The sequence below is a fragment of the Streptomyces sp. LX-29 genome (assembly GCF_029541745.1).
Taxonomy (GTDB): Bacteria; Actinomycetota; Actinomycetes; order Streptomycetales; family Streptomycetaceae; genus Streptomyces.
Window position 1 is genome coordinate 6,141,855 of the sequence record NZ_CP089746.1, and the last position, 230,686, is coordinate 6,372,540.

At 72.5% G+C, this 230,686-nt stretch carries 191 protein-coding genes, 3 rRNA genes, 1 pseudogene and 1 riboswitch (2 of these 196 only partly in view); of the genes and pseudogenes, 113 read left to right on the forward strand and 82 right to left on the reverse strand.

Annotated elements, in window-relative coordinates:
- The 5 genes from LRS74_RS25900 to LRS74_RS25920 form a co-directional block, all read right to left on the reverse strand.
- On the reverse strand, positions 1–1,194 hold the 5' portion of the coding sequence (locus LRS74_RS25900; RefSeq protein WP_277743254.1) for a branched-chain amino acid ABC transporter permease. Its footprint begins 546 nt before the window's first position; only the first 1,194 of its 1,740 coding nucleotides appear in the window; the start codon lies at positions 1,192–1,194; its stop codon lies beyond the left edge, outside the window.
- A gap of 13 nt (positions 1,195–1,207) precedes the next feature.
- Positions 1,208–2,140 carry a branched-chain amino acid ABC transporter permease gene (locus LRS74_RS25905; protein WP_144384643.1) on the reverse strand — a complete coding sequence of 311 codons (933 nt, stop codon included), beginning with the start codon at positions 2,138–2,140 and terminating at the stop codon, positions 1,208–1,210.
- 401 nt (positions 2,141–2,541) lie between these two features.
- Positions 2,542–3,774, reverse strand: coding sequence for a branched-chain amino acid ABC transporter substrate-binding protein (locus tag LRS74_RS25910; protein ID WP_277743255.1), 1,233 nt, complete (start codon positions 3,772–3,774; stop codon positions 2,542–2,544).
- A gap of 887 nt (positions 3,775–4,661) precedes the next feature.
- Positions 4,662–5,168: a hotdog fold thioesterase gene (locus tag LRS74_RS25915; protein WP_277743256.1), complete on the reverse strand. Its 507-nt coding sequence runs from the start codon at positions 5,166–5,168 to the stop codon at positions 4,662–4,664.
- Positions 5,169–5,265: 97 nt separating this feature from the next.
- Positions 5,266–7,545 carry an FdhF/YdeP family oxidoreductase gene (locus tag LRS74_RS25920; protein ID WP_277743257.1) on the reverse strand — a complete coding sequence of 760 codons (2,280 nt, stop codon included), beginning with the start codon at positions 7,543–7,545 and terminating at the stop codon, positions 5,266–5,268.
- A 274-nt stretch (positions 7,546–7,819) separates the two neighbouring features.
- On the opposite strand from LRS74_RS25920, the gene polA reads away from it, so the two are divergent.
- The 5 genes from polA (at position 7,820) to LRS74_RS25945 (ending at position 15,007) form a co-directional block, all read left to right on the forward strand.
- Positions 7,820–10,477: a DNA polymerase I gene (gene polA, locus LRS74_RS25925; protein WP_277744939.1), complete on the forward strand. Its 2,658-nt coding sequence runs from the start codon at positions 7,820–7,822 to the stop codon at positions 10,475–10,477.
- Positions 10,478–11,137: 660 nt separating this feature from the next.
- Positions 11,138–13,009 carry a lytic transglycosylase domain-containing protein gene (locus tag LRS74_RS25930; RefSeq protein WP_277743258.1) on the forward strand — a complete coding sequence of 624 codons (1,872 nt, stop codon included), beginning with the start codon at positions 11,138–11,140 and terminating at the stop codon, positions 13,007–13,009.
- Between the two features lie 206 nt (positions 13,010–13,215).
- On the forward strand, positions 13,216–13,350 hold the full coding sequence (locus LRS74_RS25935) for an SPW_0924 family protein (RefSeq protein WP_277743259.1): 135 nt from the start codon (positions 13,216–13,218) through the stop codon (positions 13,348–13,350).
- Positions 13,351–13,362: 12 nt separating this feature from the next.
- Positions 13,363–14,367: a DUF3068 domain-containing protein gene (locus LRS74_RS25940; protein WP_277743260.1), complete on the forward strand. Its 1,005-nt coding sequence runs from the start codon at positions 13,363–13,365 to the stop codon at positions 14,365–14,367.
- A 10-nt stretch (positions 14,368–14,377) separates the two neighbouring features.
- Entirely contained in the window at positions 14,378–15,007 is a 630-nt protein-coding gene (locus tag LRS74_RS25945) for a hypothetical protein (protein WP_277743261.1), read from the forward strand.
- Between the two features lie 64 nt (positions 15,008–15,071).
- Here the strand turns inward: LRS74_RS25945 and LRS74_RS25950 are convergent, their stop codons facing one another.
- Entirely contained in the window at positions 15,072–17,807 is a 2,736-nt protein-coding gene (locus LRS74_RS25950; protein WP_277743262.1) for an ATP-dependent helicase C-terminal domain-containing protein, read from the reverse strand.
- Between the two features lie 82 nt (positions 17,808–17,889).
- Positions 17,890–18,741, reverse strand: a complete 852-nt coding sequence (locus LRS74_RS25955) for a class I SAM-dependent methyltransferase (RefSeq protein ID WP_277743263.1) — start codon at positions 18,739–18,741, stop codon at positions 17,890–17,892.
- 368 nt (positions 18,742–19,109) lie between these two features.
- Between LRS74_RS25955 and rpsA the strand changes: the two genes are divergently transcribed.
- The 4 genes from rpsA (at position 19,110) to LRS74_RS25975 (ending at position 23,710) form a co-directional block, all read left to right on the forward strand.
- Positions 19,110–20,609: a 30S ribosomal protein S1 gene (gene rpsA, locus LRS74_RS25960; RefSeq protein WP_277743264.1), complete on the forward strand. Its 1,500-nt coding sequence runs from the start codon at positions 19,110–19,112 to the stop codon at positions 20,607–20,609.
- Positions 20,610–21,110: 501 nt separating this feature from the next.
- Positions 21,111–22,055, forward strand: a complete 945-nt coding sequence (locus LRS74_RS25965) for a PAC2 family protein (RefSeq protein ID WP_277743265.1) — start codon at positions 21,111–21,113, stop codon at positions 22,053–22,055.
- 378 nt (positions 22,056–22,433) lie between these two features.
- Entirely contained in the window at positions 22,434–23,054 is a 621-nt protein-coding gene (gene coaE / locus LRS74_RS25970) for a dephospho-CoA kinase (protein WP_277743266.1), read from the forward strand.
- Positions 23,055–23,341: 287 nt separating this feature from the next.
- Entirely contained in the window at positions 23,342–23,710 is a 369-nt protein-coding gene (locus tag LRS74_RS25975) for a tetratricopeptide repeat protein (protein WP_144384630.1), read from the forward strand.
- A gap of 182 nt (positions 23,711–23,892) precedes the next feature.
- Here LRS74_RS25975 and LRS74_RS25980 read toward each other — a convergent pair whose 3' ends face one another.
- The 4 genes from LRS74_RS25980 to LRS74_RS25995 all read right to left on the reverse strand — a co-directional run bounded on the left by LRS74_RS25980 (position 23,893) and on the right by LRS74_RS25995 (position 27,661).
- Positions 23,893–24,207 carry a DUF6343 family protein gene (locus LRS74_RS25980; RefSeq protein WP_277743267.1) on the reverse strand — a complete coding sequence of 105 codons (315 nt, stop codon included), beginning with the start codon at positions 24,205–24,207 and terminating at the stop codon, positions 23,893–23,895.
- 58 nt (positions 24,208–24,265) lie between these two features.
- A complete protein-coding gene (locus LRS74_RS25985; RefSeq protein ID WP_277743268.1) occupies positions 24,266–25,699 on the reverse strand; it encodes a WGR domain-containing protein in 1,434 nt (477 codons plus the stop codon).
- A gap of 105 nt (positions 25,700–25,804) precedes the next feature.
- The gene (locus LRS74_RS25990; RefSeq protein ID WP_277743269.1) at positions 25,805–27,034 is read right to left on the reverse strand and encodes an FUSC family protein; all 1,230 of its coding nucleotides are present in this window, start codon (positions 27,032–27,034) and stop codon (positions 25,805–25,807) included.
- Between the two features lie 81 nt (positions 27,035–27,115).
- On the reverse strand, positions 27,116–27,661 hold the full coding sequence (locus LRS74_RS25995; protein ID WP_277743270.1) for a DUF1697 domain-containing protein: 546 nt from the start codon (positions 27,659–27,661) through the stop codon (positions 27,116–27,118).
- Between the two features lie 32 nt (positions 27,662–27,693).
- Between LRS74_RS25995 and LRS74_RS26000 the strand changes: the two genes are divergently transcribed.
- Positions 27,694–28,332 (forward strand): uridine kinase, encoded by a 639-nt coding sequence (locus tag LRS74_RS26000; protein WP_277743271.1) that lies wholly within the window; start codon positions 27,694–27,696, stop codon positions 28,330–28,332.
- A gap of 76 nt (positions 28,333–28,408) precedes the next feature.
- Here the strand turns inward: LRS74_RS26000 and LRS74_RS26005 are convergent, their stop codons facing one another.
- Both LRS74_RS26005 and LRS74_RS26010 read right to left on the reverse strand, forming a co-directional pair.
- Positions 28,409–29,074, reverse strand: coding sequence for a methylated-DNA--[protein]-cysteine S-methyltransferase (locus LRS74_RS26005; RefSeq protein WP_277743272.1), 666 nt, complete (start codon positions 29,072–29,074; stop codon positions 28,409–28,411).
- A 71-nt stretch (positions 29,075–29,145) separates the two neighbouring features.
- Positions 29,146–30,066 (reverse strand): glycerophosphodiester phosphodiesterase family protein, encoded by a 921-nt coding sequence (locus tag LRS74_RS26010; RefSeq protein ID WP_277743273.1) that lies wholly within the window; start codon positions 30,064–30,066, stop codon positions 29,146–29,148.
- Between the two features lie 355 nt (positions 30,067–30,421).
- On the opposite strand from LRS74_RS26010, the gene uvrB reads away from it, so the two are divergent.
- From uvrB to LRS74_RS26030, 4 genes are all read left to right on the forward strand, one after another.
- A complete protein-coding gene (gene uvrB, locus LRS74_RS26015) occupies positions 30,422–32,572 on the forward strand; it encodes an excinuclease ABC subunit UvrB (protein ID WP_277743274.1) in 2,151 nt (716 codons plus the stop codon).
- Positions 32,573–32,990: 418 nt separating this feature from the next.
- Positions 32,991–33,569 (forward strand): TerD family protein, encoded by a 579-nt coding sequence (locus LRS74_RS26020; protein WP_277743275.1) that lies wholly within the window; start codon positions 32,991–32,993, stop codon positions 33,567–33,569.
- 208 nt (positions 33,570–33,777) lie between these two features.
- Complete coding sequence (locus LRS74_RS26025) at positions 33,778–35,709, forward strand: TerD family protein (protein WP_277743276.1); 1,932 nt, start codon at positions 33,778–33,780, stop codon at positions 35,707–35,709.
- A gap of 210 nt (positions 35,710–35,919) precedes the next feature.
- On the forward strand, positions 35,920–36,969 hold the full coding sequence (locus LRS74_RS26030) for a TerC family protein (RefSeq protein WP_277743277.1): 1,050 nt from the start codon (positions 35,920–35,922) through the stop codon (positions 36,967–36,969).
- Positions 36,970–37,087: 118 nt separating this feature from the next.
- Here the strand turns inward: LRS74_RS26030 and LRS74_RS26035 are convergent, their stop codons facing one another.
- From LRS74_RS26035 to LRS74_RS26045, 3 genes are all read right to left on the reverse strand, one after another.
- Positions 37,088–38,380, reverse strand: coding sequence for an MFS transporter (locus LRS74_RS26035; protein ID WP_277744940.1), 1,293 nt, complete (start codon positions 38,378–38,380; stop codon positions 37,088–37,090).
- A gap of 114 nt (positions 38,381–38,494) precedes the next feature.
- Entirely contained in the window at positions 38,495–39,151 is a 657-nt protein-coding gene (locus LRS74_RS26040; RefSeq protein ID WP_277743278.1) for an MBL fold metallo-hydrolase, read from the reverse strand.
- 4 nt (positions 39,152–39,155) lie between these two features.
- Positions 39,156–39,884: a maleylpyruvate isomerase family mycothiol-dependent enzyme gene (locus LRS74_RS26045; RefSeq protein WP_277743279.1), complete on the reverse strand. Its 729-nt coding sequence runs from the start codon at positions 39,882–39,884 to the stop codon at positions 39,156–39,158.
- Positions 39,885–40,063: 179 nt separating this feature from the next.
- Between LRS74_RS26045 and uvrA the strand changes: the two genes are divergently transcribed.
- On the forward strand, positions 40,064–43,129 hold the full coding sequence (gene uvrA, locus LRS74_RS26050) for an excinuclease ABC subunit UvrA (RefSeq protein WP_277743280.1): 3,066 nt from the start codon (positions 40,064–40,066) through the stop codon (positions 43,127–43,129).
- Between the two features lie 164 nt (positions 43,130–43,293).
- Here the strand turns inward: uvrA and LRS74_RS26055 are convergent, their stop codons facing one another.
- Positions 43,294–44,235 (reverse strand): carbohydrate kinase, encoded by a 942-nt coding sequence (locus LRS74_RS26055; protein WP_277743281.1) that lies wholly within the window; start codon positions 44,233–44,235, stop codon positions 43,294–43,296.
- 243 nt (positions 44,236–44,478) lie between these two features.
- Between LRS74_RS26055 and LRS74_RS26060 the strand changes: the two genes are divergently transcribed.
- Positions 44,479–44,901, forward strand: a complete 423-nt coding sequence (locus tag LRS74_RS26060; RefSeq protein WP_277743282.1) for a Rieske (2Fe-2S) protein — start codon at positions 44,479–44,481, stop codon at positions 44,899–44,901.
- A gap of 354 nt (positions 44,902–45,255) precedes the next feature.
- Here the strand turns inward: LRS74_RS26060 and LRS74_RS26065 are convergent, their stop codons facing one another.
- Positions 45,256–46,197, reverse strand: coding sequence for a hypothetical protein (locus tag LRS74_RS26065; protein ID WP_277743283.1), 942 nt, complete (start codon positions 46,195–46,197; stop codon positions 45,256–45,258).
- Positions 46,198–46,618: 421 nt separating this feature from the next.
- Between LRS74_RS26065 and LRS74_RS26070 the strand changes: the two genes are divergently transcribed.
- The 12 genes from LRS74_RS26070 to pgi all read left to right on the forward strand — a co-directional run bounded on the left by LRS74_RS26070 (position 46,619) and on the right by pgi (position 62,282).
- Positions 46,619–47,254, forward strand: a complete 636-nt coding sequence (locus LRS74_RS26070; protein ID WP_277744941.1) for a papain-like cysteine protease family protein — start codon at positions 46,619–46,621, stop codon at positions 47,252–47,254.
- Positions 47,255–47,330: 76 nt separating this feature from the next.
- On the forward strand, positions 47,331–48,092 hold the full coding sequence (locus LRS74_RS26075) for a hypothetical protein (RefSeq protein ID WP_277744942.1): 762 nt from the start codon (positions 47,331–47,333) through the stop codon (positions 48,090–48,092).
- Between the two features lie 927 nt (positions 48,093–49,019).
- The gene (gene uvrC, locus LRS74_RS26080) at positions 49,020–51,113 is read left to right on the forward strand and encodes an excinuclease ABC subunit UvrC (protein WP_277743284.1); all 2,094 of its coding nucleotides are present in this window, start codon (positions 49,020–49,022) and stop codon (positions 51,111–51,113) included.
- A complete protein-coding gene (gene rapZ / locus LRS74_RS26085; protein ID WP_277743285.1) occupies positions 51,110–52,051 on the forward strand; it encodes an RNase adapter RapZ in 942 nt (313 codons plus the stop codon). The genes uvrC and rapZ overlap by 4 nt, the downstream gene beginning before the upstream one ends.
- Entirely contained in the window at positions 52,048–53,127 is a 1,080-nt protein-coding gene (yvcK, locus tag LRS74_RS26090) for a uridine diphosphate-N-acetylglucosamine-binding protein YvcK (protein WP_277743286.1), read from the forward strand. Before rapZ ends, yvcK begins: the two co-directional genes overlap by 4 nt.
- The gene (gene whiA, locus LRS74_RS26095) at positions 53,118–54,107 is read left to right on the forward strand and encodes a DNA-binding protein WhiA (RefSeq protein ID WP_144384611.1); all 990 of its coding nucleotides are present in this window, start codon (positions 53,118–53,120) and stop codon (positions 54,105–54,107) included. The genes yvcK and whiA overlap by 10 nt, the downstream gene beginning before the upstream one ends.
- 2,379 nt (positions 54,108–56,486) lie before the next feature.
- Positions 56,487–57,491 carry a type I glyceraldehyde-3-phosphate dehydrogenase gene (gap, locus tag LRS74_RS26100; RefSeq protein ID WP_144384610.1) on the forward strand — a complete coding sequence of 335 codons (1,005 nt, stop codon included), beginning with the start codon at positions 56,487–56,489 and terminating at the stop codon, positions 57,489–57,491.
- Between the two features lie 100 nt (positions 57,492–57,591).
- Positions 57,592–58,794 (forward strand): phosphoglycerate kinase, encoded by a 1,203-nt coding sequence (locus LRS74_RS26105; protein WP_277743287.1) that lies wholly within the window; start codon positions 57,592–57,594, stop codon positions 58,792–58,794.
- A gap of 6 nt (positions 58,795–58,800) precedes the next feature.
- Entirely contained in the window at positions 58,801–59,577 is a 777-nt protein-coding gene (gene tpiA, locus LRS74_RS26110; protein WP_277743288.1) for a triose-phosphate isomerase, read from the forward strand.
- 115 nt (positions 59,578–59,692) lie between these two features.
- The gene (secG, locus tag LRS74_RS26115) at positions 59,693–59,920 is read left to right on the forward strand and encodes a preprotein translocase subunit SecG (RefSeq protein WP_144384607.1); all 228 of its coding nucleotides are present in this window, start codon (positions 59,693–59,695) and stop codon (positions 59,918–59,920) included.
- 188 nt (positions 59,921–60,108) lie between these two features.
- Positions 60,109–60,444, forward strand: a complete 336-nt coding sequence (locus tag LRS74_RS26120; protein ID WP_144384606.1) for an RNA polymerase-binding protein RbpA — start codon at positions 60,109–60,111, stop codon at positions 60,442–60,444.
- Between the two features lie 185 nt (positions 60,445–60,629).
- Entirely contained in the window at positions 60,630–62,282 is a 1,653-nt protein-coding gene (gene pgi, locus LRS74_RS26125) for a glucose-6-phosphate isomerase (RefSeq protein WP_277744943.1), read from the forward strand.
- Between the two features lie 82 nt (positions 62,283–62,364).
- Here the strand turns inward: pgi and pgl are convergent, their stop codons facing one another.
- Genes pgl through tkt form a run of 5 tightly spaced genes read right to left on the reverse strand, consistent with a single transcriptional unit; the run spans position 62,365 to position 69,034 of the window.
- A complete protein-coding gene (gene pgl / locus LRS74_RS26130) occupies positions 62,365–63,147 on the reverse strand; it encodes a 6-phosphogluconolactonase (protein ID WP_277743289.1) in 783 nt (260 codons plus the stop codon).
- On the reverse strand, positions 63,144–64,262 hold the full coding sequence (gene opcA / locus LRS74_RS26135) for a glucose-6-phosphate dehydrogenase assembly protein OpcA (RefSeq protein WP_277743290.1): 1,119 nt from the start codon (positions 64,260–64,262) through the stop codon (positions 63,144–63,146). The genes pgl and opcA overlap by 4 nt, the downstream gene beginning before the upstream one ends.
- Positions 64,259–65,785: a glucose-6-phosphate dehydrogenase gene (gene zwf, locus LRS74_RS26140; RefSeq protein ID WP_144384603.1), complete on the reverse strand. Its 1,527-nt coding sequence runs from the start codon at positions 65,783–65,785 to the stop codon at positions 64,259–64,261. The genes opcA and zwf overlap by 4 nt, the downstream gene beginning before the upstream one ends.
- 5 nt (positions 65,786–65,790) lie before the next feature.
- A complete protein-coding gene (gene tal / locus LRS74_RS26145) occupies positions 65,791–66,909 on the reverse strand; it encodes a transaldolase (RefSeq protein ID WP_144384602.1) in 1,119 nt (372 codons plus the stop codon).
- 34 nt (positions 66,910–66,943) lie between these two features.
- Positions 66,944–69,034 carry a transketolase gene (tkt, locus tag LRS74_RS26150; RefSeq protein ID WP_277743291.1) on the reverse strand — a complete coding sequence of 697 codons (2,091 nt, stop codon included), beginning with the start codon at positions 69,032–69,034 and terminating at the stop codon, positions 66,944–66,946.
- A gap of 484 nt (positions 69,035–69,518) precedes the next feature.
- Between tkt and LRS74_RS26155 the strand changes: the two genes are divergently transcribed.
- From LRS74_RS26155 to LRS74_RS26165, 3 genes are all read left to right on the forward strand, one after another.
- Positions 69,519–70,472 carry a heme o synthase gene (locus LRS74_RS26155; protein WP_144384600.1) on the forward strand — a complete coding sequence of 318 codons (954 nt, stop codon included), beginning with the start codon at positions 69,519–69,521 and terminating at the stop codon, positions 70,470–70,472.
- Between the two features lie 169 nt (positions 70,473–70,641).
- A complete protein-coding gene (locus LRS74_RS26160; protein WP_277743292.1) occupies positions 70,642–71,007 on the forward strand; it encodes a hypothetical protein in 366 nt (121 codons plus the stop codon).
- A gap of 112 nt (positions 71,008–71,119) precedes the next feature.
- Positions 71,120–72,202, forward strand: coding sequence for an amidohydrolase (locus LRS74_RS26165; RefSeq protein WP_277743293.1), 1,083 nt, complete (start codon positions 71,120–71,122; stop codon positions 72,200–72,202).
- Here LRS74_RS26165 and LRS74_RS26170 read toward each other — a convergent pair.
- From LRS74_RS26170 to LRS74_RS26180, 3 genes are all read right to left on the reverse strand, one after another.
- A complete protein-coding gene (locus tag LRS74_RS26170) occupies positions 72,163–73,170 on the reverse strand; it encodes a COX15/CtaA family protein (protein ID WP_277743294.1) in 1,008 nt (335 codons plus the stop codon). The two genes, LRS74_RS26165 and LRS74_RS26170, sit on opposite strands and share 40 nt — an antisense overlap.
- A 129-nt stretch (positions 73,171–73,299) precedes the next feature.
- A complete protein-coding gene (locus LRS74_RS26175; protein WP_277743295.1) occupies positions 73,300–74,070 on the reverse strand; it encodes an ABC transporter permease in 771 nt (256 codons plus the stop codon).
- Positions 74,067–74,993 (reverse strand): ABC transporter ATP-binding protein, encoded by a 927-nt coding sequence (locus tag LRS74_RS26180; protein WP_277743296.1) that lies wholly within the window; start codon positions 74,991–74,993, stop codon positions 74,067–74,069. Before LRS74_RS26180 ends, LRS74_RS26175 begins: the two co-directional genes overlap by 4 nt.
- 327 nt (positions 74,994–75,320) lie before the next feature.
- Between LRS74_RS26180 and LRS74_RS26185 the strand changes: the two genes are divergently transcribed.
- From LRS74_RS26185 to LRS74_RS26220, 8 genes are all read left to right on the forward strand, one after another.
- Positions 75,321–76,160 carry an ArsR family transcriptional regulator gene (locus tag LRS74_RS26185; RefSeq protein WP_277743297.1) on the forward strand — a complete coding sequence of 280 codons (840 nt, stop codon included), beginning with the start codon at positions 75,321–75,323 and terminating at the stop codon, positions 76,158–76,160.
- The gene (gene sufB, locus LRS74_RS26190) at positions 76,157–77,578 is read left to right on the forward strand and encodes a Fe-S cluster assembly protein SufB (protein WP_277743298.1); all 1,422 of its coding nucleotides are present in this window, start codon (positions 76,157–76,159) and stop codon (positions 77,576–77,578) included. Before LRS74_RS26185 ends, sufB begins: the two co-directional genes overlap by 4 nt.
- A gap of 114 nt (positions 77,579–77,692) precedes the next feature.
- Complete coding sequence (gene sufD, locus LRS74_RS26195) at positions 77,693–78,865, forward strand: Fe-S cluster assembly protein SufD (protein WP_277743299.1); 1,173 nt, start codon at positions 77,693–77,695, stop codon at positions 78,863–78,865.
- Entirely contained in the window at positions 78,862–79,185 is a 324-nt protein-coding gene (locus LRS74_RS26200) for a bifunctional 3-phenylpropionate/cinnamic acid dioxygenase ferredoxin subunit (protein ID WP_144384592.1), read from the forward strand. The genes sufD and LRS74_RS26200 overlap by 4 nt, the downstream gene beginning before the upstream one ends.
- 7 nt (positions 79,186–79,192) lie before the next feature.
- Entirely contained in the window at positions 79,193–79,957 is a 765-nt protein-coding gene (gene sufC / locus LRS74_RS26205; protein WP_277743300.1) for a Fe-S cluster assembly ATPase SufC, read from the forward strand.
- Positions 79,954–81,210, forward strand: a complete 1,257-nt coding sequence (locus LRS74_RS26210; RefSeq protein ID WP_277743301.1) for a cysteine desulfurase — start codon at positions 79,954–79,956, stop codon at positions 81,208–81,210. Before sufC ends, LRS74_RS26210 begins: the two co-directional genes overlap by 4 nt.
- Before the next feature lie 10 nt (positions 81,211–81,220).
- Positions 81,221–81,685, forward strand: coding sequence for a Fe-S cluster assembly sulfur transfer protein SufU (sufU, locus tag LRS74_RS26215; protein ID WP_144384589.1), 465 nt, complete (start codon positions 81,221–81,223; stop codon positions 81,683–81,685).
- Entirely contained in the window at positions 81,682–82,089 is a 408-nt protein-coding gene (locus tag LRS74_RS26220) for a metal-sulfur cluster assembly factor (RefSeq protein ID WP_277743302.1), read from the forward strand. Before sufU ends, LRS74_RS26220 begins: the two co-directional genes overlap by 4 nt.
- Positions 82,090–82,199: 110 nt before the next feature.
- On the opposite strand, the gene LRS74_RS26225 is transcribed toward LRS74_RS26220, so the two are convergent.
- Positions 82,200–83,198: an NAD-dependent epimerase/dehydratase family protein gene (locus tag LRS74_RS26225; RefSeq protein WP_277743303.1), complete on the reverse strand. Its 999-nt coding sequence runs from the start codon at positions 83,196–83,198 to the stop codon at positions 82,200–82,202.
- 113 nt (positions 83,199–83,311) lie between these two features.
- Here LRS74_RS26225 and LRS74_RS26230 point away from each other — a divergent pair, with 113 nt between their 5' ends.
- On the forward strand, positions 83,312–84,193 hold the full coding sequence (locus LRS74_RS26230; protein ID WP_277743304.1) for a hypothetical protein: 882 nt from the start codon (positions 83,312–83,314) through the stop codon (positions 84,191–84,193).
- Here the strand turns inward: LRS74_RS26230 and LRS74_RS26235 are convergent.
- Positions 84,180–84,971, reverse strand: coding sequence for a hypothetical protein (locus tag LRS74_RS26235; protein ID WP_277743305.1), 792 nt, complete (start codon positions 84,969–84,971; stop codon positions 84,180–84,182). The genes LRS74_RS26230 and LRS74_RS26235 overlap by 14 nt on opposite strands.
- Before the next feature lie 171 nt (positions 84,972–85,142).
- Between LRS74_RS26235 and LRS74_RS26240 the strand changes: the two genes are divergently transcribed.
- The 5 genes from LRS74_RS26240 to LRS74_RS26260 all read left to right on the forward strand — a co-directional run bounded on the left by LRS74_RS26240 (position 85,143) and on the right by LRS74_RS26260 (position 89,245).
- Positions 85,143–85,463, forward strand: a complete 321-nt coding sequence (locus LRS74_RS26240; protein WP_277743306.1) for a multidrug efflux SMR transporter — start codon at positions 85,143–85,145, stop codon at positions 85,461–85,463.
- On the forward strand, positions 85,463–86,002 hold the full coding sequence (locus LRS74_RS26245; protein WP_277743307.1) for a TetR family transcriptional regulator: 540 nt from the start codon (positions 85,463–85,465) through the stop codon (positions 86,000–86,002). The genes LRS74_RS26240 and LRS74_RS26245 overlap by 1 nt, the downstream gene beginning before the upstream one ends.
- Positions 86,003–86,288: 286 nt before the next feature.
- Entirely contained in the window at positions 86,289–87,281 is a 993-nt protein-coding gene (gene dapD / locus LRS74_RS26250; RefSeq protein ID WP_277743308.1) for a 2,3,4,5-tetrahydropyridine-2,6-dicarboxylate N-succinyltransferase, read from the forward strand.
- A gap of 177 nt (positions 87,282–87,458) precedes the next feature.
- The gene (locus tag LRS74_RS26255) at positions 87,459–88,001 is read left to right on the forward strand and encodes a SigE family RNA polymerase sigma factor (protein WP_277743309.1); all 543 of its coding nucleotides are present in this window, start codon (positions 87,459–87,461) and stop codon (positions 87,999–88,001) included.
- A 2-nt stretch (positions 88,002–88,003) separates the two neighbouring features.
- On the forward strand, positions 88,004–89,245 hold the full coding sequence (locus LRS74_RS26260) for a WD40 repeat domain-containing protein (RefSeq protein WP_277743310.1): 1,242 nt from the start codon (positions 88,004–88,006) through the stop codon (positions 89,243–89,245).
- Here LRS74_RS26260 and dapA read toward each other — a convergent pair.
- Positions 89,232–90,158 (reverse strand): 4-hydroxy-tetrahydrodipicolinate synthase, encoded by a 927-nt coding sequence (gene dapA, locus LRS74_RS26265; protein WP_277743311.1) that lies wholly within the window; start codon positions 90,156–90,158, stop codon positions 89,232–89,234. The genes LRS74_RS26260 and dapA overlap by 14 nt on opposite strands.
- Positions 90,159–90,259: 101 nt before the next feature.
- Complete coding sequence (locus LRS74_RS26270) at positions 90,260–92,023, reverse strand: endonuclease/exonuclease/phosphatase family protein (protein WP_277744944.1); 1,764 nt, start codon at positions 92,021–92,023, stop codon at positions 90,260–90,262.
- 380 nt (positions 92,024–92,403) lie between these two features.
- On the opposite strand from LRS74_RS26270, the gene LRS74_RS26275 reads away from it, so the two are divergent.
- From LRS74_RS26275 to LRS74_RS26285, 3 genes are all read left to right on the forward strand, one after another.
- Positions 92,404–93,951 carry a hypothetical protein gene (locus LRS74_RS26275; protein WP_277743312.1) on the forward strand — a complete coding sequence of 516 codons (1,548 nt, stop codon included), beginning with the start codon at positions 92,404–92,406 and terminating at the stop codon, positions 93,949–93,951.
- Positions 93,952–94,685: 734 nt separating this feature from the next.
- Positions 94,686–96,140: an alkaline phosphatase PhoX gene (locus LRS74_RS26280; protein ID WP_277743313.1), complete on the forward strand. Its 1,455-nt coding sequence runs from the start codon at positions 94,686–94,688 to the stop codon at positions 96,138–96,140.
- Between the two features lie 24 nt (positions 96,141–96,164).
- Entirely contained in the window at positions 96,165–97,244 is a 1,080-nt protein-coding gene (locus LRS74_RS26285) for an LLM class flavin-dependent oxidoreductase (RefSeq protein ID WP_277743314.1), read from the forward strand.
- A 9-nt stretch (positions 97,245–97,253) separates the two neighbouring features.
- Here the strand turns inward: LRS74_RS26285 and LRS74_RS26290 are convergent, their stop codons facing one another.
- Positions 97,254–98,471 carry a TerD family protein gene (locus LRS74_RS26290; RefSeq protein ID WP_277744945.1) on the reverse strand — a complete coding sequence of 406 codons (1,218 nt, stop codon included), beginning with the start codon at positions 98,469–98,471 and terminating at the stop codon, positions 97,254–97,256.
- A 16-nt stretch (positions 98,472–98,487) separates the two neighbouring features.
- Positions 98,488–99,519 carry a helix-turn-helix domain-containing protein gene (locus LRS74_RS26295; RefSeq protein ID WP_277743315.1) on the reverse strand — a complete coding sequence of 344 codons (1,032 nt, stop codon included), beginning with the start codon at positions 99,517–99,519 and terminating at the stop codon, positions 98,488–98,490.
- A gap of 175 nt (positions 99,520–99,694) precedes the next feature.
- Between LRS74_RS26295 and LRS74_RS26300 the strand changes: the two genes are divergently transcribed.
- From LRS74_RS26300 to LRS74_RS26315, 4 genes are all read left to right on the forward strand, one after another.
- Positions 99,695–100,252, forward strand: a complete 558-nt coding sequence (locus LRS74_RS26300; RefSeq protein WP_277743316.1) for a hypothetical protein — start codon at positions 99,695–99,697, stop codon at positions 100,250–100,252.
- A gap of 2 nt (positions 100,253–100,254) precedes the next feature.
- A complete protein-coding gene (locus tag LRS74_RS26305; protein ID WP_277743317.1) occupies positions 100,255–100,512 on the forward strand; it encodes a DUF3817 domain-containing protein in 258 nt (85 codons plus the stop codon).
- A gap of 499 nt (positions 100,513–101,011) precedes the next feature.
- The gene (locus LRS74_RS26310; protein WP_277743318.1) at positions 101,012–101,521 is read left to right on the forward strand and encodes a DUF1565 domain-containing protein; all 510 of its coding nucleotides are present in this window, start codon (positions 101,012–101,014) and stop codon (positions 101,519–101,521) included.
- Between the two features lie 177 nt (positions 101,522–101,698).
- On the forward strand, positions 101,699–103,147 hold the full coding sequence (locus tag LRS74_RS26315; RefSeq protein ID WP_277743319.1) for an NCS2 family permease: 1,449 nt from the start codon (positions 101,699–101,701) through the stop codon (positions 103,145–103,147).
- 14 nt (positions 103,148–103,161) lie between these two features.
- Here the strand turns inward: LRS74_RS26315 and LRS74_RS26320 are convergent, their stop codons facing one another.
- Entirely contained in the window at positions 103,162–103,824 is a 663-nt protein-coding gene (locus LRS74_RS26320) for a response regulator transcription factor (RefSeq protein ID WP_277743320.1), read from the reverse strand.
- Positions 103,825–103,879: 55 nt separating this feature from the next.
- Positions 103,880–105,277, reverse strand: coding sequence for a histidine kinase (locus tag LRS74_RS26325; RefSeq protein WP_277743321.1), 1,398 nt, complete (start codon positions 105,275–105,277; stop codon positions 103,880–103,882).
- Between the two features lie 485 nt (positions 105,278–105,762).
- On the opposite strand from LRS74_RS26325, the gene LRS74_RS26330 reads away from it, so the two are divergent.
- Positions 105,763–107,481, forward strand: coding sequence for an aldehyde dehydrogenase family protein (locus LRS74_RS26330; RefSeq protein ID WP_277743322.1), 1,719 nt, complete (start codon positions 105,763–105,765; stop codon positions 107,479–107,481).
- A gap of 150 nt (positions 107,482–107,631) precedes the next feature.
- Here the strand turns inward: LRS74_RS26330 and LRS74_RS26335 are convergent, their stop codons facing one another.
- Together LRS74_RS26335 and LRS74_RS26340 are read right to left on the reverse strand one after the other, a co-directional pair.
- Positions 107,632–108,306: a class I SAM-dependent methyltransferase gene (locus tag LRS74_RS26335; protein ID WP_277743323.1), complete on the reverse strand. Its 675-nt coding sequence runs from the start codon at positions 108,304–108,306 to the stop codon at positions 107,632–107,634.
- 10 nt (positions 108,307–108,316) lie between these two features.
- Complete coding sequence (locus tag LRS74_RS26340; RefSeq protein ID WP_277743324.1) at positions 108,317–108,796, reverse strand: MarR family winged helix-turn-helix transcriptional regulator; 480 nt, start codon at positions 108,794–108,796, stop codon at positions 108,317–108,319.
- Positions 108,797–109,027: 231 nt separating this feature from the next.
- Between LRS74_RS26340 and LRS74_RS26345 the strand changes: the two genes are divergently transcribed.
- Together LRS74_RS26345 and LRS74_RS26350 are read left to right on the forward strand one after the other, a co-directional pair.
- Positions 109,028–110,101, forward strand: a complete 1,074-nt coding sequence (locus LRS74_RS26345; RefSeq protein ID WP_277743325.1) for an alkene reductase — start codon at positions 109,028–109,030, stop codon at positions 110,099–110,101.
- 85 nt (positions 110,102–110,186) lie between these two features.
- Positions 110,187–111,251 carry an aminotransferase class V-fold PLP-dependent enzyme gene (locus LRS74_RS26350; RefSeq protein ID WP_277743326.1) on the forward strand — a complete coding sequence of 355 codons (1,065 nt, stop codon included), beginning with the start codon at positions 110,187–110,189 and terminating at the stop codon, positions 111,249–111,251.
- Positions 111,252–111,366: 115 nt separating this feature from the next.
- Here the strand turns inward: LRS74_RS26350 and thpD are convergent, their stop codons facing one another.
- The 4 genes and pseudogenes from thpD to ectA all read right to left on the reverse strand — a co-directional run bounded on the left by thpD (position 111,367) and on the right by ectA (position 114,823).
- Positions 111,367–112,257, reverse strand: a complete 891-nt coding sequence (thpD, locus tag LRS74_RS26355; protein ID WP_277743327.1) for an ectoine hydroxylase — start codon at positions 112,255–112,257, stop codon at positions 111,367–111,369.
- Between the two features lie 3 nt (positions 112,258–112,260).
- Positions 112,261–112,659: an ectoine synthase gene (locus LRS74_RS26360; protein WP_144384567.1), complete on the reverse strand. Its 399-nt coding sequence runs from the start codon at positions 112,657–112,659 to the stop codon at positions 112,261–112,263.
- A gap of 200 nt (positions 112,660–112,859) precedes the next feature.
- Positions 112,860–114,125 (reverse strand): annotated as a pseudogene (gene ectB, locus LRS74_RS26365) (diaminobutyrate--2-oxoglutarate transaminase); the annotation flags it as partial.
- Between the two features lie 155 nt (positions 114,126–114,280).
- Positions 114,281–114,823, reverse strand: coding sequence for a diaminobutyrate acetyltransferase (gene ectA / locus LRS74_RS26370; RefSeq protein ID WP_277743328.1), 543 nt, complete (start codon positions 114,821–114,823; stop codon positions 114,281–114,283).
- Between the two features lie 489 nt (positions 114,824–115,312).
- Between ectA and LRS74_RS26375 the strand changes: the two genes are divergently transcribed.
- Both LRS74_RS26375 and LRS74_RS26380 read left to right on the forward strand, forming a co-directional pair.
- A complete protein-coding gene (locus tag LRS74_RS26375; RefSeq protein WP_277743329.1) occupies positions 115,313–116,416 on the forward strand; it encodes an amidohydrolase family protein in 1,104 nt (367 codons plus the stop codon).
- Positions 116,417–116,681: 265 nt separating this feature from the next.
- A complete protein-coding gene (locus LRS74_RS26380; RefSeq protein ID WP_277743330.1) occupies positions 116,682–117,701 on the forward strand; it encodes an SCO1860 family LAETG-anchored protein in 1,020 nt (339 codons plus the stop codon).
- 312 nt (positions 117,702–118,013) lie between these two features.
- Here LRS74_RS26380 and cobC read toward each other — a convergent pair whose 3' ends face one another.
- From cobC to LRS74_RS26435, 11 genes are all read right to left on the reverse strand, one after another.
- Positions 118,014–119,297, reverse strand: coding sequence for an Rv2231c family pyridoxal phosphate-dependent protein CobC (gene cobC / locus LRS74_RS26385; RefSeq protein ID WP_277743331.1), 1,284 nt, complete (start codon positions 119,295–119,297; stop codon positions 118,014–118,016).
- Positions 119,287–120,156 carry a CbiX/SirB N-terminal domain-containing protein gene (locus LRS74_RS26390; protein WP_277743332.1) on the reverse strand — a complete coding sequence of 290 codons (870 nt, stop codon included), beginning with the start codon at positions 120,154–120,156 and terminating at the stop codon, positions 119,287–119,289. The genes cobC and LRS74_RS26390 overlap by 11 nt, the downstream gene beginning before the upstream one ends.
- A 260-nt stretch (positions 120,157–120,416) precedes the next feature.
- Positions 120,417–120,806, reverse strand: coding sequence for a cobalamin biosynthesis protein (locus LRS74_RS26395; protein WP_277743333.1), 390 nt, complete (start codon positions 120,804–120,806; stop codon positions 120,417–120,419).
- 1,064 nt (positions 120,807–121,870) lie between these two features.
- Positions 121,871–123,247 carry a cobyrinate a,c-diamide synthase gene (locus LRS74_RS26400; RefSeq protein ID WP_277743334.1) on the reverse strand — a complete coding sequence of 459 codons (1,377 nt, stop codon included), beginning with the start codon at positions 123,245–123,247 and terminating at the stop codon, positions 121,871–121,873.
- Between the two features lie 4 nt (positions 123,248–123,251).
- Positions 123,252–123,851, reverse strand: coding sequence for a cob(I)yrinic acid a,c-diamide adenosyltransferase (gene cobO / locus LRS74_RS26405; protein ID WP_144384562.1), 600 nt, complete (start codon positions 123,849–123,851; stop codon positions 123,252–123,254).
- Positions 123,851–125,950, reverse strand: a complete 2,100-nt coding sequence (locus LRS74_RS26410) for a putative cobaltochelatase (RefSeq protein ID WP_277744946.1) — start codon at positions 125,948–125,950, stop codon at positions 123,851–123,853. The genes cobO and LRS74_RS26410 overlap by 1 nt, the downstream gene beginning before the upstream one ends.
- Positions 125,951–126,173: 223 nt before the next feature.
- Positions 126,174–127,685 carry a cobyric acid synthase gene (locus LRS74_RS26415; protein ID WP_277743335.1) on the reverse strand — a complete coding sequence of 504 codons (1,512 nt, stop codon included), beginning with the start codon at positions 127,683–127,685 and terminating at the stop codon, positions 126,174–126,176.
- Between the two features lie 67 nt (positions 127,686–127,752).
- Positions 127,753–128,763: a cobalamin biosynthesis protein gene (locus LRS74_RS26420; protein WP_277743336.1), complete on the reverse strand. Its 1,011-nt coding sequence runs from the start codon at positions 128,761–128,763 to the stop codon at positions 127,753–127,755.
- Between the two features lie 54 nt (positions 128,764–128,817).
- Positions 128,818–128,966, reverse strand: a riboswitch (cobalamin riboswitch).
- 140 nt (positions 128,967–129,106) lie between these two features.
- Positions 129,107–129,358 carry a hypothetical protein gene (locus tag LRS74_RS26425; RefSeq protein WP_277743337.1) on the reverse strand — a complete coding sequence of 84 codons (252 nt, stop codon included), beginning with the start codon at positions 129,356–129,358 and terminating at the stop codon, positions 129,107–129,109.
- Between the two features lie 38 nt (positions 129,359–129,396).
- Complete coding sequence (locus tag LRS74_RS26430; RefSeq protein WP_277743338.1) at positions 129,397–130,611, reverse strand: inorganic phosphate transporter; 1,215 nt, start codon at positions 130,609–130,611, stop codon at positions 129,397–129,399.
- A gap of 158 nt (positions 130,612–130,769) precedes the next feature.
- A complete protein-coding gene (locus LRS74_RS26435; protein ID WP_277744947.1) occupies positions 130,770–131,444 on the reverse strand; it encodes a GH25 family lysozyme in 675 nt (224 codons plus the stop codon).
- A gap of 161 nt (positions 131,445–131,605) precedes the next feature.
- Here LRS74_RS26435 and LRS74_RS26440 point away from each other — a divergent pair, with 161 nt between their 5' ends.
- The 3 genes from LRS74_RS26440 (at position 131,606) to LRS74_RS26450 (ending at position 135,552) form a co-directional block, all read left to right on the forward strand.
- Positions 131,606–132,286, forward strand: coding sequence for a class II aldolase/adducin family protein (locus LRS74_RS26440; protein ID WP_277744948.1), 681 nt, complete (start codon positions 131,606–131,608; stop codon positions 132,284–132,286).
- Positions 132,287–132,582: 296 nt separating this feature from the next.
- Positions 132,583–133,716, forward strand: coding sequence for a hypothetical protein (locus LRS74_RS26445; protein WP_277743339.1), 1,134 nt, complete (start codon positions 132,583–132,585; stop codon positions 133,714–133,716).
- Positions 133,717–133,992: 276 nt separating this feature from the next.
- Positions 133,993–135,552 (forward strand): hypothetical protein, encoded by a 1,560-nt coding sequence (locus tag LRS74_RS26450; RefSeq protein ID WP_277743340.1) that lies wholly within the window; start codon positions 133,993–133,995, stop codon positions 135,550–135,552.
- 195 nt (positions 135,553–135,747) lie between these two features.
- Here LRS74_RS26450 and LRS74_RS26455 read toward each other — a convergent pair whose 3' ends face one another.
- The gene (locus LRS74_RS26455; RefSeq protein ID WP_277743341.1) at positions 135,748–136,206 is read right to left on the reverse strand and encodes a VOC family protein; all 459 of its coding nucleotides are present in this window, start codon (positions 136,204–136,206) and stop codon (positions 135,748–135,750) included.
- A 252-nt stretch (positions 136,207–136,458) separates the two neighbouring features.
- On the opposite strand from LRS74_RS26455, the gene abc-f reads away from it, so the two are divergent.
- The 3 genes from abc-f to LRS74_RS26470 all read left to right on the forward strand — a co-directional run bounded on the left by abc-f (position 136,459) and on the right by LRS74_RS26470 (position 139,617).
- Positions 136,459–138,057: a ribosomal protection-like ABC-F family protein gene (gene abc-f / locus LRS74_RS26460; protein WP_277743342.1), complete on the forward strand. Its 1,599-nt coding sequence runs from the start codon at positions 136,459–136,461 to the stop codon at positions 138,055–138,057.
- A gap of 367 nt (positions 138,058–138,424) precedes the next feature.
- On the forward strand, positions 138,425–138,646 hold the full coding sequence (locus LRS74_RS26465; protein WP_030021347.1) for a helix-turn-helix domain-containing protein: 222 nt from the start codon (positions 138,425–138,427) through the stop codon (positions 138,644–138,646).
- A 164-nt stretch (positions 138,647–138,810) separates the two neighbouring features.
- Complete coding sequence (locus LRS74_RS26470) at positions 138,811–139,617, forward strand: enoyl-CoA hydratase/isomerase family protein (RefSeq protein WP_277744949.1); 807 nt, start codon at positions 138,811–138,813, stop codon at positions 139,615–139,617.
- Positions 139,618–139,917: 300 nt separating this feature from the next.
- Here the strand turns inward: LRS74_RS26470 and LRS74_RS26475 are convergent, their stop codons facing one another.
- The gene (locus LRS74_RS26475) at positions 139,918–140,685 is read right to left on the reverse strand and encodes a hypothetical protein (RefSeq protein WP_277743343.1); all 768 of its coding nucleotides are present in this window, start codon (positions 140,683–140,685) and stop codon (positions 139,918–139,920) included.
- A 199-nt stretch (positions 140,686–140,884) separates the two neighbouring features.
- On the opposite strand from LRS74_RS26475, the gene LRS74_RS26480 reads away from it, so the two are divergent.
- Genes LRS74_RS26480 through amaP form a run of 5 tightly spaced genes read left to right on the forward strand, consistent with a single transcriptional unit; the run spans position 140,885 to position 143,473 of the window.
- Positions 140,885–141,370 carry an Asp23/Gls24 family envelope stress response protein gene (locus LRS74_RS26480; RefSeq protein ID WP_277743344.1) on the forward strand — a complete coding sequence of 162 codons (486 nt, stop codon included), beginning with the start codon at positions 140,885–140,887 and terminating at the stop codon, positions 141,368–141,370.
- 50 nt (positions 141,371–141,420) lie between these two features.
- Positions 141,421–141,624: a hypothetical protein gene (locus LRS74_RS26485; RefSeq protein WP_277743345.1), complete on the forward strand. Its 204-nt coding sequence runs from the start codon at positions 141,421–141,423 to the stop codon at positions 141,622–141,624.
- 7 nt (positions 141,625–141,631) lie between these two features.
- Positions 141,632–141,964: a hypothetical protein gene (locus tag LRS74_RS26490; RefSeq protein ID WP_277743346.1), complete on the forward strand. Its 333-nt coding sequence runs from the start codon at positions 141,632–141,634 to the stop codon at positions 141,962–141,964.
- Positions 141,961–142,860 (forward strand): DUF6286 domain-containing protein, encoded by a 900-nt coding sequence (locus tag LRS74_RS26495; protein WP_277743347.1) that lies wholly within the window; start codon positions 141,961–141,963, stop codon positions 142,858–142,860. The genes LRS74_RS26490 and LRS74_RS26495 overlap by 4 nt, the downstream gene beginning before the upstream one ends.
- Positions 142,861–142,867: 7 nt before the next feature.
- Complete coding sequence (gene amaP, locus LRS74_RS26500; RefSeq protein ID WP_277743348.1) at positions 142,868–143,473, forward strand: alkaline shock response membrane anchor protein AmaP; 606 nt, start codon at positions 142,868–142,870, stop codon at positions 143,471–143,473.
- 206 nt (positions 143,474–143,679) lie between these two features.
- Here the strand turns inward: amaP and LRS74_RS26505 are convergent, their stop codons facing one another.
- From LRS74_RS26505 to LRS74_RS26525, 5 genes are all read right to left on the reverse strand, one after another.
- The gene (locus LRS74_RS26505; RefSeq protein ID WP_277743349.1) at positions 143,680–144,435 is read right to left on the reverse strand and encodes an SDR family oxidoreductase; all 756 of its coding nucleotides are present in this window, start codon (positions 144,433–144,435) and stop codon (positions 143,680–143,682) included.
- 5 nt (positions 144,436–144,440) lie between these two features.
- A complete protein-coding gene (locus LRS74_RS26510) occupies positions 144,441–146,225 on the reverse strand; it encodes a glycoside hydrolase family 15 protein (RefSeq protein ID WP_277743350.1) in 1,785 nt (594 codons plus the stop codon).
- 29 nt (positions 146,226–146,254) lie between these two features.
- Positions 146,255–147,238 (reverse strand): SURF1 family protein, encoded by a 984-nt coding sequence (locus LRS74_RS26515; RefSeq protein WP_277743351.1) that lies wholly within the window; start codon positions 147,236–147,238, stop codon positions 146,255–146,257.
- Positions 147,239–147,311: 73 nt separating this feature from the next.
- Entirely contained in the window at positions 147,312–147,545 is a 234-nt protein-coding gene (locus LRS74_RS26520; RefSeq protein ID WP_144384544.1) for a hypothetical protein, read from the reverse strand.
- Between the two features lie 93 nt (positions 147,546–147,638).
- The gene (locus LRS74_RS26525; protein ID WP_277743352.1) at positions 147,639–148,643 is read right to left on the reverse strand and encodes a DEDDh family exonuclease; all 1,005 of its coding nucleotides are present in this window, start codon (positions 148,641–148,643) and stop codon (positions 147,639–147,641) included.
- Between the two features lie 189 nt (positions 148,644–148,832).
- On the opposite strand from LRS74_RS26525, the gene LRS74_RS26530 reads away from it, so the two are divergent.
- Genes LRS74_RS26530 through LRS74_RS26540 form a run of 3 tightly spaced genes read left to right on the forward strand, consistent with a single transcriptional unit; the run spans position 148,833 to position 151,563 of the window.
- A complete protein-coding gene (locus LRS74_RS26530) occupies positions 148,833–149,786 on the forward strand; it encodes a sterol desaturase family protein (RefSeq protein WP_277743353.1) in 954 nt (317 codons plus the stop codon).
- Positions 149,783–150,466: a lysoplasmalogenase gene (locus LRS74_RS26535; protein WP_277743354.1), complete on the forward strand. Its 684-nt coding sequence runs from the start codon at positions 149,783–149,785 to the stop codon at positions 150,464–150,466. The genes LRS74_RS26530 and LRS74_RS26535 overlap by 4 nt, the downstream gene beginning before the upstream one ends.
- A gap of 53 nt (positions 150,467–150,519) precedes the next feature.
- On the forward strand, positions 150,520–151,563 hold the full coding sequence (locus LRS74_RS26540) for a zinc-dependent alcohol dehydrogenase family protein (RefSeq protein WP_277743355.1): 1,044 nt from the start codon (positions 150,520–150,522) through the stop codon (positions 151,561–151,563).
- Here LRS74_RS26540 and LRS74_RS26545 read toward each other — a convergent pair.
- The 3 genes from LRS74_RS26545 to LRS74_RS26555 form a co-directional block, all read right to left on the reverse strand.
- Positions 151,553–154,582 carry an NACHT domain-containing protein gene (locus LRS74_RS26545; RefSeq protein WP_277743356.1) on the reverse strand — a complete coding sequence of 1,010 codons (3,030 nt, stop codon included), beginning with the start codon at positions 154,580–154,582 and terminating at the stop codon, positions 151,553–151,555. The two genes, LRS74_RS26540 and LRS74_RS26545, sit on opposite strands and share 11 nt — an antisense overlap.
- Before the next feature lie 66 nt (positions 154,583–154,648).
- Positions 154,649–155,341: a hypothetical protein gene (locus LRS74_RS26550; protein ID WP_277743357.1), complete on the reverse strand. Its 693-nt coding sequence runs from the start codon at positions 155,339–155,341 to the stop codon at positions 154,649–154,651.
- 185 nt (positions 155,342–155,526) lie between these two features.
- Positions 155,527–156,738, reverse strand: coding sequence for a helix-turn-helix transcriptional regulator (locus tag LRS74_RS26555; protein ID WP_277743358.1), 1,212 nt, complete (start codon positions 156,736–156,738; stop codon positions 155,527–155,529).
- Between the two features lie 116 nt (positions 156,739–156,854).
- On the opposite strand from LRS74_RS26555, the gene LRS74_RS26560 reads away from it, so the two are divergent.
- Positions 156,855–157,529, forward strand: a complete 675-nt coding sequence (locus tag LRS74_RS26560; RefSeq protein WP_277743359.1) for an NUDIX domain-containing protein — start codon at positions 156,855–156,857, stop codon at positions 157,527–157,529.
- On the opposite strand, the gene LRS74_RS26565 is transcribed toward LRS74_RS26560, so the two are convergent.
- Both LRS74_RS26565 and LRS74_RS26570 read right to left on the reverse strand, forming a co-directional pair.
- On the reverse strand, positions 157,484–159,016 hold the full coding sequence (locus LRS74_RS26565) for a S8 family serine peptidase (RefSeq protein ID WP_277743360.1): 1,533 nt from the start codon (positions 159,014–159,016) through the stop codon (positions 157,484–157,486). The two genes, LRS74_RS26560 and LRS74_RS26565, sit on opposite strands and share 46 nt — an antisense overlap.
- Positions 159,017–159,342: 326 nt before the next feature.
- The gene (locus LRS74_RS26570; protein WP_277743361.1) at positions 159,343–160,884 is read right to left on the reverse strand and encodes a S8 family serine peptidase; all 1,542 of its coding nucleotides are present in this window, start codon (positions 160,882–160,884) and stop codon (positions 159,343–159,345) included.
- Between the two features lie 356 nt (positions 160,885–161,240).
- Here LRS74_RS26570 and LRS74_RS26575 point away from each other — a divergent pair, with 356 nt between their 5' ends.
- From LRS74_RS26575 to moaA, 3 genes are all read left to right on the forward strand, one after another.
- Complete coding sequence (locus LRS74_RS26575) at positions 161,241–161,585, forward strand: DUF485 domain-containing protein (protein WP_277743362.1); 345 nt, start codon at positions 161,241–161,243, stop codon at positions 161,583–161,585.
- Complete coding sequence (locus LRS74_RS26580; RefSeq protein ID WP_277743363.1) at positions 161,582–163,210, forward strand: cation acetate symporter; 1,629 nt, start codon at positions 161,582–161,584, stop codon at positions 163,208–163,210. The genes LRS74_RS26575 and LRS74_RS26580 overlap by 4 nt, the downstream gene beginning before the upstream one ends.
- Before the next feature lie 273 nt (positions 163,211–163,483).
- Entirely contained in the window at positions 163,484–164,473 is a 990-nt protein-coding gene (gene moaA, locus LRS74_RS26585; RefSeq protein WP_277743364.1) for a GTP 3',8-cyclase MoaA, read from the forward strand.
- Positions 164,474–164,619: 146 nt separating this feature from the next.
- Here the strand turns inward: moaA and LRS74_RS26590 are convergent, their stop codons facing one another.
- Both LRS74_RS26590 and LRS74_RS26595 read right to left on the reverse strand, forming a co-directional pair.
- On the reverse strand, positions 164,620–164,850 hold the full coding sequence (locus tag LRS74_RS26590) for a hypothetical protein (RefSeq protein ID WP_277743365.1): 231 nt from the start codon (positions 164,848–164,850) through the stop codon (positions 164,620–164,622).
- 184 nt (positions 164,851–165,034) lie between these two features.
- On the reverse strand, positions 165,035–165,409 hold the full coding sequence (locus LRS74_RS26595; RefSeq protein ID WP_277743366.1) for a DUF3099 domain-containing protein: 375 nt from the start codon (positions 165,407–165,409) through the stop codon (positions 165,035–165,037).
- 210 nt (positions 165,410–165,619) lie between these two features.
- Here LRS74_RS26595 and LRS74_RS26600 point away from each other — a divergent pair, with 210 nt between their 5' ends.
- Positions 165,620–165,895, forward strand: coding sequence for a GlsB/YeaQ/YmgE family stress response membrane protein (locus LRS74_RS26600; protein WP_277743367.1), 276 nt, complete (start codon positions 165,620–165,622; stop codon positions 165,893–165,895).
- Positions 165,896–165,997: 102 nt separating this feature from the next.
- Here LRS74_RS26600 and tyrS read toward each other — a convergent pair whose 3' ends face one another.
- The 3 genes from tyrS to LRS74_RS26615 form a co-directional block, all read right to left on the reverse strand.
- On the reverse strand, positions 165,998–167,416 hold the full coding sequence (gene tyrS / locus LRS74_RS26605; RefSeq protein ID WP_277743368.1) for a tyrosine--tRNA ligase: 1,419 nt from the start codon (positions 167,414–167,416) through the stop codon (positions 165,998–166,000).
- 163 nt (positions 167,417–167,579) lie between these two features.
- Positions 167,580–168,980: a metallopeptidase TldD-related protein gene (locus LRS74_RS26610; RefSeq protein WP_277743369.1), complete on the reverse strand. Its 1,401-nt coding sequence runs from the start codon at positions 168,978–168,980 to the stop codon at positions 167,580–167,582.
- An 82-nt stretch (positions 168,981–169,062) separates the two neighbouring features.
- Positions 169,063–170,586: a TldD/PmbA family protein gene (locus LRS74_RS26615; protein WP_277743370.1), complete on the reverse strand. Its 1,524-nt coding sequence runs from the start codon at positions 170,584–170,586 to the stop codon at positions 169,063–169,065.
- A 216-nt stretch (positions 170,587–170,802) separates the two neighbouring features.
- Between LRS74_RS26615 and fabG the strand changes: the two genes are divergently transcribed.
- From fabG to LRS74_RS26630, 3 genes are all read left to right on the forward strand, one after another.
- Positions 170,803–171,507 (forward strand): 3-oxoacyl-[acyl-carrier-protein] reductase, encoded by a 705-nt coding sequence (gene fabG / locus LRS74_RS26620; protein ID WP_277743371.1) that lies wholly within the window; start codon positions 170,803–170,805, stop codon positions 171,505–171,507.
- Positions 171,508–171,512: 5 nt separating this feature from the next.
- Positions 171,513–172,283, forward strand: a complete 771-nt coding sequence (fabI, locus tag LRS74_RS26625) for an enoyl-ACP reductase FabI (RefSeq protein ID WP_277743372.1) — start codon at positions 171,513–171,515, stop codon at positions 172,281–172,283.
- Between the two features lie 170 nt (positions 172,284–172,453).
- Positions 172,454–172,810 carry a hypothetical protein gene (locus LRS74_RS26630; RefSeq protein WP_277743373.1) on the forward strand — a complete coding sequence of 119 codons (357 nt, stop codon included), beginning with the start codon at positions 172,454–172,456 and terminating at the stop codon, positions 172,808–172,810.
- A gap of 183 nt (positions 172,811–172,993) precedes the next feature.
- On the opposite strand, the gene LRS74_RS26635 is transcribed toward LRS74_RS26630, so the two are convergent.
- Positions 172,994–173,659 carry a FadR/GntR family transcriptional regulator gene (locus LRS74_RS26635; RefSeq protein ID WP_144384524.1) on the reverse strand — a complete coding sequence of 222 codons (666 nt, stop codon included), beginning with the start codon at positions 173,657–173,659 and terminating at the stop codon, positions 172,994–172,996.
- A 118-nt stretch (positions 173,660–173,777) separates the two neighbouring features.
- Here LRS74_RS26635 and LRS74_RS26640 point away from each other — a divergent pair, with 118 nt between their 5' ends.
- The 4 genes from LRS74_RS26640 to LRS74_RS26655 all read left to right on the forward strand — a co-directional run bounded on the left by LRS74_RS26640 (position 173,778) and on the right by LRS74_RS26655 (position 176,649).
- On the forward strand, positions 173,778–175,181 hold the full coding sequence (locus tag LRS74_RS26640) for an MFS transporter (RefSeq protein WP_277743374.1): 1,404 nt from the start codon (positions 173,778–173,780) through the stop codon (positions 175,179–175,181).
- 340 nt (positions 175,182–175,521) lie between these two features.
- Complete coding sequence (locus LRS74_RS26645) at positions 175,522–175,644, forward strand: SGM_5486 family transporter-associated protein (RefSeq protein WP_260867716.1); 123 nt, start codon at positions 175,522–175,524, stop codon at positions 175,642–175,644.
- 182 nt (positions 175,645–175,826) lie between these two features.
- Positions 175,827–176,054 carry a hypothetical protein gene (locus LRS74_RS26650; protein ID WP_144384523.1) on the forward strand — a complete coding sequence of 76 codons (228 nt, stop codon included), beginning with the start codon at positions 175,827–175,829 and terminating at the stop codon, positions 176,052–176,054.
- A 76-nt stretch (positions 176,055–176,130) separates the two neighbouring features.
- The gene (locus LRS74_RS26655; RefSeq protein ID WP_277743376.1) at positions 176,131–176,649 is read left to right on the forward strand and encodes a histidine phosphatase family protein; all 519 of its coding nucleotides are present in this window, start codon (positions 176,131–176,133) and stop codon (positions 176,647–176,649) included.
- A gap of 256 nt (positions 176,650–176,905) precedes the next feature.
- Here LRS74_RS26655 and serB read toward each other — a convergent pair whose 3' ends face one another.
- Together serB and LRS74_RS26665 are read right to left on the reverse strand one after the other, a co-directional pair.
- On the reverse strand, positions 176,906–178,147 hold the full coding sequence (gene serB / locus LRS74_RS26660; protein WP_277743377.1) for a phosphoserine phosphatase SerB: 1,242 nt from the start codon (positions 178,145–178,147) through the stop codon (positions 176,906–176,908).
- Between the two features lie 557 nt (positions 178,148–178,704).
- Positions 178,705–181,014 (reverse strand): streptophobe family protein, encoded by a 2,310-nt coding sequence (locus LRS74_RS26665; protein ID WP_277743378.1) that lies wholly within the window; start codon positions 181,012–181,014, stop codon positions 178,705–178,707.
- Between the two features lie 264 nt (positions 181,015–181,278).
- Here LRS74_RS26665 and LRS74_RS26670 point away from each other — a divergent pair, with 264 nt between their 5' ends.
- Positions 181,279–184,011, forward strand: a complete 2,733-nt coding sequence (locus LRS74_RS26670; RefSeq protein WP_277743379.1) for an FHA domain-containing protein — start codon at positions 181,279–181,281, stop codon at positions 184,009–184,011.
- Between the two features lie 116 nt (positions 184,012–184,127).
- Here LRS74_RS26670 and LRS74_RS26675 read toward each other — a convergent pair whose 3' ends face one another.
- Entirely contained in the window at positions 184,128–184,904 is a 777-nt protein-coding gene (locus LRS74_RS26675) for a transglycosylase SLT domain-containing protein (RefSeq protein WP_277743380.1), read from the reverse strand.
- Positions 184,905–185,429: 525 nt separating this feature from the next.
- Complete coding sequence (locus LRS74_RS26680) at positions 185,430–186,131, reverse strand: nitroreductase family protein (RefSeq protein ID WP_277743381.1); 702 nt, start codon at positions 186,129–186,131, stop codon at positions 185,430–185,432.
- Between the two features lie 140 nt (positions 186,132–186,271).
- Between LRS74_RS26680 and LRS74_RS26685 the strand changes: the two genes are divergently transcribed.
- From LRS74_RS26685 to LRS74_RS26695, 3 genes are all read left to right on the forward strand, one after another.
- A complete protein-coding gene (locus tag LRS74_RS26685) occupies positions 186,272–187,432 on the forward strand; it encodes a GAF domain-containing sensor histidine kinase (RefSeq protein WP_277743382.1) in 1,161 nt (386 codons plus the stop codon).
- Positions 187,425–188,072: a response regulator transcription factor gene (locus LRS74_RS26690; protein WP_277743383.1), complete on the forward strand. Its 648-nt coding sequence runs from the start codon at positions 187,425–187,427 to the stop codon at positions 188,070–188,072. The genes LRS74_RS26685 and LRS74_RS26690 overlap by 8 nt, the downstream gene beginning before the upstream one ends.
- A 188-nt stretch (positions 188,073–188,260) precedes the next feature.
- A complete protein-coding gene (locus LRS74_RS26695; protein WP_277744950.1) occupies positions 188,261–188,509 on the forward strand; it encodes a chaplin in 249 nt (82 codons plus the stop codon).
- Between the two features lie 322 nt (positions 188,510–188,831).
- Here LRS74_RS26695 and LRS74_RS26700 read toward each other — a convergent pair whose 3' ends face one another.
- Positions 188,832–189,629 (reverse strand): hypothetical protein, encoded by a 798-nt coding sequence (locus LRS74_RS26700; protein ID WP_277743384.1) that lies wholly within the window; start codon positions 189,627–189,629, stop codon positions 188,832–188,834.
- A 110-nt stretch (positions 189,630–189,739) separates the two neighbouring features.
- Here LRS74_RS26700 and LRS74_RS26705 point away from each other — a divergent pair, with 110 nt between their 5' ends.
- From LRS74_RS26705 to LRS74_RS26715, 3 genes are all read left to right on the forward strand, one after another.
- A complete protein-coding gene (locus LRS74_RS26705; RefSeq protein WP_144384515.1) occupies positions 189,740–190,534 on the forward strand; it encodes an ABC transporter ATP-binding protein in 795 nt (264 codons plus the stop codon).
- 56 nt (positions 190,535–190,590) lie between these two features.
- A complete protein-coding gene (locus LRS74_RS26710; RefSeq protein WP_277743385.1) occupies positions 190,591–191,013 on the forward strand; it encodes an NfeD family protein in 423 nt (140 codons plus the stop codon).
- Positions 191,014–191,123: 110 nt separating this feature from the next.
- Positions 191,124–192,062, forward strand: coding sequence for an SPFH domain-containing protein (locus tag LRS74_RS26715; protein ID WP_144384513.1), 939 nt, complete (start codon positions 191,124–191,126; stop codon positions 192,060–192,062).
- 152 nt (positions 192,063–192,214) lie between these two features.
- Here the strand turns inward: LRS74_RS26715 and LRS74_RS26720 are convergent, their stop codons facing one another.
- Together LRS74_RS26720 and LRS74_RS26725 are read right to left on the reverse strand one after the other, a co-directional pair.
- Entirely contained in the window at positions 192,215–192,730 is a 516-nt protein-coding gene (locus LRS74_RS26720) for an HNH endonuclease (protein WP_277743386.1), read from the reverse strand.
- Between the two features lie 146 nt (positions 192,731–192,876).
- Positions 192,877–193,416 (reverse strand): YbhB/YbcL family Raf kinase inhibitor-like protein, encoded by a 540-nt coding sequence (locus LRS74_RS26725; RefSeq protein WP_277743387.1) that lies wholly within the window; start codon positions 193,414–193,416, stop codon positions 192,877–192,879.
- 132 nt (positions 193,417–193,548) lie between these two features.
- Here LRS74_RS26725 and LRS74_RS26730 point away from each other — a divergent pair, with 132 nt between their 5' ends.
- Positions 193,549–193,881 carry a barstar family protein gene (locus LRS74_RS26730; RefSeq protein ID WP_277743388.1) on the forward strand — a complete coding sequence of 111 codons (333 nt, stop codon included), beginning with the start codon at positions 193,549–193,551 and terminating at the stop codon, positions 193,879–193,881.
- Positions 193,882–193,970: 89 nt separating this feature from the next.
- Here LRS74_RS26730 and LRS74_RS26735 read toward each other — a convergent pair whose 3' ends face one another.
- Entirely contained in the window at positions 193,971–194,753 is a 783-nt protein-coding gene (locus tag LRS74_RS26735; protein ID WP_277743389.1) for a sporulation protein, read from the reverse strand.
- Between the two features lie 165 nt (positions 194,754–194,918).
- Here LRS74_RS26735 and LRS74_RS26740 point away from each other — a divergent pair, with 165 nt between their 5' ends.
- From LRS74_RS26740 to rrf, 4 genes are all read left to right on the forward strand, one after another.
- Complete coding sequence (locus tag LRS74_RS26740) at positions 194,919–195,602, forward strand: DNA-3-methyladenine glycosylase (protein WP_277743390.1); 684 nt, start codon at positions 194,919–194,921, stop codon at positions 195,600–195,602.
- A gap of 548 nt (positions 195,603–196,150) precedes the next feature.
- Positions 196,151–197,678: ribosomal RNA gene (locus LRS74_RS26745) — 16S ribosomal RNA — on the forward strand.
- A 285-nt stretch (positions 197,679–197,963) separates the two neighbouring features.
- Positions 197,964–201,085: ribosomal RNA gene (locus LRS74_RS26750) — 23S ribosomal RNA — on the forward strand.
- Between the two features lie 96 nt (positions 201,086–201,181).
- A 5S ribosomal RNA gene (gene rrf / locus LRS74_RS26755) occupies positions 201,182–201,298 on the forward strand.
- Together the 16S, 23S and 5S rRNA genes form the textbook arrangement of a ribosomal RNA operon.
- A 28-nt stretch (positions 201,299–201,326) precedes the next feature.
- Here the strand turns inward: rrf and LRS74_RS26760 are convergent.
- On the reverse strand, positions 201,327–201,875 hold the full coding sequence (locus LRS74_RS26760) for a hypothetical protein (RefSeq protein ID WP_277743391.1): 549 nt from the start codon (positions 201,873–201,875) through the stop codon (positions 201,327–201,329).
- A 112-nt stretch (positions 201,876–201,987) separates the two neighbouring features.
- Between LRS74_RS26760 and LRS74_RS26765 the strand changes: the two genes are divergently transcribed.
- Positions 201,988–202,599: a hypothetical protein gene (locus LRS74_RS26765; protein WP_277743392.1), complete on the forward strand. Its 612-nt coding sequence runs from the start codon at positions 201,988–201,990 to the stop codon at positions 202,597–202,599.
- A gap of 50 nt (positions 202,600–202,649) precedes the next feature.
- Positions 202,650–203,477, forward strand: a complete 828-nt coding sequence (locus LRS74_RS26770) for a tetratricopeptide repeat protein (RefSeq protein WP_277744951.1) — start codon at positions 202,650–202,652, stop codon at positions 203,475–203,477.
- Positions 203,478–203,602: 125 nt separating this feature from the next.
- On the opposite strand, the gene LRS74_RS26775 is transcribed toward LRS74_RS26770, so the two are convergent.
- A complete protein-coding gene (locus tag LRS74_RS26775; protein WP_277743393.1) occupies positions 203,603–204,931 on the reverse strand; it encodes a DUF1015 domain-containing protein in 1,329 nt (442 codons plus the stop codon).
- A gap of 80 nt (positions 204,932–205,011) precedes the next feature.
- Here LRS74_RS26775 and LRS74_RS26780 point away from each other — a divergent pair, with 80 nt between their 5' ends.
- The 4 genes from LRS74_RS26780 to LRS74_RS26795 all read left to right on the forward strand — a co-directional run bounded on the left by LRS74_RS26780 (position 205,012) and on the right by LRS74_RS26795 (position 209,462).
- Positions 205,012–206,064, forward strand: a complete 1,053-nt coding sequence (locus LRS74_RS26780; protein ID WP_277743394.1) for an HAD hydrolase-like protein — start codon at positions 205,012–205,014, stop codon at positions 206,062–206,064.
- A 169-nt stretch (positions 206,065–206,233) separates the two neighbouring features.
- A complete protein-coding gene (locus LRS74_RS26785; RefSeq protein ID WP_277744952.1) occupies positions 206,234–207,262 on the forward strand; it encodes an iron chelate uptake ABC transporter family permease subunit in 1,029 nt (342 codons plus the stop codon).
- A 182-nt stretch (positions 207,263–207,444) separates the two neighbouring features.
- Complete coding sequence (locus LRS74_RS26790) at positions 207,445–208,476, forward strand: iron chelate uptake ABC transporter family permease subunit (RefSeq protein WP_277744953.1); 1,032 nt, start codon at positions 207,445–207,447, stop codon at positions 208,474–208,476.
- A gap of 200 nt (positions 208,477–208,676) precedes the next feature.
- Positions 208,677–209,462 (forward strand): ABC transporter ATP-binding protein, encoded by a 786-nt coding sequence (locus LRS74_RS26795; RefSeq protein WP_277744954.1) that lies wholly within the window; start codon positions 208,677–208,679, stop codon positions 209,460–209,462.
- A 323-nt stretch (positions 209,463–209,785) separates the two neighbouring features.
- On the opposite strand, the gene LRS74_RS26800 is transcribed toward LRS74_RS26795, so the two are convergent.
- A complete protein-coding gene (locus tag LRS74_RS26800; protein ID WP_277743395.1) occupies positions 209,786–210,133 on the reverse strand; it encodes a sterol-binding protein in 348 nt (115 codons plus the stop codon).
- A 66-nt stretch (positions 210,134–210,199) separates the two neighbouring features.
- Between LRS74_RS26800 and LRS74_RS26805 the strand changes: the two genes are divergently transcribed.
- From LRS74_RS26805 to LRS74_RS26825, 5 genes are all read left to right on the forward strand, one after another.
- Positions 210,200–210,520: a hypothetical protein gene (locus LRS74_RS26805; RefSeq protein WP_277743396.1), complete on the forward strand. Its 321-nt coding sequence runs from the start codon at positions 210,200–210,202 to the stop codon at positions 210,518–210,520.
- A 13-nt stretch (positions 210,521–210,533) separates the two neighbouring features.
- Complete coding sequence (locus LRS74_RS26810; protein ID WP_277744955.1) at positions 210,534–211,349, forward strand: TlyA family RNA methyltransferase; 816 nt, start codon at positions 210,534–210,536, stop codon at positions 211,347–211,349.
- Between the two features lie 149 nt (positions 211,350–211,498).
- Positions 211,499–212,413, forward strand: coding sequence for an NAD kinase (locus LRS74_RS26815; protein WP_277744956.1), 915 nt, complete (start codon positions 211,499–211,501; stop codon positions 212,411–212,413).
- Between the two features lie 282 nt (positions 212,414–212,695).
- Positions 212,696–214,453: a DNA repair protein RecN gene (gene recN, locus LRS74_RS26820; RefSeq protein WP_277743397.1), complete on the forward strand. Its 1,758-nt coding sequence runs from the start codon at positions 212,696–212,698 to the stop codon at positions 214,451–214,453.
- Between the two features lie 417 nt (positions 214,454–214,870).
- On the forward strand, positions 214,871–215,998 hold the full coding sequence (locus LRS74_RS26825; protein WP_277743398.1) for a glycosyltransferase family 4 protein: 1,128 nt from the start codon (positions 214,871–214,873) through the stop codon (positions 215,996–215,998).
- Positions 215,999–217,697: 1,699 nt separating this feature from the next.
- Here LRS74_RS26825 and LRS74_RS26830 read toward each other — a convergent pair.
- Complete coding sequence (locus tag LRS74_RS26830) at positions 217,698–219,548, reverse strand: PucR family transcriptional regulator (protein WP_277743399.1); 1,851 nt, start codon at positions 219,546–219,548, stop codon at positions 217,698–217,700.
- A gap of 4 nt (positions 219,549–219,552) precedes the next feature.
- A complete protein-coding gene (locus LRS74_RS26835) occupies positions 219,553–221,361 on the reverse strand; it encodes a glycoside hydrolase family 15 protein (RefSeq protein WP_277744957.1) in 1,809 nt (602 codons plus the stop codon).
- A gap of 487 nt (positions 221,362–221,848) precedes the next feature.
- Here LRS74_RS26835 and LRS74_RS26840 point away from each other — a divergent pair, with 487 nt between their 5' ends.
- The 7 genes from LRS74_RS26840 to LRS74_RS26870 form a co-directional block, all read left to right on the forward strand.
- Positions 221,849–223,510 (forward strand): CTP synthase, encoded by a 1,662-nt coding sequence (locus LRS74_RS26840; protein WP_277743400.1) that lies wholly within the window; start codon positions 221,849–221,851, stop codon positions 223,508–223,510.
- Between the two features lie 108 nt (positions 223,511–223,618).
- Positions 223,619–224,248 (forward strand): NUDIX hydrolase, encoded by a 630-nt coding sequence (locus tag LRS74_RS26845; protein ID WP_277743401.1) that lies wholly within the window; start codon positions 223,619–223,621, stop codon positions 224,246–224,248.
- A 146-nt stretch (positions 224,249–224,394) separates the two neighbouring features.
- Entirely contained in the window at positions 224,395–226,899 is a 2,505-nt protein-coding gene (locus LRS74_RS26850; protein ID WP_277743402.1) for a tetratricopeptide repeat protein, read from the forward strand.
- Positions 226,900–227,030: 131 nt separating this feature from the next.
- Positions 227,031–228,146, forward strand: a complete 1,116-nt coding sequence (ald, locus tag LRS74_RS26855) for an alanine dehydrogenase (protein WP_277744958.1) — start codon at positions 227,031–227,033, stop codon at positions 228,144–228,146.
- A 359-nt stretch (positions 228,147–228,505) separates the two neighbouring features.
- A complete protein-coding gene (locus LRS74_RS26860) occupies positions 228,506–229,672 on the forward strand; it encodes a ParA family protein (RefSeq protein ID WP_277743403.1) in 1,167 nt (388 codons plus the stop codon).
- Positions 229,657–230,229: a hypothetical protein gene (locus LRS74_RS26865; RefSeq protein ID WP_277743404.1), complete on the forward strand. Its 573-nt coding sequence runs from the start codon at positions 229,657–229,659 to the stop codon at positions 230,227–230,229. Before LRS74_RS26860 ends, LRS74_RS26865 begins: the two co-directional genes overlap by 16 nt.
- A 76-nt stretch (positions 230,230–230,305) precedes the next feature.
- Positions 230,306–230,686, forward strand: partial view of a segregation/condensation protein A gene (locus tag LRS74_RS26870; protein WP_277743405.1) — the 5' end (the start) only. 909 nt of this gene lie beyond the right edge of the window; 381 of the gene's 1,290 nt are visible here — the first part of the coding sequence; its start codon is at positions 230,306–230,308; its stop codon lies off the right edge, out of view.

Here is a 230,686-nt window from a genome sequence, read left to right on the forward strand (position 1 = left end):
GTAGTTGGCGAAGGAGCCGAGTTCGAACCCGCCGATGGTGTGGGACTCGCCGAAGTCGTATCCGAAGATGACGAGGTCGGGGATGTTGGGGATGCCGTTGGGGCCGTTGGTGAGGTTGGGGCCGGAGTCGCCGTCGAGGTTGCCGACGGCGATGCGGAAGATCTCTCCGAAGCCGAGGGTGACGATGGCGAGGTAGTCGCCGCGGAGTCGCAGGGTGGGGGCGCCGATGACGACGCCGAAGACGAGCGCGGCGAGGGCGCCGGTGAGGACGGCGGCCCAGAAGGGGAACTGGATGTCGAAGGTGGAGGCGGTGGAGCCGGAGACGAGGGCCGCGGTGTAGGCGCCGACGCCGAGGAAGGCGACGTATCCGAGGTCCAGGAGGCCGGCGAGGCCGACGACGACGTTCAGTCCGAGGGCGACGGTCGCGAAGATGAGGATGTTCACGCCGAGCTGGAGGTACTGGTCGTCGGACTGGGTGAAGGGGAAGGCGGCGGCTGCGGCGAAGGCCGCGGCGGCGGTGGCGGTGCGGTAGTTGCCGGTCAGCGCGGAGAGGCGGCTGATCAGTCCGGCCCTGGAGAGTGCGGCGATGGTGAAGCCGGCGGTGATCAGGTAGCCGATGAAGACCTCGCTCTCCTCGTCGTCGATGCCGACTCCGTAGGTGATCGCGTGGAGGGCGATCGCGAAGGCGGCGACGATCAGCAGGATCTCCATCCAGGGGGCGAGGCGCTGGGGGCGCTTCGGGGTCCTGGTGTCGTCGGGGAGGAGGAAGGCGGTGACGGCGGGGAGCGCGGAGGCGAGGGCGGCGACGAAGCCGCCGGGCTCCAGGTTGACCAGGCCGCCGAGGTCGACGGTGATGGCGATGACCGTGAACCAGGTGGTGGCGAAGCCGCCGAGGGCGCTGGCTCGCAGGGCGCGGGTGGTGCCGGCGGGTGCCAGCCAGCGCAGTCCCTTGACGTCGTAGGAGGCGAGTGCGAGGAGTGTGGTGAGGAGGCCGGCGACGAGGGTGAGGGCCTGGAGTCCGGCGGGTGAGAAGTAGTAGGTGAGGTCGCCGGGGAATTCGTCGGTGTAGGTCCAGGCGAGGAGGGTGCTGGCGACGGTGGCGAGGCCGCCGGCGAGGGTGAGGCCGCGCCACAGGGGCGTGCGCTGGGCGCTTGCCGTGGTGGTGGCGGTGTCCTTGGTGGTGTTGGTGCTCATCGGTGTGCCTCCCTCACGCCCGGTCCGCTACGCGTTCGCCGAGCAGACCTTGTGGCCTGACCAGCAGGACGACGATGAGCAGAGTGAACGCCCAGACGTCCTTCCAGGCGCCGCCGCCGAGCTGGGCCATGCCGGGGATGTCCTCGATGTACTGGATGGCGAGGGCTTCGGCGAAGCCGAGGACCACGCCGCCGAGCATGGCGCCGTAGATGTTGCCGATGCCGCCGAGGACGGCGGCGGTGAAGGCCTTCAGTCCCGCGATGAAGCCCATCTCGAAGTTGATCTGGCCGTACTTGAGTCCGTGGGCGGTGGCCGCGACGGCGGCGAAGGCGCCGCCGATGGCGAAGGCCATGACGATGATGCGGTCGGTGTCGATGCCCATGAGCTTGGCGGTGTCCGGGTCCTGGGCGGTGGCCTGCATGGCGCGTCCGGAGCGGCTCTTGGAGACGAAGAGGCCGAGGGCGAGCATGCACATCGGGGCGGCGAGCAGCAGGAAGAGGTCGCCGCGCTGGATGTGCAGGTTGTCCAGGAGCTCGATGGACTTGCCTTCGAACTGGGGGAAGGTGCGGGCCTTCTTGGCGTCGGGGTAGAAGGCCCAGATGAGCTGCTGGAGGGCGATGGACAGGCCGATGGCCGTGATCAACGGGGCCAGTCTGGGTGCGTTACGCAGGGGCCGGTAGGCGAAGCGTTCGGCGGCTGTGGCGACGGCGATCGACGCGATGACGCCCCCGATGAGCATGAGGGGGAGTGCCAGGGCGAGTGCGGTGCCGCTGGGGAGCACCAGGTAGATGGTGAGGGCGCCGAAGCCCCCGATCATGAAGATCTCGCCGTGGGCGAAGTTGATGAGCTGGACGATGCCGTAGACCATGGTGTAGCCGATGGCGATCAGGCCATACAGGGCGCCGAGGGTCAGGCCGTCGGCCAGCGTTTGCGGCAGTTCGTGCACCGCAGGGCCTCCGATGAGCGTGTCGGATGTGAGTCCGCGCGAGGGCGCTGGTCGCGCCCTCGCGCGGATGTGTCTCAGGGGGTGCGGGGTCCCGGGGTCTCGGGGGTTCGAGGTGGTGCCGGGCCCGGGGGACGGGGGTTCGGGAGCGTGTCCGGCGAGGTCGGGATCTTGACCTTGGGGCCGTGGCCTTGTGGTCTCGACCGTGGGCTTTCGACCGTGGGGTCGGGCCCGGGTGGGTGACCTCGGGGTAGGACGGGACCGTGGAGTGGGGCCTCGGGGGTGAGGACCCGGGTGCCCTCGGGAAGTGGTCCTTCGGGCTGGGTCCCGGGGGTCGGTCGGTGTGGCTCAGCCCGTCGGGAGGGATCCTTCGGGGCTGGTGCCGTGACGTCGTTTCCCGGGGGTCAGTCCTTGAACGTGGTGCTCTCGATGGACTCCCACCGGCCGCCCTTGACCTGGTAGACGGTGAGCTGCTTGTTGGTGGTGTCGCCGTACTCGTCGAAGGAGACCTGACCGGTCACGCCCTGGAAGGAGACCTTGCCGAGCGCCTCGGTGACCTTGGCGCGGGCGTCGTCGGGGAGCTTGCCGTCGTTGTCCGCGGCGACGGTCTTCACGGCCTGGATGATGGCCCAGGCGGCGTCGTAGGCGTAGCCGCCGTAGGCCGCGTACGGGTCGGAGTAGCCCTGCTTGCCGTAGTTCTCGATGAACGTCTTGGCGGACTCGAGCTCCTCGAGCGGGTAGCCGACGGAGGTGGCGTAGTCGCCGTCGTTGCTCTGGCTGGAGGCTTCGATGTAGGCGGGGTCGTAGAGGGCGTCGCCGCCGATGGTCGGGACCTCGGCGCCGGCCTTCTTGATCTGGTCGGAGAGGAGTCCGCCTTCGGGGTACTGGCCGCCGAAGTAGACGGCGTCGGCGCCGGAGGACTTGACCTTGCTGGCGATGCCGGCGAAGTCGGTCTCCTTGACGGTCAGGTGGTCGGTGCCGACGATCTTGCCGCCCTGGCGCTTGAACTCGTCGGCGAAGATCGAGGCGAGGCCGGCGCCGTAGGTCTGCTTGTCGTCGACGACGAAGACCTTGCGCTTCTTGGCGTTCTTGTAGAAGTACTGGGCGGCGAAGCGGCCCTGGATGACGTCGGTGGTGGCGGTGCGGAAGTAGGTCTCGAAGGGGCGCTTCTTGTCGCCCTTGGCCCAGTCGTCGCCCTGGCTGAGTGCCGGGTTGGTGTTGGCGGGGGAGATCTGGGCGAGGTCGGCCTTGGCGAAGACGCCCTGCATGGACTGGGCGACGCCGGAGTTCAGGGGGCCGACGACACCGAGGACCTCGTCGTCGCCGACGAGCTTGGTGGCGTTCTGCTGGCCGGAGGCGGGGACCGCCTTGTCGTCGAAGGACTGGACCTTGAAGGTGACGCCTGCGACTTCGTTCTTCTCGTTGGCGGTCTTCACCGCGAGATCGACGGAGTTCTTGATGCCCTGGCCGAGTGCGGACAGGGAGCCGGTCAGCGGGGCATCGACTCCGATGACCACCGTGGTCTTACCGCTGTCACTCTCGTTGTCTTTCTTGTCGTTCCGCGATCCACAGGCGGAGAGAGTGAGGGCTCCGGCGGTGAGCGCGGAGGTGAGTATGAGCAAGGAACGGTGTCGCACGGTGATTCCTTTCCCTGGCACGGCTCTCCCGTGGGGAGGTGCCGGATCGCAGGCCGGATGGCTGGATCTTGCTATGGAGAAACGATCTGCCACTCGGCCGCGTGGTGACTGGCCGTGACTCTAGGCGCGGCGCGTGAAGAGGGGCAGAGGTGCCGGGCAGGATGTGACGCTCTTGTTATGCCAGTGGATACCTAAGCGTGTCTGTGTAGCAGAGGTGTGCGGGCAAAGCGGGCAAATCTCTTCTTTTTGATCATCAAACGGCGGTGAATCCGCAGTTCCGCTAAGAGGTTCTGTGTGGAACGGGTGAGGGTGTGACTCGGCGCACTCCGGGCCGGATGGAATTACATGTGGTCTACATCTCACGCGGAGGCTGTAGGGGGTGGCGGCGCGGCGCGCTTGTTACGGAGTGTTACTACAGGGAGTAGTCGATTCCAGGCCGTTTTATGAGTTCGGCTTGCTCGGAGGCTCGGCGTCCGATCCCGACATCCGGATCGGGGTGGAGTCGGGCTGGTGGGGCCGGGCGGCGCCCGGTCGGGATCCGATCGGGTCGCGGCGGGCCGCTCTCGGCCGTGCGTCGACGTACGTCGGCTGTGCGTCGGCCTGTCTCGGCCTGCGTCGGGCCGGTGTCGGGTCGGCGTCGGCTCGGTGCCGGGTTGAGGTCCCGTCGGGCGGGGCGAGGTGGGCTGATCGCCGACGTGTTCCGTTCGGACGCCTCGTCAACAACGCGCGGTGACAAGCACGGTGTGGTGGATCGCCGGCTAACCGGCCCCGGGTCATAGGTCATTGACATGACGTCATCGACAAAAAGACTCCCCCGGGCGGTCGTTGACCGCCCGGGGGAGGGTGTGCGGGCGCGGCGCGCGGCCTGGGGCGTGGCGCCGGTGGGGTCAGGCGCCGGCGGCGCTCCGGGCCTCCTTCACGTCGCGCAGCGTGGCGTCGGCGTCGGCTTCGCGCACCATGCAGGTCAGCCGGGCGGTGCAGACCCGGCGGTCCTGTTCGTCGGTGATGACGATCTCGTAGGTGGCGGTGGAGCGGCCGCGGTGCACGGGGGTGGCGACGCCGGTGACGAGGCCGGAGCGGACGCCGCGGTGGTGGGTGCAGTTGAGATCCACTCCGACCGCGATCTTGCGGCTGCCGCCGTGCAGCATGGCGCCGATGGAGCCGAGGGTCTCGGCCAGTACCGCGGAGGCGCCGCCGTGCAGCAGCCCGTACGGCTGGGTGTTGCCTTCGACCGGCATGGTGCCGACGACGCGCTCGGCGGAGGCTTCGCGGATCCGCACGCCCATCCGGATGCCGAGGTGCCCCGCGGAGAACAGTGAGGGAAGGTCGACGCCGAGCGCCGCGTACTCGTCGATGACCTCTTGGGGGAATGTCGCGCTGGTCTGCTCGCCCATGGGGGTTCGGCTCCGTTCGGTTGCTCGCGTGCGCGCGCCGCGGCTCCGGCGCGCGCCGTGGGGTCGGCTGGAGTCTGCCAGCCGGATGAGCAAACGCTTAGGCCGGGCGGGATGGTTCCAGGCGGACGACCACGGACTTGCTCATCGGGGTGTTGCTGGTGTCGGCGGTGGCGTCGAGGGGGACCAGCACGTTGGTCTCGGGGTAGTAGGCGGCGGCGCAGCCCCGGGCGGTGGGGTAGTGGACGACGCGGAAGCCTTCGGCCCGGCGCTCGACGCCGTCCGTCCACTCGCTGATCAGGTCGACGTAGGAGCCGTCGGTGAACCCGCGCTCCCGGGCGTCCTCGGCGTGGACCAGGACGACCCGGCGGCCGCCCTTGATGCCGCGGTAGCGGTCGTCGAGGCCGTAGATGGTGGTGTTGTACTGGTCGTGGGAGCGGAGCGTCTGGAGCAGCAGGCGGCCTTCGGGGACGTGCGGGTACTCGACCTCGGCAGCGGTGAAGTTGGCCTTGCCGGTGGCGGTGGGGAAGCGTCGTTCGTCGCGGGGCGCGTGGGGCAGGGCGAAGCCGTCGGGGTGGGCGACGCGGGCGTTGAAGTCCTGGAAGCCGGGGATGACCCGGGCGATGCGGTCGCGGATGGTGGCGTAGTCCCGTTCGAACTCCTCCCAGGGGGTGGTGGAGTCCGCGCCGAGGACGGCGCGCGCCATGCGGGCGACGATGGCCGGTTCGGAGAGCAGGTGGGGGCTGGCGGGCGGGAGGTTGCCGCGGGAGGCGTGGACCAGGCCCATCGAGTCCTCGACGGTGACGAACTGCTTTCCGCTCTGTTGGACGTCCTTGTCGGTGCGTCCGAGGGTGGGCAGGATCAGCGCGCGGTGGCCGGTGACGGCGTGGGAGCGGTTGAGCTTGGTGGAGACGTGGACGGTGAGGGCGGCGCGGCGCATGGCCGCCTCGGTGACCTCGGTGTCGGGGGCGGCGCCGACGAAGTTGCCGCCCATGGCGAAGAAGACCTTCGCCTTGCCGTCGCGGAGGGCCTCGATGGACCGGACGACGTCGTAGCCGTGGTGGCGGGGCGGCGCGAAGCCGAACTCCTTCTCCAGGGCGTCGAGGAACGCGGGCGCGGGCCGCTCGAAGATGCCCATGGTGCGGTCGCCCTGGACGTTGGAGTGTCCGCGGACGGGGCAGACTCCGGCGCCGGGGCGGCCGATGTCGCCGCGCAGCAGGAGGAGGTTGACGACTTCCCTGATGGTGGCGACGGCGTGCTTGTGCTGGGTGAGGCCCATGGCCCAGCAGGCGATGGTGCGCTTCGAGGCGAGGATCATGGCGAGGGCGCGCTCGATCTCCGCGCGCTCCAGGCCGGTCGCGGTGAGGGTCTCCTCCCAGTCGGCGGCGCGGGCGGCCTCGGCGAACTCCTCGAAGCCGTGGGTGTGCTCGCGGACGAACGCCTCGTCGACGGCGCCGTCGGTCTCCAGGACGAGCTTGTTGAGGAGACGGAAGAGCGCCTGGTCGCCGCCGATGCGGATCTGGAGGAAGAGGTCGGTCAGGGCGACGCCCTTGAGCATGCCCTGGGGGGTCTGGGGGTTCTTGAAGCGCTCCAGTCCGGCCTCGGGCAGCGGGTTGATCGAGATGATCTTGGCGCCGGCCGCCTTGGCCTTCTCCAGGGCGGAGAGCATCCGGGGGTGGTTGGTGCCCGGGTTCTGTCCGGCGATGATGATCAGGTCGGCCTGGTGGAGGTCGTCCAGGGAGACGCTGCCCTTGCCGATGCCGATGGTCTCCGTGAGGGCGGAGCCGGAGGACTCGTGGCACATGTTGGAGCAGTCCGGCAGGTTGTTGGTGCCGAACTCGCGGGCGAACAGCTGGAGCAGGAAGGCGGCCTCGTTGCTGGTGCGGCCCGAGGTGTAGAAGAGGGCCTCGTCCGGGGAGTCGAGGGTCTTCAGCTCCTCCGCGATGATCTCGAAGGCGCGCTCCCAGGTGACGGCCTCGTAGGTCTCCGCGCCCGCCGCCAGGTACATCGGGTGGGTGATCCGGCCCTGCTGCCCGAGCCAGTAGCCGCTGCGGGTGGCGAGGTCGGTGACCGGGTGGGCGGCGAAGAAGTCGGGGGTGACGCGGCGCAGCGTCGCCTCCTCGGCGACGGCCTTGGCGCCGTTCTCGCAGAACTCCGCGGTGTGCCGCTTCTCACCCTCGGGCCAGGCGCAGCCGGGGCAGTCGAAGCCGTCTTTCTGGTTGACCTTGAGCAGGGTCTGCGCGGTGCGGCGCACGCCCATCTGCTGCTGGGCGATGCGCAGGGTGTGGCCGATGGCGGGCAGCCCGGCGGCGGCGTGCTGCGGGGCGGTGACCTCGGGGGCGTCCTGGATCGGGTCCCCGGCGGGCGGCTTGGCTGCCATGGCGCTCTCCCTTGAGCGGTTCGGCGGGGTACGGCTCGGCCGGGGCTTCCGGTCCTGATGCCGCACGGCTGGTTCTGCGTTCCTCTGAATCCTGTCACGCCCCACTGACAGCCGCCCAGCCCGGCCCTGCCCGGGGACCGGATTGTCCCTGCCTGTCAGTGGGGCGTGGCAGGATCGGACCGTGGCAGAGAAAGCATCGAAGAAGACCCCCGAGACCGCATCGACCGCTCCGGCCGCGCCGGCAGCCGGGCAGCGGGGCGAGCGCCCGCGCCTGATGCTGTTGGACGGCCACTCGCTGGCGTACCGGGCGTTCTTCGCTCTGCCGGCGGAGAACTTCAACACCACCACGGGCCAGACGACCAACGCGATCTACGGCTTCGCGTCGATGCTGGCCAACACGCTCCGTGACGAGCAGCCCACGCATCTAGCCGTGGCCTTCGACGTCTCGCGCAAGACGTGGCGGTCGGAGGAGTTCACCGAGTACAAGGCGAACCGCTCCAAGGCGCCGGACGAGTTCAAGGGGCAGGTCGAGCTGATCGGCGAGCTGCTGGACGCGATGCACGTCACCCGCTTCGCGGTGGACGGCTATGAGGCGGACGACGTGATCGCCACGCTCGCCACGCAGGCGGAGGCGGCCGGCTTCGAGGTGCTGATCGTCACGGGTGACCGTGACTCCTTCCAGTTGGTCACGGACAGCGTCACGGTGCTCTACCCGACCAAGGGGGTCTCCGAGCTGACCCGGTTCACGCCGGAGAAGGTGCGGGAGAAGTACGGGCTCAGCCCTCGGCAGTATCCGGACTTCGCGGCGCTGCGCGGCGACCCGTCGGACAACCTGCCCGGCATCCCCGGCGTCGGCGAGAAGACCGCCGCGAAGTGGATCAACCAGTTCGGTTCGTTCGCGGAGCTGGTGGAGCGGGTCGACGAGGTCAAGGGCAAGGTCGGTGAGAAGCTCCGGGAGCACCTGGAGTCGGTGAAGCTCAACCGGAAGCTCACCGAGCTGGTCCGGGACGTGGAGCTGGGTAAGAGCCCGGAGGAGCTGGCCCGGCGGCCGTACGACCGGCCGTCGCTGACCGTGATCCTGGACGCGTTGGAGTTCCGCCACCAGAACTTCCGGGATCGGCTGCTGGCCGCCGACCCCGGCGAGGCCGAGGCGGAGGCGCCGCCGGCGGCGGGCGTCGCGGTGGACGGTGTGGCGCTGGGCGCGGGTGAGCTGGGGCCGTGGCTCGCGGAGCACGCCGGGCAGCCGCTGGGCTTGGCCTCGGTCGACGCCTGGGCGCTGGGCAGCGGTAGCGTCAGCGAGATCGCCCTGGCCACGGGCTCCGGGCCGGCCGTCTGGTTCGACCCGGCGACTCTGGACGAGGCCGACGAGCGGGCGTTCGCCGAGTGGCTGGCCGCCGCGGACCGGCCGAAGGTGCTGCACAACGCCAAGGGCGTGATGCGTGTCTTCGCCGAGCACGGCTGGTCGGTCGACGGCGTGGTCATGGACACCGCGCTCGCCGCCTATCTGGTCAAGCCCGGGCGCCGGTCCTTCGCGCTGGACGCCCTGTCGGTGGAGTACCTGGGCCGCGAGCTGGCCCCGCCGGCCGTCGACGGCCAGCTGGCCTTCGGCGCCGACGACCAGGCCGAGCAGGACGCCCTGATGACGCAGGCGCGCGCCGTCCTCGACCTCGGCGAGGCGTTCGACGGGCGGCTGCGGGACGTCGGCGCGGCGGAGCTGCTGCGCGATGTGGAGCTGCCCACCTCGGCGCTGCTGGCGCGGATGGAGCGGGCCGGTATCGCGGCGGACCGGGAGTGGCTGTCCCGTATGGAGCAGCAGTTCGCGGGCGCGGTGCAGCAGGCGGTGAAGGAGGCGCACGCCGCGGTGGGCCACGAGTTCAACCTGGGCTCGCCCAAGCAGCTGCAGGAGGTGTTCTTCGGCGAGCTGGCCCTGCCGAAGACCAAGAAGACCAAGACCGGTTACACCACGGACGCGGACGCGCTGGCCTGGCTGGCCACCCAGACCGACCACGAGCTTCCCGTGATCATGCTCCGGCACCGGGAGCAGGCCAGGCTGCGCTCCACCGTCGAGGGTCTGGTCAAGACGATCGCCCCGGGCGGCCGTATCCACACCACCTTCAACCAGACGGTGGCGGCCACCGGTCGACTCTCCTCCACCGATCCCAACCTGCAGAACATCCCGGTGCGCACGGACGAGGGCCGCGCCATCCGGCGGGGCTTCGTGGTGGGCGAGGGCTTCGAGTCGCTGCTGACGGCCGACTACAGCCAGATCGAGCTGCGCGTGATGGCCCATCTCTCCGAGGACGAGGGCCTGATCGAGGCGTTCACCTCCGGCGAGGACCTGCACACCACGGTCGCCTCCCAGGTCTTCGAGGTCGACAAGACCGCGGTCGACGCGGAGATGCGCCGCAAGATCAAGGCGATGTCGTACGGACTGGCGTACGGCCTGTCGGCGTTCGGCCTCTCCCAGCAGCTGAACATCGCCCCGGACGAGGCCCGAAAGCTGATGGACAGCTACTTCGAGCGGTTCGGCGGGGTGCGCGACTACCTGCACCGGGTCGTGGACGAGGCCCGCGCCACGGGCTACACGGAGACGATCCTGGGTCGCCGCCGCTACCTCCCGGACCTCAACAGCGACAACCGCCAGCGCCGCGAGATGGCCGAGCGGATGGCGTTGAACGCGCCGATCCAGGGCACCGCGGCCGACATCGTCAAGGTCGCGATGCTGAAGGTGGACGCCGCCCTGCGCGCGGAGCGGCTGACGTCCCGGATGCTCCTCCAGGTGCACGACGAAATCGTGTTGGAGGTCGCGCCGGGCGAGCGGACGCGCGTGGAGGAGCTGGTGCGTCGTGAGATGACGGGGGCTTTCCCGCTGCGCGCCCCGCTGGACGTGTCGGTGGGCTACGGCGCTGACTGGGAGTCGGCGGCGCACTAGCCGGGCCGCCGGGCTACGGGGCTCGCGGGGTCGGACCGTGTCCGTGCCCGCGGGCCACGATGCCGGGCCACGGGGTGGGGCCTTTCGTGCCGTTTCGGGTCTCCGATGTCGGGCCGTGGGTTGCGTGCGACGATGCGCGGCCCGCGGCCCCTTCGTTTCTCGCCGGGTGTCCGCGCGTGGGGCGGCGACATGGCGGCGGGTGTGCTGCCGGGGCGTGGCGCGGCGGTCGTTGCGGCGGGCCGCCGGGAGGCGGCCGTTCCGGCTGGTGCGGGGCCGCCGTTCCCATGACCCGGGGCGGGTGTTCGGGGAGGCGGGTGAGGCGTGACGGTACGGGGCGCGTGACGGTACCGGGCGGGTGACGCCGCGGCGTGGACGTTCCGGTGGTGAAGGAGTGGTGAGGGCGTGGGTGTGGGACCGTGCTCGGCGACGTCGACGGGTGCGGCCGCCGAGATCCGTTCAGGTGCCGTTCAGGGGCGGTTGGGAGGGCCGTTCGGAGGAATTCCCTCCGATTGAGGGTCTTCCGGGGCAACGTCCAAGCGCGTTGGAACGTCTCTCAAGTGGGCATCGCCTCGGTAGCCCCGGGGCTGGAAGGTGTCGTAGTGTCACGAGCGTTGACGCGCGAGGGGAGCGCACGGCGCCTGACGGGAGGGGACCAGACGGATGGCAGCGCGATTCGGCCGGCGGCTGCGCAAGGGAGCGGCCACGACGGCGGTGGCGGCGGTGGCGATGGCCGCCCTCACCGCCTCGCAGGCTCCCGGCTTCGCCGGTACGCACCGGGACGACGAGCGGGGCAGGACGGAGGCCGGTGAGGCCACGCCGCCGCCCAACACACCGATCGACGGCGGCTCCTCGTACCACACCGATCTGCCGCCGCTGAAGAGGCACGGCAAGCCCGGTAAGCCCGGCGTCGCCCCCAACCGGCCGGGGCAGACCGGCGGGACGGTGGTGACCGGCCCCGCCGAGGCGGGCATCCCGGCCACCGTCCTCGACGCGTACAAGAAGGCCGAGGCGGCCCTCCGCGAGTCGAACCCCGGCTGCAACGTCCCCTGGCAGCTGTTGGCGGCGATCGGCAAGGTCGAGTCGGGGCAGGCGCGCGGCGGCGCGGTCGACGCCGAGGGCACCACCATCCGACCGATCCTCGGCCCCCAGCTCAACGGCAACGGCTTCGCCAAGATCACCGACACCGACGACGGCGCCTACGACGGCGACACGACGCACGACCGCGCGGTCGGCCCGATGCAGTTCATCCCCTCCACCTGGGAGGGGTGGGGCAAGGACGGCAACGGCGACGGCCAGCGGGACCCCAACAACATCTACGACGCCGCCCTCGCCGCCGGCTCCTATCTGTGCGCCAACGGCCGCGACCTGTCGTCCGAGGCGGACCTGCACCGCGCGATCCTCGGCTACAACCAGTCGCAGGAATACCTGCGGACGGTCCTGTCGTGGTTCGAGTACTACAAGCGCGGCACCCACGAGGTGCCGGACGGCACCGGTGTGCTGCCCTCGAAGGAGAAGTCCCGCCCGAACCACGGCGGTGACGACTCGGCCGGCGGCGCGGGACGCAACCCGGGCCGTGACACGCACAAGGACAAGGACAGGGACGGGGACAAGGGCCGGGACCGGGACCGGGACAAGGACCGCGACCAGGGGCCCGGGGGGGATGGCGACGACTCGCCGAAGCCCAAGCCGAAGCCCAAGCCCAAGCCGAAGCCGCCCCGGGAGGACCCCCGCGATCCGGCCCCGAAGCCGCCGAAGCCGGGTCCGCAGAAGCCGGGCCCCGGCAAGCCCGACCCGGGCGACCCCGCCCCGGCGCCGGTCACCGCCCTCGCCCCGGTCGGGGCGCGGGAGCTCACCGCCACGGCGGGCGGCGACTTCGCCACCTCGCCCCGCGTGCGGGCCACGAACGCGGCGGGCAAGACGGTCGCCGGTGTGCTCGTGCAGTACGAGGTGCGCGGGGAGACCCAGGCGCGCTTCGCCGGCGACAAGACCCGTGTCATCGCCGCCACCGGCAAGGACGGCGTCGCCATCGCGCCCACGCTGCGCGCGGGGGAGAAGGCCGGCACGTTCACCGTGCGGGCCACGGTCGTGGGCCGGAAGACCGTGCCCGCCGTGGACTTCGGCGCGACGGTCGTGGCACGCCCGGCGCCCACCCCGAAGGCGGACGTCCTCGTCCGCACCGACGACAAGCCGCTGACCGCCGCCACCGGTGCCGCCTTCGCCGCGCCGGTCGGGATCAAGGCCACCTACCAGGGCAAGGTCGCGGCGGGTGTGCCGCTGACCGCGACCGTGCTCGCCGCGGACCCGAGCGACCCGAAGAAGCTGGTGCCCGCCGACAAGGGCCCGTTCTTCAAGGACGCCCAGGGGAAGCCGGTCCGTGCCCTGGCCGGGCTGAAGACGGACACGCAGGGGCTGCTGACGCTTCCGGAGCTGTTCGCCGACGACCAGCCGGGCACCTATGTGCTCCGCCTGGCGACGGCCGACGGCACGGTCCTGACCGTCGAGCTGACGGTGACGGGAGCCGCGGCCGCGTAGCCGCCCCGCCCCCGCCGCGACCGCGGTGCCCGGCACCGCCCCTCACCGACGCACGCGCCGCCTCCCGACCCCGCCACGGGGCCAGGAGGTGGCGCGACGTGTTCTCATCCCGGCCGCGCGTTGCTACGGTGCCCAGATATCTGACGAGGCGTCAGCATGATGGGATCCGGCGCTCGTCGCTCCATCGACCCGACCCGGGAGGCGCCATGCGTGCCCTCGCCGCCGCGGCCATCGGAGTCGCCGTCGCCGTGGCGCTTGTCCTGGTGCTGACGGCCGTCGGCGCGCCCGACGGGACCACCTCCCCCGAGCCGCTGCTCACCACCGTCCCCGAGCACCCGTAGGGGAGGTCCGCGATGCGCCGGAAAGCCAGCCTGGTGCTGCTCGCCCTCGCCGTCTGCTGCGCCGCCCTGGCGCCGCTGATCCGCTGGTACGCCTTCCCGCGCCTGGTCAAGGTCCCACCCGGCGAGTACCAGACCGCCGTCATGGAGGCGAAGCCCGCCACGCTCCTGGACTACAGCACCCTGCGGCCACGGAGGGTCCCCAAGGTCACCATCGTGCAGACGCTGCGCGGCAATGTGGAGGCATCCGAGAAAGTCGAGAAGTCGACAGGTCGTGATGTCGTCGTCTGGGACACCCTGTCGTACGTCGTGGGACCCGACGGCGCGATGGTCTCCGAGATCCCCGAGCGCTACGTCTTCGACGCCCACTCCCAGGCCCCGGTGCACCTCGGCGGCGAACACGTCGACGGCGACCCGGTGCGCCGCGACGGCATCGAGTTCAAGTGGCCCTTCCTCACCGAACCCCGCGACTACACCTACTTCGACGCCCAGGCCCGCAGGTCGGCCCCCATCCACTACCGAGGCACCCGGAGCTTCCGCGGCCTCGAGGTCTACTACTTCGAGCAGACCATCCCCTGGACCAGGGTTCCGCTCCCGCGGAAGCTCCCGGTCGGCGGCGTCAGCCGGGAGGACGTCGCCCAGGCCGGTACGTCCCGCTGGTACACCACCACGCGCAGGTTCTGGGTCGAGCCGGTCACCGGAGCCCCCGTCAACGGTGAGGAGATCCACCGGGAGGAGCTGCGCGGCGGCGAGCTGCTGGGCGACCGGAAGAAGGTCACCGCCTTCGCCGGACATGTGAAGATGCGCGAGGACTACATCGCGCACACGGTGGAGCTGGTCGCCTCCCGACGCCGGCTGGTCCTGCTGCTCACCACCGGCCTCCCCCGCGGTCTCCTCGCCCTGGGCGTCGCCCTGTTCGCCGGCTCCCTGGTCCTGGAGGCCCGCGCGCGGCGCGGCGCGCCGCCGGGCCCGGGGGAGCCGCGCTCGGCCGGACCGGTTTCTGTCAGTGCCTCACCGTAGCCTTCCGTCCATGGCACTTCTCCTGCGCCCGCTGGACGACACGCTCGCCGACCAGCTGGTCGAACTCGCGCGGCTGAGCTGGACGGACGGCGCCACGGCCGCGGCCGTCGCCGCCTTCGGCTGGATACCCGACGGCTCCCGGATGAACGCGTTCACCACCCCCGGCGGACACCCCGTCTACCCCGAGTCGTTCGGCTACCCCGCCGGGCGGGACACGGAGTGCGTGCTGCCCTTCGCCTATGCCTACGAGCCCGACGAGGACGACTTCGAAGGCGAGCGCGAGGGCTGTCGGACCAACCTCAGCTGGTTCGCCACCTTCTACGACGAGGACGACCGCTGGCACTTCCAGCGCATGTCCGGGCGCGCGGACTTCGACGAGGCGTGGCGCGCCGCGACCGCGCTGTTCACCGCGCGGCTCGGCGAGCCGGACGTGCTGACGCGCGTGGCCGACGGCGACGAGGACGTCCCGGCGTGGCACTACGCCGCCTGGCGGTGCGGCGACAACGCCCTCGTCGTCGGCCAGTGCTCCGACGCCATCTCCTACAGCACCTTCGAGCAGGCCGTGGTGTGGCTGGGCGCCTACCCGGCAGCCAGGCCCTGGCCCGAGGCGGGGGAGTTCTGGCGGCTGCTGGAGGGGTGACCCCGGGCGAGCCGCGGACGTGGCCCGGGCGGGGCCGTGGCCGGGGTGGGAGCCGCGCCGTCGGTCAGCGTCGGCGCGTCGTGGTGTACCGGGTGGGCTCCGCCGTGGCGGGATCCTCCGGCCAGGGGTGCTTGGGGTAGCGGCCGCGCAGCTCGGCGCGCACGGAGCGGTATCCGCTGCCCCAGAAGGACGCGAGGTCGGCGGTGACGGCCGCCGGGCGGCCCGCGGGGGAGAGCAGGTGGACCAGCACCGGCACCCCGGCGACGGTCGGCGTCTCGGCCAGCCCGAACATCTCCTGGAGCTTGACCGCCAGCACGGGCTGGTCCCCGGCGTAGTCGACCCGCACCCGCGAGCCGCTGGGCACCTCGATGCGGTCCGGCGCCAGCTCGTCCAGGCGCACGGCGTCCCCCGTCGCCCACGGCAGCAGCCGCCGCAACGCCTGGCCCGCGTCGACGCGCTCCAGGTCGGCCCGCCGGCGCGCCCGGTCGAGCTCGACGCCGAGCCAGTCCTCGGCGCGCTCCACCAGCGCCTCGTCCGACACGTCCGGCCAGGGCTCGCCCAGCGCGCGGTGCAGGAAGCCCAGCCGCTGCCGCAGCCGGGTGGCCTCCTCCGTCCAGCGCAGCAGCCCCGTTCCGGTGCGGCGCAGACCGTCCAGGAGCGCGTCCCGGACCAGTTCGGGGGCGGGGGAGCGCAGCGGGCGCGCGGCCAGCTCGATCGCCCCCAGCCGCTCGACGCCGCGCGCCACCACGTCGTCGTCGGACCAGTGCACCTCCTCGGCGGAGGCGTACAGGGCCGCGGCGGCGGTCCGGGCGGTGTCCTCGTCCGTGACGGCCGCGAGCCGCACCCGGGCGGACGCGGCCGACACGGGCCGGTCCGCGACGGCCACCGCCAGCCACGGCGCTCCGCGCAGCCCCGACCCCTCCGCCAGTTCCGCCCCGGTCCCCGACGCCATCAGGTAGGCGCCTTCGCCGCGCCGCCGGGCCACCCGCTCGGGGAAGGCCAGCGCGGCCACCAGCCCGGCCGCGGCGTCGTCGCCGTGCCCGCCCGCGCGGGGCGCGCCACCGCTGCCGCCGACCACCCGGCCGCCGGCCCCCGATGCCGCGGGCGGACGGTCGCCGGTCCGGGGGTCCCCGGACGGTCGGTCGCCGGTCTGTCGGCGAGGCGCCTCGTCGGTCGGCCGGCCGCCGGATTCCTCGCCTCCCGTCCGCCCGGCCGGTGAGTCGCCCCCCTCGGCCCGTGCGTCGACCGCACGCTCCAGGCGGCGCGCCTCCTGGCGCCACCGGGCGGCGTAGCCGTCGCCGCCGCGGCGCGCGGCGCGCCAGGCGGCGGCGAGGTCGTCTCCGTACTCGCGCGGAGGCTCCTCGCTCAGCAGGGCGACGATCTCGGCCGCCCGCCGGGCACCGAGCGGCGGCGCGCCGTCGATGAGGGCCCGCGCGAGCCGCGGGTGGAGTCCGAGGCGGGCCATGCGGACGCCGCGGTCGGTCGCCTTGCCGTCCCCGTCGACGGCGCCGATGGCGGTCAGCACCTCGCGGGCGGCGGCCAGCGCGCCGGTGGGCGGCGGGTCGAGGAGGGCGAGCGTGGCGGCGTCCGGGTCGCCCCAGCACGCGGCCTGGAGCGCGAAGGCGGTGAGGTCGGCGACCGCGATCTCCGGGGAGGGCCAGCGCGGCAGCCGCGAGTCGTCACCCTCCGACCAGCAGCGGTAGACCGCGCCCGGCCCCTCGCGCCCGGCCCGCCCCGCGCGCTGGGCGGCGGCCGCGCGGGACGCCCGCACGGTGGTCAGCGCGCTCAGTCCGCGCGCGTGGTCCGCGCGCGGCTCGCGCGCCAGCCCGCAGTCCACGACGACGCGCACGCCCGGCACGGTCAGGCTCGACTCGGCGACCGACGTCGCCAGGACGACGCGCCGCGCCCCGCCCGCCGCGCCCGCGAGCACCGCGTCCTGGACCTCGGCCGGTGCCCGGCCGTGCACCTGGAGCACCTCGGCGGCCACGTCGCGCAACAGACCGGCCACCCGGGCGATCTCTCCGACGCCGGGCAGGAAGCACAGCACGTCGCCGTCCCGCTCGCGCAGCGCGCGTCGCACGACCGCCGCGACGTGGTCCAGAAGCGCCGGGTCGACCCGCATCCCGTGCGGCGGTCGTACCGGCCGCGCCGGCGGAGCCCACACCACCTCCACCGGATGGGACACCCCCGCGGCCTCCACCACCGGCGCCGCGCCGGGCCGCCCCGCGCCGGCCGCGTCGGGCCGGGCTCCACCCCCGCCGGTGCCGAGCAGCCGGGCCCAGCCGGCCGCGTCCGTGGTCGCCGACGCGGCGATCAGCCGCAGCTCGGGCCGCAGGACGGACCGTACGTCCAGGAGGAAGGCGGCGGCCGTGTCGGCGTCCAGATGGCGTTCGTGGCACTCGTCCAGGATCACCGTGTCGACCCCGAGCAGTTCCGGGTCGCGCTGGAGCCGCTGGAGCAGCACGCCGGTGGTCACCACCTCCACGACGGTCTCCCGCCCGGCCCGCCGCTCCCCGCGCACGGTGAAGCCGATCCGCCGCCCCACGTCCTCGCCCAGCAGCCACGCCATGCGCCGCGCCGCCGCGCGGGCCGCGATCCGCCGCGGCTCGGCCACGATCACCCGCCGCGCGGGCCGCCCGCCGTCCAGCAGCCCGGCCAGGGCCAGCGGCACCAGCGTCGTCTTGCCGGTGCCGGGCGGCGCGCACAGCACCGCCGCCCCGTGGTCGTCCAGCGCCCGCTCCAGGGCGGGCACGGCGGTTCGTACGGGAAGGCGGTCGAGGGCGTCGGTGCGGATCGTCACGCCGACATCCTCGCAGCGTCGAGAGGGGCCGCTCCGGCCCGGGCTTCGGCCACCGGGGCGGTCCCGTGCGCGGCCGCGGGGGTCAGTCCCGTACGCAGACGAAGATCGCGGTTCCCGGGATCAGGTTGCCGCGGAGCGGGGACCAGCCGCCCCATTCCTGGTGGTTCCAGGCGGGCCACTCCGGCTCGACCAGGTCGACCAGCCGGAAGCCCGCCGCCACCACGTCCCGGACCCGGTCCCCGAGGGTGCGGTGGTGCTCCACATAGACCGCCCGGCCGGAGTCGTCCTGCTCTACATAGGGCACGCGGTCGAAGTACGAGGCGGCCACGCTGAGCCCCTCCGGGCCCGGCTCGTCGGGGAACGCCCAGCGGATCGGGTGCGTGACCGAGAAGACCCAGCGCCCGCCGGGCCGCAGCACCCGCCGCACCTCGCGCAGCACGCGCACCGGATCGGCGACGAAGGGGAGTGCCCCGTAGGCCGAGCAGGCCAGGTCGAAGCTGGCGTCCGCGAAGGGCAGCGCCCCGGCGTCCGCCTCGACCAGGGGGAAGTCGGCGCCGATCCGCAGCGCGTGCTGGAGCTGCCGGTGCGAGAGGTCCAGTGCCACCGGACGTGCCCCCTGAGCCGCCAGCCAGCGCGAACACTGCGCCGCGCCCGCGCCGATCTCCAGGACGTCCCGGCCCTTCAGCTCCTCCGCGGGGCCCAGCAGGCCCGCCTCGGCCTCGTCGAGCCCCTCCGGGCCCCAGACGAACCCGTCGTCCCGGAGGAAGCCCCCGTGCTCGTTCTGGTACTCGTCCGCGTTCCGGTCCCACCAGCCGCGGCTGGCCCTGCTGCTCTCCGCGTCGCCCGCCGTACGCCGGGTGGCGGTGGCCTCGTCCGGCGCCCCGCCGGCCGTCTCCGGCTCGGGAACCCCCGAGAGCTCGTGTTCTTGGATCATCTGGGGTGTCGTCGTACTCTCTGTATCGACCTGTGGCTGTGGGGCGGGATGTGGCGGTCCGCGCGGCGGTGCCGACCCCGGTATTTCGCCGGAGTATGGGGCGGTTGGCCCCACGTGCGCTCTTCGCGCATTGACCATGTCCGGCTGCCCCCGTATGCTACAAGTTGCGCTGCGGGCCTGCGCGCCTCAGACGTAGTAGGCCGCGCTCGCATCTGTTGTATGTCCCCTCGGTTGCCGAGGCGCTTTTCGATAGATCCTCGGAAAAATCGGAAGGCCGCCTCCAAAGCTGTCCGGCTTCGGCAGTGCGATACGGGCTCCCGGCGTAGCAGTACCTACGACTCAATGTCCGTACCGGAGCCCTTTCCCACATGACGAGCAGCACCGAGGCAACCCGCACCACCCCGCAGGTGGCGGTCAACGACATCGGTTCCGAGGAAGCCTTCCTCGCCGCGATCGACGAGACGATCAAGTACTTCAACGACGGCGACATCGTCGACGGCGTCATCGTGAAGGTCGACCGGGACGAGGTCCTGCTCGACATTGGTTACAAGACCGAAGGCGTCATCCCTTCCCGCGAGCTTTCGATCAAGCACGACGTCGACCCGAATGAGGTCGTGGCCGTCGGTGACGAGATCGAGGCCCTGGTTCTCCAGAAGGAGGACAAGGAAGGCCGTCTGATCCTCTCCAAGAAGCGCGCCCAGTACGAGCGGGCCTGGGGAACCATCGAGAAGATCAAGGACGAGGACGGCATCGTCACCGGTACCGTCATCGAGGTCGTCAAGGGTGGTCTCATCCTCGACATCGGCCTCCGCGGCTTCCTCCCGGCCTCCCTGGTCGAGATGCGTCGCGTCCGCGACCTTCAGCCCTACGTGGGCAAGGAGCTCGAGGCGAAGATCATCGAGCTCGACAAGAACCGCAACAACGTGGTCCTGTCCCGCCGCGCCTGGCTGGAGCAGACCCAGAGCGAGGTCCGCCAGACCTTCCTCACCACCCTCCAGAAGGGTCAGGTGCGCTCCGGCGTCGTCTCCTCCATCGTCAACTTCGGTGCCTTCGTGGACCTGGGTGGCGTCGACGGTCTGGTCCACGTCTCCGAGCTGTCCTGGAAGCACATCGACCACCCGTCCGAGGTTGTCGAGGTCGGCCAGGAGGTCACGGTCGAGGTCCTCGACGTCGACATGGACCGCGAGCGCGTCTCCCTGTCGCTCAAGGCGACCCAGGAAGACCCGTGGCAGCAGTTCGCCCGGACCCACCAGATCGGTCAGGTCGTCCCGGGTAAGGTCACCAAGCTGGTGCCGTTCGGTGCGTTCGTCCGCGTGGACGAGGGCATCGAGGGCCTGGTCCACATCTCCGAGCTGGCCGAGCGCCACGTGGAGATCCCGGAGCAGGTCGTCCAGGTCAACGACGAGATCTTCGTCAAGGTCATCGACATCGACCTCGAGCGTCGTCGCATCAGCCTCTCGCTGAAGCAGGCCAACGAGTCCTTCGGTGCCGACCCGGCCGCGGTCGAGTTCGACCCGACCCTGTACGGCATGGCCGCGTCCTACGACGACCAGGGCAACTACATCTACCCCGAGGGCTTCGACCCGGACACCAACGACTGGCTGCCCGGCTTCGAGAAGCAGCGCGAGGAGTGGGAGCGCCAGTACGCCGAGGCGCAGCAGCGCTTCGAGCAGCACCAGGCGCAGGTCATCAAGTCCCGCGAGGCGGACGAGCAGGCGGCCGCCGAGGCCGGCCAGGCTGCCCCGCAGGCCGGTGGCCAGGGTGGCGGCGGCTCGTACTCCTCGGAGTCGGCCGACAGCTCCGGCGCCCTGGCGTCGGACGAGGCGCTCGCCGCGCTCCGCGAGAAGCTGGCCGGCGGCCAGAGCTGATCGCCCACCGCTGCCCGTCGCCCGCTGGGCGATAGCGACAGCTGAAACGAAGGCCCGCCCCCTCACCGGGGGGCGGGCCTTCGCCATGCGTACGGACGAACGCCCATCGTCCGACGCCGGCACGTCGGAGCCCGCGCCGCCGTGCGACGTGCCCCCGCGCCGCGCCCGTACGGGACGGGCGTGCGACACGGTCATACGGCATGCGTGCGCCACGCCGCACGCCTCGCCGCATGAGGCGCCCGGGTGGTGGCCCGTCGGCTCCGCCGCCGCGCGCCCGGCTCCCCTCCTCGGTCGGGCGTTCGACCCGCGGGTGGCGGGCCGTCGGATCCAGCCCTCGGGCTCCGGGGCGTGTGGTGGCAACTCCCCCTGGCCGCACCACCGGTGGGCGATCCGCGGCTTCGGCGGAAACGGGCAAAGAAAGTACCGCTGGGGGAGCGGGCCGGGAATGCCGGTGCGACGCCACGGCGTTCCCCGAAGGGAACACGACGAGGAGGCGTCACGGTGTTGGATCCGCAGGACTTGTACGCATGGGACCCCAGCGGGCTGGCGACGGTCGATGCCATAGCCTCCCGGGACTCGGTAGGGCTGGTGCTGCTCTACCACTTCGAGGGGTACATCGACGCGGGCGAGACCGGCGAACAGATCGTCACCCGGCTGTTGAGCGGACTGCCGCACCAGACCGTGGCCCGCTTCGACCACGACCGGCTGGTCGACTACCGCGCCCGCCGCCCCCTGCTCACCTTCGAGCGCGACCACTGGACCGCGTACGCCACGCCGGCGATCGAGCTCCATCTGGTGCGCGATGCCACCGGTGCCCCGTTCCTGCTGCTCACCGGGCCGGAGCCGGATGTGGAGTGGGAGCGTTTCGCGGCGGCCGTGCGGCAGATCGTCGAGCGGATCGGCGTGCGCCTCTCGGTGAACTTCCACGGCATTCCCATGGGCGTGCCGCACACCCGCCCCGTCGGCGTCACCCCGCACGGCAACCGCGTCGACCTCATGCCCGGCCATCGGGGCGTCTTCACCGAGGCCCAGGTGCCCGGCAGCGCGGAGGCGCTGATCGAGTTCCGGCTCGTGGAGGCCGGCCATGACGTCCTGGGCGTCGCCGCCCACGTCCCGCACTACGTCTCCCGCTCGCCCTACCCGGACGCCGCGCTCACGGCGCTCGAGGCGGTCACCGCGGCCACCGGGCTGGTGCTGCCCGGCGTGGCGCACGCGCTGCGCACCGAGGCGCTCAAGACGCAGGAGGAGATCGAGCGGCAGGTGTCGGAGGGGGACGAGGAGCTCGTCGCCCTGGTGCGCGGCCTTGAGCACCAGTACGACGCGATGGCCGGCGCCGAGAGCCGGGGCAGCCTGGTGGCCGAACCGGTCGAGCTGCCGTCGGCGGATGAGCTGGGCGCCCAGTTCGAGCGCTTCCTGGCGGAGCGCGAGGGCGAGGGCGGCGCCTGAGGGCCCGCCGGCGTGCCTGCCCGAGGGCATGTCGTCGCGTGTCGGGCGGGGGCCTGGTGGGCGGCCGGAGCGGCGTCGGGTCTGCCCCGCCGGCGTGGGTGGACGGCGTGAGCCTGGTGCGCGAGGGGCGCGGCGGCCCGGTCTGCTCCGGCCGCCGACCTCGGGTCAGCCCGTAGCGTGAGCGAGAAGAGCGCGGAACGGGTTCCGCCGACTCCTGAGCGTGCGTCCGGGAGAGCTCCCGCGGTCGGCGAGGGGCGGGGACGGGCGAGGACGGGCGGCGAGAGTCGACGAGGTCGACGATCGGTGCCCCCAGCCCCTCGGGTAGCGTGTGAGGCCCCGCAGGGGCGGGGGTGGAGCGAGCGGACGGGAGGGGCGGCCATGCTCTCCGTGGGCCTGACGGGTGGAATCGGCGCCGGCAAGAGCGAGGTGTCACGGCTGCTGTCCTCCTATGGCGCGGTGCTGATCGACGCCGATCGCCTGGCGCGCGAGGTGGTCGAGCCGGGCACGCCCGGCCTGGCGGCCGTGGTCGACGCCTTCGGGCCGGAGGTGCTCACCGCCGAGGGCGGCCTGGACCGCCCCAAGCTCGGCGCCATCGTCTTCAGCGACCCGAAGCGGCTCGCGGTCCTCAACGGGATCGTCCATCCGCTGGTCCGCGAGCGCACCGCCGCCCTGGAGGCGTCGGCCGGCCCGGACGCCATCGTGGTCAACGACGTCCCCCTGCTCACCGAGAACGGTCTGGCCCCGCTTTACGACCTGGTCGTCGTGGTCGACGCCGCCCCCCGGACCCAGCTCGACCGGCTCATACGGCTGCGCGGGATGTCCGAGGACGAGGCGCGCTCCCGAATGGCGGCCCAGGCGACGCGCGAGCAGCGGCTGGCCATCGCCGACCTGGTCATCGACAACGACGGACCGCTGGAGGCGCTGGAGCCTCGGGTGCGGCAGGTCTGGGCGGAGCTGGTGGAGCGCGAGCGCAGGGCGGACCGACCCGGCGGCGAGTGACCCGCCGGGCGAGAGGACCGCCCGCGCTCCATCCCACCCCGGGACGGTCCCGCCTGGGGACGGCCTGTCTCGGATCCGCTGTCTCAGGCGGTCCCGTCTCGGACGACCCGTCTCGGAGCAGCCTGTCTCACGGGCTCCCGCCTCGAGACGGGCCGGATCGACGGGGGAATGCGGCCGAAGGCGTCGTCGTTGTGTGGTGCGTACCGATCGGCTGTGCGCCGACCGGGGCGCGGGATGCCCACGGACGGCGCAGCAGGGGCTTCCGCCCCTTGGGGAAGGAAACGGTTGTGCCCGAGCCCACGCCCGAGAACCACGTCATCGACTACCGCGCAGCGGAGCAGCTGCTGGCCGCCCGTGACCCGCGCGGCGCCGTGAAGCTGCTCGACTCGGTCATCACCGCCCATCCCGAGAACACCGCGGCGCGGCTGCTGCGCGCCCGTGCCTTCTTCGGCTCCGCCCAGCTGCGCGCCGCCGAGCTGGAGTTCCAGCTCGTCCTGGAGCGTGAGCCGGACAACGCGTTCGCCCACTTCGCCCTCGGGCGCACCCTGGAGCGGGCCAACCGTCCCGCCGAGGCGACCCGACACTTCCGGCTCGCGGCCGCCCTGGACCCCCGTCCCGACTTCGTGCGGGCCGCCCGCTTCGGTGACACCGGCTGAGCGGCGGACGCGCCCCGGGTTGAGCGGCCGACGTGCCCGCCTGGTGAGGCAGGTCGGCGGACGGTCAGGGCCGCTTGATGGGCGGGGTCCGCCGGACGGTCAGGACCACTTGATGGGCGGGTCCGCCCGACGGGCGGCTCCGGCTGACGGGGCGGGCAGCCCGGATGGCGGGAGCGGGCCTGCTAGGGGAGGTGGCGCGGCTGACGGGGCTGCTCGGGGCGCTGCGGCGGGCCCGGACGGTCGCTGACCGGGTGGTACGGCGGTATGTTCCGGCCGGGCTGGTAGTGCGGTCCCTGACGGATGTGCCGGATGACGAGGATCAGATCCGTGAGGGTGATCACCACCAGGACGGCGCAGGCCGCCGCCCATCCTGGTCGTCCCACCACGGAGAAGGCCACCGTGCCGCCCAGGGACCAGAGCAGGCCCCAGACGGCGAGCGCACACCGCATCCGCAGCGCGCTGCGCGCGTGGACGGGTTCGTCGCCGGTACGCAACATGGCAATCCATCTCCACTACCGAATGTACGCCGGCGGCCCCGCCCCGCGGCCGTGGCGGCTACACCAGCCGGCGGATCTCGCCGCGGACGCGGTAGAACCCGGACGCGGAGTGCAGGGCGTCCACCACATAGCGGGCTCCGACCTCGCGCATCCGGCGGGGGAACTGGACGTTCCACTCCGGTTCGTAGCCGCCGCTGACGACCCGCATCCGCAGCCGACTGCCCTCCTGCACACATTCGACGATCACGCCGCCGGCCGGCGCGGCGGAGGAGACCACCGTCCGCACCGCCGCCGACGGAGTGTAGGTGGGCAGCCCCGCGGAGGACTTCACGTCCCGCGCGGTGGGGAGCGTGCCGCCCTGCGCGGCCGCGATGGCGGCGTCGCTGGCGTCGATGCAGGCCAGCGAGCCGTCGGTGGTGACGATGTACAGCTTCTCGTCGTGGTACTGCATGGACAGCGCCGAGCCGCCCCCGGTCCCCAGCTTCCACAGCCGGGTGCCGTCCTGCGCGAAGCAGTACACCGAGGAGGCGGAGTCGCCCGCGAAGACGTACTGGCCGCCCGGGGCCGTGGCGCAGGAGTACACGACGGTGTCGCACCGGTACACGGCCTCGATACGGCCGGTCTCCTTGTCCAGGCGCTGGACCACCCGGCGGTCGGTGCCCGCGTACACCGCGTCGTCCTCCTGCCAGCCGAAGAGCACCGCGCCGGTGGTGGCGGTGTGCCACCGCTCGCCGCTGCCGTCGGGGTGGTAGGCCGTGACGCCGCGCTGGTGGCCGTGGTAGACGGCGCGGTCGTCGCGGCGGACCATCCAGGCGTGGCCACCGGCGCTCTTGCGTGACCACTGGAACTCGTCCTCGTGGTCGATGACCGTCAGTCCGCCGTTGCGGTCGGCGACGTTCAGGACGCCCTCATGGATGTCGAGCCAGAAGATGTCGACGCTGGCCGCGATCTCGTAGGCGGCGAAGGGCAGTTTGGAGGACAGGTCGTAGACCGTGCCGTCGTCACACCCCGCGTAGATCCAGAAGTCGTCGGCGACCAGGCACTTCACCCCGTCCGGCAGCTGGTAGCGGGCCAGCACCTCGCCGTCGTGTCCCAGGGTGTAGACGTCTCCGGCCTGGTTGCCGACCCAGCAGCGGTCCTGGTCGATGTGGATGCCGAACGCGGCCGCACCGGTACGGAACCGCCACAGCACCGGCGCGACCGAGCGCGCCGTCGAGGGGGCCGAGGTCACCTGGCGCCGCGTCACCGGCCGCGCGGCGCGCTGGCCCCGCACCGCCGGCGCGTACCCCTTGCGTACCTTCTCGCCGATCTTCTTCGCGGCCGCGGCCTGCGCCTTCTGCGCCGTGGGGAAGGTGGAGGTCTGGAGCTGTCCGGCCGCGCCGATGCGGCCGTAGCGCACCGACACGACGGTGCCGTCCACCGTGACCTCATAGAACTTGTGTGCTCCACCGCCCTCTTGAGACAGCTCCAGATACGTCGTCGACCGAGACACGGCAGACCCCTCCCACGGACAGGAAACGGTGGGCGACTCCGTGGTCGTCCACTGCTACGAACCGTACGGGCGACCACTGACAACGCCCGGCCGGCCGCTCCCGCCTCACCCTCGGCGCAGCCGGGACAAGGACTTTCGGACCCGGTCCCGGGCCTTGGCCCACCGTGGGAACCGCTCCCTCCGCTCCTGCGCGTACCGGTCCAACTCCTCCATCAGCCGCCGCGACCGGTGGTCCATGTCGAGCTCGTCCAGGATCCGGTCGACCTCGGCCAACAGCGCTCCGTGGAGCTGCCACTGACGGGGGTGCTGTTGGATGCGGAACAGCAGCAATTCGGCGACGTCGTCGCGGCTGGCGTTGGCTTTGGCGAGCTCAGCCGCGAGGCGCGCCTCGGCCTCCTCGGCGTTGGCACTGACCTGGGTGGTGACCAGGGCGGCGAAGCTCTGGACGGCCTGGGAGAGATGGCCGAAGAGGGCTTGGAGCCCCGCGGCCACCTCGGGTGGGAAGAGCGGCTCGTCGGTGCGGTGTTTGGCCAGGTCGGTGAGGGTGCGGGCGAGTACGCGCAGGACGACGGTGCAGATTTCCAGGGTGTCCAGGCCGGTGCGGAGCACGATGCGGTGCAGCAGCCCCTCACGGACCCGCGGGTTGAGGCGGAGGCTGTCCTCCGCCTGCCGGAGCGAGGCGTCGACCTGGGAGATGTCCTGGTCGAGGCGGCGTGCCTCGTGGAGCCGGGCGGCGGCGCGGGCGACGGGGATGTGCTCGGTGAGCTCGTCGCTGATGTGCAGCAGCAGGGTCCGCAGCCGACGGGCGAGGTCCTCGATGGACTCGCCGGCGGTGCGCACATAGACCGGGGGTGCCAGCAGGAAGTTGAAGAGCAGCCCCACCACCGCTCCGATCAGTGTCTCCACCACCCGGTCCCAGGCGGTGTCGGAGACCTGGGTGACGCCCAGGACCAGCATGGCGCTGATCGCCACCTCGGGGACGAACTCGTCGACGCGCACCAGATGCCCCGCGGCGAGCGAGGCGAGGATGATCAGCGCCAGGCTCCACCAGGTCAGGCCGACCATGACGCTGAAGGCGATCGCGATGAGCACCCCGGCGACCACCGAGTTCACCCTGCGGATGCCGGTGGTGAGGGTGGCGTAGAGGGTGACCTGGACGACGAGCAGCGCGGTGAGCGGGGCGGTCAGCGGGACCGGCTCGCGGCTGAGCTGGAGCGCCACCACGTAGGAGATGGTCGCGGCCGCGGTGGAGCGCAGCGCCTGGGCCACGACGGGGGTGGTGCCGCGGCGCACCAGCTCGGCCACGGGCTCGGTCACCTCACGTACTTCACGCACGCACTGGCTCTTCCCGCATACGTGCCGTGGCGACACCTGGCGGGCCGTCGACACGCCTCGCGGAGGTCGGCCGAACGGCCGTCACACGGCGTCCGCCAACGCCAGCAGTCGGGTGACCGTGTTCCAGTTGCGGGCGGTGACCGTGACGCCCAGCCGCATCCCGAGGATCTTCTCGGCCAGTTTGGAGCGGCCCAGCCCGTTCGGGCAGTGCAGATAGAGCTCCCGGCCGATGAGCCGGAACTCGTCCGGGGCGTAGGCGGCCCGGTCCAGGGCGTCCAGCGGCGCGGTGTCGGCGGGGACGTCCGACAGGAAGACCACGTGCAGGGTCTTGGGCTCGGCCGCGGCCGCCGGGTAGGGGTTGGCGGTGACGACGGCCGCCAGCTCGTCGCGGGTGCGCACCATGACGGGCACGGGGAAGCCCATGTCCGCGGCGATGCGGTCCTCGATCGCGCGGGCGGTCCGCTCGGGCGGCGTGCCCGGGTCGGCGAAGACGACGTTGCCCGACTGGAGGTAGACGGTGACGTCCCGGTATCCGAGCGCCTGCATCAGCTCGCGCTGTCGTGCCATGGGGAACTTCTTGTTGCCGCCGACGTTGATGCCGCGCAACAGTGCGATCTGGCGTGTCATTCTTCGTACCGTAGCCCAGGCATCATGGGGGAGTGCGGCTCGAAGCGATCTCCTGGGAACGGCTGACCCGGCTCGTCACCGACCACCTCATGGGCTTGGAGGCCGCCGACGGTGGGCCCTGGTTGCGGGTGGCCGTCGACGGACCGCCGGCGGCGGACACCGGGGAGCTGGCGGGGCGGCTGGCCGAGGCGTTGCGGCTGCGGGGGCGGCCGGGGCTGGTGGTCGCGGCGAGCGGCTTCTGGCGGCCCGCGTCGCTGCGCTTCGAGCACGGGCGGCGGGACGTCGAGGCGTACTACGACGGGTGGCTGGACACCGGTGCGCTGTGGCGGGAGGTCTTCACGCCCCTCGAGCCGGGCGGCACCGGTCGAGTGCTGCCCGACCTGTGGGATCCCGAGGCCGACCGCGCCACCCGCAGCCCCTACGCCGAACTACCGCCCGGAGGGGTGTTGTTGCTGCACGGCGCGCTGCTGCTCGGGCACTGGTTCCCGTTCGACCTCTCCGTCCATCTGCGGCTGTCCCCGGCGGCCCTCGCGCGGCGCACCGGCGAGGACGAGCGGTGGACGCTGCCGGCCTTCGCCCGCTACGAGGAGGAGATACGGCCGGGCGAGGCCGCCGACGTGGTCGTGCGGGCCGACGATCCGCGCCACCCGGCCTGGAGCGGGCTCGGCTAGACCCGGAGCGGGGCTCGGCCCGTCCTCTCCAGGGTCGTGGCGGCACCGGGCCGGCGGCCGCGCGGGGCGCGGCGGGCTAGAACAGCGGTTGCGGCAGCACGCCCTCCAGCGCCAGCAGGAGGCGCTTGGTCTCCAGACCCCCGCCGAAGCCGCCGATGCCGCCGTCGCTCTCCACGACGCGGTGGCAGGGCACGACGACCGGCAGCGGGTTGCCGCCCATGGCCATGCCGACGGCCCGCGCGGCGCCGGGCTCGGCGATCCGGTCGGCCAGGTCCTGGTAGCCGACCACCGTCCCGTAGGGGACGTGGGCGGCCAGCGCACGCAGCACGCGGCGGTTGAAGCCGGTGGTCAGGGACCAGTCGAGGGGGACGGTGAACGTCCGCGCCTTCCCCGAGAAGTAGGCCGTGAGCTGGCGTATCGCCTCGGCGAGGTGGGCGGAGGCGGCGCCGGCGGAGGGATCGCCCACGGCCCGGTCGCCCGCGGAGGCGTCGTCCTTCGGGGCGCGGTCGCCCTTCGCCTCGGGGACGCCCTGCGCCTCGGGGACGCCCTCCCGACCGGGGGCGACCGGAGGCGATCCGAGCCGCCGGGTGAGGCGCTCCACCGACGCGGCGGCGGTCCGCTCGTCGGCGTGGAAGACCACGCTGACCAGGCCCTGCTCGGTCGCTCCGAGAAGCAGCGGGCCGATCGGGGTGTCCAGGACCGCCCAGGTCCAGACGCGGGAGTCGCTCGCGGATTCCGTCACGCCCTTCAGCGTAGGCGGGGGCACCGACAACGCCCCCGCCCACGCGCGTGCCTCCCGGGCGTGACGGTCCGCTACGCGGCGTCCAGGGCGTCCCTGATGACGTCCGGCTTGTTGGTGATGACCCCGTCCACGCCGGCCCACGCGAGCTTGACCGCGGTCGGGCCGTCGTCCACGGTCCAGGTGAAGACCTGGAGCGGCCGGCCGTGGGCGCCCCGCACCGCGTGGATCGCGGCGACGTACTCCGGGGTGACCGCCTTGTGGTTCGGGTTGATCTGGTCGGCGAAGGCCGCGTAGGTCGGGAGGTCGGCGACGGCCGGGGCGCCCAGGAAGCCGGTCCGCACCTCCGGCCGCAGCTCGTGGACCGTCCGGACCGACCCGGCGCTGAACGACTGGATGATCAACCGGCGCTTGATGTGGGAACGGTCCAGCCAGCCCTCGCGGCGCAGCAGCCGGAGGGTCTGCCGCTCGACGCCGGGGTACAGCTCGGGGGCCTTGAGCTCCATCAGCAGGCTCTGCCCGTTGTCCTCCACCGTCTCCATGTAGTCCTCCAGCGTGGGCACCGGCTCGCCCGCGAACTCCGGGCCGAACCAGCTGCCCGCGTCCAACTGTTCGATCTCCTCGGCGGTGAATTCGGAGACCTTCCAGGGCGCCCGGCCGGGGAAGACCTGCTCCACGTCGGTGGTCCGGCTGAGCGTGGTGTCGTGCATGATGATCAGCTCGCCGTCCTTGGTGCGCTGCACGTCGTTCTCCACCCATCTGATCCCCCGCTCGGCCGCCTCGTCCACGGCGGCCAGGGTGTTCTCGGGGGCGTAGGCGGAGGCGCCGCGGTGCGCCACGGCGACCGGGGCGTGCGTACGCGCGGTGGCCGCCCGTGCGGTCAGCGTGTCGGACGCCGAGGCGGCGGCGGGCCGCGCCAGCGCGGTGGCGGGGAGGAAGAGCGTGGACATACCCAGGAGGGCGCCGGCGAGGGCGGCGGCGGGGCGGACGCGCATACGGACTCCTCACGTCGTCGGTGGGCCGGACCCGCAGAGGGTGCCAGGAGTGGCGGACCGCGGGACAGGTGGCGGATGGTCGGATCGTGGCCGGGAATGTGCGGTACGACCTGCCGCACCGCGCTGAGCAGGCACGGCGGCCCCGGGGCGGCGGGGGCGGCGGACCCGGGAAACCCCGGAAAGGGCGAACGGGTGAACGCGCCGCCGACCGGCCGCCGGCGGCGGGGGACCGGAGGGCACCCGTATGCGACCGACTCCCGTCCGGTGCCGAGCCGGTCGACTCGACGTCGTGTCCCGGCCGCGGCCGCGGGGCGGGCGGTGGGCCGTTGTCAGTGCCGGGTCGTACGGTGGTTCCATGCGGCCCGTATCCCAGATCGAACGCAAGGTGGCGCCCTTCGAGGTCGTCAGCCCCTTCCAGCCCAGCGGTGACCAGCCGACCGCCATCGCCGACCTGGAGCGGCGCATCCGCGCCGGCGAGAAGGACGTGGTCCTGCTCGGGGCGACCGGCACCGGAAAGTCCGCGACCACCGCGTGGATGATCGAGAAGCTGCAGCGGCCGACGCTCGTCATGGCACCCAACAAGACCCTCGCCGCCCAGCTCGCCAACGAGTTCCGCGAGCTCATGCCGAACAACGCGGTGGAGTACTTCGTCTCGTACTACGACTACTACCAGCCCGAGGCGTACGTCCCGCAGTCCGACACCTACATCGAGAAGGACTCCTCCATCAACGAGGAGGTCGAGCGGCTGCGCCACTCGGCGACGAACTCCCTGCTCACCCGGCGCGATGTGGTCGTGGTGGCCTCCGTGTCCTGCATCTACGGCCTGGGCACGCCCCAGGAGTACGTCGACCGGATGGTGCCGCTCAAGGTCGGCGACGAGATCGACCGGGACCAGCTGCTGCGCCGGTTCGTCGACATCCAGTACACGCGCAACGACGTGGCGTTCACCCGCGGCACCTTCCGGGTGCGCGGCGACACCATCGAGATCTTCCCGGTCTACGAGGAGCTCGCGGTCCGGATCGAGATGTTCGGCGACGAGATCGAGGCGCTGTCCACGCTGCACCCGTTGACCGGCGAGGTCATCTCCGACGACGAGGAGCTGTACGTCTTCCCGGCCAGCCACTACGTCGCCGGGCCCGAGCGCATGGAGCGGGCCATCACCGGGATCGAGCGCGAGCTGGAGACGACGCTGGCCCGGATGGAGAAGCAGGGCAAGCTCCTCGAGGCCCAGCGGCTGCGGATGCGGACCACCTACGACATCGAGATGATGCGTCAGATCGGCACCTGCTCCGGCATCGAGAACTACTCGCTGCACATCGACGGCCGCGAGTCCGGCACCCCGCCGCACACCCTGCTCGACTACTTCCCGGACGACTTCCTGCTGGTCATCGACGAGTCCCATGTCACCGTGCCGCAGATCGGCGCGATGTACGAGGGCGACGCGTCGCGCAAGCGCACCCTGATCGAGCACGGCTTCCGGCTGCCCTCGGCGCTCGACAACCGCCCTCTGAAGTGGGAGGAGTTCCTGGAGCGCGTCGGGCAGACGGTCTACCTCTCGGCGACCCCGGGGCCCTACGAACTGTCGCGCGGCGACGGCTTCGTGGAGCAGATCATCCGGCCGACCGGCCTGGTCGACCCGGAGGTCGTGGTCAAGCCCACCCAGGGCCAGATCGACGACCTCGTCCACGAGATCCGTGCCCGCACCGAGAAGGACGAGCGCGTCCTGGTGACCACCCTCACCAAGAAGATGGCCGAGGACCTCACCGACTACTTCCTGGAGCTGGGCATCCAGGTGCGCTATCTGCACAGCGACGTCGACACGCTGCGCCGGGTGGAGCTGCTGCGAGAGCTGCGCGCCGGCGAGTTCGACGTGCTCGTCGGCATCAACCTGCTGCGTGAGGGCCTGGACCTGCCCGAGGTCTCCCTGGTGGCGATCCTGGACGCGGACAAGGAGGGGTTCCTGCGTTCGGGCACCTCGCTGATCCAGACGATCGGCCGTGCGGCGCGCAACGTGTCCGGTCAGGTCCATATGTACGCCGACAAGGTCACGGCGGCGATGGCGAAGGCCATCGACGAGACCAACCGCCGCCGCGCCAAGCAGATCGCCTACAACAAGGCGAACGGCATCGACCCACAGCCGCTGCGCAAGAAGATCGGCGACATCGTCGCGACCATCGCGCGCGAGGAGATCGACACCAGGGAGTTGCTGGGCTCGGGGTACCGCAAGGCCGACCAGGCGGCGGGCGGCAAGGGGAAGGCGCAGCCGAAGGCCCCGGTGCCGGCGCTGGCCGCCCACAAGAAGGGCGGCAAGGGCGGCAAGGGCGGCGCCGAGGTGGTGCCGACCGATCGTCCGGCCGCCGAACTGGCCGAACTGATCGAGGAGATGACCGCGCGGATGCGGGCGGCCGCCGCGGAGCTCCAGTTCGAGGTCGCGGCGCGGCTGCGTGACGAGGTGGCGGAGCTGAAGAAGGAGCTGCGGCAGATGCAGGAGGCCGGGCTCTCCTGACCGTCGTGTCCGGGGGTGACCGTGTCCAGGGGGGACCGAGTCCGGGGGCCGACGGCGGTGTGCGGGGCGGGACACGGGCCCTGGAGGCGGATCGACGGCAGGCGGGTCGGGGGCGCGGTGCCGGCCGGGGGATGAGGGGGAGACGCGTGGAGCCGCGGCCGTGGGAGCCGACGCCCCGGGGAGCGCGGCGTCCCCCACGGCGGGGGTCGAGCTCCGCGTACGGCGGGGAGTGTTCGGGGTCTTTCCGGCGCGAGCCCTCGGGCCTGCGTCGAGCCCCGCGTACGGCGGGGAGTGTTTCAAGAACGACACAAACCCCGGCCGGGCGGTCCTGCCAGGCTCCGGGAGTGCTTAGGGTTCTGACAGGGCCGCACAAGACAGGCGGCCACGGGGAAACGAGAAACGAGAGTAGGGGCAGCACGTGACGGTCAACATGTCCAAGGGACAGTCCATCAGCCTGCAGAAGGCCGACGGTGGCACCCTGACCGCGGTGCGTATGGGACTGGGGTGGCAGGCCGCCGCCCGCCGGGGGCTGTTCGGGTCCCGCACTCGGGAGATCGACCTCGACGCGTCGGCCGTGCTGTTCGCCAGCGGGCAGCCGACGGACGTGGTCTTCTTCCGCCACCTGGTCAGTGACGACGGCTCGGTGCGGCACACCGGTGACAACCTGGTCGGCGGCGTCGGCCAGGGCGGCGACGACGAGGCGATCCTCGTCGACCTCCAGCGCGTTCCGGTCCACATCGACCAGATCGTCTTCACGGTGAACTCCTTCACCGGTCAGTCCTTCACCGAGGTGCAGAACGCCTTCTGCCGCCTCGTCGACGAGACCAACGGCCAGGAGCTGGCGCGCTACACCCTCACCGGCGGCGGGCAGTACACCGCGCAGATCATGGCGAAGGTGCAGCGGGTCGGCGGCGGCTGGCAGATGAAGGCTCTGGGCGAGCCGGCCAACGGCCGCACCTTCCAGGACCTGATGCCGCACATCGTGCCCCACCTGTAAGCCGCGACGGGCCACGTCGACGGCCCGTGAGCGACCGTGGTGACCGGCCCGGCGGCGAACGATCGTCGCCGGGCCGGTGGGCACTCACGACAGAGATCCTCGCGGTCGCACCCGCGGTCCCACGACCCACCGTGCGAACGCGAGCAGGACGAACCACACGTACGACGCGTACGAGCGCGCGTACGAGACGCAGCAAGGGAGCGCAGCGATGACGGCCGAGCTGGTCCGGGGGCAGAACCACCCACTGCCTCAGACCCGTTTGGAGATCCGGGTCTCGGCGGGCAAACCGATCGTGGCCGGGGCGACGCTCGCCGATGAGCAGGGCCGCATACTCGGCGCCGAATGGATCGCCCATCCGGCCGCGCCCCAACTGCCCGGGATCGAGGTGTCCAAGCAGGCCGCCGCCGACCACCGGCTCGCCGTCGACCTCGACGCGCTGCCCGAGAACAGCCACCGGGTCATCGTGCTGCTCGCCCTGCCGACCGGCGTGGGCGGCCCGGTGACCTTCGGCGCCTTCGCGGCCCCCTCCGTCGCCGTCACCGGGCTGGACGGCACCGAGATCGCGAGCTTCACCGTCACCGGCCTGGACGCGGAGTCCGCTGTCGTGGCCCTGGAGCTCTACCGCAGGCAGGGCGCCTGGAAGGTGCGCGCCGTCGGGCAGGGGTACGCGGGCGGCCTGGCCGCCATGCTCCAGGACCAGGGGCTGGCGGACGCCGCGCAGCTCGCCGCGCGGATCAACGACGCGGTCGCTCAGGGCATGGCCCGCTCCGTCGCCCAGCCCCCGCCGCGCTCCGGACCCGAGGGCCGGGTCCGTACGGCCACGGCGGGCGGCAGCACCTCATCCGACCCGGCCCCGGGCGCCGACACCGGCGGGCAGCCGTCCAACGGCGGGCCGGTCCCGCCGCCGTCGTCGGGCGGGCCGGTCGACTACCGGCATCCCGGCCGTCGCACCGCGGCCCCGCCGGCTCCGGCGCCGACCGCACCGCCCGCCCAGCCGGGGCAGCCCGCGCCGCCGGTGGCCGGCGACGCCACCGGCTGGACCATGGACGAGCGGCTCTACAACCAGGTGTGGGGCATGTTCGAGGACCTGGCCCGGACCACCGCCGCCTACCGCAGCGCCGTCGACTTCGCCGACTCCCGCATGGAGCAGGAGCTGGACCGGGTGCTCTCCGACCCGCGGACCCGCGTCGGCCCGGCGGCCGACGCCGCCCGCGCGGAGGCCCGCGACAAGCACACCTCCCTGGTCGAACAGGCCCGCGCGGTCCTGGACCGGGACCTGGCGCAGCTCGCCGCCGAGGCCGAGGTCGTGGAGCCGGCCCTGCCGCCCGCGTACGCCCGGTGGGACAGCCCGGTCTGGCACGGCTACGAGGTGCCGATGGAGATCCCGATGGCGCTGCGCCTGGGCGATCTGCATCTGCCGGAGCGCACGGACCTGCGCATCCCCATGCTGGTCCGGCTGCCGCTGGAGCGCGGGCTGTGGATCGACAGCGGCCGCGGCGGCTCGCCCGAGGCGGCGCTGGTGGACTCCGGCGAGCTGCGCCGGATGGCGCTGGACACCGCGGTGGCGCTGGCCGCGCGGTTGTTGGCCGTGTACCCGGTGGACGAGTTCTCGCTGCATGTGATCGACCCGGCCGGCTCGGACGCCGCGGCGCTCCAGCCGCTGTCGGACTCCGGCGCGCTGCGCCAGCCGCCGGCGGCCGGAGCCCAGGGGGTGACCGCGACGCTGGCCGCCCTGACCCAGCGGGTCGACCTGGTGCAGATGGCCATCCGCAGCGGCGCCACCGACGCCCTGCCGCCCGACCTGGACCTGGCCCAGCAGCTGCTGATCGTCAACGACTTCCCGCACGGCTTCGACGACCGTGCCGTCACCCAGCTGCGCTACCTCGCCGACGAGGGGCCGTCGGTGGGGGTGCACCTGATGATGGTGGCCGACCGGGAGGACGCCCGGGCCTACGGGCCGGTGCTGGACCCGCTGTGGCGCGCGCTGCTGCGGATCACTCCGGTCCCGGACGACCACCTGGCCGACCCCTGGGTCGGGCACGCCTGGACATATGAGCCCGCGCTGGTCCCCGCCGGCAGCGAGGTGCTGCGGCGGGTGTTGGCGCAAGTGGCCCAAGCGCGGCAAGCATACGGGCGGTGACCTGCGCTTTTACACTTTCCTTTACTCTTCCTTGGGCTTTCCTGTACTCTCCTTTGCAACGGAGGGGAGTACTCCTACCGCGGCGTACCCGTCACCACGGATCACAGTGATCCCGGGGCGCCGGCCCGTGCCGTCATCGGCGTCACGGGCGGAAGAGACCTCCGGCAGCGAACGACACGCTGAAACTGCCGTACGAATGCCGGAGGACCCGTGGACGTCTCCATGACCCTGTGGGCGCTGACCATCCTTGGTCTGTGCGCCCTGATCGCCGTCGACTTCTTCATAGGCGGCCGCAAGCCGCACGAGGTCTCCATCAAGGAGGCCGGGATCTGGACCGCCGTCTGGATCGCCCTGGCCGGGCTCTTCGGGCTCGGCCTCTTCCTCTTCGCGGGCGGCCAGCCCTCGGGTGAGTTCTTCGCCGGCTTCATCACCGAGAAGTCGCTGAGCGTCGACAACCTCTTCGTCTTCGTGCTCATCATGGCGAAGTTCGCGGTGCCCTCCATCTACCAGCAGCGGGTTCTGATGGTGGGTGTGCTCATCGCCCTAGTGCTGCGCGCCGTGTTCATCGCCGGCGGTGCCGCGATCGTCTCGACCTTCTCCTGGGTCTTCTACATCTTCGGCGCGTTCCTCGTCTGGACCGCCTGGAAGCTCATCCAGGAGGCGCGGGCCGACGAGGAGGAAGAGGACTTCGAGGAGAACCGCTTCCTGAAGATGGTCGAGCGGCGCTTCCCGTCCACCGACAAGTACCACGACACCAAGCTGTTCATCGTCGAGAACGGCAAGCGCCTGATGACGCCGATGCTGATCGTCATGCTGGCGATCGGCACCACCGACGTCCTCTTCGCGCTGGACTCGATCCCCGCCATCTTCGGTCTCACCCAGGACCCGTACATCGTCTTCACGGCCAACGCCTTCGCGCTGATGGGTCTGCGACAGCTGTACTTCCTGATCGGCGGGCTGCTGAAGAAGCTGGTGCACCTCTCCTACGGGCTGTCGGTGATCCTCGGCTTCATCGGCGTGAAGCTGGTGCTGCACGCGCTGCACGAGTCCGGGGTGCACGTCCCGGAGATCAGCATCCCGGTCTCCCTGGGCGTCATCTGCGCCGTCCTCGTCGTCACCACCATCACCAGCCTGTACGCCTCGAAGAAGCAGGCCGCCCAGGAGGCCCTGGAGGGCGCGGGTGCCGCGGCCGCCGGCCCGGTGGGTGTGGAGTCGGGCGAGGGCCCCGGCGCCAAGGAGAAGGACAGCGTCGACGTCTGACGCCGGTCACCGCGGGACCGCCCGACCGGCGGTCCCGCGGACCGGCCCGGACGCCGGTGTGCCGGCGCCCGGCGATCCCCGGAAGCCCGAGGCCCGGAAGGGCGGAGGCTCCGCGAGCTCAGGCAGCCGCCTCCCCGGCCAGTTCGGCCCGTGGGAGGCGGTCGCGCGTCTCACAGGTCTCCGGGAGCAGCGCGAAGCAGCCGAGGCTGAACAGCGCGATGGCGGTGAGATAGCCCGCCACCCCCCAGGGCGTCCCCTCGCCGCTGGAGAACGAGGTCGCCGCGACGGGGGTCAGCGCGCCGCCGAGCACCCCCGCCAGGTTGTAGCCGACCGCAGCGCCCGTGCAGCGCACCCGCGGCTCGTACAGCTCAGGCAGATAGGCGCCGGTCACGGCGAACATCAGGACGAACGCCAGCAGCGCGCCGAGGAAGCCGAGGAACATCAACGCCGGTCGGCCGGTGTGCAACAGCGCGACCAGCGGGAACATCCACAGGGCGGACGCCGCGGAGCCCAGCAGACACAGCGGGCGCCGCCCGAACCGGTCGCCGAGGTGCGCGACCAGCGGGGTGAGCGCGCCCTTGACGGCGACGGCCGCCATGATGAGACCGAGCATCACCGTGCGGTCGACCCCGAGGCGCTCCGTGCCGTAGGCCAACGACCAGGTGGTCACCGCGTAGAACACGGCGTATCCCACGGCGAGCCCGCCGGCGGTGAGCAGCAGCAGTCGCCAGTGGCGGCGCACCACCTCGGCCATGGGCGCGTCGGCCCGCTCGCCGCGCTGGGCGAGCTCCCGGAACTGCGGCGTCTCGCTGAGCCGGGTGCGCAACAACAGGCCCAAGGCGGCCAGCACGCCGCCCACCCAGAACGGCACCCGCCAGCCCCAGGAGCGGAACTGCGCGTCGGTCAGCGACAGGGACAGCGCCAGCAGCACCCCGTTGGCGATCAGGAAGCCGACGGCCGGGCCGATCTGCGGAAAGCTGGACCACAGCGCGCGGCGCCGCGCGGGCGCGTGTTCGGCGGTGAGCAGCACCGCCCCGCCCCACTCCCCGCCCAGCCCCAGCCCCTGGAGGAAGCGCAGCATGGTCAGCAGAACGGGCGCGGCGACCCCGATCGTGTCGTAGTCCGGCACACAGCCGACCGCGACGGTGGCGGCGCCGGTCAGGAGCAGCGAGGCGATGAGCACCGGACGTCGGCCGTGGCGGTCGCCGATGTGCCCGAAGACGATCGAGCCGAGCGGGCGGGCGAGGAAGCCGACGGCGAAGGTGCCGAAGGCGGCGAGCGTGGCCGCGAGCGGGGAGGCGCCCGGGAAGAAGAGCGGGCCGAAGACCAGCGCGGCGGCGCTGCCGTAGATGAAGAAGTCGTAGAACTCGATGGCGGTGCCGGCCAGGGACGCCGCGGCGAGGCGCGTCATGGACGGCGACTGATCGTCGCGCATGACGCACCAACTACCCGCGCGCGCCCCTGGTTACGGACCGGGAAGGGGTGATGTCAGGGCGTGTGGTGGCGCATCGGCACAGGCGCCGTGCTACCAGCCGCGCTCACGCCATTCGCCCAGGTGCGGACGCTCGGCGCCGAGCGTGGTGTCGTCGCCGTGGCCGGGGTACACCCAGGTCTCGTCGGAGAGCTGGCCGAAGAGCTTGGTCTCGACGTCGTCGATGAGGCTCGCGAACGCCTCCGGGTCGTTGTGCGTGTTGCCGACACCGCCGGGGAAGAGGCAGTCGCCGGTGAAGACATGCGCGTGGCCGTGCGGGTCGTCGTAGACCAGCGCGATGCTGCCCGGGGTGTGACCGACCAGGTGGCGGGCGGTGAGCTCCACCCGCCCGACACGGATGGTGTCACCGTCGTCGACCAGCACGTCGGTGGGGACCGGAATGCCCTCGGCGTCGTGCCGCCCCGCGTAGGTGGTCGCGCCCGTCGCGTCCACCACCTCGCGCAGCGCCTGCCAGTGGTCGCCGTGCTGGTGGGTGGTGACGACGGAGGCGATGCCGCCCTCGCCGATCAGGGTGAGCAGCGTCTGAGGCTCGGCGGCGGCATCGATCAGCAACTGCTCGTCCGTGGCGCGGCAGCGCAACAGATAGGCGTTGTTGTTCATCGGGCCGACCGCCACTTTAGAGATCATCAGGTCCGGCAGCTCGTGCACTTCCGCAGGTCCGCCGACCTTGACCGCTCCGCTGTACGTCATGAGATCAGCCTAGCGGCGGCAGCGCGGGCAGCACGGGGGCCGGGCAGGACAGCGCGGCCCCGTCGCCGCGGCCGGTGAGCCAGCCCAGCAGGTCGGCGGGGGAGCCGGTCACGGTGAGTCGCGGGCCGTCGGCGCGGCCGGTGTCCCGGACCGGGCCGTCGCCCGTGGCGGCCAGCCGGAGCGGCGGGACGTCCGGGTGCCCGGCGAACTTCACGGTGGTCAGGAAGTCGAGCTCCTGGGTCACGAAGCCGGCGGGCAGGTCCGCCAGGGTGTAACCGAGGTCGAGGTCGACATGGTGGAGCTCGACCTCCACCAGCCGCCGAAAGGGCAGCCGGGCGGCCTGCTCGACCACACCGCGGCGCATGGCGACCTCCGCCGACCACCGGTCGCGGGGGAGCGCCGCTGCCGCCGCGTTGAAGCGGAAGGCGCTGGTGCGCAGGTCGTCGAGGTGGACGGCGAGCGGGCGGGAGGCGTCGCGCTCGATGTCGGCGTCGCGCGCCTCCTCGCTGGCGTACATGGGGATCTTCTCGCCGGTGCGCGCCGAGACCAGCAGATTGGTGAGAGCGTCGGCGTTGCGGGCCAGATGCGCCAGGAGGTGGCCGCGGGTCCAGCCCGGCAGCGAGGAGGGCTCGGCGACCGCGGTGTCCTCCAGCGTGGCCACCGCGGAGAGCAGCCGGTCGGTGGCCCCCTGGACCGCAGAGGCGTCGCGCGCGTAGTCCGCGTAGTCACTCATGGTGCGACCGTAGCCCCGCCACTCCTTCGAGTGAAGCTGTCTGACTTCCCCCGCAAATCGAATGTGCGTGCTATAGGCTCGGTGTGCTGCATCCTTAAAGAACATCGCCGTAGCGCCCCTACTCTGGATCGGGGGGTGCGGCGCACCCCACACCTCTCTCAAGAAAGGTGCCGACCGGCGTGGCCGACCGTCTCATCGTCCGTGGCGCTCGCGAGCACAACCTCAAGAACGTCTCGCTCGACCTCCCCCGCGACTCCCTGATCGTCTTCACCGGGCTGTCGGGGTCGGGTAAGTCCTCCCTCGCGTTCGACACGATCTTCGCCGAGGGGCAGCGCCGCTACGTCGAGTCGCTCTCCTCCTACGCGCGGCAGTTCCTGGGCCAGATGGACAAGCCCGATGTGGACTTCATCGAGGGCCTGTCCCCCGCCGTCTCCATCGACCAGAAGTCGACCTCGCGCAACCCGCGCTCGACGGTCGGCACCATCACCGAGGTCTACGACTACCTCCGACTTCTCTTCGCCCGCATCGGCAAGCCGCACTGCCCCGAGTGCGGACGGCCCATCGCCCGCCAGTCCCCGCAGGCGATCGTCGACAAGGTGCTGGAGCTGCCCGAGGGCAGCCGCTTCCAGGTGCTGTCCCCGCTGGTCCGGGAGCGCAAGGGCGAGTTCATCGACCTCTTCTCCGACCTCCAGACCAAGGGCTACAGCCGCGCCCGGGTGGACGGCGAGACCATCCAGCTCAGCGACCCGCCCAAGCTCAAGAAGCAGGAGAAGCACACCATCGAGGTGGTGGTCGACCGCCTCACCGTCAAGGACAGCGCCAAGCGGCGGCTGACCGACTCCGTCGAGACCGCGCTCGGGCTCTCCGGAGGCATGGTCATCCTCGACTTCGTCGACCTCGACGAGGACGACCCGCAGCGCGAGCGGATGTTCTCCGAGCACCTCTACTGCCCCTATGACGACCTGTCCTTCGAGGAGTTGGAGCCGCGCTCCTTCTCCTTCAACTCGCCCTTCGGCGCCTGCCCGGAGTGCACCGGCATCGGCACCCGGATGGAGGTCGACCCGGAGCTGATCGTCCCGGACGAGGAGCGGTCCCTGGAGGAGGGGGCCATCCACCCCTGGTCGCACGGCCACACCAAGGAGTACTTCGGCCGGCTGGTCGGCGCGCTCGCCGACGCACTCGGATTCCGCACCGACATCCCCTGGGCGGGTCTCCCGCAGCGCGCCAAGAAGGCGCTGCTCCAGGGCCACAAGACGCAGATCGAGGTGCGCTACCGCAACCGGTACGGCCGGGAGCGGGCCTACACCACGGCCTTCGAGGGCGCCGTGCCGTTCGTGAAGCGGCGCCACTCGGAGGCGGAGAGCGACTCCAGTCGGGAGCGCTTCGAGGGCTATATGCGCGAGGTGCCCTGCCCCACCTGCGAGGGCACCCGACTCAAGCCGATCGTGCTCGCGGTCACCGTCCAGGGCCGCTCCATCGCGGAGGTCGCCGCGATGTCGATCAGCGACTGCGCCGACTTCCTGCGCGGGATGAAGCTGACCGCGCGGGAGAAGACCATCGCCGAGCGGGTCCTGAAGGAGGTCAACGAGCGGCTGAGGTTCCTGGTCGACGTGGGCCTGGACTATCTCTCGCTCAACCGCGCGGCGGGCACCCTGTCCGGCGGCGAGGCGCAGCGCATCCGGCTGGCCACGCAGATCGGCTCCGGCCTGGTCGGCGTGTTGTACGTGCTGGACGAGCCCTCCATCGGTCTGCACCAGCGCGACAACCACCGGCTCATCGAGACGCTGGTGCGGCTGCGGGACCTGGGCAACACGCTGATCGTCGTCGAGCACGACGAGGACACCATCAAGACCTCGGACTGGGTGGTGGACATCGGCCCCGGCGCCGGCGAGCACGGCGGCAAGGTGGTGCACAGCGGCCCGTTGAAGGAGCTGCTGAGCAACAAGGAGTCGATGACCGGCCAGTATCTGTCCGGTAAGAAGTCGATCGCCCTGCCGGAGATCCGCCGCCCCGTGAACGGCTCCCGCCGGCTCACCGTGCGCGGCGCCCGGGAGAACAACCTGAAGGACATCGATGTGTCCTTCCCGCTGGGGGTGTTCACCGCGGTCACCGGCGTCTCCGGCTCCGGCAAGTCGACGCTGGTCAACGACATCCTCTACACCCACCTGGCGCGGGAGCTCCAGGGTGCGAGGAACGTCCCGGGGCGCCACACCCGGGTGGACGGCGACGACCTGGTGGACAAGGTCGTGCACGTCGACCAGTCGCCCATCGGCCGCACCCCGCGGTCGAACCCGGCCACCTACACCGGCGTCTTCGACCACGTCCGCAAGCTCTTCGCGGAGACGATGGAGGCCAAGGTCCGCGGCTATCTGCCCGGCCGGTTCTCCTTCAACGTCAAGGGCGGCCGCTGTGAGAACTGCGCGGGCGACGGCACCATCAAGATCGAGATGAACTTCCTGCCGGATGTGTACGTGCCGTGCGAGGTCTGCCACGGTGCGCGCTACAACCGGGAGACCCTGGAGGTGCACTACAAGGGCAAGTCCATCGCCGAGGTGCTGGACATGCCGATCGAGGAGGCGCTCGACTTCTTCGAGGCCGTGCCGACGATCTCCCGCCATCTGCGCACGCTGCACGAGGTCGGCCTGGGGTACGTCCGGCTCGGCCAGTCCGCGCCGACGCTCTCCGGCGGTGAGGCCCAGCGCGTCAAGCTCGCCAGCGAGCTCCAGAAGCGGTCGACCGGGCGCACGGTCTACGTCCTGGACGAGCCGACCACGGGTCTGCACTTCGAGGACATCAGCAAGTTGATCAAGGTCCTCTCCGGTCTGGTCGACAAGGGCAACACGGTGATCGTCATCGAGCACAACCTCGATGTGATCAAGACGGCCGACTGGGTCGTGGACATGGGCCCCGAGGGGGGTAGCGGCGGCGGCCTGGTCATCGCCGAGGGCACCCCCGAGGAGGTGGCGTCGGTCCCGGCCAGCCACACCGGCAAGTTCCTGCGCGAGCTGCTCGGCGAGCGGGTGAGCGACGCGGACGCGGCGCCGGCGCGGGAGCCGGCGGCGAGGAAGAGCGCCCCGGCGAAGAAGGCCACCGCGTCGGCAGCCGGGAGGTCCACCGCGACGAAGGCCGCGGCGAAGAAGACGGCGGCGGTGAAGAAGACCAACGCCACGGCGGTCAGAAAGGCGGCCGAGGTCACCACCAAGCCGGCCGCCAAGAAGACGGCGACGCGGGCCAAGCGCGGCTAGCCCCGGCTCGGGCGCCCCGCGCGCTGACACCGCATCGGGCGCCCGGCGCCGGCCCACCCGAAGGGCTCGGCGTTGGGGCCCGCCCGAAAGGCGTGACGTGCGGGCCCGCCCGAGGGCTGGGTGGCCCGGCCGTCGCCGGGCCACGGCGGGAGCCGGGTGCCCGGTCAGCCGAGTTCGGCCGCGTAGGGGGGCTCCGCGCCCGGGCGGGAGCAGGTGACGGCGGCGGCGCGGGCGGCGAAGGCGAGGATGTCGCGCCAGACGTCCTCGTCCAGGCCGGCGATCGCGGCGGGGGAGAGCGCGTCATGGGCGGCCAGCTGGTGCAGCAGCGCGGCGTTGACCGTGTCGCCCGCACCGATGGTGTCCGCGACGGTGATCCGCTCGCCGGGCACGGTGACCGGACGGCCGCCGCGGGTCAGCACGGTGAGGCCCGCCCCGCCGCGGGTCAGCACCACGGCCGAGGGCCCCGCCGCCAGCCACTCCCGCGCTGCCGCTTCGAGGTCCTCGACGCCGTCGGCCAGCCAGGCGGCGTCCTCGACGGAGAGCTTCAACAGGGCGACGTGGGGCAGCCAGGACCGGAAGCGGGCGCGGTAGACGTCCGCGTCGGGGATGAGACCGGCACGGATGTTGGGGTCGAGCGCCGTGAAGAGGCCGCGTTCGGCCTCGCGCCGCAACAGCCTCTCGTAGGCGCTGGCGCCCGGTTCCAGCACCAGCGAGCAGGTCCCCAGGGAAAGGGCCGTCACGCTCGTCGGAAGGGCGTCGGGCAGCGCGAAGAGCCGGTCCGCGGTGCCCTCGGCGTAGAAGCCGTAGCCCGCCGATCCGTCCGCCCCGACGGCCGCGACCGCCAGCGTGGTCGGCTCCGGCCCGCGCTGCACCAGCGAGATGTCCACGCCGTCGGCGCGCAGCCCGTCCAGCAGCGCCTCGCCGAAAGCGTCCGTGGAGACCCTGGAACAGAACCCGGCGGGGGAGCCCAGGCGCCCCAGCGCCACGGCGGTGTTGTACGGGCCGCCGCCGCGTCGGGGGAGCAGCGCGGGCAGCCCGTGGTCCGGCGCGGCGGACGCGCCGGACGGCACGAGGTCGATCAGGGCTTCTCCGGCCACCACGATCACGGGCTGCGGTCCTTCCTGTCCGGCTCCGTCGACTCCGGCTCGGTCCACACCGCCGGTCGCCGCTGGTCGCCGCCATTCGTTGTCGGTCGTTGTCGGCTCCCGCGAGGGATCGCCGGAAGGTATCTCATCGGGGCGAGCCCGTAAACGCATGGGCGGGGCGGGCGCCGTGACGACGGCCGGTATCGTCGATCGGGTCGGCGCGCGTGCCCGACCGTGATCCACATGCCTGCCTCAGGAGCCCCCATGACCAGCCAGCCCGCCACCCGCCGAACCGTGCTGCGAGGGGCGGCACTGGCCGGAGCCGCCGGGCTCGGCGCAGCGGGCTGCGTGGGCGCCATCGGTAAGAAGGCGTCCCCGACTCCCACCGCCCCCGTGGAGCTGGGCGCGCCCAGCGAGGTTCCGGTCGGCGGCTCCAAGCTCTACCGCGAGGACCGCTTGGTGGTGACGCAGACCGCGAAGGGTGAGTTCAAGGCCTTCAGCGCGGTGTGTACGCACGCGGGCTGCGTGGTCCACGAGGTGGCGGACGGGAAGATCAACTGCACCTGCCACGGCAGCGAGTTCGACGCCGAGACCGGTGAGGTGCTCCAGGGGCCGGCCGTGGCCCCGCTCCCGTCCGTGCCGATCCGGACCAAGGGCGGCAAGCTGGTCGCCGGGCCGGACGCCTGAGTTCCGAAGGACCGAAGCCCCCGGAACCCTCGCGGTTCCCGTAGCTCAGGCGCGTCGACCGCGCCCGGGAGCTCGTAGGGCGCCGTAGGGGGGCCGCCAAGGGCCCGTACCGGCCGCGTGACGCCCCGACGCCGGGGTGAACATGGCGGAACCCGACCCGAGGCGTGGAACGGGCCGTGGGACGGGCGTGGAGTGCCGTCCCGCGGAGGCGCGCGCCCACCCGGGCCGGGGCCGGGGCCGACGCTCGGGCCGGCGCTGGGGCGCCGGCCACTCCGCCTGCCCCGCCCGGCCACTCCGCATGCTCCGCCCGGCCCGGCCACCAGGTGTGCCCGCTCGCCCCGGCCAGGGGCGCGGCTACTCCCAGTCCCAGGCGATGCCCAGGATGCCCGGGGGGACGTCCTGCTCGGCCAGGTGCACGATGCGGTGCTGTCCGGTCAGGGTGAGCTCCCGTTGTCCGCTGCGCGGGGCGTCGGCCGAGGCGCGGGCGAAGCGCCGGCAGCGGACGGGCAGGGCGGCGGCGTCGAAGCGCACCTGGAGCACGTACTGCCCGCCGGCGAAGCTGAAGCCGCGCACGTACTCCTCACTGGGCCCACCGGTGCCGTCCTCGAAGGCGTAACCGAAGACGTGGGTGTCCCCGGCGCGCAGCCGCGCGTCGAAGAGCAGCTCGGCGACGACCAGGATGCTCTCGGCGTCCCGGCGCACCCGCCCCACGCGGCAGTTCTCGGTCGCGTGGACGGCGACCCGCGCGGGGTCGCACCCGGGGTCTCCCTGGTGGATCGCGAGGTAGCGGTCCACACCGTCCCGGTGGGCCCGCACCACGTGCTGTGATTCGCGCCCGCACAGCTCACGCCGCGTTCCGATGCGCACCCGTTCCAGGTGGCACACGGTGTGCAGCCCGCCGTCCAGCGGTGCGTCCAGGTCGGCGAGCAGCCGTTCCAGGACGCCGGACACCTGGAGCAGGGTGCGGTACGGGCGAGTGGCCGGGCGCGGGGTGGGGACGCCCGTCGGTTCCAGCAGCCGGGTGAGCGCGTGGGCGGGCAGCTCCAGCACCTCCTCCAGGGCCCGGACCGCCCGCAGCGACTCCGGGCGGCGCGGCCGTCGCGCGCCGTGCTGCCAGTAGCTGAGGCTGGTCACCCCGACCGTGACGCCGCGCTGCGCGAGGCGGTGCCGGACCCGGTGCAGAGCGAGCCCCCGCGCGGTGAGCGCGGCCCGCAGCGCCACATGGAACGGACCGTTCCGCAGCGCCCGCGCCAACTCCGTCTCGGCGGTGCCCGACTGTGCGGTGGTCTGCCGCATCCATCAGCTCCTCGTGCTCCGGAGCTCTCCCGCTCCCCCATCGGACGTGAGAGCTCCGCAGCGGGGCTCCCCCGACTCCGCTGTGAACGTTCACGACCGGAACTCGCCCTAGTGGGCCATGGATTCGCCACGCTCCAGCAAAATCCATGCATCGTCCGTTCACATGTGATCCAGAACGTTCACACAGCGATGTCATCTCGCATTGAAGCGTGTTGACCTGGTCGTGACAACGCCGGATGCTCCACGCACAGCGTCCGGACGCGCTCCTCCACCCCACACCCCCCTCGCACGGGAGGAACGCATGAACAGCGTCCCAACCACCCCCCGAACCGGCCAGGTTTCGGGTCCGCGGGCCGTCACGGCTCCGCGCGGGGGCCGTCGTCTCGGCAGACGGCTCTCCCTCACCGGCCTCGCGGCCGCCATGCTGCTCGCGCTCCCCACCGCGGCCGCGACGGCGACGCCCGCGCCGAACACGTCCCCCGCCGCCGCCCCGACCCACGCCGGCTCGGCCCCGGTTACGTCGGACGCGTCGACGGCGGCGACCACCCCCTCCCCGGCGCGCCCCGGCGCCGCGCTCGCCGCCCGGCGGCTCGACATCACCATGCAGGCGCAGGCGAAGACCAACTGGTGCTGGGCCGCGTCCGGAAACACCATCGCCACCTGGATGGGGCGCGGCTACAGTCAGAACCAGTTCTGCAACGCCGCGTTCGACCGCGCCCAGGGCACCGAATGCCCCAACTGGCAGGCCACTCTCGGCAATGTGCAGACCGGGCTGCGCTGGGCCGGCATCAACCCCGGTTGGTACGTCAACGGATGGCTGCGCTACTCCACCGTGCAGAGTGAGATCAACGCGAACCGGCCGATCGAGACCCGAATCCAGTGGTCTTCTGGCGGTGGCCACATGCATCTGCTGTACGGATACGACACCACGAACGACTGGGTGTACTGGGGCGATCCATGGCCGTCCAACTACCGCTACAACTGGGCCGCCCACGGCTGGTATGTGAACAACAGCGAGTTCGCGTGGACGCACTCGCTCTACGGGATCGGGGCGTGAGGTCATGACCATCGTGAACGCCGGCCGCGCGGTCGCCGCCGCGGCCCTCGCCACCGCCCTGCTCGGCCTGCTCCCCATGGCCGATGCCGCCGCCGACACCCCCACGGCGACGCCCGCCGCCCCGGAGACCCCCGCGGCCGCGGCGGTCGACACCGCGCGGGAGGCCGCCGGGAGCGCCGCCACCCGCGACACCCTGGCCCGCTTCTTCGCCCGCGACGGCGCGGTCTCCCCGAAGGCCGCCGCCCCGCGCATCGAGGGGGCGACGGTGCCCGTCTACACGCTCTCCGCGCGGTTCGTCGCCGCCCGGCCGCAGTCCGGTGCCTGGACCGGCACACCCATCGCCACGCTGGACTTCCTCGCCAGCAAGGCGGTCGCCGCCGACGGTCGCAAGGCGTCGGTGTGGACCGCGCGGACCGGCGGCTCCTGGCGGGTGGTGAACATCGCCACCGGTGACGACGAGACGCGGTACGCGGCCCTGGGCGCCCGGAAACTGGCCGGCGGAACGGTCTTCCGTGAGCCGCAGATCGACGCCTGGTACGTCCAGCGTGGCACGCGCGTGCTGCCGCTCGACCCCGACGCCACCCGCGCGATCGGAGCCGGAGGCACCACCGTGAGCGCGTACCAGAAGCGCGTCCACGAGTCGTACGGCGACAAACTCCCCGGCTCCGCCTACGCCCGCAAGGGCATGGCGGGCGGTTACGAGCCGGCCCAGGCGTCGACCACCGCCGGGAGCAGCGACGGCCTGCTGACCGTCACCTCCACCATCGCCGGCGTCGGCGCCCTGGTGGCCCTCGGCCTGTGCGCCGCGGCCGCCCTGCGCATCCGCCGCTCCGGCTGATCCGCGCCGCGCACTCGGCGCCGAGGTCCGCGACGCACGGTGGCGGCCGCCGGGTGCGCGGCACACGGCTGCCCCGCCGACCGGCGCCAGGCCCAGCCGCTGGGCCTGGCTGACCGGCCGCCACCGACACGGTGCGGCCGCGGTCCGGCCCGCCCGCGCGGGGCCGTTCCCGTACGACCCGGCCCCGCGCGGGCGGCGTTCCGGCGCATGCCGGCTCGCCTGTGCGGGGCCCGACCGTGCCCCGTCCGCGGACCGGACGGGGCCCGCCGCCCCAGCCCCTCATGGGGAGCCGCTCAGCCGCTCCAGCCGGCCCGGACGCGCCACTCCCTGGCTCCCCCGCTCCCCGGCTCCCCGCTCCCTGGCGACCGGACCGGCAGAGGCGGATCTCCCGGGGCGGCCGGCCCGCTCGTTCACCAGCCCACGGGCGTGCCGAGGCAGCCCCCAGAGGGCCACCCGTCCCGTCCTGCCGGTGGCGACTCGCCCTGCTGGCAGCGTCCCGTCCTGCTGGCAGCGTCTCGCCCTGCCGGCGGCGTCCCGACCTGCTGGCAGGACACGCCCCGCCCGGTGGCCGCGCGGCCTGTCGCTGTCGCGCGGCCTGCCGCTAGCGGGCGGCCCGTCGCTTCCGCGTGGCCCGTCGCTTCCGCCCGGCGCCCGGGCCACGGCCGTCGCGGCCACGGGCCACCGCCCTGACATGCGACACCCGAGTGCGCCGCGGAAGCCCCGTCGGCCGCGTTCTCCGCGACCTGTCGGGCCCGGCCGCCCGCCGTCGTGCCCCGCCGTCCGGGCGGGACGCCGTGGCGCCCCGTCCAGGTGCCCGCGCCGTCCCACGGCCTCGGCTTCCGCCCTTCCCCGATCGCCCGCCGTTCCGGGGCGTCCCGGGCCCGTTCCGGGGCCGGAGTGTCGGCGGCCGCCAGTAGGGTGGTGACCATGGCCGACCCCAGCAGCTACCGACCCAAGCCGGGACAGATCCCCGACTCGCCGGGGGTCTACAAGTTCCGGGACGAACACGGCCGGGTGATCTACGTCGGGAAGGCGAAGAGCCTGCGCCAGCGGCTCTCCTCGTACTTCCAGGACCTGGCGAACCTGCACCCACGCACCCGCACCATGGTCACCACGGCCGGCTCCGTGGAGTGGACGGTGGTCTCCACCGAGGTGGAGGCGCTGCAGCTCGAGTACACCTGGATCAAGGAGTTCGACCCCCGGTTCAACGTCAAGTATCGGGACGACAAGAGCTATCCGTACCTGGCGGTGACGCTCAACGAGGAGTTCCCGCGCGTCCAGGTCATGCGCGGGGCCAAGAAGAAGGGCGTGCGGTACTTCGGCCCGTACGGGCACGCCTGGGCGATCCGCGAGACGGTCGACCTGATGCTGCGGGTGTTCCCGGTGCGGACCTGCTCGGCCGGGGTGTTCAAGCGTTCGGCGCAGATCGGGCGGCCCTGTCTGCTCGGCTACATCGGCAAGTGCTCCGCCCCGTGTGTCGGCCGCGTCACCGCCGAGGAGCACCGCGAACTCGCCGAGGACTTCTGCGACTTCGTGGCCGGCCGCACCGGCACCCATCTGCGCCGGCTCGAGCAGCAGATGCACGACGCCGCGGAGGACATGGAGTACGAGAAGGCGGCGCGGCTGCGGGACGACATCGGCGCGCTGCGCCGCGCGATGGAGAAGAACGCCGTCGTCCTCACCGACGCCACCGACGCGGACCTGATCGCGGTCGCCGAGGACGAGCTGGAGGCGGCCGTGCAGATCTTCCACGTGCGCGGCGGCCGGGTGCGCGGCCAGCGCGGCTGGGTGACCGACAAGGTGGAGGCCGTGGACACCGCGGGTCTGGTCGAGCACGCCCTCCAGCAGTTGTACGGCGAGGAGAGCGGCGACGCCGTGCCCAAGGAGGTGCTGGTGCCGGCCCTGCCCGACCCCGTCGACCCGGTCGTCGAATGGCTCGCCGGCCGTCGCGGCGCCCGCGTCGACCTGCGGATACCGCAGCGCGGCGACAAGAAGGACCTGATGGCCACGGTGCAGCGCAACGCCCAGCAGGCGCTCGTGCTGCACAAGACCAAGCGCGCCTCCGACCTGACCACGCGCTCCCGCGCGCTGGAGGAGATCGCCGAGGCGCTGGACCTGGACTCCGCACCGCTGCGCGTGGAGTGCTTCGACATCTCGCACTTCCAGGGCGACGACGTGGTGGCCTCCATGGTCGTCTTCGAGGACGGGCTGGCCCGCAAGAGCGAGTACCGCCGCTTCCAGATCAAGGGTCGTGTCGGAGACGCGCAGATCTGGCACGGTCGCGGGCAGGACGACGTCCGCTCCATGCACGAGGTGGTCAGCCGCCGCTTCCGCCGCTACCTCCAGGAGAAGCAGAAGACCGGCGAGTGGGACGGCGAGGACGCGCCAGCGGGCGCCGAGGCCGGAGGGCCGGCGCCGGTCGGCGGCGAGGTGGACGCGGTGGCCGGTGGGCCCGTGGACCCCGAGACGGGCCGGCCGCGCAAGTTCGCGTACCCCCCGCAGCTCGTCGTGGTCGACGGCGGCGCGCCGCAGGTCGCCGCCGCGCGGCGGGCGCTGGACGAGCTCGGCATCGACGACGTGGCCGTGTGCGGCCTGGCCAAGCGGCTGGAGGAGGTCTGGCTGCCCGGCGAGCCCGACCCGGTGGTGCTGCCGCGCACCAGCGAGGGGCTCTACCTGCTCCAGCGGGTGCGCGACGAGGCGCACCGGTTCGCCATCTCGTACCAGCGCAGCAAGCGCTCCAAGACGATGAAGGCGGGGCCGCTGGACACCGTGCCCGGCCTGGGGGAGAGTCGCCGGCAGGCGCTCCTCAAGCACTTCGGCTCGCTCAAGCGGCTCCGCGCGGCGACCATCGACCAGATCTGCGAGGTCCCCGGCATCGGCCGCAAGACCGCCGAGACCGTGGCCGCGGCCCTCGCCCAGGCGGCCCCGCCCGCCCCGGCGGTGAACACCGCCACAGGAGAGATCATTGAGGATGAGGCCGCGTCCGCGGCGTCATCCCCGACACGGGGGACAGGACCATGAATGCGCAAGACCACGAGAACCACGGAAACGGAGCACAGGTGAGTACGGGCACGACGGGCGAGGCTCCCGAGGCCGCGGCCATCCCCGAGCTGGTGATCATCTCCGGCATGTCCGGCGCGGGCCGCAGCACCGCCGCCAAGTGCCTGGAGGACCTCGGCTGGTTCGTCGTCGACAACCTCCCGCCCGCCCTGATCCCCACCATGGTGGACCTCGGCGCCCGCTCCCAGGGCAATGTGGCCCGGATCGCCGTGGTCGTCGACGTCCGCGGCCGCCGCTTCTTCGACAACCTCCGCGAGTCCCTCGCCGACCTCGCGGCCAAGAACGTCAAGCGTCGGGTGCTCTTCCTGGAGGCGTCCGACGACGCCCTGGTGCGCCGCTTCGAGTCGGTGCGTCGCCCGCACCCGCTCCAGGGCGACGGGCGGATCGTCGACGGCATCGCCGCCGAGCGCGACCTGCTGCGCGAGCTGCGCGGCGACGCCGACCTGGTGATCGACACCTCCAGCCTCAACGTCCACGAGCTGCGCGCCAAGATGGACGCCCAGTTCGCCGGCGAGGAGGAGCCGGAGCTGCGCGCCACCGTGATGTCCTTCGGGTACAAGTACGGCCTGCCGGTCGACGCCGACCTGGTGGTGGACTGCCGCTTCCTGCCCAACCCGCACTGGGTGCCCGAGCTGCGCCCCTTCACCGGGCTCAACGAGGAGGTGTCCGGCTACGTCTTCAACCAGCCCGGCGCCAAGGAGTTCCTGGACCGCTACACCGAGCTGCTCCAGCTGATCGCGGCCGGCTACCGCCGCGAGGGCAAGCGCTATGTGACCATCGCCGTCGGCTGCACGGGCGGCAAGCACCGCTCCGTCGCCATGTCCGAGAAGCTCGCCGCCCGTCTGGCCGCCGAGAGCGTGGAGACCGTGGTCGTCCACCGCGACATGGGGCGCGAGTGAGCTATCAGCCCCTGCGCACCCGGCGGCTGCGGCGGCTCGTGGGAGGCCGCAGCGGCCGGCGCGCCCAGCCCAAGGTCGTCGCGCTCGGCGGCGGCATGGGCCTCTCCGCCTCGCTCGCCGCGCTGCGCCGCATCACCGGCGACCTGACCGCCGTCGTCACCGTGGCCGACGACGGCGGCTCCAGCGGCCGGCTGCGCGACGAGATGGGCGTACTGCCCCCCGGCGACCTGCGCAAGGCGCTCGCCGCGCTGTGCGGTGACGACGACTGGGGACAGACCTGGGCCCGGGTCATCCAGCATCGCTTCGAGAGCGAGGGCGAGCTGCACGGCCACGCGGTCGGCAACCTGCTGATCGTCGCGCTGTGGGAGCAGCTGGGCGACCCGGTGAACGCCCTGGAGTGGGTCGGCCGGCTGCTCGGCGCCCACGGCCGGGTGCTGCCCATGTCCGCCGTCCCCCTGGAGCTCCAGGCGCTGGTACGGGGCCACGACCCCGCCCGGCCGGACGAGATAAGCACCGTCCGCGGCCAGGCGACCGTGGCGCTCACCCCCGGCGAGGTGCAGTCGGTGCACGTGGTCCCGGAGGACCCGCCGGCCGTGCCGGAGGCGGTGGCGGCGGTCTTGGACGCGGACTGGGTGGTGTTGGGGCCCGGCTCCTGGTTCTCCTCGGTCATTCCGCACCTCCTGGTGCCCGAGCTGCTCGAAGCGCTCCAGGAGACCAAGGCGCGGCGCGTGCTCTCGCTGAACCTCGCTCCCCAGCCGGGCGAAACCGACGGCTTCTCCCCGCAGCGTCATTTGGAGGTTTTGGCCCGACACGCCCCTAAACTCGCCTTCGACGTGGTGTTGGCCGACGCGGCCGCGGTGCCCGACCGGAGCAGCCTGTGCGACGCCGCCGAGCGGCTCGGCGCGACGGTCGAGCTGGCTCCGGTGGCCGCCGCCGGCGCGTTCCCGGCCGCGGCCGAGGGTGCCGCCGCCCGGCCGGACGCCGTGGGGGCCTCCCCGCGGCACGACCCGGAGCTGCTGGCCGCCGCGTACGACCGTATTTTTCGGATGCATGGAAGGATCGGCCCATGGCGATGACGGCAGCGGTGAAGGACGAAATCTCCCGGCTCCCCGTCACCCGGACCTGCTGCCGGAAAGCGGAGGTCTCGGCGATCCTGCGGTTCGCGGGCGGGCTGCACCTGGTCAGCGGGCGCATCGTGATCGAGGCGGAGCTGGACACCGGCATCGCGGCTCGACGGCTCCGCAAGGACATCCTGGAGATCTTCGGTCACGCCTCCGACCTGGTGGTGATGGCCCCCGGCGGGCTGCGCCGCGGCAGCCGGTACGTGGTGCGGGTGGTCGCCGGCGGTGACCAGCTGGCCCGCCAGACCGGCCTGGTCGACGGCCGCGGCCGGCCGATCCGCGGACTGCCCCCGCAGGTGGTCTCCGGGGCCACCTGCGATGCCGAGGCCGCCTGGCGCGGTGCCTTCCTGGCGCACGGCTCGCTCACCGAGCCCGGCCGTTCGTCCTCCCTGGAGGTGACGTGCCCCGGCCCCGAGGCCGCGCTGGCGCTGGTCGGCGCGGCGCGCCGGCTCCAGATCGGGGCCAAGGCTCGCGAGGTGCGCGGCGTGGACCGGGTGGTCGTCCGGGACGGTGACGCGATCGGCGCGCTGTTGACCCGGCTCGGCGCCCATGAGTCCGTGCTGGCCTGGGAGGAGCGGCGGATGCGCCGCGAGGTGCGGGCCACCGCCAACCGGCTCGCCAACTTCGACGACGCCAACCTGCGTCGCTCCGCGCGGGCGGCGGTGGCCGCGGGGGCGCGGGTCCAGCGGGCGCTGGAGATCCTCGGCGACGAGGTCCCGGAGCACCTGGCGGCCGCCGGCCGGCTGCGCATGGAGCACAAGCAGGCGTCCCTGGAGGAGCTCGGCGCTCTCGCCGACCCGCCGTTGACCAAGGACGCGGTCGCCGGCCGCATCCGCCGCCTGCTGGCGATGGCCGACAAGCGCGCCCAGGACCTCGGCGTACCCGGCACGGAGTCCAACCTGACCGAGGAGATGGCGGACGGCATGGTCGGCTGACCGCCCCTCAGCCTCCCCGTACGACACCCCGGTCGGGCGACCCGACCGGGGCGAGGCCCCTTGCGAGCCCTGGGCCCGGTCGCCCTACGGACCGAGCCGCATCCGAGCGGGGCCGCGTCCGAACCGGGCTGGGTGCGGGGCGGCTGCGCCAGGTCAGGCCGTGTCCGCTCGGAGCCCGGCCGACGGCCGCCGGCGCCTGCTCGCCCGGCGCCTGAGCCCCGGCTCCTCCTGCCCAGCGTCTACGCCAGGCCCGCCCGGCGCCTCGCCGCCCGGCCTACGGCACGTCGGCCTCATGACGGGGACCCGCGCCGGCCCGCGCCCGGTACCCCCGGCTCGGTCCCGCGGATCTGGGAATGCCCGACCTGGTCACAGCCCCGCCCCGGCCCCATCGCGGCCCGGCCTCACGTCCAACCCGGTCCCAGGGCGGTCCGGCCTCACGTCCAACCCGGCTCCAGGGCGGTCCGGCCTCACGTCCGACCCGGCCCTATGCCCGGCCCGGCCCGTTCCCATGCTCGGTCCCGTCCCGTGCCCGACCCGGGATTGCCCCACCTGATCCCATGTCCGGTCCGGTCCCACGCCCGGCCCGTTCCCATGCCCGACCTGGGAACGTCCGACCCACAGGCCCAACCCGGTCTCATGGCGCGTTCGCTGCACGGCGCGTTCCCATGCCGAGCACGCCCACCAGCCGCCGCCCGGGCGGCCGACGACCGGCCCACGACCGATCCCGCCCCCTTCTTCCGGTTCTTCCGGCCGCCCACCGACGCACTCCCGTTTCTCCCCTGCCCCGCCATCCGGCCCCGCCTCCACCGCAGGCGCTCCGCCGCGGCCTTTGCCACGGTGGCACATGCCCTACGGCGGGGTTCGTGTCCCACGGTGGCCGTGGCCCATGAGGGAGCCCGGGCCCGTGCCGCACGGTGGCCCGCCCCTACGGCGGGCCTGTCCCCCCGGCGAGCCTGTGCCCATGGCGGGCCCGTGTTCCACGGCGGGCCTGGGCCCCCTGGCAGGCCGTGTTCCACGGCGGGGCGTGTCCCAGGCGGGGCCGTGTCCCACGGTGGCCCGCGCCCCGGCAAGCCGTGCCCCCTGATGGCTCATGCCCCCGGCGGGTCGTACCCCCATGGCGGGGCCCGTGCCCGGGGGCCGTGCCCCACAGCGGCCCCGTGCCCCCGGCGGGCCGTGCCCCACGGCAGACCGTGGCCCGCGGCGCGTCCGTGCCCCACGTGGAGCCCGTGCCCCCGGCGGGTCGTACCCCATGGCGGGCCCCCGTATACGGCGGGCCGCCCCACAGTGGCCCCGTGCCTACGGCGCGCCCGTGCCCCAACGGGCCGTACCCCACCCCATGGCGGGGCCCGTTGCACGGCGGGCCGTGCCCCCCAGTGGCCCCGCGCCCACGGCGGGCCGAGCCCCGCGGCGGGTCCGTGCCCCCCCCAGTGGCCCCGTGCCCCGGCGCGCCCGTGCCCCACGGCAGACCGTGGCCCCCGGCGCGTCCGTGCCCCACGTGGAGCCCGTGCCCCCGGCGGGCCCCCGTATACGGCGGGCCGCCCCACAGTGGCCCCGCGCCCACGGCGGGCCGAGCCCCGCGGCGGGTCCGTGCCCCACAGCGGCCCCGTGCCCCGGCAGGCCCGCGCCCCCCGGCAGGCCGTGCCCCCGGCGGCGGCAGCCCGGTGCCCACGTGCCTACGCCCACGGCGCCCACGCTGCGGGCCCATGCCGACGGCGCTCGCGCTGCGGGCCCGCGCCCCCGGCCCCTCGCGTCGCGATGACTCTCCGTGAGGGTCGTCGCCCGAGTCCTGCGCGTGGCTGACCGGGAGAAACCCCCCTCAAGGGCGTTCGGCCGCCCCGTTCCCGAGGAGAGGACGGAGCGCGGTCCGTCCCCTCCGCGCGCCTCGGCGCGTGCGCCCGCGCGTGTCCTCGCCAGTCCGCGCGGACCTCGACCCCGGCCGTCGGTCGTCGTCGCCCGAGCGCGACCCCCCGTCGGCGGGGACCTGGAAGGCGGTGTGTTGACGGCGGGAGTACGGCTACGGCCATAAACGCATCGGCGGCGAGCCGTTTGATGAGGACGACCGTAGAAATCGCCCTTGCGCGCTCAGCGAAAAAAGGATCGGAAAATCGCACAGATGAGGGGCTCCCCGCTATGTCGAGCGGCCTTTTCATGCTGCTTATCGACCCATTTCACCGCCGGTTTCCCCGCTCCGCCTGCGTTATTGACTGACAGTGACAAAAGCGTCACTTCGGCGGTGATCCGCGCCACACGAAGGGGGTTGCGGGGCGCCGTCGCCAATGTCACGGAGGCATTCCTTTAGCGGTAGGGTCGGAGGCGGTCGGGGACAACTCATACAGCTCGCCGGCGCCCAGACCGGCACACCAACGAGGAGATCGGTTCGTGACGATCCGCGTAGGCATCAACGGCTTTGGCCGCATCGGTCGCAACTACTTCCGCGCGCTCCTGGAGCAGGGCGCGGACATCGAGATCGTCGGTGTCAACGACCTGACCGACAACGCCACCCTGGTCCACCTGCTGAAGTACGACACCATCCTGGGTCGGCTGAAGCACGAGGTCAGCCACACCGCCGACACCATCACCGTCGGTAACCAGACCTTCAAGACCCTCGCCGAGCGGGACCCGGCGAACCTCCCCTGGGCCGAGCTGGGCGCCGACATCGTCGTCGAGTCCACCGGCATCTTCACCAAGCGCGAGGACGCCGCCAAGCACCTCGCCGCCGGCGCCAAGAAGGTGCTGATCTCCGCCCCCGCCAAGGGTGAGGACATCACCATCGTGATGGGCGTGAACCAGGACAAGTACGACGCGGCCAACCACCACGTCATCTCCAACGCGTCCTGCACCACCAACTGCGTGGCGCCGATGGCCAAGGTTCTCGACGAGAGCTTCGGCATCGTCAAGGGCCTGATGACCACGGTCCACGCCTACACCAACGACCAGCGCATCCTGGACTTCCCGCACAGCGACCTGCGTCGCGCCCGCGCTGCCGCGCAGAACATCATCCCGACCTCGACCGGTGCCGCCAAGGCCACCGCCCTGGTCCTGCCGCAGCTGAAGGGCAAGCTGGACGGCATCGCGATGCGCGTTCCGGTCCCGACCGGCTCCGTGACCGACCTGGTGATCGAGCTCGACCGCGAGGTCACCAAGGACGAGATCAACAACGCCTTCCAGAAGGCCGCGGAGGGCCAGCTGAAGGGCATCCTGGAGTACACCGAGGACGAGATCGTCTCCTCGGACATCGTGAACTGGCCCGCCTCCTGCACCTTCGACTCCCGCCTGACCATGGCCCAGGGCAAGCAGGTCAAGGTCGTCGGCTGGTATGACAATGAGTGGGGCTACTCCAACCGCCTGGTGGACCTGACCACCTTCGTCGGCGGCCAGCTCTGATTCCGAGCGGTATCTCGAAGTGAGCGATGGGGCTCGCGCAGCGCGATGGCGCGCCGCACGAGCCCCCTCGCCTGCTGGGACTTCTAGGAGCCACGCAACAATGAAGACGATCGACGAGCTTGAGGTCGCCGGGCGGCGGGTGTTCGTCCGCGCCGACCTCAACGTGCCGCTGGAAGGCGACACGATCACGGACGACGGCCGCATCCGCGCCGTCGCCCCGACCATCGCCAGGCTGGCGGACGCCGGCGCCAGGGTGGTCGTCGCCTCTCACCTGGGCCGCCCCAAGGGCGCCCCGGACCCGCAGTTCTCGCTCGCGCCGGTCGCGAAGCGTCTCGGTGAGATCCTCGGCAAGCCGGTCGTCTTCGCGGCCGACACCGTGGGGGACAGCGCGAAGGCCACCGTCGCCGCTCTCGGCGACGGCGAGGTCACGCTGCTGGAGAACCTCCGCTTCAACGCCGGTGAGACCAGCAAGGACGACGCCGAGCGAGGCGCCTTCGCCGACGAGCTGGCCGCGCTGGCGGACCTGTACGTGGGCGACGGCTTCGGTGCCGTGCACCGCAAGCACGCCTCGGTGTACGACCTGCCGGCCCGGCTGCCGCACGCCGTGGGCGGCCTGATCTCCACCGAGGTCGGTGTGCTCAAGAAGCTCACCGAGAACGTGGAGCGGCCGTACGTGGTCGTCCTCGGCGGGGCCAAGGTCTCGGACAAGCTCGGGGTCATCGACCACCTGCTGGAGAAGGCCGACCGCATCCTGGTCGGCGGCGGCATGGCGTACACCTTCCTCAAGGCCAAGGGCCACGAGGTCGGTGTCTCGCTGCTCCAGGAGGACCAGATCCCGGCCTGCCTGGACTACCTGGCGCGGGCCGAGAAGCGTGGCGTGGAGTTCGTGCTCCCCGTCGATGTGCTGGTCTCGGCCGAGTTCCCGGACCTGAAGACCAAGGCCCCGGCCAACCCGGACCTGGTCTCCTCGGACGCCATCCCGGCGGACGAGGAGGGTCTGGACATCGGCCCGAAGACCCGCGAGCTGTACGCGTCGAAGCTGGCGGACGCGGCCACCGTGTTCTGGAACGGGCCGATGGGTGTCTTCGAGCACCCCGACTACGCCAACGGCACCAAGGCGGTCGCCCAGGCGCTGGTCGACAGCCCGGCCTTCACGGTCGTCGGTGGCGGCGACTCGGCCGCCGCCGTGCGCCTGCTGGGCTTCGATGAGACCGCTTTCGGACATATTTCGACCGGTGGCGGGGCCAGCCTCGAGTATCTCGAGGGCAAGACGCTCCCCGGCCTCGCCGCACTGGAGGACTGAACTACCGTGAGTGACCGTATCCCGCTGATGGCGGGCAACTGGAAGATGAACCTCAACCACCTCGAGGCCATCGCGCACGTCCAGAAGCTCGCCTTCGCGCTCGCCGACAAGGACTACGAGGCCGTCGAGGTCGCGGTCCTGCCGCCCTTCGTCGACCTGCGGTCGGTGCAGACGCTGGTCGACGGCGACAAGCTGAAGATCAAGTACGGCGCCCAGGACATCTCGGCGCACGACTCGGGCGCGTACACCGGTGAGATCTCCGGCTCGATGCTCGCCAAGCTCAAGTGCACGTACGTCGCGATCGGGCACTCCGAGCGCCGGCAGTACCACGCCGAGACCGACGAGCTGTGCAACGCCAAGGTGAAGGCCGCCTACCAGCACGGCCTCACCCCGATCCTGTGCGTCGGCGAGGGCCTGGACGTCCGCAAGGCGGGCAACCAGGTCGCGCACACCCTCGCGCAGGTCGACGGCGCCCTGAAGGACGTCCCGGCCGAGCACGCCGAGTCGATCGTGATCGCGTACGAGCCGGTGTGGGCCATCGGCACCGGCGAGGTCGCCACCCCCGAGGACGCCCAGGAGGTCTGCGGGGCGATCCGCGGTCGCCTGGCCGAGCTCTACAGCCAGGAGCTGGCCGACAAGGTCCGCATCCAGTACGGCGGCTCGGTGAAGTCCGGCAACGTGGCGGCGATCATGGCGCAGCCGGACGTGGACGGCGCCCTGGTCGGCGGCGCGGCACTGGACGCGGACGAGTTCGTGAAGATCGTCCGGTTCCGCGACCAGTAGCAGCTATGACGACGGGTGTCACCCGTCGTACCCTGTCGGGGCCGGGACCGGCGTGTTCACGCCGCCCCGGCCCCACTCCGTTCTTCAGTCCGAGAGAGTTGGTCCAGCCGTGGTCATGGGGTTCTCGATCGCCCTCATCATCTTCAGTGTCCTGTTGATGATGCTGGTGCTCATGCACAAGGGGAAGGGTGGCGGTCTGTCCGACATGTTCGGCGGCGGCATGCAGTCCTCCGTCGGCGGCTCCTCGGTCGCCGAGCGTAACCTCGACCGGATCACCATCGTGGTCGGCCTGCTGTGGTTCGTCTGCATCGTCGCCCTCGGTCTGCTGATGAAGCTGGATTAACTGACGTACCGTCGTCGGCGCGGCCTATCATGGAAGCTGGCGTCTTAGGGGGCGGGTGGTAACTCCTGTCACTGGACGCGCGTTGGGCCTTACGTAGACTGGGGCGCCCGCAGCGGAGCCGCTCATCGACTCCGTGGCGCAGCCGCTATTCGGCACAGTGCAGCACCATTACGCAGGGAGTTACGACCGTGGCAAGTGGCAACGCGATCCGAGGGAGTCGGGTCGGAGCGGGGCCGATGGGTGAAGCGGAGCGAGGCGAGTCGGCGCCGCGTCTGCGCATCTCCTTCTGGTGCTCGAACGAGCACGAGACTCAGCCGAGCTTCGCCAGCGACGCGCAGATTCCGGACACTTGGGACTGCCCCCGCTGCGGCCTCCCGGCCGGCAAGGACCGGGACAACCCGCCCGCTCCGCCGCGCACCGAGCCGTACAAGACGCATCTGGCATACGTGCGGGAGCGGAGGAGTGACGCCGACGGAGAGGCGATCCTCGCCGAGGCGCTCGCCAAGCTCCGTGGGGAGATCTGACGAACACGCACCTGTGACCGGCCCGGTGGGAAGAACCCCTTCCCACCGGGCCGGACGCTTTTCGCCGGGCAGAGGCCCGGGTGGGCGCCGAACACGCCGACGCCACTGATCGACTGGCGTCCTCGCGGCCGTAAGGTGGGTGGCGGCGGGGTGCAGGTACGAGAAGAAGTGGGCTGATGTCCGAGATGAACAAGGAAGGCCGCGGCAGGCTGGACCGGATGCCTGAGTGGCACGCGCTGGCCAAGCACCGTCAGGAACTGGGCGACGCGCATCTGCGCGACCTGTTCGCCGAGGACCCCGGGCGCGCGCGGCGGCTCAGCCTCCAGGTCGGTGACCTCCATCTGGACTACTCCAAGCAGCTGGTGACCGACGAGACCCTGCGGCGCTTGCGCGAGCTGGCCGAGGCGGCCGGGGTGGCGGAGCTGCGGGACGCCATGTTCCGCGGCGAGAAGATCAACAACACCGAGGGCCGCGCGGTGCTGCACACCGCGCTGCGGGCGCCGCGGTCCGCCGTCATCAAGGTGGACGGCAAGGACGTCGTCCCGGATGTCTACGCGGTGCTCACCAAGATGACGACCTTCGCCGAGAAGGTCCGCTCCGGGCACTGGACCGGGCACACCGGCAAGCCCGTCAAGAACGTGGTCAACGTCGGCATCGGCGGCTCCGACCTCGGCCCGGCGATGGCGTACGAGGCGCTGCGCTCCTACACCGCGCGGGACCTGAACTTCCGCTTCGTCTCCAACGTGGACGGGGCGGACCTGCACGAGGCGGTGCGGGACCTGGACCCGGCCGAGACGCTGTTCGTCATCGCCTCCAAGACGTTCACCACCATCGAGACCATCACCAACGCCACCTCGGCCCGCGACTGGCTGCTGAGCGGCCTGGGCGCCGGTCAGGAGGCGGTGGCCAAGCACTTCGTGGCGCTGTCCACCAACGCCGAGAAGGTCGCCGAGTTCGGCATCGACACGGCCAACATGTTCGAGTTCTGGGACTGGGTCGGCGGCCGCTACTCCTACGACTCGGCCATCGGCCTCTCGCTGATGATCGCCATCGGTCCGGACCGGTTCCGCGAGATGCTCGCCGGCTTCCATCTGATGGACGAACACTTCCGCACCGCTCCCCTCGAGGAGAACGCGCCGCTGCTGCTCGGCCTGCTGGGTGTCTGGTACAACAACTTCCACGACGCACAGGCCCACGCGGTCCTGCCGTACAGTCACTATCTGTCCAAGTTCACGGCTTACCTCCAGCAGCTGGACATGGAGTCCAACGGCAAGTCGGTGGACCGGCAGGGCGAGTCGGTGAACTGGCAGACCGGCCCGGTGGTCTGGGGCACTCCCGGCACCAACGGCCAGCACGCCTACTACCAGCTGCTCCACCAGGGCACCAAGCTGGTGCCGGCCGACCTGATCGGCTTCGCCAAGCCGGTGGAGGACCTGCGGCCGGGCCTGGCCGACCAGCACGACCTGTTGATGGCGAACCTCTTCGCCCAGGGTCAGGCGCTGGCCTTCGGCAAGACGGCGGAGGAGGTCGCCGCGGAGGGCGTGCCGGCCGAGCAGGTGCCGCACCGCACCTTCCGCGGCAACCACCCGACGACCACCATCCTGGCCAGCGAGCTCACCCCCTCGGTGCTCGGCCAGCTCATCGCGCTGTACGAGCACAAGGTGTTCGTCCAGGGCGCCATCTGGGACATCGACTCCTTCGACCAGTGGGGCGTGGAGCTGGGGAAGGTGCTCGCCAAGCGGGTGGAGCCGGCGTTGACCACCGGCGCCGAGGTGCCGGGGCTGGACAGCTCGACCGCCGCGCTGGTGGCCACGTACCGCTCGCTGCGGGGGCGCTGATCCTCCTCACCCCTCGCCTTTGAGAAATGACTGAGCCCTCAGCCGCCGACAGGTGGCTGAGGGCTCAGTCATGGGAGGGAGGTTACGGCGACGCCGGGGGGTACAACCCGCGCGGCAGGCCCGCGGCGGCGGCCGCGTCCAGCAGCCAGAGCGTGCGGTGCGTGCCGCGCGCGCCGGCGGCGGGAGCCTGGAGCTCGCCGGCGCCGGACAGCGCGATCGCCACCGCGTTGGCCTTGTCCTCGCCCGCCGCGAGCAGCCAGACCTCGCGGGCCGCGCGGATGGCGGGAAGGGTCAGCGAGACCCGGTTCGGCGGCGGCTTGGGCGCGCCGCGCACCCCGACGACGGTGCGCTCGGTCTCCCGCACTCCGGGGAGTTCGGGGAAGAGCGAGGCGACATGGGTGTCCGGTCCGACGCCCAGCAGCAGCACGTCGAAGGCCGGCACCCCGCTGTGGTCCTCGGGGCCCGCGGCCGCGGCCAGCTCGGCGGCGTACGCCTCGGCCGCCGCCTCCGCGTCGTTGCCGAGCGGACCGTCCGAGGCGGGCATCGGGTGCACCCGCGCCGGATCCAGCCCGACCGAGTCCAGCAGCGCCTTGCGGGCCTGGGTGACATTGCGCTCCGGGTCGCCCTCGGGCAGCAGCCGCTCGTCGCCCCACCACAGGTCCAGCCGGGACCAGTCCACGGCGTCGCGCGCCGGGGCGGCGGCGAGCGCGGCCAGCAGGCCGTTGCCGTTGCGCCCGCCGGTCAGCACGACCGAGGCGGAGCCGCGGGCGGCCTGGGCGTCCACGATCTTCGTGATCAGCCGGGCCGCCGCGGCCTGCGCCATCAGCTCCTTGTCCCGGTGGACGACGACCTGGGGCGTGCTCACTTCGCCGCCTTCTTGGCCGCGGCGGCCGTCTTCTTGGCGGCGGGAGCCGCGGCGGGCTCGCCGGCACCCGGGGCCTGGGCGGCGGCCTCGGCGGCGGTGCCCTTGTCGGCCTTGTCGGCCTCAGCCTTGTCGGCCCCGGCCTTGGCGGGCTTCTCGGCGGCGGCCTTCGCGGCCTTGTCGCCCTGGCCGTCGGCGCTCAGGCTGCTCACACCGAACTTGATCGCCCTGGCGTACATCTCGTCCGGGTCCAGCCGGCGCAGCTCCTCCGCGATGAGCTCGGCGGTCTCCCGCCGCTGGAGCGCCACATGCCGGTCCGGCTGGCCCGGCATGGCCAGCTCGGCCATCGAGCCGTTGGCGCGGTCCAGGCAGATGGTGCCGTCGGCGGTCTCCAGACGCACCGCGGTCAGCCCGGGGCCGTCCGAGATGCGCCGCTCCACCGGCACTCCGAGCCGCTCGGCCAGCCACAGCGCGAGCAGCTCGGTGCTCGGGTTGTACGCCTCGCCCTCGACGACCGCGGACGTGATGGCCGAGTGCTTCTGGTCCAGGGCGGCGGCCAGCACGCTGCGCCAGGGCGTGATGCGCGTCCAGGCCAGATCGGTGTCGCCCGGGGTGTAGGTCTCGGCGCGCAGCCCGAGGGTCGCGACCGGGTCCTCCGTGGCCTGGGCGTCGGTGATGCGGCGCGCGGCGAGCCGACCGAGCAGGTCCTGGCTGGGGTGCTCGGGGGCCTCCTCCGGCCACCAGACCACCACCGGGGCGTCCGGCAGCAGCAGCGGCAGCACCACCGAGTGGGCGTGGTTGGCCAGCTCGCCGTGGAGTCGCAGCAGCACCGTCTCACCGGTGGCCATCTCGCCCGCGACCCGCACCTCCGCGTCCAGCCGGGCCATCTTGCGGTCGCGCGGGGAGCGGCCCGGCCGCTTGATGACGACCAGGATGCGGGAGGGGTGTTCCTTCGAGGCGTCGCTCGCGGCCTTGAGCGCGTCGTAGGCGTTCCCCTCGTCGGTGACGATGACGAGGGTGAGCACCATGCCGGTGGCCGGGGAGCCTATCGCCCGGCGTGCCTTGACCAGAGCGGAGTTGATCTGGCTGGACGTGGTGTCCGTGAGATCGATGTTCATGGCCGACGCCAGCTCCGTCCGTCTCGTGCGAGCATCTCGTCCGCCGCCTTCGGCCCCCAGGTCCCGGCGGTGTACTGCTCGGGCTTGCCGTGCTTGTCCCAGTACTCCTCGATCGGGTCGAGGATCCGCCAGGACTCCTCCACCTCCTGGTGGCGCGGGAAGAGGTTGGCGTCGCCGAGCAGCACATCGAGCAGCAGCCGCTCGTACGCCTCCGGGCTGGACTCGGTGAAGGACTCGCCGTAGGCGAAGTCCATGGTCACGTCCCGGATCTCCATGGAGGTGCCGGGCACCTTGGAGCCGAACCGGATGGTGACGCCCTCGTCCGGCTGCACCCGGATCACCAGGGCGTTCTGCCCCAGCTCCTGGGTCTCGCTGCTGTCGAAGGGGGAGTGCGGGGCGCGCTGGAAGACCACCGCGATCTCGGTGACCCGGCGGCCCAGCCGCTTGCCGGTGCGCAGGTAGAAGGGGACCCCGGCCCAGCGGCGGTTGTCGATCTCCAGCTTGATGGCGGCGTAGGTGTCGGTCTTCGACTGGGGGTCGATGCCCTCCTCCTCGAGGTAGCCGAGCACCTCCTCGCCGCCCTGCCAGCCGTGCGCGTACTGGCCGCGCACGGTGTGCTTGCCCAGCTCGCGCGGGAGCTTGACGGCCTTGAGCACCTTCAGCTTCTCGGTGACCAGCGCCTTGGCGTCGAAGGAGGAGGGCTCCTCCATGGCGGTCAGGGCGAGCAGCTGGAGCAGGTGGTTCTGGATCACGTCGCGGGCGGCGCCGATGCCGTCGTAGTAGCCCGCGCGACCGCCGATGCCGATGTCCTCGGCCATGGTGATCTGCACATGGTCGACGTACGAACGGTTCCACAGCGGCTCGAACATCGTGTTGGCGAAGCGCAGCGCCATGATGTTCTGGACGGTCTCCTTGCCCAGGTAGTGGTCGATACGGAAGACCTCGTTGGGCGGGAAGACCTGGTGCACGACCTGGTTGAGCTCCTGGGCGCTGGCCAGGTCGTGGCCGAAGGGCTTCTCGATGACGGCGCGCCGCCAGGAGTCGCCGGTGCCGTCGGACAGCCCGTGCTTCTTGAGCTGCTGGACGACGGTGGGGAAGAACTTCGGGGGCACCGAGAGGTAGAAGGCGAAGTTGCCGCCGGTGCCGCGCGCCTTGTCCAGCTCCTCGATGGTGGTCTTGAGCTGGTCGAAGGCCTCGTCGTCGGCGAAGTCGCCGGGCACGAAGCGGAAGCCCTCGGCGAGCTGCTGCCAGACCTCCTCGCGGAAGGGGGTGCGGGCGTGCTCCTTGACCGCGTCGTGCACGACCTGGGCGAAGTCCTCATGCTCCCAGTCGCGCCGGGCGAAGCCGACGAGCGAGAAGCCCGGCGGCAGAAGCCCGCGGTTGGCCAGGTCGTATACGGCCGGCATCAGCTTTTTACGTGACAAATCGCCCGTGACGCCGAAAATCACCAGGCCCGACGGCCCCGCGATGCGCGGGAGCCGTCGGTCCGATGCGTCACGCAGCGGATTGCTGCTGGTGTTCACCGCGCTCAGGCCTCCGAGGGGGCGAGGCGCTTGAGCTCCGCCTCCGTGGACGCCAGCAGGTCGTTCCAGGAAGCCTCGAACTTCTCCACGCCCTCGTCCTCGAGCAGCTGCACGACCTCGTCGTAGGAGATACCGAGCTTGGCGATGGCCTCCAGGTCGGCCTTGGCCGCCTCGTAGGTGCCGCGCACCGTGTCGCCGGTGATCTGGCCGTGGTCGGCGGTGGCCACCAGGGTGGCCTCCGGCATGGTGTTCACCGTGCCCGGGGCGACCAGCTCGTCCACGTACAGCGTGTCCTTGTACTCCGGGTCCTTGACGCCGGTGGAGGCCCACAGCGGACGCTGCTTGTGGGCGCCCGCCTTGTCCAGGGCGGCCCAGCGGTCGGAGGAGAAGACCTCCTCGTACGCCTGGTAGGCCAGCCGCGCGTTGGCCAGGGCGGCCTTGCCGCGCAGGCCCTTGGCCTCGTCGCTGCCCAGCTTGTCCAGCCGCTTGTCGATCTCGGCGTCCACACGGGAGACGAAGAACGAGGCCACGGAACGGATCTTGGACAGGTCCAGCCCGGCCGCCTTGGCCTTCTCCAGGCCGGCCAGGTAGGCGTCCATCACCTCGCGGTAGCGCTCCAGCGAGAAGATCAGCGTGACGTTGACGCTGATACCGAGGCCGATGACCTCGGTGATCGCCGGGAGGCCGGCCTTGGTGGCCGGGATCTTGATGAGGGCGTTCGGCCGGTCGACCAGCCAGGCCAGCTGCTTGGCCTCGGCGATGGTGGCCGCGGTCTCGTGGGCCAGCCGCGGGTCGACCTCGATGGAGACCCGACCGTCCTGGCCGCCGGTCGCGTCGAAGACCGGGCGCAGGATGTCGGCCGCGTCGCGCACGTCCACCGTGGTGATCATGCGGACGGCCTCGTCCACGGTGACCTTGCGGACCGCGAGGTCCGCGAGCTGGGACTCGTAGCCGTCGCCGCCCGAGATCGCCTTCTGGAAGATCGACGGGTTGGTGGTCACGCCGACCACGTGCTGCTGGTCGATCAGCTCGGCGAGGTTGCCCGAGGTGATCCGCTTGCGCGACAGGTCGTCAAGCCAGATCGCGACGCCTTCGTCGGAGAGGCGCTTGAGTGCGTCTGTCATGGGAATTGCATCTCCTACTAGTCGTGTAAAAGCGTCAGCGACCGGCGGCGCTCAGGGATTCCCGGGCCGCCTCGGTGACCGCGTCGGCGGTCAGCCCGAACTCCCGGAACAGCACCTTGTAGTCGGCGCTCGCACCGAAGTGCTCCAGCGAGACGATGCGCCCCGCCTCGCCGACGTAGCGGTGCCAGGTCAGGCCGATGCCGGCCTCGACGGCGACCCGCGCCTTCACCGACGACGGCAGCACGCTGTCGCGGTACGCCTGGTCCTGCTCCTCGAACCACTCGACCGACGGCATCGACACCACACGGGTCGGGATGCCCGCGGACTGCAGCTGCTCGCGCGCCTCGACGGCCAGCTGGACCTCGGAGCCGGTGCCGATCAGGATCACCTGCGGCGTCGCGGCCTGGCCGTCGGCCTCGGCCTCGAACAGGACGTAACCGCCCTTGGCCGCGTCCTCGTTGAGCGCGTACGTCGGCACGTTCTGCCGGGTCAGCGCGATGCCGTGCGGGGCGGGCCGGTCGTTGTGCCGGCGCATGATCTCGCGCCAGGCGATCGCCGTCTCGTTGGCGTCGGCCGGGCGGACGATGTTGAGGCCCGGGATGGCGCGCAGCGCGGCGAGGTGCTCGACCGGCTGGTGGGTGGGGCCGTCCTCGCCGAGGCCGATGGAGTCGTGCGTCCACACGTAGGTGACCGGCAGCTTCATCAGCGCGGCCAGGCGCACGGCCGGGCGCATGTAGTCGGAGAAGACCAGGAAGGTGCCGCCGTAGACCCGGGTGTTCCCGTGCAGCGCGATGCCGTTCATGGTCGAGCCCATGGCGTGCTCGCGGATGCCGAAGTGGATGGTGCGACCGTACGGGTCGGCCTCCGTCAGCGGGTTGCCCTTCGGGAGGAAGGACGACGACGGGTCGATGGTGGTGTTGTTCGAGCCCGCGAGGTCGGCGGAGCCGCCCCACAGCTCGGGGATGACCGCGCCCAGCGCCTTGAGAACGGTGCCCGACGCCTTGCGGGTCGCCACGTCCTTGCCGGCCTCGAACTCCGGCACCGCGCGCTCCCAGCCCTCGGGCAGCTCGCCGGCGACGATGCGGTCGAACGCGGCGGCGCGCTCGGAGTTGTTGTTGCGCCACTCCTGGAGCTGCTTGTCCCAGGCGGCGTGCGCCTCGCGACCGCGGTCGAGCACCGCGCGGGCGTGCGCCAGCACCTCGGACTCCACCTGGAAGTCCTGCTCCGGGTCGAAGCCCATCACGCGCTTGGTGGCGGCGACCTCCTCGGCGCCGAGCGCCGAGCCGTGCGAGGCCTCGGTGTTCTGCGCGTTCGGGGCCGGCCAGGCGATGATCGTGCGGGCGGCGATGATCGACGGGCGCTCGGTCTCGGCCTGCGCCGCCTTCATCGCGGCGTGCAGCGCGTGCACGTCGAAGTCGCCGTTGGCGGCCTGCTCGATGCGCTGGACGTGCCAGCCGTACGCCTCGTAACGCTTGAGGACGTCCTCGGAGAAGGCGGTCTCGGTGTCACCCTCGATGGAGATGTGGTTGTCGTCGTAGAGGGCGACGATGTTGCCGAGCTTCTGGTGGCCGGCGAGCGAGGACGCCTCCGCGGAGATGCCCTCCTCCAGGTCGCCGTCGGAGACGATCGCCCAGATGGTGTGGTCGAAGGGGGAGGCGCCCTCGGCGGCCTCCGGGTCGAACAGACCGCGCTCGTAGCGGGCGGCCATGGCCATGCCCACGGCGTTGGCGATGCCCTGGCCGAGCGGGCCGGTGGTGGTCTCCACGCCGACCGTGTGCCCGTGCTCCGGGTGGCCCGGGGTCAGGCTGCCCCAGGTGCGGAAGGACTTCAGGTCGTCCAGCTCCAGGCCGTAGCCGGACAGGAAGAGCTGGACGTAGAGGGTCAGGCTGGTGTGCCCGGGGGACAGGACGAACCGGTCGCGGCCGATCCAGTTCGCGTCGGACGGGTCGTGCCGCATCAGCTTCTGGAAGAGCAGGTACGCGGCGGGCGCGAGGCTCATGGCCGTGCCAGGGTGGCCGTTGCCGACCTTCTGCACGGAGTCCATGGCCAGGACGCGAGCGGTGTCGACGGCCCGCTGGTCCAGTTCGGTCCATTCAAGGTCTGTGGTGGTCGGCTTTGTGCTCACCCTGAGTCAGGGCTCCTCTCCGCAATGTCGGGATGCCGGTGACTGTGCGCACACCGGACCGTGGTCGAGCCTACCCCCGGAACAACGCTCATCTTTTCGACGACGCCCCCCGGCGCCCAAGGCAACGAAGGCCGAAGACGGCACATATCCCGGCACATCCCGCGGGCGTGCGCGGGCGCATCTTCCAGACTGCCCGGCGGCGCCCCGCTTCGCCTGTCGGGCACCGCGCGGGGAGGCGTCGGGGGCAGACCGGGACACATCAGGGCGGACCGGTGACGCGCCGTGATCGAAGCGTGGACGCTTCGTAGAGGCGCGGCGGGCCGACCAGGGGCTGAGCTGGGCGGACCGGGGGCCGCCCAACACGACCCCACCCCCGCGACGGGCCGAGTATCCGCTACGTCTAAAGTGGCGTGGTACGCGCAAGTCTTTACCGGGCCTTCATGCCCGGTGCTTGCTTGTTCTGCTGCTTCTCTCAGGGGTGTGCGTGACGGCCGTCGATTCCCGTCCTGCGGGGGTGCTCGCTGCGAGCACTGGTCACCGCCCGATCCACCGGCCGCTCGGGGCCCGGGTCAAGGCGTTCGTGGCGCTCACGAAGCCCCGCGTCATCGAGCTGCTGCTGATGACGACGGTCCCCGTGATGTTCCTGGCGGCCGAGGGCGTTCCCGACCTGTGGCTGGTGCTGGCCACCTGTATCGGTGGCTACCTGTCCGCCGGTGGCGCGGGTGCCTTCAACATGTACTACGACCGGGACATCGACGCGCTCATGGAGCGCACGTCGCAGCGCCCGTTGGTGACCGGCATGGTCACCCCGCGCGAGTGCCTGGTCTTCGCCTTCACGCTGGCTGCCGTCTCCACCGCGTGGTTCTGGTTCCTGGTCAACCCGCTGTCGGCGGCGTTGTCACTCGGGGCGCTGCTCTTCTACGTCCTCGTCTACACGATGTGGCTCAAGCGGCGTACCGCACAGAACATCGTCTGGGGCGGCATCGCCGGCTGCATGCCGGTCTTCATCGGGTGGTCCGCGGTGACCAACTCGGTCTCCTGGGCCTCCCTGATCCTGTTCCTCGTCATCTTCTTCTGGACGCCGCCGCACTACTGGCCGCTGTCGATGAAGGTCAAGGACGACTACGAGCGGGTGGGCGTGCCGATGCTCCCGGTCGTCGCGGGCAACAAGGTCGTGGCCCGGCAGATCGTCCTCTACAGCTGGGTGATGGTCGGCGTCTCGCTGCTGCTGTGGCCGCTGGGCTACACCGGCTACTTCTACCCGGTGGTCGCGGCCGTGCTGGGCGCCTGGTGGCTCAAGGAGGCGCACGCCCTCCAGGCGCGCGCCAAGGCGGGCGTCACCGGAGCCAAGCTCAAGGAGATGCGGCTCTTCCACTGGTCCATCACCTACGTCTCGCTGCTCTTCATCGCCGTGGCGGTCGACCCCTTCCTGCGCTGAGCGCCCCCGCGGGAGGCTCCGCGACGGCGCCGTCGGGTGCCTGACTCCGTACCGTTCCCGGGCGGGCTGATCTCATCGGCCCGCCCGGGGGCGGTTCCGCGGGCGGAATCGGCGGGGGAACGGGGAAGGTGCCTTCCGTCTCTCATTACCGACGGGTAGCATCCGAGACATGGCAGACACCCAGCAGCCGGCCGCCACCGACGACCAGCCCGCCGCCCCGGACCGGCGCGTCGAGAAGCAGGCCAAGCGGCTCGCTCAGCAGATCACGGCCTTCGCCCAGAGCCACGGCGGCGGGGCTGACGGCCAGCTCGCGCACATCGGGCGCGGCGCCACCCGGATCGCCCTGGTCGGCGCCGACGGCGAGTGGGGCAACCTGGTCGCCCGCTCCTACCAGACCGCCCAGCGCGCCGTGGAGCTCTCCGGAATCACCCTTCAGGACGATTTCGACGGAGAGCTCGCGGCCCGCGTCCGCACCGGCCGTTACGAGTGGACGCGCATGGCGGGCCAGCAGATCGGCGGCCCGAGCAACGGGTGACGCCCCACGGCTGACACCGGCGGCGGGGTCCCGGCGGCGCCCGCACGGCGACACCTGAGGGCGCCCGGGCCCGTTAGTCCCGTCGCGGGGACCGACCGGCAGGGGAGACTCGATGAGCTGCGCCGTGCACGCCGAGGTGGCCCTGCCGCCCCTCATCGACCAGCACAGCCACGGCGCGCTCCACGGCGAGCTGGGACTGGGATCCTTCGAGGCGTATCTGGCCGCCGCCGCCGGCGCCACCGGCGCCCTGGCCCCCGCGGGCACCTCCTTCTTCGACAGCTGGACCGGCCTGGCGGTGCGCCGCTGGTGCCCCCCGCTGCTGGGCATCGAGCCCCACTGCACACCCGTCCACTACCTCGCCCGGCGCCGCGAGCTCGGCGCCTACCGCGCGGGGCGCCTGTTGCTGCGCGGGGCGGGCATCGCCGGCTTTCTACTGGAGTCAGGGGTGCCCAGCGAGCTCACCTCGGCGCGAGAGCTGGCCTCGGCCGCCGACGGCCGCGCGTACGAGGTGGTCCGCCTGGAACCGCTCGCCGAGCAGGTCGCGGACACCTCCGGCAGCGTCGACTCCTTCCTCGGCAACACCGCCGAGGCGCTCTACTCCGCCGCCCAGCACGCCACCGCCTTCGCACTGAGCGCCTCCTTCGGCGAGGAGAGCCCGCCCGACCCACGCCAGGTGCGCCGTGCGGCCGGCCGCTGGCTGAGCGGACGCCGCACCGGGGCCCGGCTGGAGGACCCGGCCCTGGTCCAGCACCTGCTGTGGAACGCGATCGCCACCGGCCTTCCGGTGCAGCTGCACTGCGGCGACCCGCGACCGCTCAGAGGCTTCCTCCGGGCCACCGCCCGGCTCGGCACCGACCTGGTGCTGCTGCCCCGGGAGCCGCACCACCGCCAGGCCGCGCGGCTGGCGGGCGCCTTCCCGCACGTCTACGCCGACGTCGGACCGCGCCCCGCGGAGACCCTCCGCGAGGCGCCCTTCGGCAAGCTGCTGTTCTCCACCGGCGCGCGGGCGCTGCCCGAGCTGTATGTCACCGGTGCCCGGCTGTTCGTACGGGCCATGACCCGGCTGGCCGCCGAGTGGATCGCCGACGACGTGTGCGCCCCCGCGGAGGCGCGGCGGATCGTCGGTCTGGTCGCGGCCGGGACCGCGCGCCGGGTCTACCGGCTGGACGCGGTCGCCTCGGCCGCCACCGGCTGAACCGCCGCGGGCTCGCCGCCCGGCGCGGGCAGCTCCGACGCGGCGGACTCGCCGGCCCGCTCACGCTGGGCGAGGAAGACCCGCAGCACGGCGATCCACACCAGGCAGGAGCCGAGCATGTGGGTGCCGACGACGAACTCCGGCAGGTGGGTGAAGTACTGCACATAGCCGACCACGCCCTGGAGGAGCAGCACCACCAGCAGCTCCAGCACCGCACGGCGCGGCGCCGCCGGCGCCTTGACCGCGCGCAGCGTGAACCAGAGCGCCACGGTGAGGCCCAGCACGATGTAGACGAAGTCCACGTGCAGCTGGGTGATCTCCTGCCAGTCCAGCGGGATGCGGTGGACCTTCTTGGCGTCTCCGGCGTGCGGCCCGGCGCCGGTGACCACGGCCCCGACGACGATCAGCACGGCGGTCGCCGCCACCAGCAGCCAGGTCAGCTGGCGCACCGGACGCGCGACCAGGTCACGCGGGTCGGCGTCGCCCTCCCGGGTGCGCTGCCAGGTGATCACCGCGACCGCGAGGAGCGCGGTGGACAGCAGGAAGTGCGAGCTGACGATGTACGGGTTGAGGCCGGTGAGCACGGTGATACCGCCCACCACCGCGTTGCCCATGACGATCCAGAACTGCGCCCAGCCCAGTCGGGTGACCGCGCGGCGCTGCGGGGCGCGGGACCGGGCCGCGACGATCAGCAGCCCGACGACGGCGGACAGCACATACGTCAGCATGCGGTTGCCGAACTCGATGACGCCGTGGATGCCCATGTCGGAGGTGGGCGTGAGGCTGTCGTCGGTGCACTTCGGCCACGTCTCACAGCCGAGTCCGGACTGGGTGAGCCGGACCGCGCCGCCCGTCACCACGATGACGACGGCCATCACGACGGTCGTGAGCGCGGCCCGCCGGACAAAGGCCGCGGAGGGCTGCCAGCGGCGGGCGATCAGCTCGAGGGGGTTCAGCGAATTCGGCACGGGCCCCATCGTAAGCCGGAGCTTGTGCGGCTTTTCACGAGGGGGTCGGGAGGGCGGTCGCACCGCGCCTCCCGGGCAGCCGGCCCCTCCCGGGCAGCCGGCCCCCTCCCCGGCAGTCCGGGCCCGGGGCTACTCCCAGCGGAAGAAGCGCGCCGCCGCGCCCAGCCCCAGCACGGCCCACGCCGCGAGGATCCCCAGCTCGGCCCACGGCATCCCGGCCCCGTCGCGCAGCACGTCGCGCAGCCCGCCGGAGAGCGCGGAGATCGGCAGCAGCTGGAGCACCGACTGCGCCGCGTCCGGGAACTTCTCCAGCGGCACCATGACCCCGCCGGCCACCAGCAGCAGCAGGAAGACCAGGTTGGCGGCGGCGAGGGTGGCCTCCGCCTTGAGGGTGCCGGCCATCAGCAGCCCCAGCCCGGAGAAGGCCGCGGTGCCCAGGACCAGCAGCAGGACCACAGCCAGCGGGTTGCCGTGCGGCGACCAGCCGAGCCCGAAGGCGATCGTGGTCAGCAGCGCCACCTGGAGCGCCTCGGTGACCAGCACGGAGCAGGTCTTCGCGGTCATCAGCGCCCAGCGCGGCAGCGGCGAGGTGCCCAGCCGCTTCATGACGCCGTAGCGCCGGTCGAAGCCGGTGGCGATGGCCTGGCCGGTGAAGGCGGTGGACAGCACCGCCAGCGCCAGCACGCCGGGGGCCAGGAAGTCCACGGCCTCGCCGGCGCCGGTGTCGACGATGTCGACGGTGCTGAACAGCACCAGCACCAGCGCCGGGATGACGACGGTCAGCAGCAGCTGCTCGCCGTTGCGCAGCAGCATCCGGGTCTCGAGCGCCGCCTGGGCCCGGATCATCCGGCCCAGCGGGGCGGCCCCCGGGCGGGGCGAGAACGTGCCGGTGGCGGTCATCCGCGCAGCTCCTTGCCGGTCAGTTCCAGGAAGACGTCCTCCAGGGTGTGCCGCTCGACCGAGAGCCGGTCCGGCATGACGCCGTGCTGGGCGCACCAGGAGGTGACGGTGGCCAGCAGCTGCGGGTCGACCTTGCCCACCACCCGGTACGAACCGGGGGTCAGCTCGGCGGCGGCGGTGTCCGCGGGCAGCGCCTTGAGCAACGAGGCCAGGTCCAGGGCGGGGCGGCCGGTGAAGCGCAGGGTGTTCTCCGCGCCGCCGCGACACAGCTCCTCGGGGCTCCCCTGGGCGATCACCCGGCCGCCGTCGATGATCGCGACGTCGTCGGCGAGCTGTTCGGCCTCGTCCATGTAGTGCGTGGTGAGCACGACGGTGACGCCGTCGGCGCGCAGCTCGCGGACCAGGTCCCAGGTGGCCCGGCGGGCCTGCGGGTCGAGCCCGGCCGTCGGCTCGTCCAGGAAGACCAGCTCGGGCCGGCCGACGACGGCCATGGCGAGGGCGAGCCGCTGCTGCTGGCCGCCGGAGAGCCGCCGGTAGGGCGTGCGACCGCAGGACTCCAGGCCGAGGCGCTCGATCAGGGCGTCGACGTCCACGGGGTGTGCGTGCAGGGTGGCGGTGTGGCGCAGCATCTCTTCGGCGCGCGCGCCGGAGTACACCCCTCCGGACTGGAGCATCACGCCGATCCGCGGGTGCAGCTCCGTGGCGTCCGCGACCGGGTCCAGACCCAGCACCCGGACCGTGCCGGCGTCGGGTCTGCGGTAGCCCTCGCAGGTCTCGATCGTGGTGGTCTTGCCTGCTCCGTTCGGGCCGAGCACGGCGGTGACGGTGTGGCGGGCGACGGACAGGTCCAGGCCGTCCACCGCGGCCTTCGCCCCGTACCGCTTGACCAGGCCGACGACCTCGACGGCGGGCTCTTCTCGCATGCCGGGAAGTCTACGAAGGGATCGCCGGGCACCTTTCCTCAGGGCCGCCCGGCCGCTGCGCACGCGGCCCGGCCCCGCCCCGGACCGGCGGGTGAGCCGAAGGGCGCGCGGCTGCCGAAAGGGAGAGCGCGCGGAGCCTGTGAGGAAACGAGCAGGTGAGCACGGTCGAGCTCGGCAGACGCCGAGGGCGCCCGGAGGCGAACCGAACCCTCAAAGGAAAGTGATCGTTTTCGCAGGTCAGGTTAGGTGTGCCTAAGTGATGCAGCACACCGGCGCCGCTCCCTTCGCGGCTTGTGCCCCCTTGGGGAATTACGCAACAATGGCGTTGTGAAAAACGTGGGTGACGCTCCCGAAGGACCCGTGGCCGGGCCGGCCGCGCGGCCCCGAGCGACCGCGCCCGCGGCTGCCGCCTCGGCGACCGTCCAGGCGGCGTCCGCGCACGACGAGCAGCACGGCACCCGCAACCGGGTCGTCCGCTCCATCCTCGACCACGGCCCGTCCACCGCGGCCGAGGTCGCGCTCCGGCTGGAGCTCACCCAGGCGGCCGTGCGCCGCCATCTGGACTCCCTGGTCTCGGAGGGCGTCGTGGAGGCTCGCGAGAAGCGCGTCTACGGGGCCCGGAGCCGCGGCCGCCCGGCCAAGGTCTTCGCGCTCACCGACTGCGGTCGCGACGCCTTCGACCAGGCCTACGACAAGCTCGCCGTCGAAGCGCTGCGCTGGATCGCGCAGAGCGCGGGAGGCGGGGAGCAGGGCGAGGCCGCCGTCGCCGCCTTCGCGCGGGCGAGGCTGGCCGCCCAGGCCGAGGGGTATCGCGCGGCCGTGGAGGCCGCCGCCCCCGACGGGCGCACCGAGGCGCTCGCCAAGGCGCTCACCGAGGACGGGTACGCTGCCACGGCGCGCAGCGCGCCGAGCCCCGAGTGGGGCGAGCAGCTCTGCCAGCACCACTGCCCGGTCGCCCACGTCGCCGAGCAGTATCCGCAGCTGTGCGAGGCGGAGACCGAGGTCTTCTCCCGTCTGCTCGGGACCCATGTGCAGCGGCTGGCGACCATCGCCCACGGCGACGGGGTGTGCACCACGTTCATTCCGCGCAGCGGCGCGCAGCCGAAGCACCAGACCAAGACCACCACAGCACCATCGACCAGCACGGCCGGGAGGAACCCCGAATGACTCTCCCCACGGAGACTGCTCACCCCGAGCTTGAGGGGCTGGGCAACTACGAGTACGGCTGGGCCGACTCCGACGCGGCCGGCGCCGCGGCCAAGCGCGGCCTGTCGGAGGAGGTCGTCCGCGACATCTCGGCCAAGAAGTCCGAGCCGGAATGGATGCTGAAGCTCCGCCTGAAGGGCCTCCGGCTCTTCGACAAGAAGCCCATGCCGACCTGGGGCTCCGACCTCACCGGCATTGACTTCGACAACATCAAGTACTTCGTGCGCTCCACCGAGAAGCAGGCCGCGAGCTGGGAAGAGCTGCCCGAGGACATCAAGAACACCTACGACAAGCTGGGTATCCCCGAGGCCGAGAAGCAGCGCCTGGTCGCCGGTGTCGCCGCCCAGTACGAGTCCGAGGTGGTCTACCACCAGATCCGTGAGGACCTGGAGGAGCAGGGCGTCATCTTCCTGGACACCGACACCGCGCTCAAGGAGCACCCGGAGCTCTTCAAGGAGTACTTCGGCACGGTCATCCCGGCCGGTGACAACAAGTTCGCCTCGCTGAACACGGCCGTGTGGTCCGGCGGATCGTTCATCTACGTCCCCAAGGGCGTGCATGTGGAGATCCCGCTCCAGGCCTACTTCCGGATCAACACCGAGAACATGGGCCAGTTCGAGCGGACCCTGATCATCGTCGACGAGGACGCCTACGTCCACTACGTCGAGGGCTGCACCGCGCCGATCTACAAGTCGGACTCGCTGCACTCCGCGGTCGTCGAGATCATCGTGAAGAAGGGCGCCCGCTGCCGCTACACGACGATCCAGAACTGGTCGAACAACGTCTACAACCTGGTCACCAAGCGCGCCGTGGCCTACGAGGGCGCGACCATGGAGTGGGTCGACGGCAACATCGGCTCCAAGGTCACCATGAAGTACCCGGCCGTCTACCTGATGGGCGAGCACGCGAAGGGCGAGACCCTGTCCATCGCCTTCGCGGGCGAGGGCCAGCACCAGGACGCCGGCGCCAAGATGGTCCACATGGCCCCGAACACCTCCTCCAACATCGTCTCCAAGTCGGTGGCGCGAGGCGGCGGCCGCACGTCCTACCGCGGTCTGATCGAGATCGGCGAGGGCGCCGAGGGCGCCAAGTCCAACGTGCTGTGTGACGCTCTGCTGGTGGACACGATCTCCCGCTCGGACACCTACCCGTACGTGGACGTCCGCGTGGACGACGTGTCCATGGGTCACGAGGCCACCGTCTCCAAGGTCAGCGACGACCAGCTCTTCTACCTGATGAGCCGAGGGCTGTCCGAGGACGAGGCCATGGCGATGATCGTGCGCGGATTCGTCGAGCCGATCGCTCGCGAGCTGCCGATGGAGTACGCCCTGGAGCTCAACCGGCTGATCGAGCTGCAGATGGAGGGCGCGGTCGGCTGACCCCGGCCCAGCCACCCTCGCCCCGACGAAAACGTGAGCGAGCTGAAGGGTGCGCGGCTGAGCACCCGGAGGCGAGCGAACACAATTAGGCAGAAAGAGAGCTGTACGACAGCCATGGCTGAAACCATTCCGGCCGGGAGCACCACGGACGGCGCCATCCAGGTGGGACAGCCCACCGACGCCCGGGTCAGCGCGCCCGCGTCGTACGACGTCGCCGACTTCCCGGTGCCGCACGGCCGCGAGGAGGAGTGGCGCTTCACTCCGCTGGAGCGGCTGCGCGGGCTGCACGACGGCACCGCCGTGGCCGACGGCGGCGGCGTCAAGGTCACGGTGACCGCCCCTGACGGCGTCACCGTGGAGACCGTCGGTCGTGACGACGCGCGCCTGGGGAAGGCCGGCAAGCCGGTGGACCGCGTCGCGGCCCAGGCGTACAGCTCCTTCGAGAAGGCGTCGATCGTCTCGATCGCCAAGGACGCGGTGCTCACCGAGCCGGTGCGGATCTCCGTGCACGGCGAGGGCGGGGTCGCCTTCGGCCACCAGGTGGTCGAGGTCGGCGCCTTCGCCGAGGCCGTCGTGGTGATCGACCACACGGGTGACACCACGCTCGCCGCCAACGTCGAGTTCCTCGTCGGCGACGGCGCCAAGCTGACCGTCGTCTCCGTCCAGGACTGGGACGACACGACCGTGCACCTGGGCCAGCACACCGCCCTGGTCGGCCGCGACGCCAGCTTCAAGTCCGTCGTGGTCACCTTCGGCGGCGATCTGGTGCGGCTCCACCCGCGCGTCATCTATGACGCCCCGGGCGGCGAGGCCGAGCTGTACGGCCTGTACTTCACCGACAACGGTCAGCACCAGGAGCACCGGCTCTTCATCGACCACGACACCCCGCACTGCCGTAGCAACGTGGCCTACAAGGGCGCGCTGCAGGGCAAGGACGCGCACGCGGTGTGGATCGGCGATGTGCTCATCCGTGCGGCCGCCGAGGGCACCGACACCTACGAGCTCAACCGGAACCTGGTCCTCACCGACGGCGCCCGCGTCGACTCGGTGCCGAACCTGGAGATCGAGACCGGTGAGATCGTCGGCGCCGGCCACGCCTCGGCCACCGGTCGCTTCGACGACGAGCAGCTCTTCTACCTGATGGCGCGCGGCATCCCGGCCGACGAGGCCCGCCGTCTGGTGGTGCGCGGCTTCTTCGCCGAGCTCGTCCAGCAGATCGGCCTGCCCGATCTGGAGGAGCGCCTCATCGCGAAGATCGAGTCCGAGCTGGGGGCGTCCGTAGCATGACCGCCGCCTTCGTCCGCGCCTGCGCGCTGAGCGAGCTCGAGGAGGACACCCCCAAGCGGGTGGAGCTCGACGGCACGCCGGTCTCCATCGTCCGCACCGAGGGCGAGGTGTTCGCGATCAACGACATCTGCTCGCACGCGAACGTCTCGCTGTCCGAGGGCGAGGTGGAGGACTGCGCCATCGAGTGCTGGCTGCACGGCTCCAGCTTCGACCTGCGCACCGGCAAGCCGTCCGGGCTGCCCGCGACGCGCCCGGTCCCCGTATACCCCGTAAAGATCGAAGGGGACGACGTGCTCGTCTCCGTCACCCAGGAGTCCTGAGGCACCCATGGCAACGCTTGAGATCCACGACCTGCACGTCTCCGTCGAGGCCGAGAACGGTCCGCGCGAGATCCTGCGCGGCGTCGACCTGACCGTGAAGCAGGGCGAGACCCACGCCATCATGGGCCCCAACGGCTCCGGCAAGTCCACCCTGGCCTACTCGCTGGCCGGTCACCCGAAGTACACCGTCACCGGTGGCACCGTGACCCTGGACGGCGAGAACGTCCTGGAGATGTCCGTCGACGAGCGCGCCCGCGCGGGCGTCTTCCTCGCCATGCAGTACCCGGTCGAGGTCCCCGGCGTCTCGGTCTCCAACTTCCTGCGCACCTCCGCCACCGCCATCCGCGGCGAGGCGCCCAAGCTGCGCACCTGGGTGAAGGAGGTCAAGGAGGCCATGGAGCGCCTCCACATGGACCCCGCCTTCGCCGAGCGGAACGTGAACGAGGGCTTCTCCGGCGGTGAGAAGAAGCGGCACGAGATCCTCCAGCTCGAGCTGCTCAAGCCGAAGATCGCGATCCTCGACGAGACCGACTCCGGCCTCGACGTCGACGCGCTGCGCATCGTCTCCGAGGGCGTCAACCGCGTCCGCGAGACGGGCGAGGTCGGCACCCTGCTGATCACCCACTACACGCGCATTCTGCGCTACATCAAGCCCGACCACGTCCACGTGTTCGCGGCGGGTCGGATCGCCGAGTCCGGCGGCCCGGAGCTCGCGGACAAGCTGGAGGAAGAGGGCTACGAGTCGTACGTGAAGGGTGGCGTATCCGCGTGACGCAACTGCCGGGTCTCCTGGACACCGAGGCCATCCGCAAGGACTTCCCCGCCCTGGACCGGCTGGTCCACGACGGCAAGAAGCTCGTGTACCTCGACAACGCGGCGACCTCCCAGACGCCGCGTCAGGTGCTCGATGTGCTGAACGAGTACTACGAGCAGCACAACGCCAACGTCCACCGCGGCGTGCACGTGCTCGCCGAGGAGGCCACGGCGCTGTACGAGGGCGCCCGTGACAAGGTCGCGGCCTTCGTCAACGCGCCGAGCCGGGACGAGGTGATCTTCACCAAGAACGCCTCCGAGTCGCTCAACCTCGTGGCGAACATGCTCGGCTGGGCCGACGAGCCCTACCGGGTGGACCGCGACACCGAGATCGTCATCACCGAGATGGAGCACCACTCCAACATCGTTCCGTGGCAGCTGCTCTCGCAGCGCACCGGCGCGAAGCTGAAGTGGTTCGGCCTCACCGACGACGGCCGCCTCGACCTGTCCAACATCGAGGAGATCATCACCGAGAAGACCAAGGTCGTCTCGTTTGTGCTGGTCTCCAACATCATGGGCACCATCAACCCGGTCGAGGAGATCGTCCGCCGGGCGCAGGAGGTCGGCGCGCTGGTCGTCATCGACGCCTCGCAGGCCGCCCCACACATGCCGCTGGATGTGCAGGCGCTCCAGGCCGACTTCGTGGCCTTCACCGGCCACAAGATGTGCGGCCCGACCGGCATCGGCGTGCTGTGGGGACGCCAGGAGCTGCTGGAGGACCTCCCGCCGTTCCTGGGTGGCGGCGAGATGATCGAGACCGTCTCGATGCACTCGTCCACCTACGCCCCCGCGCCGCACAAGTTCGAGGCCGGTACGCCCCCGATCGCCCAGGCCGTCGGCCTCGGCGCGGCCGTGGACTATCTGACCGCGATCGGCATGGACAAGATCGCCGCGCATGAGCACGCGGTGACCGAGTACGCCGTGAAGCGGCTGCTGGAGGTCCCGGACCTGCGCATCATCGGTCCCACCACGGGCGAGGACCGGGGCGCCGCGATCTCCTTCACGCTCGGCGACATCCACCCGCACGACGTGGGTCAGGTCCTGGACGAGCTGGGCATCGCGGTCCGGGTCGGCCACCACTGCGCCCGCCCCGTGTGCCTGCGGTACGGAATTCCGGCGACCACCCGAGCGTCGTTCTATCTGTACTCCACGCCGGCCGAGGTGGACGCCCTGGTCGACGGCCTGGAGCACGTTCGCGACTTCTTCGGGTAGGGGCTGCCTCGTGAAGCTGGATTCGATGTACCAGGACGTCATCCTGGACCACTACAAGCACCCGCACGGGCGCGGTCTGCGCGATGGCGACGCCGAGGTGCACCACGTGAACCCCACGTGCGGCGACGAGATCACGCTGCGCGTGCGGCTCGACGGCGAGACGATCGATGATGTCTCGTACGAGGGCCAGGGGTGCTCCATCAGCCAGGCCAGCGCCTCGGTGCTGAACGAACTCCTGGTCGGCAAGGAGCTCGACGACGCGCGCAGGATCCAGGAGACCTTCCTGGAGCTGATGCAGTCCAAGGGCAAGATCGAACCGGATGACGCCATGGAGGAGGTGCTGGAGGACGCGGTCGCGTTCGCCGGCGTCTCCAAGTACCCGGCTCGGGTGAAGTGCGCCCTGCTGAGCTGGATGGCCTGGAAGGACGCCACCGCCCAGGCGCTGGGCGAGAAGGCTGCGAGGAAGACCGCATGAGCGAGAACGTAGACACGACGGCAGAGACCCGCTCCGAGGCCGTGGTCGAGGCGCCGGCCGAGACGGCGGCGCCCGCGGAGGCGGCGACCACCAAGCCGGCCACCGAGGACGAGATCCGCGAGGCCCTCTACGACGTCGTCGACCCCGAGCTGGGCATCGACGTCGTCAACCTGGGCCTGATCTACGGCGTCCACGTGGACGACGCCAACATCGCCACCGTCGACATGACGCTGACCTCCGCGGCCTGCCCGCTGACCGACGTCATCGAGGACCAGGCGAAGTCGGCGACGGACGGCCTGGTCAACGAGTTGCGGATCAACTGGGTCTGGATGCCGCCGTGGGGTCCGGACAAGATCACCGACGACGGCCGCGAGCAGCTCCGCGCGCTCGGCTTCAACGTCTGAGCCCAGCGCTCCGCCCGGATTCCGGGATTCTCCCCCGGCATCCGACCGCAGCAGTGCGGTAAGGCCCCTGGCATACGCCAGGGGCCTTTGCGCGTCTCGGGGTCGCTGCGTCAGGAGGAGAGCCGGGCCAGCAGCTCCGCCTCGGTCCGCGGGTCCAGCCCGACCACCGGACGGTCCGGGCGTTGGGGAGCGCGTCCGCCCAGGCCACGCAGCCAGGTCCAGGTGTCGGCCGCCGTCTCGGCGACCGGGCGGCAGCGGAGTCCCGCGGCGTGCGCCTTGGTGACGCCCCCGCGGTGGAGCGCGTCGTGCAGCTCGCCCGGCGGCACCCACACCGGCAGTTGGCTCCACGGCTCGATCCCGGCGGCCAGGATCTCCTCCGGGCTCGTCCAGCGCAGCTCCGCGGTGGAACCGGTGGCCTTGACGCAGCTCTCCAGCAGCTCGCCGATGGTGGCGTGCCCGGAGGGGCTGACGAGGTTGTACGGGCCGCTCAGACGGCGCTCGGCGGCGCCCAGCAGCCAGTCGGCCAGGTCACGCACGTCGATGTACTGCAATGCCAGGTTGTGCGGGCCGGGGGCGAGCACCGGCCCGCCCCGCGCCACCCGGTTCAGCCACCACGGCAGCCGGCCGATGTTCTCGTACGGGCCCAGGATGAGCCCCGCGCGGGCCAGCAGCGTGCGTTCGGCGCCGAAGGCCGCGACCGCGGCGAGCTCGCCGCCGCGCTTCGCGCGGGCGTAGTCCACCTCGTCGCCGTCGTCGGGGGAGCCGTCCACCACGGGGGTGTCCTCGTCGTGCCCGACCGGAGACGGGTAGCGGTAGACCGAGCCGCTGGAGACGTAGCAGAAGTGGTCGGCCCGGTCGGCGAGCAGCCGCGCGGCGTCCCGCACCGCCGACGGCGCCCCGGACCAGGTGTCCACGACGAGGTCCCACTCGCCCTCGGCCAGTGCCGCCAGGCCGCCCGGGGCGCGGCGGTCGCCGTGCAGCGCGGTGACGCCCGACGGCGGCTCGTGATGGCCACGGTGGAAGACGGTCACCTGCCAACCGCGCTCCAGCGCGGCCTCGGTGACGGCACGTCCCACGAACTCCGTGCCGCCCAGAATCAGAAGTCGCATGCCGCGACTGTGCCCCGCCCGGCGCGACCGTCGGAAGGGGTGCACGCTCTCGGCGGAATCGCCGTCAGCTGAAAGGTTCGTAACCATGTGCGGCCGGTGGCGTTGGGTTCGACGTGGAAGAGCGCAGCGAACGGCTCCCGCCGGCCGGAAAGACCTTCCTGGAGAAGGCCGCGATCGTGGTCGCGCCCGGAACGGTCATTCTCGCTCTGCTGTACTACATGGGGCGCACCCGGATGAACGCCTACTACTCCGTCTTCGGCATCTCCGTCGGCGAGTTGGGCCTCTCGACGGAGGAGTACCTGCTGGCGAGCCCCAACGCCACCTTCTTCCCGCTGTGGATCCTGCTGCTGGTCGGGCTGTTCGCGGTGCTGCTGTTCGGACTGGTCGACCGCCGACTGGTCGGCCACGAGGCGCGGCGGCGGCGTCGCCGGATGTGGCGGGCGACGGGGGCGCTCGGCGGCCTCCTGCTGCTGCTGGCCTTCGCGGCGTCCTACCAGTGGCCGGGGTGGTACATGGCGCCGCTGGTCGGCGCGCTCGGCGCGCTGCTGGCGTCCTTCGCGCTCCATCTGCGGCGCGGCGGGCAGCCTCCGGACCACGGCGGCCGGCGGCCGCCGGCGCGCAACCGACTGTGGAGCGTCGTCGGTGCCGTGTTGATCGCGCTGCTGACGCTGAGTCTGTTCTCCGGCGTGGCCTGGTACGTGGACAGCGAGGGCCGGGCCGTCGCGCTGCGCGACCTGCGCACGGGGCCGGCGCACCGGCCCAGGGTGCTGCTCTACACGAGCACCCCCGCGCTCGGCGCCCCGGACCGGATGCTGAGCGCCGGACACCGCCCGTACCGCTACCTCTACGACCGGTTCACGGTGCTGACGACCTCGGACTCGCGTTATTACCTGGTGCCGCGCCGGCCGCCGGTGCGCAAGCTGGTGGTGGTGCGGCGCGACGACGCCTCGATGCGGGTGGAGGTCATGGCGTTCCAGGCGGTCAGTACGGAGTGACGCCGTTCGGCGGGGGCGGTACGTCGGGGCTGGGCACCACCGACGGCTCGACGGTCGGCTCGTCGCTCGTCGGCGGGGCCTCGCTCCCCGGGGGCCCGGGGGTCACCGGAGTGCTGGGCGGCGTCGTTCCCCCGGTCTCGTCTCCGGTGCCGGTCCCGCCCGGGGTCCCTGGGCCGGTGCCCTTCTCCGGCGGCCGGGCGACGGCGGAGACCACGGCCCGGATGTCGGGGGTCCCGCCGTCGAACTCCACGATGAACTCCGTCGTCAGCACGCCCTGCTCGGCGGGCCGGTAGACGAACAGCATCTGACAGGACTCGCCCGACGCGAGCGTCACGCCGGTACAGCTGTCGTGGTGGACTTCGAGGTCCGGGCTCGCGCGCCGGCCGCCCCCCGCCTCCGTGCGCCGGCCGGCCTCCGCCGCCCGACCCGCGGTCTCGGTGGCACCGCCCCCGGCCGGCTCGTCCGCGCTGGTGGGATGGGTCGCCCCGGTCGGCACCAGGGAGGCGCCCCTGACCTTCGCCGGGTGGTCGGTGGTGTTGTGGACCTTGGTCACCAGCTCGCTGGTGCGCCCCGCCGGCACCTCGGGGAAGGCGGCCTTCCCCTTGTCCGGCTCGCTCCTGCCCGGGGAGAACTCCACCTTTCCGCGCTTGGCGCCGGACTCCACCCGGGGCAGCGCGGAGCCTCCGCCGGGCGAGCAGCCGGACAGGGCCAGCGCGGCCCCGGTCAGGACCGGCACCGCGAGGAGACCGGCGAGGGCCTGGCGTCGCCGTCGGGACATGAGTAGTGCCTCCACATCGCGCTCGACGGGTCGATGGCGCGCTCGACGTGTCGGTCGAGCCTCGCACGGGGATGCGCCGTCGGCGGCCCGCAGCGACCGCAGGGGACCACGCCAACCACCCGGTCGGGCGCATGTGTACGGCCGTACGCAACGTTGTGTACGCTCGTACGCATGGGCTCTCTGACGCTTGCCGCGGCGATCACCGCCGAGATCGCGGCCACCACCTCGATGAAGTACAGCAACGGCTTCAGCCGGCTGTGGCCCTCGCTGGGTGCCGTGCTCGGCTACCTGGTGGCCTTCGCGCTGCTCGCCGAGACGCTCAAGTCGATGTCCGTGGGCACCGCCTACGCCATCTGGTCCGGCGTCGGCACCGCCGCCATCGCCGGCATCGGCATGGCCTTCCTCGGCGAGGCGGTGACCGCCGCGAAGATCCTCGGTGTGCTGCTCGTCATCGCCGGCGTCCTCGTGCTCAACCTCGGCGGAGCCCACTGATGCCCCGGCGGTACGACCCCGACCGGCGCCAGCGCCTCATCGACGCGGCGATCCGCGTCGTGGACCGGAGCGGCATCGACGGACTGAGCCACCGCGCCGTGGCCGCGGAGGCCGATGTGCCGCTCGGCTCCACCACCTACCACTTCGCCGGCCTCGACGAGCTGCTGGTCGCCGCGCTGCGCCAGGTCAACGAGGAGTGGCTGGCCGACCTGCGGCGCCGCGCCGAGGCCCTCGACCCGACCCGCCCGCTCGCCGACGCGCTCGCCGAGCTGACCGGCGGACTGCTGCGCGGCGACCGCGCGCGGCCGCGGCTGGAGTACGAGCTCTACCTCGCCGCCCTGCGCCGCGACGCGGTGCGCCCCATCGCCGCCGAGTGCCTCGACGAGATGGCGCGGATCCTCGCCCCGCACACCGCCACCCCCGCCACCGCACGAGCCGTGGTGGCCCTGCTGGACGGCCTCATCCTCCAGGCCCTGCTGACCGACCGCCCCTACGACCGGGACGCCGCGCGCTCGGCGCTGGCGGCGCTCCTCGGCTGAGCGGTGCCGTGGCCTCGGCGCTCCGCTGCCTCCTCGCCCCGGACCGGGGCTGGGCACGGTGCGCCCCTGGCCGGTGGCGGTCGGCCCTGAGCCCGGTCGGGCACCGCCGGTCCGCGCCGCCGGCCCTGAGCCCGGTTCGACACCGCAGGTCCGCGCCCTCGTGGGGCTGTTCGCCGTCGCGGCGGGATGTGGGGCTCAGGGCCCCGGCGGGCGTGCCCGCGCGGTCAGGGGTCACCGGCGTGAGACCGGTTCGCCTCCGGCCGCCCTGTCCGGTTAGCGTTCGACCATGACCGACGCACCTGACACCCCTCGTTCCACCGGCGCCGTCGCCGCCGGCCTCGCCACCATCGCCGCCGACGGCACCGTCCTCGACACCTGGTTCCCCGCCCCGGAGCTGGTGTCCGAGCCGGGCCCCTCCGGCACCGAGCGGCTCACCGCCGAGCGCGCCGCCGAGCTGCTGGGCGACGCCGCGCCCCGGGCCACCGGCCTGGACGCGCGCCGCGGGGTCGACGTCGTCGCCGTCCGCACGGTCATCGCCTCGCTCGACGACAAGCCGCTGGACGCGCACGACGCCTACCTGCGGCTGCACCTGCTCTCCCACCGCCTGGTCAAGCCGCACGGCCTGAGCCTGGACGGCGTCTTCGGGCTGCTCGCCAACGTCGCCTGGACCAACCTCGGCCCGGTCGCGGTCGACCAGGTCGAGAAGGTCCGGCTGGCCGCCCGCGCCGAGGGCCTCCAGCTCAATGTGACCAGCATCGACAAGTTCCCGCGGATGACGGACTACGTCACGCCCACCGGCGTGCGCATCGGCGACGCCGACCGGGTCCGCCTCGGCGCGCACCTCGCCGCCGGCACCACGGTCATGCACGAGGGCTTCGTCAACTTCAACGCCGGGACGCTCGGCACCTCCATGGTCGAGGGCCGGATCAGCGCGGGCGTCGTCGTCGGCGACGGCTCCGACATCGGCGGCGGCGCGTCGATCATGGGCACCCTCTCCGGCGGCGGCAAGCAGACCATCTCCCTCGGTGAGCGCTGCCTGCTCGGCGCCGAGGCCGGCATCGGCATCTCCCTCGGCGACGACTGCATCGTCGAGGCGGGCCTGTACGTCACCGCCGGCACCCGGGTGACCCTGCCGGACGGCCAGGTGGTCAAGGCGCTGGAGCTCTCTGGCGCCACCAACCTCCTCTTCCGCCGCAACTCCACCACCGGCACCGTCGAGGCGCTCCCGCGCAGCGGCTCCTGGGGCGGCCTCAACGAGGCGCTGCACAGCCACAACTGACGCCCGCACCGCCGTCGAGCGGCCCGCGCCGGACCCCGGCGCGGGCCGCTCGCGCGTTCCGGAAACTTTTTTCACCGCGGCGACATAGTGGGCGGCAGTCACACGCGTCTCAAGGGGTGGCGAACGGCGCCGGTAAGGCGCAGCCGCCCAGAGGAAGTCGACGAAACGATGGTGACGATGGATGCCGAGCGTGAGAAGGACTTCAGGGAGTTCGTGGCGACGAGGTCGCCCGCGCTGCTGAAGCTCGCCATGCTGCTCTGCGGGGGAGACCAGCACGAGGCCGAGGACCTGTTGCAGAACGCGCTCATCAAGACGGCCGGGCGCTGGCACCGCGTGGAGGAACCGGAGGCGTACGTACGCCAGGTGCTCTACCGGCAGCAGGTCGGCCGCTGGCGACTGCGCTGGCCGCGTCGCGAGGTGACCGTCGCCGCTCCGCCGGAGCGCGGCGTGGTCGACGGGGCCGGCGTCGTGGAGACGCGGATCGTGATCCGCGACGCGCTGTCCCGGCTCACCGCCCGCCAGCGCACCGTCCTGGTGCTGCGCTACTTCGAGGACCTTCCCGAGGCCGAGGTGGCGGCGCTGCTCGGCTGCTCGGTCGGCACCGTGCGCAGCACGACGCACCGCTCGCTGGCGCGACTGCGCCAGCTGTCCCCCGAGCTGTTCGCCGCGGGGCCCGGCACCGGCCGGGCCGCACGCGACCTTTCGACCGCGGAGGCATGACCGTGAACGACGAAAAGATGACGGAGCTGGTGCGCGACGCGCTCCAGGAGTGGCCGCAGGAGGGCGTCCGGCCCTCCCCCCACCTCGCCGACCAGGTGCTGCGCGCCCGGCGCCGCCGCAAGGTCGGCGGTGTGGTCGGGGCCGCAGTGGCCGCGGCCGCGATCCTCGGTACCGCGGTGGCGGTGCCCGCGCTGGAGAACGCGGGCGACGGCGGCGGTGTCCGGCCGGCGGCGCAGGCCACCGGCCCGGATGTGCTGGCCCACCCCGACCAGTCGCCGCCGCGCGACCAGATCGCCGCGGGCAAGACCGCCGTCTCCGCCTTCTACCGCACCACGAAGGTGCGGCAGCAGGGCGGCGACGAGCTGCTGACCTACCAGTGGCACCTGCTCGACCCGGCCACCGGCCGCTACGAGATGACGTCGTGGGCCTGGCTGGACGTGGCTCCGGGGCTGAAGAAGGCGGCCGTCCTGGAGGGGGAGCTGCCCGCCAAGCGGGTGGGGCTGCTCGACCTCTCCACCGGGAGGGTCGAGCGGTGGATCAAGCTGGACCGCGGAGTGGCGTCCGTGAAGTGGTCGCCCGAGGGCAGGCGGCTGCTGGCCACCACCTATGACACGAACCCGGACAACCTCACACTCGAAAAGCCGTACTTCACCACGGACGAGGACGGGGGCTCGGACAAGGAAGCGGGCCCGGTGCTCGGCCACACCGGCTTCTACGCCATCGACGTCGCCTCCGGCGCGTCGAAGTGGCGCAAGCTGCCCTCCGCCGCCGACACCTTCACCAACACCCGTGAGGACCTGGAGTGGAGCCACGACGGCTCGCTGGTCGTGGGGCCGAGCCTCTCCTCCCCGGGCCGCATCTTCTACGACCTGGACGGCAAGCGGGTGCCGGCCCCGGCCGCCGAGAAGTACGTCAGCTACACGCAGGCCGGGCTCTCTCCCGACGGCCGCCATGTGGCGGGTGGCTTCGCCGGCAAGGGAGGCGCGATCACCTCCGAGATCCTGGACGCCAGGACCGGCAAGCGGGTCAAGCTCGTCGCCGGTCAGCAGCTGCTCGCCTGGGCCGACGCCGACCGTCTGATCGCCTGGGGCTGCGACCCGAAGAAGTGCTCGGGCAAGAACGAGTTCCGCAACCGGCTTCAGCTCGTCTCGCTCAAGAGCGACAAGGTCGTTCCGCTCACCGACTTCCGCAAGGCGTCGGACGAGGCCCCCGGTCGCTGGGAGCCGGTGTTCAGCCGCCGCTGACCGCGGCGCCGCGCGGTGCCGCGTGCGAGGACACCAGCGTCTCGTACGCCGCGAGCAGCCCGTCGGTCACCTCCCGGCCGGCGGGCCGCAGCGGGGGCCGGACCGGGCCGGCGGGGGCCCCGAGTGCGTTCAGCAGCGCCTTGGTGGTGACCGTGCCCGGCAGTCCGGAGCCCATCATCAGCTCGACCAGGGGGATGGCGAGCTGATGCAGTCGGGCCGCCTCGGCGCCCGCGCCCCTGTCGTGGGCGTCGAGGACGGCCCGCATCTGCGGGCCGGCGACGTTGGCCACGGTGCTGACGTAGCCGGCGCCGCCGATCGCGTACAGCGGGAGGTTGAGCTCCTCGCAGCCGGAGTAGTAGGCGAGCGAGGTGCGGGCGAGGACCCGGGAGCTGCCCAGCAGGTCGTACGCGCAGTCCTTGACCCCGGCGATGCGCGGGTGCTCGGCCAGCCGCAGCATGGTCTCCGGCTCGATGCGGGTGCCGGTGCGGCCCGGGATGTCGTACAGCATCACGGGGAGGCCGACCGCGTCGGCGATGTCGCGGAAGTGCTCGGCCACCGCCTCCTGGGGCGGGCGGCTGTAGTACGGGGTGACCACCAGCAGCCCGTGGGCGCCGGCCTTCTCGGCGGCCTGGGCCAACTCGACCGTGTGCCGGGTGTCGCTGGTGCCCACCCCGGCGGTGATGATCGCGCGGTCGCCGACTGCCTCCACGACCGCGCGGACCAGCGCCTCCTTCTCGGCGTCGCTGGTCGTGGGCGACTCGCCGGTGGTGCCGCTGAGCACCAGGCCGTCGCAGCCGCCCTCGTCCACCAGGCGGGTGGCCAGACGCTGGGCGCCGTCCAGGTCGAGCCGACCGGCGTCGGTGAACGGCGTGATCATCGCGGCGAGGGTACGGCCGAACGGGCCCAGAGACATGGCGGTCACACTCCGTTGGGGATCGGGGTCTTTCCGCTGGATTCTGGGCCCGCTCGTCGCGCAGGTCTATTTAATTGTTCTGGCGTGATGCTTCAGAGTCGCTACGGCTTGATGCGGACGACCGACGGGTCGTGGTCGCTGGCCTGGTCGGCGAACTCGGCGTTGATGTGCACGATGTCGTAGTCGACCTTGCGCAGGTGGCGGCTGGTCAGCATGTGGTCCAGCGTCTGCGAGTTGCCGTTGAAGACATAGCCGTAACGCTCGTCGAGCGGCAGCGTGTTCACCAGGTCGGTGAGGACCTTGCCCTCGGTGAGGGCGTGCAGCGCCGGAGAGAACGCGTAGTCGTTGAGGTCGCCCGCCACGACCACGTCGGCGCGCGGGTCGGCGGCCAACAGCTCCTTGACGAAGCCGTTGACGGCCTTGGCCTGTGCGACGCGCTGCGTCTCGCTGGGCCGCGCCGGGGGCTGGAACCGGCTGTCCAGCCCCTGGTCCCCGCCCTTGGAGTTCCAGTGGTTGGCGACCACGAAGATCGGCTTGCCGCGGAAGGAGAACTGGCCGACCAGCGGCTTCCGGCTGTTGTTCCACGCCTCGTCGGCCGGGGCGATGCGGCCGGGGGAGGCGGACAGGGTCGCCTTGCCGCCGTCCTTCACGACCTTCACCGGGGTGGTGGCGTCGCCGCCCGCGATGTCGGTGAAGGAGACCCGCTCGGGGTTGTAGAGGAAGGCCAGCCGGATGTTGCCGCCGGGCTGCCCGCCGTCCTGGTCGTCCCTGGGGTCGATCTGCCGCCACTGGTAGGCCGGGCCGCCCGCGGCCACGATGGCCTCGGTGAGCTTCTTCAGCGTGGCGTCGGCGCTCACGACCCCGTCGTTGGTGGGGCCGTTGTCGTCCTGGACCTCCTCCAGGGCGACGATGTCGGGCCCGGCCAGGTTGTGCACGAGCGCGGCGGCGAGCCGGTCGAACTTGGCCTGCGGGGTCTTGGGGGAGAGGTTCTCCACGTTGTAGGTGGCCACCGCGAGCTCGTCCGCCCGCTGCTTGCGCGTGGTCTCGCGCTTCAGCGCCTTGTCGGCGAGCTGACCCAGCTCGGTGGCCTGGATCTCGTAGCCGCCGAAGTTGTCGTAGTCGAGCGGGCCGGCCGTGGTCCCGGACAGCTGGTCGCCCACGTTGGCCACCGGGAACGGGCGCTCGGCGTAGGGGATCAGGGAGGCGACCTTGACCCGGCCCGGGTTCGGGTCGCGGTAGGAGTGGTAGAGCACCCCGCCGCGCTCGGTGCGGTTGTGCCGCGGCTCGGCGGTGACCCACAGCTCCTTGTGCTCGCTGGTCGCGCCGGTCACCGGGGCGTTCCGGACGGCGACCCGCATGCCCTCCAGGGACTCGTAGCGGTCCAGGGCGTAGGAACGGGGGTTGAGCTCCAGACCCTCGATGTTGCCGTGCTCGACATCCGCCTCGGGGGCGTAACGGTTGGGTATGGAGGAGGCGTTGAGCCGGAAGGCGGCGGGCAGCGCGTTGCCGGAGGACTGCACGGTCCAGGTCGCCTTGGTCAGCTGGGTGATCGACTGGAGCCCGGCGTTCGCCCCGCCGGGGTAGTACTCGGCCACGATGCCGGAGACCAGCACCGCGTCGCCGACCGCGAGCGCCGGGGTGGTCGATCCGGTGTAGACGAAGATGCCCTCACTCGTGGCCGGGTCGCGGTCCGGCCGGGTGTCCTGGACCCAGAAGCCGCGCGAGGAGCCGAAGGCGCGGACCGCCGTCACGGTGCCGGGGACCTCGGTCACCTGCTTCCCGGCCAGCGGGGAGGTCCGGGTCTTCCCCTGGATGTCGTGGATGCGGATCTCGTCGGCGGACGCGGACTGCGGCGCGACGAGCATCCCGGCCGCGAGGGCGGAGGCGACGACGGCGGTGACGGCGGCGGGTCTGCGCAGGGCGCGCGGGGACAGGCGTCGGGACACGGGGGAGAGCCTCCGGAAGGTGGTGGTGGGAGAGGTCGAGGACCCGTCGGAAAACTGACGGAACGTCTACGCGCGTCAATCTCTTGGGTGTACTGGGGAGTTGTCAAGAGATGCCGGATGTACGCCACATGACCGGGAGGTGAGACGCGTCACTCGCGGCCCCCGGCGGGTCACTGGCCGAAACCTGCGGTCGTGGCAGCCCAGAGTCACAGGACCATCACACCGGGACGAAAGCGCCCTCGCATTCCGTCTACGCTTGGGCGCTGTCCAGCCGTACGCCCGAGGAGATGAAGCCGCCGATGCCCGCAGACCGTCCCACCATGCCGCCGGTCCGGCTGCACACCGACGCGGAACTCGCACGGGACGCGCTCGCCGCGCCGCTCCTGTCCCGTGCGGTGCGCCTGGCCCGCTGGGCGGAGCCGCACAAGCGGGTGGGGGCCGGCGGTGAGCTGCTCGCGGACGACCTGAACGCGGCGGTCGCCCACCTCGGCCTCGACGACGACGAGTACGGTCCCGGCCATGTGGCCGACGCCTGGCAGCTGGCGCTGGACACCGGCCTGGTGGAGGTCACGGAGGACGCCGACGCCGCCGACACCGCCGGCGCCGAGGGCGACACCGCGGCGGGGGCGGGCGCCGCGGACGCCGACGACGAGCCCTCGGAGGTCGCCGTCGGCGTGGCCACACCCGGCGAGGAGCTCCGCGCCATCACCTCCGGCAGCCCCGGCGACGTGCTGGACATCTGGCTGGGCGGGCTGGAGGCGGTACTCGCCGACGCGGCCGCCCCCGACCTCGCGGAGATCGCCGAGCACCTCGGGGAGGGCGGCGAGATCGACCTCGACGCCCTCGACTGGAACCCCGAGGAGGAGGCCGACTTCCTCGACGGCGTCCTCGGCAACCTCTACCTGCTGACCGCCCTGGACGAGTCCGCCGCCGAGCGCGCGGTGCCGCTGCCCGCGCTCGCCGCCTCCATGATCGTCCCCGATGACATGGACGAGCCCACCGACGACATCCTGGAGGAGGTCTCCGAGGCGATGATGCGCCTCGACGACCAGTTCCGGATGCTGGAGCCGACCGGCATCGTCGTGTACCAGCCGGTCGACGAGGCGCTCATCGAGGAGGTCGACGGCGAGGGCCGCATCGCCGACACCGGCCCGGCCACCGACGGCGGCGACGCCCTGGACGAGGAGGACGTCGCCCGCTACGGCCTGGTGCGGCTCACCCCGCTGGGCGTCTTCGCCGTACGGGCCCGGATGCTCGACGCCGGCATCGACGCCCCGGCCGTCGGCGACCTCACCGACAAGGGCGCCGACGTGCTGCTCGACGCGCTCGTCGGCTACCCCCAGGCGGCCGCGCGGGCCGAGGCCGAGCAGTGGCTCGCCCACCGCGAGCCGGCCGTCGCCGCCCGCGAACTGCTCGCCGCCGCCCGCGGCGACGACGACGGCGCGCCGCTGCGCCGACTCTCCTGCCAGCAGACCCTCAACCTCGCCGGCGCCGGCGCCGAGCCCGCCCTGCGCGAGGTCCTCGACGACCGGCACCTCGGCGGCCTCGCCCGTGTCTGGCTCGCCGAGCGTGGCGCCACCGAGGTGCCCGAGCCGTCGGAGGAGATGGTCTTCTGGCTGACCATCGACACCATCGCCGCCCAACTCGCCGCGGACGGCGACTCCGACGAGCTCCGTGAGTTGGTCGAGGTCCTCGTCGGCCGTTCCGAGGCCTTCTTCGACTCCGCCTGGCGCGTGGACCACCCGGCGACCGCCGACGTCCTCGAGGCCATGGGCCGCCTCCACCCCGACAAGAAGACCGCGAAGGACGCCCGCAAGGCGGCCTTCAAGGCGCGCTCCCGGCGATGACCCGCACCCCGCCGGCGGGACGCCGTGCCGGCGGCGTGGCGTCGTACGCGTGGCCTGGCCCTTGGCCCGGCCCGGGGCCTGCCGCTTCCGGCCTGGTGCGGTGGCCCTGCCTGGCCTGGTGATGTGTGGCGACGGCGTCGCGGAGTGACGAAAATGGTTGCGACGGGTTCGGCACCGCCGGGCCGCGCGGTCGGGCTATCGCCGTCGCGGCGGGGTGTCGCCCCCCTCGTCGTGTGCGCCCTTGCGCGGGTGTGTGGGTCGCCCACCGAGGTCGATTGATGCCTTGGCGTGGCGGGTGCCGCCTTCTGGGTGTCCGGGCGCTTCGCCGCTGAGGCGGGTTCGGCATCGCCGGGCCGCGCCGTGCGGCGTTTCGCCGTCGCGGCGGGGTGGTATTCGCCGTCCCGGCGGGGTGTCGCCCCTCCGTGGGGCGTCTCGCCGTCGCGGCGGGTGGAAGGCGCCGTCCCGGCGGGGTGCGAGGGGGTCGCCCTGCGTGGAGTGCCGTCCCCGCGGGGGCGGGGGGTCGCCTCCGCGGAGTGTGGGGAGCCGCCCCCCCCGCGCGGTGAAGGCGTCGCCCCCGCGGGGTGTGGGGGTCGCCCCGTGGGGTGTCCCGTGAGTGGGGGCGCGCGGGTGGGAATCGGCGCTCCGATGTCGGGCCGTGTTCAACTGGTGTTCGGGCGGAGGCGGGACCGTATCCGGGAGTCCGGAGGACCCATCTGGCCAGCCAGGAGACAGAGATGCCGCTCAGCCGCAGAGACTTCGCCAAGCGATCCGCGTACACGGGTGCCGGTGTCGCCCTGGTCGGCAGCGCCGGGGTGCTGGCCACCGCGCCGGGGGCGCTCGCGGTCGAGCCCGGCGGCGTGGACGCTGCGGCCGAAGCGGCCGTCGGGCGCCGGCTCGGTTACGGGCCGCTCGTCCCGGACCCGAAGGGCATACTCGCGCTGCCGGCCGGGTTCTCGTACCGGATCATCACCCACAGCGGCGTGACCAGGCTGGAGTCCGGCGAGACCACTCCCTCCAACCACGACGGCACCGCCACCTTCGACGGGCCGCGCGGCACCACGCTGCTGGTCAACAACCACGAGCTCAAGGGCCCGCGCCACAAGTGGCCGCGGCCGGTGCCGCTCGCCGAGGGCCTGGTCTACGACCCGGCGGCCTCGGGCGGCTGCACCGTCGTGGAGGTCTCCAAGCACGGCGACCACGTCACCGAGTGGGTGGGCATCGCGGGCACCTCCACCAACTGCGCCGGCGGACGCACCCCCTGGGGAACCTGGCTGACCTGCGAGGAGAACACCGACCGGGCCGGCCAGAACGGCATGACCAAGGACCACGGCTACGTCTTCGAGGTCGACCCGTACGACCGCCGGGCCAACCTCGACCCCCAGCCGATCAAGGCGCTGGGCCGCTATGAGCACGAGGCCGTGGTGGTGGACACCAGGCGCGGCCACTTCTATCTGACCGAGGACGCCGCGGGCCCGAACGGGCTGCTGTACCGCTGGACCCCGCCGCACGACTTCCGCCCCGGGCGTGGCTGGCTGCGCGGGCTCGCCGACGACGCCGGCGTGCTGAAGGCGGCGCAGTGCTTCGACTCCGGTGGCAACTTCGTCGACGACCTCTCGCGCGCCACCAGGACCGGGACGGTCTACGGCGTGGACTGGGTGGAGGTGCCGGACCGGGACGCGCGGACCGTTCCGGTGCGCAGGCAGTTCGCCGACGGCCAGGTCACCCGGGCGCGCAAGCTGGAGGGCATGTGGTGGGCGGACGGAGGCGCCTACGTGGTCGCCTCGTACGCCCGGGAGGAGAGCCCGGTCGCCCACGACGGGCAGGTGTGGTTCTACGACCCGCGTCGGCGCACGCTGACCCTGAAGGTGCTGCTCGGCGGCGACACCGAGGCGGGGAAGGACGGCGCCTTCGACGGGCCGGACAACATCACCGTCTCCCCCTACGGCGGTCTGGTCATCGCCGAGGACGGCGAGGGCCTGCAGCATCTGTTCGGCGCCACGGACGACGGCCGGACCTACCCGATCGCGCGCAACGACCTCAACATCGGCACCGCGGAGGAGCCGGAGTTCAGCGAGTTCACCGGGGTGGTCTTCGCGCCCGACGGGCGGACCCTCTTCGCCAACATCCAGGACCCGGGGATCATGCTGGCGATCACCGGCCCGTGGCGGCGGCAGCGCCGGGAATCCTGAGCGCCCGGGGTTGTTGCCCTCAGTGTGACCTCAGCGATACGGAACACCCTCCGGCTCTCCGTCCTGGACCGCTCCCGCACCCGCAAGGGCCGGACGGAGGCGCAGGCGCTGCGCGACACCGTGCGGTTCGCGCGGCGCGCCGAGGAGCTCGGTTACCACCGGTTCTGGGTCTCGGAGCACCACAGCGTGCCCGGGGTGGCCGGCTCCGCACCCACCGTGCTGGCCGCCGCCGTCGCCGCGGCCACCTCGAGGATCCGGGTGGGCACCGGCGGGGTGATGCTGCCCAACCACCAGCCGCTGGTGGTCGCGGAGCAGTTCGGGGTGTTGGAGTCGCTGTATCCCGGGCGGATCGACATGGGGCTGGGCCGGTCGGTCGGCTTCACCGACGGCATTCGGCGCGCCCTGGGGCGCGACAAGGACGCCGCCGAGGGCTTCGGCGACCAACTGTCGGAGCTGCTCGGGTACTTCACCGGGGACCAGGGCGCGCACCCGCAGGTGCACGCCCGGCCCGCCGAGGGGCTGCGGCCGCCCGCCTTCGTCCTGGCCACCGGCTCGGGCGCGGAGCTGGCGGCGGAGCGGGGGCTGCCGCTGGTGATCGGCGCGATCCGCGGCCGGGAGACGATGCTGCGCGCCATCGACCGGTATCGCGCCGGCTTCACCCCGTCCGTCTGGGGGGAGCGACCGTATGTGATGGTCGCGGCCGATGCCGCGGTGGCCGAGACGACCGAGCGGGCCCGGCGGCTGCTGGAGCCCGAGGCGTGGTCGACGGCCTACTCCCGCACCCACGGGGTCTTTCCGCCGCTCGTCCCGGCCGAGGAGATCGCCGCGCTGAGCATGACGCCGCGCGAGCGGAGCCGCTTCGAGGAGGCCATGAGCGGCCATCTGCACGGCACCGAGGACGAGGTGGCCGCCGCGCTGACGGAGCTCGTCGGGAGCGCCGGCGCCGATGAGGTGCTCGTCACCACCAGCTCGTACGACCGGGAGGAGCTGCTCGACTCCTACCGGCGGCTGGCCCGACTGGCGGGGCTGCGCCCGGGGCGGGGCGGCGCCGATGCCGACATCGACACCGAGATCGACACCGAGGCCGCCCCGGCCGCGGCCTGAGCACGGGCGCTACAGCGCCTTTCCGGCGGGCTTGACCATGCCGCGGACGGTGCGCGAGTCCACGTACTCGCCCATCGCGGTCATCTCCCACTCGCCGGAGAACTGGCGGATCAGCTTCGCCATCATCACGCCCGTGCGCGGCTCGGAGTGGGTGAGGTCGAAGCGCACCAGCTCCTCGTTGGTCTGGGCGTCCAGCAGCCGGCAGTACGCCTTGGCGACGTCGGTGAACTTCTGCCCGGAGAAGGAGTTCACGGTGAACACCAGGCCGGTGACCTCCGGGGGGAGGCCGCCGAGGTGGACGGTGATCACCTCGTCGTCCCCGCCGCCCTCGCCGGTGAGGTTGTCGCCGGAGTGCTGGATGGTGTGGCCCAGGATGTTCAGCTTGCCGAAGAAGCAGGCGTCGATCTTCTTGCGGTCCACGCCGAAGGCGATGACGGACGCGTCCAGGTCGATGTCCTTGCCCCGGAACGCGGGCTCCCAGCCGAGGCCCATCTTCACCGAGGTCAGCAGCGGCTTGCCGCCCTTGACCAGGGACACCGTCTGGTTCTTCTGGAGGTTGACCCGGCCCTTGTCGAGGTTGATCTTCCCGGCGCCGGGCGCGGGGGCGGCCGGGGCGGCGGGCGGCGCGGCCGGGGCCGGCGGCTGCATGGCGGGCGGCGGGGGGAACTGCGCGGCGGCGCCGGTCGGCGGGGCGGGGGGCGCGGGCGGGGCGACCGGCGCGGCGGGCGCGGCCGGCTCCTCGAGCTGCACCCCGAAGTCGGTGGCGATGCCCGCCAGCCCGTTGGCGTAGCCCTGACCGACCGCGCGGACCTTCCAGGCTCCGCCGCGGCGGTACACCTCCATGACCACCAGCGCGGTCTCGCTGCCCAGCCGCGGCGGAGTGAAGGTGGCGATGACGGAGCCGTCGTCCGCGCCGCGCACCGTGGCCGTGGGCTCGGTGCCCGCGAAGGTGGCGCCGGGGGCGTCCAGGCTCGCGGTCACCACGATCTTCTCGATGTCGGCCGGGACCGCCGTGGTGTCGACGGTGATCGTGTCACCGCCGCCCGGCGCCGAGGCGGAGTGGCTCACTCCGGGGCCGGTGGGCTGGTTGTAGAAGACGAAGTCGTCGTCGGAGCGCACTTTGCCGTTGGCGTTCAGGAGCAGGCCCGACACGTCGAGCCGCACCGGTGCGGTGACGTCCACTGCCACGCGCGCGACGGGCAGCGGGAGGTTCGAGCCGGGAGTCATAGCGGTCATGTCCCGGCTAACGAGCGACCCGGGTTTGCAGTTCCTTGACCTTCACCCCCGCCCCCTCGGCCCCCGTGGCGGGCCGGTCCCGCCAGGGGATCGCGGGGGTCGGGCCCTGGAAGGCCCGGCGGTAGGACTGCGGGCTGGTCCCGACCAGGCGTTTGAAGCGGTCACGGAAGGCGGTGGGGGAGCCGAAGCCGACCTGGCAGGCGATCCGGTCCACGGAGTAGCCGGTGGTCTCCAGCAGGTACTGCGCCTGCCGTATCCGGGCGCGGTGCAGCCACTGGAGCGGGGTCGTGCCGGTCTGCTCGCGGAAGCGCCGGTTGAGGGTGCGGGTGCTCAGCCGGGCGTGGCCGGCGATGTCGTCCAGGGTGAGCTCGCGCCCCGCGTTCTCCTGCATCCAGCGCAGCAGCGGCTCCAGGGTCGCCCCGTCGGGCGTGGGCGGCTCGTGCACGATGAACTGCGCCTGCCCGCCGTGGCGCTCCAGGGGCATCACCGCGCTCCGCGCGGAGTCGGCGGCGACCGCGGAGCCGTGGTCGCGGCGGATCATGTGCAGGCAGAGGTCGAGCCCGGCGGCGGCCCCGGCCGAGGTCAGGAACTGACCGTTGTCGACATAGAGCACATCCGGGTCCACCTCGATCTCCGGGTGGCGCGCGGCCAGCTCCCCCGCGGTCGCCCAGTGGGTGGTCGCCCGCAGCCCGTCCAGCAGCCCGGCGGCGGCGAGCACGAACGACCCGGCGCAGATCGAGGCGATGCGGGTGCCGCTGGCGGCCGCGCGGCGCAGCGCCGACAGCACGTCCTCGGGGAAGGGGCCGATGGGCTGGGCGACGCCCGGGATCATGATGGTGTCCGCCTCGGCCAGCGCCTCGAGGCCGGAGTGCGCGCGCACGGTGAACGTGCCGGCGCTGACCTCCTCGGTCGGGGCGCACACCCGGACCCGGTAGGCGTTGCGGCCGTCGGGCAGGCGGGCGCGCCCGAACACCTCGATCGGCGTGGACAGATCGAACGGTATGACCTCGTCGAGCGCGAGTACGGCGACGGTGTGCATGGCGACACTCTAGGGAGGGAACGAATTCTCGCCAAGGCGTTTCCGCGCCCCTGTCAGGTCGTTGCTTGAAAAGTCCACAGCTCAGAAGCGGTATGCAAGGGTTCTGGCGAGAATCCGTTGAAGTATGGCAATAGTGCCACTCCTCGACGGGCGCATGGTCACTTAGCGTCGAGCCGTGACCAAGCTCCTCCTCTCCATCCACGTGATCGCCGCGATCCTGGCCGTCGGGCCGGTCGCCGTCGCGGCGAGCATGTTCCCCGCGGTCACGCGTCGGACCCTGTCCGCGCCCGGCGGGGTGTCGGTGAGTGGGGCCTCGTCGCTGCGCACCCTGCACCGCATCTGCCGGGTCTACGCCGTCCTCGGCGTGGTCGTGCCGGCCTTCGGGCTGGCGACGGGCAACAGCATGGGAGTGCTGGGCGACGCCTGGCTGGTCACCTCGATCGCCCTCACCGCCATCGCGGCGGCCGTGTTGGTGATGGCCGTGCTGCCGGGACAGGCGGCGGTCGTGGCCTCGCTCGGCCCCGACCCCGAGGCGAGCCCCGTCGGAGACGCCGAGCGCGCCGACGGCACGGGGACGTCGCGGGCGGGCACCCGCACGGCGGTGGTCCGGTCCCCGGAGGAGGTGCGGCGCACCGCGGCCCGACTGGCCATGACGGCGGGCGCGTTCAATCTGCTGTGGTCGGTGGTCACGGTTCTCATGATCGTCCGCCCCGGCTCCACCACGGGAGCGTGACCATGGACAGCGCCAAGGCCAAGCTGCTGCTGCGGGTCGCCGCCGCCATCGAACTCCTCAGCCTGCTGGTCCTGCTGGGCAACCTGGCCACCGTGCATGTGCCCGCCGTGGCCTCGGTGCTCGGCCCCACCCACGGCTGTGCCTACCTCTTCGTCGTCATCGCCGCGATCCAGGCGGGCGCGCAGGGGAGAGGCAGAGCGAAGGCTTTCGTCCCAGGTGTCGGCGGACTGCTCGCCGTACGCCACCTCGACCGGAGCTAGACCCCCGCTACTCCGGTCCACAGGCCGCCCCCGGACGTTCCGTCACCGCCGTTGACGAAACCCGGGGGCGGCACTGGCTTCCGCCGGACCACAGGAATCCGGCCAAGATCATCAGAGGGTGGAATGGTACGGCGCTGACGGAGAACAATAACGGTGTGGGTGGTGAGTTCATCCGCCCCCTTGAGCGGGAGGCCGGGCGTTACCTGGCCCCGCCCGGCCTCCCTTCCCGCCGCCGCACGCGTCGGGCTGTCACAGGGCGAAGGCGGCCGCCGTGGGACGGCCTTTCCGGCTCCTGGGGGCGGTCCGTCTCCCAACGCCTCCGCCGAACGGGTCGGCGGGTGCTTCGAGTGTGCTTCTGAGGGGAAGCCCCAACGGTGATGGCTCCGGCCACCTCCGGGGAACCGACCATCAGCCGATCGCACTTGCGTAACATGTGAATCCGCTGAAACTGCGAGAGCAACGAGCGCACGGCACCCCTCGCCGCACGACAGGAGCTGCCATGAGACGCCGCCGCCGCTACCGCGGGCGCCACCGCAAGGACCGTACGCTGCCCTTGGGCACGTTGGTCATCGTGGCCTCGGCCGCTGCGGGCGTGTATCTGACCGCGGCCCCGGGCGGTGCCAGTGCCGCGCCGACCACGGTCTTTGTGGCGCCCAACGGCAGTGATGGTGGCGGTGGCACGCGCTCCGCGCCGTACCGGACGATCGAGAAGGCGATCTCCGTCGCGGACGCCGGCACCACCATCAGGGTGCGCGGTGGCACCTACTATCCGCGGTCCCCGCTGAGCAGTGAGACGGACGGCACTCGGGGCCGCCGGGTGGTGCTCACCGGCGACGGCCCGGATCCGGTCGTCGTGGACGGGGCGCGACTCTCCTCCGGCCCCGCCCTGCTCTCGCTGCGCGCCGATTACTGGACCGTTTCGGACATTGAATTCCGCAACGCGCCGGGCGCCGAAATTATCTGTTCCGCTTGTGAGGGTTTCGTATTTCGGGAATCCGCGCACCGCTGACGGTGACTCCGCGTGGTCAACACCGCTTCTCCAGCGGGCAGTTGGGTGATCATACAAAAACCTGTAGTGATCCCCTTGGAGTGATCTCGTAATAATTCGTAAACCTGTTTGGCGCGTCGAACGAAGACAATCCAGCTACCGAACCTCGCCGTTCACCGAGGAAACGAGGAGCAGCGCGTGCCACGACAGGTCCTTGACCATGCCCAAGCGCCACCCCGCACCATCGGAAACAACGCGATCGACCGGTTCTTCCGGATATCTGAGCGAGGATCCGACTTCGGTCGGGAGATTCGCGGCGGTTTCGCCACCTTCTTTACGATGGCCTACATCCTCGTGCTGAACCCGATCATCCTGGGCGGCGCGGAGGACAAGTACGGTCACCACCTCTCGCACACCCAACTGGCCACCGCCACCGCGCTGGTGGCCTGCGTGATGACCGTCATCATGGGCGTGGGCGGCAACCTTCCGCTGGCGCTGGCCGCCGGTCTCGGCCTGAACGCCGTCGTGGCCTTCCAGATCGCCCCGCAGATGAGCTGGGACGACGCCATGGGCCTGGTGGTCCTGGAGGGTCTGATCATCTCGCTGCTGGTGGTCACCGGCCTTCGGGAGGCGGTCATGCACGCCATCCCGCAGCCGCTGAAGCAGGCGATCAGCGTCGGCATCGGCCTGTTCATCGCCTTCATCGGCTTCATCGACGCCGGCTTCGTCACCCGCATCCCGGGCGACACCGGCTCCGTCCCGGTTCAGCTCGGCGCGCACGGCGAGCTGACCGGCTGGCCGGTGCTGATCTTCTGCGTCGGCGTGCTGCTGACCATCGCGCTGATGTCCCGGGGGCTCAAGGGCGCCATCCTCATCAGCATCGTGGCCACCACCACCCTGGCGATCCTGATCAACGAGATCGCCGACATCAAGCCGCAGGCATGGGGGCTGACCGTCCCCGACGTGCCCGACGACATCGTGGCCTCGCCCGACTTCGGACTGGTCGGCGACTTCAGCCTGTTCGGCGCCTGGGACGAGGTCGGCGCCCTCACCCTGGTCCTGATCATCTTCACGCTGATCCTGTCCGACTTCTTCGACACCATGGGCACGGTCGTGGGCGTCAGCAACGAGGCCGGACTGCTGGACCACCAGGGCAAGGTGCCCAACCTGGGCCGGGTGCTGCTCATCGACGGCGTCGCGGCGGCCGCCGGCGGCGCGGCCTCCGCGTCCTCCAACACCAGCTACATCGAGTCGGCGGCCGGCGTCGGGGAGGGCGCCCGCACCGGCTTCGCCAGCGTGGTGACCGGCGGCCTCTTCGGGCTTGCGCTCTTCCTGACCCCGCTGGCGACCGTGGTCCCCGCGCAGGCCGCCGCGCCCGCGCTGATCGCCGTCGGCTTCCTGCTGATGAGCCAGGTGCGGCACATCGCCTGGGACAACATGGAGATCGCCATCCCGGCGTTCCTCACCGTCTCGGTGATGCCGTTCACCTACTCCATCACCAACGGCATCGGGGCGGGCTTCGTCTCCTACGTCGTCATCAAGACGGTGATGGGCAAGGCCCGCGAGGTGCACTGGCTGCTGTGGGGCACCGCGCTGCTGTTCGTCGGGTACTTCGCGATCGACCCGATCGAGCAGCTGCTGACGTAGCGGAGGGCCGCCGACTACCCCGGGGTGATGAAGCCGCACTCATAGGCCGCGATGACGGCCTGGGTGCGGTCCCGGACGTTCAGCTTGGCCAGGACGGCCGCGACATGGGACTTGACCGTGGCGCCGCCGAGCGTCAGCCGTTCGGCGATCTCCGCGTTCGACAGACCCGCCGCCATCAGCCGCAGCACCTCGGCCTCCCGCGCGGAGAGCCGCTCGCGCAACGCCCGCGCCGCCGCACCGTCGGCCGCGCGGGCGTGGGTGTTCCCGGCGGCCAGCGCCCGCACCGCGGCGGGGAAGAGCAGCGAGTCGCTGTGGGCCACCAGTCGCACCGCCTGCACCAGTTCGTCCGCGCCGGCCCGCTTGAGCAGGAAGCCGCTGGCGCCCGCGCGGAGCGCGTCATAGACGTAGGAGTCGTTCTCGAAGGTGGTCAGGACGACCACGCGCGGCGGGAAGGAGACCCCGCGCAGAATCTGTTCCGTCGCCCGGATGCCGTCGATGTCGGGCATCCGCACATCCATCAGCACCACGTCCGGGCGGAGCGCCCGCACCAGCGGGACCGCCTCGGCACCGGTCCGGGCCTCGCCGACGACCTCCAGGTCCGGCTCGCTGGAGAGGATCGCGCGCAGCGCGGTCCGCACCATCTGCTCGTCGTCCGCCAGGACGATCCGCACACTCATCCGCCCGCCTCCGCGATCTCCAGGGTCTCCAGGGTCTCCTGGGCTTTCAGGGTCTTCAGGCAGCGCGGCGTGCGGGGCGGCTGCGGCGGCCGCCGACCCCCCCCGCATCGGGGGTCGAGTCCAGCGGCACCCGGACCACCAGCCGCCACACGCCGTAGTGCGCGCCCCAGTCGGCGCTGCCGCGCAACGCGCTGGCGCGCTCGGCGACGCCGCGCAGCCCGCGGCCGCCGCCGGGCCGCTGCCGACGACCCGAGCCGCGCACCGGGTTCTCCAGCCGGATCTCCAGCTCCTGCCGGGGCCGGAACGCGCCCCGCGCGGGGTGCGGCGCCGCCGGCCCCTCGGCGCGCACGGCGACACACAGCCGCACCCGCACCTGGCCGGCGTGCCGCAGCGCGTTGCTCAGCCCCTCCTGCACGATGCGGTACGCCTCCCGGGAGACCAGCAGCGGCAGTCGGTCCAGCGCCTCGGGCCGGGCCAGTTCGACCGCCTCCACGGTGACGCCCGCCGCGCGCGTCCGGGCCAGCAGGACGTCCAGGTCGGCCAGGGTGGGGGCGGGTGAGGGCACCGCGGCCGGCGAGCCGTCGGCGGAGGCCCGGCCGGCGGGATCGTCCTCGCGCAAGAGCCCCAGCACGCCGTCGAGTTCACCGACGGCCGCCCGGGTGGTCTCCTCGATCGCCGCCAACGCCTGCCGGGCGAAGGCCGGATCGGTGTCCAGGACCTTGCGCGCGGCGCTCGCCTGCAGGGTGACGGCGCTGAGCGCGTGCCCCACCGAGTCGTGCAGCTCGCGGGCGAGCCGGTTGCGGGAGGCCAGCTCGGCGGCGCGCTCCTCGGCGGCGGCCAACCGGTCGGCGGGCGTGGGGCCGAGCAGCGGCGGCGCACAGCGGGCCAGCAGTGCGCCCGCCGCGGCGGCGAACGCGGTCAGCGCGGCGAGCGTGCCGAGCCCGGCGGCCATACACAGGGGGGCGCTGTAGTCGGCCAGCCGGCCCGGCCAGCTCACCCCCTCGATCTCGCTGTCGAGGAACGGCAGCGCCAGCAGATACGCCGCGAACGGCGGCACGGCCAGCGTGGCCCCGCTGACCACGCCGCCCAACGCCAGGTGCAGCGTGTACCAGACGACCGTGCGGCTGTGCGCGTCCCAGGACCGGGCCGGACCGGTGGCCGGCTCGACCCGCGGCGCGCACAGCGAGCGCGCCGCGGCCGCCGCCAGCGGTCGTACGAGCGGGAACAGCGCCGTGCCGGCCGCCATCGGCAGCGCGAGGCCGAACGCGACCAACTGCCGCGCCACCGAGCCGCCCATGGGGGCCGCGGCCTGCCAGACCACGCTGAGCACCACCCCCGCGAGCAGGTAGTAGGGCATCAGCAGCGCGCCGCCGAGGATCAGATGGACCCAGCGCAGCCGGGCGCGCCTTCCGAGCCCGGCCCGCACCCACCGTCGTATGCCCCCTGCCGCCATCTGACGCGCCGCCCCCCGACTCGGTCCCGACGATCTTCTATACAGCGTAAGTCAGTCGTCCGCCTCGGATCCTGGCGCACCGACGGGGCGGAACGCGTCGGCCGCGCGGGGGAGCCGGATTACGCCGCGGGGGTGATGCGCACCCGCCGCGCGGACGAGGCGCGGCGCTTCCGCGGCGCGCCCGCGCGGGCCCGCGATCCGCCTCCTCCCAGGGCCGAACCTCGCCCGGCCCAGGGTCGGTCTCCGCCTCGCCTCAGGGTCGGACTCCGCCTGGATCCAGGGTTGGTCTCCGCCTCGGCTCAGGGGTGAACGCCGCCTGGCTCCAGGGTTGGTCTCCGCCTCGGCTCAGGGGTGAACGCCGCCTGGCTCCAGGGTTGGTCTCCGCCTCACCTCGGCGGTGAACTCCGCCTCCTTGACCGCCTGTTCGACCGGCCATAGGGTCCCGGCTGCGTGCGCCCGAACGTTCGGCAGCCAGGAGGACCGCGGTGGCAGTACCCGTGTGGAGCGTCGACCCCCGAACCGGCGAGCAACGAGAGCGGGTGGCCGCCGAGGCGACGCCTGAGGCGGTCGACGGCGCCGTACGGGCCGCGCACGCCGCGCGGGAGGCGCTCGCCGACCGGGCGGTGCGGGCCGCGCTGTTGCGCGCCGCCGCCGCGCGGCTCGCGGAGGCGGAGGCGGAGCTGGTGGCGGCCGCCGACGCCGAGACCGCGCTGGGAGCGGCCCGGCTCAGCGGGGAGCTCGCCCGGACCACCGGCCAGCTGCGGGCCTTCGCGGAGGTCGTGGACGAGGGCGCGTTCCTGGACGTGGTCATCGACCACGCGGACCCCGGCCACACCCCGCCCCGCCCCGATCTGCGCCGCTGCAAGCTGCCGCTCGGCGTCGTGGCCGTCTACGCCGCGAGCAACTTCCCGCTGGCCTTCTCGGTGCCCGGCGGCGACACCGCCAGTGCCCTGGCCGCCGGCTGCCCGGTGGTGATCAAGGCGCACCCCGGCCACCCGGCCACCTCGGAGCTGGCCGCCCGCCTGCTGCGCCGCGCGGCCGTCGACGCGGGGCTGCCGCCGGAGGTCATCGGCCTGGTCCACGGCTTCCAGGCGGGCCTGGAGCTGGTCCGGCATCCGCTGGTGGCGGCGGCCGGCTTCACCGGCTCGGTGCGCGGCGGACGGGCGCTGTACGACGCGGCGGCCGCCCGGCCGCGGCCCATCCCCTTCCACGGCGAGCTGGGCAGCCTCAACCCGGTCGTGGTCACCCCGGCCGCGGCGGAGGAGCGCGCGGAGGAGATCGGGGCCGGACTCGCCGCGTCGATGACGCTCGGGAACGGCCAGTTCTGCACCAAGCCCGGCCTGGTCCTGGCCCCGGCCGGGACGGCCGGCGACCGGCTGCTCGCCTCCCTGGCGAAGGCCGTCGGGGCCGTGGCGGCGGGGGTGTTGCTGGACGCCAGGATGCGGGAGTCCTTCGTCGCGGGGGTGGGGGAGCGGACCCGGCTGCCCGACGTACAGGCCCCCGTCCTCCCGGGCGACGGGGGCGGGCTCGCCGTGCGCCCCGGGTTCCTCACCGTGCCCGCCGCGCGGCTCGCCGCGGACGGCCCGCACGACCTCCTGCTGGAGGAGTGCTTCGGGCCGGTCACGGTCGTCGCGCGCTATACGGAGCGGGCCGAGCTCAGCGCCGTACTGGGGCGCCTGGCCGGCAACCTCACCGCCACCGTGCACCTCGGCGACATGGAGGGCGCGGAACCCGGCGGGGCGGGCGTCAGCGGCGAGGAGGCGGGCGGCCACGCCGGCGGCCACGATCACGGCGGATATGGCGACCGGGACGGGTACGGCGGCCAAGGCGGCCAAGGTGACCGGGGCGGCCAAGGCGGCCAAGGCGGCCAAGGCGGCCGGGGCGGCCGGGGCGAGTACGGCGAGCGGGGCGGATACGGGGCGCGGCTGCTGGCCGAGCTCACCCCGCTCGCCGGCCGGGTGGTGGTCAACGGCTGGCCCACCGGCGTCGCGGTCAGCCACGCGCAGCACCACGGCGGTCCGTATCCCGCCACCACCTCCACCGCCACCTCGGTCGGCGCCACCGCCGTCGAACGCTGGCTGCGTCCCGTGGTCTACCAGGACGCCCCGGCCGCCCTGCTGCCGCCGGAGCTGCGCGAGGAGAACCCGCTGGGGCTGCCGCGCCGGGTCGACGGGGTCCTGCGGGCCGCCCCGGGAGCGCGCTGAGAACGGCTCCGCGCGACCCGCGGTCTGACGCGCTCCGCGCGGACCCCCGACCCGACGCGCTACCGCGCCACCGCGCGGAGGGGCACGTCGGCGGTGCGCGCTCCGCGTCGCCGCGCGGAGGGGCCGGCCGGCGGCGTGCCGCGCGGAGCCTCAGTCGGCGGTGCGCCGCGCGATGAGCTGGAGCCGGACGACGGTCCGGCCGTCGAGCGTGGGGACGGCGTCCTCGCGCTCCTCCGCCACCTCGAAGCCGCCGCGCTCCAGCGACTCCCGCAGCCGTGCCGGGTCCTGGTGTCGGAACACCCCGCCGTCCTCGATCTCGAAGGTGCCGTACGCCCCGCCCTCCGGTCGCCGCTCGCGGTAGGAGCGCCGGTGGTGCGGGTCGTCCTGGAGGGGCACGTCGCTCAGATAGAGCACCCCGCCGGGGCGCAGCAGCCGCGCCAGCTCGGCCACCGTCTCCGCCTGCGCCCGATCCTCGGGGACGCAGGTCAACACCGCGAACAGCAGTGCGGCGTCGAAGGAGTCGGAGGCGAAGGAGAGCGGCAGTCGCTCGAAGTGCGTCAGCCGCAGCCCCGGATGGTCCGCGCGGCCGCGCGCGACGAGGGCGGCGGACCGGTCCACGCCCCGCACGTCGGCGTAGCCGAGGGCGGTCAGCTCGGCGGTCAGCCGTCCGTAGCCGCAGCCGTAGTCGAGGATCGCGGCGCCGGCCGGCACATGCCGGGCCAGCAGCTCCGCGTCGAGCGGGTGGGTGAAGGTGTGCGCGGCGCCGGTGGTCTCCCAGTACGCGCGCAGCCGTGCCCCGTGGGGCGTATGAGCCGATCGGGTCATACGCCGCACGCTACCCCTGGCGCGCCGCCCGGCACAGGTTGCGTTCCAGCACGCCGAGGAGCCGGGCCAGCTCGCGCTGTTCGTCCTCGTCCAGCCCGGCGACGGTGCGCTCCTCCAGCTCCGTCCAGGCCGCCGCCACCTCGGCACGCAGCGCCTCGCCCGCCTCGGTGGTCCGCACCAGGGCGGCGCGGCGGTCTGCCGGGTCCGGGGCGCGGCACACGAAGCCGGCCTGCTCCAACCGCTGCACCATCCGGCTCACGGTCGAAGGGTCCAGGTCCAGCAGCTTGATCAGCTCGGACTGGCGCTGCGGGCCGTGGTCCCACAGGTGCATCATCAGCAGTTCCTGGCCGGGGTGCAGGCCGGTCTCGCGCAGCACCATGGCGGCCGCGGCCCGGTGCACCCGCGCGGCGCGGAAGACCGCGTGGCTGATGCGGCCGCCCGCGGCGGCGGTGGGCAGGCCGGTACAGGCGCCCTCGTCGACGGATGTCATGGCTGCTCTTCTCCTCGTGGCTCGCTGAGGCCCACCCTACGCCGAAATTATGTGGCCGGCCAAGGAATGGGTTACGGTGGCCGCAGGTTTACTTGATCGGCCACATAAAAAGGGCCGCAGATCCCCCCTTCCCGAGACCGCAGGCCAGAGGACCCGGAACACCGGACACCGCAACGCCGGACACCGGAAGACCGGACCACCTCGGCGCCGCCGCCCAGCCAGGAGCACGACATGACCACCGCCTTCGACCCCGTCCACCTCGCCGGCGCCCGCCTGGCCAACCGCATCGCCATGGCCCCCATGACCCGCAGCCGGGCCTACGGGCCGACCGCCGCCCCGACCGCCGCCACCGCCACCTACTACGCGCAGCGCGCCTCCGCCGGGCTGATCATCACCGAGGGCATCCAGCCGTCCCCGGTGGGCCAGGGCTACCCCGACACCCCCGGTCTGCACAGCCAGGAGCAGGTCGACGCATGGCGCGTGGTCACCGACGCCGTGCACGCGCGCGGCGGTCGGATCTTCGCCCAGCTGATGCACACCGGCCGGGTCGGCCACCCGGTGCTGTTGCCCGACGGGCTCGTCCCGGTGGCCCCCTCCGCCATCGCCGCCGCGGGGCAGGTGTACACCCATCAGGGGCCGCTGGACTTCGTCACCCCGCGCGAGCTGAGCGACGCCGAGGTCCGGCAGACCATCGCCGACTTCGCCACCGCAGCCCGCAACGCGATCGCGGCCGGCTTCGACGGCGTGGAGATCCACGGCGCCAACGGCTACCTGGTGCAGCAGTTCCTGGCCCCGAACGCCAACCGGCGCACCGACGAGTGGGGCGGCTCCGACGCCGGCCGCATCCGGTTCGCGGTCGAGGTGACCCGCGCGGTCGCCGACGCGATCGGCGCCGAGCGCACCGGCCTCAAGCTGTCCCCGGGCAACCCCTACAACGACATCCAGGAGCCCGACCCGGCCCCCACCTACACCGCCCTGGTCGACGCCCTCGAACCGCTCGGCCTCGCCTACCTCCACATCGCCGAGGCGCCGGGCCAGCGCGAGCTCACCCTCGCCCTGCGCAAGCAGTACGGCGGCACCCTCATCCTCAACCCCGCCGCCGGCGATCGCCCCGCCGGGCCGGAGGACCTCACCCTGATCGAGGACGGCGCCGCCGACCTGCTCGCCTTCGGCAGGCTCTTCCTGGCCAACCCCGACCTGCCCCGCCGCCTCGCCGCGGGCGGACCGTACAACGCCCCGGACATGTCCACCTTCTACGGCGGTGACGAGCGCGGCTACACCGACTACCCCTCCCTCGCCGACTGAGGAGCGCACGGCGCGCCGCCGCCGGCGCCATCGCCGGCGGCGGTCGCCATGGACGAGGGGATCATCACGGCCCATAGTGGGGGCTATGGAGAGCCTGGCACGCGCCGAGTTCGCGCCCACGACGACCTACCTCAACTCCGCTTCCAGCGGGCTGCTCCCGGCCCGCGCCACGACCGCCCTCAAAGAGGCCCTGGACACCGCCGCCCGCGGCGGCGACTGGGTCGACGCCGCCTTCGCGGCGGTGGAGGAGTGCCGCGCCGCCTACGCCCGGATGGTCGACGTGCCCGCGCGTCGCGTCGCGGTGGGCGGCTCGGTCGCCGTCTACGTCGGACTGATCGCCGCCGCACTGCCACCCGGCGCCGAAGTCCTCGTCGCCGACAACGACTTCAGCTCGCTGGTCAACCCCTTCGTGACGCGCCGTGACCTCACGGTGCGCACCGTGCCGCTGGAGCGGCTGGCGGAGGCGGTGCGCCCGCACACCGCGCTCGTCGCGGTCAGCGCCGTGCAGTCCGCCGACGGCCGGCTCGCCGACCTCGACGCCATCGCGGCCGCGGCCCGCGCCCACGGCGCCCGCACCCTGGTCGACGCCAGTCAGTCCGCCGGCTGGCTGCCGCTGCGGGCCGACGCCTACGACTACACCGTGGCCGTCGGCTTCAAGTGGCTGCTGGCCCCGCGCGGCGGCGTGGCCTATCTGACCGTCCCCGAGGACCTCGGTGGACTCCACCCGCTCTTCGCCGGCTGGATCGCCGGCGAGAAGCCGGCGGACAGCTGCTACGGACCGATCGCGGAGCTCGCCCACTCCGCTCGCCGCTTCGACGAGAGCCCCGCCCTGCTGACCTACGTCGCCGCCCAGCACTCCCTCGCGCTCATCGAGAAGCTGGGCCCCGAGAGCATCGGCGCCCACGACACCGCCCTCGCCGACCGCTTCCGAACCGGACTCGCCGCGCAGGGCCACACGCCGGTGCCCGCCCCCGGATCCGCCATCGTCGCGGTGCCGGGACTCGGCCACGCGGCGGCCCGGCTGGCGGAGCGGGACGTGTACGTCTCCGAGCGCGACGGCAACCTGCGCGCCGCCTTCCACCTCTACAACACCGCCGCCGACGTCGACCGGCTGCTGGAGGAGCTGGCCGCCCTGCCGGGCTCGGCGTGACGTCGGGTGACCGCGCGCGGCAGCGTCGGTGCGCGGGCGGTCGTCCTCCCCGCGGGGCGGGCGACCGCCCGCGCCACGGGGAGGACGACCCCGCCCCTCCCGGCCCGCGGGGCCGTCACCGCACCGGGGTGAAGTCCCGCGCCCCGATGAAGGAGGGCCGGCGAGCCGGTGCGGCGAAGGGCTCGACCGCCGCGTTCTCCACGCTGTTGAAGACGATGAAGACGTTGCTGCGCGGATACGGCGTGATGTTGTCGCCGGAGCCGTGCATGCAGTTGCAGTCGAACCAGGTCGCCGAGCCGGCGGGGCCGGTGAACAGCCGGATGCCGTGGCGGTCGGCCATGGTGGTGAGGGCCTGGTCGGACGGGGTGCCCGCCTCCTGCATCCGGAGCGACTTCCGGTAGTTGTCCCGGGGCGTCGCGCCGGCGCAGCCGAGGAAGGCGCGGTGCGAGCCCGGCATGATCATCAGGCCGCCGTTGGTGTCGTGGTTCTCCGTCAGGGCGATGGAGACGGACACCGTCCGCATCCGCGGCAGGCCGTCCTCCGCGTGCCAGGTCTCGAAGTCGGAGTGCCAGTAGAACCCCGAGGCGCCGAAGCCCGGCTTGACGTTGATCCGGCTCTGGTGGACGTAGACCTCGGAACCGAGGATCTGTCGGGCGCGGTCCACCACCCGGGGGTCGCGGACCAGGTCGGCGAAGACCTCGCTGATGCGGTGCACCTCGAAGACGGACCGCACCGCCTGGGACGCCGGCTCCACGATCGAGCGCTCGTCGGCGCGCACGGTCGGATCGGCGACCAGCCGGTCCAGCTCGGCGCGGCAGACCGCCACCTCCGACGGTGTGATCAGCTGGTCGACGGTGAGGAAGCCGTCCCGCTCGTAACCGGCGAGTTCCGTCGGCCGGATCGGGCCGGGGGCCCCGGGCGCGGACCACACCACGGGGTCCTGACGGGGGGTGATGACCTCGCTGCTGCCCCGGGTCGGGTAGGCGTCGACGGTCGTGGTCGTCATCGTTCAGCCCTCCTCCGTGAGCAGCGGGTAGACGCCGTTCTCGTCGTGGTCCTCCCGCCCGGTGACCGGCGGGTTGAAGACGCAGACGCAGCGGAAGTCGGTCTTCGGACGCAGCGTGTGCCGCTCGTGGCCGTCGAGCAGATACATCGTGCCGGGCGAGATCCAGTGCTTCTCGCCGGTCTCGTCGTCGGTCAACTCGGCCTCGCCCTCGACGCAGAGGACGGCCTCGATGTGGTTGGCGTACCACATGGACGTCTCGGTGCCCGCGTAGAGCACGGTCTCGTGCAGTGAGAAGCCGACGCGCTCCTTGGCGAGGATGATGCGCTTGCTCTCCCAGGTCCCCGACCTGGACTTGACGTGGCGGTCGGTGCCTTCGATCTCCTTGAAGGATCGGACGATCACGGCGGTGGTGCCTTTCTCTCGGGTGCGGGGTGGTGTGGCTCTGTGCCGGTGGGTGGGTACGGGGTCTTCGTGGATCCGCGGGCGCGGCGCGGGGAGCCGGCCCGGTCGGCGGCTTCGGACCGGCCCGGTCAGCGGGTCCCGACCGGCTCGGCGGCGGAGGCGGCGGCGGTGCCGGGGGCCTCGGGGGCGTCGCCCGACGGGGCCGTCTCGGCCACCGCGCGGGCCAGGGTGCGCAGCCCCTCGTCCAGCTCGACCGGGCTGATGGTGAGCGGCGGCAACAGCTTGACCACCTCGCTCCGCGGCCCGGAGGTCTCGATGAGCAGGCCGAGCTCGAAGGCGCGGCGGGCGACGGCCGACGCGCGCGCCGGGTCGTCGAACTCCAGCCCCCAGACCAGGCCGCGGCCGCGGTAGCAGGAGCCGGAGCCGGTGGGCTCCGCGCAGATGGCGCGCAGGGCCGCCTCGACCTGTTCGCCGCGGGCCAGCGTCTGCTTCTCCATGCCGCCGTCGGCCCAGTAGGCGTCCAGCGCGGCGGTCGCGGTGACGAAGGCGGGGTTGTTGCCGCGGAAGGTGCCGTTGTGCTCGCCCGGCTCCCAGACGTCCAGCTCCGGCCGGAAGAGGGTCAGCGACATCGGCAGGCCGTAGCCGCCGATGGACTTGGACAGGGTGACGATGTCCGGAGTGATGCCCGCCTCCTCGAAGGAGAAGAAGGCGCCGGTGCGGCCGCAGCCCATCTGGATGTCGTCGACGATCAGCAGCATGTCGCGGCGTCGGCACAGGTCGGCGAGGGCGCGCAGCCACTCCGGGCGCGCCACGTTGATGCCGCCCTCGCCCTGCACGGTCTCGACGATGACCGCGGCCGGGTGGTTGAGCCCGGAGCCCTGGTCCGCCAGCAGTCGCTCGAACCAGAGGAAGTCCGGCGTCTGGCCGTCCAGGTAGTTGTCGAAGGGCATCGGGGTGCCGTGGACCAGCGGGATGCCGGCCCCGGCCCGCTTGAAGGCGTTCCCGGTCACGGCGAGCGCGCCCAGAGACATCCCGTGGAAGGCGTTGGTGAAGGAGACCACCGCCTCCCGCCCCTTGACCTTGCGGGCCAGCTTGAGCGCCGCCTCCACGGCGTTGGTGCCGGTCGGCCCCGGGAACATCACCTTGTACGGCAGGTCGCGCGGGCGCAGCACGATCTCCTGGAAGGACTCCAGGAAGGCGCGCTTGGCGGTGGTGCCCATGTCCAGGCCGTGGGTGATGCCGTCACGTTCGAGGTAGTCGAGCAGGGCGCGTTTGAGTACCGGGTTGTTGTGGCCGTAGTTGAGAGCTCCGGCGCCGGCGAAGAAGTCCAGATAGGTGTGGCCGTCCTCGTCGTACAGATAGCTGCCCCGGGCGCGGTCGAAGACGGCCGGCCAGCCGCGGCAGTAGCTGCGCACCTCCGACTCCAAAGACTCGAAGACACTGAGGGCGGGCGGGGTGATGGTCACGGCGTCTCTCCTGTGGGCGTGCGGGATGTCCGGTGGTCGTACGGGATATGAGCGGGCGTCAGCGGCCTCGGGGCCTCAGGGGCCTCTCGGAGCTCGGAGCTCGGGGCTCGGCGCCTCGGGGCCGCGGATCGCGGGTCGCGGGTGTCCTCGGCGGGTCAGAACGCGAGCGGGCCGATCCGGTAGAGCACTTCGGGCTGGTGCCCGCCGTCCGGGAACAGGTCGTCGTGGAAGAGCACCTCACGCTCGACGTCGGCGCCGTGCCGCTCGGCGAACGAGGTGAACAGCCGGTGGGAGGCGGCGTTGTCCGGGGTGATGGTGGTCTCGACGCCGTGGACGCCGGAGGTCTCGGCGACGCGCGCGGCCAGCCCGTCCAGCAGCGCCGCCGCCAGCCCCCGACCGCGGTGTGGGGCGTCGACGGCCACCTGCCACACCACGAGGGTGCGGGGGCGGTCCGGGCGGATGTAGCCGGTGACGAACCCCGCCGGCTCCCCGCTGGCGTCCCGGGCCACCGCCGAGGTGGCGGCGAAGTCGCGGCACCACAGCAGGTAGCTGTACGAGGAGTTGAGGTCGAGCACGCGGGAGTCGCGGGCGATCCGCCAGATCGCGGCTCCGTCCTCCACGCGCGGTCTGTCGAGTCGCAGCCCCTCCGGCATTTCCTTGAATTCGTCACGTACAAGGTCTGCTTGTGCGGCGGTCATGCGAATTGAATTTACCGATCGGAAAGTGAGATTGCATCGCGGGGAGGGGTTATGCGGGGCAGGGGGGTTGTGTTATCGCGCGGGGACGTGCGTACGCGCGAGCTCCTGCTGAAATGCCGGTGTTTGTACGGGAGTTATCGGGTGTACCGGGCGGCGCTGTGGGGTCCGTCACAGCCGTGCGGCGGCCGTCCGAGGCGACCGAATTACGGCGGTGAGGACTGATGGAATCTTGGCGTTTAGGTATGGGGAAACCGGGCAGGAGAACATGGGGAGCTGCACTGGAAAAGCGCCGGAAAAGGCGCTGGAAAAGGGAGTGAATTAAATGTGATGTCGGGGGAATCGGCGGTGCGCGTCCTCGCGAACGGCCCTGCGGCCCGACCGTGGGGCGCGACCGGTGGGCTCCGCGTGGGCGAGGCCCCGGTGAGGCCCCGGGTCGGCCCCGCTCCCCGGTGTGTCCGCCCCGCCTCCCGGGCTCGTACAGTGCCGACCATGACCAAGAGCGCGGTGCTGCACATCAAGGGTCGGGTGCTGGTGGAGCCGGAGGACGTCCGGGACGAACTGTGGGTGGTCGAGGGGAAGATCTCCTACGAGCGGCCCACCGGCGCCCTCGCCCGCGACCTCCGCACGCTTGAGGGCTGGGCGCTCCCGGGGCTCGTGGACGCGCACTGTCACGTCGGCCTGGACGCCCACGGCGCGGTCGACTTCGCGACCACCGAGCGTCAGGCGCTGGCCGAGCGTGAGGCCGGCGCGCTGCTGCTGCGGGACGCCGGGTCCCCCTCCGACACCCGCTGGATCGACGAGCGCGAGGACCTGCCGCGCATCATCCGCGCGGGCCGCCACATCGCCCGCACCAAGCGCTACATCCGCAACTACGCCCACGAGATCGAGCCCGAGGAGCTCGTCGCGTACGTGGCGCAAGAGGCGCGGCGCGGTGACGGCTGGGTCAAGCTGGTGGGCGACTGGATCGACCGCGACACCGGCGACCTGTCGGCCTGCTGGCCGCGCGGGGCGGTGGAGGCCGCCATCGCCGAGGCGCACCGGCTGGGCGCCCGCGTCACGGCGCACTGCTTCGCGGAGGAGACCCTGGCCCCGCTGGTCGAGGCCGGCATCGACTGCGTCGAGCACGCCACCGGGCTCACCGAGGAGACCATCCCGCTGTTCGCGGAGCGTGGCGTGGCCATCGTGCCGACCCTGGTCAACATCGCCACCTTCCCCACGCTGGCGGAGCGCGGCGAAGGGAAGTTCCCGCTCTGGGCCGACCACATGCGCCGGCTGCACGCGCGCCGCTACGACACCGTGCGCGCGGCCTACGACGCGGGCGTCCCCGTCTTCACCGGCACCGACGCCGGTGGCTCCCTCCCGCACGGGCTCATCGGCCAGGAGGTGGCCGAGCTGGTGAAGGCGGGCATCCCGGTGTCGGCCGCGCTGTCCGCCGCCACCTGGGGCGCGAGGTCCTGGCTCGGCCGCCCCGGACTGACCGAGGGCGCCCCCGCCGACCTGGTCGTCTACGACGCCGATCCGCGCCAGGACGTACGGGTGTTGACGGCCCCACGCTGGGTGGTGCTGCGGGGTCGGATGGTGAGCGGGAGCTGAGTGAGGCCGGCGAAACCGGCCGGAGCAGGTGCGATGTGGAGTGACGGGACGCGACGGATGCGCCCGGGGAATCGAAAAGAGCGACGAGCGGCACTCGTTGGGGTGAAGTGACGCCGGGTGGCTGTTTACTCACTCGGAGTGCGTAACGATGGCGTCGTCGAAGCCATCGGCGCCCGTGATGTCCCCCGAGGCGAGGCGCCGGCGGCTCCCTTTCTCCTGTGGGGGTTCCACACTCGTGTCCTGTTCCACTCGCTCCACCCGCGCCGTGCCCGCACGTCGTCTCGCCGCTACCGCGGCCGCCACTCTGACCACGGTGGTGCTCGGCGCCGTACCTCTGGCCGCCCCCGCCACCGCCGCCGGATCCGAGCTCGGCGAGGCCCGCGCCCGCACGGCGCCGGGCACCCCGCCGGTCACCCCGCCCCGCGCGACGGGCAAGGCCGACGCCGTGGTCCTGCGCACCGGGCTCGACGTCTCGCTGCTCAACAAGACGGTCAACCAGCCGGTGGACCTCGCGCTCAACGAGGTGCACGCCCCCGCGAGCGCCGAGAAGACCACGCTCACCACGACCCTCGAGGGTGTCGAGGGCGGCAAGCCGGTGACCCTGCTGCGGGCGGACGCGGCCTCCGCCCGCGCGACGGTGGACAAGCGCGCCACGCAGGGGTACGCCAACCTGGTCAACGCCAAGGTGCACGTGCCCGGACTGCCGCTGCTCTCCCTCATCGAGGTCCAGAAGGTCACCTCCAAGGCGGTCTGCGCGGCCGGCAAGCGGCCCACGGCCGAGTCGAACCTGCTGGGCAGCGTGCTGGTGCTGGGCAAGCGGGCCACGCTCACCACGGGCGGCACCACCACGGTCGCCGTGCCCGCCGTCGGTGAGGTCCGGCTCGACCTGTCCCGCACGGTCACCACCTCCCGCACCGCCGCCGCCACCGCCCTCGACCTGAAGGTCTCCGTCAACCCGCTCAAGCTCAACGTCTCCGAGGTCTCCGGCCGCGTCACCCTGGCCCAGGCCAGCTGCGAGGCGCCGCGCGGCGCCGAACCGCGGAAGCCGGCGGACAAGCCGGCCGACAAGCCCGCGGACAAGCCCGCCGACAAGCCCGCAGACCCCGGCAAGGGCAGCAGCGTGCAGAAGGCGGGCGGCACCCCGCCCGAGGAGAACCTCGCCGAGACCGGCGGCAGCTCCAGCACCCCGTATGTCGCGGGCGGCGCGGCCGTGTTGATCCTGGCCGGCGGGGGCACACTGCTCTACACACGGCGGCGCCGAGCGGCGGCACGCGGCGTGGAGTGACGCCCCGCCGTCACCCCTCGACCGCTCCCGGCGGTCGCCGCTCCCGCGGTCCGGTCGGTGACCGGCCCCGACCGGTCAGGCCCGTTATCGGTGCGGGCCTGCCCGGCATGGGGTCGATGTCGCACGTGCCGTCGCCGAGGTGGCCGATCACGATGATCGCCATAGTGGCCGACCACGGTGGCCGACCCGGGTGACCCGCCCGGTCGGCCGGCCGGGTCGGCTGGCGGGGTGGGCGGCCGGGTCGGCTGGTGAGGTCGGCTGGCGGGGTTGGCCGACCGGGTTTCGGCTGTTGATCGGCTGGCGGGGGTCGGCTCAGCCCTCGGTGAGGGCCTTGGCCAGGGCCTCCGCGAACCGGTCGGTGGTGGCGCGGTCCCGTACGGCGATCCGCAGCCAGTCCGGGCCAAGCCCCGGGAATGTGTCACCGCGCCGCACCGCGAAGCCGTCCGCGCGCAGCCGCTCGCGGACGGTCGCCGCTCCCGCCAGCCGGACGAGCAGGAACGGCCCCGCCGCCGGCCCGGCCACGCTGATCGCGTCGAACTCCGCCAGCCGCGAGAGGAGATGCTCCCGGTCGGCCGCGATGCGCTCGGCGGCCTCGGCCGCCTCGGTGAGCGCGGGCGGCGCACAGCACGCCTCCGCCGCCGTCAGGGCCGGGCTGGAGACCGGCCAGAGCGGCTGGGCCCGCTCCAGCCCGGCTATGGTCTCCGCCGCCGCCAGGACATACCCGATGCGCAGCCCTGCCAGGCCCCAGGTCTTGGTGAGGCTGCGCAGCACGACCAGGCCCGGTATGTCGGTGCGGGCGGCCAGTGACTCGCGTTCGCCCGGCACGGCGTCCATGAACGCCTCGTCCACCACCAGGGTCCGCCCGGGACGGGCCAGCCGGGCCAGTCCTTCGGCCGGGTGCAGCACGGAGGTGGGGTTGGTGGGGTTGCCGATGACCACCAGGTCGGCGTCGTCGGGGACCCGCTCCGGACGCAGTCGGAAGCCGTCCCGCTCGTCCAGCACCACCCGCTCCACCCGGTGTCCGGCGTCCCGCAACGCCGCCTCCGGCTCGGTGAACTGGGGATGCACCACGACCGGGCGGCGCACCGGCAGCGCCCGCGCGAGCAGCACGAAGGCCTCCGCCGCCCCGGCCGTCAGCAGCACCCGCTCATCCGGCAGCCCGTGCCGGGCCGCCACCGCGTGCCGTGCCGCCCGCCCGTCGGGATAGGCGGCCAGCCCGTCGAGGGAGGCGGCGATCCGGGCCTTGAGCCAGGCCGGCGGCGTGTCGGTGCGGACGTTGACCGCGAGGTCGACGTACTCGCCGCTGTTTCCCCGCACTTCGGCGTCGCCGTGGTGCCGCAGATCGAATCCGGCCGCCGCGTCGCCGTCGGCGTCAACGTCGGTGTCGCCGTCGGCACGGACCGATGCCGACGCCCGCGCGGGCGTCACCGCGGCGCCCCGGGCGGCATCGCCGTTCGCGCCCTTCGCGCTGGTGCCGGTCGTGCCGGTCGCGCCGATGGTGCCAGTCGGCTCAGTCGGCTCGGTGGAGGTGTCGGTCCGGGCGGTCCGCGGTCGGTGGTCCTCGATGCCGATATCGGCGTTGCGTTCAGCGGACATGGGCATGGTCCTTGGCTCGTTCCTCGTCTCGACGGTGCGTCTCGCAGGGGGCGGCCCGATGGTCGCCGTACCCGTCGTGTCGCGCCGCCACCTCCGCGTAGTGGTCCCACACGGCCTCCGCCAACGCCTCCACCGGGCCGACGGGGCGCGCGAACCGCACCTCCACCGACGGATACGCCAGCGCCCAGCCCTCAGCCTGCTGCCGGGCGCGACCGGTCGCCACCCCCTCGAACAGGGCGTACGGCAGGACGACCACACGGCGGGCGCCGAGCCGCGCACAGCGGTCCAGGCCGGAGGCCACATCGGGAGCGGCCAGCGAGACGAACGCGGGCTCCACGCCGGCGAAGCCCCGCCCCTCCCAGAGCAGCCGGGCGGCCCGGCACAGCTCGGCGTTTCCGGCCGGGTCGGTCCCGCCCTCGCCCACCAACAGCACGGTCGTCGCCGCCCGGTCGCCCGGCGTGCGCGAGCCTCCGCCGGCCGCCTCCGCCACCCGCTCCTCCAGCGCGTCCAGCACCTTCGGATGCGGGCCCAGCGGGCGGCCGAGCACACCCGAGAGGCCGGGATGCCGCCGACCCGCGTCGGCCAGCTCCGTCGCCACCGCCTCCGTCAGCTCCGCCGTCCCCCGACCGCCCGGAAACAGCGTCAGCGCCACCGCGGTCAGCCGCGTCACCCCGCGTCCGGCCAGCTCGTCGACCGCCTCCGCGAGCGAGGGGCCGCCGCCCGGCCCGGTCCCCCCGCCCGCCACGGCGACCCCGGGCCGCCGGGCGGCAGCGCGGGCCACGAGCGCGCGGAACGCCTCGGTCTGCGACGCGTCCGGGTCGCCGTGGCCCGCGATCAACAGTGCGGGGGGAGAGGTCACGGGGGCTCCTTGAGCGGATGGTGCGAGTCGTGCGGCCGGCGGCGTCGTCCGGGAGACGTTACCCACTACTTGGAACACGCCCCGGCGCGGGGCGACGTTACCGCCGACTGCTGCCCGAGGCCCTACCAAAGGCCACGGCACGGACGCCCGTTCGGGCGCGTGCCGTTGGGCGTGCGGGGCGCCCCTGCTTCGGCACTGTGGGTGCTGCCCGCGGTGGGAGCCGGGGCGGGTGGCGTGCGGAGGCCCCGGCGCGCGCGGCGCTACGGCCGGTCGCCGGCCGGGGCCGCGCCATGGGCCACGGCGCAGGTCGCGGACGCCGACGCCCGCTTCGGTACGAGGAGTTGCGCCCCGTCACCGGCCGCGAGCAGGGCCGCCGCCTCGGCGACGCTGGGCGTGCCGACGGCCGCGAGCGCGGCGGCGGAGGCCGGGCCGGGCACGGCGACGGCGGCGAGCGCGGCCGCCTCGTAGACCCGCACGGGCACCCCGAGGACGGACGCGGCGCCGACGAGGCCCGGCTCGGCGGCCTTGGCCGCCACGGTGGCCAGCGCGGTCACCGCGGACGGGCACCGGCCGGACTCGGCGAGCACCCGCCGGATCAGCTCCAGGACCTCCGACACCGGCACGCCGCGCCGCGCGCCTATCCCCACCACCAAGTGCTCCGCGGGGTCGGCGCGGTGGGGTGGTTGGTGCTCCGGACGGTCCGCGGGGCCGGCCTCCGCGTGGTGTGGCGGTCGGTCCTGCGGACGGCGCGCGGGGTCGTCGTCCGCGCGGTGGGGTGTTCGGTCTCCCGGGCGGCCCGCGGGGCTGGCCACCGCGTGGTGTGGCGGTTGGTCCTGCGGACGGCGCGCGGGGTTGTCATCCGCGCGGTGCGGTGGCCGGTCTCCCGGGCGGCCCGCAGGGCCGGCCTCCGCGTGGTGTGGCGGTCGGTCCTGCGGACGGCGTGCGGGGTCGTCGTCCGCGCGGTGCGGTGTTCGGTCTCCCGGACGGCCTGCGCGGCCGGTCACCGCGCGGTGGCGTGCTCGGTCCTCCTGACGGTCCGCGGGGTCGTCGTCCGTGCGGTGGGGCGGTCGGTCTCCCGGACGGCCCGCGGGGCTGGCCTCCGCGTGGTGGGGTGGTTGGTGCTCCGGACGGCCTGCGGGGTCGTCGTCCGCGCGGTGCGGCGGTCGGTCTCCTGGACGGCCCGCGTGGCTGGCTACCGCGCGGTGGCGTGCCCGGTCCTCCAGGCGGTCCGCGGGGCCGGCCACCGGGCGGTGCTGTGGTCGGTCCTGCGTACGGCCTGCGGGGTCGTCGTCCGCGCGGTGCGGTGTTCGGTCTCCCGGGTCGTCCGCGCGGCCGGCCTCCGCGTGGTGGGGCGGTTGGTGCTCCATGTGGTCCGCAGGGTCGGCCACCGCGCGGAGGCGTGCTCGGTCCTCCTGACGGCCCGAAGGGCCGGCCACCGGGCGGTGCTGTGGTCGGTCCTGCGGACGGCGTGCGGGTTCGTCGTCCGCGCGGTCGGGTGTTCGGTCTCCCGGGCGGCCCGCGGGGCTGGCCACCGCGCGGTGCGGCGGTCGGTCTCCCAGACGGCCCGCGCGGCCGGCCTCCGCGTGGTGGGGCGGTTGGTGCTCCATGTGGTCCGCAGGGTCGGCCACCGCGCGGTGGCGTGCTTGGTCCTCCTGACGGCCCGCGTGGCCGGCCGCCGCGTGGTGGGGCGGGGTGGCCGGCGGGGGTGTCCGGCTCATGCCGGTGCGCTTGTGGCGACCAGGCGGGCGGCGGCGGACGGTGTGGCGGCCCAGTGGACATGCAGGTAGGAGGCGTGCACCGAGCCTTGGACGAAGCCCTCGACACGTCGGTCCGGGTGGACGACACCCCACGCGGGGGAGGGGCCGGCGCCCGGTTCCACGACGGTGCGGTGGAACTCGTGCCCCCGCATCCGGGTTCCGGCGGCGGCCAGTGCGTTGTCCTGGAGCGCGACCGCCTCCCGGTAGCCGAGCGTCAGCCGCTCGGTCATCCGCGCCTCGGCCGGCAGCACCCCGCACATCGGCTTGCCGTCCAGCGAACGCGCCAGGTAGAGCAGGCCGGCGCACTCGGCGGCGAGCGGAGCGCCCGAGCGGGCCAGGTCCGCCACGGCCGTGCGCAGCGACTCGTTGGCGGACAGCTCCGGCGCGTACACCTCCGGGAAGCCGCCCCCGATGACCAACCCGCCGGTGCCCTCCGGCAACTTCTCGTCCCGCAGCGGATCGAAGGTCACCACCTCCGCCCCGGCCGCCGTCAGCAGCTCGGTGTGCTCGGCGTACGAGAAGGTGAACGCGGGTCCACCGGCGACGGCGACCACGGGCCGCGCGCCCGCGCGGTCCGCGGCCGGCCCCGCGACGGCGGCGATCTCACGCGCCGGGTCCCAGGCGTCCCCCGGCAGCGGGGGAGCGGTCCGCGCGAGAGCCAACAGGCCCTCCAGGTCGCAGCCCTCACGCACGTGCTCCGCCAGCGCCGCCACCGACTCGACCGCGTCCGGCCGTCGCTCCGCCACCGGGACCAGGCCCAGGTGGCGCGAGGGCGTGCCCACCGCGCCGACCCGCCGCAGCGCGCCGTAGACCGGCACGCCCGAGCCCTCCAACGCCTCGCGCAGCAGCGCCTCGTGCCGGTCGGAGCCGACCTTGTTGAGGATGACGCCGGCGACCCGGATCTCCGGGTCCCAGGAGGCGAAGCCGTGCACCAGTGCCGCCACCGAGCGGGACTGCGAGGAGGCGTCGACGACCAGCACCACCGGCGCCCGCAGCAGCTTCGCCACGTGCGCGGTGGACGCCAGTTCGCCCTGCCCGCTCGCCCCGTCGTACAGCCCCATGACGCCCTCGACCAGGGCCAGGTCGCAGCCGGCCGCGCCGTGCAGCAGCAGCGGGGCGATCCGCTCCGGGCCGCACAGGTACGCGTCCAGGTTGCGGCCCGGGCGGCCGGTGGCCAGCGAGTGGTAGCCGGGGTCGATGTAGTCCGGCCCCACCTTGTGCGGCGAGACCGCGAGCCCGGCCGCCGTGAAGGCGGCCATCAGCCCGGTGGCGACGGTGGTCTTGCCGCTGCCGGAGGCGGGAGCGGCGATGACCAGCCGGGGAACGCTTCTCACACGATCACCATTCGATGCCCCGCTGGCCCTTCTGGCCGGCGTCCATGGGGTGCTTGACCTTGGACATGTCGGTGACCAGGTCGGCGAGGTCCAGCAGCGGCTGCGGCGCGTTGCGCCCCGTGATCACGACGTGCTGGGTGCCCGGGCGGTCGCGCAGCACCGACACCACCTCCTCGGTGTCCACCCAGCCCCAGTGCATCGGGTAGGCGAACTCGTCCAGCACGTACAGCCGGTAGGTCTCCTCCGCCAGGCAGCGCTTGACCTGCTCCCAGCCCTCGCGCGCCTTCTCCTCGTTGGACATCTCGCCGTCGCGCTGGATCCAGGACCAGCCCTCGCCCATCTTGTGCCAGTCGACGGTGCCGCCCTCGCCGGAGGCGCCGAGCACCTTCAGCGCGTTCTCCTCGCCCACCTTCCACTTGGCGGACTTCACGAACTGGAACACCCCGATCGGCCAACCCTGGTTCCAGGCCCGCAGCGCGAGCCCGAAGGCGGCCGTCGACTTGCCCTTGCCGATGCCCGTGTGGACCAGCACCAGCGGGCGGTTGCGGCGCTGGCGGGTGGTCAGCCCGTCCTCGGGAACGACGGTCGGTTGTCCCTGCGGCATTACGCGGCCCTCCGTGTCAGTCGTGTCGTGTGTGCCTTGCGTTCCGCGCGTACCAGCGTGGTCACGCTGTCCGCGCGGAGCTCGTCGAGTGTCACCGGTGTGCCGTGCAGCTCCTGGGCGAGCGAGGCCGCGAGACCCAGCCGCACCGGGCCAGACTCGCAGTCGACGACCACCGACGCCACCCCGTCGGCCGCCAGCAGCGCCGCCGCGCGGCCCGCGCGGGCCAGCGGTTCGGGGCCGCCGGTGGCGCGCCCGTCGGTCACCACCACCAGCAGCGGCCGGCGCGAGGGGTCCCGGAGCCGCTCGATGCGCAGCGTCTCCCGGGCCTTGAGCAGCCCGGCGGAGAGCGGAGTGCGGCCACCGGTGGGCAGCTTCTCCAGCCGTACGGCGGCCGCGTCGACCGAGGAGGTGGGCGGCAGGGCGAGTTCGGCGCCCGAGCCCCGGAAGGTGATCAGTCCGACCTTGTCCCGCCGCTGGTACGCGTCGAGCAGCAGCGACAGCACGGCGCCCTTGATGGCGCCCATGCGCTTCCGCGCGGCCATCGACCCGGAGGCGTCCACGCAGAACAGCACGAGATTGCCCTCGCGGCCCTCGCGTTCGGCCTCCCGCAGGTCGTCGCGGCGCAGCACCAGACCCGGGCCGCGCCGGCCGCGCGCCGCCTGGTGCGGGGCCGCCGCCCGCACGGTGGCCGCCAGGTGCAGCCTGCTCAGCGTGGACCGCGGGCGGCGCGCGCCGGTGGTGCGGCCCTGCGCGGTACGCGCCCGCGAGCGCCGCCCGGCCGCCCCCTCGCCCAGCCCCGGCACATCGAGCTTGCGCGCCTTGAACGGCTCGCCGGCGCCCACCGCGCGCTGCTCGGCGGCCCCGGCGCCGGAGCTGCCCTCCGGCGCGTCCGCACGCTCCTGGAGGCCCCCCGGAGTGTCCTGCCGCGGGGCGGGGGACTCCTGCTCCGTACGCGGGGGATCCTGTCGCTGCTCCGGCAGGTCGGCCGCCCCCTCGGGGAGCGGGCCGTCCCGCGGGGGCACGCCGCCGGGGCCGTCGTCCGGGCCGCCGTCGCCGTCGTCGTGGAGACCGTCGCCGTCCGGGTCCGGGCCCTCGGGCTCCGGGTCCGGCTCGTCGTCCTCCACGTCCTCGAACTGGCTCAGGATCTCGTCCAGTCGGTCCTCGTCCAGACCCGGCGCGTCGAAGGGGTTGCGCCGCCTGCGGTGCGGCAGCGCGAGCAGCGCCGCCTGGCGTACGTCCTCGGTGGTCACCGCCGTGCGCCCGGCCCACGCGGCCAGCGCGGTCGCGGTCCGCGCGGTCACGATGTCGGCGCGCATGCCGTCCACCTCGAAACCGGCGCACACGGCCGCGATCTGGCGCAGCGCGCCGTCGCCCAGCCGCACCGCCGGCAGCAGCGCCCGCGCGGCGGCGATGCGCTCCCGCAGTTCGGCCTCCTCCACCGCCCAACGCGCGGCGAAGCCGGCCGGGTCGGCGTCGTACGCCAGCCTGCGCCGCACCACCTCGACCCGCTCGTCGGGCACCCGCGAGGCGGCCACCTCGACCGTCAGCCCGAACCGGTCCAGCAACTGCGGCCGCAGCTCGCCCTCTTCCGGATTCATGGTCCCGACGAGCAGGAAGCGCGCCGCGTGCCGTACGGAGACGCCTTCCCGCTCGATGTAGGAGGAGCCCATGGCGGCGGCGTCCAGCAGCACGTCCACAAGGTGGTCGGCGAGCAGGTTCACCTCGTCCACGTAGAGGATGCCGCGGTGCGCGGCGGCCAACAGGCCCGGCTCGAAGGCCTTCACGCCCTCCGACAGCGCCCGCTCGATGTCCAGCGCGCCGACGACCCGGTCCTCGGACGCGCCTACGGGCAGCTCGACCAACCGCGTCGGCCGCGTGGCGCCGGCTCCCACCTCGTGTGGCCCGTCGGGGCACTGGGGATCGGGCACGGCCGGGTCGCAGCTGAACCGGCACCCGTCGATGACGGACACGCCGGGGAGAACGGTGGACAACGCGCGCACCGCAGTGCTCTTGGCCGTGCCTTTCTCGCCGCGGATGAGCACGCCCCCCACAGCGGGGCTGACCGCGTTGAGCAGCAACGCGAGCCGTAGATCCGCCATGCCGACGATCGCGGTGAGCGGATAGGGGGTGGTCGTCACGCGTTGATCACTCCTTCGGGGGTTTCTCGCTCTGCTGTGGCGATGCGCTCGCGCGGTGGGAAGCAGACGGGCAGTGATGTCCCCGCGCGTGCGGGGGTGACTCCGCCGTCTCTCCTGCCGTGGGCGGCGTGTCTGTCATCTCCCCGCGCGTGCGGGGAGGGCGCGGGTGGTGCACTGGGGGCGTTCACGGTGCCCCCGGGGGTATGAACGGCAGCCCCTCGGGGACCCCGTCCTCGATCAGCCGCAGCAGTGCGTCCGTGTCGGCGTGCTCCTCGACCAGGTCGCCGAGCCGGTCCAACTGCTCCTCGCGCAGGGCGCCGAAGGAGGTGTCCGGGGCGGGGACGAAGGACCGGCCCGCGTCCGCGGCGACGCGGCGCAGGAACGCCCGGCGGAAGCCGTCGCTCTCCAGCGAGCCGTGCCAGTGCGTGCCCCACACGGAGCCGACGCGGCAGCCGTCCAGGAAGGGCTCGCCGCCCAGCACCTCGGCGACGCCGTGGTGGATCTCGTAACCCTCCACCCGCTCGCCGAGCGCCTCGCCCACGGGTCGGGCCAGGGTCTTCTCCCGCGCGAAGCGCACCCGCACCGGCAGCAGCCCGAGCCCCTCGACCCGCCCGGCCTTCGACTCGACCTCGTCCTCGATGTGTTCGGACAGCGCCTGGAAGCCGCCGCAGACGCCCAGCACCGGGCGGCCCTCCGCGGCCCGCCGGGCGATCGCGTCCGCGAGCCCGCGCTCGCGCAGCCAGGCCAGCGCCTTCACGGTGCCGCGGGTGCCGGGCACCACCACCAGGTCGGCGTCGACGAGCTCCTCGGGCCGGTCCACGAACCGCACCACCACGCCCGGTTCGGCCGCCAGCGCGTCGACATCGGTGAAGTTGGACATCAGCGGGACGGCGGCGACCGCCACCCGCAGCACGTCGGCTCCGTGCGGCGGGGCCACGACGGACTCCCGGACCGTGCCGCGCAGCGAGACCCGCAGTCCGTCCTCCTCGTCGATGCCGAGGCCGTGCGCGTACGGCAGCACGCCGAACGTACGACGCCCGGTCAGCCCGTGCAGCATGTCCAACCCCGGCTCCAGGAGCGTCACATCGCCCCGGAACTTGTTGACCAGATAGCCCGCGACCAGCTCCTGGTCCTCGGGCGCGAGCAGCGCCGTCGTGCCGAAGAACTGCGCGAAGACCCCGCCGCGGTCGATGTCCCCGATCACCACCACCGGGAAACGCGCCGCCCGCGCGATCCCCATGTTCACGATGTCGGTGCGCCGCAGGTTGATCTCGGCCGGGCTGCCGGCTCCCTCGCAGATGACGGCGTCGTGGGTGCGCCGCAGCTCCGCCAGGCACTCCACGACCGGCTCGAAGAGCTCCTTCTGCCGGTTGCCGTGGTAGCCGCGAGCGCTCATCTCGCCCACCGGCCGGCCCATCAGCACGACCTGGCTGGAGCGGTCGCCGCCCGGCTTCAGCAGCACCGGGTTCATCAGCGCGCTCGGCTCGACGCGGGCCGCCTGTGCCTGCATGGCCTGCGCACGGCCGATCTCGGCGCCCTCGCGCGTCACGAACGAGTTGAGGGACATGTTCTGCCCCTTGAAGGGCGCCACGCTGACCCCCTTGCGGGTGAGCCAGCGGCAGATCCCCGCGGTGACCACGCTCTTGCCGGCGTCCGAGGTGGTCCCCGCGACCAGCAGTCCGCCGCCCCCGCTCATCCCTGGCTCCTTCCGGCGGCCGCCGGCCGCACCGTCGCTGCGCTGTCGCCGCCGTCGCCGTGGCGGTTCATGCGGCTCCTCCCCGGGAGCCGGTCGGCCGCCGTCCGGCGCGCGCGCCCCGGAGGGCGGAGCGGGCGGCGGCTCCGGCCAGCCGGCCGGCGATCGAGGCGGTCAGTGCGAGCGCGGCCACCCGGCCGGACAGCCGGGTCGCGCGGGCGATGTCGCGGAACTCCACCGGCCGCCCCTCGGCGTTGAGCACCGGCCGGTGCTCGACCCGGCCGCCGTAGGCCAGTGTGCCCCCCAGCCGCACGCCGAGCGCGCCCGCGAACGACGCCTCGACGGGGCCCGCGTTGGGGCTGGGATGAGCGCCCCCGTCGCGCCGCCAGGCGCGCCGCGCCCCGCGCGGGTCGGGGCCGGCGACCGTGGTGAGGGCCGCCGTGAGCCGTGCGCCGGGCCAGCCGGCGAGGTCGTCGAGGCGGGCGGAGGCCCAGCCGAACCGTCGGTACCGCGGCGACCTGTGGCCCACCATCGCGTCGAGGGTGTTGACCGCGCGGAAGCCGACCAGGCCGGGCACGCCGCCGAGCGCGCCCCACACCAGGGCGCCCACCACCGCGTCGGAGGTGTTCTCGGCGACGGACTCGACGACCGCGCGGGCGATCTGCTGCTCGTCCAGGGCGTGCGGGTCGCGCCCGCACAGGTGCGGCAGCCGCTCCCGGGCCGCGGCGAGGTCCCCGGCGGCGAGCGCCGCCCCGATCGTCTCGGCCTCGCGGCGCAGCGAGGTGCCACCGAGCACCGCCCAGGTGGCGGCGGCGGTGAGCGCCACCTCGGCGCCGGGGGAGCCGGTGGCGTTCCGTACGGTGCGGGTGAGCAGCGCCGCGGCCGCCGCCGCGCCGCCCGCGCACAGCGCGGTGTACGCCGCGCCGTGGGCGCGGTGGTCGCGCCACAGCAGCCGCTCGGCGGCCGCGGCGGCGCGCCCGAAGGCGGCCACCGGGTGACCGCGGCGCGGGTCGCCCGCGGCGAGGTCACCGAGGAAGCCGAGGGCGGCGCCGCACGCGTAGCTGGCGTGGTCGGCACGCATCCGTATGTGTCCTCACTCAGGGTCCGCGCCCTGGCTCGACGTGACCGGCGACCAGAGTCTCCTGGCTCCCGGATCCGCGCTGCCCCCGGCCTTCCAGCCCTGTGACGCCGTGGACCATGACGTCGAGCCGTGACCCCTGTTGAGGGGGAGCGCTCCCCGGTGACAGTGGCGGGACCGCGCCGGATTCTCACCGGACTTCCTCTGCTGTCGCCGTTTGGCCCCGGAAGTCCACCATGCTGCGGGAACGGCCGTCAACTCACTGTTGACCTGCGCGGAGAGGTGCGGATACGCGTGTGCCCCGGGGCGTGTGTCCCGGGGCACAGAGAAGCGCGCGGCGGTTGGGTCAGCCGCTGACGATGAGGTAGATGCCGTAGGCCACGGCCGCCGCGCACAGCGCGTAGCAGGCGTAGCCGCCGGTCCGCGCGAGCGCGGACGCGGCGCTCGAGGCGGCGACCGCCCCGCCGTCGGCGCCCTCCGGCCGCGCCTTGCGCGCCGAGGTGCCGAGGATGCCGAGGGTGAAGACGCCCACCATCGTGACGGTCACCACGAGGGTGACGCCGAAGACCTGGCCGAGGGCAGCCCAGTCGATCTGCATCGCAGTGATTCCTTACCTAGAAGCCGTGAGGGGCCGGGTCAGACCGCGGCCTGGGCCGGAGCCGGGGTCGCGGGCTCGGCCTGGCCGGCCGGCGGCGGGGCGACCGACTGCAGCGCGGCGGTGACGACGCCCACCGGCTCGCCGGCCTCCGCACCCATGTCGTTGACGTTGGTGTGGTCCACCGGCTTGCGGCGGGAGGCCAGCCAGATCGCGGTGCAGGCGGCGACGGCGAGCACGGCGACCGCGGTGACGCCGATGTCACCCTGCTTGGCCAGCAGCGCCGCGGCGGCGCCGACCAGACCGGCGGCCGGCAGCGTCAGGCCCCAGGCGGCGACCATGCGGCCGACGGTCTTCCAGCGGACCACGCCGCCCTTGCGGCCCAGGCCCGCGCCCATGACCGAGCCCGAGCAGACCTGGGTGGTGGAGAGCGCGAAGCCGATGTGGGAGGAGGTCAGGATGGTGACCGCGGCGCCGGTCTGGGCGGCGAAGCCCTGCGGCGGCTGGATGTCGGTGAGGCCCTTGCCCATGGTGCGGATGATCCGCCAGCCGCCCAGGTAGGTGCCGAGGGCGATGGCCAGACCGGCCGAGGCGATGACCCACATCGGCGGGTCGGCGTCCGGCGCCAGCGCGCCACCGGTGATCAGCGCCAGGGTCATCACACCCATGGTCTTCTGCGCGTCGTTGGTGCCGTGCGCGAGGGAGACCAGCGCGGCCGAGGCGATCTGCCCCGCGCGGTAGCCCTTGGCGGTCGCCTCCGGGTCGGCCTTGCGGGCCGCGCGGTAGGTCAGCTTGGTGGCCAGCAGGGTGGCCAGGCCCGCCACGATCGGGGCCGCGATGGCCGGGATCAGGACCTTCATGACGACCTCTTCGCCGTGGACGGCACCGAAGCCGACCGAGGCGACCGTGGCGCCGATCAGACCACCGAAGAGCGCGTGCGAGGAGCTGGAGGGGAGACCCGCGAGCCACGTCAGCAGGTTCCAGATGATCGCGCCCACCAGACCCGCGAAGATCACTTCGGGTTGGATGCCGGACTCGTCGATGATGCCCTTGGAGATGGTCGCGGCGACCTCGACGGACAGAAACGCGCCGACGAGGTTGAGGGCCGCCGACATGGCCACCGCCGTCTTGGGCTTCAGGGCGCCCGTGGAGATGGTGGTGGCCATGGCGTTGGCCGTGTCGTGGAAGCCGTTCGTAAAGTCGAACACCAAGGCCGTGATGATCACGATCCCGATGAGAAGCGTGATGTGTTCCATTCACCCAGGCAATCGTTCGGTGGTCAGTGGCATGGCGACCGTAGGGATGGTGAGTGAACGGAAGGTGAACTGGCGGGGGTGTCGGGATGACACGACACGGGAGGAGCCGCAGGTGGGCCGCCGTCCGGTGCGCTCCGGAGTGCGAGATTCCGGCTGATTCACGCCGTTGCGAACCGCTTCAGCTCCACCGCCGAGCCGTTGAAGAGATTCTGGTCACCCGGCAGTCGACCCCGTTCCGCGTACTGCCAGAAGGTCGGTCGTCGCCACCCCGCCGGCAGCGGGCCCGGCGAGGCGGCCCAGCGGGCCAGCCACAGGGGGTGGCCGGAACCGAACGCGGCGCTGTCACCCGTGCACCGCCGCCACCACGTCGTTGTGGTGTAGATCACCGGTCGCCGCCCGGTCTGCCGCAGCACCTCCTCGCTGAAGGCGGCGATCCAGCGCACCATCTCCGCCCGACGCAGCCCGTAGCAGGGCTTCCGTCTGTCGTACGGGTTCCACTCCACGTCCAGCGCGGGCGGTAGCGTCCAGCCGTCCGGGGTCCAGCCCCCGCCGTTCCGGAGGAAGTGGGCGGCCTGGGTCTGTCCGGAGGACAGGTGCGGCACCGCGAAGTGATACGCCCCGCGCAGCAGCCCCGCCTCCCGGGAGCCGGTGTACTGCCGGCTGAAGTAGGGGTTGCGGTACGAGGTGGCCTCGGTCGCCTTGACGTAGACGAAGACGGCGCCGTTCTTGCGCGCCGCGTCCCAGTCGACGTTCCGCTGGTGCGAGGACACGTCGTGTCCTCGCGGCTTCCCGGCTCCGGCCGCCTGCGGCTGGGCCGGCAGGACTGCGGTCAGCGTGGCGGCCAGAAGGGCGAGGACCCGTCGCGGACGGCGGTCGTCACGGGCCCCGGAACGGCGATGCGCGTGACAGAGCCTCCGTAGCGTATCGGAAGATCGACATGCCCATGGCAAGTGTGAGGTGGGTGTTGCCGCTGCTCACGGACCGGGGCACTGCGATGATCGACGCGGAGGTGGTGGGAGTGACGGTGAGGTCACGAGCGCTCTACACGACGTGGGCCGAGGTGGTGGCCACAGCCCGCCGCAGCACCGCCGACGGCCTCGTCGTCGGCACCTCCGGCAACGTCTCCGCGCGGGTCGGCGACACCGTGCTGGTGACCCCCAGCGGCGTCCCCTACGGGGAACTGGACCCCGACCAGCCGGTCGGTGTGGACCTCGACGGCCGCCGGACCCTGGGCGAGCTGACACCCACCAGCGAGCTCCCCGTGCACCTGGCGATCTACCGCGCCACCGACGCGGCCGCCGTGGTCCACACCCACGCGGTGCACGCCACCGCCGTCTCCACGCTCGTCGACGAGCTGCCGCCCGTGCACTACATGACCGCCGCCCTGGGCGGCCCGGTGCGGGTCGCCCGCTACGCGCTCTACGGCACCGACGAGCTCGCCACGCACATGCTCGACGCGCTGCGCGACCGCACCGCCTGCCTGCTGCGCAACCACGGCACCATCGCGTACGGCGCCACCCTCGCCCAGGCGTACGACCGCACCGCGCAACTGGAGTGGATGTGCCGCGTCTGGCTGACCGCCTCCTCGGTCCCCGGACGCACGCCCACGCTGCTCTCCCCGGCCGAGCTCCGCGCGGCCGCGGGCAAGCTCCGCGACTACGGGCAGCCACGGTGAGCCGGCGGTCCGCGCGGCCTGGGGTGGGCCGCGAGGCGGTGGGCCCCCGGCGTTGAGGTCTCAGAGGTCTCAGAGGTCTCAGGGGTCTCGCAGGGCTGAGAGGTCTTCGAGGTCTCAGCGGTCTCAGAGGCATCAGCGGCCTCGGCGGTCCCAGAAATCTCAGCGGTACAGCGGTCCCAGAGGCCTCAGGGGTCCAGAGTCTCCGAGGTCCGGGACCGGCCCCTCGGGAACCGGTTCCTCACTCCAACGGCCCACCCCACTGGCCCCCACCGTCCCTCGTGCCAAAACTGAGGTGCATGCGCCCGCGAACAGCGGTGGCCTTGGCCGCCATGACGGTGTTGGGTGCCGGAGCGGCGGCCGTGGTCGCCGGACGGTACGCAGCCGACGCTGCCCTCAGACCGTCGCTCACGCGCCCGCTGCCCCACGACCCCCGCCTGACGGTGCACGCCATCGAACCCGGGCGGATCACCCTCACCCGTACCCTCGCGGCACTGCGCCCCGGCACCTACGGGCTCAGCGGAGCCGCCTCGCACGCCATCGTCGGACCGGTGATCGACGAGGCCCCGCACCCGCCCGACTCCGTCGTACGCCGGCTGGAGCGGATCACGCACGGCACCCTCGGCGCCGGCAGCCGGGTGCGGCTGACCCCGCAGGTCCACATCGGCAACCCGCACGACGCCCTCGGGCTGGACCACGCGGACGTCGACATCCCCGGAGAGCTCGGCGCGCTGCCCGCCTGGTTCCTGCCCGGATCCCGCACCACCTGGGTGATCACCGTCCACGGTCTGGGCACCACGCGCGAGCACCCGATGGTCGTGATGCCGTTCCTGCACCGGCATCGGCTCCCGATCCTCGACGTCGCCTACCGCGGCGACGTCGGCGCGCCCGCCATCGCGGACGGCATCGGCCACCTCGGCGACGCCGAGTGGCGCGACCTGGACGCCGCGATCCGGTACGCGGTGCGCTACGGCGCCGAGCGGATCATCCTGTTCGGCTGGTCCGTCGGCGCCACCATGGCACTGCGGGCCGCCACCAACTCCGCGCTGCGGGGTCGGATCGACGGCCTCGTGCTCGACTCCCCGGTGCTCCACTGGCCGACCACCCTGCGCGCCCTCGCCGCCGCCCGCGGCGTCCCGGCCCCGCTGCTCCCGCTCGCCATACGCAGCGTCCAGGGCAGGACCGGGCTGCGCGACCCCGGAACCGGCGACGCCGAGGCCATCGACCCCGAGCGGCTGACCGTGCCGACGCTCCTCCTGCACGGCCCGGACGACGCCCTCGCGCCCTTCGACCTCTCGCGTGAACTCGCCGCGCGCCGCCCCGACCTGGTCACCCTTCACACCGTCCCGCACGCCCCGCACGCATCGATGTGGAACGCCGACCCGAGGGGCTACGAAGAGGCCCTGCGGCGCTTCCTGACCCCCCACATGTGACGCGGAATACGACGCCGCACGGGGCGCGCCGCCACGGCTCGCCCCCGTCGCCCCGACAGACGCTCCCAGACGCACCGCCAGGCCCCGCCGGCCTCCCCTCCCATGGCCCACCCCCACCCCGGACCCCGCCCAGGCCGGCCGGCACGCTGCCCCGCGCCGCGCGAGGCCCGCCACCGCCGTCACCGGGACGTCCGGCTACCGCCGCCGCCAGCGGGAACGGAACCGCCAGACGGGTACCGATTGGGCTTTCGGGCCGTCAAGGGCGAGACTGCTTCCGTGACGTCCCGTACTCCGCGCGACTCCCGGCTCCGACTCGTCCCCAAGCAGCCGCTCGCCGCCGCCCGCCGGGCCGGGGCGCACCGCGGCCCCAGCCGTCCGGCCCCGCGCCCGCCCGAGGGCACCCCGCCCCCCGCCGAACTGGCCTGGCAGGCCAGGACGGGCCTGGCCGACGCGGTGCGGGTGGCCCGCTGGGCCGTCGCCGAGGGCAGCGCGCCCGGTGCCCTGTCCGTCGAGACCGCCGATCGCGCGGCCGCCGCACTGGGCCTGGGCCCGGACCAGGTGCGCACCGACTGGGATCGGGCCCGGCTGGTGGGCCTGATCGAGCCGCACGGCGGCCGGGCCCGCCCCGGCTGGCGGCTCACCGCCTGGGACCGCGACGACAGCGCCGTGCTGCGCGGCTGGGTCGCCCTCTTCGACGCCTGGTCGCTGGCCCGACCGGCCCCGGTCGAAGCCGGGCCGACAGCGGTGGCGGAGGTGGTGGAGGCCATCCCGCAGTTGCTCTCCCTGCTCCAGCTCTCCGCGGGCCCGGTGCCGCTCGACACCCTCCTGGACATGCTGCGCCAGCGCGTCGCCGAGCTGCGCACCGAGCGCTGCGAGGTGCCCCCGTACGGGGAGGCGCCCCCGCCCGGCGACGGCGCGCCCGCCGACGGCCCGGCGGGAACCGGCCCCGAATCCGGCACCGGCACGGCATCCGGAACCGAATCCGGAACGGAATCCGAATCCGGAAACGCATCCGGCACCCCGCTCGCCGCGCTGCTCGACTGGGCGCTCGGCGCGCTCGCCTCCGTCGGCGCCCTGGTCGTGCGCCACGGCCCCGACGACTGCGGCGGCCACGCGGACGGCCACGTCTCCGAGCCGGGCGGCACCCGCGCCCCCGAGCCGGGCGCGGCGAACGACCCGCGCCCGCGCGAGGCCGAGCTGACCGCGCTCGGGAACTGGGCGGTGTGGGTCAAGCTGGAGCAGATCTGCGTCGCCGCCCAGAGCCCCGCCGGGAACATCGAGCAGCCCGCCGCCGCCATGCTGCGCGGCTGCGCGCGGCTGACCCCCGGCCCCGCCCGCGCCGAGTACCGCGCCTGGCTCGCCGCCCGCCCCGTCGGCAGCGCCGTGACCGAACTCCTCGACGTGGCGCGCGGCGACGACGCGCTCCTGCGCGGCCTGGCCTTCGACGCGCTGCGCGTGGTCGGCGCCCCCGCCGAACCCGCCGTGCGCGCCATCGTCGACGAGCCCGTGCTGCGTCCGTACGCCTTGCTCTGGCTTGCCGAGATCGAGGGCGCCGATCCCGAAGACGCCCTCGACGTGCTCACCCGCGAGGAGGCCACCTGGCTGTGGGTGGACACCGCGGCCGCCGTCTCCGACCACGGCGAGAGCCCCCTGCTCGTACGCCACCTGGAGAGCGCTGTGCAGGGCACCGTCCCCGCCCTCCTGGAGGAGGTGCGCGCCGTCGGCCACCCCCGGACCGTGCAGGTCCTGGTGGCCCTCGCCGCCGCACACCCCGACCCGGCCCTGGCCAAGGCGGTCCGTCGCGCCGCCTTCCAGGTGCACACCGGCAGCGTCTGACCGATCGGTCCCCGAGGGGGCCGGGACACCGCCCGGTCCCCTCGCTCCCCGTAGCGCTCCCGCGCTCCGGCCGGCACTTCCGTACTCCGGTACTTCCGTGCTCGGGCACCTCCGCGCTCAGGCACTCACCCCCTCAGGCACTCACCCCCTCCGGCACTCACCCGCTCCAGCGCTACCGCGCGCCGGTGGCGCCGCTCAGCCCTCCTCGGCGCCCACGCCCGGCACATAGGTGCCGAAGCTCCAGACGTTGCCCTCGCGGTCCCGCGCCATGTAGTCCCGCGAGCCGTAGTCCTGGTCGGTGGGCTCCATCAGGATCTCCACGCCGTGCTCGCCAGCCCGCTGGAAGTGGGCGTCAACGTCCTGGACGACCACATAGGCGGCGGCGGGCCCGGCGTCCGCCATGGCCTTGGCGAAGCCGCCCTCCCGGTCCTTGGAGCCGAGCATCACCAGGCCGTTGCCGTAGCGGAGCTCGGCGTGCAGCACCCTGCCCTCGTCGTCCTCGTACACATGCACCGTGGTGAAGCCGAACGCCTCCGTCAGCTGCCGGATCGCCGCCTTGGCGTCGCGATACAGCAGCGTCGGACAGATGCTCGGGCCCGCCGCCCCGCTCGTCCCAGCCGCCCCGGCCGACCCGCCCGTCCCGGTGTTCGCCATGCCACTCACCCTTCGTGGATCCGCGATTCTGTGACCTGTCACACAGTCTGGCACCGGGGTCTGACAACACCGGGCCGGTAGCGGCGTCGAGGCCGGTCGGTGGCCCCCTCGGAGCCGTTCGAGGCCGATAAAACGGTTTGCGCTGCCCGCTAAACTGACCCCATGGCATTTCTCCTCGTGCATTAGACGGCGTGGTCCGACCCATCTCCCGTCAGTCCGTTCCCGCCGCCCACCCTGCCCAGGAGTAAATCCGTGATCACCGCCACCGGCGTCGAGCTGCGCGCCGGAGCCCGCGTCCTCATCGAGACGGCGTCCTTCCGCATCGCCAAGGGCGACCGCGTCGGCCTCGTCGGCCGCAACGGAGCGGGCAAGACCACGCTCACCAAGTGCCTCGCGGGTGAAGGCATCCCCGCCGCGGGCACCATCACCCGGTCCGGTGAGGTCGGCTACCTCCCCCAGGACCCGCGCACCGGCGACCTCGACGTGCTCGCCCGTGACCGCATCCTCTCCGCCCGCGGACTCGACACCGTGCTCCGCAAGATGCGCGAGAACGAGGAACGCATGGCGAACGGCAAGGGCGCCACGCGCGACAGGGCGATGAAGAAGTACGAGCGCCTGGAGACCGAGTTCCTCACCAAGGGCGGTTACGCCGCGGAGGCGGAGGCCGCGACCATCGCCGCCAGCCTCGGCCTGCCCGACCGGGTGATCGGCCAGCCGCTGCACACCCTCTCCGGTGGTCAGCGCCGCCGCGTGGAGCTGGCCCGGATCCTCTTCTCCGACGCCGACACCCTGCTGCTGGACGAGCCGACCAACCACCTGGACGCCGACTCCGTCGTCTGGCTGCGGGACTACCTCAAGACCTATCGCGGCGGCTTCGTGGTGATCTCCCACGATGTCGACCTCGTCGAGACGGTCGTCAACAAGGTCTTCTACCTGGACGCCAACCGCTCGGTCATCGACATCTACAACATGGGCTGGAAGCTCTACCAGGCCCAGCGCGAGGCCGACGAGAAGCGCCGCAAGCGCGAGCGCGCCAACGCCGAGAAGAAGGCCGCCGCGCTCAACGCCCAGGCCGACAAGATGCGCGCCAAGGCGACCAAGACCGTCGCCGCGCAGAACATGGCCCGCCGCGCGGAGCGGCTGCTGTCCGGCCTGGAGGACCTGCGCGTCTCCGACAAGGTGGCGAAGCTCCGCTTCCCGGACCCGGCGCCCTGTGGCAAGACCCCGCTGGCCGCGGAGGGCCTCTCCAAGTCCTACGGCTCGCTGGAGATCTTCACCGACGTCAACCTGGCGATCGACAAGGGTTCGCGGGTCGTCATCCTCGGCCTCAACGGCGCCGGCAAGACCACCCTGCTGCGCCTGCTGGCCGGGGTGGAGCAGCCGGACACCGGCGGGGTCACCCCGGGCCACGGCCTGAAGCTGGGCTACTACGCCCAGGAGCACGAGACCCTGGACCCGGACCGCACCGTCCTGGAGAACATGCGCTCCGCCGCGCCCGACCTGGACCTGGTCGACATCCGCAAGACGCTCGGCTCGTTCCTGTTCTCCGGGGACGACGTCGACAAGCCGGCGGGCGTGCTCTCCGGCGGTGAGAAGACCCGGCTGGCGCTGGCCACCCTCGTGGTCTCCTCCGCCAACGTGCTGCTGCTCGACGAGCCCACCAACAACCTCGACCCCGCCAGCCGCGAGGAGATCCTCGGCGCGTTGCGCACCTACGCGGGCGCGGTCGTCCTCGTCACCCACGACGAGGGGGCGGTGGACGCCCTCCAGCCGGAGCGGATCATCCTGCTCCCGGACGGCGTGGAGGACCTGTGGGGTCAGGACTACGCGGACCTCGTCGCCCTCGCCTGAGCTGCTCACTCCGGATCGCCCTTCGGCCTCTTGATCAAGATGTGATGGATCATTCGGCCGATGGGTGATCCATCATCTGAGTGAGAAGGGCTCATATCGCGGCGCGCCGCAACCGCCCGGCGCGCGCCACGTGGCACGCGCCGGGTCGTTTCGCTCCGTAGCCACTCGTGTGCGCTCTGACCAGGCGCTTCTTCTCCGGATCCGGTTGGCGTTATGGCCGGACGGCGCCGGAATATGGCATTCCGCCGCCTCTCAGGCCGCGATTTCGCCGAAGTCTTGTCTCATGGACCTTGCCGAATGGGTGGCCAGGAGGCCGGCTAGGGGTGATCATGAGAGTCCAGAGCGCACTTCCCATGAGGAGGCACGGGTGGCCGAGACTCTGAAGAAGGGCAGCCGGGTGACCGGCGCCGCGCGCGAAAAGCTCGCGGCAGACCTGAAGAAGAAGTACGACTCCGGTGCGAGCATTCGGGCGCTGGCCGAGGAGACCGGACGTTCCTATGGCTTCGTTCACCGGATGCTCAGCGAATCCGGAGTCACGCTGCGTGGTCGCGGTGGCGCGACGCGAGGCAAGAAGGCCGCCTCGGCCTGACGCCTGCCCGGCGCTTCGCGGCGACGGGCCTGTACGGCGCCGGTCGTCGTGTCGTCGGTCGTCCGGCCGTCGGCGGCCGCTGAAAGTCGTTTCCGGTGAAAACGGGCAGTGCCACCCGGTTGATCAACCGGTCGGCCGGGTGGTTACTGTGCAGTTAACTAAAACTGACTGCGGCCCACCGGAGGCTCCCAGTGACCCTGCTCGACAAGGACGGCGTACACCTCACCATCGATGACGCGGTGGCAATCGTAACCCTGCGTAATCCCGCCAAGCGCAACGCCCAGACGCCCGCGCTGTGGCGGGCGCTGGCGGAGGCCGGGCAGCTGCTGCCCGGAAGCGTGCGGGTCGTGGTGCTGCGCGGCGAAGGCCCGTCCTTCTCCGCCGGACTCGACCGGCAGGGCTTCACCCCGGAGGGTTTCGACGGGGAGCCGTCGTTCCTCGATCTCGCCCGCTCCACCGACGCCGAGCTGGATGCCGCCATAGCGGGCTACCAGGAGGCGTTCACCTGGTGGCGGCGGAACGACATCATCTCCGTCGCCGCCGTCCAGGGCCATGCCATCGGGGCCGGCTTCCAGTTGGCCCTCGCGTGTGACCTGCGGGTCTGTGCGGACGATGTGCAGTTCGCGATGCGCGAGCCCAGCCTCGGTCTGGTCCCCGACCTCACCGGCACCCATCCGCTGGTCGGGCTGGTGGGCTACGCGCGGGCGCTGGAGATCTGCGCCACCGGTCGCGCGGTCCACGCCGAGGAGGCCGAGCGCACCGGCCTCGCCAACCTCGTGGTGCCCGCCGCGGAACTCGACTCCGCCGTTCAGGACCTGGCCGCGGCGCTGCTCGCCGCCCCGCGCGACGCCGTGATCGAGACCAAGGCGCTGCTGCGTGGCGCGGTCGACCGGACCTATGACGAGCAGCGCGCCGCGGAGCGGGCCGCCCAGGCACGCCGACTGCGCGACCTCGCGGGGCTCTCGGACTGAGTCCGTCGTGCCGGGCCGGCCCGGCACGAGCCCCGGCTGACCGTCACGGCTCTCCGGCCGGCCCGTCATGGTTCCCCAGCTGATCGCGAGGAGCCTTGGCGGCCCGTAACGGTTCCCGGGCTGACCGCGAGGAGCCTTGGCGGCCCGTAACGGTTCCCGGGCTGACCGCGAGGAGCCGCAGCGGCCCGTCACGGTTCCCCGGCCGATCGGGACGAGCCGCGGCGGCCCGCCCCGAGCCTCGTCCGTCCCGATCCCCGCCGGCCCGCGAGACGAGCCCCGGCTTGACCCCGGACGCGCGCGTCAGGCGTCCACGGCCGTCACCAGCACCGACACCGTCGGGGTGGCGGCCGCTTCCGCCGCCGCCGCGCGCACCGCCAGGGCCACGTCCAGCGCGCGGTGGCCGGCGGCGACCGCCACCTGGACCAGCACCGCGGGAGCGCCGTCCGCGCGCTCCTCGATCGTCACCGCACGCCCCGTGCCACCCAGGGCGGCGGCCAGACCGGCCACCCCCGGCACGTCGGCGGTCGCCGCCGCGACGGCGACCGCGGCCGGCGGAAGGTCCGCCGTCGAGAGGTCCGCCCGCCTGCCGGGCGTGGCCGGCCCACCGGTGTCGCGGCCGCCGGGGGGCTCGACGGCAGGGCCGGCGGGCGGCTCGTCCACCAGTCCCGTGACCCGCAGGTCCACCCTCTCGACCCGGAGCCCCAGCCGCCGTGTCGACGCGGTGTGCAGCGCCGCGCGCAGGGCCTCAGCCGCCTCCGGGATCGGCCGGTCCATGGCCGCCGCGAGCGTCGCCTCGACGCGCAACGGGCCCGGCGGCAGCGCGCTCGGCGGGGGCGGGAGCGCCGGCGGCTCCGTGCGCGCCGGGTCGGCCAGACCGATCCGCAGCCTGTCCAGTCGTACGCCGGGCACCGCGCGGGCAGCGGCGCGCAGCACCCCCTCCGCGGCGCGCTCGGTCAGCCAGGCGCCGTCCGCGGGACCGCCCAGTGGTAGCAGCCGGCCGATGCCGAGCTGTTCCCGCACCGTCCGCGCCAGCCGGTCGGCGACCACGGCCGTCACCCCTTTCGTCACCCCGACGCCCGTACCTGCGCACAGCCTGCCGCACGCCGGGGGAGCCGGGCGGACGACCCACCCGTTTGAGGGGCGGGGTCGCACGTGTGCCACATCGTTGGAGCGTGTCGGGGACGGTGAGCTTAGGGTGGCAAGAGGAGCGGCGTGTTCCGCCCCTCGGATCTTTCTTCGGATCTTCCTTCGGAAGGGGTGATCGGCGATGACCGACACCGCACCACGGAACCGGCCCGAGAACGAGAGCGAGCTGGGCGAATCTCTCAGGAAGTCGGGTGGTGGCCAGCCGACCCGGCGGGGCGGCGGCGACCCGGGTTCGCGCGGCAAGACGACCATCGCGGACGGTGTCGTCGAGAAGATCGCCGGCTTGGCGGCCCGGGACGTCGAGGGAGTGCACACCACCGGCAGCGGCATGGCGCGCACCTTCGGTGCCGTGCGGGACCGGGTGCCCGGCGGCGGCCGCTCGGTGACCCGCGGCGTGCGGGCCGAGGTGGGCGAGGTACAGACGGCTCTCGACCTGGACATCGTCGTCGACTACGGCTATTCCATCGGCGAAGTCGCCCGCAATGTGCGGGAGGACGTGATCTCCGCGGTGGAGCGGATGACCGGCCTTGAGGTGGTCGAGGTCAATATCGCGGTCAGCGATGTGAAGCTGCCCGAGGAGGAGGAAGAGGAGCCGCGGATCCAGTAGCGGCCTGAGGACCGACGGTCGTGGGGCCGCCGGACGAGGGGAGCGGAAACGTGAGCATGGCTGTGATCGGGCTGATCGCCGGAATGGGTCTCGGCTTCGCCGGGTACTTCGGCGGCTTCGGAGCGTTCTTGCTGGTAGCGGCGTTGGGAGCGGTCGGGTTCGTGGTCGGGCGGGTGCTGGACGGCGACCTGGAGCCGGGCGACCTCTTCCGCACCCGCGAGTCCCGCGAGCGCGAAGAGCGCAGGGGTCGGTGAGGGCAGAGTGGTCGAGCCCGCCGAGCGCGGTGCCACGCGCATCGCGGACCGGGTCGTCGCGAAGATCGCCTCACAGGCGGCCCGGGAGGCGCTGCGCGAAGGCCCCACGGCGCCGCGGCCGCACGCCGTGGTCGCCGTGCGGGACCGCGTGGTGCGGGTCCGGGTCACGGTGGAGCTCGGCTATCCGTCCGACATCGGCACGCAGTGCGGTGCGGTGCGCCGTCAGATCACCGAACGCGTGGGCCACTTGGCCGGCATGGAGGTGCCCGAGGTGGCGGTCACGGTCGAACGGCTGCACGCGCCGCAGTTGACGGGTGTGGGCGGGGGGCGTGTCCGGTGAGCGACCTCACAGGCGACGCGGGCCGTACGAACGACCCGGACGACACGGGTGGTACCGGCCGTTCGGGCGCCCCGTACGGCGCGGGCCGCACAAGCGACCCTGGAGGCACGGGCCGTACCGGAGACCTGGGAGTCACCGCCCGCACAGGAGACGCGGGAGCCAGCGGCCGTACCGACGACCAGGGAGTCAACGCCCGCACAGGCGACCCCGGGGCGACCCGCCCTCCGGACGGTACGCGAGGCGCGGGCGACGCGAGAGGGAACGGCGGTCCGGGGGCGGGCGTCGAGGCGGCCGGTGCGGCGCCGCCCGAGGAGCCCGCTCCGGGCGCCCCCGCGCCCGGCCCCGTGCGCCCGCGCCCGGTTCGACGGTTCTGGTCCGCGCGTCGGGTGCCCGCCGCCATCGTCGCCGCGTTGGTGCTGGCCGGGGCCGGCCTGCTCCTCTACGACGTGGCGGCGGTGCGCGCCGGACGCCCCGCGATGCGCTGGCGCCGAGAGCTGGCCGACGAGCTCGCCACCCGGCCGCTCGACAGCGGCTGGGTGGTGGGCGCGGCCGCCGTGGTGCTGCTGGTGGGCTGCTGGCTGGTGGTGCTCGCCGTGACTCCGGGGCTTCGGAGACTGCTGCCGATGCGGCGGGACAGCGCCGACCTGCGCGCCGGGCTCGACCGCGGGGCGGCCGGACTGGTGCTGCGCGACCGTGCGATGGAGGTGGCGGGAGTCCGCTCCGTCCGTGTCGACGTGCGGCGCCGCCGGGTGCGGGCGCGGGTCGTCTCGCACTTCCGGGACCTGGACGACGTACGGGCGGATCTCGACCGGGTGCTCGCCGAGGGAGTACGGCAGCTGGGCCTGGCCCGGCAACCCGCGCTCTCGCTGCGGGTCCGACGGCCATCGAAGGGGTGAGCGGAGCGTGCTGCGGACGGTCAACCGAGTGCTGGTCGGGTTGGTGGGGCTGGCGCTGGTCCTGCTGGGCGGCGCGGTGCTGGTCGCCGGGCTGGACCTGCGGCGGCGCTGGGGGATCGGGGAGGACTGGTGGTGGCCGTTCGCCGGCCCCCATGACGTGCTGCTCAGTCGGGCCGACCGGATCCGGTGGCGCGACGAGGGATGGTGGTGGCCGGCGGTCATCGGCTGCCTGGGCGTGGTCCTGCTGCTCGCCCTGTGGTGGCTGCTGGCGCAGCTACGGCGGCGCCAGTTGGGGGAGGTCCTGGTCGGCGCCGACGACATCGAGGCCGGTGCCGCCGCGGTGGTGCGCGGGCGGGCGCTGGAGGCGGTCATGGCGGCGGACGCCGAGTCGCTGGACGGGGTGGAGCGGGCCCGCGTCACCCTGCGCGGGCGGCGTACGGCGCCCGAGGCACGGATGGCGCTGGTGCTCGCCGCGCGGGCGCAGCCGGTGCGCGCCCTGGAACAGGTGCGGGGCGAGGTGCTCGAGCACGCCCGCTCCTCCGTGGGGCTGGCGCGGTTCCCGACCGAGGTGCGGGTGCGAGCGGTCCGCCACGGGGCGGAACGCGTCAGCTGACGGCGCGCGCCGGCGCCCTCCGCGCCGCCCCAGGCATAGCACGCGGGTACCCCCGGGCGTAGCCCCCGGGCACTCCCGGGCATGGCGCCCGGGCACTCCCGGGCGTAGCCCCCAGACATAGCCCCCGGATACCCCAGGCATGGGCCCCGGGGGCATGGCACCCCAAGCCGTACCGCAGCGCGGCCGCTCTCGCGGGCGCGGTGGCTTCAGAGCGCGTGCAGGGCGCCGCCGTCCACCGGCAGCATCAGGCCCGTGAGGTACGAGGCCGCGGGGGAGAGCACGAAGGCGGCCGCCTTGCCGAACTCCTCCGGGGTGCCGTAGCGGCGCAGCGGGATCGCCTCGCTGTTGCGGCGCCGGGCGGCCGCCTCGTCCCCGGACAGGGCGTCGAGTTCGCGCACCCGGTCGGTGTCGATACGGGCCGGGAGCAGTCCGACGACGCGGATGCCGCGCGGGCCGAGCTCCACCGAGAGGGACTTGGCGAACCCCGCCAGCCCCGGGCGGAGACCGTTGGAGATCGTCAGGCCGGGGATCGGTTCGCGGACGGAGCCGGAGAGGACGAAGCCGATCACGCCGCCCGGGGTGAGCGCGTCGGCCGCGGTGCGGGCCAGCCGGACCGCCCCGAGGAAGACCGACTCGAACGCCGACTGCCACTGCTCGTCGGTGTTGTCCGCGAACCGGCCGGCGGGCGGGCCGCCGACGCTGACGAGGATGCCGTCGAAGCCGCCGAAGCGTTCGCGGGCGTGGGCGATCAGGCGCTCGGCGGCGTCCGGGTCGGCGTTGTCGGCGGCCACACCGGAGGCGTTCGGGCCGAGCTCGGCGGCGGCGCGCTCCACGGACTTCTCGTCGCGCCCGGTGAGGACCACCTTCGCGCCGTCGGCCACCAGCTCGCGGGCGGTGGCGTTGCCGAGTCCGCGGGTGGCTCCGGTGATGACGTACACACGGTCTTTGAGGTCAAGATCCATGGGGGTCAGTCTGCCGTGGCGGGGGAGGCGAGGGTAAGAGCGGTGTTCACGAGACCGATGTGGCTGAACGCCTGCGGGAAGTTGCCGAGCGCGCGATCGGCGGTCGCGTCGTGCTCCTCCGCCAGCAGCCCCACGTCGTTGCGGAGGTCCAGCAGCCGGTCGAAGAGGGCGCGGGCCTCCTTGCCGCGGCCGCTCAGGTACAGGGCGTCGGCCAGCCAGAACGAGCAGGCGATGAACGCGCCCTCGGTGCCGGGTAGACCGTCCACGTTGTCGCCTTCGAGGCTGTAGCGGCGGATGAGACCGCCGTGGTCCAGCTCGCGGCGTACCGCGTCGATGGTGCCGACCACGCGCGGGTCGGTGGCGGGCAGGAAGTCGACCCGCGGGATGAGCAGGGTGGCGGCGTCCAGCTCGACAGAGCCGTAGGACTGGGTGAAGGTGTTGCGCTCGCGGTCGTAGCCGCGCTCGCACACCTCCTTGTGGACCGCGTCGCGCATGGCCCGCCAGCGGTCCCCGTCGCCGGGGAGGGCGGGGTGGGCCTCGATGGAGCGCACCGCGCGGTCGGCGGCGACCCAGGCCATCACCTTGGAGTGCACGAAGTGGCGACGCCCGCCGCGGACCTCCCACAGCCCCTCGTCGGGGTCGCGCCAGGCGGATTCGAGGAAGTCCATCAGGGCGCGCTGGAGGTTCCAGGCGTGCGGCTGGCCGGGCAGCCCGGAGGTGCGGGCGAGGTAGAGGGCGTCCAGCACCTCTCCGTAGACGTCGAGCTGGAGCTGGTTGACGGCGGCGTTGCCGATCCGGACCGGGGCCGAGTCGGCGTAGCCGGGAAGCCAGGGCAGCTCGAACTCGGGCAGCCGGCGCTCGCCCGCCAGGCCGTACATGATCTGGAGGTCGGCCGGGTCGCCGGCGATGGCGCGCAGCAACCAGTCCCGCCAGGCGCGGGCCTCCTCCTGGTAGCCGGCCGAGAGCAGGACGTTCAGGGTGAGCGCGGAGTCCCGCAGCCAGCAGTAGCGGTAGTCCCAGTTGCGCACGCCGCCCACGGCCTCGGGGAGGGAGGTGGTGGGGGCGGCCACGATGCCGCCGGTGGGGGCGTAGGTGAGGGCCTTGAGGGTGATCAGCGAGCGGATCACGGCGTCGCGGTCCGGCCCGGAGTAGCGGCAGCGGCCGGCCCACGCCTGCCAGTCGTGGAGGCTGGTGCGCAGCGCCTGGTGCGGATTGACCAGGCGCGGGCGCGCGTGGTGGGAGGGGTGCCAGGTGAGGACGAAGGCCACCTTGTCGCCGGCGGAGACCGTGAACTCGGAGCGGGTGCTGAAGTCCTCGCCGTAGGTGCGCACGGGGGGCTCGGAACGCAGCCAGACCGAGTCGGGGCCGGCGACGGCGACCCGGTGGTTGTCGCTGCGGCGCACCCAGGGGACTACCCGGCCGTAGTCGAAGCGCAGCCGCAGCACGCCGAGCATGTCGACGCGGCCGGAGACGCCCTCGACGATGCGGGTGACGTCGGGGGCGCGGTCACGTTGCGGCATGAAGTCGGTGACCTTGACGGTCCCGGCCGCGGTCTCCCAGACGGACTCCAGGATCAGGGAGTCCTTGAGGTACGCGCGCCGGGTGCAGGGGCCGCCGTGGACCGGGGCGAGCCGCCAGTGGCCGTTGTCCCGGTCGCCGAGCAGGGCGGCGAAGCAGGCGCCCGAGTCGAAGCGGGGCAGGCACAACCAGTCGATCGAACCGTCGCGGCCGACGAGGGCGGCCGTCTGGTGGTCGCCGATGAGCGCGTAGTCCTCGATGCGTTGACCCACACAGAGACGTTTGCCCGAGAGACGCTGGGCTAGTCCGCGGAGCCTGCTGTTTGGGCGACTTCGCGGCTTTCATCCCCGTTTGCCGTGCCGGTGCCGGCGGTGGCTGCGACCGGGGTGGCGGTGGCGGTGGCGTCGGTGGCGACGGCGTCGGGGGCGACGGTGGTGTCGGTGTCGGTGGCCTCCTTCGCCGGAGCCTTGTCGGCGGCCTTGGCCTTCGCCTTGGCCTCCTTCGCGGCCGCCTCCGCGCGGTCGCGGAGCTCGCGGCGGAAGAGGACCACCCAGCCGATGGGGACGCCCGCGGTGAAGAGCCACCACTGGATCGCGTACGCCATGTGGGAGCCGATGCTGCTGTGGTCGGGCTCCTCGACCGGGGTGGGCTGCTCACGGCCGGCGGGAGAGGACTTGATCAGTTCGAGGTAGCCGCCGAGGGCGGGGCGGTCGAGAGGCTCGGCCAGCCGTTCGCTGTTGATCAGCATCACCTGGCGCTCGGGCAGCCCGGACTTGTCCTTGATGCCGCTGTTCCCGGTCGTCTCGTCGGCCCGGAGCCGGCCGGTGACGGTGACCTCGCCGCGCGGGGGCGCGGGGACCTCCGGGAACTTGGTGAGGTCGCCGCCCGGCGGGATCCAGCCCCGGTTGACCATGACCACCGCGCCGTCGCCCTTGACGCCGTCCTTGCCGCCGCCCTTGAGCAGCAGCGGGGTGACGACGAAGTAGCCGACCGCCTCGTTGGCGCCCGTGCGCTGGCGAACGACGACCTCGTGCCGGGTGTCGTAGGTGCCGGTGGCGGTCACCGTGCGCCAGGTGACCGCGCGGTCCACCGGGCGGCCGGGGGTGGTCAGCTCGCCGACCGGGACGGCCGGGGACTTGAGGCTCTCGGCGATCAGGTCGTTGTGCGCTACCCGGTTCTGGTGCCGGTGGAACTGCCAGAATCCCAGCTCGATCATGGAGGGAATCAGGACAAGTCCCACGAGGGTGAGGATCACCCATTGCCGGGACAACAGGAAGCGGTACACCCCACGACCGTACAACTTGGCCGTGGGGCGTTCGCGGGGAGGGTGGCCCCAGCCGCCGCGGCCGGGGCGGTGGCTAGACGTGATCGACGATGCCCACCTTCCCCTCCGCGCGGGCGCAGTGCGCCCCGCAGTAGAAGTGGCCGTCGGCCTCCACGCCCTGGCCGATGATCTGGCAGCGGCAGTGTTCGCAGATCGGCGCCATGCGGTGGATGGCGCAGGCGAAGCAGTCGAAGACGTGCACCGCGCCCGCGGCGCGCACCTCGAACGTCATCCGGTAGTCGTTTCCGCAGACCTCGCAACGTCCCATGCGCCACAGCATGCGGCTCCGCCCGGTGGTGGCCGACCGGCGGCCGGGCGCGTCGCGCCGACATTCACCTGATCGTCGTCTCGGCGCCGCGGGTCAGCCGGACGCCGACGGCTTCGCGGGCACCACGTGCTGGAGCAGCTGCATGAAGGCGGCCTCGTCGATCACCGGGGTGCCGTAGGCGCGGGCCTTGACGACCTTGCTGGTGGGGGAGCCGGGGTCGTTGGTGACCAGCACGCTGGTGAGCCGGGACACACTGGTCGCGACGTGCAGCCCGGCCGCGACGGCCCGGTCCTCCAGCAGCTCGCGGTCGACGGAGGTGTCTCCGGAGAAGGCCACCCGCATGCCCTGCATCAGCTGCTCGCCCGGCTCATAGCGCCCGGGGTTGGGGTAGGGGCAGGCGGGCCGCTTGCGGCTGGGGCGCCAGCTGCCCGAGGAGTACGAGCGCTGGCGGCCGATCCCGGCGTACGAGCCGCCGGTGGCGGCGGATCCCTCGGCCCACTCGGTGAGCGGCTGGCAGGCGAGGAGGGGGAGCCGCAGGCCGGTCGCGGCGGCGCTGCGCAGGCTGGGTCGGAAGGTCTCGGCGAGCACCCGCGCGTCGTCCAGCGCGTGGTGGGCGCGCTCCTGCGCCACGCCGTAGTGCGCGGCCAGCGACTCCAGCTTGTGGTTGGGGAGCGGCAGCCCGAGCTCCTTGGAGAGCACGATGGTGCAGAGCCGCTGCCGGACCGGTGGGGTGGCCCGGGCCCGGGCGTACTCCCGGGCGATCATCGACCAGTCGAAGACGGCGTTGTGGGCGACGAGCACCCGGTCGGCGAGGCGCGCGGACAGCTCGCCGACGATCTCCGGGAAGAGCGGGGCGTCGGCCAGCACCTCGCGGGTGAGCCCGTGGATCCACACGGGGCCGGGATCGCGCTGCGGATTGACCAGCGTGTACCAGTGGTCCTGGACCTCGCCGCGGGCGTCCAGCTGGTACACGGCAGCCGACACTATCCGGTCGTCCCGGCTGAGGCCGGTGGTCTCCACGTCGACGACCGCGTACCCCTCGGGGTACGCGGTCGGCCATGGACTCGGCGATGCGGCTGCCATGCGGTCTTCGAGCATGGTCCCTGAGGATACGGGCCGCCGCTGACAGTGACGGACGGCCACCTGTCGCCGCGTCACGGGGAGGGTGCGCGAGGGGAGGTGAGCGGGGTGACGAATATGGACAAAACGGTTGCTGACGCCTGGTCTCGCATACTTATCGGTAACTACCTCTAGTCGCGCCCGCCGAAGCCGCTCTATGTTGCCGACATGCCGCACCTGCCCGATGTCGTGCTGTGGTCCATTCCCGCCTTCGTCCTGCTGACCGCGGTGGAGGTGGTGAGCTACCGGCTGCGTCCCGACGAGGACGCGGCGGGCTACGAGACGAAGGACGCCGCGACGAGCGTCGCCATGGGCCTGGGGAGCGTCTTCTTCGACATCCTCTGGAAGATCCCGATCGTCGCGATCTACTCCGCCGTCTACGAGCTGACGCCCCTCCGCGTGCCCGTGCTGTGGTGGACGCTGCTGCTGATGCTGCTCGCCCAGGACTTCTTCTACTACTGGTCCCACCGGGGCCACCACGTCATCCGGGTGCTGTGGGCGTGCCACGTGGTCCACCACTCCAGCGAGAAGTTCAACTTCACCACCGCGCTGCGCCAGCCCTGGACGACCTGGACCGTCTGGCCGTTCTACGTGCCGCTGGTGGCGCTCGGCGTGCACCCGGCGGCGGTCGGCTTCTGCGCCTCGACCAACCTCGTCTACCAGTTCTGGGTGCACACCGAGCGGATCGGCAAGCTGCCCCGTCCGGTCGAGTACGTCTTCAACACCCCCTCACACCATCGGGTGCACCACGCCTCCCAAGGCGGCTATCTGGACCGCAACTTCGGCGGCATCCTCATCCTCTGGGACCGGCTCTTCCGCTCCTTCGTCCCCGAGACCGAGCGCCCCGTCTACGGCCTGACGAAGAACATCGCCACCTACAACCCCGTCCGCGTGGCCACCCACGAGTACGCCGCCATCGCCCGGGACGTCGCGGCGGCGGACAACTGGCGGGAGCGGCTGGGGAGGGTCTTCCGCGGCCCGGGGTGGCAGCCGCGCGGAGCGACCGCGGCCCCGGTGCCGGCCGCGACGGCTGAGGTGACGGCCACGGCGGCGCAGTCGTCCGAGGCCCCGTCGGCAGCCGACCCGCCCGTGGAGGCCCGGACCAGGGAACAAGTGGCGTGACGAGAGCGGTCCGTTCCCTGTGGGCGGCCTTCTGGCTGCTGACCGCCGCCCACCTGACCGCCCTGGTGGCGGGCGTGGAGGCGGCGGAGCGGCTCACCAAGCCGACCCTGATGCCGGTGCTCGCGGCGTACGTCCTGGCCCTCGGCGGCCCGCGCGTGCTGGCGGCGGCGCTGCTGTTCGGCTGCGGCGGCGACACCCTGCTCCAGATCGGCGGGGACGCGGCCTTCATGGCGGGCATGGCCTCGTTCGCCGCCGGCCACGTCTGCTACCTGGTGCTCTTCGTACGCGGCGGCGAGCGCCGGGTGGGACGTGCGGTGACCGCGGTCTACGGGGCTGCCTGGCTCGGCACGGTGGCCCTGCTGTGGCCCGACCTGCCGACGGAGCTCCGCGTTCCGGTCGCCGGCTACAGCCTCCTGCTCACCGGCATGGCCCTGGGCGGGCATCGGGCGGGCTGGTCGACGGCGGGCGGCGGCGCGCTGTTCCTGCTCTCCGACACGCTCATCGCGACGGGCATCGCGCAGTGGCCGCAGCCGCCCGTACCGCAGTTCTGGATCATGCTGACGTATGTGGCGGCTCAGTACGCCTTGGCGGTCGGCCTGTTGGGCCTGTCGGGGAAGAGCGAGCCGGGCGGCGTTGTTGAAGCCTCACAGCCGAACGGTGAGGTCCGTACGGTGGTCTGACCTCTCCCGGTCGCGTGGCCGGGAGCCTCTCCCCTCGCCCGACAAGGATGCTGATGCGCGCCACGACGTTCCATGCCCCGTTCGACATCCGTGTGGAGGAGGTTCCCGACGCCGCGGTCCGCGAGCCGGGCGACGCGGTCGTCCGCGTGCTGCGCGCCTGCGTCTGCGGCAGCGACCTGTGGGCCTACCGAGGCGATACCGCGCGCCAGCCGGGCCAGCGGATCGGCCACGAGTTCCTGGGCGTCATCGAGGAGACGGGCCCGGGCGTGACCGGCTTCTCCGTCGGCGACCTGGTCGTCGCCCCCTTCGTCTGGGCCGACGGCAGCTGTGACTACTGCGTCGAGGGCCTCCCCACCTCCTGTCCCCACGGCGGCTTCTGGGGCCAGGCCGGCTTCGACGGCGGCCAGGGCGAGGCCGTCCGCGTCCCGTTCGCCGACGCGACGTTGGTCAGGCTCCCCGCCGACGCCGCCTCCGACGACCGGCTGCTGGCCGCCCTGCTCTCCCTGTCCGACGTCATGGGCACGGGCCACCACGCCGCGGTCGGCGCCGGCGTACGCCCCGGCGTGACCGTCGCGGTCGTCGGCGACGGCGCCGTCGGCCTGTGCGGCGTGCTCGCCGCCAAGCGGCTGGGCGCCGATCGCATCATCGCCCTGGGCCGACACACGGTCCGTACGGACATCGCCCGCACCTTCGGCGCGACGGACGTCGTCGCGGAGCGCGGCGAGGCCGCGGTGGAGGCCGTACGCGAGCTGACCAAGGGTCAGGGCGCCCACGCGGTCATCGAGGCCGTCGGCACCGAGCAGTCCATGCGGACGGCGGTCGAGATCACCCGGGACGGCGGCGCCATCGGCTACGTCGGCGTCCCACACGGCAGCGGGACGGGCCTGGACCTGGGCGTCATGTTCGGCCGAAACATCACCCTCCGCGGCGGCGTCGCCCCCGTCCGCACCTACATCCCCGAGCTCCTCCCGGACATCCTCGACGGCACCATCGACCCGTCCCCGGTCTTCGACATGACCGTCGGCCTGGACGGCGTACCCGAGGGCTACAAGGCGATGGACGAGCGGACGGCGCTGAAGGTGCTCATCACCCCATGACGCCCATCCGGCGGGGCCGGGCGATCCTGTCGGGCGGGAAGAGGTGTTCGTTGCGGACCTGGCCGTCGTTGATCGTGATGACGACGTCGGGCAGGTCCAGCAGCGGTGCGAGGTCGACAGGATCGTCGTTCTGAGTGCAGCGCGAGAGGTCCAGGCCCCTGAGTAGCGGGAGATCGGTGAGCGGGGCAAGCCCGTGTGGGAGTTCGCACTCGAAGAGCGCCAGCCGCTCCAGCCGTCGGTTCGGAAGCAGCGCCTCGGTGTGGAGGTCGGCCTGCTGCGCGAGGTGCAGCCGCTGTAGCCGCGGCAGATCGCCGAGCAGGTGGAGTTGCCCCCCGTGCTGCGACGCCATGAGATCCAGCGCCGCCAGGTGCGGCCACCGACCGATGCCGTCGAGTCCGATGGTCTCCGCGGAGGAGGCGAGACTCAGATGGCTGAGCTCCGGTCCGAGGGGCAGGGACTCCAGGCTGGCGGTCGCGAGATCGAAGCCGAGGGCGAAGCTGGTGAGCGAGAGCTCACGCAGAGGTCCCATGTCCAGCGTCGGCTTGAGCCCGGCGCTCAGATTGAGGGTTCTGAGCGCTGGCAACTGCGCGAGGGGGGCCAGGCTGTCGAGCTCCGGGTTGGCTCTGATCTGGAGGCTCTCGACCTGCGGGCCGAGGTAGTCGAACAGGGGGAGTTCGCCGCTGACGGACACCCATGTGTATTGGGACAGGCGCGGCAGCAGCCGCAGCTGCTCCAGGTTGTTCACGGTGAGGTACACGCCCGCCCCGGCGTCCTTGAGGACCGCGTCGACGTACTCGGCCGCGTCGTACCGGTCCCAGGCCATGGCGACCTGCACCTGCACTTGACTGGCGCCGTGGTGGCGGAAGCGCGCCAGCAGTGACATCGCGGTGGGCCCGCCGACCAGCCGCAGCGTGCTGGTGACGAAGGCGGCCCCCCAGTCGTCCTCGATCTCGTGGGGACCCGGCAGCAGATCCAGCACCAGCTCCCCGGTCATCGCCAGCTCCTGCGCCTCCCAGAAGTCCTTCGGCGGGATGAGCTCGCGCACCCGCCCCTCGACCTCGCCCCGCACCGCCGGGTCGAGCTGCGGCGCCTGCTCCAAACAGGCCGCCGCCAGCAGGTTCAGCCGCTGCCGGTGCCGCTTCACCTTGTCGGCGCGGCGTAGGAGCCCGCGCAGCAGTCGGGCTCGTTCCTCGGGTCGGGCATGGCCGACGGCCATCCGTACGACATCGTCCCAACGGTCGTCGTGGGCCTTGCTGACCAGCAGGCCGAAGTCCCGAGCCTCCACTGCCGCCTTGGCCGCCAGGTAGTCCTGAAACGTACGGTGGACGAAGTTCACGGCGCCCGGGGCGGGCTCGCGCAGCAGTCCGCTGCGGATGAGCAGGTGCCGGAAGACCTGCTGCGCGTCGCCCTGCGCGCGCACCTGGGGCATGGCGGCGAGGGCGGTGTCGATCATGTCCACGGCCTCGTCGCGGGCCGCCTCGACCTGGCCGTTGCGGATCAGCCAGTAGGCCAGCTCCTGCAACAGCAGGGTCTGCTCGTCCCGCGTGAGCTCGACGCCCTCGACCGCGCAGATGTCCCGCTCCGTGTCACGCCGCACGAGCAGCATCTCCAGGGCGGCGTCGTACAGCTCCTTGCGGGCGCGGGGGAGGTGCGTGCGGCGGTCGCGGTTGAGGGCGCAGAGAAGGGCGCACATCAGCGGGTTGGTGGAGAGGTGGGCCAGCTCGCGGCGGGAGGCGACGGCCTGGAGCAGGGACTCCTCGTACGCGTCCAGGTCCGCCGGCGCCGAGGGCTCCCGGCGGGCCGCGTCGTGCCAGTGGGTGATGAAGCTCCGCACGTCCTCGCGGGACATGGGGAGCAGGGAATGAGCGCGGAAGGAGTTCCCGGCGAGCCAGTAGTCCGGGACCGCGGAGGGACGGGTGGTGACGACGTATCGCGCGTCGGGGAAGGCGGCGACCAGACTGCGCAGCCACTCCTCGGTGCGCTTGCGCAGCCTCTGCGGGACCTCGTCGACGCCGTCGACCAGGACCAGCGCACGGCCGGAGGCCAGCAGCCCCTCCACCCAGCCCTGCGGGGCGGCGCCCGCCAGCGGGTTGCCCATGCTGCTCAGGAAGTCCCGGGGGAGGGGCGGCGAGTCCTGCTCGGTGAGGGCGCGCAGACGCAGTACGAATGGCACGCACGTGTTCCAGGTGGCGAGCTCCGGCCCGAAGCTGCGGCGCGCGGCGTTGGTGGCGAGCCACTGCACGAGGGTGCTCTTGCCCGAGCCTGCTGGACCACGCAGGAGGAGGCGGGACCGGTCCGCCAGCGCGTGCTCGATCCGCAGAGTGGTGGGGGCGAGGTCGTGGAGGTCGGCGTGGGCGTCGGGGGGCTCGCCGCTGACACTCAGGCTGATGTACGCGGTGTCGAGGGCCCATTCCTGGCCGGCGGCGCTGAGGGTGACGCCGAAGAGCTGGAGCCTGCTGTGGGTGGTGGCAACGTAGTCCGCGTAGCGGGTCTCGAACTCGGCGGCCGTGCGCTCCGGGCCGGGGCCGAGACGCCGCCGCACGTCCTCCAGGGCCGCCTCGGTGCGTCCCGCGCGGCGTATCAGTTCCGCCTGCGAGCGGGCCGCGAACTCCGGGAGCGTCGTCACGTACTCGATGATGTGGGCGCAACACACGTCCAGAACACGGTCGAAGAGCGCCGCCGCGGCCTCGTCGAGGGCGGCGCGCCGCCGCACGCCGCGCGCCTCTTCCAGCACATGGCGGCGCAGCGCCTCCGGCTCCAAATCCAGGGAGAGCAGCAGCTTCAGGTCAGGCGCACCCGCAGCGGTGAAGCAGTCGGACACCGTGGCCAGGGCGGCGATCCGCTCGTGTTCGGGAGCTGCGGTCCCGCACGCCTCCCGCACCCGCCCCGCCAGCTTGTCGACAAGTCGGCTGGTCTCCTTGGCGGTCAGCTCCCTACGACGCTTCTCCCAGAGCGACTTGGCGACGGTCGTGACGACCGTCCCCGCCAGCTTTAAGACGACGCTCTCGACTCCCTGCACCCGGCAACTCCCCCTCGAAACGATGTCGGGCGGCCCCTCGATCGCAGGGTACCGCCCGGCCCCGTCTCACCGAGGTGGGTAGGCCGCCCTCCGGCACTCCCGGTGTGCCCGCAGCAGCCGCCGGCCGGTCTCGCACCCGCGCTCGGTCGCGTGGCACGCCGCGCAGTCGGTGAGGTGGACGATCGCCTTGCGCCAGCTCCGTTCGACCGCGCCCCGCCGCGCCTCCGCCTCGGGGTCCGCCGCCGCGCGCGGGGCACACCCCTCGTGCGCGTACCGCGCCGACCCCGGGCCCGAGGCGGCGTCCTGGTAGATCAACACGGCCTCGTCCACCGGTCGCGCGCACACGCAGCAGTAGCGTGGCAGGCTCCTCGGCCCCAACTCGGCGTAGCGCGCGGCGCGCAGCGCGACGGTGAGCAGTTCGGCGTCGGTGAGATACCGCGTGGAGGAGAGCGGCACCCGCCAGTACGGTCCGGGCCCCTCCACCCGGTGCTGCGGCGGCACGGCGACGTAGTGGCCGGTGCCGAGCCCCGCGGTCTGCGGGACCGCCCAGCTCCCGGCGGTACCGGGCCGCACGAGCCAGTAGAGGACCGCGCCGCGCCGGTCCTCGATGACCGCCCCGCTCTCCTCCCCGAGCCACGCCAACGCGCGGGCGCCGAGCGCGGCGTCGACCCGCACGGCATCCCACCAGCGGCCCGCCGGGAGGGGCTGGGCAAGCGGGTCGGCCGGCGGCGACCAGGGTTCGGGGTGGTGGATGGGCACGGGCGGTCACGCTCCTCACGGGGAAGCGGCGTCGGCCGGGAGCCCTGGCGGGGGTGCGGCCGACGCCCTTTCGGTGCCCGCACGGTATGGCCGCTCGTGGTCCCACCCCAGGGACCGTGCGCACCACTTCGGCCCGAGGGTGGGACGGGACGTCCGACCTCCGGGCGCGGCTAGGACGCGTCGTCCTACTCGTGGAGACCGAGTCGCCCCGCCAACTCCCCTACCGGCGAGTTCCGTCGGCGCTCGCGGTCGCGGAGTTCGGTGACGATCCGGCGGGCCGTGCCGTGGTAGCGCATCCACTCGGGGGCGGTGGCCTCCGCGGTCAGGAGGGCCCGGGTGGCGTGGTCTTCCTTGCCGAGGTCGGCGTAGGCGAGGGCGCGGTCGACGTGGAAGCGGGCGCGCCAGGTGGGGGGGAGTCGGTGGAGTTCGGGGACGGTCCGGGCGGTGCGCAGGGCCTGGGCGCACTGGCCCAGCTCCACCAGGAAGTTGACCTTGGCGACGCCGGTGTTGGTCGGCCCGAAGGGGGTCGCGTAGTCGAGGCGGTCCCGGCCGATGCGGGCCGCGGCGGCCGACGCCTGGTTCAGCAGGTCCTCGACGGTGTCGGACTTGCCCCGTCGGACCAGGGCGGTCGCCGCGCGGAGGAGCAGGATCCCCCAGAGCGACAGCTCGACGGGCTGGGAGCGGAAGCCCGGTTCGATCCGCTCGGCCGTGGTGAGGGCGACGCGCTCGGCGTCTTCGAGGCGGCCCTGCTTGGTGAAGATCCACGCCAGGGTGGAGACGCCGACGGTCTCCAGGTTCGGGTCGTCCGAGCGGCGTGCGGCCTCCAGCGAGCGTTCCCACGCGGTGAAGCCGGCGTCCTCCCTGCCCAGGGCCGTGAGCGTGGTGGCCGCCACCTGGTACGCCTCGGCGAGGACCGCGTACGCCGCCGCCCTGTCGGCGTCCGTGCAGGCGCGGGTCGCAGCCCGCGCGTCGGCGATGAGCTGGGGCAGCAGGGCGCCGATCTCGCCCATGCGCCCCTCGCGCCGGATGTGCTCGGTGGACCGCAGCGAGGCGCGCAGCGCGCCGATGGTCGGCGCCTCCTCGGGATCGGGTTCCTCGCCCAGCAACTCGGCCACGGGGGACACCGCCTGGCGGAGCGCCAGCACCGACGGCGCGTCGCCGTCCTCCCTCGCCTCGAAGGTGGTCGGCTGGCCCACCAGCACCGAGGTCTCGACGTCCAGCACTCGGGCGAGCGCGTTCAACGTGGACAGCCGCGCCGCGTGGCGCCGGTTCTGCTCCAGCTTCCGGACGACGTCGACGCAGACGTGCGCCCGCTCGGCGAGCTGCTCCTGCGTGAGCCTGCGCCGGAGGCGTAACCGGGCGACGCGGTCGCCGATCGACTCTTCAGGGAACTGCATGGTCACCCCCGCCAGGTAGGTACTCCCACGCTACGCCGCCCGGGGCACGGGCACATCGGGAGCCGGACAGGTGGTTGGACTAGAGTGCCCAGTCCGTCGTCTCGTCAGGGGGATCATTGGACCGTCAGACGCGCTTACGGATCTCGGCGTACGCCATCGCCACCGCCGAGGACCGGCTGTTGCTGACCCGGCTGACGGACGCCTCGCCGGTCTTCGCGCCCGGGGCGTGGCACCTGCCCGGCGGGGGCGTCGACCCCGGGGAGCAGCCGGTGGAGGCGCTGGCGCGGGAGTTGCGGGAGGAGACCGGGCTCTATCTGGTGGAAGCCCGGCTGGTGGACGCGCGGACGTACGTGGCGCGGCGGCTCGGGGTGAGCTGGCATCTGACGGCGCTGTTCTACCTGGTCGACCTGAAGAGCGGCCCACCGGCGGTGGTGGAGCCCGACGAGGCCACGGGTGAGGTGGCGTGGCTGCCGCTGGCCGGGCTGCGGGAGTCCGCGCTGTCGCCGCCGGCCCTCGACGCCCTGCGGATGGTGCAGGGGCCCCGGCCGTGGCCCCCGGCTGTGCCTGCCGTGCCTGCCGTGCCTGCCGTGCCTGGTGTCTCCGCGGCGTCCGCCGTGCCCGGTGCCGCCGCCGTGCCTGGCGCGTGCGCTGCGGTCGGCACGGGCGGCACCCCGGATCGCGTACCGGGGTGCCGCCCGCCCGCCAGTGGCGAAGGCGGGTGCCTGCCGCCGTCAGGCGCTGGAGGTCACTTCGTCACGGCGTCCAGGGCGTCCGTGAGACCCGCCCCGTAGAAGCCGTTGAACTTCGCGTCGCCCTCGCAGACCGCGTCCGGCTTGCCGTCGCCGTTGATGTCGTACGGCTCCGGGCAGGCGAGGTCGTCGGCCTGCTTCGCGAGCAGGCGCTTGACCTGGGCGGCCGTGGCCTGGGGGTGGGTGCTCTTGATGAGCGCCGCGACCCCGGCGACGTGCGGGGAGGCCATGGAGGTGCCGGCCATGTAGCCGTACTTGCCGCCGGGCAGGGTGTTGTAGATCTGGCCGCTGGTGGCCGGGGGCTGAGGCTTCTGGTAGGCGGTGCTGTCGCCGCCGGGAGCCGCGATGTCGATCTCGCCGAGGCCGTAGTTGGAGAAGGACGACTTGAGGGTCTTGGCCCCGGTGGAGGAGACGGTGACGACGCCGGGGAGCTGGGCCGGGATGTCCGGGCAGACGGACGGGTCGACGGTCCGGTCACCGGGGGTGGTGTCGTTGGGGCTGCTCGGGTCGGTGAGCGAGTCCGCCGCCAGGTCGTAGTTCTCGTTGCCGGCCGCGGCGACGTTGACCACGCCGCGTCGCTCCGCGTACTTCGTCGCCCGGGTGAGCGCGTCGACCAGGGCCCGCTGGTCCGGGTCCGTGGTGCAGTTGAACATCCACGGGTCGGTGTAATAGCTGTTGTTGGTGACGTCCACGCCGTGCTCGGCGGCCCAGACGAAGCCGCAGACGACGGCCTCGGTGTAGAAGAAGCCCTGGGTGGTGGACACCTTGATGCCGGAGACCTTGACCCCGGGCGCGACGCCGGTGACGCCGACGCCGTTCTTCGCGGCGGCGATCTCGCCGGCCACGTGGGTGCCGTGCGGGCTCTCGTGCTCACCGGGGCGCCAGGCGCCGTCGGCGGTGTTCGGCGCGCCGGAGACGCAGTTGACGGAGGCCGCGCGGTCGAAGTTGGGGGCCAGGTCCGGGTGGGTGTCGTCCACGCCGGTGTCGATGACCGCGACGGTGACATCGCGGCTGCCCAGCGACTTCTCGTGCGCCTTGTCCGCCTTGATGGCGGGCAGGTCCCACTGCAGGGGCTCCAGCGGGTCCTGGCCCGCCCCGGCCCGGGCCGCGACCGCCCGCTGCTCCTTCTCCGACAGCAGCTTCGGCGTGCCGATGTCGGTGGTGGACTGGGCGGACAGCGGGGCGGTGCGGGTGGCGCCGGCCGACAGGACGCCGCGTACCTCGCGCAGCACCTTGGCGAAGTCGGGGTTGGCGGAGTGGACGACGATCACGCCGATCTTGTCGTACGCGATGACGACCTTGCCCGCCGCGTCGGCTATGGCCTTCTGGACCACCCGTGAATCGGTGCGTCCGGGACGGACGTTGACCACATAGCTGAGCGAGGTGCCGTCGGCGACGGTCGTGGAGCCGGCGGGGGTGCCGGCGTCGGCGGCGGTGGCGCCGGTGGGCAGCACGGCGAGCGTCGCGGTGAGGGCGACGGCCGCGGGTAGGGCCGCGGTGCGCAGGAGTCGTGCGGGGCGCGAAGCCATGGGAACTCCAGTTCGTCGGGTGTGTGGTGCCTTTCCGTGGTGCCTGGTGCCTGGTGCCTGGTGCCTGGTGTCTCGTGTTCTCGTGCCTGGTGCGGCGCCTCGCCTGGCGCTCGCCCGGCGACGCTCCGCGGGCGGTTGTCCGACAGCGCCTGCCGGGCGGTTGTCCGGCACCGTGTCGCGGCGTCCTGTCCGGTGCCGGGGGTGCGACGGAAGACGGCGCGGGGGGCGGGGCGGCCGCGTGGGCGACCGCGTACCCGGGTGGGCGCGGCCACCGACACCACCGTGCGGTGCCGGGCCGGCCGCCCCGCCCCCGAGGGCTCAGCGCGTCACTTGGTGACCGCGTCCAGCGCGTCGACGATGCCGTAGCCGTAGAAGTTGTTCACGTGCTTGGTGCCGGTGCAGGTGCCGTCCAGGTCACCGTCGCCGTCCGGGTCGTACGGCGCGGTCGGGCAGCCCGGGTTGTCCGCGTTGGCCTTCAGCAGCCACTGGATCTCCTGCGGGCTGGACTTGGGGTGCGCGCTCTTGACCAGCGCGGCGACACCGGCGACGTGCGGGCCGGCCATCGAGGTGCCCTGGAGGTAGGCGTAGTCGCCCTCGGGCATGGTGGACAGGATGCGGCCGTCCTTGGCGGGCAGCTCGGGCACCTGGTACTTGTCGCCACCGGGGCCGGCCACGTCGACCTGACCCAGGCCGTAGTTGGAGTAGTACGACTTCAGGTTCTGCACACCGGTCGCGGAGACGGTGACCACGCCGGGCAGCTGGGTCGGCACGTCCAGGCACTTCGACGGGTCGATGGTGCGGTCCGTCGGCTTGGTGTCGTTCGGGCTCGACTTGTCGTCGATCGACTTGGCGGCCAGGTCGAAGTTGGAGTTGCCGGCCGAGGCGACGTTGATCGCGCCCTTGCTCTGGGCGTACTTCGCGGCCCGACCCACGGCGTCAACGATGGCGCCCTGGTCGAGGTCATCCTTGCAGTTGAACATCCACGGGTCTACGTAGTAGCTGTTGTTCGTCACCTCGACGCCGTGGTCGGCGGCGAAGACGAACGCGCAGACGACGGACTCCGCGTAGAAGAGGCTCGTGGTCGGGTCGCTCACCTTGATGGCGGAGATCTTCGCACCCGGGGCGACACCGGTGACGCCGACGCCGTTGCGCGCCGCGGCGATCGAGCCGGCGACGTGCGTGCCGTGGTAGTCCTCGGCCGGGTCGTACGGGCGCCAGGCGCCGGGACGGGTGTCCGGCACGCCGCCCACACAGTTGGCGGACTGCTTGGCGGAGAAGTTCGGGGCCAGATCGGGGTGGGTGTCGTCCACGCCGGTGTCGATGACCGCGACGGTGACGTTCTTGCTGCCCGGGTTGATCTTGGCGGCCTTGTCGGCCTTGATCGCCGGGATGTCCCACTGGAGCGGCTCCAGCGGCTCCTTGCCCGACTTCAGGGCCTTCGCCTTGCCGGCGACGGTGGTGCGCGGCGCCTTCACCTTGTCCGGCTTGCCGACGTCCGTGGTGGCCACGGGGGTGAGCGGCGCGGTGCGGGTGGCGCCCGCGGACTGCACGCCCTTGACGGTGCGGATGGTCTTCGCGAACTCCGGGTTGGCGGAGTGGACGACGATCACGCCTATCTTCTGATGCGCCGTCACCACCTTGCCGCCGGCGGCCTTGACGGCCTTGCTGACCCGCTCCACGGTCGCCTTGTCGGCGGTGGTGTTCACCACGTACGACAGCAGCGGGCCGTCGGTGGCCACCGAGGCGGTGGGCGCGGCCTGCGGGGCGGCCGCGGCGCCGCTCGGCAGGAACCCGAGGGACGCGGTGAGCGCCAGTCCGGCCGGCAGCGCCAACAGCGCGCGCCGACGTCTGGATCGCAGATGAACCATGGGATCTCCACATCATCCATAAGCCGCCCGCACGCGCGACTCGCGTACGGACGGGTACATGACGAGTGAAGCTAGCGCCGATCATGGTCGGCAATCAATGGATTGCGGAAGAAAACCCGCCACAACTCGCGGATAGGGCGACAAAGAGGGTGGCGTTCGGGCGCAGTTCGTCGCGAGAAGGCGCCAATCGGGAGCGCTTTGGGGTAGTGAGGACGGCTGGATGATCACAACGACGGTCGGCTGAAGCGGAGTTGTGATCACTTTTCATCATCAAGCTCTGTTGAAGACCACTGCCCCCGCCCTACGATGCGTGATCCGTATCACTCTCGTCCCCCCGTATGTCACCAGGAGAGACAGTGGACACCGCACCCGTCGATGAGCAGGGGAAACGGCACCATCCACACTATGTCGAAGTGCAGGGGAGCCCGGAGTTCGGCGAACTGCGCCGAGCGCACCGGTCGTTCGCCTTCCCGCTCACCGTCGCCTTCGTCAGCTGGTACCTGCTCTACGTCCTGCTGTCCAACTACGCGGGCGACTTCATGGGCAGCAAGGTCGTCGGCAACATCAACATCGCGCTGGTCTTCGGCCTCGCCCAGTTCGTCACCACGTTCCTCATCGCGTGGTGGTACGCGCGGCACGCCGCCGAGAAGCTCGACCCGCGCGCGCTGGCGATCAAGTCCCGTCTGGAGGAGGGCGAATGAGCGACACCTCCCACTCCCTCCTCGCCGTCGACGGGATCGGCCTCGCCGCCGACAACGCCAGCGAGCACCGGCCGCTGATCATCTCGCTCTTCGCGGTCTTCGTCGTCGCCACCCTCGTCATCACGGTCTGGGCGGGACGGCAGACCAAGGACGCCAACGACTTCTACGCCGGCGGACGCTCGTTCTCCGGATTCCAGAACGGGCTGGCGATCTCCGGTGACTACATGTCGGCCGCGTCCTTCCTCGGCATCGCGGGCGCCATCGCCCTCGCCGGCTACGACGGCTTCCTGTACTCCATCGGCTTCCTCGTCGCCTGGCTGGTGGCGCTGTTGTTGGTGGCCGAACCGCTGCGCAACTCCGGCCGCTACACCATGGGCGACGTGCTCGCCTACCGCATGCGACAGCGGCCGGTCCGCACCGCGGCGGGCGTCTCGACCATCGTCGTGTCGATCTTCTACCTGCTGGCCCAGATGGCGGGCGCCGGCGTGCTGGTCTCGCTGCTGCTCGGCATCACCAGCGAGGCCGGCAAGATCCTGATCGTCGTCCTGGTCGGCGTGGTGATGATCCTCTACGTCTCCATCGGCGGCATGAAGGGCACCACCTGGGTGCAGATGGTCAAGGCGGTGCTGCTCATCGTGGGCACGCTCCTGATCACCTTCCTGGTGCTGCTCAAGTTCGACTTCAACGTCTCCAAGCTGCTCGGCGAGGCCGCCCGGAACAGCGGTGTGGGCGCGTCGTTCCTGGAGCCGGGGCTGAAGTACGGGGCCACCGCCACCACCAAGCTCGACTTCATCTCGCTCGGCATCGCCCTGGTGCTCGGCACCGCCGGCCTGCCGCACATCCTCATCCGCTTCTACACCGTGCCCACCGCCCAGGCCGCCCGTAAGTCGGTGAACTGGGCCATCGGCATCATCGGCGCCTTCTACCTGATGACCATCGCGCTGGGCTTCGGCGCCGCCGCGCTGCTCAAGCGCGAGGACATCATCGCCTCGAACAAGTCGGGCAACACGGCGGCTCCGCTGCTCGCCGAGGAGCTCGGCGGCCCGGTGCTGCTCGCGATCATCTCGGCGGTGGCCTTCGCCACCATCCTCGCGGTGGTCGCCGGGCTCACCCTCGCCTCCTCCTCGTCCTTCGCGCACGACCTGTACGCCAACGTCATCCGCAAGGGGGAGGCGACGCAAGCGGAGGAGGTCGCGGCCGCGCGGTGGGCGACCGTCGGCATCGGCACCGTCGCCGTCGTGCTCGGTGTCTTCGCCCGCGATCTGAACGTCGCCGGCCTGGTGGCGCTGGCCTTCGCGGTGGCGGCCTCCGCCAACCTCCCCACGATCCTCTACAGCCTCTTCTGGAAGCGCTTCACCACCCAGGGGGCGCTGTGGTCCATCTACGGCGGGCTGTTCGCCTCCGTCTTCCTGGTGCTCTTCTCGCCGGTGGTCTCCGGCAAGGAGACCTCGATGTTCCCGGACGTGGACTTCCACTGGTTCCCGCTGGAGAACCCCGGCCTGATCTCCATCCCGCTGGGCTTCCTGCTCGGCTGGCTCGGCTCGCTGCTCTCCAAGGAGGAGCCGGACCAGAAGAAGTACGCGGAGCTGGAGGTCCGCTCCCTCACCGGCTACGGGGCGCACTGAGCACCCGCCCGGCGCGTACGCCGGGCGCGCGGGCCGAGACGGCCGCGCCCGGCCCCAGGGCCCCGCGCGGGAGACCGCGCGGGGCCCTGCCCGTGCCGCCGGGGCCCCTCGCGCCCCCTGCGCCGCCGAGGGCCCGCGCTCGCGACGGCCACCGCGCGGGGCCGAGCGAAGGGGTCGTTCGCTCAACGAACTGTTGAAGATCGCGCCTGTCGCGTACGCTGCGGGACAATTGAGCGAAGCGCATGTATCCGAGTCCGTGGAGGGGTCGCCGCCGTGCTGATCGACACCTATGGCCGCGTCGCCACCGATCTACGGGTGTCGCTGACCGACCGCTGCAACCTGCGCTGCACCTACTGCATGCCGGAAGAGGGCCTCCAGTGGCTGGCCAAGCCCGAGCTGCTCACCGATGACGAGATCGTCCGACTCGTCCGTATCGCGGTCACCGACCTCGGTGTCACCGAGGTCCGCTTCACCGGCGGCGAGCCGCTGCTCCGGCCCGGTCTGGTCTCCATCGTCGAGCGCTGCGCCGCTCTCGCGCCCCGCCCCAAGCTCTCCCTGACCACCAACGGCATCGGCCTGGCGCGCACCGCCGAGGCGCTGCGCGGCGCCGGTCTGGACCGGGTCAACGTCTCGCTCGACACCCTGCGCCCCGAGGTCTTCCAGGCGCTGACCCGGCGCAAGCGCCACCACGACGTGATCGCGGGACTTGCGGCCGCCCGCGCCGCCGGGCTCACCCCGGTCAAGATCAACACCGTGCTGATGTCCGGCCTCAACGACGACGAGGCACCCGATCTCCTCGCCTGGGCCCTGGAACAGGGCTACGAACTGCGCTTCATCGAGCAGATGCCGCTGGACCCGCAGCACGGCTGGCAGCGGGACAACATGATCACCGCGGGTGACATCCTGGCCAGTCTGCGGACCCGCTTCTCGCTCACCCCGGAGGCCGAGGGGGAGCGCGGCTCGGCGCCCGCCGAGCGCTGGCTGGTCGACGGCGGCCCCGCCCGGGTCGGCGTCATCGCCTCGGTCACCCGCCCCTTCTGCCGGGCCTGCGACCGCACCCGGCTCACCGCCGACGGCCAGGTGCGCACCTGCCTGTTCGCCCGCGAGGAGTCCGACCTGCGCGGGGCGCTGCGCTCGGGCGCGCCGGACGAGGAGATCGCCCGGCTGTGGCGGGTGGCGATGTGGGGGAAGAAGGCCGGCTCGGGCCTGGACGACCCCGGCTTCCTCCAGCCGGACCGGCCCATGTCGGCGATCGGCGGCTGAGTCGGAGGCGGGCGGGCGTCACGCGCCCGCCGCGCCACGCCCTGGGCGCCACGCGCCCGCCGCCTGGTGCCCCGGGCCCACGCCCGCCGCGCCATGCTCCAAGCGTCACACGCCCGCCGCCCCCTGCCCCGGGCGTCCGTGCGGGCTCAGCGCTCGGCGTCCGACCACTCTTCCAGTGCCACGACGTCCTTCAGGAACCCGCGCACGCCCAGGAACTTCGACAGGTGCTCGCGGTGCTCCTCGCACGCCAGCCAGGTCTTGCGCCGCTCCGGCGTATGGATCTTCGGGTTGTTCCACGCCAGCACCCAGACGGCGGGCGCCCGGCAGCCCTTGGCAGAGCAGATCACGGAATCCGGGGAGGTGTCGGGGGAGTTCACACCGCCGACCCTAACCCGGACATGGCGACGCCGGGCAGCCACGGGGGGAGCCGCCCGGCGTCGGTCCGTCGCTCCGACGGGGGATGCGGAGCGCGTACGCAGTATGTCATGCGGCATGGGGCGCGGTGCACCGGAACCACATGATTGATCTGAGGTTTTCTTGAGGCTGCGACGGCGCGGCAGGTCAGCCGCGTGCGTCCGATGAGTCCCCGGAAAGGTGAGCGGAGGGTTCCGGGTCGGATTCCGCCCGGGGCTCCTCGGCGCCGGCGGTCAGCATCGGTCGGACGGTCGTCGGAACGAACGTCGAAGGCAGCGACGGCACGTTCTCCCGGCCGGCGTTGGCGATCACGACGGCGATATAGGGGAGGAGCATGCCCGCGACCAGCGCCACGGCGGCCACGTGCCGTTCCACGTTCCACAGCACGGCGGCCAGCACGACCGCCAGGGTGCGGATGCTCATCGAGATGATGTAGCGGCGCTGCCTGCCGCGGACGTCCTCGGCCAGGCTCTGCCTGGCTCCGGTGATCCGGAAGACCTGGGTACCGCTTCGCTTCCGCATCACGTTCCACCGCCTGACGACACACCGGCTCACCCCGGTACCGGACACGCATAACGTTACGCCCCGGCTCGGTCGCGTTCGAGACCGGGGCGGCCCCTGCGGCACTTATCCGGCTACGCCATACGACGTACAGGGCCATCCGGCGTGCGCCGTACGGGTGCCGGTCGGAGACTGGGGAGGAATGCGCACACCGCAGTGCCGGGAGGCGACATGAACTGGTTGTGGGCGATCATCGTCGGCTTGGTGCTGGGTCTGCTGGCCAAGCTCATCCTGCCGGGCAAGCAGGACATCCCCCTGTGGTTGACGGCCCTCTTCGGACTCCTCGGCAGCATTCTGGGCAATGCCCTCGCCGGCTGGCTCGGGGTCCGGGAGACCGCGGGCATCGACTGGTGGCGGCACCTGTTCCAGCTCGGCGGTGCGGTGCTCATCGTGGCGGTCGGCACCCCGCTGTGGGCCTCGATCCGCGGCAGCCGAAGGCGGGCCTGAGCCGGCGGGCCGCGAACCCGGCGGAACGCGGCGGCGGCCGGTGGGCCTCATCGCCCACCGGCCGCCGCCGTGCGTCGTGCTCCGCCCGCGGGGCGGCCGCGCCTACAGCCCGCGCAGCTGCGCGATCTTGCGGCCCGCCTTCAGGTAGACGCTGCCGGAGCCCGGCTCCAGCCCGGCCGCCGCCAGCACCTCGGCCACCACCTCGGCCAGCGGACGGATCGCCTGGGCCTCGGTGAGCACCGCCGACTCCTGGCCGGCCGCGCCCTCGACGACGAGCCGCAGCCCGTTCTGCTTGGCGACCCGGCGCGCCGCGGAGGCGCTCGGCTGGAAGCCCAGCACCTTGCTCAGCACGGTGATGACGGTCTCGGCGCCGTGCTCGGCCGTGTCCACCTCCGGCAGCGACTCCACGTCCGTGAAGCTCTTCTTGGAGAACTGGGCCACGAACCCGGCGCGCGCCGCCATCGCCGCCTCCAGGCCGTAGAGCGCGGCGACGACCTCACCGGCGAGCACCTTCTTGAGGTCCATCGGGTGCAGCGAGCGGTCCGCGACCCGAGCCAGCACGGCCGCGACCTCCGCGTCGGTCCACTCGGTCCACGCCTTCAGGTACGGCTCCATCAGCCGGTCCGGAACCGACATGATCTTGCCGAAGACATCGTCGGCGGGGGCGGTCAGCCCGACGTAGTTGCCCTTGGACTTGGACATCTTGGCGCCGGTGCCGTCGGTGCCCTCGATCAGCGGCATGGTGACGACGAGCTGCGGGCGCTGGCCGCGCAGCTCCATCAGCTTGCGCCCCATCTGGAGGTTGAGCAGCTGGTCCGCGCCGCCCAGCTCGACGTCGCAGTCGAGCGCCACCGAGTCCAGACCCTGCGCGATCGGGTACAGCAGCTCGGACATGGTCAGCCCGGAGCCGGCGGCCAGCCGGTTGCGGAAGTCCTCGCGCTGGAGCAACTGGGAGACCGGCACCTGGGAAAGCAGTCCGAGCAGCTCCGGGAAGGTGTACGGAGACAGCCACTCGCTGTTCTGCCGGAAGTTCACCTTCTCGAAGTCGAAGAAGGGCCGGACCTGCTCGCGGTAGCCGGCGAGGTTGGCGGCGATGTCCTCGTCGGTGAGCGGCGGACGCTCCGCGGTGCGCCCCGACGGGTCGCCGATCTTGGCGGTGAAGTCGCCGATCAGCAGCGTGACGTCGTGGCCCATCCGCTGGAAGCGGCTGAGGATGATCACCGGAACGGCGTGCCCCAGGTGCACATCCGCGGCGGTCGGGTCGATGCCCAGCTTGATGCTCAGCCCGCGGCCCGCCGCGCGGCGCTCGTCGATGCGCTCGGCCAGCTTCTGGACGTCCGGCAACACCTCGACGGTGCGGGACGCGATCAGCTCGGCCTGCTCCTTCGCCGACAGGTCCGTCAGGTCCAGATAGCGCCGCGCCTTGGTCTCCGTGAGCAGCCGCTCGACGGTGGAGTCGGAGGAGAGGTCCTGCGCCAGCAGTGCGCTGACGAGAGCGACGGAGTCGCCGAGGCGTGTCATCGTGGCGTTCCTGTGGAGAGTCGTGATCGGACGAGGGACGGGTCGAGTCTATTTGGTCGCGGTCGTACGCCCCGACCAATTCGGACGCGCGGTGGCTCGGGCCGACCGTCCCGGGCCGCCGATCCCGCCCTCGGCCACCGCGCGTCCCGGCGTTCCCGGGGCGTCAGACGCCCTGGCTCACCGAGCTCATGTTGAAGTCGGGCAGGCGCATCGCCGGCATCGCCGCCCGGGTGAACCAGTCGCTCCACTCGCGCGGCATCGTCCGCTCGGTGCGGCCCACCTCGGTGGCGCGGGAGAGCAGATCCACCGGCGACTCGTTGAAGCGGAAGTTGTTCGCCTCGCCGACGACCTCGCCGCCCTCGACCAGATAGACGCCGTCCCGGGTCAGCCCGGTCAGCAGCAGCGTCGCCGGGTCGACCTCGCGGATGTACCACAGACAGGTCAGCAGCAGCCCGCGGTCGGTCGCCGCGACCAGCTCGTCCAGCGAGCGGGTCCCGCCCCCGTCCAGGATCAGGTTGTCGATCGCGGGGACCACCGGCAGGCCGGTGAGGTCCGCGCTGTGCCGGGTGGTCTGCAACCGGTTGAGCACCCCGTCCCGGATCCAGTCGGTGGGCGCCAGCGGCAGTCCGTTGTCGAAGACCGAGGCGTCGTCGCCGGAGGCGTGCGCCAGCACGAACGGCGCCGCCTCCAGACCCGGCTCGTGCGGGTCGCTGCGCAGCGTCAGCGGCAGCTCGGACAGCTTCTCGCCGAGCCGCGTCCCACCGCCCGCCCGACTGAAGACGGTACGGCCCTCCGCCGCGTCCCGCGCCGACGCCGACCACATCTGGTAGATCAGCAGATCGGCGACCGCGCTCGGCGGCAGCAGCGTCTCGTACCGGCCGGCGGGGAGCTCCACCCGGCGCGCGGCCCACTCCAGGCGGCGCGTCAGCTCGGCGTCCATCGCGGCCAGGTCCACGTCCTTGAAGTCGCGGGTGGCGTGGCCCGCCCAGGCCGAGCGCGGCACCGACCCCGCCCCGCCGCTCTTGGCGTTGAGCTCCAGCGTCCCGGTCGGCTGGTCGTGACGCAGCCGCAGCCCGGTGGAGGTGCCCAGATAGCTGGTGACCATCTCGTGGTTGGCGAACCCGTACAGCTCGCGGCCGCCCGCGCGGGCGCGGGCGAACGCCTCGCCCAGCGTCGGGGCGAAGGAGGCGAACACCTCGGACGAGGTCTCGGCGGGCGGTTCGGCGAAGTCGGCGGACGCCGCCACCCCCTCGACCAGCGGCCGCGCGTCCTCGGCCGGACCGGCGTCCCGCGCGGCGCTCTCGGCCGCCCGCACCAGCGGCTCCAGCTCCGCGGCGGTGACGGCGGACCGGGACACCACCCCGGAGGCCGTGCCCTGGGCGCCGTCCACGGTCGCGATGACGGTGAGCGTGCGGCCGCGGGTGACGCCGTTGGTGGTGAGGGCGTTGCCCGCCCAGCGCAGATTGGCGGTGGAGTGCTCGTCGGCGATGACCACACAGCCGTCCGCGCGGGACAGCTCCAGCGCCCGCTCGACGATCTCGTGCGGCTTGTGCGAACGGCTCATCGGCCCGCCTCCTGGGTGGTGTTGAGACTGTGTCGACCCGGGGGACGACCCCCGGACCCCCGGCCGTGGAGGGGGTGACGGCTCATCGACCCGCCTCCTGGGTGGTGTTCAGGATGTTGACGCCGCGGAACAGGGCCGACGGGCAGCCGTGGGAGACCGCGGCGACCTGACCGGGCTGTGCCTTGCCACAGTTGAAGGCGCCGCCGAGGACGTACGTCCGGGGTCCTCCGACCGCCCCGAGCGAGCCCCAGAACTCGGGGGTCGTTCCCTGATAGGCGACGTCACGCACCTGTCCGCGAAGACGGCCGTTCCGGATCACATAGGCCCGCTGCTGTGTGAACTGGAAGTTGTACCGCTGCATGTCGATCGACCAGGAGCGGTCGCCGACCACGTAGATGCCGCGCTCGACCCCCGAGATCAGCTCCTCGGTGGAGGGGCCGCCGGGCGCGGGCCGCAGCGAGACGTTGGCCATCCGCTGCACCGGCACATGGCTGGGGGAGTCGGCGAAGGCGCAGCCGTTGGAGCGCTCGAAGCCGGTGAGCCGGGCGGTCCGCCGGTCGAGCTGGTAGCCCACCAGCACCCCGTCCTTGACCAGGTCCCAGGACTGGCCGGCGACGCCCTCGTCGTCGTAGCCGACGGTGGCCAGCCCGTGCTCCGCGGTCCGGTCGCCGGTGACGTTCATCAGCTCGGAGCCGTATCTCAGCTTGCCCAACTGGTCGAAGGTGGCGAAGGAGGTGCCCGCGTACGCCGCCTCGTAGCCCAGCGCCCGGTCCAGCTCGGTGGCGTGGCCGATCGACTCGTGGATGGTCAGCCAGAGGTTGGACGGGTCCACCACCAGGTCGTAGACGCCCGGCTCGACCGTCGGCGCGCGCATCTTCTCGGCCAGCAGTTCCGGGATCTCCGCCAGCTCCCGATCCCAGTCCCAGCCGGTCCCGGTGAGGTACTCCCAGCCGCGCCCCGCCGGCGGCGCCAGCGTCCGCATCGAGTCGAACTCGCCGCTGTCCGGGTCCACCGCCACCGCCGTGAGCTGCGGATGCAGCCGCACCCGCTGCTGGGTGGTCGAGGTGCCCGCGGTGTCCGCGTAGAACTTGTTCTCCTGTACGACGAGGAGCGAGGCGTCCACATGGGCCACCCCGTCGGCCCGCAGCAGCCGCTCGCTCCAGTCGGTCAGCAGCGCCACCTTCTCCCCGTCCGGCACCGAGAACGGGTTGACGTCGTACGCGGAGACCCAGGTCCGGTCCGGGTACACCGGCTCGTCCGCCAGCTCCACCCGCTCGTCCGACCCGGCCGCCTGGATCACCTTCGCCGACAGCTTGGCCATCGCCACGGCCTGCGCGGCCACCCGCGCGGCCGCGTCCATCGTCAGGTCCACCCCGGAGGCGAAGCCCCAGGTGCCGCCGTGCACCACGCGCACGGCGTAGCCCAGGTCGGTGGTGTCGGACGAGCTCGCCGGCTTGGCGTCACGCAGCCGCCACGACCCGCTGCGCACCCGCTCGAAGCGGAAGTCCGCGTGGGTGGCCCCGAGCGCCCGCGCGCGGGCCAGCGCGGCGTCGGCCAGCGGGCGCAGCGGCAGCGCCGAGAAGTCCTCGTCGATGGAATGGGGCACGTGATCCTCCCGTGGTAGGTCCCCGATCATGCCGTGTCCGCGGGGCGGTCGCCCAGCGCTTTGCCGATCGCTTTCTGTAGGGACCCCACAGTGACCGGAGGCCGCCCCTGTGTGGCCTCGATTCCCCGTACGGCCCTGTCGCCAGATAGTTTCGGGAGGACACACGCGACAATACGCAGCGACAGCGCAGCGATATCCCACAGAGAGGGTGGTCCCTTGAGCCGCTCGGTTCTCGTCACCGGAGGCAACCGCGGCATCGGCCTCGCCATCGCCCGCGCGTTCGCCGACGCGGGCGACAAGGTCGCCATCACCTACCGGTCGGGCGAGCCGCCCGCGGGCTTCCTCGCCGTGAAGTGCGACATCACGGACCCGGAGCAAGTCGAGCAGGCGTACAAGGAGATCGAGGAGAAGCACGGCGCGGTGGAGGTGCTGGTGGCCAACGCCGGCGTCACCCGCGACCAGCTCCTGATGCGCATGTCCGAGGAGGACTTCACCAGCGTCCTCGACACCAACCTCACGGGCACCTTCCGGGTGGTCAAGCGGGCCAACCGCGGCATGCTGCGGTCCCGCAAGGGGCGCGTCGTCCTCATCTCCTCCGTGGTCGGTCTGCTCGGTTCGGCCGGTCAGGCCAACTACGCGGCCTCCAAGGCCGGCCTGGTGGGCTTCGCCCGCTCCCTCGCCCGCGAGCTCGGTTCGCGCAACATCACGGTCAACGTGGTGGCGCCCGGCTTCGTGGACACCGACATGACCCGCGTGCTCAGCGACGAGCAGCGGGAGGGCATCGTCAAGCAGGTGCCGCTGGGGCGCTACGCGCAGCCCGACGAGATCGCGGCCGCGGTCCGCTTCCTGGCCTCCGAGGAGGCCGCGTACATCACTGGAGCCGTCATCCCCGTCGACGGCGGATTGGGCATGGGTCACTGAACGTCATGAGTGGAATTCTCGCTGGCAAGCGCATCCTGGTCACCGGCGTCATCACGGATGCGTCGATCGGCTTCCATGCCGCCAAGCTCGCCCAGGAAGAGGGCGCCGAGGTCATCCTCACCGGTTTCGGCCGGCTCACCCTCGTCGAGCGGATCGCCAAGCGGCTGCCCAAGCCCGCCCCGGTCATCGAGCTGGACGTCACCAACCAGGAGCACCTGGACACCCTGGCCGAGCGGGTGCGCGAGCACCTCGGCGAGGGCGTCGACCTGGACGGCGTGGTGCACTCCATCGCCTTCGGCCCGCAGGGCGCCTTCCACTTCCTGGACGCCACCTGGGAGGAGGTCGGCACCGCCGTGGAGGTGTCGGCGTACTCCTACAAGTCGCTGGCCACGGCGCTGCTGCCGCTGATGCGGCGCGGCGGCTCCATCGTCGGCCTCACCTTCGACGCCAAGTTCGCCTGGCCGGTCTACGACTGGATGGGTGTGGCCAAGGCGGCGCTGGAGTCGACCAACCGCTACCTCGCCCGCGACCTGGGCAAGGAGAACGTCCGCTGCAACCTGGTCGCGGCCGGCCCGATCAAGTCGATGGCCGCCAAGTCCATCCCGGGCTTCGAGACCCTGGCCAACGAGTGGGGCGACCGCGCGCCGATCGGCTGGGACATCGCCGACCCGGAGCCGGCGGCCCGCGGCGTCGTCGGTCTGCTCTCCGACTGGTTCCCGAAGACCACCGGCGAGATCGTCCACGTCGACGGCGGCGTGCACTCGATGGGCGTCTGAGCCGAACCGCCCACACCTCGATGCCCCGTTCCCCGCATGCGCGGGGAGCGGGGCATCACCCGTTCGGGCCACGGGAGGGGCGTCCGGCCCGCGGCCCCGGCAGGGTGGAGAGCGTCCCCCTTGAGGTGCAGCCGCGGCGCTCGCCGCAGCACGGCCGAGGAGGTACCGCCATGCGTACGCCCCACCGTGCCGCGGCCGCGGCACTGATCGCCGCCTTCGCCGTCGCCGCGTCCGGACCGCCCGCCGCGCCCGCCACACCACCGCCGGCCCCCGTCATCGTGCCGGCCGCCGAGAACCGGCCGAACCACGCCACCTGCGACGCCTGGGTGCACGGCTCGCACGCGACGGCGAGCTGCTTCAACCCGTACCCCAGGACCGACCGCATCCAGCTGCACGTGGAGTGCGAACGCTGGTGGGACCCGGACCTGGCCAGCCGACCGGTGGACATCGCACCCGCCCAGCACATCCGCGTCTCGGAGCGGTGCTGGAAGGAGATGGCGGAGGCGTGGGTGAGCCACCTGCGCTGACGGCCCGGCGACCGGATCGGCCGGCTGTGTGACGGTTCGCCGCGTGGGCCGGCTCGCCCGGTGAGGGTTCTCCGCCGGGGGCGGAGGCCACCTGCGTCGCCCCGCCGTCGCCGCATCCGCCGTCCGGTCGCCGCCGTCGTCGGCGTCGTCGCGCGCCGTCGTCCGCGTGAGGCGGCGGTCCGTTCAGAAACGGCAGACGGACGTGTGGGTGCTGGCCTCGGCGGCGGCGCGGGCGCCGTCGCCGTCGCGGATCGCCGCCACCAGCCGGGCGTGGTCCATATGGGCCTCGGGCCGCAGCTCGGTGCCCACGTCCGCACGGAGGAAGCTGCGCAGCACCCCGGCCAGGTCCGCGTACAGCTCCGCCAGCACCTCGTTGTGCGACGCCGCCACCACCGCCATGTGCAGTCGGGCGTCCGCCTCCACGAACGCCTCCGCGTCGCCGGACTCCCAGGCCCGCTCACGCCGCTCCAGCAGGGCGTCGAGCTGCCGGAGGTCCTGCGCGGTACGGCGCTCCGCGGCCAGCTGGGCCGCCTTGGTCTCCAGCGCGCCGCGCAGCTCGGCGACGTGCCGCGGCTCGGAGTCGGCGAAGCGCCGGTTCATCACCCCGGCCAGCTCGCTGGTGGCCACGACATAGGTGCCCGAGCCCTGCCGGATGTCCAGCAGTCCGTTGTGGGCCAGGGCCCGCACCGCCTCGCGCACGGTGTTACGGGCCACGCCGAGCTGCTCCACCAGCTCCGGCTCGGTGGGGATCCGCGAGCCGACCGGCCACTCGCCGGAGGTGATCTGGGCGCGCAGCTGGGCGATCACCTGGTCGGCGAGCGCGGAGCGCCGGGGCGATGTCAGCGGCATGACTCTCCTGGGCATGGGGGCCGTCGCGGGGATATGGGCTCTCTCATGATGCCGTCTCCCGTGAACGGTCCATGAACCCGTTGGAAGGCATTCATCCCATGATTCTATGATGGTCTGCATGGCTGCACACGAGGAGACCGCGGAGACGGCGGACAGGGACAGGACCGGCACGACGGACACGGCGACCGCGACCGCGGAGCGCACTCCGCCCGCGGCGGGAGCGGGGCGACCGCTGACCGCGCGGGCGGCAGCGGCGGCCGGGCCGGGCACCGGAGTCGGTCCCCGTGTCGCGTCCGCGCCCGACGCCGGCTCGCCCTGGCCGCTGCGGATCGTGGTCATCGGCCTGGTCCTGGCCGCCCTCAACCTGCGGCCCGCCATCACCAGCCTCGGCTCGCTCCTGGAGGAGGTGCGCGACGGCCTGGGCATGAGCGGCACCGTCGCCGGGCTGCTCACCTCGGTGCCCACCCTCTGCTTCGCGCTCTTCGGGCTCGCGGCGCCCCGGCTGGCCCGCCGCTGGGGACCGGCCACCGTCGTCTGCGCCGGGCTCGCCGCCATCACGGCGGGGCTCGCGTTGCGCCCCCTGGTCGGGAACACCGCGGGCTTCCTGGTGATCAGCGCGCTGGCGCTGGCCGGCATCGCCGTCAGCAACATCCTCATGCCGGTGATCGTCAAGCGCTGGTTCCCGGACCGCATCGGCCCGATGACCGGTCTGTACTCCATGGCCATGTCGCTGGGCACCGCCGGCGCCGCGGCCGTCACCGTGCCCATGACCGATGCCCTGGGCGGCAGTTGGCGACTGGGCCTCGGTGTCTGGGCGCTGCTGGCCGCCGTCGCCGTGTCGCCGTGGTTCCTCATCGCCCGAGGCCGCACGAACCGTCAGGTGCGCGCGGAGTCCGCCGCCGCGCCGCAGGACGCCCCCGCGCCCCGCATCACCCGTAGCCCCACCGCCTGGGCGCTCGCCGTCTTCTTCGGCCTCCAGGCCACCGGCGCGTACATCACCATGGGCTGGATGCCGCAGATCTTCCGCGACGCGGGGGTCTCCGCCTCCACCGCCGGTGTGCTGCTGGCGGTCACCATGGTGATGGGCGTGCCGCTCTCCTTCGTGCTGCCGCGGGTCGCGGCCCGGCTGCGCCACCAGGGTGTGCTCGTCCTCACCCTCGGTGCCTTCGGGTTCACCGGCTACGCCGGCCTCTGGCTGGCGCCGGCCGGCGGCGCCTGGGCCTGGGCCCTGCTGCTGGGCGTCTCCAACTGCGCCTTTCCGCTCGCCCTGACCATGATCGGTATGCGGGCGAAGACCAGCGCCGGTGTGGTCGGCCTGTCGGCGTTCGCGCAGAGCACCGGCTATCTGCTGTCGATCCCGGGCCCGCTGCTGGTGGGCGCCCTCTACCAGCACACCGGCGGCTGGGACCTGCCGATCGCCCTGATGGCGGGGCTGATGGTGCCGCAGATGGTGGCGGGCGTGCTCGCCGGCCGTGACCGCACCGTCGAGGACGAAGCAGTGAGGGTGCCCCCTACGGCGTAGTGGGCGTGCCGGTGGAGTGGGCGTGCCGGTGGAGTGACGCGGCTCCGCGCGGGCCCGGGTGCCGGGCGCCCCGGCGTCGGGGCCCGGTGGGTCTGGCGGGTGCCCCGGCGTTGGGCCCGGTGGGTCTGGCGGGTGCCCCGGCGTTGGGCCCGGTGGTCTGGCGGGTGCCCCGGCGTCGGGCCCGGTGGGTCTGGCGGGTGCCCCGGCGTTGGGCCCGGTGGTCTGGCGGGTGCCCCGGCGTCGGGCCCGGTGGGTCTGGCGGGTGCCCCGGCGTCGGGCCCGATGGGTCTGGCGGGTGCCCCGGTCGAAGTCGGTGCGCGGCGTTTGGGACACTTGAGCCATGTCGTCTCCTGTGCTCGACCCGAATCCGCAGAACGGTCACAAGAAGCTGCTCACCATTCTCGGTGTGATGCTGCTGGTCACCGTCGTCATCGGGGTCATCGCGACCATCGCCTCGCCCTGACCGGTTCCCCCCCGGAGGGGCGCGCCCGCGGGTGCCGCCCCGGGGTGGTGGTGGGGTTAACCCCACCACCCTTAGGGGGGTTGAGTCAGGGGTCAGTAGGTGGCTCACCGGATGGGATCGGCGGGTCGGGCTCCTTAGGCTCGAAGAGCCACAGCGTCCAGCCCGCACCCGGAGGCGATCCGATGTCCGCACCGACCGCTCGCCCGTACCCCCGGTCCATACCCCCGGTCCGTTCGGCGTCCGGTGGTGTGTCGACCCGGCTGCCGTGGTGGGCCGTGGCGCTGCCCGCCGTCGCCTTCGTCGCGCTGCTGCTGCTCATCGCGGGCCCAGCGGACGCACAGGCCGCGAGCGAGTCCGGTGTCCTCTCGCACGTCGTCGGGATGGTGCGGGACGTCGTGCCGCACCAGTAGCCGCACCGTTCCCGGCGGTGCGGAGCGTCCTCAACACCCCGCGCCACGCAGCGCTTTTCGTGCGAAGCTGGGACCCATGAGCGTCGATGTACCCCGCAGGATCGTCCTACTCCGACACGCCAAGGCCGACTGGGCCGAGGAATCCGATCATGAGCGCCCGCTCGCCGAGCGCGGCCGCAAAGACGCCCCGGTGGCCGGGCGCTGGCTCGCCGGGGCCGGCATCATTCCCGATCTCACCCTGTGCTCCACCGCCCTCCGCACCCGCGAGACCTGGAAGCTGGTGGTGTCCGAGCTGCCCCAGCGCCCCAAGACGGTCTACGAGGAGCGGCTGTACGAGGCATCGCTGGGGGAGCTGATCGCGCTGCTGAACGAGACCTCTGACGAGGTCAAGGACCTGATGGTGGTCGGCCACAACCCCGGTGTGCACGCGCTGGCCGACGCCTTGGCGGGTGAGGCGGAGGGGGATCTGCTGGCCCGGATGAACCGGAGCGGCTTCCCCACCTCCGCCATCGCGGTGCTCACCTTCGACGGCTCGTGGAAGTCGGTGGAGCACGGCGTCGGCCGCCTGGTCGCCTTCTGGTCCCCGCACGCCTGAGCCACGCGCCGCGGCTCCCCGCGTGCACGAACGGCCGGGCCATGGACGAGCGGCCCGGGGCCCTGATGACGTGGGCCGCTTCGCGAAGGAGCGGCCGGGGCCGTGACGAGACGGGCGGCTCCGTGCCTGAGCGGCCGGACCCGAACGTGACGTGGGCCGGCCTCCACCCCGGTGGAGGCCGGCCCACATACGTCTCCTACGACCACTCGACCGGCGCCACCCCGACCGGCCGTCCGTCGACCGAGGGACCCCCGGATCAGTCGGCGTGGGTCTCCGCCGCCTCGACCTCGTCGCGGGTGATGCCCAGCAGATAGAGCACCGTGTCCAGGAACGGCACGTTCACCGCGGTGTGCGCGGCCTCCCGCACCACCGGCTTGGCGTTGAAGGCCACCCCGAGCCCGGCGGCGTTCAGCATGTCCAGGTCGTTGGCGCCGTCGCCGATCGCCACCGTCTGGGACAGCGGCACCCCGGCCTCCGCCGCGAACCGCCGCAGCAGCCGGGCCTTGCCCTCCCGGTCCACCACCTCCCCGACCACGCGGCCGGTCAGCTTGCCGTCCACCACCTCCAGGGTGTTGGCGGAGGCGAAGTCCAGCCCCAGCCGCTCCTTCAGGTCGTCGGTCACCTGGGTGAAACCACCGGAGACCACGCCCACCTGGAAGCCGAGCCGCTTGAGGGTGCGGATGAGGGTCCGCGCGCCGGGGGTGAGACGCACCTCGGCGCGTACCTTGTCCACCACCGACTCGTCGATGCCCTTCAGCAGCGCGACCCGCGCGTGCAGCGACTGCTCGAAGTCCAGCTCGCCGCGCATCGCCTGCGCGGTGACCTTCGCGACCTCGGCCTCGCAGCCCGCGTGCGCCGCGAAGAGCTCGATCACCTCGTCCTGGATCAGCGTGGAGTCCACGTCCATGACCACCAGGCGCTGCGCCCGGCGCTGGAGGCCGGAGGCGACGACGGCGACATCGACGCCCAGGGCCGCGGCCTCGGTCGCCAGCGCGGTGCGCAGCGGCTCGGTCCCGGCGCCGGAGACCTCGAACTCCACCGCGGTCACGGGGTACTTCGCGAGTCGGAAGATGCGGTCGATATTGCCGCCCGTGCCGGTGATACGGGCCGCGATGGCGGCCGTCGACTCGGCGGTCAAGGGATGTCCGAGCACGGTGACGTGCGAGCGTCCGACACCGCGCGGCCGGTTGTCGCCGCGGCCGGAGATGATCTCCGCCTGGAGCCGCAGCGACTCGGCCCAGCTGTGCACGGTCGCCCGCAGATCGCCCTCGGCCGCGCCGCTGCCGCGGCCCGGTGGGGCGGTCACCAGCACGCACAGCACTATGCGGCCTCGGGTGACGACTTGTTCGATGTCCACGACGTCCACGTCGAAGGCGGCGAGGGTGTCGAAGAGCCCGGCGGTGATGCCTGGACGGTCCTTGCCGAAGATCTTGACAAGGAGGGTCGGTACATCGTCGCCCGGAACGGCGGTGGCAGGTGGGATCTGCGATGCGCTCATGGTCATTCCACCGTATAGGGCCGCCCGAGTGGCTCGTCCGGCTGTCCGCCCAACGGACATGCGTGCGGGGGCGACTGTTCCACGGACGGTCACCATACGGCTACGTAGACGTGTGAAAGCGGAGGGGTGCCCCGGTTCGGCGGTACGGGCCTTTCTCCGGGAAGCGCGCCGGACGCCGGGCATCACGGAGACGGCCTGTCGACCCGCCCGGGCCGCCCGGCCCGCCCGGAGCGGCTCGCGCGCCCCGCTCCCGCGGTCGCCGATGCCAGGCGCCCCACACGCTCGGCCCTGCCCTGCTCGGGGTCGAGCCGAGGCCGCGGGCGGGGGTGTGGCGGCGGCATCGGGGCGCGCGGGCTGCGTCCCGGGGTCGGGTGCCCCCCTCGGGGGCGGCTTGGGACGCTCAGCCCCGGCTTCTTGGGCGGCCCGGGGGCGGGTCTTCCTCCGGGGGGGTGCTCGGGGTCGAGCCGCGGCCGCGGGCGGGGGTGCGGTGGCGGGAGCGGGGCGCGCGGGCCTGCGTCCCGGGGTCGGGTGCCCCCCTCGGGGGCGGCTTGGGACGCTCAGCCCCGGCTTCTGGGGCGGCCCGGGGGCGGGTCTTCCTCCGGGGGGTGCTCGGGGTCGAGCCGCGGCCGCGGGCGGGGGTGCGGCGGCGGCATCGGGGCGCCCGCCTGCGTCGGCGCGCTGTGCGGGAAGCCGTGGGCCGCCGGCGCACCGTGACCCCCGTACGCGGCGTCCCCGCCGGGCCGACCGGGGCCGCGCGGCGGCGGCTGCTGTCCGCCCGGGGCTGCCGGTGCCGGCCCTGGGCCGGCCGGGTGCGGCCCCGGGCCCCCCGGTGCCGTCCCCCAGCTCCCCGGTCCTGCCCCTGGGCCCGCCGGTCGTCCGCCTGGGCCCGCCGGTCGTCCGCCCGGGCCCGCCGGTCGTGCCCCCGGTCCCGCCGGTGCCGGCCCCGGGCCCGCCGGCCACCCGTCCGGGTTCGCCGGCCAGACTCCTTGCCCCGGCGGGCGAGCGCTCGCCTCCGACGCCGGCGAGACCGCGCCCCGTGGCCGGGCTTCCGGGCCCGACGCCCACGCCTGCTGGTCCCGGGTCCACGCTTCCGGATCCGGCGTCCACGGTTCGGGGGACGGCGTCCACGGTTCGGGGATGGGCGCCCACGCGCCCGGGGACGGGGACCAGCCGCACTGCTGTGGCGGCGGCGGGGCCGGGTCCACCGGTCGCAGATAGGGGTTGGTCTCGTCGTGGGACGGGCGGTAGACGGGGGAGGGGCGGTAGGGGCCCGGCCCGTACGCGAGGTCGGGGTAGGTGCGCGCGCCACTTCCACCGCCGGCGCCCATCGGGCCGTAACCACCAGGTCCACCGGTCGCGCCGAGCGCGCCCAACGCACCGGCCGCCCCGGCCCCGCCGCCCGCCGTGCTGCCCGCCCCCGCCCCGGCGGCCTCGGCGGGCCGGGCCGCGATCCCGCGGGCGAAGGCCGAGGCGCGCCCACCGGCGGCGCCGGTGGCGCGGGCCAGGAGGGCCCCGACGGCTCCCGCCGCGACCCCCCAGGCCGCCCCGATGGGCAGCGCGTGCGCCACCTTGCCGTGCAGGTCGAGCCCGGCGCCGAAGGCGTCGAAGCCCAGCACCGACAGCTCCGCGCCCGCCGACACCTCCGTGAGCCACACCAGCAGCGGGAGCGCGAGCGCGGTGCCGAGGCCCAACCGCAGCGCGCACCGGCCCGCGAACCCGAGAACCCCCGCGTCTCGCTGCGCGCCGGGGACGCGCAGCGGGGTCCGGGCCGCGGTGAGCACCCCGGCGGTGAGCATCAGCAGCGCGCAGCCGACGGCCAGCAGCCACACCCGGTCGTCCAGGTCGGCCAGCCGTCGCACCGTGATGGCCGATTCGCCGTCCGCGCCGAGCAGCTCGTCGATCGGGTCGGGCAGCACCCGGACAAGCGCTCCGGTGGCCGTGCCCTGCCACGGCACGAACAGCCCCAGCGGCACCCCGAGCCAGACCCCGTTCGGGGCGCCGAGCAGCGTCGCCCCGAGCACCAGTCGGGGATGGTCGTCGTCGACGGCGGCGAAGACCCCGGCGGCCGCGCCGGCCAGGACGGCGAGCGCGAGCACCGCGCACAGCGCGGAGACGGCCGGCCGCACGGTGCGGTGCAGCCCCTCCCAGCCGCGCGGCAGCGGGGTGTGGCGGGCCGCGAGCACCGTGAGGAGCAGCACCGCGAGGACCCAGCCGGTGCCGCGGAGCAGCGATGCGCCGGCGTCGACCGTGAAGCCCACCTTGGCCTGCGCGTCGGCGAGGTCGACCAGCCTCTCCGGCAGCAGCCCGCCACCGATGCCCGCGATGTCGCCGAGCTCGTCCGGCAGTCGGTCCAGCAGCCCGCCGGCCCCGCCGTCCGTGCCGCTCCCGCCTCCGCTACCGCCGTCACCGCCTCCGATGCCCAGCCCTTCGAGGTCGAGGGTGGAGCCGTCGATGGTGACCGTGTCGTCGCCCGCCCAGACGAGCCCGGCGAGCAACAGCACGAACAGCGTCGTCACCGCGCCCGCCCGCGCCGCCAGTTCGCGCCCGCCGAGCACCGGCCCCGCGCCGCGCAGCGACCGCGCGAAGAGCCACCCGAGGAGGAGCGCGCCGAGCAGGCTCACGCCCAGCGGCGCGAGGTCGATGGCGGTGTGCGCCTGCGCGCCCTCCAGCCCGAAGACCCGCACATCGCCTGACGGAGTGACGGAACCGCCCACCGCGAGCACCACCGCGGCGGCGGTCATCGGCCCCAGCGAGCCCGCGCCATCGGCGCCGATCAAATGCAGACCGAGCGCGGCGACGCCCGCCATGGCGAGGAAGGCCCAGCTCACGGCAGCGACCGCGGCGAGCAGCAACTCGCCCCAGGGCAACCTTCCGCCGCTCCTCGCCGCCATCCCGATCCCCCCGATCGATGCGAGATGCCCGGATGATCATGATCCGTACCATCCGTGCCCGCTTCTACTTTCCGGGGGTCTTTCGGATGCGTCAACGCCGCCTGATGCGTGTCTGCTACATGCCTGATACCGACCCTTGCCAATGCCCGACTTCCGGTTCATGGACTGAGCCTGAAATAGTTCCTCACGATGTTCGCCATCCCTAGACTCCCTGTACGGGGGTTGCTCGGGGGACAATTAGTGGGGCATGGAGTGCCGGAACTCGTACTGGAATTGAACGGACAGACCTGGACACTTGATCCATCCAGGTCATACAGCCTTGGGCGGGATCCGCAGGGCGACATGGTGCTCGACGACGCCAGAGTCTCCTGGCGGCACGCCACCGTGCGCTGGGGCGGACGCAGTTGGGTCATCGAGGATCACGGCAGCACCAACGGCACCTACATGCAGGGCCAGCGGATCCACCAGATGGAAATCGGCCCCGGTTCGGCGGTGCATCTCGGCAACGCCACCGACGGCCCGCGGCTGAACTTCTCCGGCGGCGCCGGTGCCAACGCCGGATCCGGCGGCTACGCCATGCCGAACGCGATGGCCGCGCAGCAGCACGCCCAGCCGCAGCCGCACCCGCAGGCCCAGCCGCAGCCGCACCCGCACGCTCAGGGCCACGCCCAGCCGCACGCTCAGGGCCACGCCCAGCCGCACGCTCAGGGTCAGCCCCACGCCCAGTACGCCCAGCAGGCGCCGGTCCATCCGCAGCAGCCGCAGCCCGGCCCGGCCGGCTGGGGCCAGCAGCAGCCACAGCAGCAGCAGGCTCCGCAGGGCTGGCAGCAGCCCCAGCCGTCCCAGCCCCACCCGGGCCAGGGCCAGGGTCAGCAGCCGTACGTGCCGCCGCAGCAGCAGCAACCGCAGGCCGCGCCGCAGCAGAGCGTGGACCCGGCGCGGCACGGGGGCGCCGCCGGTGTCGCGCCGGTCTACGGCGACCGCAGCCCGACCACCTTCCATCAGCTGGCCGTCGGCCGGGTGATGCGCATCGGTCGTGCGCTGGAGAACGAGCTGGTCGTCTCCGACCTCCAGGTCTCCCGCCACCACGCCGAGTTCCGCGCGCTGCCCGACGGCCGGTTCGAGATCGTCGACCTCGGCAGCCACAACGGCACGTATGTCAACGGTCAGCCGGTCCGGCAGCAGGTCATCGGCCCCAGCGACATCGTCGGCGTCGGTCACTCCACCTTCCGGCTGGTCGGCGACCGCCTTGAGGAGTTCGTCGACACCGGTGAGGTCTCCTTCTCGGCCCGCCATCTGACGGTGACCGTCGACGGCGGCAAGCAGATCCTCAAGGACGTCTCCTTCGGCGTCCCCGAGAAGTCGCTGGTCGCGGTCATCGGCCCGTCCGGTTCCGGCAAGTCCACGCTACTGCGCGCGCTCACCGGCTACCGCCCCGCCAACCAGGGCGAGGTCCTCTACGACAACCGGAACCTGTACCGGCAGTTCGCCGAGCTGCGGCAGCGCATCGGTCTGGTCCCGCAGGACGACATCCTGCACAAGGAGCTGACGGTCCGCACCGCGCTCAAGTACGCGGCCAAGCTCCGCTTCCCCGGCGACACCGCCGGGGCTGAGCGCGAGGCCCGTATCGACGAGGTGCTGCGCGAGCTCAAGCTCGACATCCACAAGGACAAAAGGGTCACCTCGCTCTCCGGCGGTCAGCGCAAGCGCGTCTCGGTCGCCCTGGAGCTGCTCACCAAGCCCTCGCTGATCTTCCTGGACGAGCCCACCTCCGGCCTCGACCCGGGCATGGACCGCGATGTGATGCAGCTGCTGCGCGGTCTGGCCGACGACGGCCGCACGGTGCTGGTGGTCACCCACTCCGTGGCCGAGCTGGCGCTGTGCGACAAGCTCCTGGTGATGGCGCCGGGCGGCTCGGTGGCGTACTTCGGCCCGCCGGACGAGGCGCTGAACTTCTTCGGCTACGAGACCTGGGCCGACGTTTTCTCCAACTTCGAGAACTACCGCGACTACGACTGGGCCGGCCGCTGGCGCGGCTCTCGGCACTACCAGATGTACGCGGCCGACCTCGACGCGGTCGCCCCGCAGTCCGTGCACGTCCAGCCGCCGCCGGCCCGGATGCAGAAGCCGCAGAGCTGGGCCTCCCAGCTGTGGACCCTGATCCGCCGCTACTCCTCGGTGATCGCCTCCGACCGCGGCTTCTTGGCGCTGATGCTGATCCTGCCCGCCGTCCTCGGCGGGGTCTCGGTGGTCATCCCGTCCGAGTTCGGGCTGACCAAGGCGCCGAAGGGCCGGTTCAACCAGGACGCGGGCACGATCATCCTGATCCTCGTGGTCGGCATGTGCTTCTCCGGCGCCGCCAACTCCGTACGAGAACTGATCAAGGAACGGGTCATCTACGAACGGGAACGGGCCGTCGGCCTGTCCCGGTCGGCGTACCTGATGTCCAAGGTGATCGTCCTCGGCGTGATCACCGCCTTCCAGGGTGTGATCATCTGCGCCATCGGGTTCTCCACCCGGAAGCTGCCCGAGGAGGGGCTGGTGCTGCCCGCGGCCGCCGAGCTGTGCCTGGCGATCATCGCGATCGGCTTCACCTCGATGATGTTCGGCCTGGTGATCTCCTCGCTGGTGAAGACCGCCGAGAAGACCATGCCGCTGCTGGTGATGTTCGCGATCGTCCAGGTCGTCTTCACCGGCATTCTGTTCAAGATCTTCAGCTCGCCGGGCATCGAGCAGTTCGCCTGGCTGATGCCGTCCCGCTGGGCGGTCGGCGCGGCCGGCGCCACGCTGGACCTCTCGCACATGATGGCCCCGTGGGACCGCAAGAAGCCCGGTGAGCTCGACCCGCTGTGGGAGGCCACCGCCACCCAGTGGGCCGTCGACATGATGGTGCTCATCGCGATCGGCGTCGTCTGCGGCTTCGTCGTGGCACGACTGCTGCGTCGCCATGAGCCGGAGGTCATGCGCAAGTAGGCGGAGCGGTCGCGGCTCGCGCACGCACGACGAAGGGCGGCACCCCACAGGGGGTGCCGCCCTTCCGCGTCATGGCGCGGGCCCGGAGGAGGCGTGGGCCCGAGGGGCCGGACGGATCAGTACGCCGAGTTGACGTTGTCCATCGAGCCGTAGCGGTCGGCCGCGTAGTTGCAGGCCGCGGTGATGTTGGCGACCGGGTCGTAGATGTCCCAGGAGGTGCCCTCGACGTGGTACGCCTTGAAGGTCGGGTCGATCACCTGGAGCAGGCCCTTGGACGGGATGCCGTTGATCGCGTTGATGTCCCAGTTGTTGATCGCGCGCGGGTTGCCGGACGACTCACGCATGATGTTGCGGTAGATGCCGTCGTAGCTACCCGGGATGCCCTTGTCCTTCATGATGTCGAGGGACTGTCGGATCCAGCCGTCCAGGTTGTTGGCGTAGGTCGGCTTGGGGGCCGGAGCCGGGGCGACGGGAGCCGGAGCCGGGGCCGGAGCGGCGACCGGGGCCTCGGCGGGCTTCGGCGCGGCGACCGGCGCACGCTCGGCGGAGCGGCTCGCGGCCTCGCGCTCGCGGTCGGCCTTGGCCTTGGCCTCGGCGGCCTTCCTGGCCTCCTCGGCCTTCTTCGCCGCGGCCTCTTCCTCGGCCTGCTTGGCGTGCAGCGCGGTCTGCTGGGTCAGGCTGCCCTGCTGGATCTTGCCGTAGGTCGACGAGGTCAGCGCGACCGGCTCGGCGGAGAGCGCCTGAGTGTTCGGCTGGGCGTCGGCGGTGCCGCCGGGGACGACGGCGAAGGCGAGGGCGGCGGCGCCGGCCGTGGCGATGCCCGCGGCGGAGAACTTGTGGGTCTTGGTCAGACGGCTAAAACCGGGGATGCTCGGAATGCTGGGGACGGGCATGAGCGGAGTAGTCCTCTTTCCAATCGCTTGAGTCACCTGCCGGAGCGGATCGGCGCGAAAAAAGCGCCGCGTCTCGATCGACGGCGCCGTGGCGACTTCGGCAATTGTTAGCGGCCGCAAAATCCCGTGGCAATCATGTGACCTACGAAGCGGCTTAGTGGGACCGGGGCCCGCCGGAGGCCCTCCAGAGGGCCCCAATCTCCCCTTACGGGGACTTTAGACCTCTCCTAAGCTCCTTCGTACGTGATCTGGGTCCTATGCGCGGGCTCACACGGGGCGGCCCCGGATCTCGCTCAATGTGCTCGTGCGAACACGCAACGACGGACACTTGGGGCCGCTTCCCGCCATGCCGGATGGAGCGGGCGGATGCGGGACTCATCCCGACATGACGGGCGCCCGGTGTCGGAGGGCACGGGCGGGCGGCCCGTGGGGCTGGGCGCGGTGGGCGGGGCGTGGTGGCCGGCGGTGGTGTCGGCGCTGGTGTTGGTGGTGGTGTGTCGGCGGGCTCGGCGGTGTCCCGCGGTCTCAGACCTCGACGATCACCTGGTCCAGGGACTTGCGCACCAGGTCCGGAACCACGCAGTCGGCCGCCGGGTAGCCCACCGGGATCACCGCGAAGGCCTTCTCGTTCCGCGGACGCCCCAGCACCTCGGACAGGAAGCGCATCGGGCTCGGCGTGTGCACCAGCGCCGCCAGCCCCGCCAGGTGCAGCGCGGAGAGCAGCATCCCGACCGCGATCCCCACCGACTCGTCCACGTAGTAGTGCTTGCGCCGCTCCCCGTCCGGCCCCAGCCAGTAGCGCTGCTGGAAGACCACGATCAGCTGCGGGGCGTCGGTCAGATGCGGCTTGACCTCGTCCGTCCCGAGCGGCCGCAGGGCCGCCAGCCACTCCTCGCCGAGCCGCCCCGCGTAGGAGACCTGCTCCTCGGCCTCGGCGGCCTCCCGGATCCGTCGCCGCACCTCCGCGTCCTTCACCAGGACGAACGTCCACGGCTGCTGATGCGCTCCGGACGGCGCGGTGGCGGCGCAGGCGATGGCGTCCCGCACCACCTGCTCCGGCACCGGGTCGGGCGAGAACTGCCGTACGGTCCTGCGCCGCTCCATCCGTTCCCGCAGCTCGGCCGCGCGGGCCAGCGACTCGGCGGCGGGCATCCGCTCCGGACGGTAGGGGATCGGGCGATAGGGCTCGCCGTGCGTCGGCGTCCAGCTCCTCATTGGTATGGACATGTAAAGGATTGTGGACCCGGGAGCGTCCCCGTGGGCCGGAATCGCCGAATCGGCCGGCGCTTCGGTCCTAGGTCGCAGGACCCGGTCGGGCGCGGCCGCGGGCTGATACACCGTCCTGAACCCGCCGGTACGGTGATCTCATGAACACAGGACCGGGCAGTGATCCCGGGGCCGTCCTGGCGAGCGTGAGCAGCGCACTCCTCGACATGAACCGGCAGCTCGAAGTGCGGGACGTCCTGCAGACCATCGTCCGCTCGGCGCGCGAGGTCCTCGACGCCGAGTACGCGGCACTCGGCGTCCCCGACGACCACGGCGGCTTCGCGCAGTTCGTCGTCGACGGCGTCAGCGAGGAGCAGTGGAAGGCCATCGGCCCGCTGCCCCGCCAGCACGGCATCCTCGCCGCGATGCTCCAGGACGCCACCCCGCAGCGGCTCGCCGACGTCCGCGAGGACCCCCGGTTCGAGGGCTGGCCCGCCGCCCACCCCGACATGTCCGACTTCCTCGGACTGCCGGTCGCCGACGGCGACGAGGTGATCGCCGCGCTCTTCCTCGCCAACAAGAGGTGCCCCAAGCCCGACGGCGGCTGCGGCTTCACCGAGCGGGACGAGGAACTGCTGCGCATCCTCGCCCAGCACGCGGCCATCGCCCTCACCAACGCCCGGCTGTACGAGCGCAGCCGCGAGCTGACCATCGCCGGCGAGCGGGCCCGGCTCGCCCACGAGCTGCACGACGCCGTCGCACAGAAGCTCTTCTCGCTGCGGCTGACGGCCCAGGCCGCCACCGCCCTGGTGGACCGCGACCCCGCCCGTGCCAAAGAGGAGCTGCACCAGGTGGCCGCGCTCGCCGCGGAGGCCGCCGACGAGCTGCGCGCCGCCGTCGTCGAGCTGCGCCCCGCCGCCCTCGACGAGGACGGCCTGGTCGCCACGCTGCGCACCCAGATCCAGGTGCTCGACCGCGCCCACACCGCCCGGGTCGGCTTCACCTCCCACGGCGTGCGGGCGCTGCCCGCCGCCCAGGAGGAGGCACTGCTGCGCGTGGCCCAGGAGGCGCTACACAACGCGCTGCGCCACTCCGGCGCCGCCCATGTCGACGTGTCCCTCGTGCGCCGGGGCCCCAGCGGCGCCCTGCTGCGGGTGGCCGACGACGGCGGCGGATTCGAACCGGCCACCATCCGCCGCGCCGGACGCCACCTGGGACTGGTCTCGATGCGCGACCGCGCCAGCGGGGTCGGCGGCAAGCTCACCGTGGAATCGGCGCCCGGCAAGGGCACCGTGATCGAGATGGAGGTGCCCGGTGGCTGAGCCGGACACGATTCGGGTACTGCTGGTCGACGACCACCAGGTCGTGCGGCGCGGGCTGCGCACGTTCCTTGAGGTCCAGGACGACATCGAGGTCGTCGGGGAGGCGTCGGACGGCGACGAGGGCGTCGCCGCCGCCGAGGAGCTGCGGCCCGACGTCATCCTCATGGATGTGAAGATGCCGGGCACCGACGGCATCGAGGCGCTGCGCCGGCTCCGAGAGGCCGGAAGCCGGGCGCGGGTCCTGATCGTCACCAGCTTCACCGAGCAGCGCACCGTGGTCCCCGCCCTTCGCGCGGGCGCCGCCGGATACGTCTACAAGGACGTGGACCCCGAGGCGCTCGCCGGCGCCATCCGCTCCGTCCACGCCGGACATGTGCTGCTCCAGCCCGAGGTGGCCGGCGCGCTGCTCTCCCAGGAGGAGGCCAACGGCGGCCAGGGCCGCGGCAACACCCTCACCGAGCGGGAGCGCGAGGTGCTCGCGCTGATCGCGGACGGCCGCTCCAACCGGGAGATCGCCCGCGCGCTGGTGCTGTCCGAGAAGACCGTCAAGACGCATGTCTCGAACATCCTGATGAAGCTGGACCTCGCGGACCGGACCCAGGCGGCCCTGTGGGCGGTCCGACACGGGATCGGGGACTGACCCGGCGCCCCATCCGCCCGCGCGACGCCCTGCCACGGACCTGATACGGAATGTCGTCAGCTCAGCGGAGATTCATACCGTCGGGTGTATGTCACCCACACAGCGCATCCAGGTCGGCCGTGGGCCGTTCTTCATGGCGTGCCGCGGTGATCGGCCGCGGCAACGCGTTTCAGGAGGGTTTGAAGAAAGTGAAGAACATCAAGAAGTTCGCGGCCGTCGCGATCGCGGCGAGCGGTCTGGCCGTCGCCGGTGCCGGTGTGGCCTCCGCCTCGGACCACGGCCCGCAGGCCCAGGGTCAGGCCGTGAACTCCCCGGGTGTCGCTTCCGGCAACCTTGTTCAGCAGCCGGTCGACGCTCCGGTCAACGTGGGGGGCAACACCGTCACCGTGTTCGGTGTCGGCAACAGCGCCTTCGACAACCTGAACGTCAACCACTGACGTTTCGGCGACACGCCGACCAGTCGCACCGAAGGCCCCGCGGGCGCAGCTCCCGCGGGGCCTTCCGCCGTGCGACGCTCCCCGGCGCGGCTCCCCTGGCCGGGCGCGGCGCCCGGCGCTCCGCGCCAGGCCAGGGGGCGGCCCCCACGCGGGCCGCGTCTCTCGCGATACGGGTGATCCCGACGGCGAGCAGCCCGATCGGCGCGGTACGGCGGTGTCGAGCCGACCGCGACCGGCGAGGCCGAAGGCGACGGTGAGGGCGGGAAGAGGGGGCGCGGGGCCCACGGCCCGCGGCGGGGGCGCGAGCCGCGGGCCCGGACGTTCACCCCCGCTCGCGGTGCTCCACGTACGCGTTGTACGCCGCCACCTGCGCCCGGCGGGCGGTGCGCTCGACCGGGCGGAGGGCCTCGGCGCGGGCGGCGATCTCGGAGGCGCTGACCGCGGCGCCGTGCTCGCGGCCGCCGCCGGCGGGGCCGTGGGCGATGTCGATGAGGGCGCCCACTCGCTGCGCGAGCTCCAACACCCGGATGGCGCGCGGGGGGTAGCCCGGCGCGAGCACCTCGCGGCCGCGCTCCGCGCGCGCCCGGTACGCCTCCAGCGCCGCCTGGGCGACCGGGCCGGACCCGGCCACGTCCAGCCGGGAGAGCACCTCCGTCGCCTCCCGCAGCGCCTCCGCCAGCTCTCGCTCCGCCTCGCCGAGGGACGGCACGTCGGCCGGCGGCGCCTCGCGCACCGGCAGGCAGCGCCACACCACCTCGACGTGCACATCGCCGCGCGGCCCCGCCTCGAAGACCTCCGGCACCAGGCCCAGCGACACGCCCGAGGCGAGCACCGCCTCGCCCGTCTCCAGCGCCCGCGCGTTGAACTCCGGCGGGCCGCTCAGCCCCAGCGGGTGGCCCGGGGTCGGCAGCGCCACCCGCAGACCGGAGGCGCCGAGCGCGCGCAGCCGGCCGAGGGCCAGCGTGAGCCCGACCGGGCCGGACTCCCCGGGGAGATCGGCGACGCGATGGGACGCGTCGTCACCGGTGATGCGATGAGCGGCCTCATCCGGTGAGACAAGTCCGGCAATAAGGGCATTTCCCCACGCCGCAAGGCGTCCAGAGCGAGGTTCGTCGAGCATGGCCCCAGCCTAAGGACTGGCACCGTCAGTCGGTGGCGTAGGTTTTCCCTGGGGGCTGCGCCGCCGGGCGCAAGCGACATTTCGAGACTGCAATGGGAGACAACGCGCTCATGAGCGATGTTCTGGAGCTGGTGGACGTATCAGTGGTCCGCGACGGTCGGGCTCTGGTGGACGACGTCTCCTGGTCGATCAAGGAGGGCGAGCGCTGGGTGATCCTCGGCCCCAACGGCGCCGGTAAGACCACCCTGCTGAACATCGCCTCCAGCTACCTCTATCCCACCGCCGGTACCGCCCACATCCTCGGCGAGCGACTCGGCGGCGTCGACGTCTTCGAGCTCCGCCCGCGCATCGGCATGGCCGGCATCGCCATGGCCGACAAGCTGCCCCGCAACCAGACGGTGCTGCAGACCGTGCTCACCGCCGCGTACGGCATGACCGCCGGCTGGCAGGAGGCGTACGAGGACGTCGACGAGCAGCGCGCCCGCGCCTTCCTCGACCGCCTCGGCATGAGCGACTACCTGGACCGCAGGTTCGGCACCCTCTCCGAGGGCGAGCGCAAGCGCACCCTGATCGCCCGCGCCCTGATGACCGACCCCGAGCTGCTGCTGCTCGACGAGCCCGCCGCCGGCCTCGACCTCGGCGGCCGCGAGGACCTCGTGCGTCGCCTCGGTCGGCTGGCCCGCGACCCCATCGCCCCCTCGATGATCATGGTGACCCACCATGTCGAGGAGATCGCCCCCGGCTTCACCCACGTCCTCATGATCCGCCAGGGCAAGGTGCTGGCCGCCGGACCCATCGAGACCGAGCTCAGCTCCCGCAACCTCTCCCACTGCTTCGGCCTCCCGCTGGTCGTGGAGCGCAACGGCGACCGCTGGACGGCGCAGGGCCTGCCGCTCGGTCGCTAGGGACAGCGCGGTTTCGCGCCCTGTCCCGGCCCGCCCCCGAGAACTACCATGACCATGTGGACGGATGGGTGTGGTGGCTGGTCGCCGCCGTAGGGCTGGGCATTCCCCTCGTACTGACCGCGATGCCGGAGTTCGGGATGGTGGCGGTCGGCGCGGTCGCCGCCGCCCTCACCGACGCGGTGGGCGGCGGACTCGTGCTCCAGGTAGTGGTCTTCGCCGTCGTCTCGGTCGCGTTGATCGCGGTGGTGCGCCCGATCGCCAACCGCAGCCGCCGCCAGCGCCCGGAACTCCTCAGCGGCGTCGAGGCGCTGAAGGGCCGTCAGGCGGTCGTGCTGGAGCGGGTGGACGGGGACGGCGGTCGCATCAAGCTCGCCGGTGAGGTGTGGTCAGCCCGCGCGCTCGACGCCGACCAGTCGTACGAGCCGGGCCAGCAGGTGGACGTCGTGGACATCGACGGGGCGACCGCCGTCGTCATGTGAGTCGGCCGCCCGACGCGTGTCCCCGTCAAGCTGCGCGGCACGCCGCTTATCTGAAAGACTTCAACATCATCGTCCGATGGCCGGAAGCATGAAGGGCACGGGGAGCCGCTGTGGAACCGATCATCATCGTCCTGATCATCCTGGTGGTGCTCGTCTTCATCGCACTCATCAAGACGATCCAGGTCATCCCGCAGGCCAGTGCCGCGATCGTGGAGCGGTTCGGCCGCTACACGCGCACCCTCAACGCCGGCCTCAACATCGTCGTGCCGTTCATCGACTCCATCCGTAACCGCGTGGACCTGCGCGAACAGGTGGTGCCGTTCCCGCCGCAGCCGGTGATCACCCAGGACAACCTGGTCGTCAACATCGACACCGTCATCTACTACCAGGTGACCGACGCCCGCGCCGCGACCTACGAGGTCGCCAGCTTCATCCAGGCGATCGAGCAGCTCACCGTCACCACGCTCCGGAACATCATCGGTGGCATGGACCTGGAGCGCACCCTCACCTCGCGCGAGGAGATCAACGCGGCGCTGCGCGGCGTCCTGGACGAGGCCACCGGCAAGTGGGGCATCCGCGTCAACCGCGTGGAGCTCAAGGCCATCGAGCCGCCCACCTCCATCCAGGACTCGATGGAGAAGCAGATGCGCGCCGACCGTGACAAGCGCGCCGCGATCCTCCAGGCCGAGGGTGTCCGACAGTCCGAGATCCTGCGGGCCGAGGGCGAGAAGCAGTCCGCGATCCTCCGCGCCGAAGGTGAGGCCAAGGCGGCCGCGCTGCGCGCCGAGGGCGAGGCCCAGGCGATCCGCACGGTCTTCGAGTCGATCCACGCCGGCGACCCGGACCAGAAGCTGCTCTCCTACCAGTACCTCCAGATGCTGCCGAAGATCGCCGAGGGCGACGCCAACAAGCTCTGGATCGTGCCCAGCGAGATCGGAGACGCCCTCAAGGGGCTCGGCGGCGCGATCGGCAACTTCGGGCCCATGGGGGGCGGCGGCTCCGGCGGCGCCAAGGAGGCCCCGCGCCGCGAGTCGCCCACCATCGACTGAACCGGCCACGGCCGTCACGGAGCCCACGGACCGCACGACAGGCTCCCCGCGCGCCTGAGCCGCTGCCCGGCGGGACACCCGACGTTCGCGTCCGAGGTGTCCCGGGGGCAACGGCTCAGCTCGTTCCAGGCTCGTTTCGGCCGGGGCCGCGGTCAGGCCGCGCGCGGCGTCGACGGCGCCAGCCACTCCGGCAGCTCCTCGCGCCCCGCCGGACCGAGGGCCAGCAACAGCGCGTCCGCGGGCGTCGGCTCGAAGGGCGCGTTCAGCAGCCGCATCCCCGCCTGCTCCGGGGTCCGGTCCGCCTTGCGGTGGTTGTCCTCCGCGCAGGAGGCCACCGTGTTGAGCCAGGTGTCGCCGCCGCCGTGCGCACGAGGCACCACATGGTCCACGGTCGTCGCCCGCCCCCCGCAGTACGCGCACCGGTGACGGTCCCGTATCAGCACCCCGCGCCTCGACCACGGCGCCCGTCTTCGGAACGGCACCCGCACATACCGGCTCAGCCTGATCACCCGGGGCAGCGGCAGTTCCACCTCGGCGGCGCGCACCCGCAGTCGAGGATGGGCCTGTTCGACGACGGCCTTGTCCTGAAGTACCAGTACCACCGCTCGTCGCGACGTCACCGTCGACAGCGGTTCGAAGCTCGCGTTGAGCACCAACGTCTCGCGCATCCCAGACCACCTCCCGCACCAGGCATCCCGGCCCGCCCCTGGAGGAGCGGGCCGGGATCAACTCTGGCGCGGGCGTGCGGATCCGGACAACGCAATTTAGCCGCGCCGGGCCCGCGCGACCGCGGTCAGCGTCGCGTCACCGCCGGTCAGCCCGCGGCTGGGTTCTCGTACTCACCGATCACATGCGCCCGGGCCAGGGCGTGGAAGCGCAGGTTGAACCCGACCACCGCCGGGGACACCCCGGCGTCCGGACCCAGCTTCTCGGTGTCCACGGCGTAGACCGTGAAGACGTACCGGTGCGAGCCGTCGCCCGGCGGCGGCGCGGCACCGCCGAAGTCACGCGAGCCGTAGTCGTTCCGCACGTGCACCGCGCCCGGCGGCAGCCCCTTGAAGTCACCGCTGCCCGCCCCGGTCGGCAGCTCGGTGACCGACGCCGGGAGGTCGAAGAGCACCCAGTGCCAGAAGCCGCTGCCGGTCGGCGCGTCCGGGTCGAAGCACGTCACCGCGAAGCTCTTCGTCCCCTCCGGGAACCCCTCCCAGCGCAGGTGCGGCGAGAGGTTGCCCTTCGCGTACACCTGGTCGTTCTTGAGGGTGCCGCCGTCGGCCACGTCGTCGCTCACCACGGTGAACGACGGCACCGGGGGATGGAAGTCATGGGGGAGCGGGCGCCGGTTCTGCTCGGACACGTCGAAACCTCCTGTTGCTCGGGAGACCGCTGGTGAAGGTCGCACGCCCGCCTCCTGACGGGCCGTACGTACACCTCGCATGCGCGGCCAGCCTAGTCAGCGGCCGCCCGGTGATCTGGGACGATGCCGCCCATGACCGGAGCAACGCCGGAGCCCGGCCCCCACACGGCCACGCTCCACCTCGACGGCGTGTCAGACCGCGCCGGCTTCCTCGACCGGTGCGCGACGGACCTCGGCCTGCCCGACTGGTTCGGCCGCAACTGGGACGCCCTCGCCGACTGCCTGATCGACCTCTCCTGGTGGGGTGAGCCCACCGGATACGTGCTGCGCGTGCGCGGCTGGACTGCGTTCCGCAAAGCCGCCCCCGAAGCCGCCGAGACCGCGGCGGCCGTCCTCGAGGACGCGCTGGAGTACTGGGCCGACAGCGACACCCCGCTGACCGTGGTCTACGACCCGGCGGACTGAGCGCGCCTCCGGCCGCGCGGGACCCGGAAAAGGGCGCGGGGTGGGTGCGGACCACAGGTCCGCACCCACCCCGCGCCCGACCGGGAGACTCAGAACCAGTTGCGCTTGCCGCCGACCTCGGCGAGCCACTGGTTGAGGTAGGCGGTCCAGTCGGTGTCCTGGTACGAGGAGAGGCCGACCGTGAACGAGCGGTACGAGTCGCTGCCCTCGGTGAACAGCCCCGGGCGCTTGTCCATCTCCAGCACCACGTCCATCTCGTTCCCGTCGGCGATGAAGGTCAGCTCGACCTCGTTCAGCCCGCGGTACTGCTGCGGCGCGTAGAACTCGATCTCCTGGTAGAAGGGCAGCCGCTGCCGCGTGCCACGGATGTGGCCCCGCTCCAGGTCCGCGCTCTTGAAGCGGAAGCCCAGCTGCGCGAAGGCGTCCAGGATGGCCTGCTGCGCCGGGATCGGGTGCACGTTGACCGGGTCCAGGTCGCCGGAGTCCACGGCCCGCGCGATCTGCAGCTCGGTGGTCACCCCGATGTGCATGCCGGTGAGGTGCTGGCCCTGGAAGTTGGTGATCGGGGTCTCCCACGGGATCTCCAGCCCGAACTGCACCGAGTGCACCGCACCCGGCTGCACCTCGAAGGCGCCGCCGATCTGCTGCCGGACGAACTCGATGTCCTGCTTGTGCTCCTGGTCGCCGCCCTCGACCTCGACCCGGGCCTGCAGACCGACGGTGAGCCCCTCGATCTGCTGGGCGACCGAGCCGCCCTGGATGCGGACCTCGCCCTGTACGACACCGCCGGGGACGACGTTCTCCTCGGCCAGCACCGTCTCCACCGAAGCGCCACCGGCACCCAAACTCGCGAGCAGCTTCTTGAAGCCCATGATCTGATCTTCCTCTGTCGGTCCGTTGTTGATCAGTACGAACGCGGTCCCGCGCCATACGGTTCCGTGCCCGCGCCTTCGAGGTCCCACCCTTGCAGCCCGGGCCCGGCCACTCCAACCACCTGCACGCACCTCTATGGATCCGTTGCACTACGCTCGGGCACCGTGACCGTGGCACCAGACCGTACGCCGCTCGAACGGCACTTCTTCGATCGCCCCGTTCTGGAGGTCGCCCCCGATCTCCTGGGCCGCGTCCTGGTGCGGCACACCCCGGACGGGCCCATCGAGCTGCGGCTGACGGAGGTGGAGGCGTACGCCGGACCCGCCGACCCCGGCTCGCACGCCTACCGCGGCCGCACCGAACGCAACGCGGTGATGTTCGGGCCCCCGGGCCATGCGTACGTCTACTTCACCTACGGCATGTGGCACTGCCTGAATCTGGTGTGCGGCCCCGAGGGCAGCGCGAGCGGGGTGCTGCTGCGCGGTGGCGAGATCATCCGTGGCGAGGAGCTGGCCCGCGAGCGCCGGGCGACCGCCCGCACCGCCCATGAGCTCGCCAAGGGCCCGGCGCGTCTGGCCACCGCCCTCGACGTGGCCCGCGACCAGAACGGCAGCGACGTCTGCGCGGGCGCCGACGCGCCCATGGAGATCCTCGCCGGCACTCCGGTCCCCGCCACCGCGGTGATGAACGGACCGCGCACCGGTGTCGGCGGCGACGGCGCCCACCACCCGTGGCGCTTCTGGATCGAGGGCGATCCGACGGTCAGCCCCTACCGTCCGCACACCCCGCGACGGCGCGGCTCCGGCGCGCCGTCGGCTCGACTTGACTCCGGTCCGGGGGACGCCTAACGTAGCCCGAGCCGTTTGAGACGGGCAGCATCGACGATGCCCGGCCGATGGAGATCCAGAGGCCGCATCCCGGCAGCCCCAGGCGGCAAACCACTACCGAACGATTCCCGAACGGGCTCTGTTTCGGCGTGCCGAAATTCGATCCGAAAGGCTCGATTAGGCGCCGGGCGGGAAAATCGCTAAAGTAGTGACCACGCCGGAAGGCGCGAAACAAACCCCCTCCAACGGGGACCGGAAACCAATTCGGACCGACTGCGACTTTCGAGAAGCAGGGGAACGAAAAAGGATCTGGTAAGCTTGGAGACACCGAAGGGAAGCGCCCGGAGGGCCCGGTGAGACGGGACCGAAGGAAGCGTCCGTTCCTTGAGAACTCAACAGCGTGCCAAAAGTCAACGCCAGATATGTTGATACCCCGTCGAAGGGCCATCACGGCCCGATGACGAGGTTCCTTTGAAGAAAAAACACAGCGAGGACGCTGTGAACGGGTGGGACTATTCCTCCTACCTGTTCCGCTCAACGCGAGTGTGCACCCGATTAACGGGAAAACATTCACGGAGAGTTTGATCCTGGCTCAGGACGAACGCTGGCGGCGTGCTTAACACATGCAAGTCGAACGATGAACCCGCTTCGGTGGGGGATTAGTGGCGAACGGGTGAGTAACACGTGGGCAATCTGCCCTGCACTCTGGGACAAGCCCTGGAAACGGGGTCTAATACCGGATACGACCACTGACCGCATGGTTGGTGGTGGAAAGCTCCGGCGGTGCAGGATGAGCCCGCGGCCTATCAGCTTGTTGGTGGGGTGATGGCCTACCAAGGCGACGACGGGTAGCCGGCCTGAGAGGGCGACCGGCCACACTGGGACTGAGACACGGCCCAGACTCCTACGGGAGGCAGCAGTGGGGAATATTGCACAATGGGCGAAAGCCTGATGCAGCGACGCCGCGTGAGGGATGACGGCCTTCGGGTTGTAAACCTCTTTCAGCAGGGAAGAAGCGAAAGTGACGGTACCTGCAGAAGAAGCGCCGGCTAACTACGTGCCAGCAGCCGCGGTAATACGTAGGGCGCGAGCGTTGTCCGGAATTATTGGGCGTAAAGAGCTCGTAGGCGGCTTGTCACGTCGGATGTGAAAGCCCGGGGCTTAACCCCGGGTCTGCATTCGATACGGGCAGGCTAGAGTTCGGTAGGGGAGATCGGAATTCCTGGTGTAGCGGTGAAATGCGCAGATATCAGGAGGAACACCGGTGGCGAAGGCGGATCTCTGGGCCGATACTGACGCTGAGGAGCGAAAGCGTGGGGAGCGAACAGGATTAGATACCCTGGTAGTCCACGCCGTAAACGTTGGGAACTAGGTGTGGGCGACATTCCACGTTGTCCGTGCCGCAGCTAACGCATTAAGTTCCCCGCCTGGGGAGTACGGCCGCAAGGCTAAAACTCAAAGGAATTGACGGGGGCCCGCACAAGCGGCGGAGCATGTGGCTTAATTCGACGCAACGCGAAGAACCTTACCAAGGCTTGACATACACCGGAAAGCTGCAGAGATGTAGCCCCCCTTGTGGTCGGTGTACAGGTGGTGCATGGCTGTCGTCAGCTCGTGTCGTGAGATGTTGGGTTAAGTCCCGCAACGAGCGCAACCCTTGTTCTGTGTTGCCAGCATGCCCTTCGGGGTGATGGGGACTCACAGGAGACTGCCGGGGTCAACTCGGAGGAAGGTGGGGACGACGTCAAGTCATCATGCCCCTTATGTCTTGGGCTGCACACGTGCTACAATGGCCGGTACAATGAGCTGCGATACCGCGAGGTGGAGCGAATCTCAAAAAGCCGGTCTCAGTTCGGATTGGGGTCTGCAACTCGACCCCATGAAGTCGGAGTCGCTAGTAATCGCAGATCAGCATTGCTGCGGTGAATACGTTCCCGGGCCTTGTACACACCGCCCGTCACGTCACGAAAGTCGGTAACACCCGAAGCCGGTGGCCCAACCCCTTGTGGGAGGGAATCGTCGAAGGTGGGACTGGCGATTGGGACGAAGTCGTAACAAGGTAGCCGTACCGGAAGGTGCGGCTGGATCACCTCCTTTCTAAGGAGCACATGGCCGACTGCGAGCGAATGTCTCGCACGGTTAGCTCATGGGTGGAACGTTGACTACTCGGCACACTTGGTCTGCTGTGACTGTTAGTACTGCTTCGGCGTGGAACACGGTGCATGGTGGCTGGGAGTGTCGGGCACGCTGTTGGGTGTCTGAGGGTGCGAGCGTAGAGCTTGTTCCTTCGGGTGCCGGCCCCGGTGAAGCATCATCTTTGAGTGGTGTGTGACGGGTGGCTGGTTGTTGCTTGAGAACTGCACAGTGGACGCGAGCATCTGTGGCCAAGTTTTTAAGGGCGCACGGTGGATGCCTTGGCACCAGGAACCGATGAAGGACGTGGGAGGCCACGATAGGCCCCGGGGAGCTGTCAACCGAGCTTTGATCCGGGGGTGTCCGAATGGGGAAACCCGGCAGTCGTCATGGGCTGTCACCCATACCTGAACACATAGGGTATGTGGAGGGAACGCGGGGAAGTGAAACATCTCAGTACCCGCAGGAAGAGAAAACAACCGTGATTCCGGGAGTAGTGGCGAGCGAAACCGGATGAGGCTAAACCGTATGTGTGTGATACCCGGCAGGGGTTGCGCATGCGGGGTTGTGGGAGTGAGCTTCAGCAGTCTGCCGGCTGTTGGGCGAGTCAGAAACCGCATGGATAGGCGAAGGGCATGCGAAAGGCCCGGCGTAGAGGGTAAGACCCCCGTAGCTGAAATCTTTGCGGCTTGCTTGCTCATTTCCCAAGTAGCACGGGGCCCGAGAAATCCCGTGTGAATCTGGCGGGACCACCCGCTAAGCCTAAATATTCCCTGGTGACCGATAGCGGATAGTACCGTGAGGGAATGGTGAAAAGTACCGCGGGAGCGGAGTGAAATAGTACCTGAAACCGTGTGCCTACAAGCCGTGGGAGCGTCGCCGTGTTCTTCGGAGCACGGTCGTGACTGCGTGCCTTTTGAAGAATGAGCCTGCGAGTTTGCGGTGTGTTGCGAGGTTAACCCGTGTGGGGAAGCCGTAGCGAAAGCGAGTCCGAATAGGGCGATTGAGTAGCGCGCCCAAGACCCGAAGCGGAGTGATCTAGCCATGGGCAGGTTGAAGCGGAGGTAAGACTTCGTGGAGGACCGAACCCACCAGGGTTGAAAACCTGGGGGATGACCTGTGGTTAGGGGTGAAAGGCCAATCAAACTCCGTGATAGCTGGTTCTCCCCGAAATGCATTTAGGTGCAGCGTCGTGTGTTTCTTGCCGGAGGTAGAGCACTGGATAGGCGATGGGCCCTACCGGGTTACTGACCTTAGCCAAACTCCGAATGCCGGTAAGTGAGAGCGCGGCAGTGAGACTGTGGGGGATAAGCTCCATGGTCGAGAGGGAAACAGCCCAGAACATCGACTAAGGCCCCTAAGCGTGCGCTAAGTGGGAAAGGATGTGGAGTCGCAGAGACAACCAGGAGGTTGGCTTAGAAGCAGCCACCCTTGAAAGAGTGCGTAATAGCTCACTGGTCAAGTGATTCCGCGCCGACAATGTAGCGGGGCTCAAGCGTACCGCCGAAGTCATGTCATTCCAGCGTGAGGACCAACGTCTGCTGGGATGGGTAGGGGAGCGTCGTGTGCCGGGTGAAGCAGCCGTGGAAACGAGTTGTGGACGGTTCACGAGTGAGAATGCAGGCATGAGTAGCGATTCACACGTGGGAAACGTGTGCGCCGATTGACTAAGGGTTCCTGGGTCAAGCTGATCTGCCCAGGGTAAGTCGGGACCTAAGGCGAGGCCGACAGGCGTAGTCGATGGACAACCGGTTGATATTCCGGTACCCGCTTTGAAGCGCCAAACATCGAATCAGGCGATGCTAAGTCCGTGAAGCCGTCCTGGATCCTTCGGGTGAAGGGGAGTGGTGGAGCCGACGAACCAGACTTGTAGTAGGTGAGTGATGGGGTGACGCAGGAAGGTAGTCCAGCCCGGGCGGTGGTTGTCCCGGGGTAAGGGTGTAGGCCGTGCGGTAGGTAAATCCGTCGCACATGTAAGGCTGAGACCTGATGCCGAGCCGATTGTGGTGAAGTGGATGATCCTATGCTGTCGAGAAAAGCCTCTAGCGAGTTTCATGGCGGCCCGTACCCTAAACCGACTCAGGTGGTCAGGTAGAGAATACCGAGGCGTTCGGGTGAACTATGGTTAAGGAACTCGGCAAAATGCCCCCGTAACTTCGGGAGAAGGGGGGCCATTGCTGGTGAGGGAACTTGCTTCCTGAGCTGGTGGTGGCCGCAGAGACCAGCGAGAAGCGACTGTTTACTAAAAACACAGGTCCGTGCGAAGCCGTAAGGCGATGTATACGGACTGACGCCTGCCCGGTGCTGGAACGTTAAGGGGACCGGTTAGCTCTGTTTCGACGGGGCGAAGCTGAGAACTTAAGCGCCAGTAAACGGCGGTGGTAACTATAACCATCCTAAGGTAGCGAAATTCCTTGTCGGGTAAGTTCCGACCTGCACGAATGGCGTAACGACTTCTCGACTGTCTCAACCATAGGCCCGGTGAAATTGCATTACGAGTAAAGATGCTCGTTTCGCGCAGCAGGACGGAAAGACCCCGGGACCTTTACTATAGCTTGATATTGGTGTTCGGTTCGGCTTGTGTAGGATAGGTGGGAGACTGTGAAGCGGGCACGCCAGTGTTCGTGGAGTCATCGTTGAAATACCACTCTGGTCGTGCTGGATGTCTAACCTCGGTCCGTGATCCGGATCAGGGACAGTGTCTGGTGGGTAGTTTAACTGGGGCGGTTGCCTCCTAAAGAGTAACGGAGGCGCCCAAAGGTTCCCTCAGCCTGGTTGGCAATCAGGTGTTGAGTGTAAGTGCACAAGGGAGCTTGACTGTGAGACCGACGGGTCGAGCAGGGACGAAAGTCGGGACTAGTGATCCGGCGGTGGCTTGTGGAAGCGCCGTCGCTCAACGGATAAAAGGTACCCCGGGGATAACAGGCTGATCTTCCCCAAGAGTCCATATCGACGGGATGGTTTGGCACCTCGATGTCGGCTCGTCGCATCCTGGGGCTGGAGTCGGTCCCAAGGGTTGGGCTGTTCGCCCATTAAAGCGGTACGCGAGCTGGGTTTAGAACGTCGTGAGACAGTTCGGTCCCTATCCGCTGTGCGCGTAGGAGTCTTGAGAAGGGCTGTCCCTAGTACGAGAGGACCGGGACGGACGAACCTCTGGTGTGCCAGTTGTTCTGCCAAGGGCATGGCTGGTTGGCTACGTTCGGGAGGGATAACCGCTGAAAGCATCTAAGCGGGAAGCCTGCTTCGAGATGAGGACTCCCACCCACTTGATGGGGTAAGGCTCCCAGTAGACGACTGGGTTGATAGGCCGGATATGGAAGCCAGGTAACTGGTGGAGTTGACCGGTACTAATAGGCCGAGGGCTTGTCCTCAGTTGCTCGCGTCCACTGTGTGGTTCCTGGGTTGCAAACAGCATCCGGTACACCACAAATTGAAGAGTGTGCTTGTTCGCTAGAACCCAATAGGGTTTCGGTGGTTATAGCGTTAGGGAAACGCCCGGTCACATTCCGAACCCGGAAGCTAAGCCTTTCAGCGCCGATGGTACTGCAGGGGGGACCCTGTGGGAGAGTAGGACGCCGCCGAACAATCTTTCAGGACCCTTGGTCCCAGCGTTCACGCTGGGACCAAGGGTCCTTTTTGTTTTTCTTGCCACAGCGCGTACCCCGATGAGGTGCGCGAGAATGAACGCAGTACCTCAAGACAGGAGTCACGTCGATGTCCCCCAACTCCCCCGACGACAGGTCGGAGCCGCGGCGTCGCGACGGCGGTGACCGACGCGATTTCCGGAGCTCCGGCCCGCGCCGCGATGAGCAGCGTGGACCGCGTCGCGACGACCGGGGTGGTCGGGACGACCGCGGTCGTGGCTTCCGCCGTGACGACGACCGTGACCGCGGCGGCTTCCGTCGCGATGACCGCGACCGCCGTGACGACCGCCCCCGCGGACCGCGCCGCGACGACGAGCGGGGTGGCGGCTTCCGGCGTGACCGCGACGACCGTCCGCCGTTCCGGCGTGACGAACGCCGTGATGAGCGTCGCGACGACCGCCCGCCGTTCCGTCGCGATGACCGTCGTGACGACCGGCCGTCCTTCCGCCGCGATGACCGCCGCGACGACCGTCGCGATGACCGCCGTGATGAGCGCCGCGACGACCGGCCCTCGCACCGTCGTGATGACCGCCGTGACGACCGTCCGTCCTTCCGCCGTGACGACCGTCCGTCCTTCCGGCGTGACGGCCGTCGTGACGACCGTCGTGACGACCGGCCCCCGTTCCGCCGTGACGACCGTCGTGATGAGCGCCGTGACGACCGTCCGCCGTTCCGGCGTGACGACCGCCGCGACGACCGTCGTGATGACCGTCCGTCGTTCCGGCGTGACGAGCGGCGTGACGACCGCCCGTCCTTCCGTCGGGATGACCGTCCGTCGTTCCGTCGCGATGACCGGCGCGACGAGCGTCGTGATGAGCGTCGTGACGACCGCCCGTCGTTCCGCCGTGACGACCGCCGTGATGACCGCCGCGACGACCGTCGTGATGAGCGCCGTGACGACCGGCCCTCGTTCCGTCGTGATGACCGCCGTGACGATCGCCGTGACGACCGGCGTGACGACCGACCCTCCTTCCGCCGTGATGAGCGCCGGGATGACCGTCGCGACGAGCGCCCGTCGTTCCGTCGCGACGAGCGTCGTGATGACCGCCGTGACGACCGTCGCGACGACCGGGACCGTGGGCGTCGGCCGTACGGCCAGGGCCGGGGGCGGGACGACCGGGAGCGTGGCGGCGGTGGCTTCGGGCGGCGTGACGGCCGTTCCGGCGGCTTCGGTCGGCGTGACGACCGGCGTGACGATCGCCGTGACGACCGGGGCCGGGACCGCGACCGGGAGCCGGTGAAGCGGCTGCCGATCCCCGAGGACGTGACCGGCTTCGAGATCGACAACGACGTGCGGCAGGAGCTGATGAGCCTGCCGAAGACGCTCGCCGAGGATGTCGCCAAGAACCTCGTCATGGTGGCCAGGCTGCTCGACGAGGAGCCGGAGCGGGCGTACGGGTACTCCCGGGTCGCGCTGCGGCTCGCCTCCCGCGTCGCCGCGGTCCGCGAGGCCGCCGGCTTCGCCTCGTACGGCGTCGGGAAGTACGCGGAGGCGCTGGCGGAGTTCCGCGCGGCGCGCCGGATGACCGGTTCGGTGGAGCTGTGGCCGGTCATGGCCGACTGCGAGCGCGGGATGGGCCGTCCGGAGCGCGCGCTGGCGATGGCCGGTGAGCCCGAGGTGCAGAAGCTGGACCGGTCCGGCCAGGTCGAGATGCGGCTGGTCGCGGCCGGCGCGCGGCGGGACATGGGGCAGGCCGACGCCGCCGTCGTGACCCTGCAGAGCCCGGAGCTGGCCTCGAACGCGGTCCAGCCGTGGACCGCGCGGCTGCGCTACGCGTACGCCGACGCGCTGCTGGCCGTGGGCCGCGAGACCGAGGCGCGTGAGTGGTTCGCCAAGGCGCTGGAGGCCGACCAGGGGCACACGACGGACGCGTCCGACCGGCTCGCCGAGCTGGACGGCGTGGAGTTCGTCGACGCCATGGCCATGGACGTCAGCGACGAGGACGAGCTGGAGGAGGCCGAGGCCGAGGCCGAGAACGCCGAGAGTGACGCCTCCGCCGCCTCTGACGCGTCCGCCGGTTCCGGTGACGCCGACTCGCCGGCCGAGACCCAGGTCGACGCTTCGGCGGACCCGGTGGCCGACGACGATGACGTCGAGGTGGACGGCGACGACCGCTGAGCGTAGGCCGGGAACGGCCACGCCCAGCGGATGAGACACAACGGATGAGGGTGGGGCCCCACGTGGGGCCCCACCCTCATCCGTTTGTCGCGCCCGGTCGCGGGTGTGAGGCACCCGGTGGCGCGTCACCCCAGCGCGAGGCTCCGCAGCACCAGGCCGGTGGCCGGCTTGGGGCCGAAGGAGGTCGACTTGTGCGGCATGGCGACGCCCTGGCGGGCCAGGTCGTGGACGACGTCCTCGCTGACCGGGCGGAGCAGCACCGCCGTGCCGCCGCGCCGCTCCGCCTGGTCGACGGCGGCCGCCGCGTCGTGGATGTAGCCGATGTGCTCGGGGGCGTCCGGGACCTTCCAGAGGTGGTCGAGCAGCAGCGAGTGCAGGACGGTGGCGTCCAGGGTGCGCCACGCCTCCGGCCGGTCGGCGGGGACCGTACGGGCCAGCAGCGCCGGGTCCGGCCGGTCGAGGAGATGGAACCGCCCGCCCCCCGCCAACAGGAAGGCGTTTCCGCCGGGACCCGGCCGCGCGGCCTCGTCCAGCGCCGCGAGCGCCTGGGGCAGCGGTCCGTCGACGGCGCGGACCCGGAAGGCGTCGCCCAGCGTCTTGAGCGCGCTGTCGACGGGCAACTGGTGCAGCAGCCGGTGGATGGCCCGCACCCGCAGCGGATAGCGCGCGGTGTCGACCAGCAACACCAGCCCGAAGTCCCATGGACCGGGGTCCGGGCGCTCGGCCCGCAGCCGCAGATAGGTGGCCCAGCGGTGGTGGCCGTCGGCGATGAGGGCCTGGCGGTGCGAGAGGTCGGTGGTGATCGCGGCGAGGTCGGCGGGGTCGGTCACACGCCACAGCAGGTGGTCGACGCCGTCCTCGGTGGTCGTGGCCAGCAGCGGGGACCCGGCGACCGTGCGCTCGATGACGCCCGCGGCGCCGTTGTCGCGGGCGTGGGGGTCGACGTCGCTCTCGACGGCGTCGGCGGGAGCCCCGTGGCCGCGGTAGGCGAGCAGCAGTGGCTCCAGGTGGGCGCCGGTGGCGCGCATCAGGTCGGCGCGGTCCTCGACCACGTGCGGCATGACCTCTTCGTGCGGGAGGACCACGCCCGCCTCGCGCGGGCTGAGTCGCAGCGCGCCGATCACCCCGCGCTGGAGCACCTCGCCGTCGTCCTGCTGGTACACGTACAGCGCCGGCTCGGGGTCGGCGGCCAGCACGCCCTCGGCCAGCCAGCGCTCCAGCGTCTCGGCGGCGCGGCGGGAGCGGTCGGCCGGGGAGTCGGCCTGCGGCAGGATCAGCCGGACGATGTTGTGCGGGTCCGCGGTCTCCAGCTCGCGCAGACCGTCGGGCCGGACGACGACGTCGTACGGCGGGGAGGTGACGGCGGCGAGGCTGCCGACTCGTTCCGGGACGTACCGCAATCCCCGGAACGGGACGAGCTGAAGCCCTTGCCCGACAGACCCTGGAGTGCTCATTGAGGCATGTTATGTCGCACGCCGCCATGCGCGATGATCGGGGGGACATGCTCACCTATCCGCGGAGGAGCGGCTACCTCATGAGCGAGACGGTCCGGACCCGGCCTGACGGCAGCGCGCAGAAACCGAGCGAGGCGTACGACACCGCACTGCTGGACCTGGACGGCGTGGTGTACGCGGGCGGTGAGGCGATCGAGCACGCCGTCGAGTCCCTGGGCGTGGCGCGCGCCGGCGGGATGCACCTGGCGTACGTCACCAACAACGCGCTGCGCACGCCGGAGACGGTGGCCGACCATCTGACCCGGCTGGGCGTGCCCGCCGAGCCCGGCGATGTGATCACCGCGGCGCAGGCGGTGGCCCGGCTGATCGCCGAGCAGGTTCCGGCGGGGTCGCGGGTGCTGGTGATCGGCGGCGAGGGGTTGAAGGTGGCGCTGCGCGAGCGCGGCCTGGAGCCGGTCGACTCGGTGGACGACGATCCGGCGGCGGTGGTGCAGGGCTATGGCGGTCCGGAGCTGGCCTGGGGGCGGCTGGCGGAGGCGACCTTCGCGGTGGCGCGCGGCGTGCCGTGGTTCGCGTCCAACACGGATCTGACGATTCCCACCAGCCGCGGGATCTCTCCGGGCAACGGCGCGGCGGTGGAGGTGGTGCGGATGGCCACCGGCGCCAGCCCGCAGGTGGCCGGCAAGCCGCAGCCGCCCATGCACCGCGAGACGATACTGCGCACCGGGGCACGCCGGCCGCTGGTGGTCGGGGACCGGCTGGACACCGATATCGAGGGCGCTCACGTGGGCGGGGTCGACTCGCTGCTCGTGCTCACCGGGGTGACCACGGCCGCCCAGCTGCTCGCCGCCGAGCCGAAGTACCGGCCCACCTATGTCGCCGCCGACCTGCGGGGGCTGCTGGAGCCGCAGCCGGAGGTGGTGCCGGTGGCCGCCGCCGAGGGCCGCGCGGACGGCTTCGCCTGCGGCGGCTGGGTGGCCTCCGTACGGGAGGGGGTCCTGCACCTCGAAGGCGACGGCACGGACCCGCTGGACGGGCTGCGCGCCCTGTGCGCGGCGGCCTGGACCGAGGCGGGGGCCGAAGCGGGCACCGCGGACGCGGAGAAGGCGCTGGCGCGGCTGGGCCTGAGCTGAGCGTCCGCCAAGCGGTCGGTCCCGCCGATTCCGGCGGGCTCCATCCCCTCCCAGCAGGGCTGATCGTCATTTAGGCTAACCTAACCTAAGTTTTGATCGGCCCTGTTGTGAGGTGGAGTTCCGCGTGGCCTTGGTCAGTTCCGCACAAACCGGGGCCGAGACGGCGGCCATACCCGCGCCGTCCGTGCCACCGGCACCCGGTACGCGGCGCACCGCATGGCGCGCGGTCGGACTTCTCGCCTCCGTGGGCGTCCTGGTGCTGGTGGCCGCGGCGAGCATCGCCATCGGTGCCAAGCCGATCCCCCTCGACCAGGTCTGGCACGGGCTCTTCCACTACTCCGGCAGCAAGACCGATGTGGTGGTCCGGGACCTGCGGGTGCCGCGCACCGTGCTGGGCGTGCTCGTCGGCGTCGGCCTGGGCGTCTCGGGCGCGCTGATCCAGGCCCTCACCCGCAACCCGCTGGCCGACCCCGGTCTGCTGGGGCTGAACGCGGGCGCCTCCGCCGCCGTCGTCACGGCGATCAGCTTTTTCGGCGTCACCTCGCTGACCGGCTATGTGTGGTTCGCCTTCCTGGGCACCGCCGTCGTCTCGGTCTTCGTCTACGTCCTCGGCGGCAGCCGCGGCGCCACCCCCGCCCGGATGGCGCTCGCGGGCATGGCCATCTACTCGGCGCTCTACGGCTATGTCTACGCGGTCCAGCTGCTCGACACCGCGGCGCTGGACAAGATGCGCTTCTGGACGGTGGGTTCGCTGGCGTCGGCCAACATGACGGTCGTCAAGCAGGTGGCCCCGTTCCTCGTGGTCGGCACGGTCCTCGCGTTCTGCCTCGCCCGCTCCCTGAACGCGGTCGCGCTCGGCGACGACCACGCGCGGGCGCTCGGCGTGCGGCTCGCCTCGACCCGCGCGCTGTCCATGGTCGCCGTCACCCTGCTGTGCGGCGCCGCGACCGCCGCCTGCGGGCCGGTCGCCTTCGTCGGCCTGATGGTGCCGCACATGGTCCGCGCGCTGACCGGACCGGACATGCGCTGGATCATGCCGTACGCCGCCGTGCTCTCGCCGGTGCTGCTGCTCGGCTCCGACATCGTCGGACGGGTCATCACCCGGCCCTCGGAGCTCCAGGTCGGCATCGTCACCTCCCTCATCGGCGGTTCCGTCTTCATCTACCTCGTACGTCGCCGAAGGATGGCCCAGCTGTGAACGCGAGTACCGCGAATGCGGAGAAGCCCGGGGCGCGCGCGGAGACGCCCGAGGCCGGCGCGGACGAGACCCGCGAGGCCGGCACCGGTGCGGACGGGACCCGTACGGACGTGACCGGGCGCGGGCCCGAGGACGCCGTCGCGAAGGACGCGGTCGGCACCGACCGGCCGCGCGTGCGCGGCATGCGCGGGACGACGCTGCGCCGCGGCGGCCTCTCGCTGCGGGTCGACACCCGCGGCATGGTGGTGGGGCTGCTGCTGGCCGTCGCCGCCCTGGGCATGGGCGTGGTGCTGGTCGGCACCGGCGACTTCCCCATCCCGGCCGCCGACGTCGTCCGGACCCTCCTCGGCGAGGGCGACCCCATCCAGGACTTCATCGTCAACGAACTCCGGCTGCCCCGGCTGTTGGTGGGGCTGCTGGTCGGCGCGGCGCTCGGCCTGTCCGGCGCCATCTTCCAGAGCATCTCCAAGAACCCGCTGGGCAGCCCGGACGTCATCGGCTTCTCCCAGGGCTCGGCGGCGGGCGGGCTCACGGTCATCGTGCTGACCCAGGGGAGCCCGGTGGCGGTCGCCGCCGGCGCGGTCGTGGGCGGCCTGCTCACCGGCCTCGGCGTCTACGCCCTGGCGTGGAAGCGCGGCGTCCACGGCTACCGGCTCGTGCTCGTCGGCATCGGCGCCAGCGCCCTGCTCGGCTCCGTCAACGGCTTCCTGCTCACCAAGGCCGACGACCTCGACGCCGCACGTGCCGTGGCATGGATGACCGGCTCCCTCAACGGTCGGGACTGGGAGCAGGTCTGGCCGCTGCTGTGGTCCTGCGTCGTGCTGATCCCGGTGGTGCTGTGGCACTCGCCCGCCCTGCGGATGCTGGAGATGGGCGACGACAGTGCCTACTCGCTGGGGGTCCCGGTGGAGCGCACCCGGACCGTCATGATGCTCGCGTCCGTGTTGCTGCTGACCGCCGCGACCGCCGCGGCCGGCCCCATCTCCTTCGTCGCGCTCGTCGCGCCCCAGCTGGCCCGTCGGCTCACCCGCTCGCCCGGCCCGAACCTGCTGCCCGCCGCCTGGATGGGCGCGGCTCTGCTGATCAGCGCCGACTGGGCCTCGCAGCGCGCCTTCGGCTCGGACCAGCTGCCGGTGGGCGTGGTGACCGGCCTGCTCGGCGGCGTCTACCTGGTGTGGCTGCTGGCCACCGAACGCAAGGCGGGGCGCATATGAGCCGGCCCCGGACCCCGCGCGAGCGGCGGGACGGGAGCGGCCGGCCGCACCCGGACGAGCAGCCCCCACAGGACAAGACCGACGACCGCGTTCCCGACCGCAAGGACATCCGACAGCCCGTGTCTGCCACCTCCGCCACCCCGTCCGCCCCGTCCACCGCGCCCGCCGCCGACGCCTCGGGCGAGCGGCGTCAGCGCCTGATGGCCGAAGGGCTCACCCTCGCCTACGACGGCCGCACGGTCGCCGAGGGGCTGTCGGTTTCGATCCCCGACAACTCCTTCACGGTCATCGTCGGCCCGAACGCCTGCGGCAAGTCCACGCTGCTGCGCGCCCTGTCGCGGATGCTGAAGCCGGCCGCGGGCTCCGTGCTCCTCGACGGCCAGGCCATCGGCTCCCTCCCGGCCAAGCACGTCGCCCGCACCCTCGGGCTGCTCCCGCAGAGCTCGATCGCGCCGGACGGCATCACGGTGGCCGACCTGGTGGCGCGCGGGCGCTACCCGCACCAGGGGCTGCTGCGCCAGTGGTCCGAGACCGACGAGCGGATCGTGTACGAGTCGATGGCGGCCACCGGCGTCGCGGAGCTCGGCGACCGCTACGTCGACGAGCTCTCCGGCGGTCAGCGCCAGCGCGTGTGGATCGCCATGGCCATCGCCCAGCAGACCCCGCTGCTGCTCCTGGACGAGCCGACCACCTACCTCGACATCCAGCACCAGATCGACGTCCTCGACCTGTGCGCGCAGCTCCACGAGGAACAGGGCCGCACCCTGGTGGCCGTGCTGCACGACCTCAACCACGCCGCCCGCTACGCCACCCACCTCATCGCGATGCGCGGCGGCCGGGTGATCGCGGAGGGCGACCCGGCGGAGGTGGTGACCGCCGAGCTGGTGGAGGAGGTCTTCGGGCTGCGCTGCCAGGTCATCGACGACCCGGAGACCGGCACCCCGCTGGTGATCCCGGCGGCCCGCAAGGCGCGCGTGAGCGGGTGAGCGGCTGAGCGCTCCGGGTGGGGGAGGTGTCGTGAGGGGCCGTCGGGCGTCTGCGGGTCGGTTGTGGCTGGTCGCGCAGTTCCCCGCGCCCCTTTCGGGGCGCTGTCGAGCCGTTGCGGGGGTGGTGGCCGCGAGCGTCTTGCGGGCTGCCGGGGGGCGTTGCCGAACGGGGAGGTGTCGTGAGGGCCGTCGGGCGTCTGCGGGTCGGTTGTGGCTGGTCGCGCAGTTCCCCGCGCCCCTTTCGGGGGCCCTGTCGAACGGAGAGGTCCCCGCGCCCCTGCCGACCTTGCCCGAGTCGCTTGGCTGGCGGGCCCGTGGCGTTGCTAGAGCAGCTTTCGCAGGCGTAGCAGGTCGCGGAAGCCGGCCTCCAGGTTGACCCGGCCGGAGGCCCAGGCGCGGGCGAAGTTCAGCTCGCCGTCGACCAGCGCGACCAGGTCGTCGCCGGTCATGCTCAGCCGGATCTCCGCACGGTCGGTCGGGGGGCCGGCCAGCGTCGTCACGTCCGTGATCCGCCCGCCCGCCAGCCGGCCGACGAAGGTCGTCGCCAGGTCGGTGATGTGACAGCTGAGGGAACGGTCGAGTGCGGCCGCGCTGCGCAGGTCGCCGTCGGCCCCCGCGAGATTCGTGGCCAGTCGGTCGAGCGCGCTGCGGCACTCCTCGATGGTCGCCATGGGGACCGACCCTACCCAAGCGCCTCCTGCGTCGGAGAACGCCCCCTTCACGGTAGCGTCGGGACCATGAAGGAGCCGATGCCCTGGTGCGAGACGGATGCCGGATCCCGAGCGGAGACGGACGCCGAGACCGGCTCGGAGACGGATCCGGGCGGCGAGCCGATCGCGCCGCTCGGGGTCGCCCGTACGCCCACCGGCGACGCGCGGGTGGACGCGCAGCTCGACCGGCTGGCCGACGCCGATCACCTCGCCGCGAGCGGACACCTGGAGGTGTACGAGGATGTCCACAGGGGCCTGCGCGACACGCTGACGGCGCTCGACCGCCGACTGCCGTCGCCGCCGGCCCCGCACCCGTCGATCCCGACCTCGTACGACACCAGGAGCTGAACCGCACGTGGCAGTGAGCCGTGGCCAACGCAGACGACTCGACGCGGAACTGGTCCGCCGCAAGCTCGCCCGCTCGCGCGAGCACGCGAGCCAGCTGATCGCCGCGGGCCGGGTCACCGTCGGCGGGACCACCGCGACCAAGCCCGCCACACAGGTGGAGACCAGCGCCGCCATCGTCGTCGGCCAGGACGACAGCGATCCGGACTACGTCTCCCGCGGCGGCCACAAGCTGGCCGGCGCGCTCGCCGCGTTCACCCCGCGCGGGCTGAAGGTCGAGGGCCGCCGCGCGCTCGACGCGGGCGCCTCCACCGGCGGCTTCACGGATGTGCTGCTCCGCGCGGGCGCGGCCCAGGTGGTCGCCGTCGACGTCGGCTACGGACAGCTCGCCTGGTCGCTGCAGAGCGACGACCGGGTCATCGTGAAAGACCGTACGAACGTGCGCGAGCTGACGCTGGAGCACCTCGACGGCCAGCCCGTGGACCTGGTCGTCGGTGACCTGTCCTTCATCCCGCTCGGACTGGTACTGCCCGCGCTGGTGCGCTGCGCCGCGCCCGACGCCGATCTGGTGCTCATGGTCAAGCCGCAGTTCGAGGTGGGCAAGGAGCGGCTGGGCAGCGGCGGGGTGGTTCGCAGCGAGGCCCTGCGCGCCGAAGCGGTCCGCACGGTCGCCGAGCAGGCGGCGGGGCTCGGGCTGGGCGTGCTCGGTGTGACGGCGAGCCCGCTGCCCGGCCCCTCGGGCAACGTCGAGTACTTTCTGTGGATGCGCGCCGGGGCGCCGGCTTTGGACCCGGCGGATGTTGACCGTGCAGTGGCGGAGGGGCCCCGTTGACCACTTCAGGAGCAGGTTCATCAGCAGCCGGAGCGGCCGAGCCGACGGAGTCGGCCGGAGCGGCCGACCCGACCATGCCCGCCGCGCGGGCGGACACCCCGGGGACGGGGGAGACCGTGGGGCAGGGGAGGCGGGCCGAGCCCGCGGGGATGGCGGCGTGCCCGCCGGACACCGGGCGCCGCACCGTCTTCCTGCTCGCCCACACCGGCCGCCCCGCGGCCATCCGCAGCGCCGAGCTGGTCGTGCAGGGCCTGCTGCGCTGCGGCATCGGCGTGCGGGTGCTCGCCGAGGAGGCCGCCGACCTGCCCCTGCCGCCGTCCGTTGAGCTGGTGGACTCCGGCCCGAACGTCCTGGACGGCTGCGAGCTGTTGGTGGTCCTGGGCGGGGACGGGACGCTGCTGCGCGGCGCCGAGTACGCCCGGACCTCCGGGGTGCCGATGCTCGGCGTCAACCTCGGACGGGTCGGCTTCCTCGCCGAGGCCGAGCGCGACGACCTCGACAAGGTCGTGGACCGGGTGGTCACCCGCTCCTACGAGGTCGAGGAGCGGATGACCCTCGATGTGCTGGTCCGCAACGACGGCCAGATCGTGCACACCGACTGGGCGCTGAACGAGGCGTCCGTCGAGAAGGCCGCCCGCGAGCGGCTGCTGGAGGTGGTCACCGAGGTCGACGGCCGCCCCGTGTCGCGCTTCGGCGGCGATGGCGTCGTGTGCGCCACACCCACGGGCTCCACGGCGTACGCGTTCTCCGCCGGCGGGCCCGTCGTCTGGCCCGAGGTGGAGGCCCTGCTGATGGTGCCCATCAGCGCCCACGCCCTCTTCGCCAAGCCCCTGGTGACCGCGCCCGACTCGGTGCTCGCGGTGGAGGTGCAGCCCCAGACGCCGCACGGCGTGCTGTGGTGCGACGGCCGCCGCACCGTCGAACTCCCCGCCGGCGCGCGCGTCGAGGTCCGCCGCGGCGCCGTCCCGGTCCGGCTCGCCCGGCTGCACCACGCCTCGTTCACGGACCGGCTGGTCGCGAAGTTCGCCCTCCCGGTCGCCGGCTGGCGGGGCGCCCCCCACTGACGCCAGGCCCGGCGCACCCCGCCGCACCCGCGGCCGTCGCCATGCCCGCCTTCTCCGGCCGTGCCCGCTCCGCCGGGCGCGGCCGGAGACCGTTCACCCACTGAGGGGGTTCGACGCCGCCGGTGCGCCCCGAAGACGGCGCTCTCTCGTACCTTCCCACGACCGTCGCCGGCGCCGTGATCAGCGCCGGAGCGGCCCGGAGGCCCAAAGGCCGGCGCGGTGGAGCCGGTCCGCGCCGGCGCCACACCGGCACCCCGTCGCCGGCCGGGCCGGAAACCTCGTATGGTCTTGGGCGTGCTGGAGGAGATGCGGATACGTGCGCTGGGCGTCATCGACGACGCGGTGGTGGAGCTCTCGCCCGGATTCACCGCGGTGACCGGTGAGACGGGCGCGGGCAAGACCATGGTGGTGACCAGCCTGGGCCTGTTGCTGGGCGGACGGGCCGACGCCGGTCTGGTGCGGATCGGGGCGAAGTCGGCCGTCGTGGAGGGCCGGATCGCGGTCGACCGGCGGTCCTCGGTCGCCGTACGGGCCGAGGAGGCCGGGGCCGAGCTGGACGACGGCGCGTTGCTGATCAGCCGGACGATCTCCGCGGAGGGACGCTCGCGGGCCCACGTGGGCGGCCGCGCGGTCCCCGTGGGGCTGCTGAGCGAGCTGGCCGACGAGCTCGTCGCCGTCCACGGGCAGACCGACCAGCAGGGCCTGCTGCGCCCCGCCCGGCAGCGCCAGGCGCTGGACCGCTACGCGGGCGACGCGGTCGCCGGGCCGCTGGAGAAGTACGCGGCCGCCTACGGCCGGCTGCGCGCCGTCTCGACCGAGCTGGACGAGCTGACCACCCGGGCCCGGGAACGCGCCCAGGAGGCCGATCTGCTGCGCTTCGGCCTGGACGAGATCGCCGCCGCCGAACCCCTGCCGGGCGAGGACGCCGAGCTCGCCGCCGAGGCGGAGCGGCTGGGCCACGCCGAGGCGCTCGCCTCCGCCGCCACCGCCGCGCACACCGCGCTCGCCGGCGACCCCGAGGACCTGGAGGGGGTGGACGCGGCCACGCTGGTGGCCGGCGCCCACCGCGCCCTGGAGTCCGTGCGCTCCCACGACCCGGCGCTGGCGGCGCTGGCCGACCGGGTCGGCGAGATCGGCATCCTGCTCTCCGACGCGGCGGGCGAACTGGCCGGGTACGCCGACGACCTGGACGCCGACCCGCGCCGGCTGGCCGCCGTCGAGGAGCGCCGGGCGACGCTCACCCACCTGACGCGCAAGTACGGCGAGAGCGTCGCGGACGTGCTCGCCTGGGCCGAGCGGGGGGCCGCTCGACTGGCCGAGCTGGAAGGCGACGACGACCGCATCGGCGAGCTGACCGCGGAGCGCGACGCCCTCCGCGCGGAGCTGGGCACCCTGGCGCAGACCCTCACCGACGCCCGCACGGAGGCGGCCGGCCGCTTCGCCGAGGCCGTCACCGCCGAACTGGCGGAACTGGCCATGCCGCACGCGCGGGTCAGCTTCGAGATCCGGCAGACCGAGACGGCCGACGAGACCGCGGGCATCGAGGTCGGCGGCCGTCCGGTGCTCTTCGGGCCGCGGGGGGCCGACGAGGTCGAGCTGCTGCTCGCCCCGCACCCCGGCGCCGTCCCCCGCCCCATCGCCAAGGGCGCCTCCGGCGGTGAGCTCTCCCGCGTGATGCTGGCCGTCGAGGTCGTGTTCGCCGGCTCCGACCCGGTGCCCACGTACCTCTTCGACGAGGTGGACGCGGGCGTCGGCGGCAAGGCCGCGGTCGAGATCGGCCGCCGGCTCGCCCGACTCGCCCACTCCGCGCAGGTCGTCGTCGTCACCCACCTCCCGCAGGTGGCCGCCTTCGCCGACCGGCACCTGGTGGTCGAGAAGACCAACGACGGCTCCGTCACGCGCAGCGGTGTCCAGGCCATGGAGGGCGAGGACCGCGTTCGCGAACTCTCCCGCATGCTCGCCGGCCAGGAGGACTCCCAACTGGCCCGCGCCCACGCCGAAGAGCTGCTGGCGGCGGCCCGCGCGACCCACGCGCGCTGACCGTCACGGCGCGGCCGCCCCGAGTCGCCCGCCGTCTCACGCCCGTGGCGCACACGCCGGCCTTGGGGCTCCGGCGCTGCTTCCGCACACCGGAAGCCGCCGTCCGGCGTGGCGGTTCGAGGGCCGGAACGCCCCGCCCGCCCCCGCCCACGCCCGTGGAGTCCCGGCGGGTGCCGTCCGGCGGTGCCGACTCCCACGTCAGAGGCGGCACGGGCGGCGTGCCGCGTCGCTCGTGCGGGTGGGGCGCCCGGTCGCGTCGGCCGGGCCCGGGGGCGCAGCGGACGGGGCCGTTGCATCGGGGCGGTCACCGGAACTGGCATCCTGGGCGAGGCGCTCCGTGCCGTTCCCACACCGCCGGAGGCCGCCTACGCCACCCGCCCAGCGCCACCTGACACCAGCCAGGGGAGTCCAGCCCGCGTGAGCAGCACCGTGAGCAGCACACCGGTTCCGCCGCACGGGCAGTCGCCGCTGCACGCCGTGCAGGTGCTGGGCAGCGGAGCCTGGGGCAGCGGGGTGCACGTGCGCTCGCTCGCGGCCGGGCTGGTGGCGCGCGGGCTGCGGGTGACGGTGTGCGCGCCCTGGAGCGCCGAACAGGGGTACGGCTTCACCGCGGCCGGCGCCCGCTTCTCCCCGGTCGACGCCCGCACCGGCGCCGGCGATGTGGCGGCCCTGCGCGCGGCCTGCTCCGGGGCCGGGCTGGTGCATGCCCACGGTGTGCGATCCGGGCTGCTGGCCGCGCTCGCGCTCCAGGGCCGGTCCACCCCGCTGATCGTCACCTGGCACGCCCGCGGCCGCCCCGCCGGCCGCCGCGCGCACCTGGCCCGAGTGGTGGAGCGGAGGGTGGCGCGCGCCGCCGCCGTGGTGCTCGGGGCCTCCTCCGACCTGGTGGACCGGGCCCGCGCCCGGGGCGCCCGCGACGCCCGGCTCGCCCCGGTCGCCGTGCCCGCGCGGCCTCCGGCTCCGGACCGCGGGGACGACTGGTGGCACAAGACCCGCGCCGACCTCGGCGCGGTGGAACGGCCGCTGCTGCTCTCGGTGGGCCGACTGGAGGCCGACGCCGGCTTCGACCCGCTGCTCGACGCCGCCCACGCCTGGCGCGACCTCGATCCGCAGCCGCTGCTGGCGGTGGCCGGCGAGGGCCGGGACCGGGCGGCGCTGCAACGGCGGATCGACGACGAGGGCCTGCCGGTGCGGCTGCTGGGCCGCCGCGACGATGTGCCCGAGCTGCTGGCGGCGGCCGACATGGCGGTGCTGTCCAGCCCCTGGGAGGCGCGCTCGCTGCTCGCCCAGGAGGCGCTGCACGCCGGGGTGCCGCTGGTGGCCACCGCGGTGGGCGGTGTCCCCGACCTGGTCGGCGAGGCCGCCGAACTCGTTCCCTACGGAAGTCCCGAAGCCCTCGCCGCCGCCGTGCTCCGGCTCCTCTCCGACCCGGCCCGCCGTGCCGAACTCGCCGCCGCCGGCCTCGCCCAGGCCGCCGGCTGGCCCACCGAGGACGACACCGTCGCCCATGTGCTGCGCGTCTACGACGAGGTCGCCCAACGCTGACCGGGCCCGGCGCCGGCCCCCCCCCGCGACCTGGGACGAGGCCCCGCCGCATCCCGGCATCCCGCTTCGAACGCCCGTGTCGAACCTTGTTTCGCATCCCGCGTCGAAAGCTGGCCCGAATCCGTCTGACGGACGGCTGAAAACGACCCCGGGACCGGCTCGGAGGAGGTCGAGGACCGCTCCGAAGCCCCACCCGAGGGTCGCGAATCCGGCCCTGGATTCATCCCCAGGAGTGATCCGAATCCGGCCAACCCACGCCCGGAAGACGCCCGCCGGACCACGCCGGGACGCGGGACGCGGGGCGCGGGATGCGGGGCGCGGGATGCGGGCACCGGACGCGGGGCTGGCCCCGTCTCCGGTCCGTCTCCGGCCCCGGAGCCGGACCGGAGACGGACCGGAGACGGTCCCGGGAACGGCCTTACTCAGCCGCCGGGTCGATCCCAGGGCTCCTGGGACCGGATCGGTGAAGCCGGTGCACCGGGTGGGGGAGGGGCCTCGGGCTCGCGCCTCGGCCGTGAGGGCCGAGCACGGGCGGGAGCGCCGACCGGGCGATGAGGCAGGGCGGCCGTGGCCAGGGCCGCAGGGCCGGGCTGGGGCTCGGTCGGGGGGATGGCCCGAGGTTGGCCGGGGTTGGGTGGCTGGGTGGCTCGGGGCGGGGCCGGCCGGCCGGGCGTGACGGATGGGCCTGTCCACGGGCGAGGAGGCGGTTTCGGAGGGCCGGCATGCGGCCCTGCGAGGCAGGCCGGGACCGGCCGGGCCCGGCCGGGATCGGATCTGGCGGCATCGCCACTCGGGGCGGGCGCCTCGACCTCGGGACGCGCGGTCGGCTCGGGCCCGGGAAATGGACTCCCCGCCGCGGCTGAGGGCTCGGCCCGCACCGAGGGAGGTGAGGCACCTGCCAGGTCTCCGTGTCGACCACCGGCCGGGACCGGATCTGGCGGCATCGCTACTCGGGGCGGGCGCCTTGACCTCGGGACGCGTGGTCGGCTCGGGCCCGGGGAACCGGCCTCCCGGCCGCGGCGCAGGGCTCGGCCCGCACCGAGGGCGGTGAGGCACCTGCCGTGTCTCCGTGTCGACCTGCCGACCTGCCGACCTGTCGGCCCGCCGGTGGGGGATCGGAGGTCAGGAGAGGGGCCGCCGCGGGCGCCGGCGCGGTCGGGGCCGGGACGGGTCACCCACGTGTGTGCACGCCCCGGCAGGACGGGCGGTGCCGCCCGCGGACGCCGGGTCACCCATGCGTGTGCCCGCGCAGGCGGAGAGCGTCCGCGCGGGTCACCCCGTGTGGGCACGCGCGCGGAGAGCGCGAAGCCAGGGAGTGGATGGGTCACCCACGCGTGTGCCCGCGCTGGCGGGCAGCGTCCGCGCGGGTCACGCCCGTGTGTGCACGCGCGCGGCAGGACGGGCCGGTGCCGCCCGCGGGCGCCCCGGGTCACCCACGCGTGGGCACACGCGCGAGGAGCGCGAAGCCAGGGAGTGGATAGGTCACCCACGCGCGTGCCCGCGCTGGCGGACAGCGTCCGCGCGGGTCACGCCCGTGTGTGCACGCGCGCGGCAGGACGGGCCGGTGCCGCCCGCGGGCGCCCCGGGTCACCCACGCGTGGGCACACGCGCGAGGAGCGCGAAGCCAGGGAGTGGATGGGTCACCCACGCGTGTGCACGCGCGCGGGGCGTGGGGTTCACTCGGGGCGGTGGCGGCCGGTCACTGGACGTGCCGGCGGGCCTGGAGAGCCAGGCCGAGGGCGAGCACGGTCTGGGGGTCCTCCAGGTCGCTGCCGAGCAGCCGGGCGATGCGGGCCAGCCGGTCGTAGAGGGTCTGCCGGTTGAGGTGCAGCTCGCGCGCGGTCTCCGCCTTGCGGCCGGCGTGCGCCAGATACGCCTCCAGCGTGGGGATCAGCGGCGGCCGGGCGGTGCGGTCATGGGCCAGCAGCGGGCCGATCACCCGGTCCACGAACGCCGCCAGGTCGCCGTGCTCGCGCAGTCGCCACAGCAATACGTCGACTTCCGTGCGCCGCACATCGTGCCAGGGCCGGTCGGCCAGCCCCTGGGCGGCGTTGGCCGCCTCGGCCGCGTGCCGCAGCTCGGCGCCGACCGCCGCCCAGCCGCCCGCGACGCCCACGACCACCACCGGCGGACGGGAGCCGGCCCGCTCCGGCCAGGCCCGCTCCACCCCGGCGCGCAGCGCGGCGGCGACCCGGTCGGCGACCGCGCCGCGTTCGGCCGCGTCGCGCAGCCCGACCAGCAGCGGCATCCGGCCCTCCGGGAGTCGCACACCCATGAGCACCGGTGCGCCCACCGCCGAGAGCTCCTCGTGCACGGCGTGTGCCAGGGCCGCCCAGCTCTCCCCGGGGGCGCCCGCCGGGCCCGCCCCGGGCAGGCCGGAGCCCACGCGCATCACCATCGGCAGCAGCGGGCCGTCCCCTGGCGGCCGGAAGCCCAACACCCGGGCCTGCGCGGGCGCGTCCGCCGGTTCGATCCGCTCCTCCGCCAGGTCGGTGAGGAAGTCGCCGCGGCCGCGCGCGGCCAGCTCCTCCTCCTGGCGCGCCTGGAGGAGTACCACCGCGAGCAGGTCCGCCGTCCGCTCCGCCGCGATCCGGTGCACCGCGGCGAGCGGCCGCGCGACCGGCAGCACGGTCAGCCTGGCCCGTACGGCGCCGGGGCCGCCGCCCGGACCGCCGCCGGGGACGTCCGCGACCACGCTGCCGGCGGGCGGCTCCGGCCGGCGGTCGGCGCGCTGCGCCCGCAGCCCGTCCCACACCTGGAGCGGGTCGGCCGTGCCCGGCTGGGCCGCGGGGCCGGGACCGGCCGCGTACAGCAGCAGCCCGTCGGGCGTCTCCAGGAAGACCGGGTTGCCGGCGAAGGCCGCCAGCAGGCGCAGGATCTCCGGCACCCCGCCGCCGCGCAGCAACGCCTGGGTGCACCGGCGGTGCACCTCCTCGGCGCGGCGCAGCAGTGCGTAGTGCTCGTTGACGATCTCGGTGTGGATCTCCTCGGTGACCGCCACGAACGGCACCTCGCGGTGCAGCTGGACCAGCGGCAGCCCATGGGAGCGGGCCGTGTCGACCACCGCGGCGGGCAGCGTGGTGAAGCGTGAGCCCAGCTCCACCACGAGCGCGGCGATGTCCCGCTCGGCGAGGGTGCGCACGAAGGCGCGCTGCTCGGCCGGGCGGGGCCCCAGCCCGAGCCCCGTGGTCAGCAGCAGCTCGCCGCCCTTGAGCAGGGAGGCGATGTTGGGGGTCTCGCCGGCGTGCGCCCAGCGCACCGGGCGGGACAGCCGGTCGCCGGCGACCACCACCTCCGGGAGGCCGCGGCGCAGCGCGGGCAGCTCCAGCGCCCGCGCCACGGTGATCGTGCCCTGGGTGATGGCCTCCGGTGCCTCAGGGGCCTCCGAACCGCCTCGGGAGGCCCCGGCCGGGTCGGTCCCGTCCCGGGAGCCTTCGTCGGGGGAGGCCGCCGCCGAAGCGTGCGCGTCCCGCGGTCCCGCCTCGGATCCCGCCTCGGTGAGGCCCGCGTCTCCGGAGCCGGATTGAGCGCTGTCGCGCCCAGTGTGCATACGGTCAGCCGCCGTACGCGCCGGAGGCGGTCAGCCGCAGCGCCGTGTCGATCAGCGGAACGTGGCTGAACGCCTGGGGGAAGTTGCCCACCTGGCGCTGGAGCCGCGGGTCCCACTCCTCGGCGAGCAGCCCCAGGTCGTTGCGGAGCGACAGCAGCTTCTCGAACAGCTTCCGGGCCTCGTCGACCCGGCCGATCATCGCCAGGTCGTCGGCGAGCCAGAACGAGCAGGCCAGGAAGGCCCCCTCGTCGCCCTCCAGGCCGTCCACCCCGGCCTCCTCGCCGGCCGTCGGATAGCGGAGCACGAAGCCGTCGGAGGTGGACAGCTCGCGCTGGATGGCCTCGATGGTGCCGATGACTCTCTTGTCGTCCGGCGGCAGGAAGCCCATCTGCGGGATGAGCAGCAGCGAGGCGTCGAGCTCCTTGGAGCCGTAGGACTGGGTGAAGGTGTTGCGCTGCGGGTCGTAGCCCTTCTCGCAGACGTTCCGGTGGATCTCGTCGCGCAGCTCGCGCCAGCGGTCCAGCGGTCCGTCCACGTCGCCGGACTCGATCAGCTTGATGGTGCGGTCGACGGCGACCCAGGCCATCACCTTGGAGTGCACGAAGTGCCGGCGCGGCCCGCGCACCTCCCAGATGCCCTCGTCCGGCTCGTCCCAGTGGTCCTCGAGGTAGTTGATCAGCTTCAGCTGGAGCAGCGAGGCGTAGTCGTTGCGGGCGAGCCCGGTCATGTGCGCCAGGTGCAGCGCCTCGGTGACCTCGCCGTAGACGTCGAGCTGGAGCTGGCCGGCCGCGCCGTTGCCGATCCGCACCGGGCGCGAGCCCTCGTAGCCGGGGAGCCAGGACAGCTCGGCCTCCGCGAGCTCCCGCTCGCCCGCGATGCCGTACATGATCTGGAGGTTCTCCGGGTCGCCGGCGACCGCGCGGAGCAGCCACTCGCGCCAGGCGCGGGCCTCCTCGCGGTAGCCGGTGCGCAGCAGCGAGGAGAGGGTGATCGCGGCGTCCCGCAACCAGGTGAAGCGGTAGTCCCAGTTGCGGGAGCCGCCGATGTCCTCCGGCAGGGAGGTGGTGGGCGCCGCGACGATGCCGCCGGTGGGCGCGTAGGTGAGCGCCTTGAGCGTGATCAGCGAGCGGACCACCGCGTCCCGGTAGGGGCCGTGGTAGGTGCAGTGCTCGACCCACTCGCGCCAGAACTCCTCGGTCGCCTCCAGCGAGCCCTCGGGCTCGGGCAGGGCCGGCGGCTCCTTGTGGGAGGGCTGCCAGCTGATGGTGAAGGCGATGCGGTCGCCGGGGGCGACGGTGAAGTCGGAGTAGGTGGTCAGGTTCTTGCCGTAGGTGTCGGCCTCGGTGTCCAGCCACACCGAGTCGGGTCCGGCGACGGCGACGGTCCGGTTGTCGATCTTGTGCACCCAGGGCACGACCCAGCCGTAGGAGAAGCGCATCCGCAGCGCGGAGCGCATCGGCACCCGCCCGCTGACCCCCTCCACGATGCGGATCAGCTGCGGGGCGCCGTCACGCGGCGGCATGAAGTCGATGACGCGGACCGTGCCCCGCGGGGTGTCCCACTCCGACTCCAGCACCAGGGAGTCGCCGCGATAGCGCCGACGGTCGGCCTGCGGCGGGGTGGATCCGGTGGCGTGCGCGGGGCCCAGCCGCCAGAAACCGTGCTCCTCGGTGCCCAGGAGGCCGGCGAAGACGGCATGCGAGTCGAAGCGCGGCAGACACAGCCAGTCCACCGTGCCGTCCCGGCAGACCAGGGCGGCGGTCTGCATATCACCGATGAGTGCGTAGTCCTCGATGCGCCCGGCCACGTGCATCCCCATTCGAACGGCCTCGCCCCGCGGGGCGCTCTTGCGGTCTCGGAGTTACTCGACGAGCTCTTCTTCCGGGGCGTACAGGTAGATGCCTTGTAGGTGCCTTGCCGGCCGCGGCTCGCAGCATGTGTCCGAGCAGGATACGACGGAGAACAGAGATCCGCTGGAGCCGTCCCACATCGTGGCTTCATCCAGGATCGACCGTTCGAGTGACCGAACAGAACCGGCTCTCCGGGCGGGTTCCCGCACGGATTTTCGGCACCTGTCCCGCGCGTGTTTCCCGCGCCCGTCCCCGCTCACGCCCCAGGGCCCGCACACCCTCCGCACACCCTTCACACGCGTCACCGGACGCGACCGCTCCAGGGCGCTGATACCCTGGTAGCCCGTGGACCGGTGGGCGCAAAACCCCCGAACCGCAGCGACGGCACCCCCGGAAACTCCGGGCCGGAGGCCGGACCGCACGTCACCTCGCGACCACGGGAGCCCCCTCTTGGCACTTGCCACTAAGCCCACGACGACCAAGCACATCTTCGTCACCGGGGGTGTCGCTTCCTCACTCGGCAAGGGGCTCACCGCCTCCAGCCTGGGTGCGCTGCTCAAGGCGCGCGGCCTGCGGGTCACCATGCAGAAGCTGGACCCGTACCTGAACGTCGACCCCGGCACGATGAACCCGTTCCAGCACGGCGAGGTCTTCGTCACCAACGACGGCGCCGAGACCGACCTGGACATCGGCCACTACGAGCGCTTCCTCGACGTCGACCTGGACGGCTCCGCGAACGTCACCACCGGCCAGGTGTACTCGCAGGTCATCGCCAAGGAGCGGCGCGGCGAGTACCTGGGCGACACGGTGCAGGTCATCCCGCACATCACCAACGAGATCAAGCACCGCATCCGGCGTATGGCCACCGACGACGTCGACGTCGTCATCACCGAGGTGGGCGGCACCGTGGGCGACATCGAGTCGCTGCCGTTCCTGGAGACCGTGCGCCAGGTCCGCCACGAGGTCGGTCGGGACAACGTCTTCGTCGTCCACATCTCGCTGCTGCCGTACATCGGCCCGTCCGGCGAGCTGAAGACCAAGCCGACCCAGCACTCGGTGGCCGCGCTGCGCAACATCGGCATCCAGCCGGACGCCATCGTGCTGCGCGCCGACCGTGACGTCCCGACCTCCATCAAGCGCAAGATCTCGCTGATGTGCGACGTGGACGAGGCCGCCGTGGTCGCGGCGATCGACGCCAAGTCGATCTACGACATCCCGAAGGTGCTGCACACCGAGGGCCTGGACGCGTACGTGGTGCGCAAGCTGGACCTGCCGTTCCGCGACGTCGACTGGACCACCTGGGACGACCTGCTGGACCGCGTCCACAACCCCGACCACGAGGTCACCGTCGCGCTGGTCGGCAAGTACATCGACCTGCCGGACGCCTACCTGTCCGTGACCGAGGCACTGCGCGCGGGCGGCTTCGCCAACCGGGCCCGGGTCAAGATCAAGTGGGTCACCTCCGACGACTGCAAGACGCCGGCCGGCGCCGCCAAGCAGCTCGGCGACGTCGACGCGATCTGCGTGCCCGGCGGCTTCGGCGAGCGCGGCGTCAACGGCAAGGTCGGGGCGATCACCTTCGCCCGGGAGAACCGGATCCCGCTGCTGGGTCTGTGCCTGGGCCTCCAGTGCATCGTCATCGAGGCGGCCCGGAGCCTCGCCGGCATCGAGGGCGCGAACTCCACCGAGTTCGAGGCCGCCGCGGCCGACCCGGTCATCTCCACCATGGCCGAGCAGATGGACATCGTCGCCGGCGAGGGCGACATGGGCGGCACCATGCGGCTGGGCATGTACCCGGCCAAGCTCGCCGAGGGCTCGATCGTCCGCGAGGTCTACAACAACGAGCCGTACGTGGAGGAGCGCCACCGCCACCGCTACGAGGTGAACAACGCCTACCGCGGCGAGCTGGAGAAGAAGGCCGGCATCGTCTTCTCCGGCACCTCCCCGGACAACAAGCTGGTCGAGTACGTGGAGTACCCGCGCGAGGTGCACCCGTACCTGGTCGGCACCCAGGCCCACCCCGAGCTGCGCTCCCGGCCGACCCGGCCGCACCCGCTGTTCGCCGGCCTGGTCAAGGCCGCCGTCGAGCGCCAGCAGGCCGCCGGCGCCTGACGTGCGGGCGTTCGGAGCCTGACCGATACGGTGGGTGCCGGGGTGTGGTCCCGTTCCGCGGGCCGCGCCCCGGCACTGCCGTTTGGTGAGAGGACGCTGAGGACGCACATGGGCATTCAGGACACCCCGGAGGAGTGGGAGGTCGTCGAGACCGCCACCCCGTTCACCGGCAACAAGACCGGCGTCCGCACGGACCGGGTCGTCATGCCCGACGGCTCCACCGTCCTGCGCGACTACCAGACCCACCCCGGCTCGGTCGCCGTCGTCGCCGTCGACGACCAGGACCGCGTCCTCGTGCTGCGGCAGTACCGGCACCCGGTGCGACAGCGGCTCTGGGAGATCCCCGCCGGACTGCTCGACGTCCCCGGCGAGAACCCGCTCCGCGCGGCTCAGCGCGAGCTCTACGAGGAGGCGCACGTCAAGGCCGAGGAGTGGCACGTCCTCACCGACGTCTACACCAGCCCCGGCGGCTGCGACGAGGCCGTACGGATCTTCCTGGCGCGCGGCCTCTCCGAGGTCGAGGGCGAGCGCTTCGAGGTCTCCGAGGAGGAGGCCGACATGGAGCTCGCGCGCGTGCCGCTGCCCGACCTCGTCCGCGGTGTGCTCGCCGGCGAGCTGCACAACACCTGTCTCACGGCGGGCGTGCTCTCCCTCCACGCGGCGCTCTCCACCGACCTCGGCCTCGACGGCCTGCGCCCGGCGGAGGCCCCCTGGCCGGCCCGGCCCTTCGAGGCGTAGCCGCTCACGGCCCCGGTGTGAGGGTCCGAGCGGGCCGCCGGTCGCATCTCCCTACGGTCTGACGATCCGTAGATCCGTTCAGGTGATGTTTCCGTGCGGGTGTCGGCCGGGAGTGCCGGAGACCTGACGCCGAGTGAACTACGCTCATGCCGACCCTGACCGCGCCCGCGGCGGGTGGGAAAGCGCAGGTGGACGGGAGTGAGCCCGTGGCGGAGCAGGTGGTCGGCACGGAGGGGGCCGCAAGGGCGACGCGGAACCGGCGGCCACCCGAACCCGTGCGCCGGGGCGGGGCGGCCGGCCCGCGCCCCGCGGACGCGCCCGCGGAGGCGGAGGCGAGCCCCGGCGACGGCGGGTTCCTGGGACGGGAGCGCGAGCTCGACGCGCTGCGGGCCGACATCGACCGGACCGGCCTCGACACCCTCGCCGGCCGCAAGGCCGCGCGCGGACGCGTGCTGCTCATCGCCGGTCGTCCCGGCTCGGGACGCACCTCGCTGGCCGAGGCGCTGGTCCGCCGGCTGCGGGGCGACTACCCGGACGGGCTGCTGCGGGCCCGGCTGACCACCTCCGGCGGCGTCCCGGTGCCCGCCGCCCGCCCCGCGCGGGACTTCCTCGCCGCCGTCGGCGTCACCGCCCCGCCCGGGGCGCGGGAGGACGAGCTCTCCGAGCTGCTGCGCAAGGCCCTCGCCGGGCGGCGGATGATCCTGCTGCTCGACGACGCCGGCAGCGCGGAACAGGTGGACGCGCTGTTGCCGGACGCCCCCGACTGCCTGGTCGTCGCCGTCTCGCGCGGGCCGCTGACCGGCATCCCGGACGTACGGCCCTGCACCCTGGGCGGGCTGCCCGAGGCGGCCGGCGTGGAGCTGCTCAGCCGACGCGCCGGGTCCACCCGGATCACCAACGACCCGCAGGCGGCCGAGGCCGTGGTGCGGCTGTGCGACGCGCAGCCCGCCGCGCTGGTGCTCGCCGGCGGCTGGCTCGCCGCCCGGCCCAAGGCGTCCGTGGCCGACCTCGCCAGACGGCTGCGCGCCCAGCCGGCCGGCGCCGAGGACCAGGGCGCCCGGCCGCTGGCCCGCGCCTTCCGGCTCGTCCACGAGGAGCTGCCGGAACCGGCGGCCCGCATGCTCCGGCTGCTCGCGCTCGCCCCCGACGGCACCGTCGACGCCGTCACCGCCTCCGCGCTCGCGGGCTGCTCCGTGCCGATCGCCCAGGGCGCGCTGGAGGACTTCACCGCCCTGGGCCTGCTGACGGCGCTGCCCCGCCCGGAGCGGGCCGGGAACGGGGCGGCGGCCGGTGGCCGGGATCCCGTCGCCGCCCCCCACGCCGTCGGGCCCGCACGGGAGCCGTCCGCGGATTCCGTCGCCCGCCACCGCGTGCCGGGGTGCCTGGAGCCGCTGCTCCGGGCGGAGCTGGAACGGGAGCGTTCGGGGGAGGTGGAACTGGCACGGGCGCGGATGCTGGAGCGGACCGTGCGTCTGCTGTACGCGTGCCGGCTGGCGGCCCGCCCCGGTGACCGGGCGGCGCGGGAGAAGCTCGCCGGGCTGCCCCGGGCGCTGCGGTTCCCCTCACCGCAGGCGGCCGAGGGCTGGCTGACGGAGCGGCTGCCGGAGCTGCTCGAGGGCGCCCGGCTGGCGGTCGCCGACGGCGAACTGGACACGCTGGCCCGCCGGTTGCTCTCGGGGCTGACGCAGGCGCTGGCCGCGCACCGGGGCACCGAGGCTGCCGCGCCCGAGCTGTACGGGCTGCACCAGCTGGTGCTCGACGTGGCCCGCCGCCGCGAACTGGAGCTGGAGGAGGCGGCCGCGCTGCTCAACCTCGGCGACCTGGACGCACGGGCGGGACGGACCCGGGAGGCGCTGGTCCGCTACAAGGAGGCGCTGGAGGCCGCGCGAGTGGTCGGCGACCCGTACGCGACCGGGCGTTCGTTGGAGTCCATCGGCAGCACCTACCAGGAACTGGGGGACTGGCACCGCGCCGCCGACTGGTACGGGAGGGCGCTGGCGCTGCGCCTGTCGCGGGGCGAACTGGCCGACGAGGCGCGGCTGTACGGACGTCTGGGGGCCGTGCGCACCTACGCCGGGCAGTGGGGCGAGGCGCTGCGCGCCTGGCGGGCCGCGGCCGCCGTGTGCCGTCGGCTCGGCGATCTGCCGGGCCACGCGCGGGCGTTGAGCGAGACCGCGCGGGTGCAGGAGTACGCCGGCCGGCCGCACGAGGCGCTGCGCACCTGCCTGGAGGCGATCGAGGCGGCCCGGCGCGCGGAGGACGTACGGCTTCAGGCGGCGGTGCGGCTGCGGGCCGCCGACTCCCTGGAGCGGCTGGGCGACCCGGGCGCGGCCCGGCTGCACCGGGGTGCGGCGGAGCGGCTGCTGGCCGCTGCGGGGGAGGACGGCGACGCGGCGGGCGCGGGGCCGGCGAGCGGGGCGGTGGGAACGCCGGGCGGGGCGGTGGCGGATCCGGAGGCCGCGGCGGGGCAAGCGGAACCCACGACGAGCCGGGGAGAGGCCCCGGCGGGGCGGGGCGCGGGCGGGTCGGGGCGGCCGAAGGGCGGGGCCGTGGAGCGCTCGGGTGCCGCGAGGGCCGTCGCTGGAGAGCCCGGAGCGGAAGGCGAAAATGAGCCGACCTACGAAATCAGTAGTGGCACCGCGAAAGATTGATGCAAACAAAGGCTAGACAGCACGACGTCCTTCATTAAACTGGTCGCACGGCGATCGCCGCTGCCCCTTCCGGCATATTTGTATATGTCCGGTTTTTACCTTAACCCCCAGATTCAAGGACCGTGATCGACGTGAAGGTCGGCATCCCCCGCGAAGTCAAGAACAACGAGTTCCGCGTGGCCATCACGCCCGCCGGCGTGCACGAGCTGGTCCGCAACGGCCACCAGGTCTTCGTTGAGCAGGGCGCCGGCGTCGGCTCCTCGATCGTGGACGAGGAGTACGTCGCCGCCGGTGCGACCATCCTCGGCACCGCGGACGAGGTCTGGGCCACCGCCGACCTGCTGCTGAAGGTCAAGGAGCCGATCGCGGAGGAGTACCACCGCCTCCGCAAGGGCCAGACCCTCTTCACCTACCTCCACCTGGCCGCCTCCCGCGAGTGCACCGACGCCCTGCTGGAGTCCGGCACCACGGCCATCGCCTACGAGACGGTCGAGCTCGCCAACCGCGCGCTGCCGCTGCTCGCCCCGATGTCCGAGGTCGCGGGCCGCCTGGCCCCGCAGGTCGGCGCCTACCACCTGATGGCCTCGGCCGGCGGTCGCGGCGTGCTGCCCGGCGGTGTCCCCGGTGTGGCCCCGGCCAAGGCCGTGGTGATCGGCGGCGGTGTCTCCGGCTGGAACGCGGCCCAGATCGCCGTCGGCATGGGCTTCCACGTGACCCTGCTGGACCGCGACATCAACAAGCTGCGCGAGGCCGACAAGATCTTCGGCACCAAGGTCAAGACGATCGTCTCCAACGCCTTCGAGCTGGAGAAGGCCGTCCTCGAGGCCGACCTGGTCATCGGCGCGGTCCTGATCCCCGGCGCCAAGGCGCCGAAGCTGGTCACCAACGAGCTGGTGTCCCGGATGAAGCCGGGAAGTGTCCTTGTCGACATTGCGATCGACCAGGGCGGCTGCTTCGAGGACTCGCGTCCGACCACGCACGCCGAGCCGACCTTCAAGATTCACAACTCGGTCTTCTACTGCGTCGCGAACATGCCGGGCGCGGTGCCCAACACCTCCACCTACGCGCTGACCAACGCCACGCTGCCCTACATCGTGGAGCTGGCCAACCGGGGCTGGAAGGAGGCGCTGGGCCGCGACGCCGCGCTCGCCAAGGGCCTCAACACCCATGAGGGACAGGTTGTTTACGGTCCGGTCGCCGAGGCGCACGGGCTGCCCTCCGTCGAGCTGAACAGCCTCCTGGGCTAATCGGCGTCAACACGGGGCGTCAACGAGCCCCGTCAACCTGACGCATGCGGCCGGGTCTTGCCGAGTGAGCGGGACCCGGCCGTAGCCATGTCTGAAAAGTCCCTTTTGCCCATCGATGGGCTACTCGATCAACTAGCCGCGAATGTCACTCTTTAGTCGTTTAGGGTGCCCGATGAACCAACAGGCTCGGGGTGCTTACGCCCTTGACATCCGGGTGTTCGGTTGCCGACACATCGTGCCGTGTCCGGCGGATTGTGTTGCTGTGAGACGCCGACACGCCATAGAGTCGCCAACCGTCGGCATGGTGTCACGCTGACCAATCTAGAAATTTCCTGGTCACCAAGGAGGTAGGACGACTTGTGAATGAGTCGACATTTTCTCCCGGGGGTGGTCAACCAGGATCGGCTGCGCGGGGCCAGGCACCCTCCGGGCTCTCGGCTGTCGGCTCCGTCGCTGTCCAGACCTTCGCAGCCCACCAGAGCATCATGACGACAGCCCAGCAGAGCCAGAGCATGGACGGCCAACACGTGAACGCCATGGCCGGCGATCAGCGCGGCACGGATCCCGCGCTCGCCGACTACGACGACCTGCCCGACGGTCACTTCTACGACCCGGACGCGGAGTACGAACCGGACCCGGAGTACGCGGCCACCCTCGCGCCGGACGCCGCACGTCAACGCCGCGAGCGCATCGGCCCGACCGGCCGGCCGCTCCCGTACTTCCCGATCCCGGGCCCGCTGACCAACCACGGCCCCGCGAAGATCATCGCGATGTGCAACCAGAAGGGCGGAGTCGGCAAGACGACCTCGACCATCAACCTGGGCGCGGCCCTCGCGGAGTACGGACGCCGGGTGCTGCTGGTCGACTTCGACCCCCAGGGCGCCCTGTCGGTCGGCCTCGGAGTCAACCCGATGGAGCTGGATCTGACGGTCTACAACCTGCTCATGGAGCGGGGCATGTCGGCCGACGAGGTGCTGCTGAAGACGGCCGTGCCCAACATGGACCTGCTCCCCAGTAATATCGACTTGTCGGCCGCAGAAGTGCAGTTGGTGAGCGAGGTGGCGCGCGAGTCCACCCTGCAGCGGGCGTTGCGGCCGCTGATGTCCGACTACGACTACATCGTGATCGACTGTCAGCCGTCGCTGGGCCTGCTCACCGTCAACGCGCTGACCGCCGCGCACAAGGTGATCGTGCCGCTGGAGTGCGAGTTCTTCGCCCTGCGTGGTGTGGCGTTGCTCACCGAGACCATCGAGAAGGTCCAGGAGCGGCTCAACCCCGACCTCCAACTGGACGGCATCCTCGCGACGATGTACGACTCGCGCACGGTGCACAGCCGTGAGGTCCTCGCGCGTGTCGTCGAGGCGTTCGACGACCACGTCTACCACACGGTCATCGGCCGTACGGTCCGCTTCCCCGAGACCACCGTCGCGGGCGAGCCGATCACCACGTACGCGTCCAACTCCGTCGGTGCCGCCGCCTATCGCCAGCTCGCCAGGGAGGTGCTCGCCCGGTGTCCCGCCGAGTGAGTCTGCCGGGCGCCGACGAGCTGTTCCGCACCACCGGGGGGATGGCGCTGCAGCCGTCGTCCCCCCGCCGCCAGACGAACGGCGAGGGGCGGGTGCCCGCGCCGGCCGCGGAGAGCGATTCCACGGCCGCGGACGCCGCCGAGGGGGAGGCGCCGAAGGCCGCCGCCGGTGCCGGCACGGCCGAGCACGCCGGGCGTGAGGCCGGAGCGCCGGAGGCGCCCGCCGACCGGCGCGCCGCCGCGGAGCGGCCCAAGAGCCGGCAGGCGCCGGACGGCGCCGCCGGGCACCCCCAGGCCGGCCCCGGCCAGCCGCGCCGCCGCGGACGCGCCGCCAACCGCAGACCCAGCGGCCGCGAGCGCCACGACGAGAAGATCACGGTCTATGTCTCCGCCGAGGAGCTGATGGACCTGGAGCACGCGCGGCTGGTTCTGCGCGGCGAGCACGGACTCGCCGTGGACCGGGGCCGGATCGTGCGCGAGGCGGTCGCCGTCGTCCTCGCCGACCTGGAGTCCCGCGGCGACGCGAGCATCCTCGTACGCCGCCTGCGCGGTCGCTGAGGGGTGCGGCGGGTAGCCTGCCCGCTCGTACGGGTCGCCGGCCCGTTCCGCGCCTCCGCCCCCTGGACCGTCCGCGATGCCCATGAACGCCGCCCCCGCCCCGCCGCCCCGGCCACCCCGCCGAAGCCTCGGCCGCGGCCCGGGTGCCCATCCGCTCGACGCGGGGGCCGCTGACCCGCGAAGGCCCGCCGAAGGCCCGGCCGAGGCGGAGCAGCCCCGCACGGGGCCGGTTCCGGCGCCCTCGGAGGCGCCCTCGACGGTGCCGGCCGAGGCGGAGCAGCCCCGCACCGGGCCCGTCCCCACGCCCACGGAGGGCCCGGACGAGGCGGCGGCGCCCGGGGGCCCGGAGGCCGGCGCGGCGGCGGACCCGGCCACGGAGATCCGGCCGGAGACCCAGGGCGCGGCCGAGGCCCCGACCGGGCGGCGGTCCGCCGGGGACGGCGAGGACGCGACGGAG

What these genes read in the sequence shown, in the direction of transcription:
- LRS74_RS26175 (WP_277743295.1), bottom strand. Translation starts at nt 74,070, where the DNA reads ATGACCGCCACCGGCACGTTCTCGCCCCGCCCGGGGGCCGCCCCGCTG.
- coaE (WP_277743266.1), top strand. Translation starts at nt 22,434, where the DNA reads ATGCTCTCCGTGGGCCTGACGGGTGGAATCGGCGCCGGCAAGAGCGAG.
- LRS74_RS26800 (WP_277743395.1), bottom strand. Translation starts at nt 210,133, where the DNA reads ATGGCGACCATCGAGGAGTGCCGCAGCGCGCTCGACCGACTGGCCACG.
- uvrB (WP_277743274.1), top strand. Translation starts at nt 30,422, where the DNA reads ATGCGGCCCGTATCCCAGATCGAACGCAAGGTGGCGCCCTTCGAGGTC.
- LRS74_RS26375 (WP_277743329.1), top strand. Translation starts at nt 115,313, where the DNA reads ATGACCAAGAGCGCGGTGCTGCACATCAAGGGTCGGGTGCTGGTGGAG.
- tal (WP_144384602.1), bottom strand. Translation starts at nt 66,909, where the DNA reads ATGACAGACGCACTCAAGCGCCTCTCCGACGAAGGCGTCGCGATCTGG.
- LRS74_RS26845 (WP_277743401.1), top strand. Translation starts at nt 223,619, where the DNA reads ATGGGCATTCAGGACACCCCGGAGGAGTGGGAGGTCGTCGAGACCGCC.
- LRS74_RS26445 (WP_277743339.1), top strand. Translation starts at nt 132,583, where the DNA reads ATGCGCCCGCGAACAGCGGTGGCCTTGGCCGCCATGACGGTGTTGGGT.
- LRS74_RS26335 (WP_277743323.1), bottom strand. Translation starts at nt 108,306, where the DNA reads ATGACCCGATCGGCTCATACGCCCCACGGGGCACGGCTGCGCGCGTAC.
- LRS74_RS26035 (WP_277744940.1), bottom strand. Translation starts at nt 38,380, where the DNA reads ATGACGCGCCTCGCCGCGGCGTCCCTGGCCGGCACCGCCATCGAGTTC.
- LRS74_RS26200 (WP_144384592.1), top strand. Translation starts at nt 78,862, where the DNA reads ATGACCGCCGCCTTCGTCCGCGCCTGCGCGCTGAGCGAGCTCGAGGAG.
- LRS74_RS26420 (WP_277743336.1), bottom strand. Translation starts at nt 128,763, where the DNA reads ATGCGTGCCGACCACGCCAGCTACGCGTGCGGCGCCGCCCTCGGCTTC.
- LRS74_RS26350 (WP_277743326.1), top strand. Translation starts at nt 110,187, where the DNA reads ATGGAGAGCCTGGCACGCGCCGAGTTCGCGCCCACGACGACCTACCTC.
- LRS74_RS26160 (WP_277743292.1), top strand. Translation starts at nt 70,642, where the DNA reads ATGGCAGACACCCAGCAGCCGGCCGCCACCGACGACCAGCCCGCCGCC.
- LRS74_RS26410 (WP_277744946.1), bottom strand. Translation starts at nt 125,950, where the DNA reads ATGGCGGATCTACGGCTCGCGTTGCTGCTCAACGCGGTCAGCCCCGCT.
- LRS74_RS26735 (WP_277743389.1), bottom strand. Translation starts at nt 194,753, where the DNA reads ATGGGCTTCAAGAAGCTGCTCGCGAGTTTGGGTGCCGGTGGCGCTTCG.
- LRS74_RS26805 (WP_277743396.1), top strand. Translation starts at nt 210,200, where the DNA reads ATGAAGGAGCCGATGCCCTGGTGCGAGACGGATGCCGGATCCCGAGCG.
- LRS74_RS26565 (WP_277743360.1), bottom strand. Translation starts at nt 159,016, where the DNA reads ATGGCTTCGCGCCCCGCACGACTCCTGCGCACCGCGGCCCTACCCGCG.
- thpD (WP_277743327.1), bottom strand. Translation starts at nt 112,257, where the DNA reads ATGACGACCACGACCGTCGACGCCTACCCGACCCGGGGCAGCAGCGAG.
- LRS74_RS26790 (WP_277744953.1), top strand. Translation starts at nt 207,445, where the DNA reads ATGCGCGGGACGACGCTGCGCCGCGGCGGCCTCTCGCTGCGGGTCGAC.
- LRS74_RS26245 (WP_277743307.1), top strand. Translation starts at nt 85,463, where the DNA reads ATGCCCCGGCGGTACGACCCCGACCGGCGCCAGCGCCTCATCGACGCG.
- LRS74_RS26440 (WP_277744948.1), top strand. Translation starts at nt 131,606, where the DNA reads ATGATCGACGCGGAGGTGGTGGGAGTGACGGTGAGGTCACGAGCGCTC.
- LRS74_RS26595 (WP_277743366.1), bottom strand. Translation starts at nt 165,409, where the DNA reads ATGCGGAAGCGAAGCGGTACCCAGGTCTTCCGGATCACCGGAGCCAGG.
- LRS74_RS26700 (WP_277743384.1), bottom strand. Translation starts at nt 189,629, where the DNA reads ATGCTCGACGAACCTCGCTCTGGACGCCTTGCGGCGTGGGGAAATGCC.
- LRS74_RS26520 (WP_144384544.1), bottom strand. Translation starts at nt 147,545, where the DNA reads ATGGGACGTTGCGAGGTCTGCGGAAACGACTACCGGATGACGTTCGAG.
- LRS74_RS26480 (WP_277743344.1), top strand. Translation starts at nt 140,885, where the DNA reads ATGACCGACACCGCACCACGGAACCGGCCCGAGAACGAGAGCGAGCTG.
- LRS74_RS26340 (WP_277743324.1), bottom strand. Translation starts at nt 108,796, where the DNA reads ATGACATCCGTCGACGAGGGCGCCTGTACCGGCCTGCCCACCGCCGCC.
- LRS74_RS26225 (WP_277743303.1), bottom strand. Translation starts at nt 83,198, where the DNA reads ATGCGACTTCTGATTCTGGGCGGCACGGAGTTCGTGGGACGTGCCGTC.
- uvrC (WP_277743284.1), top strand. Translation starts at nt 49,020, where the DNA reads ATGGCCGACCCCAGCAGCTACCGACCCAAGCCGGGACAGATCCCCGAC.
- LRS74_RS26730 (WP_277743388.1), top strand. Translation starts at nt 193,549, where the DNA reads ATGACCGGAGCAACGCCGGAGCCCGGCCCCCACACGGCCACGCTCCAC.
- LRS74_RS26320 (WP_277743320.1), bottom strand. Translation starts at nt 103,824, where the DNA reads ATGAGTGTGCGGATCGTCCTGGCGGACGACGAGCAGATGGTGCGGACC.
- cobO (WP_144384562.1), bottom strand. Translation starts at nt 123,851, where the DNA reads ATGCCGCAGGGACAACCGACCGTCGTTCCCGAGGACGGGCTGACCACC.
- LRS74_RS25995 (WP_277743270.1), bottom strand. Translation starts at nt 27,661, where the DNA reads ATGACACGCCAGATCGCACTGTTGCGCGGCATCAACGTCGGCGGCAAC.
- pgi (WP_277744943.1), top strand. Translation starts at nt 60,630, where the DNA reads ATGAACAAGGAAGGCCGCGGCAGGCTGGACCGGATGCCTGAGTGGCAC.
- LRS74_RS26815 (WP_277744956.1), top strand. Translation starts at nt 211,499, where the DNA reads ATGGCGGCGTGCCCGCCGGACACCGGGCGCCGCACCGTCTTCCTGCTC.
- LRS74_RS25980 (WP_277743267.1), bottom strand. Translation starts at nt 24,207, where the DNA reads ATGTTGCGTACCGGCGACGAACCCGTCCACGCGCGCAGCGCGCTGCGG.
- LRS74_RS26305 (WP_277743317.1), top strand. Translation starts at nt 100,255, where the DNA reads ATGGACAGCGCCAAGGCCAAGCTGCTGCTGCGGGTCGCCGCCGCCATC.
- LRS74_RS26775 (WP_277743393.1), bottom strand. Translation starts at nt 204,931, where the DNA reads ATGAGCACTCCAGGGTCTGTCGGGCAAGGGCTTCAGCTCGTCCCGTTC.
- dapA (WP_277743311.1), bottom strand. Translation starts at nt 90,158, where the DNA reads ATGTCTCTGGGCCCGTTCGGCCGTACCCTCGCCGCGATGATCACGCCG.
- LRS74_RS26705 (WP_144384515.1), top strand. Translation starts at nt 189,740, where the DNA reads ATGAGCGATGTTCTGGAGCTGGTGGACGTATCAGTGGTCCGCGACGGT.
- LRS74_RS25915 (WP_277743256.1), bottom strand. Translation starts at nt 5,168, where the DNA reads ATGGGCGAGCAGACCAGCGCGACATTCCCCCAAGAGGTCATCGACGAG.
- LRS74_RS26540 (WP_277743355.1), top strand. Translation starts at nt 150,520, where the DNA reads ATGCGCGCCACGACGTTCCATGCCCCGTTCGACATCCGTGTGGAGGAG.
- LRS74_RS26455 (WP_277743341.1), bottom strand. Translation starts at nt 136,206, where the DNA reads ATGGCGAACACCGGGACGGGCGGGTCGGCCGGGGCGGCTGGGACGAGC.
- LRS74_RS26850 (WP_277743402.1), top strand. Translation starts at nt 224,395, where the DNA reads ATGCCGACCCTGACCGCGCCCGCGGCGGGTGGGAAAGCGCAGGTGGAC.
- tyrS (WP_277743368.1), bottom strand. Translation starts at nt 167,416, where the DNA reads ATGACACGCCTCGGCGACTCCGTCGCTCTCGTCAGCGCACTGCTGGCG.
- LRS74_RS26220 (WP_277743302.1), top strand. Translation starts at nt 81,682, where the DNA reads ATGAGCGAGAACGTAGACACGACGGCAGAGACCCGCTCCGAGGCCGTG.
- polA (WP_277744939.1), top strand. Translation starts at nt 7,820, where the DNA reads ATGCTGTTGGACGGCCACTCGCTGGCGTACCGGGCGTTCTTCGCTCTG.
- LRS74_RS26040 (WP_277743278.1), bottom strand. Translation starts at nt 39,151, where the DNA reads ATGACGTACAGCGGAGCGGTCAAGGTCGGCGGACCTGCGGAAGTGCAC.
- LRS74_RS26310 (WP_277743318.1), top strand. Translation starts at nt 101,012, where the DNA reads ATGAGACGCCGCCGCCGCTACCGCGGGCGCCACCGCAAGGACCGTACG.
- sufB (WP_277743298.1), top strand. Translation starts at nt 76,157, where the DNA reads ATGACTCTCCCCACGGAGACTGCTCACCCCGAGCTTGAGGGGCTGGGC.
- LRS74_RS25945 (WP_277743261.1), top strand. Translation starts at nt 14,378, where the DNA reads ATGGCACTTCTCCTGCGCCCGCTGGACGACACGCTCGCCGACCAGCTG.
- LRS74_RS26555 (WP_277743358.1), bottom strand. Translation starts at nt 156,738, where the DNA reads ATGCAGTTCCCTGAAGAGTCGATCGGCGACCGCGTCGCCCGGTTACGC.
- LRS74_RS26655 (WP_277743376.1), top strand. Translation starts at nt 176,131, where the DNA reads ATGAGCGTCGATGTACCCCGCAGGATCGTCCTACTCCGACACGCCAAG.
- LRS74_RS26325 (WP_277743321.1), bottom strand. Translation starts at nt 105,277, where the DNA reads ATGGCGGCAGGGGGCATACGACGGTGGGTGCGGGCCGGGCTCGGAAGG.
- LRS74_RS26570 (WP_277743361.1), bottom strand. Translation starts at nt 160,884, where the DNA reads ATGGTTCATCTGCGATCCAGACGTCGGCGCGCGCTGTTGGCGCTGCCG.
- LRS74_RS26795 (WP_277744954.1), top strand. Translation starts at nt 208,677, where the DNA reads ATGGCCGAAGGGCTCACCCTCGCCTACGACGGCCGCACGGTCGCCGAG.
- LRS74_RS25920 (WP_277743257.1), bottom strand. Translation starts at nt 7,545, where the DNA reads ATGGCAGCCAAGCCGCCCGCCGGGGACCCGATCCAGGACGCCCCCGAG.
- LRS74_RS26075 (WP_277744942.1), top strand. Translation starts at nt 47,331, where the DNA reads ATGGCCGATGCCGCCGCCGACACCCCCACGGCGACGCCCGCCGCCCCG.
- LRS74_RS26685 (WP_277743382.1), top strand. Translation starts at nt 186,272, where the DNA reads ATGAACACAGGACCGGGCAGTGATCCCGGGGCCGTCCTGGCGAGCGTG.
- LRS74_RS26345 (WP_277743325.1), top strand. Translation starts at nt 109,028, where the DNA reads ATGACCACCGCCTTCGACCCCGTCCACCTCGCCGGCGCCCGCCTGGCC.
- LRS74_RS26645 (WP_260867716.1), top strand. Translation starts at nt 175,522, where the DNA reads ATGTCGTCTCCTGTGCTCGACCCGAATCCGCAGAACGGTCACAAGAAG.
- LRS74_RS26255 (WP_277743309.1), top strand. Translation starts at nt 87,459, where the DNA reads ATGGATGCCGAGCGTGAGAAGGACTTCAGGGAGTTCGTGGCGACGAGG.
- LRS74_RS26165 (WP_277743293.1), top strand. Translation starts at nt 71,120, where the DNA reads ATGAGCTGCGCCGTGCACGCCGAGGTGGCCCTGCCGCCCCTCATCGAC.
- LRS74_RS26635 (WP_144384524.1), bottom strand. Translation starts at nt 173,659, where the DNA reads ATGCCGCTGACATCGCCCCGGCGCTCCGCGCTCGCCGACCAGGTGATC.
- LRS74_RS26780 (WP_277743394.1), top strand. Translation starts at nt 205,012, where the DNA reads ATGAGCGAGACGGTCCGGACCCGGCCTGACGGCAGCGCGCAGAAACCG.
- LRS74_RS26835 (WP_277744957.1), bottom strand. Translation starts at nt 221,361, where the DNA reads ATGCACGTGGCCGGGCGCATCGAGGACTACGCACTCATCGGTGATATG.
- cobC (WP_277743331.1), bottom strand. Translation starts at nt 119,297, where the DNA reads ATGTCCGCTGAACGCAACGCCGATATCGGCATCGAGGACCACCGACCG.
- LRS74_RS26235 (WP_277743305.1), bottom strand. Translation starts at nt 84,971, where the DNA reads ATGTCCCGACGGCGACGCCAGGCCCTCGCCGGTCTCCTCGCGGTGCCG.
- LRS74_RS26640 (WP_277743374.1), top strand. Translation starts at nt 173,778, where the DNA reads ATGGCTGCACACGAGGAGACCGCGGAGACGGCGGACAGGGACAGGACC.
- LRS74_RS26270 (WP_277744944.1), bottom strand. Translation starts at nt 92,023, where the DNA reads ATGCTCGTCGCGCCGCAGTCCGCGTCCGCCGACGAGATCCGCATCCAC.
- LRS74_RS26525 (WP_277743352.1), bottom strand. Translation starts at nt 148,643, where the DNA reads ATGCTCGAAGACCGCATGGCAGCCGCATCGCCGAGTCCATGGCCGACC.
- ectA (WP_277743328.1), bottom strand. Translation starts at nt 114,823, where the DNA reads ATGACCGCCGCACAAGCAGACCTTGTACGTGACGAATTCAAGGAAATG.
- LRS74_RS25935 (WP_277743259.1), top strand. Translation starts at nt 13,216, where the DNA reads ATGCGTGCCCTCGCCGCCGCGGCCATCGGAGTCGCCGTCGCCGTGGCG.
- LRS74_RS26675 (WP_277743380.1), bottom strand. Translation starts at nt 184,904, where the DNA reads ATGCCCGTCCCCAGCATTCCGAGCATCCCCGGTTTTAGCCGTCTGACC.
- LRS74_RS26280 (WP_277743313.1), top strand. Translation starts at nt 94,686, where the DNA reads ATGCCGCTCAGCCGCAGAGACTTCGCCAAGCGATCCGCGTACACGGGT.
- LRS74_RS26630 (WP_277743373.1), top strand. Translation starts at nt 172,454, where the DNA reads ATGCGTACGCCCCACCGTGCCGCGGCCGCGGCACTGATCGCCGCCTTC.
- whiA (WP_144384611.1), top strand. Translation starts at nt 53,118, where the DNA reads ATGGCGATGACGGCAGCGGTGAAGGACGAAATCTCCCGGCTCCCCGTC.
- LRS74_RS26010 (WP_277743273.1), bottom strand. Translation starts at nt 30,066, where the DNA reads ATGCGCGTCCGCCCCGCCGCCGCCCTCGCCGGCGCCCTCCTGGGTATG.
- sufC (WP_277743300.1), top strand. Translation starts at nt 79,193, where the DNA reads ATGGCAACGCTTGAGATCCACGACCTGCACGTCTCCGTCGAGGCCGAG.
- fabI (WP_277743372.1), top strand. Translation starts at nt 171,513, where the DNA reads ATGAGTGGAATTCTCGCTGGCAAGCGCATCCTGGTCACCGGCGTCATC.
- LRS74_RS26180 (WP_277743296.1), bottom strand. Translation starts at nt 74,993, where the DNA reads ATGCGAGAAGAGCCCGCCGTCGAGGTCGTCGGCCTGGTCAAGCGGTAC.
- LRS74_RS26065 (WP_277743283.1), bottom strand. Translation starts at nt 46,197, where the DNA reads ATGCGGCAGACCACCGCACAGTCGGGCACCGCCGAGACGGAGTTGGCG.
- recN (WP_277743397.1), top strand. Translation starts at nt 212,696, where the DNA reads ATGGTCTTGGGCGTGCTGGAGGAGATGCGGATACGTGCGCTGGGCGTC.
- LRS74_RS25940 (WP_277743260.1), top strand. Translation starts at nt 13,363, where the DNA reads ATGCGCCGGAAAGCCAGCCTGGTGCTGCTCGCCCTCGCCGTCTGCTGC.
- LRS74_RS26600 (WP_277743367.1), top strand. Translation starts at nt 165,620, where the DNA reads ATGAACTGGTTGTGGGCGATCATCGTCGGCTTGGTGCTGGGTCTGCTG.
- LRS74_RS25955 (WP_277743263.1), bottom strand. Translation starts at nt 18,741, where the DNA reads ATGATCCAAGAACACGAGCTCTCGGGGGTTCCCGAGCCGGAGACGGCC.
- LRS74_RS26580 (WP_277743363.1), top strand. Translation starts at nt 161,582, where the DNA reads ATGAGCGACACCTCCCACTCCCTCCTCGCCGTCGACGGGATCGGCCTC.
- LRS74_RS26045 (WP_277743279.1), bottom strand. Translation starts at nt 39,884, where the DNA reads ATGAGTGACTACGCGGACTACGCGCGCGACGCCTCTGCGGTCCAGGGG.
- LRS74_RS26070 (WP_277744941.1), top strand. Translation starts at nt 46,619, where the DNA reads ATGCTGCTCGCGCTCCCCACCGCGGCCGCGACGGCGACGCCCGCGCCG.
- opcA (WP_277743290.1), bottom strand. Translation starts at nt 64,262, where the DNA reads ATGAACATCGATCTCACGGACACCACGTCCAGCCAGATCAACTCCGCT.
- LRS74_RS26025 (WP_277743276.1), top strand. Translation starts at nt 33,778, where the DNA reads ATGACGGCCGAGCTGGTCCGGGGGCAGAACCACCCACTGCCTCAGACC.
- secG (WP_144384607.1), top strand. Translation starts at nt 59,693, where the DNA reads ATGGGGTTCTCGATCGCCCTCATCATCTTCAGTGTCCTGTTGATGATG.
- serB (WP_277743377.1), bottom strand. Translation starts at nt 178,147, where the DNA reads ATGAGCGCATCGCAGATCCCACCTGCCACCGCCGTTCCGGGCGACGAT.
- LRS74_RS26650 (WP_144384523.1), top strand. Translation starts at nt 175,827, where the DNA reads ATGTCCGCACCGACCGCTCGCCCGTACCCCCGGTCCATACCCCCGGTC.
- LRS74_RS26425 (WP_277743337.1), bottom strand. Translation starts at nt 129,358, where the DNA reads ATGCAGATCGACTGGGCTGCCCTCGGCCAGGTCTTCGGCGTCACCCTC.
- LRS74_RS26720 (WP_277743386.1), bottom strand. Translation starts at nt 192,730, where the DNA reads ATGCGCGAGACGTTGGTGCTCAACGCGAGCTTCGAACCGCTGTCGACG.
- LRS74_RS26610 (WP_277743369.1), bottom strand. Translation starts at nt 168,980, where the DNA reads ATGAGCCGTTCGCACAAGCCGCACGAGATCGTCGAGCGGGCGCTGGAG.
- LRS74_RS26105 (WP_277743287.1), top strand. Translation starts at nt 57,592, where the DNA reads ATGAAGACGATCGACGAGCTTGAGGTCGCCGGGCGGCGGGTGTTCGTC.
- rpsA (WP_277743264.1), top strand. Translation starts at nt 19,110, where the DNA reads ATGACGAGCAGCACCGAGGCAACCCGCACCACCCCGCAGGTGGCGGTC.
- LRS74_RS26680 (WP_277743381.1), bottom strand. Translation starts at nt 186,131, where the DNA reads ATGTCCATACCAATGAGGAGCTGGACGCCGACGCACGGCGAGCCCTAT.
- LRS74_RS26505 (WP_277743349.1), bottom strand. Translation starts at nt 144,435, where the DNA reads ATGGATCTTGACCTCAAAGACCGTGTGTACGTCATCACCGGAGCCACC.
- dapD (WP_277743308.1), top strand. Translation starts at nt 86,289, where the DNA reads ATGACCGACGCACCTGACACCCCTCGTTCCACCGGCGCCGTCGCCGCC.
- LRS74_RS26290 (WP_277744945.1), bottom strand. Translation starts at nt 98,471, where the DNA reads ATGACTCCCGGCTCGAACCTCCCGCTGCCCGTCGCGCGCGTGGCAGTG.
- LRS74_RS26415 (WP_277743335.1), bottom strand. Translation starts at nt 127,685, where the DNA reads ATGAGCGGGGGCGGCGGACTGCTGGTCGCGGGGACCACCTCGGACGCC.
- LRS74_RS26530 (WP_277743353.1), top strand. Translation starts at nt 148,833, where the DNA reads ATGCCGCACCTGCCCGATGTCGTGCTGTGGTCCATTCCCGCCTTCGTC.
- LRS74_RS26295 (WP_277743315.1), bottom strand. Translation starts at nt 99,519, where the DNA reads ATGCACACCGTCGCCGTACTCGCGCTCGACGAGGTCATACCGTTCGAT.
- LRS74_RS26060 (WP_277743282.1), top strand. Translation starts at nt 44,479, where the DNA reads ATGACCAGCCAGCCCGCCACCCGCCGAACCGTGCTGCGAGGGGCGGCA.
- sufD (WP_277743299.1), top strand. Translation starts at nt 77,693, where the DNA reads ATGGCTGAAACCATTCCGGCCGGGAGCACCACGGACGGCGCCATCCAG.
- LRS74_RS26240 (WP_277743306.1), top strand. Translation starts at nt 85,143, where the DNA reads ATGGGCTCTCTGACGCTTGCCGCGGCGATCACCGCCGAGATCGCGGCC.
- LRS74_RS25930 (WP_277743258.1), top strand. Translation starts at nt 11,138, where the DNA reads ATGGCAGCGCGATTCGGCCGGCGGCTGCGCAAGGGAGCGGCCACGACG.
- LRS74_RS26275 (WP_277743312.1), top strand. Translation starts at nt 92,404, where the DNA reads ATGCCCGCAGACCGTCCCACCATGCCGCCGGTCCGGCTGCACACCGAC.
- rapZ (WP_277743285.1), top strand. Translation starts at nt 51,110, where the DNA reads ATGAATGCGCAAGACCACGAGAACCACGGAAACGGAGCACAGGTGAGT.
- LRS74_RS26430 (WP_277743338.1), bottom strand. Translation starts at nt 130,611, where the DNA reads ATGGAACACATCACGCTTCTCATCGGGATCGTGATCATCACGGCCTTG.
- LRS74_RS26830 (WP_277743399.1), bottom strand. Translation starts at nt 219,548, where the DNA reads ATGCACACTGGGCGCGACAGCGCTCAATCCGGCTCCGGAGACGCGGGC.